Below are 225,699 nucleotides of genomic sequence, written 5' to 3'. Positions count from 1 at the left end.
CAGAGAGAAGAGGGTCTCTCACCATGTGGCGGCGCCAGGGTTCGAACCTGGGTAGGCTGAGCTGGCAGATTTACAGCGGGCCGCTCCTCACAGGCCCTCACCTGGCGTTATGCCCGACTGGAGTACCGCCGGGGGACGCATGGGGGAATCGCGCTCTCTGCGCAGCCACGCTTCGCCTGTTCCCCTGACCGAGCCGACGATCAAAGGCCCGTTGAGCAGTTCTTCACGCTATTGGCGGTGAGGACTATACAGACCCGAGATTGTGCGCTGCCGCCATTCCAGTGCCATGCGGTTTCCCGCCATTGGGGGTCCGAGATGAAATACCAGTCTGAGACCCTCTTCCAGTTATACTCGTCGGTCTTGCGCTCCAGCCAGCCTTGGCACCCAAACCCCGAGTACGCCGAGAAGTGCCCTTTGACGTCTGAGTGCGGATTGCTTTCGACAGAATTCTTTATCGATGTGTAACATGCCAGTGTGGAGCCGGCATAGACCTCGGCGAAAAGCTTGCCGTTAGCCGCGTTGGCCGGGGATGCGGTTGCTGCGAGGAGCAGTGCAGCAGCACCGAGCGAGACGGCAATTTTCTTTCTCATGAGGTACCTCCTGTGAGTTTTAGCGGCGCCGCGCTGCGTGACCCGGCCCTGGACCTGAGTCTCAGTTCGGATTGTCCTGCACTGCGCAACGAGATGTTTTGATGTGCTGCGTAGCATCTACGGCGGCGGTTAGCCGTTGCGTCGGCCAGCCGCAGCGCGCCGATGGCGAGGTTCGCCCCGGCGGTAATTGACGCGGCTATAGATCCCCGAGTTCCACGTTGCAACCCCGTTGGTCCCTCTTCGTTTACCAGCCTCAGGGGGGAGATCCTGGCATTCCGTGTGCTCGCTGCCATCCCATGCTGGTATGAGGTGCGGGTAAACCTGTGGCGTACGTATGGGTAAACCTGCGAGGTACGCGTGGCCAGCCTTTGCGGCAGCGCCGCAAAGGCGCGAGGGCGATTTGATCAGGCGGACGGTGACAGACTGGCGACACAGAGAAGCTCCGGACAGTGCAGGCGCCCTGAGAGGTCACCCGCCCCAACCGGAGCTTCGTTGCGTACAGGACGGGCCCAGCCTGCAGGCGTCACACCACCGTCACGTGCGACTCCGCCCCATCATCAGGACCTTGAAACAGCCCTGGCCTGTTCCCCGGCACTCCTGTCAGGGCGCCTCACGCAAGACAGGGCTGTCAGTGGTGGGCTCAGTCGATGGACGGCCAGCGCACGGTGACGACTACGGAGTCTTCTTCTGCCTGCCATGAGTGGTCGATGCCGGGCCCCCACACCACGTAGTCGCCTTGCTTCTCCAATGTGGTGCTACCCACGCTGAGGTCTAGCCGGAACTTGCCGCTGACGAGGAGAAGCACGGTGGTTCGCTGATCATCGGCCACCCACTCCGGCCGCTGCTCGCCGGCCGGGTGGGTACCCCACTTCACTTCCAGTGCCCCGGTCTGACGCACCGCACTATGGGTGGGGTCGATGAAATGCCCGAGAAGCCAGCCACGATGCTGGTCGGCATCGGCGTTCGCATTGCCCGTATACCAGTTGTCAGCCATTCCCTACGACTCCAATTCGATGGACGGAATCCGAACGCGTTGCCCGCCGATCTCGGCAAGCCGTCGGCATCCCTGGGTAAATGCGAAGAAACCTTCGTTACTCCAGCGCGAATCGAGCGCCAGCGACTCCAGCCGCGCAGTGTCTAGGCTGGAGTATCGATGCAGTCCACTCGATTCCCAGTTCGCTCGGACGTGTCCCCCATATTTGACCCACCACTCTTCGTCATCGATAACGATCAGATTCGCGAACTCATAGTTGCCGCTCACAAGGTTGATCCCTACAGTCGTGGACTCCATCCGCCACGCATCGCTCCCCTGCCGGTCCATGAGCCACCGCATCGGGTCAGGCAGGAGACTGGGGTGCATCGGATCGGCGTGGAGCTGCTCGCCTGCGGTGGAGTCCACATCGGTCCGCCCGAAGAGTTCTTCTTCCATCTCTCGCTCGACTGTTGCTGAGAAGCGAGCATCCTCACCGTAGTCAGCCATCGGCCCGTGGAACGCCTTTGGGATGACTGCCAAACGTCGATTCGCGTTGAGCACACTACCGGACCGCTCCTGAATTAGGAGTAGGTAATCAGGGTCATGGCCGCGCCCACGTGGCCGTGCGATTGCGGTTAGGGCCAGCGCTCCGCCTGCGCAAACGCGTCCGGCGAAGTCCAAGACTGTTTCCACATCCGGTAGGAGTTCGTCTCGTATTGGCATGACTGGTGGTCGGTCTGATTCTCCAGTGGCGATCGATCGCATAATCTCACTCTCCAAGAGATTGAGCGTAAGTGCGAACTCCACAAAATCGATGACTCCCACGCTGCCAGAAATAACCCCAGGCTGAATATCCAAAGAATTCAGGGTATAGATCTCGGAGTTGACAATCTGACTACCCCTTTCTCTACGACTGGATGGGAAGGAGGCATCGCCGCGTACCGCGAAGCGCAAGCGGGCCTGCCTGAGTGACGTTCTCGGGTTCGCTGTGGAAGAGCAGTACTTCTCCATGCCGGTCAACCCGATCTCAGCCGTGAAGTGGACCGCACCGAAGTCGGTGGAGGAGGTGGATCCCGAGAGCGTCGCCAACCCTCGCCAGGTCCGCGCGCTACTGGCAGGGGTGCGCGAGCAGGGCCCGCGTGGGCGGCATCTGGAAGCATTCTTCGGCTGCCTGTACTACGCGGCCATGCGCCCCGCAGAGGCTGCCGGACTGCGCGTGAACGACTGCCACCTCCCCGACACGGGATGGGGAATGCTCACCTTGCGGCAAGGAATCGTGCGGGCCGGACGTAACTGGACCGACGACGGGACGGCTCACGAGACACGCCATCTCAAGGCCCGCGCCAAAAAGGACTCCCGTCCGGTGCCCATTCCGCCGCACTTCGTCCGCGCACTTCGGCAGCACATCGCTTCCCATGGCACAGCGCCCGATGGCCGGCTCTTCCGAACCAACCGCGACGGTCTGCTACAGGAGACCGGCTATGGGGAGGTATGGGCCAAGGCTCGGAAGGACGTGCTCAGCGAGAGCGAAACGCCTTCGCTGCTGGCCCGCCGTCCCTACGACCTTCGACACGCCGGCGTGTCGTTCTGGCTCAGTTCCGGAGTGGACGTCATGGAGGGCGCCCGACGTGCCGGGCACAGCATTGCGGTATTGCACAAGGTGTACGCCAAGGTGCTTGACCAGACCCGAGAGCGTGCGAACAGCCGGATCGACGCAGCCTTTCGGGAGTGGAACGAGCCAGAGTGACCATGCTCACCCCCGGGGGACACCTGAGGGACACGCACTGATCAACGGTGGGATATGGGCGGTACGAGGTGAGACACGTCCACGCCCCGTCCACAACGAATCGAACAGCGAGAGGTAAAGAGAAACCCCCTCCAACCAGGCATTTAAGCTGGTCGGAGGGGGTTTCTCTTCCTGTGGCGGCGCCAGGGTTCGAACCTGGGTAGGCTGAGCCGGCAGATTTACAGTCCACCCAGGATCGTGACTCGCGAACCACACTGACCTGCTGAAACTCAGGAGTCCAGACCGAGACGGACTCTGGCCGTCCGCACGTCGTCCGCAGAGGAGAGACGGTCGGCGTCATACGCCTCGGGCAGCAGTGTTCCCCCATGCACTCTCGGCTGAACGGCCAGGCCTGCCGGGCGGCGCTGCCTCTCATGGCTCACTGAGTGTGCGTGGGCAGGGGTGGGCTCACAGTGTGCCGCGATCTCTCGGATGAAACTCGGCGATGACTACCCAGTCCGGTAGGCGTGCTCCGTGCCGTGAATGGTCATCGGTAGAGTAAATCACCCACAGTTCGTGCGTGTCTTGCCGCCGGTTGCACTTCCGATGCTGCCGCTCCAGGTGACGCATTGGCCAGCGGCGGAGATGGTGACGGGGCCTCCCCACGTCGTTCTGTTCTGCTCGCACATGCTCTGACTGGCGCCGTTTTCGTTGGTGATCGACTCGCAAATCTCGATGCCACTGCCTGAAGAGTTCCGAACCGTGACGACGCAGTTCTTGCCGGACGACGAGTTATAGGTGAGGAAGACCGTGCCTACCGTGCCAACGGACGCTGAGTTGACCACGACGTAACCGGAGCCGCAGCCGTTGTTGTACGTTGCGGCAGCGGCGCTGGGCGCGGTGGCCACCGTGGTGGCAATCGCGGCTCCAGCCACTCCAAGCGTCGCGGCCGTACGGGCAACCAGACGGTTCACTTTTCCCCCAAGGGTTGTCATAGCTCGGCTTGATCGCTTCCGGATGCAATCAAGGCGGAATAAGTGAGTCAAGGGAGCCTCTGGCGCGCGGGCGCGTTGAGTAAGCTGAATTAGCCACCCACACCGGGGGGGGAACGGGAGGTTATCGTGTCCTTTATGGCAAATGATCAAAATTGTCTGAATTCTGGAGAGGGTCACTTTCGCGAATTGGCCCACTTCACAGCAATGACAGCACCTGTGCCTGAAACCCCTCCCCTCGATGACATCATTCGTGCTGGCCGTAAGGAGAAGCGACACCTGTGGATCCTCGCAGCGGTTGCCGCGACCTTGGTAGGTGTTACGTTTCGACTCGTTCGCAAGTGCACCAAATGACATCAGGTCACAGTCGCCGTGAGACGGACGCCATCGCCTACAAGGGCGGGGAAGTCTGGGCTGGACAGATGCCAGACGACTTCTCAGAGCGTCTGTTGAAGCGTGAAACAAGGCTGATTTTCGCTGTTGCTGTCTGCGAGGACAGTTGTGACGTCGGCAGGCGCCCTCGGCGCCTGGGCGGAGCCATGTCACCAGGGGCCTTGGTCAACGTAGCGGCTGAGCAACACAGCGGTCGCCCCTCTGGCCATTCGGCCAGAGGGGCGACCGCTGTCTCGGAGCGGCGCACGGCGCCCTCAACGGCGTGGCCGGAATCCGTGTGAAAGCTGGCGGGACCACTGAGGTTCCGTCGAGACAAGACCGGAGGCTGCATGACCCCTGCCCGCTACGCTGGTTTGCACCACCTGCGAACGGAGAGTGCTCAGCGAATGGGACCGAAGACGGCCAAGGTCTACGAGACGCTTCGCGCACGACTCGCCGGCGGCGAGTACGCCCCCGGCGACAAACTCCCGTCAGAGCGAACGCTTGTGGAACAACTTGGCATCGGCCGGACCGCGCTTCGCCAAGTGCTGGCACGACTGGTAGCAGAGGGCGCGTTGGAAGTGCGGGGGCGGAGTTCGTACCGCGTGCCGGGCGCGGTGAGCGTCAGGCCCCCTGAAGGGCTGGAGCCGTGGCGCATCCACGGAGAGCGGGACCTCTACGACAACCAGTGGGTCAAACTCCAACTCTGGGACGTCGAACCGCCCGGAGTGGAGCGCTTCGAACATCACGTCGTGAAGCTCCAACACGTCGCCATCACCGCCGTTCTGGACGACCAGGACCGCGTGCTCATGATGTGGCGGTACCGGTTCGTCCCGCAGCAGTGGGGTTGGGAGTTGCCCGGCGGGATCGTGGACGAAGGGGAGGACCCCGCGACCACGGCACTCCGGGAGGTTGTTGAAGAGACCGGCTGGCGGCCCAAGTCAGTGGACCACGTGGTCACCTATCAGCCCATGGTCGGCATGGTCGACTCGCCGCACGAGATCTTCGTAGCCCACGGGGCCGACCAGGTCGGTTCGCCCACGGATCTCGAAGAGGCTGGGCACATCGAGTGGGTGCCGCTGGCCGACGTACCGGGGCTGATGGCACGCGGTGAACTGATGGGTTCCGGCACCCTCGTTGCCCTACTCCACATCCTGGCAAGCCGCGGTAAGCAAGGGCTCACAGCCGCGCACTGAGTAGGTCGACGCGGCGGCGCTGCCGCACCGAACCGGTGCGGCTCGCCAACAGCCGTGCCTGTCGCAGGTGGGTGTGTGCGTCGTCGTACTCGGCTCGCGCGAGGTGCGCTTGCGCGAGATCGCTATGGAGGCCGGCCTGCGCTCGCACGAAGGTGGGGTCCACCACGTCCAAGGCGTCGTACAGGCTCGTCACCGCATCGCCGTCGCCAAGCAGAGCGAGAACGTTGCCGTGCCACCGAGCGAGGTGGGCACCGTTGAGGAAAATGCTCAACATGTCTGGGTCGCGGTCCTCGGAGCCGGGCGGGATGCTCGCCAGGGCCGCATCGAGCGCGCGTCGGCAGTCGTCGGGCATTCCCGCGTGAGCACACATCTCAGCCTCAGCCGCGTACAGCCATGCCCGGAGACGTGGCGACCCTGCTTGTCCAACCGTGCGTTGCGCATCGCGTACCAACTCGACACCGAGGGACGGCCGGCCAGCCTCGCACAACACGTATGCCTGTTCCGCCATCGCGTGCGCGAGGTACATCGGAGCCTCAGCGTCGCGGGCGGCACGCTTCGCGAGTTCGTAGTGCCGCCAAGCCCGTTCGACCGCCCCCGAGTCGATCGCCTGCCATGCGGCCAGGGTCGACGCCCCCGCGAGCGCGAGCGCCACGGGTCGGCGTGTGGTGGGAAGAACCGCGAAGTTCAGTGCGTCTTCCAGGCGGGCGAGATGGCCCGTCATCTGGTCGACCAGACCGGCCGCGCCCATCTGGCGGTCCATGGTGCGCAGTATCTCGGTCTGGTCGTTGAACGTCTTCACCATGGACTCACTGACGCTGCTTGCTGAATCGATCCTGCTCAGCAGTTCGTCGTACCCGTCCGCCATCGTCGGAACGGGAGCGAGCGAAGCACCCCTCAGCTCCCTGTCGGTGACCCCGAGAAGCTGCCTCAGAATCGCCGCGTAGCGGTCCGACAACGTGCGCTTGCCGTTCTCCCACTCGGACACATACACCCGCAAACTCGCGGTCGTCGCAACGTCGGTGACGTGCTGTCGGGCGTACTGCTCGATCTCGCGAACCAGTCGTTCCTGAGACCAGCCACGCGCCGTCCGCGCGCTCTTAAGTCCTGAACTCACAGGCCACCGCCCGACGTTGGGTCCGCTCACTGACCTTTCCAGCATGCCTCATATCGCCGCAGGTCAACAGGCCTTAACTAGCTCCTTAACAGGCCTGCTGTGAAGCGCTGTTGGCTACCGGCACCCCTACCCGGCGGGGTCTTCTGGAGATGCACCGGGGCGGACAACCACCGCTCGAATCGGCAGAGTCCTTGACTCTGGTGCGCACCAGATGCTTTCCTTCTGGTGCGCACCAGATGACGGACTCGCTCCCGATTCGCCGTGTGCAAAGCACGACCAGGAGCCCCGCATAGGACGGGGGGAGGGCACCGGACAGTCGTCTTTTCAGGCGATCCCTTGGCAGTCCGGATGGCAGAAGGTCTCTGCCTACAACGGGGCCCTAGCGAGCTGTTCCTTGATCCGGCAGCCGTGTCCCCGAAAGAGAGACCACCACCCGCCGCAGCTCGCTGCGGCCGGTTGCCTCCCCCGCCCGTCCGGCCGTCTCGGTCGTACGGGCGGGGTTGCAGGGAGCCGCAATCTGCTGGTTCCACAACGGCGCGCGGCCCCGGTGTTCGAGCACCGGGGCCGCTTTTCGGGCCGTTCCACCCACTAAGGAGACACGACCCATGAAGTTCATCGTTGCTGGTCATGAAGCTGTTACCGCGTCGGAGTTCGCGGAACTGGCGTTCGGTATCGACGTGGAGCTGTTCACCGATCCGGCTGTTGAGTCCATGGATGAGCGGGCAGTGCGGCTGGACGTGGCCCGCGAGGTGCTCGCGGAGCTGCGGGAGTCGGACGTGGAGGCTGCTGCATACGCGGAGACGCTGCTGCGTACGAGCCCGTTGAAGGACGCGCGGTCCGCTGCCCGCCGGCCGCGCCGGACGTCGGTGCGCCGGTCGGTGCGGAGCCACTCCAGCCGTACGGCGGTGGCCGCATGAGCGAGAACCTGACACTGGACGGCATGGCCGTGGCGCTGCGCGCGCTGCGCCTGCTGGCGGTGGACTTCGGGCACCTGCCCGCGCCGCACGTGGACCTCTCGACCATCTTCCCGGACCACGTACAGCTCCACTTCCACTCCGACCTGTCCGCGTTCGAGGCCTGGCGCGACGCGCTGGGGATCGACCCGGACACCGTGGGCTACGGCGAGCAGAGCGCCGGCCAAACACGCGTACTGACGACGAGCGCCGACTTCGCGGGCGCCGTGCTGGAACTGACCGGCTACGGCGACGTACACGTTCCGGCGGTGGCGGAAGCGGGTGCGGCATGAGTGCCGCCACGGTTCGCGTCGAGGCGCCGTTGACGGGCGTCGAAGGCATGGTGACGCCGGTCGGTGTGGAGCGTGCGATCACTGCTCTGGCGAGTGTGCTGACGGTGCTGCTGACGGCGGTGGCGTTCTGGCTGTCGTACGAGCACTTGCAGGAAGTGGCCGCCGCACACGGGATGGCGGAAGCGGTGGCCCGCTCGTGGGCGTGGCCGGCCACGGTGGATCTGTTCATCGTGATCGGGGAGCTGCTGATTCTGCGTGCCTCGCTCGCCCACCGGGTCGACTGGTGGGCGATCGGCCTGGTCACCGCAGGCGACGGCGCGTCCATCGCGCTGAACGTGGCAGGGGTCGGGCAGGATGCCAACGCCCTCAACTACGTCGTCGCGGCAGTCCCGCCGGTGGCTGCGCTGCTGGCGTTCGGCGCGTTGATGCGGCAGGTTCACGCCTACCTCGCAAGCCGCGCGTCGACGGGCGTCAACCCGCCGCCGCCGGGCGTCGAAGCACCGTCGACGCCCGTCACCGTGAGCGTCGACCGCCCGCCGTCCGCACTCCCCGCTGACGCGGTCGGCGAGACCGGTGCGGCGCCCGAACTCCCGGCGCCCGCACCGGCGACCGTGGGGGCGTCGACGCCCGTCACGGTGGAGGCGGCGCCCGTCGACGCGGTGTCGACGGCCGTCGACCTGTGCACGCCGGTCGTCTACGCGAACCGGGTCGATCAGTTGGTCCGCGCGCTGTACGGGACCGACTTCACGCAGCCGAGCACCGCCCGGATGACGCAGGCGATGACGGCGGCGGGGCTGGGCGCGTCGGAGTCGACCGCCCGCACCGCCCGCGGCCGGGTCAAGGCCCGCGAGACCTACCTGACCGACTTCCCCACCGCGATCGCCGGCTGAGCGGGGGACGGTCATGTCCCTCGGCTACGCGAAGTGCTTCGACCCGACGGGCGCCCGCTACGGCATCCCCACCTTCCCGTGGCGGTGCGTCCCGGACGGCTACGCCACCCGCCGACAGTTACGGGCACGCGGTCTGCGCCCGGGTGGTCAGCAGGTGGCCGCTCAGGCACTGCGCCCGCGCTTCCGGCGCGGCCCGCTCATCGCCTACTTCTACCGCCTCGACTGCGCGAAGCCCGTCCGGCCCATGACGCCGGCGAAGTGGCGGGCGCTGGAGTGCGCCAACCGGGCCCGCCGGACGTGCCCGCAGTGCCGCACGGACGCCGGATACGTCATCCCAAGCTCCCTCGGAGTGTGCGTGACCTGCGCCTATCCCGAAGAACAGTGCGCCGCCTGAACCTTCCATCCGAGGAGAAACCCATGGTGCCTCTGAAGGCTCCGACCGCATGGCCGGCGGGCGTGACCGCCCGTTTCCTCACCCTCGCCGGTGAGCTGCTGGCGGATGCGGACGTCACGGTCGACGTGAGCGTCGACGACATCCAGGCCAACGCCCGCTGCACCGCGTGCGGCGCCAAGTCGGCCAGCTACGGCTACTCGGACACGGCGCGGCAGTGGGCGCAGACGCACGCCGCCCACTGCCGCGCGCTGCCCCGCCCGGCCGCGTGAACCACCCCAACATCCGTCTTTCACCTGGGAGTTCTGCTGTGTCCAGCCGTACCCGTACCCGCCGCGTGAAGACAGCCGCGGGCGTCACCACCGTCCGCTTGCCGCGTCAGCGCGGGCGCCGTTCCGCTCAGCCGTTCGTGGTCGTCGTGCCCGAACGCCCCTCCATCGCCCGCGAGTTGGCCGGTTGGGCGGGCGGTCTGCTGTGGCGCTTCCGCCACGCGCTCGCTCCGACCGGTATCGCGGTGGCCGTGTTCGTGGTGACCGCGCTGCTTCACGTTCTGGCCTGGTGGTCGGCTCTCGTGCTCGCCCCCGCGGTGGCTGCGCCGGCCGCGTGGCTGCTGTTCGTCCAGCGCCGCCACCCCGCCCACCGCGCCACGCTCGCGTGGCGTATCGCCACCGCCGTACTCGCCACCCTCGCGTTCGCATGGGCCGCTCTGGCCGCGGGGTTCGGGCCGTTGGCCGGTCCGTTGGAGCTGCTGTGGCTGTTGCTGCTGCTGCCCGCTCAGACCGGTTGGCTCATCGTCCGCCGCACCCACTGACCTGAGGAGATCGCCACATGGCTGACAACGGATCCGCCAACCGGGCGGCCAACCGGCAGTACCGGCAGGCACAGAGCGCGGGCAGGCCGCGTGTCAACGTCAACGACGGCACCACCAACAAGTCCAACAAGTTCGCCGCCGCCGGCGCCGCGGCCGGTGGGTTCGTCGGCGCGATGGGTTCCTCGTTCGTCCCGCCGATCAACGTCACCGTCAACAACAACAAGGGCATGGCCCGTGCCGGCGGTGGCCGGGGGCATGCCGAATCGCTGCTGCCCGCACCGGAGTTCACGTCGCCGGCGCAGGTCCGCAACTACTGCAACACCCTGCGCGCCGCCGCCGTGGCCCTCTCGATAGAGGTGGCCATGGGTTCGGAGATCCTCAAGGGCGTGCTGGCTGCGGTGCCGGACCCGGAGGGCCGCGCGTTCGGCTCCCGCATCCGCGCCCGGAAGGTCGCCCGCAAGATGCAGAAGTCCGCCGACGCCCTGCGCGACGCGGCCAAGAGCGCCGCCGCCACGTACGCGACCTTCCAGCAGGAGTACGAGGAAGAGATCAACCGCGTCCGTCACCGCGCCCGCAAGCCGCAACAGCCCGTCATCAACTGGGCTCAGCAGTAAGGAGGCACGGACCATGGCCCGTGACCAGAACAGAATGACCACCTACGACCACGACAGCATGGGCGGCTACACCCTCGACTCACGCGGCGGCGGCGGGGGCGGTGTCGGTGCCTACCTGCTCAACCGGGCCAAGCCCCACCTTCCCCCGTGGCTCGCAGTCGCCGGCGTCGGCATCACCGGCGCGCTCGGCAACTGGCGGTGGGGCGAGAGCGCCGCCGCCGGCGTCGGCCTCACCCTCGGCTCCGTCATACTGACCGGCGCCACCTGGTGGATGGGCAAGTCCACCAGCCAACAGCGCCGTCTGCACTCCGCTGTCACCGTGGCCGCCGGGTCCGCGTGGCTGACGGCCGCGTGCCTCGCGGGACCGACCGCCGGGCCGATCGACGACATGTATCTGATCGGCGGACCGGTGCTGGCCCTGTCGTGGAACGTGCGCATGGTCCTGCGCCGCAACGACGACCCCGCCGGCGAAGGCTCCGACAAGGGCCTGTTGGCCAAGGTCGGCCTGGCGCGGGCGCAGATCGGTGCGGCGAAGGTGGAACCCAACCGGGTCACCGCGTCGCTCGGTCTGGAGGCGGGGGAGCAGACCAACGAGGACGTCACCAAGAGCCTGTCTAGGCTCGCGTCCGCGCTGGATCTGCCGACGTCGGCCGTGCGCTACCTGCCCGACCCCGGCTCGGCACGGCGCGGCGAACTGGTCATCGTCCCCGAAGACATGCTCTCCGAGGTTGTGGAGTGGGAGGGTCCCTCGAACCTGGGGGGTTCGATCGCGGAACCGCTGGTCATCGGACGCTACGACGACGGCGCCCCGCTGCTCGTCTGGCTTCCGGGCGACCCGGAAGCCAAGCGGAACAGCACGCACATCCTGATCGCGGGCGGGACCGGGTCCGGCAAGGGCGACACCGCCCTGAACGTCCAGACCGAGATCCTGTCCCGCCGCGATGTGGTGCTGTGGCTGTCCGACCCGAAGTCCTTCCAGGACTTCCGTCCCCTGCTGCCCGGCATCGACTGGGCTGTTGAGGGCGGGACCGGCACGGAGATCATGGTGGAAGCCCTCAAGGCTGCCATCCCCGCCCGCACCGGGTGGCTCGGTGCCCACCGCTACCGGCAGTGGACCCCGGAATGCGTCCAGCAGCAGAACGACCCCGCGCACTCCTGCCGCAAGGACGGCACGGCGTGCGGCTGCGCGGGCATGCCCTTCCTGGTCGCGTGGATGGAAGAGGCCGCCAACACCCTGCGCGCGCTCGGGGACGACGTGTTCACCGGCATCGCGCAGGAAGCGCGTAGCGCCGGTATCTCGCTGGTCGTCTCGCTCCAACGCCCGTCGTACGACCAGATGTCGACCAGCACCCGCGCGTCTCTCCCGTCCGTGATCGCGCTGGGCTGCGACCCGCGCGACGAGGGGTTCTCGCTGCCGGACACGGTCATCGACGCCGGCGCGCACCCGGGGGCGTGGGGCAACCGGCGACCTGGCTACTGCTACGTGGTGTCGCCCGGTATCGACGAGTCGCGCTACCCCTCCCCGGGGCGTACCCGGGCGTTCGGGCACCGGGCGGTGCCGGTCATGGAGCTGCTCGCCACCTGGGCTCAGCGCAACGGAGCCACCCCCGACCCGATCACCGACCGCGCCGCCGCCGCGGTGGCCGGACGCGCCTACACCACCCGCCACGACACCGACGACCAGACGGCCGGCGCCGCCGCCGAGGGGGACGACGACATGGAGGAGTACGGGCTACTGGTCGACCCGGAGGACGTCGACATCGACCCGGACGCCGAACTCCCCAACCCCGAAGAGGGCGACGACACCCCGCTGTTCGGGCAGGAGCCCGGACACAAGCCGTCCCCGGACGAGGCACGCCGGCTGTTCGCGGACGCGCTGGAAGAGTTCGAGAACGAGGGCCGGATGGTCGTGGGTCCGAAGGACTTCACCGACTGGTGCGACCGGCACAGCCTGTCGCGTTCGTGGGTGTCCAAGCGGCTCAAGGATGCCGCCCTGGAAGGCCGGTTGGAGCAGACGAACGCCACCGGCCGGTGGCGGATCGTCCCCGCCCTCACACCTGCCTGACACCCGTCACGGTGTGACGCCGCATCACACCCAAACCCCTAGGCACCCGCGCTGTGACGCGCCCTGACACCCGCCGTCACAGGCCCCGTCACACCCACGTCACACCCGCCCACGGGCCCGCGTCACACCTGACGCGCGCCCGCCCGTCTCCCGAGGGAGGACCCGTGCACCGTGACCCGCCGGGCATCATCGCCCCGCACATCCCCGCCGACGACTGGCGCCGCGCCGAAGCCACCGGCGCGGCGATCGTCATCGTCGTCCAGACCACCGACCGCACCGGCATCCCGTGGCAGCGGGTCCTGATCCCGTTCGCCGTCGCGGGCGCCGCCGCCCTCGGAACCTGGGGCCTGGTCGTCGCCCTCTGCGCACTGTTCGACGCCGCCGCCCACGCCGTCACCATCATCGCCGGCGCCACCGGACCGATCGGTGTTGGCGGCATCACCCTCAAGCTCGCCCGCGGCAAGACCCACTAGCTACGCCCGGGGCGACCGCCCGCTCTCGCCAAAGATGCGCGGTCGCCCCGGCCAACCAGTCCACAACAGACCTGTTGGAGGTCTCCAGCATGACCCAACCCACCGACATCCGGCGAGCCCTCGGCTCGCCACCGACGATCGTCGCCCTGTGCGCCGGATACGGCGGCCTCGAAACCGCGATCCGTGCCGGCATCGGCGGCCAGGTCGCCGCGTTCGCCGAGAACGACCCGTACGCCGCGGCCGTGTTCGCCGCGCACCACCCCCAGGTGCCCAACCTCGGGGACATCACCGCCGTCGACTGGCACCGGGTCCGGGACCTGTACGCGCCGGACGTGGTCGGCGCCGGTTTCCCGTGCCGCAACATCTCCAACGCTGGACGAAGGGACGGAATCAGTGGGCAGTGGTCTCGGGTCTGGAAAAACGTCGCTCAGGCTGTGGGCGTCCTTCGACCGCGTCTCGTCTTCCTGGAAAACGTGGCGGCGCTCCGCTCGCGGGGGCTGGACGTCGTCGCCGCGGACCTGGCCGCGCTCGGGTATGACGTCCGGTGGACATGTGTACGCGCTGGTGACCCCGAAATCGGCGCCCCGCACGAGCGCGACCGCTGGTTCGCAGTTGCCCATCCCGCTGATGCCGACCCCCACCAGCTCGGACGGTACTGGCGGCCCCGGAACCTCCCCGAAACGCAAGGGCGGCCTGAACCTGCGCACCGCGGTGACCAGGCTGCCGGCGCCGCCGGAGTCCTGAGCCTGGTTCCCACACCGGCCGCGCGGGACTGGAAGTCGGGTGCCTCCAACCTGTTGGAGCGCAACGCGCGCCCGCTCAACGAGTTCGTCGTCAACCGCCTGCCCTACAGCGGTAGTTGGATCTCCACGGAAGGCACCGACTACGGGCCCGCCATCCGCCGTTGGGAGCAGATCACCGGACGGCCGGCACCGTGCCCGACCGAGCCGGGCACCCGCGGCAACCGCCGGCTGTCCCCGGTGTTCACGGAATGGCTCATGGGCCTGCCCGAAGGGTGGGTCACCGCCGTACCCGACATTCCCCGCAAGGAACAACTGAAGATCCTCGGCAATGGCGTGGTCCCCCAACAGGCCCACCACGCCTACGGCCTGCTCCTGGGCGCCACCGCGACGACGCGGCTCGAATGGAGGACCGCCGCATGACCGAGCACCTCCTCAACGCCGCATTGGCCGCCGCCGCACGCGGCTGGTACGTCTTCCCGCTCCGCACCAACAGCAAGCACCCCGCCCTGCACGGCGCCGACCGCTGCCAGCAGGTGGGCGACTGCGCCAACGGACACCTGAAGTGGGAGCAGCGGGCCAGTACCGACCCTGAGCGCATCCGCATTTGCTGGGAGACCGGCGCGGCGAACCTCGCGATCGCGACCGGCCCGTCCAGGCTGGTCGTCGTCGACCTGGACATGCCCAAGCCCAACGGCAAGAACGGGAAGGGCAGTTCGGACGCGCCTGACGGCGCGGCGACCTTTGCGGCGCTCTGCGAGCGCGCCGGACAGCCCGTGCCCACCACCTACCGGGTGCGGACCGCGAGCGGTGGGCAGCACCTGTACTTCACCGCCCCGGTCGGTGTCCGGCTGGCCAACACTGCGGGCAGTCTTGCCCCGTTGGTCGACACCCGCGCGTGGGGCGGCTACGTCGTCGCCGCCGGCAGCACCACCCCCACCGGCTCCTACGAAGTCGTCGACGAATCCGCGGTGGCTGCGCTGCCCGCGTGGCTGCTGCGGCTGCTCCAACCGGCTCCCGTCCGCCCCGCCGGACCGCTCAGGCTCCCCGCGATCAGCGGCAGCGCCGCCGCCCTGGCCGCGCTGGAAGCGGAGTGCGCGGTCGTGTCCGCGGCGCCGGAATCGCAGCGCAACATCACGCTCAACCGGTGCGCCTTCAAGGTGGGGCGGTTCGTCGCGTGGGGCGACATCCCCCGGCACGTGGTGGAAGACGCCTTCCAAGGGGCTGGAGAGGCTCACGGACTCACCGCTGCCGAGTGCCGCGCCACAATCCGCAGCGCTCTCGACAGCTCCATCCGCAAAGCCCGCCCCCGGGACGCGGCATGAACACCCCACCCCGTAACCCCTTGGAAGGCCAACCCGCCATCACAGCGGGCCCGCACGCCGCCGAACCTGCTGTTCCCCCGGCAGGCGCAGGCGCCCGAAGGGACGTCGCCGTAGGCGCCCCTTCAGCCCTTCTCCCCAACCCGCCACGCGGTGACGGCCGTTACCCCGTGGCATGGCTCCACATCACCGCGCCCCGCGGCGCGACCCCGACCGCCACCTCGACATGCGCGTGCGGCCGTGACCGCAGCGCCGTAGGCCACGAACGGGTGCACGCCCTGATCGCCGACCACGAAACCCACCGCGACACCTGCCCCCTCCGCACCAACCAGGAAGGGAGGAACGCCGCATGACCACCACCGACACCCCCGCGTCGCCCATCGACGGCGCGGCCCTGCTCAACGAGGTGGAAGCCTTCCACCGCCGCTTCAACGTCTTCCCCCGGGAAGCCGCCTACGTCGCCGTCACCCTCTGGGACGCGCACGCCCACCTGCTGGACGCGTTCGACTCCACCCCCCGCCTCGCGTTCCTCTCCCCCGAGCCGGGCTCGGGGAAGTCGCGGGCCCTGGAAGTGGTCGAAACCCTCGTACCGCGCTCCATGGCCGCCGTGGACGCGTCCGCCGCCGCGCTGTTCCGGTCCGTGTCCGGTGTCGACGGCGGTAGGCCGACGATCCTGTTCGACGAAATCGACACGATCTTCGGACCGAAGGCAGGGGAGAACGAGCAACTCCGGGGGTTCATCAACGCAGGTCACACCCGTGGCCGCGTCATGTACCGGTGCGTCGGGGACGGCTCCAACCAGCAGGTACAGGGCTTCCCCTCGTACTGCGCGGTCGCCGTCGCCGGTCTCGGTGGACTACCCGACACGATCATGACCCGCTCGGTCATCATCCGCATGCGCCGCCGGGCCAGGAACGAGACGGTGGAACAGTTCCGTACCCGCATCCACGTGCGGGAAGGCAACCAAATCCGTGACCGGCTCGCCAAGTGGGCGGAAGCCATTCAGGAGCGGATCACGGACGCGTTCCCGGACATGCCCGAAGGGGTCGCCGACCGGCCGGCGGACGTGTGGGAACCCCTGATCGCCATCGCCGACGCCGCCGGCGGCGACTGGCCCAAACGGGCCCGCGAAGCATGCGTGGCCCTGGTCAAAGCCTCACAGGTGAACGACAAGGGCAGCATCGGCATCCGCCTCCTCACCGACCTGCGCGACCACGTGATGATCGGCATCGACCGCCTGCCCACCGTCGCCATCCTCGACCGGCTCAACGCCCTCGACGACGCCCCGTGGGCCGACCTCAACGGCAAGCCCCTCGACAACCGGCGGCTCTCCCGGATGCTCGGGGAGTACGTCACCGCAGACGGCGACCCCGTGGCCTCACGCAACATCAAAACCGCCGGGAGTGTCCTCAAGGGCTACTACGCCACCGATCTCCACGACGCGTGGCAGCGCTACTGCCCCCCAACCCCGGAAAGTCCGCTACTCCCGCTACCGGACACCGAAAACACACTCTGACCAGCACAAATCCGGTAGCGGGTCGCACCATCGCGACCCGCTACCTCCCGCTACGTCATCCGCTACCGCTACCCCCATCCGCTACCTCCGACAGGGCTCTGACCTGCACGGAAGCGGAGGTAGCGCAGGTAGCGGACTTCTGAGGGAGGGGCCCCAACGGGCCCCTCCCTTTGGCAGTCCCTCCTTCCACTCCGAGGGGATCCCCGCATGAGCACCCCCACCCGCCGGCGCCGCGCGCCGAAAGACGAACTGCTGCCCCTGAGTGACGTCCTGGTGGAACTCGGCATCAGCCGCCCGACCTGGTACCGGTGGCGTGATCGCGGTTTCGGGCCGGAAGCGCGCCGTACGCAGTCAGGCCGCATCTGTGTGCGCCGAAGTGCCCTGGACGCGTTCAAAGACGAAATGGAAATTGCGTGACCGAGTGGAGCTACACCGTCAAGTTCTGGGCCATCCGGAAGCGTGACTATCGGAAGCCCTACCAACTCCGCTGGTTCGTGGGCACGAGTTCCCACTCGGAATCGTTCCTCACGTCTGGCCTTGCGAAAAGCCGAGAAGCTCAGCTCATCACCGCAGCCAACGCAGGTGAGCCGTTCGACGTGGAAAGCGGGCTCCCCAAGTCGCTGGTCGTCAAGGAACGGGACATCTCTTGGTACGAGCACGCCCGCAACTACATCGAGATGAAGTGGGACGACGCCCCGGGCTCCACACGGCGGACCCTGGCCGAAGCCATGGCAACCGTGACGCCCGCGCTGGTGAAGGACACCAAGGGCATGCCCGACGTACGAGCCGTCCGTACCGCCCTCTATAGCTGGGCGTTCAACAAGAACCGCTGGGAGGAGGAGACACCGGCTGACGTGGCCAAGGTGCTGGACTGGTTCGAGCGCAAGTCGTTGCCCACGTCCGCACTCGCCGAACGCCTGCTCGTACGAGCCACCCTGAAAGCCCTGTCCAAGAAGCTGGACGGCAAGACGGCAGCACCCGGAACGATTCAGCGGAAGCGCGCCATCTTCCACAACTCCCTTGAATACGCGGTAGATGCCGAACTCCTTACCGAGAACCCCCTCACCCGTATCAAGTGGAAAGCCCCGGAGCAGGTGGGAGAGGAGGTGGACCCCGCCTGTGTACCGAATCCGGGGCAAGCCTCGAAACTCTTGGCCGCCGTACGGGAACAGAGTCCCCGTGGGCGGCGCCTGGTGGGGTTCTTCGGCTGCATGTACTACGCGGCTGCGCGCCCGGCGGAAGTCATCGGGCTACGCCTCTCAGACTGCGATCTGCCGCGCCGTGGGTGGGGCATGCTCCGCCTCAGGGAGACGCGTCCCCGGTCGGGCTCAGCATGGACGGACAGTGGCGAGCCACACGAGCGGCGGGGACTGAAGCACCGGCCGCGAAAGGCGGTGCGGCCGGTGCCCATCCCGCCCGAACTGGTGGCCCTGCTGCGATGGCACGTCACCGCGTACGGCACTGCTCCCGATGGCCGACTGTTCCAGACGCAGCGCGGTGGACTGATCCAGGACACCGGTTACGGCGAAGTCTGGGCTGAGGCTCGGTCGCGGGCCCTGACTCCTGCCGAGCACGACTCGACATTGGCCAAGCGTCCTTATGATCTTCGCCACACGGCGGTGTCCACGTGGCTCAGCTCCGGGGTGGAACCACAGCTCGTGGCCAAGCGCGCCGGCCATAGCGTCGCCGTGCTGCTCCGCGTCTACGCCAAGTTCCTCAGTGACGGAGATGACGCCGCGAACGCCAAGATCTCTGAACGCTTGGGGCGGCATGGCTGAGGGACCCACGGCCGCCGTCCGCGCCCCGTCCGCGAAATCCGAGAGAGAACGTTCGAACACGAGACAGAGTGAGACAGTGCACTGATCTCACGGGCGCATGACAAAGGGCCCGTGACCTGCGATGAACGCAGGTCACGGGCCCTTTGTTTTTCCTGTGGCGGCGCCAGGGTTCGAACCTGGGTAGGCTGAGCCGGCAGATTTACAGTCTGCTCCCTTTGGCCGCTCGGGCACACCGCCAAGGTTTGCTGCCCTTCGAGCCGCTTTTCGGCGGCGCTCCGTGGCAACGACGTAAACGATACCCGATGGACAGGGGTGCTTCGCCACCCGATTGAGCGGCGCTCGGAGGGGAGGGGGTGGCTAGGCTTATGCGGATGCGGCCCGGGACGTACGCCGGGCTCGGCTGCTGCCCCCACGCATGCCGAGACGCATCCCACAGATCCCGATCAGCACCCCATACAAGGAGCCACAGGACATGGCCGACTCCAGTTTCGACATCGTCTCGAAGGTCGAGCGGCAGGAGGTCGACAACGCCCTCAACCAGACCGCCAAGGAGATTTCCCAGCGCTACGACTTCAAGGGCGTGGGTGCCTCGATCGCATGGTCCGGCGAGAAGATCCTCATGGAGGCGAACTCCGAGGAACGGGTCAAGGCGGTCCTCGATGTGTTCGAGACCAAGTTGATCAAGCGCGGCATCTCGCTGAAGTCCCTGGACGCGGGTGAGCCTCAGCTCTCCGGCAAGGAGTACAAGCTCTTCGCCTCGATCGAGGAGGGCATCTCCCAGGAGAACGCGAAGAAGGTCGCGAAGATCATCCGCGACGAGGGCCCTAAGGGCGTGAAGGCCCAGGTCCAGGGCGAGGAGCTGCGCGTCAGCTCCAAGAACCGCGACGACCTGCAGGCCATCATCGCCCTCCTCAAGGGCAAGGACTTCGACTTCGCACTGCAGTTCGTGAACTACCGGTAGTCCACAAGTGGTTGAAGACGGGTGGGCGCCCTACGGTGTCCACCCTTCCCTTCTGCTCCCTTCTGCCGACTGCGCACCGGCTACGCGCTCAGTCGCGTGAGTTGCCGAACAGAATGCGGTACGCGACCAGCAGCACCAGCGAGCCGCCGATCGCCGCCGCCCACGTGGTGCCGTCGTAGAACTGATTGCTGATGGGGTGGTCGAGGAAGCGCGCCGAGATCCAGCCGCCGATGAACGCGCCCGCGACGCCGATGATCGTCGTGCCGATGAAACCGCCCGGGTCGCGCCCCGGCAGCAGGAACTTGGCGATGGCCCCGGCCAACAGCCCCAGGATGATCCAACCGATGATGCTCATGCCCTGAACCTGCCCCTCTGTGCTGTGCTCGAACTGTCCCGGCACTGTGACTTGCGACTTCGTCGACCTCGTCATGCCGGTGCGTTCGGATTGGTGCGTTGTTGGTGCTGTGTTGCTGTACACGACGTCAGCGCGGTGCCTGGCGGTTGCAACGGTCAGTAGGGTGCGGCGCATGACACAGCCCGGTGCGGAATCGTCCGCTGAACTGCGACGCACTCTTGGCGTCGGGGACGCCATGATCATCGGGCTGGGTTCCATGATCGGAGCAGGCGTCTTCGCGGCCCTGGGGCCCGCAGCACGCGCGGCCGGGTCCGGGCTGCTGCTCGGGCTCGCCACGGCGGCCGTGGTCGCCTACTGCAACGCCATGTCGTCCGCCCGGCTGGCCGCCCTCTATCCCGCTTCCGGCGGCACTTACGTGTACGGGCGTGAGCGACTCGGCGGCTTCTGGGGCTATCTCGCGGGCTGGTCGTTCGTCGTCGGGAAAACTGCGTCCTGTGCGGCGATGGCGCTCACCGTGGGCACGTACGTCTGGCCGGATCAGGCGCATGCGGTGGCGGTCGCGGCCGTGGTGGCACTGACTGCGGTGAACTACGGCGGCGTCCAGAAGTCCGCCTGGCTGACGCGGGCGATCGTGGCAGTGGTCCTCGCTGTCCTCGCTTCCGTGGTGGTGGTGTGCCTGGGCTCCGATGCCGCCGACGCCGGCCGGCTGGAGGTCGGGGCCTCCGGGGGTGTGAGCGGTGTGCTTCAGGCGGCCGGGCTGTTGTTCTTCGCGTTCGCCGGGTACGCGCGGATCGCGACCCTTGGTGAAGAGGTACGGGACCCCGCGCGCACCATCCCGCGCGCGATCCCGTCGGCCCTGGGCATCACGCTGGTGGTGTACGCGGCGGTGGCTGTGGCTGTCCTTTCCGTGCTGGGGTCGGGCGGGCTCGGGCAGGCGACGGCCCCGCTGGTCGACGCGGTCCGGGCGGCCGGCGTGCCGGGGCTGGTGCCGGTCGTCCGCGCTGGTGCCGCTGTGGCCGCGCTCGGTTCGCTGCTCGCCCTGATCCTGGGCGTCTCACGGACGGCGCTGGCCATGGCCCGTGACCGTCATCTGCCGGGTGCCCTGGCCGCCGTGCATCCACGCTTCCAGGTGCCGCACCGGGCCGAGCTGGCCGTGGGCTCGGTGGTCGTGGTGCTGGCCGCGACGGTGGATGTACGGGGCGCTATCGGCTTCTCCTCCTTCGGGGTCCTGGCGTACTACGCGGTGGCCAACGCCTCCGCCTGGACACTGAGTTCGGCTCCGGTGTCCCGGGTGGTGCCGGCGGTGGGTCTCCTCGGCTGTGTGACGCTGGCGTTCGCGCTTCCGGGGATGTCGGTGGTCGTGGGCGCGGGCGTGCTGGGCTTGGGGGCGGTCGCGTACGGCGTACGACGGTGGTGGTCGGCTTCGCGGGCGTCGGCCGGACCTCACCGCTGACGGAACTCGCGCGGGCTACGAAGCCTGGGCCGGCGCAGGCGGTGTCGCCGTCGCCCTCGCCGTACGTATGCGGAATTCCGGCCAGGGCTCCAAATCCGTATCGCCGTTGGACTCCTCGTACCAGCCGGTGCCGTCGAGCCAGGTGTGCAGCCACTCCGCGAGGCCCGGGGCGTCGGTGTACCACGCGTCGTCGGCGGCGTCGGTGTTCGGCTCGAAGAGCAGAACGGTGCCTTCCGGTGAGCGGCAGTCCACGCACGCGTACATCCCGCAGCCCCAGTGGGATATCGGCAGGACGCCCTCCGGCCAGGGCCACTCCGGGTCCTTGCGGGCCTCTTCGAGGTTGGCGAGGTACTGGGCGACGACGGGCGGCTCACCGGCGGGCGCGCCGTCGAGTAGCGGCAACAGGCCGTAGGACGGGCCGAATCCGCCGTCTCCTATCCGGAGGTAGAGCTCGGCGAGGAGCGGCGGCAGAGAGAAGCCGAGGGCGGTCTCGGCACGGTCGAGCGTCGCCGCGTCCACGGGGGCTGGGAGTGAAGGCCAGCCCCACGGACGAGTGTTGCGCGCCGCGAAGGCCACCCGTGTCAGCAACTGCTCGATCTCGGTCATGGATTCATCATGCAGGCCGCCACTGACAATCGAGGCGGCCTGTGGACAACCGGCGGGCGGCGCGCTACCAGCGTGAGCTGAACGGCTGGTCCGTCGGCACGATTTCGCGGCCCAGCGGCATCAGCGAGACGGGGATGAGCTTGAAGTTGGCGATGCCGAACGGGATGCCGATGATCGTGACGCACAGGAGAACACCGGTGACGACGTGGGCCAGTGCGAGCCACCAGCCCGCGAGGACCAGCCACAGGACGTTGCCGATGCAGGAGGCGGCACCCGCGTCGCGACGATCGACCGTCGTACGACCGAAGGGCCACAGGGCGTACGCACCGATACGGAACGACGCAATGCCGAACGGAATGCCGATAATCGTGATGCACAACAGCACGCCGGCGCCCAGATAGGCGAGGAACAGCCAGAAGCCGCTCAGGACGAGCCAAATAACGTTGAGAATTGTCTTCACTGCTGACGACCTGCCATCTTTTCGAGCCGGGCGATGCGCTCCGCCATCGGCGGGTGCGTAGAGAACATCTTGGAGAGTCCCTGGCCTGGGCGGAAGGGGTTCGCGATCATCATGTGGCTCGCGGTCTCGATACGCGGCTCGGGGGGCAGGGGAAGTTGCTTCGTGCCCTCTTCCAGTTTGCGCAGGGCGCTCGCGAGGGCCAGTGGGTCGCCGGTGAGCTGGGCGCCCGACGCGTCGGCCTCGTACTCCCTGGAGCGGCTGATGGCGAGCTGGATGAGGGTCGCCGCGAGCGGGCCAAGGATCATGATCATCAGCATGCCGAGGATGCCGGGGCCGTCGTCGTCGTTGGAGCGGCCGATCGGGATCAGCCAGGCGAAGTTGACCAGGAACATGATCACGGAGGCCAGGGCGCCGGCGACGGACGAGATGAGGATGTCGCGGTTGTAGACATGGCTCAGCTCATGGCCGATGACGCCGCGCAGTTCGCGCTCGTCCAGGATGCGCAGGATGCCGTCGGTGCAGCAGACGGCCGCGTTGCGCGGATTGCGGCCCGTCGCGAACGCGTTCGGTGCTTCGGTCGGCGAGATGTACAGGCGCGGCATGGGCTGGCGGGCCTGGGTGGAGAGGTCGCGGACCATGCGGTACAGGGCCGGGGCCTCGAATTCGCTCACCGGGCGGGCGCGCATCGCGCGTAGAGCCAGCTTGTCACTGTTCCAGTAGGCGTACGCGTTCGTGCCGATCGCGATGAAGAGCGCGATCACCAGGCCTGTACGGCCGAAGAAGCTGCCGATGCCGATGATGAGTGCGGACAGTCCCCCGAGGAGCAGGGCTGTCCTGAGCCCGTTGTGCCGGCGGTGCACGGTACGCCCTCCTGGTGGTGCGGCAGGGGAACCCTGGTGTCAGGTCCAGTGGACTCTTCTGTACTGGTCAACGCCAGGCGGGGGTTCGCAGTTCCCTTGCGTGCGCTCAGCGCGCGTGGGCCGACCGGGTGAGGTCCACGCGCGCGTGCGGGCTCCGAGAGTCAGAAGAGGCCGGTGTCGGCGAAGCGCAGTACCAGCTGGGGCGCGCCGGACAGGGCGATGCCGAGGACGGCGGTGAGGGCGATCGCGGCCGTGAGGGGGGCCGGGGCGCGGTGGCGTTCCTCGGCTCCCTCGGGGGTGCGGAAGAGCAGGGCCGTCCACTGAAGGTAGTAGAAGAGCGCGATCACCACGTTGACGGCCATGATCACGGCCAGCCAGCCGAGTCCGGCGTCGACAGCCGCGGAGAAGACGGTGACCTTCGCGAAGAGACCGATGATGCCCGGCGGCAGTCCGGCGAGGCACAGCAGGAAGAAGCCCAGGACGAGCGCCGCCAGGGGGCGGGTGGCGTAGAGGCCGCGGTAGTCGCTGACGCGGTTCAGGGGCTTCGTACGGGCCACCAGGGCCGCCACCGCGAAGGCGCCGAGGTTCACGGCGGCGTACATGAGGGCGTACGCGACGGTGGAGCCGATCGACTTCTGGGCGTCGTCGGAGTACGCGGCGGCGGCGATCGGTACGAGGAGGTAGCCGGCCTGGCCGACGGAGGACCAGGCGAGCAGGCGTACCGCGCTGTACGCGCGCGTGGCCTGCTGGCGCAGGGCGCCGACGTTGCCGACGGTCATGGTGAGCGCGGCCAGAGCGGCGAGTGCGGGGCCCCAGACGTCTGCGTACGACGGGAAGGCGACGACGGTGACGAGGATCAGGCCGGAGAAGCCGACGGCCTTGCCGACGACCGAGAGATAGGCGGCGATCGGCAGGGGCGCCCCCACGTAGGTGTCGGGGACCCAGAAGTGGAAGGGCACGGCGGCCGTCTTGAAGGCGAAGCCGATGAGGGTGAGGACCACGCCTGCCTGGGCGAGGGTGTGGAGTTGTGGGTCGACGTGCTGGATCCGGTCGGCGATCTCGGTGAGGTAGAGGGTGCCCGTGGACGCGTACACGAAGCTGATGCCCATGAGGCTGACCGCGGTCGCCGTCACGGACGACAGGAAGAACTTCAGGGCCGCTTCGGAGGACTTGCGGTCGCCGTGCCTGATGCCGACAAGGGCGAAGGCGGGCAGGGAGGCGACCTCCAGGGCGACGATCAAGGTCGCGAGGTCGCGGGAGGCCGGCAGAAGGGCTGCTCCGGCGGCGGAGGAGAGCAGCAGGAACCAGTACTCCCCTTCGGGGAGTCCTCGGTCGGCGTCCTTGAGGGCGGTGACCGAGAGGAGGGCGGCGAGCAGCGCGCCGCCGAGCACGAGGAACTGGATGACGAGGGTGAAGCGGTCGGCCGTATAGCTGCAGACGTCAGTGCCGCCGGTGAGGCAGAAGGTGGAGCGGTCGCCGTCCAGAAGAGGCAGCAGGAGGAGTGCGGAAACGGTCAGGCCGGCGACCGAGGTCCAGCCGAGGAGTGCTTTTTTGCTGTCGCCCACGAACAGGTCGGCGACCAGCACGGCGAGACCCACGAGGGCCGCCACGGTGGGCGGTGCGATGGCGAGCCAGTCGACGGACTGGACGACGGATTCGGCTGCGGACTGGGCCGGGGAGCTCATCGGGGGCCTCCTGAGAGCAGCTGCTGCACGGCCGGGTCGGTCAGGCCGAGGAGGGCCTTCGGCCACAGTCCGGCGACGACGGTGAGGGCGACTAGCGGGGTCCAGGCGGCGAATTCGTATGTCTGTACGTCGGCAAGCTGGGGGGCGTCCGGCTGTGGGGCGGCGCCCATGCAGACGCGGCGTACGACGATGAGCATGTACGCGGCGGTGAGCAGGGTGCCGAACGCGGCGATCGCCGTGTAGGTGAGGAACGCGGGGCGGCTGAGGTCGTCGGCGGGGTCGAACGCGCCGAACAGGGCCAGCATCTCGCCCCAGAACCCGGCGAGGCCGGGCAGTCCGAGGGAGGCGACGGCGGCGAAGGCCACGAGGCCGCCGAGGCGTGGGGCCCGGCCGTAGAGGGCGGCGCCGGTGCGGTCGGCGAGGGTGTCGAGGTCGGTGGTGCCCGTGCGGTCCTTCAGCGCGCCGACCAGGAAGAAGAGGAGGCCGGTGATGAGGCCGTGGGCGATGTTGGCGAAGAGCGCGCCGTTCACGCCGGTCGGGGTCATGGTCGAGATGCCGAGCAGGACGAAGCCCATGTGGCCCACGGACGAGTAGGCGATGAGCCGCTTGAGGTCGCCCTTCGCGCCCTGCCGAGCGAGGGCCAGGCAGGCCAGGGAGCCGTAGATGATCCCGACGACGGCGAACGCGGCGAGGTAGGGCGCGAAGGTCCGGAATCCGTCCGGGGTGATCGGCAGCAGGATGCGCACGAACCCGTATGTGCCCATCTTGAGCAGGACGCCCGCCAGCAGGACCGAGCCGACGGTCGGGGCGGCGGTGTGGGCGTCCGGCAGCCAGCTGTGCAGCGGCCACATCGGCGTCTTGACCGCGAGCCCGATTCCGATCGCCAAAGCGGCGGTGACCTGCACGGATGTGCTCAGTCCAGGGCCGTTGTCAGTGGCGAGTGCCATGATGTCGAACGTGCCCGCTTTGATCCCGATCAGGAGCAGGCCCAGCAGCATGACCACGGATCCGAGCAGGGTGTAGAGGATGAACTTCCAGGCCGCCCGGGTCCGTTGCTCACCGCCCCAGCGGGCGATGAGGAAGTACATCGGGATGAGCACCATCTCGAAGGCGAGGAAGAACAGCAGCAGGTCGAGGACGGCGAAGGTCGCGAGGGTGCCGGACTCCAGGACGAGGATGAGTGCGACGAAGGCCTTCGGGGAAGGGCCCGCGGGCATCTTGAAGTAGGAGTAGAGCGCGCAGAGGAAGGTCAGGAGCGCGGTCAGGACCAGAAGGGGGAGGGAAATGCCGTCGACGCCGAGGTGGATCCGCACGTCGAGTGCGGGGATCCAGCTGATGTCGGTCGTGGCCTGCATCTTTGACGGGTGGTCGTGGTCGAAGCCGAGCGCGAGGACGATCGCGGCGATGAGCACCACGCCGGTGACGGTCACGCCGTGCCGCAGCACCGCCTGCTCGGGCGACTTCCCCTTCAGTCCGGGCGGTGCCGGCAGGAGAGCGGCGACGGCGCCGATCAGCGGGCCTACGACGAGGAATGCCAGAAGGAACTGCATCACTGACTCGTTGATATCGATCACGCCTGCTCACGCTCCCGTGGCGACGAGGAGAACGGCGACCACCAGGACGACGGTGCCGGCGAGCAGCGCGCTCACATAGGTCTGGACATTGCCGGTCTGGGCGCGCCGTACGGCGGCGCCCAACAGTCGGGGCACGGCGCTCGCACCGCGTACATAGGTGTCGACGACCTCGCGGTCGAGGAACCGGACGAGGGTGGCGGCGGCCTGGACCGGGCGGACGAACAGTGCCGTGTACAGGGCGTCCAGGTGGAAGCCGACGGCCGCGTGGCGGTGCAGCGGGCCGAGCAGGAGGCGTCCGGGGTCCGCCGGGTCGGGTGCGGTGGCCATGTCTCCGTAGGCGGGGGTGTGAGTGGCGATGGCCGCGGCCTCGACCAGGCCGCCGTCCGCGTCCGGGTGGGCCGCGACCGCGCCCAGCGGGACACGGGCCGCCAGGGCGGTGGTGTGGCGCCAGGCTCCGTAGGTGACGAGGCCGCCGACGAGGGCCACTCCCGTGCCGAGGACGGAGGTGGTGAGGGTCGGGTTCAGGTCGTGGCCGTCGAACCAGTCGGGCAGCCTGCCGTAGGCGAATCCGCCGAGGGCGAGGGAGGGTACCGCGAGTACCCAGAGCACCGTGGTCATCGCGATGGGCTGCCTGCCGTGGTCGGGGGCTTCGGCGCCCCGGCCCCGGAAGGTGAGCAGCCAGAGGCGGGTCGCGTAGGCGGCGGTGAGCAGGGCCGAGACCAGGCCGGCGACGAGGACGATCCAGCCCGCGGCGTCCGGGATGCCCTCGGTGTGGCCGGTGGTGACGTGTTCGGCGGCGCCGAGGACGGACTCCTTGGAGAAGAAACCGCTGAAGGGCGGGATCGCGGCGAGGGCGAGGAGCGCCACGGTCATCGTCCAGTAGGCGTCGGGGATGCGGGCGCGCAGGTTGCCCATGCGGGACATGGCGGCCAGCGAGTTGGTGCCGGCGGCGTGGATGATCACGCCGGCCGCGAGGAAGAGCAGCGCCTTGAAGGCGCCGTGGGTGAGGAGGTGGAAGACGGCGGCACCGCGGTCGCCGACGGCGAGGGCGCCGGTCATGTAGCCGAGCTGGCCGATCGTCGAGTAGGCGAGGACGCGCTTGATGTCGTCCTGGGCGAGCGCGGCGAGGGCGGAGCCGGCCATCGTCACGGCGGCCATGACGGCGAGGACGACCAGTGCGGCCGAGGAGGCCGCGAAGACCGGGAGGAGCCGGGCGATGAAGTAGACACCGGCGGCGACCATCGTCGCGGCGTGGATCAGCGCGGAGACGGGAGTGGGGCCCGCCATCGCGTCGGGGAGCCAGGTGTGCAGCGGGAACTGTGCCGACTTGCCCGCCGCGCCGGCCAGGAGCAGCAGGGCGACCAGCGTCGGGTGGTCGAGTCCGCCGCTCGCGACGGTGCCGAGGATCTTCGTGATCCGGAAGGACCCGGCGTCGGTGGCGAGCGCGAACAGGCCGATCAGGAAGGGGACATCACCGAGTTTGGTGACGAGGAAGGCCTTGAGGGAGGCGGCGCGGGCTTCCGGCGTCTCCCAGTAGTGGCCGACCAGGAAGTACGAGCAGATGCCCATGATCTCCCAGCCGACCAGCAGCACCATCAGGTCGCCGGAGTAGACGACGAGAAGCATCGCGGAGGTGAAGAGGGAGACGAGAGCGGCGTACGAGGGGTAGCGCGGGTCGTCGCGCAGATAGGCCGTCGAGTAGATCTGCACGCAGGTCGCGACCAGGCCGACCAGGACGGCGACGAGGGCGGCGAAGCCGTCGATGTGCAGGGCGAGTTCGACGGGGACCGAGCCCGTGGGCGTGAGTTCGGTGGCGGCGTCGATGGCTCGGTCGCCGCCCTGGCGTACGGCGACGACTACGGCGAGGGCGAGCGCCGTGAGAGGCGGCAGTACGGCGAGGGGGCGTACGAAGCCGGGGGCCGTGCGGCCCAGGAGCAGACCGGCCGCGGCGGCCAGGAACGGCAGGAGGGGGACGAGGACGGCGAGGGTGGTCGTGGTCACGCGGTGGCCTCAGCCTTCTCGTCTTCCGTGAGGGTGGCACCGGTGGAATCGGTGGCTTCGTCGGGGCCGTACGGCTCGGCGGTGTCGCGGAGCTTGTCGATGTCCGCGGTGCCGCGGTTGCGGTGGACGGCGAGGACGATCGCCAGCCCGATGCCGATCTCGGCGGCGGCGATGGCGATGGTGAACAGGGTGAGGGCCTGGCCGGAGTGCAGGGTCTCCCGGGCGGTCCGGCTGAGCCAGACGTCGAAGGCGACGAGGTTGAGGTTGACGGCGTTGAGCATCAGCTCGACGGACATCAGGACCAGGATCGCGTTGCGGCGGGCCAGGACGCCGTAGAGGCCGGTGCAGAAGAGAAGGGCGGAGAGTACGGCGGGATAGACGAGGTGCATCAGAGGGCACCTTCCTTGCCGGCTCGGGCGTCCTTGGCAGCGGCTTCGGCGGCAGTGGCGGCGGCGCCTGTCGTGGCTGTCGCAGCGTTCGCCTTGGCCTTGCGGGACAGGACGATCGCGCCGACCAGGGCGGCGAGGAGGAGGACGGAAAGGGCCTCGAAGGGGAGGACCCAGTTCTGGAAGAGGCTCGCGCCGGTGACGGCGGTGGAGCCTGCGGCGGCGCCGTCCAGGTCGATCCACGTCGTGCGGAAGGCGTCGGCGACGACCCAGACCAGGGCGACGGCCGAGGCGCCAGCCACGGCGAGGGCGGCCCACCGGTTGCCGGAGTCGGCGTCCGGGGAGCGGCCGATGGGGGCCCTGGTGAGCATCAGACCGAAGAGGAGGAGCACGACGACCGAACCGACGTAGATGAGGACCTGTACCCAGGCGATGAACTCGGCCGTGAGGAGGAGGTATTCGACGGCGAGGCCCCCGAGAGTCACCACCAGCCACAGGGCGGCGTGCACCAGTTGCCGGGTGGTGACGGTGACGAGCGCCGCGCCGAAGGTGACGAGGCCGACGAGGAGGAAGGCGATCTCGACGCCGGTCGGGGAGAGGAAGCCGTGGCTTGCGGCGGCGAGGGTCACGACTCTCCCTCCCGCGGCTCGGTGGACACCGTGGGCTCGTCCGGTTCGGCCTGTGTGGCCTGTGTGGCCTGTGTGGCCGCCAGCTTCTCCGCCGTCTTGCGGGCGGCGGCGATTTCCTTCGGTTCCTCGGCGGCCGGGTCGAGGGCGGGCGGGGCCGGGACCGTCCACATCCACTCGCGGAGCTTGTCGCGTTCGTGGGTGAGTTCGTGGATGTCGGTCTCGGCGTACTCGAACTCCGGGGACCAGAAGAGTGCGTCGAAGGGGCACACCTCGATGCAGATACCGCAGTACATGCAGAGGGAGAAGTCGATGGCGAAGCGGTCGAGGACGTTGCGGCTGCGCTCGCGGCCGCCGGGGGCGGCGGCCGGGATCGTCTCCTTGTGGGAGTCGATGTAGATGCACCAGTCCGGGCACTCGCGGGCGCACAGCATGCAGACCGTGCAGTTCTCCTCGAAGAGGCCGATGACTCCGCGGGAGCGGGGCGGGAGGTCGGGCTGGGTGTCCGGGTACTGCGCGGTGACGGTCTTCTTCGTCATCGTGCGGAGGGTGACGGCCAGGCCCTTGGCCAGGCCGATGCCGGGGATACGGGACCCGGTGGGCGGGAGAGGCTCAGCCATGGTTACGAGATCACCACCTTCACGATGCCGGTGAGGGCGATCTGGGCGAGGGAGAGGGGGACGAGGAGGGTCCAGGAGAGCTTCTGGAGCTGGTCCTCGCGCAGCCGGGGGTAGGTGACGCGCAGCCAGATCACGACGAAGGCCAGCACTGCCGTCTTCAGGAGGGTCCAGACCCAGCCCAGGCCGTCGGCGGACCAGGGGCCGTGCCAGCCGCCCAGGAAGAGGACGGTGGTCAGGCCGCACAGGACGACGATTCCGGCGTACTCGGCGAGGAGGAAGAGGGCGAAGCGGAGGCCGGTGTACTCGGTGTAGGCGCCGAAGATGATCTCCGAGTCGGCCACCGGCATGTCGAAGGGGGGACGCTGGAGTTCGGCGAGGCCGGCCACGAAGAAGACGATCGCGCCGACGATCTGCCAGGGCAGCCACCACCACTCGAACGCGTCGACGATGCCTGGGAGCGAGACCGTTCCCGCCGCCATCGCGACCGAGGCTGCGGTGAGGAGCATCGGGAGTTCGTAGGCGAGCAGTTGGGCGGCGGTGCGCAGACCGCCCAGGAGGGAGAACTTGTTGGCCGACGCCCAGCCGGCCATGAGCGAGCCGAGGACGCCGACGCCCATGACGGCGAGGACGAAGAAGATGCCCGCGTCGACGACTTCACCGACGGCGCCCTCGCCCGGGCCGATCGGGATGGCGAGGAGGACGAGGAGGTACGGGAGGAGGGCCACAGCGGGGGCGAGCTGGAAGATACGGCGATCGGCTCCGGCCGGGACGATGTCTTCCTTCTGGGCGAACTTGACGCCGTCCGCGACGAGTTGGGCCCAGCCGTGGAAGCCGCCGGCGTACATCGGGCCGAGGCGGCCCTGCATGTGGGCCATCACCTTGTGCTCGGTCTGACCGACGATCAGGGGGAAGGTGAGGAAGACGACGAAGACGATCAGGAGTCGCAGGGCGACGTCGAGCGCGTCGTTCACTGCGAGCCTCCTGGGGAATTTTCGGGGGTCGGGTCATCGGGGGTGGGGCTATCGGGGGTGGGGTCTTCGGCCGGCTCGGGGGCCTTCGCGGGTTCTTCGGCCTTCGTGAGTTCGTCGGCCTTCGTGGGTTCTTCGGCCTTCGTGGGTTCGTCGAAGGCCGGGCGGGCGTGGTGCCAGGGGGCGTCCGCCGCGGGTGGTGGCTCGGGGGACTCGGTCGTCGGTGTTTGCGGGTGCTGGGATGCCGAGCCCTGGCTTGCGCTGCGCGCCCGGCGGGGTGCGGCCGGCGGGGTCGGCGCGGCCTCCGTGGGTGTGCCCTCCGGTGTCGGGGGCACGCCTGCCGGGGGCTGGCCTGTCGGGGGCTGGCTTGCCGTGCCCTCCGATGCCGTGCGGGTGCGGCGTACCGGGCGGTCGCCTGTCGCGCGGGCGGCGGCGCGGGCCGGGCGGGCCGGGGCCGGCGGGAGCTGGCCCTTCAGGGGGCCCCATTCGTTGGGGTCGGGGACGCCGGGCGGGAGCATCTGGCGACGCTTGGGCCCGCCGTGTTCCGATTCCCCCGGTTCCTTCGCGCCCGGCCACGCCTTGGCGACGCGGGCGGCGAGAACGAAGTCCTTGCGGAGGGGATGGCCCTCGAAGGTCTCCGGGAGGAGGAGGTGGTCCAGGCCCGGGTGACCCTCGAACCGTACGCCGAACATCTCGTGCGTCTCGCGCTCGTGCCAGGCGGCGCCCGCGTAGACGTTCACCAGGGAGGGCAGTACGGCGGACTCATGCGGGACTGTCGTCCGTACGAGGAGGCGGCGGACCGGGGAGAGGGCGACCACGTGGGCGGCGACGCGGAAGCCCGTGCCCGGTTCGTCCACCGCGCTGAGCCAGTCGAAGTAGGTGCAGGAGAGGCGGTCGCGTGCTGTCTCCAGTGCCGTGATCCAGGACGTGGGGGGTACGTCGACGGTCAGGACGTCGTACGACTCCTCGGCCGTGGCCTCCGTACCGAAGAGTTCCTCGGTGGGGGCGGGCAGCCAGCCGGTTGTCGTCATCTTCCGGTTCCCTCCCCTGTGGTCGGCGGCTGCACCAGCGGGCTCTGGAGTGCGGCCGGGGTCGGGCGGGTCGCCGCACCGGACGCGTACCGCTCGCCCAGGGACTCCCGGGCGATCTTCTCCTGGAGTTTGAGGATGCCCTGGAGCAGCGCCTCGGGGCGGGGCGGGCAGCCGGGGACGTACACGTCGACCGGAATGATCTGGTCGACGCCCTTCGTCACCGAGTAGGAGTCCCAGTACGGGCCGCCGCAGTTGCTGCACGCGCCGAAGGAGATGACGTACTTCGGCTCGGGCATCTGTTCGTACAGGCGCCGTACCGCCGGGGCCATCTTGTCCGTGACCGTGCCCGAGACCACCATCAGGTCGGCCTGGCGCGGCCCGGGGGCGAAGGGGATCACGCCGAGGCGGATGAAGTCGTGGCGGGCCATGGACGCGGCGATGAACTCGATCGCGCAACAGGCGAGGCCGAAGTTGAAGACCCAGAGCGAGTAGCGGCGGCCCCAGTTCAGGACCACCTTCATCGGCTCGGGGGCCAGCCGGGCGAGGGCGCCCAGGCGTTTCGGCTCCGGCAGCAGAACGGGCATCGACACAGGCACTGGCACAGGCGCCGGCGAATTCGTTTCTGGCGTCACGTCCATGTCAGGACGCCCTTCTTGTATGCGTAGAGCAGGCCCACGGCCAGGAAGCCGAGGAAGATGAACATCTCGACGAGGGTGGCCGCGCCGTAGCCGGGGGCTGCGAACACGGTCGCCCACGGGAACAGGAAGATCGAGTCGACGGCGAAGATGACATAGAGGAAGGCGTAGACGTAGTAGCGGACCTGGGTGTGAGCCCAGCCCTCGCCCACGGGGTCGACACCGCACTCGTACGTCAGGAGTTTCTCGGGGGTCGGGACGACGGGGCGCAGCAGGCGGCCGGCTCCGAAGGCGACCGCGACGAAGAGCACGCCGACCGCGGCGAGCAGTCCGACGACGGAGTAGGACTGGAAATACTCCGACGCCGCGATGTGCTTCGACGCTTCGATGTACTTCGACTCTGCGATGCGTTCCGACGCTGCGATGTACTCCGTCGTGGCTACGGCGGTCGGTACCGGCACGTCCGTCCCTCGCTCCCTGGCCTCGTAGATCTCGCCTCTGGTGTTCGGCGATCTGTACGGACGGGAGTCTAGGGCCTGCTAAAGAGACCGTAAGCAGCCCGTCACGCATGGCCATGTCCGAGATCCTGCGCAAGGTGGGGTTTTCCCCCGGGTCGCCGGGCGGTCCGCCTCATGGCGCCATGGCGCGGGGGCGGGCAGGCTGGCGGGCATGACCGCACGTATCACCGCCACCAGCGCGGAAACCGAGGGCGACCGACTGCCCCCTGTCCGTTTCGCTCTCGACTCGCACACCTGGAAGGAGATCGCTCATCTCCTGACCAACCTGCCGATGGCGTTGTTCGGTTTCGTGTACGTGGTGACCGTGGTGAGCGTGGGTTCCTTCCTCACGCTCACGGTGGTCGGTCTTCCGATGCTCGCCGGCGGGCTCATGGGCGCCCGTCTGCTGGGCCGGTTCGAGCGGGCGCGGGCCAGGGCCCTGCTCGGGGTGCGGGTGGACGAGCCGAGTCCGCTGCCGCTGAGTGGCGGGCGGGGTGCCCGTGGCCGGGAACTCGGGTTCTTCGCGCGGTTGATGCTGGCGTTGAAGGACCCGGTCGGCTGGCGCACCATGCTGTACGACTTCGTCCGGCTGCCCTGGGGCGTGTTCACCTTCTCCATGGTGCTCGTGTCGCTCTTCGTGCTGTGGCCGGTGCTGCCGTTCCTGGCGCGGGGGCTCACGAACGTGGACCGGGTGATGGTGCGCGGGCTGCTGTCGCCCTCCGACGAGCTGGAACGCCGTATCGCCGAACTGGAGTCCGACCGGGGGGTCGTCGTCGACACGGCCGCCGCCGATCTGCGGCGGATCGAGCGCGATCTGCACGACGGGGCGCAGGCCCGGCTGGTGAACCTCGCGATGGGCCTCGGGCTGGCCAAGGAGAAGCTCCTGGAGGGGCAGGCCGACGAACATGTGGCGGCGATGGTCGAGGAGGCGCACGGCGAGGTGAAGCTCGCGCTTCAGGAGCTGCGGGATCTGGCGCGCGGAATCCATCCGGCCGTTCTGACCGACCGCGGACTCGACGCGGCGCTGTCCTCCGTGGCCTCGCGGTGCACCGTGCCGGTGCAGGTGACCGCCGATTTGCCGGCCAGGCCGGCCGCCGCCATCGAGGGCATCGCCTACTTCACGGTCTCCGAGCTGCTCCAGAACGTCAGCAAGCACAGCGGCGCCCGGAACGCCTCCGTCGACGTCTGGCGTACCGATGACCGGCTGCTGATCCAGGTCTGGGACGACGGTCGCGGCGGTGCGCGGCTCGACGGCGGTACGGGGATGGCGGGACTCGCGGACCGGCTGGGCGCGGTGGACGGGCTGTTCGTCATCGAGTCGCCCGAGGGCGGGCCCACGACGGTCACGGCCGAACTGCCGTGGCGGGAACGGGTCGACGCGTAGGTAACGGGTCGAGGCGTAGGTAGGGAAAACCCCCGGGGGAAGACGCCTACGTGCTCCATGGTCCGTGGGGTTCGGGGCCAGCAAGCTGATGAGAGATGAAGGGCGAGCAGGACACCGGCCGGCGAGCACACAGACAGACGAGCCGGCTGGTGACGAGCTGACTAGCAGAACGGACTGGATCGATGGCCATGGAGTACGGACAGGGGTACGGGCAGCAGGGCGGCCCCGGGGCCGGATTCCACGGGACGGCCGACGGGGGCACCGGGCGCGGGCAGGGCCGGCGTCCTCGGTTGCCGGCCGCGTTGCGGGCGCCCGTCGAGGCGCGCAGTTGGCGCGAGTTCGGGTATGTGCTGCTGAGCCTGCCGGTCAGCGTGCTGGTGTTCTCCTACGCCGTCACCCTGGCCTTCACCGGCTCGCTTCTCCTCGTCACCTTCCTCGGGATTCCGGTGCTGGCCGTGGGCCTGGCAGGGTGCCGGGGGTTCGGTGTGCTGGAGCGGAAGATGGCGCGCGGGCTGCTCGGGCTCGACATGCCCGAACCGGAGCCGGTGCGGGCACGGAAGTCCGGGGCGGCGGGCTGGATGGGGGCCGTGCTCAAGAGCGGTACCTCCTGGCGGCACCTGCTCTACTCGGTGCTGCATCTGCCGTGGGCGATGTTTTCGTTCGTGGTCGCGGTGACTTTCTGGGTGTACGGGTGGGCGCTGCTCACGTACCCGCTGTGGTTCTGGCTCTTCCCGATGTACGGCGGACAGGACGGTCTCCAGCTGTACGGCGACGAGACCCACAGCATCTATCTCGACAACCCGTTCGAGATCACAGTGACCGCTCTGGTCGGGCTGTCGTTCACCATGGCCACGCCCTGGATCGTGCGGGCGCTGACCCTCGTGGACCGGGTGATGGTGCAGGGGCTGCTCGGGCCGTCACGGCTGGCGACGCGGGTCGTCGAGCTGGAGTCCGACCGGGGGGTCGTCGTCGACACCGCCGCGGCTGATCTGCGGCGTATCGAGCGGGATCTGCATGACGGGGCACAGGCGCGGCTGGTGGCGCTGGCCATGGATCTCGGGCTGGCGAAGGAGAAGCTCACGGAGGATCCGCGGGCTGCGGCGCGGATGGTGGACGAGGCGCACGGTGAGGTGAAGACGGCCCTGCAGGAGCTGCGGGATCTGGCGCGCGGGATCCATCCGGCGGTGCTGACGGACCGGGGGCTGGATGCGGCGCTGTCCGCGGTGGCTTCCCGGTGTGTGGTGCCGGTACGGGTGGAGGTGGATCTGACGGAGCGGCCGGCCGCGGCGATCGAGGGGATCGCGTACTTCACGGTGTCGGAGCTGCTGCAGAACGTGAGCAAGCATGCGCGGGCGACGGGGGCGTCGGTGGATGTGTGGCGGGTGGAGAACCGGCTGATGCTTCAGGTGGTGGACGACGGGGTGGGGGGTGCGGATGCCTCCGGCGGGTCCGGGTTGGCGGGGCTGGCGGGGCGGCTCGATGCGGTGGACGGGATTCTGGTGGTGGATTCGCCGGTGGGTGGGCCCACTCGGGTTACTGCGGAGTTGCCTTGGCGGGGGTGAGGCTGGTGGGGGGCGGGTTTTTCGCCCCCGCCGCCCTTACCCGTCCCATCCCGTTCCTGGGGGCTCCGCCCCCAGACCCCCGGTCGCGCTGAAGGCGCTTGTCCTCAAACGCCGGACGGGCTGAAAATGCCGGCCCGCGCTTGAGTGGTGCCGTCGGTGTGGGAAAAGCCGGCGACAACAACCCCCTCCTCGTCCGAATACTGGGATGCTGGAACCTCGTGTTCGGACGGGGTGTGGGGGGGCCAGTAATCGTGGAGGACAGGGTGCGGGTGGTTATCGCCGAGGATTCAGTGCTGCTGAGAGAGGGCCTGACCCGGTTGTTGACCGACCGTGGGCATGATGTCGTCGCCGGTGTGGGTGACGGGGTCGCGCTGATCAAGACCATTACCGAGCTCGCCGCGCAGGACGAGCTCCCGGATGTCGTCGTCGCGGATGTGCGGATGCCGCCCACCCATACCGACGAAGGAGTCCGGGCCGCCGTACAGCTGCGGAAATCGCATCCGGAACTCGGTGTGCTCGTGTTGTCGCAGTACGTCGAGGAGCGGTACGCGACCGAGCTGCTCGCGGGGTCCAGCCGGGGCGTCGGGTATCTGCTGAAGGACCGGGTCGCCGAGGTGCGGGAGTTCGTGGACGCGGTGGTGCGGGTGGCCCAGGGGGGTACCGCGCTCGATCCGGAGGTCGTGGCCCAGTTGCTGGGCCGCAGCCGTAAGCAGGACGTGCTCGCCGGGCTCACTCCCCGGGAGCGCGAGGTGCTGGGGCTCATGGCCGAGGGCCGTACCAATTCGGCCATCGCACGGCAGCTCGTGGTGAGTGACGGTGCCGTCGAGAAGCACGTCAGCAACATATTCCTGAAGCTGGGGCTCTCCCCCAGCGACGGCGATCACCGGCGCGTTCTGGCCGTTCTGACCTATCTCAACTCCTGACCATCTGACTTTGACCGCCTGACACCCTGTCAGTGCCACGGGGTGGAAACCCATGACAAATCAGGGCGCCGTACCGTCTCAAAATGGCGTCCATCATGCGATCGGTCCCGGGAAGGCCACCCTTACCGACGTACTGTTGATCCTGGGAGGGTCCGCGGGAGGACCGCTCCCAGGCCGCCGCCTCGAAGGAGGTCCAGTTCAGTGACCAGCCAGGTCAGCAGTCCAGCGGACAGTTCAGCGGGCAGTTCAGCGGAGAAGGCCGGCTCAGACGTCGGAGCCGTCGGATCCGTGGTGGGAGAGCAGCGCAATCCGGCGGGCGTGAAGGACGTACGCCGCCTCGATCGGGTGATTATTCGGTTCGCGGGGGACTCCGGGGACGGTATGCAGCTCACGGGCGACCGCTTCACCTCCGAGACGGCGTCCTTCGGGAACGATCTGTCCACTCTGCCGAACTTCCCCGCCGAGATCCGAGCGCCCGCAGGCACCCTGCCGGGCGTTTCCTCGTTCCAGCTGCATTTCGCCGACCACGACATCCTCACGCCCGGCGACGCGCCCAATGTGCTCGTCGCGATGAATCCGGCCGCACTGAAGGCGAACATCGCCGATGTGCCGCGCGGCGCGGAGATCATCGTCAACACGGACGAGTTCACCAAGCGGGCCATGCAGAAGGTGGGGTATGCGGCCTCCCCGTTGGAGGACGGCTCGCTCGACGGGTACAGCCTGCATCCGGTGCCGCTGACCACCCTCACCGTCGAGGCGCTCAAGGAGTTCGCGCTCTCCCGCAAGGAGGCCGAGCGCAGCAAGAACATGTTCGCGCTGGGCCTGTTGAGCTGGATGTACCACCGGCCGACCGCGGGTACCGAGAAGTTCCTCGCCACCAAGTTCGCCAAGAAGCCCGAGATCGCGGCCGCCAACCTGGCCGCGTTCAGGGCCGGTTGGAACTTCGGGGAGACGACCGAGGACTTCGCGGTCAGTTACGAGGTCGCGCCGGCCTCGACCGCGTTCCCCACCGGCACCTATCGCAACATCTCGGGGAACCTGGCCCTGTCGTACGGGCTCATCGCGGCCGGTCAACAGGCTGATCTGCCGCTGTACTTGGGGTCCTACCCGATCACGCCGGCCTCGGACATCCTGCACGAGCTCAGCAGACACAAGAACTTCGGTGTCCGGACTTTCCAGGCCGAGGACGAAATCGCCGGTATCGGGGCCGCGTTGGGCGCCGCATTCGGCGGTTCGCTGGGCGTCACCACCACCTCGGGGCCGGGCGTGGCCCTGAAGTCGGAGACCATCGGGCTGGCGGTTTCGATGGAACTGCCGTTGCTGGTCATCGACATCCAGCGGGGCGGGCCCTCCACCGGGCTGCCGACCAAGACCGAGCAGGCCGATCTGCTTCAGGCCATGTTCGGCCGCAACGGTGAGGCCCCGGTCCCGATCGTGGCCCCGCGCACCCCCGCCGACTGCTTCGACGCCGTCATCGAAGCCGCCCGTATCGCGCTCACCTACCGCACCCCGGTCTTCCTGCTCTCCGACGGATACCTCGCCAACGGCTCCGAGCCCTGGCGCATCCCCGACGTCGACCAACTCCCCGATCTGCGGGTCCAGTTCGCCCAGGGACCCAACCACACCCTCGACGACGGCACCGACGTCTTCTGGCCCTACAAGCGGGACCCGCAGACCCTCGCCCGCCCCTGGGCCATCCCTGGCACCCCCGGGCTCGAACACCGCATCGGTGGCATCGAGAAGCAGGACGGCACGGGCAACATCTCCTACGACCCCGCCAACCACGACCTGATGGTCCGTACCCGTCAGGCCAAGATCGACGGCATCGACGTACCGGATCTGGCGGTCGACGACCCGTCCGGCACGGCCAACACCCTTGTCCTGGGCTGGGGTTCCACGTACGGGCCGATCACCGCAGCGGTACGCCGGCTGCGGGCGGCCGGGGAGTCGATCGCGCAGGCTCATCTGCGCCACCTCAATCCGTTCCCGCGGAATCTCGGCGAGGTGGTGCGGCGGTACGACCGGGTCGTGATCCCCGAGATGAACCTCGGCCAGCTCGCCACGCTGATCCGGGCGAAGTACCTGGTGGACGCCCACTCGTACAACCAGGTCAACGGCATGCCGTTCAAGGCCGAACAGCTCGCCACGGCTCTCAAGGAGGCCATCGATGGCTGAGACGTCCACGGAAGGCGCCGGTACCGGCTCGATCGAGGCACTCACTCTGGTGCCCAAGGCCGAGGCCAGGCAGTCCATGAAGGACTTCAAGTCCGACCAGGAAGTGCGCTGGTGCCCCGGCTGCGGGGACTACGCGGTTCTCGCCGCCGTACAGAGCTTCATGCCCGAACTGGGGCTGGCGAAGGAGAACATCGTCTTCGTGTCGGGGATCGGGTGCTCCTCCCGCTTCCCGTACTACATGAACACCTACGGGATGCACTCCATCCACGGTCGCGCCCCCGCCATCGCGACCGGGCTCGCCTCCAGCCGACGGGACCTGTCCGTCTGGGTGGTCACCGGTGACGGCGACGCGCTCTCCATCGGCGGCAACCATCTGATCCACGCCCTGCGGCGCAATGTGAACCTCAAGATCCTGCTCTTCAACAACCGGATCTACGGGCTGACCAAGGGGCAGTACTCGCCGACGAGCGAGGTCGGCAAGATCACCAAGTCGACGCCCATGGGGTCGCTGGACGCGCCCTTCAACCCGGTGTCGCTGGCGATCGGCGCCGAGGCGTCCTTCGTCGCCCGGACCGTCGACTCCGACCGCAAGCACCTCACGAGCGTGCTGCGCGAGGCCGCCGCCCACCCCGGTACGGCGCTCGTCGAGATCTACCAGAACTGCAACATCTTCAATGACGGCGCCTTCGAGGTGCTGAAGGACAGACAGCAGGCCGAGGAGGCGGTGATCCGGCTGGAGCACGGGCAGCCGATCCGGTTCGGGGCCGACGGCGGCAAGGGTGTCGTACGGGACCGGGCGACCGGTGATCTGAAGGTGGTGGCCGTCACCGCCGACAACGAGGGCGAGGTGCTCGTGCACGACGCGCACTCCGCGTCCCCGACCACCGCCTTCGCACTCTCCCGGCTCGCCGACCCGGACACCCTGCACCACACGCCCATCGGTGTCTTCCGCTCCGTCGACCGGGCCGTCTACGACACGCAGATGGCCGAGCAGCTCGACACTGCGATCGTCCAGAACGGCAAGGGCGACCTCGGCGCGCTGCTCGCCGGCGGGGACACCTGGACCGTCGTCGGATAGACGATCGGGACAGACGGTTGGCATAGACGATACGAGTGGCTACTGGGCCCGGGTCCTTTCGACCCGGGCCTCGTCGTACGTCCGGCGGGCCTGGTCCACGTCCGGCATGCGTTCCGCCGTCCACACGGCCAGGGCCCGCACCTGGGTGGCGGCCTCGCGGCCGAGGTCGGTGAGCGAGTAGTCGACGCGCGGCGGGATGACCGGCTTCGCGTCCCGGTGGACCAGACCGTCGCGCTCCAGCGTCTGGAGGGTCTGCGTCAGCATCTTCTCGCTGACCCTGCCGATGGCCCGGCGCAGCTCGCTGAAGCGGTACGAGCGCTCCAACAGCTCCATGAGGACGAGCACACCCCAGCGACTGGTGACGTGCTCCAGGACCAGCCGGTACGGACACATCCCCTCGGCGCCCACCGGCTCGTACTTGCCCACGACTTCGACCTCACCGCTTACTGCCGCACTTACTGCCATGTAAGTACCTTACTTGAAAGTGGGTACTTTCCTAGAGTTAGCGCTTCTCCTATGGTTAGTGCCAGCCCGCACCCCACAAGGAGATACGCAATGAGCATCGTCGTCACCGGAGCCACCGGCCAACTCGGTCGTCATGTAGTCGAGCAGCTGCTGGAGAAGGTTCCGGCCGACCAGATCACCGCCGTCGTGCGCGACGCGGAGAAGGCGTCCGGCTTCGCGGCCCGCGGTGTGAAGATCGCGGTCGCCGACTACAACAGCCCGGAGACCTTCGACGGTGTCATAGCCGCCGGCGACAAGGTGCTGCTCATCTCCGGCAACGAGTTCGACAAGGGCCGCGTCGGCCAGCACAAGGTCGTCCTCGCCGCCGCCAAGGCCGCGGGCGCCGCGCTGCTCGCGTACACCAGCGCCCCGGGCACCCTGACGGCCGCGCTCGCCGACGACCACAAGGGCACCGAGGCGGCGATCCTCGAGTCCGGCGTCCCGTACTCGCTGCTGCGCAACGGCTGGTACAACGAGAACTACACCGAGCAGCTCGCCGTCGCCCTTGAGCACGGTGTCACCCAGGCCGCCGGCGAGGGCCGGGTCGCCTCCGCCGCGCGCGCCGACTACGCCGCCGCCGCTGTCGCGGTGCTGACCGGCGAGGGCCACGAGAACTCGACGTACGAGCTGAGCGGCGACACCAACTGGGGCTTCGCCGAGTATGCCGCCGAGGTGGCCAAGCAGTCCGGCAAGGACGTCGCCTACAACGCCGTCCCCGTCGAGGTCTACACCGGCATCCTGACCGGCGTCGGCCTGCCCGAGGGCCTCGCCACCATCCTCGCGGGCGTGGACGCGGCCATCGAGCAGGGCGAGCTGGCCGGCACCCCGGGCGACCTGTCCCGTCTGACCGGCCGCCCGACCACGCCGATCGCGGAGTCGATCGCCGCCGCGCTCAAGGCCTGACCCCCGCGCCCCTCGGGGGCGCGCACTCCCCCGTCACGCCCCCGAGGACGCCCACCCCCGCCTGTCATGACCGTATGCCGATACGAACATGACAGCCGGGGGCGCTCGGCGTTACCGTCGTGGCCGCACGTCCATATGGTCATGTGCTGGTACGAGGGGAGACGCCGGTGGCCGGCAAGCCGACGAGCGAGCAGCGCACAGGTCTGCTGAACGGCTTCGCGGCATACGGGATGTGGGGGCTCGTCCCGCTCTTCTGGCCGCTGCTGAAGCCGTCCGGGGCGGTCGAGATCCTGGCCCACCGGATGGTGTGGTCCCTCGCCGCCGTCGGCATCGCCCTGCTGGTGATGCGCCGCTGGGCCTGGGCGGGTGAGTTGCTGCGGCAACCGCGCCGACTGGCACTGATCACGGTCGCCGCGGCGTTCATCACGGTCAACTGGGGTGTCTACATCTGGGCCGTGAACACCGGGCACGTGGTCGAGGCCTCGCTCGGCTACTTCATCAACCCGCTCGTCACCATCGCCATGGGCGTGCTCCTGCTGAAGGAACGGCTGCGGCCGGTGCAGTGGGCCGCGGTCGGCGTCTGTCTGGCCGCCGTACTCGTCCTGACGATCGGCTACGGCCGGCCGCCCTGGATCTCCCTCTGTCTGGCCTTCTCCTTCGCCACGTACGGCCTGGTGAAGAAGAAGGTCAACCTGGGCGGGTTGGAGTCGCTGGCCGCCGAGACCGCGGTCCAGTTCCTGCCCGCGCTGGCCTATCTGCTGTGGCTGGGCGGCCAGGGCGAGGCGACCTTCGGCGCGCACGGCGCCGGACACGCGGCCCTGCTCGCGGCGACCGGCATCGTGACCGCCCTCCCGCTGGTCTGCTTCGGCGCGGCGGCGATACGGGTGCCGTTGTCGACGTTGGGCCTGCTCCAGTACCTGGCCCCCGTCTTCCAGTTCCTCCTCGGCATCTTCTACTTCCACGAGGCCATGCCGCCGGAGCGCTGGGCCGGGTTCGCACTGGTGTGGCTCGCCCTGGTCCTGCTGACGTGGGACGCGCTGCGGGCGGCCCGACGGGGGGCGCGGGCGCTCAGGACGCAGGCCGACCCGGTCCTCGTTCCGCCGACAGTGGCGACCACGCAGGACGTACCCCGCTGACAGGGGGCGCACAGAGAGCCGTTGTCAGTGCGACGCGTTATAAGTGGTCCCCATGACACAGACCCCCGCACAGGCTCCCTCCCTCTCCCCCTCCTCCGACCCCGCCCCTGTCCCCGTGCACTGGAAACTGGTCATCGACTGCGCGGATCCGCACGCACAGGCCGACTTCTGGGCCGGCGCGCTCGCGTACACGGTCGAGGACCACAGCGCGCTGGTCGAACGCCTGCTGGGCCTCGGTGCCGTACCGGCCGAGCTGACCGTCGAGTCGCACGGCCGCCTCGCCTGGCGGGACCTGGCCGCCGTACGGCATCCCGGGGACCCGTACCAGGAGGAGAGCGGGACCGGGCTCGGGCGTCGGCTGCTCTTCCAGCGCGTTCCGGAGCCGAAGACGGGCAAGAACCGGCTCCATCTCGATCTGCACCCGGGCCCGGACCGGCGCGCGGCCGAGGTCGAGCGGCTGACGGGGCTGGGGGCGAGCGTGCTGCGGGAGGTGCGGGAGGCGGGCGGTGAGTGGGTGGTGATGACCGATCCGGAGGGGAACGAATATTGCGTGCACTAGTCATGTCCATGTCTAAATTCATCCGATATGCGAACTCCCTGTCCAGATAGCGCCCTTGACGAACCGTTAGCCAGAGCTTCACCATCCAGGCACCTATCCACTGTGGAATCCCTGTGATTCCCAAGGAATTCGGAGCCCCCCACATGAAGCTCTCGGTTCCCGCACGCGCCGCAGCCACCGCTGTGGCCGTCACCGTGCTCGCCAGCACCGCGCTCCTCACCACGGGCACGGCAGCCGGCGCGGCCCCCGCCCCCGATTCCGCGACCTCCGCGTCGTCCGCGTCGCTCCTCAAGCTCGCCGCCGCCCCCGACCTGCCCGTGGCCAACGTCAAGGCGCATCTGACCCAGCTGCAGTCCATAGCCACCGCCAACGGCGGCAACCGGGCGCACGGCAGAACCGGCTACCGTGCCTCGCTCGACTATGTGAAGGCCAAGCTGGACGCGGCCGGATTCACCACGACCATCCAGCAGTTCACGGCGTCCGGCCGTACCGGCTACAACCTGATCGCCGACTGGCCCGGCGGCGACACCAACCAGGTGATCATGGCGGGCTCGCACCTCGACAGCGTGACCGCCGGCGCCGGCATCAACGACAACGGCAGTGGCTCGGCCGCCGTCCTGGAGATCGCGCTCGCCGTCTCCCGCGCCCAGTACCAGCCCACCAAGCATCTGAGATTCGGCTGGTGGGGGGCGGAGGAACTGGGCATGGTCGGGTCCCGGTACTACGTCAACAACCTCTCCTCCGCGAACCGTTCGCGCGTCAAGGGCTATCTGAACTTCGACATGATCGGCTCGCCGAACCCCGGCTACTTCGTCTACGACGACGACCCGACCATCGAGCAGACCTTCAAGGACTACTACGCCGGTATCGGCATCGCGACCGAGATCGAGACCGAGGGCGACGGCCGCTCCGACCACGCGCCCTTCAAGAACGTGGGCATCCCCGTCGGCGGCCTGTTCAGCGGCGCCGACTACACCAAGACGACGGCCCAGGCGGCCAAGTGGGGCGGTACGTCGGGCCAGGCGTTCGACCGCTGCTACCACTCGTCCTGCGACACGACGGCCAACATCAACGACACCGCCCTCGACCGCAACAGCGACGCGGCCGCGTACGCCGTGTGGGAGTTGTCGGAGTAACGCGCGCACTCTGTGGTCCAACTCCCCCGTACCGCGCTGACGATGGCACTGTTCGGATGCCAAGATCAGTAATTCGGTACGTCAGTACGTCGGTACGGGGGAAGGAACGTTCATGCGCAGGGCGGGTACGAGAGTGATGGCGGCCGTCGTGGTGGGGCTGGTGCTCGCCGGATGCGGCGGATCGGCGGAGCCCGACAAGGCCACGCGATCCGCTGACGCCGGTGATCCCAAGGGGGACGGTCAACCGGTCGGCCCGCTCGCCGAGTTGACCGTCCCCGCCGCCTACGACGCCGACCGCGGCTGGGACCAGGCGCTGCCCTGGGTACGGGAGGGCGCAGAGACCGCGCCCGTCGCCGTCGCCCCCGACTCGGGGACCGTCGCGTACGTGGTCGCCGACCAGGCCGAGATGTACCTGCAGGTGCGCAGGGCCACCACCGGCAAGGTGCTGTGGACCAGCGCCCCCTGGACCCCGCCGGGGTCACTGGACGACTCCGCAGGCTACGACCCCGCTGCCACCGCGCCCGCGTCGGTGACCGCCGTCGACGCGGGCGGGCGCGAGTACTTCGTCGCGTGGGCGCACGGGCTGGACGGCAAGGACGAGTTGCACGACGGCAAGGAGATCGTCCAGGCCGTGGTGTACGCGGCCGACGGCAACTCCGGGAACGCGGTCGCGCCGCTGCGCACCGTCGACGTCCCCGTGGAGGCCGACAACGGCACCGCCCAGGGCGAGACCGTCGTCCGTGACGGCGGCGCGGGCCAGGCCCTCGTCAGCTGGACCGAGGGGTACAAAAGCCGCGCTGCTGCGATCGACGTCACGAGCGGCAAGGTCACGACGTACGGCGAAGACGCGGGCACAGTCGTCGGACTGAGCGGGCGGGGGCCCGTGACGAACCCCTCCGGCGGCGGATTCGGCGTGTCCGGCAGTTGGGTCGGCACGGATGTGGCCCCCAAGGGCGCCGCCGCCGAACAGTCCGCCGGCTTCGGCTCCGAACTGGCCAACGGCACCGCCCAGACGGTCACCGACGGCAAGGTCGTCGCCTACTGGGCCCCCTCGAAGGACGCCAACGAGGACGGTTCCGAGGAGACCGTGCGGACCGTGCACGACGCCGCGACCGGCAAGGTCCTGCTGAGCGCCGAGTGCCGCGACCGTACGCTCACACAGACGTTCGACAGCGACGACACCGTCCTCGGTGACAGCATCCTGACGTCCGTCTCCCCCAACGGCCGCTATCTCTCGTACGGTTGGATGCTCTTCGACCTCCAGAAGGGCTCCGTGGCCTGTCTCGCCAAGGGCGTGGGCGGGGACGAGGGCCGCAAGGACATGCTGATCGACTCCGTACGCGACGACGGCACGGCGTACGGAACCGTCCCGGGCTCGCACCCGCGCGTCGCCGTCGAGATCCCGGCCTCGACGGGCACGCCGAAGGCCCTGCCGACCGGCACGGAGGTGCCCGCATATACGCCGGCCGGCGTCGGCATCTTCCTCACCTGGATCGAGGGCGGCGGGATCCTGGTCTCCGGGCGCGCGGAGAGTTGAGCCCGGACAGGGGGCGCTTCGCGGATCTCGCGGATCTCGCGGATCTCACGGTCCCCGAGATCGCCGCCGCCGTACGGGCGCGGGAAGTGACCGCCGTCGACGTCGTCACGGCCGCGCTCGCGCGGATCGCCGTCGTGGAGCCGGAGTTGTGCGCGTTCAGGGAGGTGTGGGGCGAGGCTGCGGTGCGGCGGGCGCGCGAGGTCGACGTACGTGTCGCCGCGGGTGAGCGGTTGCCGCTCGCGGGCGTCCCGATCGCCGTCAAGGGCCGGTACGGGGAGCGGGCGGCGGACGCGGTACGGCTGACCGCCGCCGGGTGTGTGCCGTTGGGCGCGACGTCCGTACCCGCGCCCGGGTCCGGAACCCCCTGGCAGACATGGGGACTCGGGGCCGGAGGGCGGACGGTCAACCCGTGGCGGGCGGACCGGGTGCCGGGCGGTTCGTCGGCCGGGGCCGCGGCGGCGGTGGCGGCGGGCCTGGTCCCCCTCGCGACCGGCGCGGACGGGGCGGGGTCCATCCGTATCCCGGCCGCCTGGTGCGGGGTGTTCGGCCTCAAGTCGACGAACGGACGCCTGCCGCATCCCGACCGGACGGGGCTGAGCGCGGCCGGGGCGGTCGCTCGGCGGGCCGTGGACCTGTGGGCGTACTGGCGATGCGTGGCCGGAGCCGGCGGGGGTGGCGGGGGCGCGGTGGATGTGGCGGGCGGGATGACAGACGGCGCCGGCCAGGAGTACGCGCGGCGCCCTCTCATCGCCGTCTGGTCCGACTCCCTCGGTTTCACCCGCACCGATCCGGGGCCCGCCCTCGTCGCGCACGGCGCCGCGCTGCGGCTCGACGGTGCCGGGGTCGTACGGCTGCTTCCGCCGGACGATGCCCCCGTGTGCCTCGACGACCCGGGGCCGACCTGGCTGGCGCTGCGTGCGCCGGGCGCGGATACGGGGGACGGCACAGGCAGCGATGCTGCGGCGTACCCGCTGCGAGCGGTCAACGACCAGCGGCTGGCGGAGCTGTTCACCCGGGCCGACCTGCTCCTGACCCCCACCACGCCGAACCCGCCGCACGGTCACGAGGGCCCGGGCGACCGGTACTCGACCTCGCTCACCTGGGCGTTCAACCTCAGCGGGCACCCGGCGGCAAGCATCCCCGCGGGATTCGGCCCGGACGGCTGCCCGGTCGGGCTCCAGGTGGTGGCCCGGCACGGCGAGGAGGAGGTGCTGCTCCGGGTCATGGCGGAGGCGGAGGAGCGGGCGGGGCTGCGGGCGCCCCGGGCGCGGTAGCGGGGGCTGGCCACATTTGAATGCGTGTGCATATACTGCGTACGCGCATAGTCACCATGCGCGTAAATCCACGGTACGCGCGCACTCGCCCGTACGCCGACCACGCCCGGGGGCCCGACCATGAACCGCAGCTTTCTCTTCCTGCTCGGCAGCAGCCGTAGCGACGGCAACACCGAGGCTCTCGCCCGCAGGGCCGCCGAACAACTGCCCGCCGACGTCGAGCAGCGCTGGCTGAGTCTGGCCGAGCATCCGCTGCCCGAATTCGAGGACCTGCGCCACGACGCGGACCACGTCCGGCCCACCGGAGGCAACGCGGCCCTCCTGCTCGACGCCACGCTCGCGGCCACGGACATCGTGATCGCCTCGCCGCTGTACTGGTATTCGGTGTCCGCTCCCGTCAAGCGCTACCTCGACCACTGGTCGGGCTGGCTACGCACCCCGGGCGTGGATTTCAAGGCCACCCTCGCCGGGCGCACCCTGTGGGGCGTCACCGTCCTCGCGGCCCCGGAGCAGACGGTCGCCGACCCGCTGGTCGGTACCCTCAGCAACTCGGCCGCCTATATGGAGATGCGGTTCGGCGGGGTGCTGCTCGGCAACGGGAGCAAGCCCGGTGACGTACTGAACGACACCGACGCCCTCACCCGCGCGAAGACGTTCTTCGACTCGGGCTTCAGGCCGTGATGTCCTTCGTCGTGAACCGTGCCCAGGCCGCCGAGCCGAACACCGCCGCGTACAGGGCCTGGATGCCGAGGTTCTTCACCAGGTCGTCCCAGTAGACCGGTTCGCGCATCAGGTCGGCGAAGGACAGCCAGTAGTGGGAGAAGAAGTACGGCTGGAGCGCGTGCAGTTGGGGTATCTGGTCGAGGATCTGGATGGTGATGAGCAGCCCCACGGTCGTCGCCATCGCCGCGATGCCGCTGCTCGTCAGGGTGGAGATGAACAGGCCGAGCGCCGCCACGCCGATCAGTGACGCGGCGACGACCAGCGCGATCAACAGCGCCCGCCCGAGGCCCTCCGTGAAGCTGATGCTCGTACCGGAGATCGTCATCAGGTCGCCGAGCGGGAAGAGGAACGCGCCGACCGTGAGCGCCGATATCGCCACCACCAGCGTCGCGACCAGGCAGAACGTCAGCGTGGTCGCGTACTTGGTGAGGAGCAGACGGGTGCGGCCGGCCGGGGCGACCAGCAGATAGCGGAGCGTGCCCGCGTTCGACTCGCCGGCGATCGCGTCACCCGCGATGACGCCGATGGCCATCGGGAGGAAGAAGGGGAGGGTCGCGGCCAGTGCCGTGAACACCAGGAACAGGCCGTTGTTGCTGATCTGCGAGATGAACGCCGGTCCCGCGCCGCCGCCCCCGGGGCCCCCGCCGACGGCTGACGAACCGTCGCTCGTCTCGATCTTCACGGCGATACCGACGACGATCGGTACTGCGGCGAGCACGGCGAGCAGCGCGAGGGTCCGCCAGCGCCGGAAGGTGATGACGAGCTCGCTGCGGAAAAGGCCCAGGGTCCAGAGGGGGTTGGGGGTACGAGGGGCTTGCGTGCGGACCGTTTCCGTATCGCCGGTTTCCGTGCCGATGGTTTCCGTACCGCCCGTGTCCGTACCGCCAGTGTCCGTACGAGTGGTCTCAGCCTGCGACATCGAAGCCCTCCCCCGTCAGCGCCACGAACGCGTCCTCCAGGGAGGCCCGTTCGACGCCGAAACCCCGGACGCGGACACCCGCGCCGACCAACGCGGCGTTCAGATCGGCGAGTTCACGGTCACCTTCCGGCACCTCGCCGGTCAAGCGGTCCTCGGTCACGACCACGTCGCCGACGCCCTGTTCCTTGAGCACCCGGGCCGCGTCCGCCACATCGGGCGTCGTCACGACCAGCCGGCCGCGGGCCCCGGCGGCCAACTCGGCCACCGCGCCCTGGGTGATCAGCCGGCCCTGCGCCATCACGGCCGCGTGCGTACAGACCTGCTCGATCTCGTCGAGGAGGTGGGAGGAGAGGAAGACGGTGGTGCCGTCGGAGGCCAACTCCCTTACCAGGGAACGGATTTCACGCATCCCCTGCGGATCGAGCCCGTTCGTCGGCTCGTCGAGGACGAGCAGCCGACGCGGCTGGAGCAGCGCCGCCGCGAGACCGAGCCGCTGCTTCATACCCAGCGAGTAGGCCTTCGCCTTCTTTCCGGCGGCGGCCGTCAGACCCACTCGGTCCAGCGCCGCCGCGACGCGCGTACGCCGGGTGCGAGGATCGGCGGTCGGGTCGGCGGCGTCGTACCGTACGAGGTTGTCGCGGCCCGAGAGAAAGCCGTACAACGCGGGCCCCTCGATGAGCGCGCCGACATGGGGCAGGACGGCGCGGGTGGAGCGGGGCATCGGCCGCCCCAGCACCCGCGCCGTGCCCGACGTCGGCTCGATCAGGCCCATCAGCATGCGGATGGTCGTCGTCTTTCCGGAGCCGTTGGGCCCGAGGAAACCGAAGACGCTGCCCGCCGGGACGGTGAGGTCGAGAGCGTCGACGGCGAGCTGTCCGCCGCGGTAGCGCTTGGCGAGGGCGCGAGTGACGATGACCGCGTCGTCGTCATCCCGGTTCACCTTCTGCGGCTCCGTGGCGGACGTTTCCTCCATGGGCTCCCTCAATCATCCTTGATCGTCGTGCGTCTACGGCGGTTCTCGTAGGGGCGTTACTGGGCCGCGTTCGCTGCCTTGACCAGGGCGTCCTTCGTGACGGCGCCGACGTAGAGCTTGCCGTCGTCCGTCATCAGGGCGTTGATCAGGCGGGTCTTGAAGACCGTGCCGGAGCCGAAGTCGCCGGAGACCTTGTCGCCGAAGGAGTCGAGGAAGCCGCCGAACGCACCGGCGTCGGGCGAGTCACCGGCCGACGGCATACCGCCCTCGGTCCCCGAGTCGAACGCGGCGATGGAGTTCCAGCCCTCACCGATGACCTTGAAGTCATCGCCGGCACCCTCACCTTCGGCCCCGTTCACCCACCCGTGCCCCTCAGGTCCCTTGAGGTCGCCGTCGAACTCCTTGCCGAATTCCTTGCTGAAGTTCTTGTCGAAGTCCTTCCCGGGCTCCTCCTCGGCCTTGCCCGTGCCCTCCTCGGTGACCTTCGTCCCCTTGGGCGGGGTGAAGTCGAAGGTCGAGGCGGCGGGCTTGGCGAAGTCGACGTCGACAAAACCGGCGTCCACGACGGCGGCGCCGCCGCTCGCCGGGGTGAGCGTGAACTTCAGCGGCGTCCCGGTCTTCGAATCGACGGCGACACTGATCGCCCCGACCGTGGATCCGGACGCCTTCGGCTTGATGACCAGCTTGTACGCGTCCCGGCCGGCGACCTGGGCGGTGCCGTCGACGGTCACGGAGGTCGTGTCGTCGACCGCCTTCAGGGCCTCCTTGGCGAACTCCCCGGGCGTGGCGGGCACGTCGTCGCCGGGCAGGATCTGGTCCTTGCCCTCGCCCTGGTCCTTGCCCTTGTCGCTCTTGCCCTCGGATTCGGGGGCCGTCGCGTGGTACGCCTCGTTCGACGCGCTGTCGTACGCCCACACCTCGTCGCCGTTGTGGATCACGCTGTACTCGGCGGCCTTCTCCAGCAGCGACAGCTTCTGCTTGTCGGGGCCGTCGGCGGCGATACGTACCGTGTGCGTGCCGGAGGCCAGTGCGAGAAGCTTGGCGCTCGGATCGGCGGCCGACCCCGAGTCGCTGGACCCGCCTCCGAGTCCACCCGACAGAAGTCCGCTCTCCAGACCGCCGAGGTCGGGCAGCCCCAGATCCGTGCTGATCTTCACCGTGCCGGACAGTTGCTGTACGTCCGACGCGGCGATCTTCTCGATGAGTTCCTGTGCGCTGATCTTCGGCAGATCGGGGTCACCGGAGCCAGCGAACGCCGGTACCAGCCCGATCGTCGCGACCGTCAGACCGATCACCACTGCCGGGGCGGCGTACCGCGCGGCCTTGCGGCGCCGGGACGGCACGTCCTCGGCCTCGATCTCGGCGTCGATCCGGTTCCCGGCCTTGGCCTCTTCGTACGGTGCCATGTGTGCCTTACCTCCGTCGTCGGCGGCGGCTTTCCGTCCCACACTTGTCCACCCTGAGCCGCCATTCTCACCCGAACCGGTGAGGAGTGGTTGGTTTCCATCTCACCAAATCGGCGATGCGGAATCGTCAGACCTTGGGCTCAACTCATGTACTGCCACGGGATGACATGAGGGGGCGGCACATCCCCTAACCCGTAGGGGTCGTCTCAATTCAGCCCGTCCGGCGTTTGAGGACAGGGCCCGTTCAGGGCCGTAGCGGGAGTCTGGGGGCGCAGCCCCCAGGACCGGGATGGGACGGGTAAGGGCGGCGGGGGCGAAACCCTCACCCAGCCCGATGCACCACCGCATCGCACATCTCCCGCAACGCGGCCTTCGCATCGCACTCCACCAACGGCGCCAACGCAGCCCGCGCCTCCTCCGCATACCGCACCGTGTCCCGCCGCGCCTGCTCCAACGCCGGATGCACCCGCAGCCGAGCCAACGCCTCCGCATGCCGCGCATCGTCACTCAAGTCGGAATCCAGCAACTCGCACAACGCGGCATCCTCGGCCAGCCCCAGCCGAGCCACCCGCTCTCGCAACCGCAGCACGGGCATCGTGGGAATGCCCTCGCGCAGATCCGTCCCCGGCGTCTTCCCCGACTCGTGGGAATCGGACGCGATGTCCAGCACATCGTCCGCGAGCTGGAAGGCGACCCCGAGCCGCTCCCCGTACTGGGTGAGTACATCCACGACACTGTCGTCGGCCCCGGACATCATCGCCCCGAACCGGCAGGCCACGGCCACCAGCGACCCGGTCTTCCCGCCCAGTACATCCAGATAGTGCTCGACCGGATCCCGCCCGTCCGACGGCCCCGCCGTCTCCAGGATCTGCCCGGTCACCAGCCGCTCGAACGCCTCCGCCTGCACCCGGACCGCCTCGGGCCCGAGGTCGGCGAGGATGTGCGAGGCGCGCGCGAACAGAAAGTCCCCGGTGAGGACCGCGACGGAGTTCCCCCAGCGCGTGTTGGCGCTGGGCACCCCGCGCCGCACCTCGGCCTCGTCCATGACGTCGTCGTGATACAGCGTCGCGAGGTGGGTCAGCTCCACCACCACCGCGGACGGCACGATCCCCGGCGCATGCCGGTCCCCGAACTGCGCCGCGAGCATCACGAGCAACGGCCTGAACCGCTTCCCGCCGGCCCGCACGAGATGCTGCGCGGCTTCCGTGATGAAGGGGACCTCGCTCTTGGTGGCTTCGAGCAATCCTTCCTCGACAGCCGCCAATCCGGCCTGGACATCGGCTTCGAGAGCCTGGTCCCGCACGCTCAGCCCGAACGGCCCGACGACGGTCACGAGGGATCTCCTGTCTGCTGTGTCTACTGGCGGTCACACGGTGTGTCGATAGGTCGCTGCCATCACTCAAGTCAGCGTATCCGGTCACGTTTCGATCACCGCGAGCGCCCGCCCGTCCAGGCCAGGCGGTATCGGATCACGACCGGAATGTTTTTGATCAGTCCAAAGCATGGACATTTATAAACATCCCGCGCCCCACCAGCAAGCACCCATACACATACGTCACCTCAGTCCCATCCTCCGCCGCGACCCTCACAACGACAACGACGCGCATCGAGCGAGAGGTTCCGCCCTCACAGCGGACACTCACCCCCAAAAGCCCCATTCACCCCAAACACCTCGCTCGCCGCACCCGCACCACCCCTACCCCCCACCCCGTGATCCGAGTCACTCCACCAATCAACCCGCACCACCCCTCCCCCCGAACTCCCCATTCACGAAAGGCAAGTTACCCTCAACCCACCCTTCACCATTTGCCCGTTTTATCCCTAATGGGTGCACCAAATGGGCAAGTCCTGCATTTCTGCCCCTTGTTCCACCCGTGTGCTCTCGCATACGTTTCGCGCCACACCGGGCGGATCGCCGAATCCTGCCACCGCCCGTAGAGCAGCCACCACCCACCCACACATGACTCACGCAGGCAGGAGCGGGGGACCCAGGTAAGCCGCCGGTCCGGACATTGAAACCGGAGCGGCTAGGGGTGAAGCCGCGCGCCGCAAAACGCGCCCGGCCGGGCATCTCCCGCCCGAACCCGACAGCTCACCTCGCAGGCGCCGGAGAGGACTCACCATGCCCGCACGAGGTCAGCACCCCAGCGCGAGAACCCCCCGTCGCCCGCTCACACTCACGCGCACCCTCGTCATCACCACAACGGCCGCCGCAGCCCTGGCCCTCCCCTTCCTGACCGCGACGACGGCCTCGGCCGCACCGTCGGCCTCGTCGTCGACGACGACGTACTACGCGAACAACCTGGACGGCTGGATCCGCGAATCGCTCGACATCATGGCGCAGAGGGGAATCCCGGGAACGTACGACGGCATCTACCGCAACGTCATCCGCGAGTCGTCCGGCAACCCGTACGCCATCAACAACTGGGACTCGAACGCGGCAGCCGGCACCCCTTCCAAGGGCCTCCTCCAGGTCATCGACCCGACCTTCGCCGCGTACCACGTCGCCGGCACCTCGTTCGACCCCTACGACCCGATCGCGAACATCACCGCGGCCTGCAACTACGCGGCGGCGCGATACGGATCGATAGACAACGTCTTCGGGGCCTACTAGGCCGACCCGGGTCAGCAGGCCGGCCGTGCCCTGCCAGGCCGGCCGGCCGTGGCCTGACACAGGCCGGCCGGCCAGAGGCTACTGCCGGCCGACCCACGCAGACGCAGACGCAGACGCCGACCAGTCCGCCCCCCGCCCGAACAACCGCTCCAGCACCACCGCGATCCCGTCGTCCTCGTTCGAGAGGGTGACCTCGTCCGCCACCGCTTTGAGTTCGGGATGGGCGTTGGCCATGGCGACGCCGTGGGCCGCCCAGTCGAACATCGGGATGTCATTGGGCATGTCACCGAAGGCGATCGTGGCGGACGAGGCCAGCCCGAGATACTCGGCGGCCAGCGCAAGCCCTGTCGCCTTGGTGATGCCGCATGGCTGGAGTTCGACGGTGCCCGGCCCCGACATGGTGACCGTCGCGAGGGAACCGACCGCTCCGCGCGCCGCCGACGCCAACTCGTCGTCGGACAGCGACGGGTGGCGCAGCAGCACCTTGCTGATGGGCGCGGCCCACAGGTCGTCCCGGTGCGGCACCTGTACGGCGGGCAGCGTCGGGTGCGGCATCAGGTACCCGGGTTCGATGAGCGTGAGCCCGTCGACCCCGTCCTGATCGACGGCGGCGTACACCTGCCCGACCTCGGCCTCGATCTTGCCGAGCGCGGTCTCCGCCAGGTCCCGGTCCAGGGTCACCGACCAGAGCAGACGGTCCGCGCCGGCGTCGTACAACTGCGCCCCCTGCCCGCACACCGCGAGCCCCCCGCCACCGAGGTCGTCGAGCAGCGGCCGGACTCTCGGCGCCGGGCGCCCCGTCACGACCAGATGCCGGGCGCCGGCAGCCGTGGCGCGCGCCAGCGCGATCCGCGAACGGTCGGAGAGCGTGTCGTCTGCGCGCAGGAGCGTTCCGTCCAGGTCAGTGGCGATAAGTGCGTATGAGGTGGGAGCGGCCATGATCCAGAGAATACGGATCGTTCGGCACATCGGTCTCCGCCCGAACCGGACGACGTTCGGCATCCCGGCAGCAACAGCCCCCGCGCCTGGGCCAGTTCCTCCGCAGGCACCGGCCCAGGAAGGCATGATCAGCACAACAACTCGGCACAACGAGCCCCTGGTTCACAAGATCGAGCAACGCACGCATCGACCAACCGGATCCGAACCGGAACCCGAACCCGATTCCTGACCCTGCCCTGCCCTGCCCCGTGCCCTACGCGTGCGCCGCCGCCAGATGCCCCGCCAGCCGCGGTGACGCGAACTCCGTGCCGCACACGAACCGCATCACCGGCCCGTACGAAGCGGCCGCCGACAACCCCGTGAAGTACAACCCGGGTACGGAGGACACATACCCGGCCCCGAGCCTCGGCGTCCCCCGGCTCACCGCCAGCTCCGTACGCAGCTCATGCCCGAGGAAGTCCATCGCGGCGATGTCGACGCGGTAGCCGGTCGCGGCTATGACATGGTCGGCCGACAACTCCCGTGTACGGCCGTCGAGTTCCCGCACGGTCAACACCGGCTGCCCAGCGGCGAAAGCCGTCCCGCTCCCCGAACCCTTCGCCTCCAACGCACCGCCTGCGCCCTTCGCACCCTCCGCCTCAGCCGCTCCTATGGCCTCCCTACCCCCCGTGACTCCCGCCCGGACGATCCGCTCGACCTCACTCACCTGCACCTTCCCCTCGAACCGGTCGCGCAGCCACCACGCCCCGAGCGGTCCGAGGACCCGGCGGACAAGGTAGTGGCGGGCCTGAGCCGGGAGGTAGCGGTAGGGATGCGGGTAGTAGGTGAGGGCCCACAGCGACCATGCGTTGCCGAACGGCGACTCGGGCCGCAGCCTGGGCTGGTGCCACGGCGGCGCACCGAATGCGACGCGGCCGGTCCCCCGCGACACCACTCGTACCCGCGCCCCCGCCTCCGCTGCCAGCGCCGCAGTCTCCAGCGCGGACTGGCCCGCACCGACGACTATCAGTTCCCTGCCCGCGAACCGGCTCAGGTCGTGGTGCTGCGAACTGTGCGACACCGGTCCCGTGGGCGAGGGGCCGTCCGGCGCGGCGCCGGACAGCTCCGGGGGCAGTTGCGCGAGCCCCGACAGCCCGGTCGCCACGACTACCGCCCGCGCGGTGAACAACTCGCCCGAGTCCAGCTTGAGTTCGAATCCGCCACCCCCGCTGCCGCGACTGCTCCTGCCCTCGCTGCCGTGACCGTTCCTGCCATCGTGGCCTGTGCCCTTGTGCCGCCGGTCCACGGACACCACCCGCACCCGCTCCAACTCGGGCACCAGCCGCTGCTGGAACCACTCGCCGTACGCGATGAAGGTCTCCACCGGGATGATGTCCTCGTCCGTGACCAGCCGGGACACCCCCGCCGCGTCGCAGTAGTCGACGAGGGTGTGGCCACGCTGCGGGGCATCGATGCTGGAGGCCGCCGGCGTCGACTTCAGGAGCATCCCGGCGGGCATGTGGTCCCGCCAGCTCACCATGGGCTCGCCGAACACTCTCACCGGTATGCCCCGCGCCCGCAGATGCGCGGCGGTGGACAGACCGAACGGTCCCGCGCCGATAACCGCTACTGGATGATTCACGAAGTCCCTCCCCAGGACGCTGCTTCGCCACTTCGTGCTGCTCTGCTGTTCACTGCCCGCCCCGCACCGCACCCGCCGCCGCTGTCAGCCCCCCGGCCTCAGCGACCGCCACCGCCACGACGGCTGGTCCGCCACAGCTGGTACAGGTGCTTCGCGCCCGGCCGCACGAAGCGGGCGAGCATCGTGAGGAACGGCAGCGGGTCGTCACCCGCGAGCCAGGCCAGTTCCGTCCCGCTCGCCCGAGTCGGCGCGTGCGGTGTCGTATAGCCGCTGCGTCGGTAGGCGAGGAGAGCGGGCAGGTCGATGTTCTCCACGATGTACCGGTGCCCGGCGCGCTGTTCCCCCTCCGGAACGGTGCGCCCGGTCAGATCGAGATGCATGGCCCGGACGACGTCCACTCCCGACTCGCTCTCGAAGAGCCGGAACTGGGCGCCCATCCGTGGGTTGAAGTCGAGGAGTTTGTACTGTCCGTCGCGCCGGTCGAAGCGCAGGTCGAGGTCGATGATTCCGGTGAAGCCGATCTGTTTGATGAAACGTGCGGCGAGGTCCGCAAGTTCCGGATTGTCGACGACATATGCATTTGCCGTCATTCCGGCGTGCGGCGGCCAGGAACGGACCTTCACACCCGTGAACAACGCGCGCGGATTCGAGTCCGCGTCGAAGTAGGCGTGCACGATCCAGTCCTCGGCCTCTTCCCGGGGCAGGTACTCCTGAAGGATCACGCCGGGACACTCACCCCAGTCGCTTGCCAGGGACAGCAGCGCCTCCCGACTCGCAATGCGCGTAGTGCCGTTGACGACGGGCCGCGCTCGCCGCACGAACGCCTCCCGGTTCTTGGCCACCACCGGGAACCGGGCCGTCTGCGCGAACCGCTCGATGTCGTCGTACGACTGCGGAAAGGCGGCGGCGGGAGTCGGTATGCCGTACTCCACGCACAACTCGTGCAGCCCCTGCTTGCTGGCGAGCCGACGGGGCAGCCCCGCCTCAACGCGCGGAAAGAGAAACGCGCCCCCGAGCTCCTCCTGCCGCTCGGCGATGAGTACAGCCGCCTCCTCGTCAGTGGGAACGAGGACAGCGGGGCACCCGATCCGCTTCCCGATCCGCAGTAACCCCTCGACAAGCCGGTCCGGTTCCTCGGTCCCGGTGGTCGGCCAGACGAACGCGCGCCGCAGATAGCGCGACGAGGCCGCCGGCGTGTAAGGGTCTTCGGTGATCGCATACATCGGAACGCCCAGCCGCCCCAGGCTGCGGATGGCCCCGACGCCTCCATGGTGCAGCGGATAGTCACCGAACTTCACGATCAGCGCCGGCACGGCATGGTCGGCCGAAAACGGCACACTGCTGTTCCTGGCCACGGGTCCCCCCACGTGTCCCCCCTACGGACCGGACCCACCCCGTCCGTGTCCCCCAAAGGACGCTAAGCCGGAATCACCGACTCCGGACAAGGCTTATCCGGACATTACGAACTCTTTAGACACTGGGGACACTGCCCTGAGCCCGCAACTCACCCGTAACCTGTGGCGCGACCACATGAGCACACGGCACACGAGAGCGAGGCAGCACCCCATGCCCCCCTTCGATGTCCCCGAGGGCGACCCCTTCGGGCCGCACAACCTCCCGTACGGCGTGTTCACCCCGGCCGGCTCCACGGACCGCAGGGTCGGTGTCCGTCTCGGTGACCATGTCCTGGACGCGGGCGCCGCAGCCGCCGCACTCCACTCCCCCTACGTCTCCGTGCTGGCCCGTCCGACGCTCAACCCCCTTCTCGCCGCGGGCCGCACGACCTGGTCCGACATCAGGCGCGCCCTCACCGCCTGGGTCACCGTCCCGTCCCACCAGGAGACCATCGCCCCGCTCCTGCACCCCCTGTCCTCGGTGACACTGCACCTCCCCTTCGAGGTCGCGGACTACGTCGACTTCTACGCCTCCGAGAATCACGCCCGGAACGTGGGCCAGATCTTCCGCCCCGACGCCGCGGACTCCCTGACCCCCAACTGGAAGCATCTGCCGATCGGTTACCACGGCCGCTCGGGCACGGTCGTGGTCTCCGGCACGGAGGTCGTACGTCCGTCAGGTCAGCGCAAGGCCCCCACCGACCCGGCCCCGCTCTTCGGCCCGTCGGTCCGCCTGGACATCGAGGCGGAGGTCGGCTTCGTGGTGGGCGCACCGTCGCCCATGGGCAGCACCGTCGCCCTGTCGGCCTTCCGGGACCATGTCTTCGGCCTCTGCCTCCTGAACGACTGGTCCGCCCGCGACATCCAGGCCTGGGAGTACGTCCCTCTGGGCCCGTTCCTCGGGAAGTCCTTCGCCACGTCCGTCTCGGCGTGGATCACCCCGCTGGACGCCCTGGAGGATGCCCGGGTTCCGCCGCCTGCCCGCACCCACCCCCTGCTTCCCTACCTCGACGACGCCGAGGAGGAACCCGGTGGCTACGACCTCCGTATCTCCGTCGCCGTGAACGGCCACACCATCTCCGAGCCCCCCTTCTCCACCATGTACTGGACGGCCGCCCAGCAACTCGCCCATATGACGGTCAACGGCGCCTCCCTGCGCACCGGCGACCTGTACGGCTCGGGCACGGTCAGCGGCCCCACCGAACGAGAACGCGGCTCCCTCCTCGAACTCACCTGGAACGGCACCGCCCCCATCGACCTCCCCGCCGGCAAGCGAACCTTCCTGGAGGACGACGACGAGGTCACCCTCACCGCCTGGGCCCCGGGTCCGGGCGGCACCCGCGTAGGCCTGGGCGAGGTGACGGGCAGAATCACTCCGCCGAGCTGAGCGAAGCGCCCGGGAACCAGCGGGGGCGTCGCGCGATCCGGCGCCGCCGAGAGAACTCGGCACGCCCCAGCCCCGCCCCGCCGTCCGCGCTCTCCCCTGTATCCAGCCCTCTCCCCCTCTGCATCCAGCCCTCCGGTCTACATCCAGTCCTCCGGCTCGGGCTCCATCTCGGGCCAGTCGTCCGGCCCCATCTGGCCGGACCCCGGCCCGGGCTCCGTACCGCCGCTGTCGCCGCCCGTGGGGCCGGGCCCGGCCGCGGTCCCGGACACCGGCGCCTCGCCCAGCGCAGCAAGCGCCTTCAGCACGCCCTCCCCGTATGTGGCGAGCTTCTTCTCGCCCACTCCGCTGATTCCGCCCAGCTCCGCCACCGACCCGGGCCAGACGCTGACGATCTCCCTGAGGGTGGCGTCATGGAAGATGACGTACGCCGGAACTCCCTGCTCACGGGCCTGTTCACCACGCCAGGTCCGCAGTGCCTCGAACGCCGGCTGCAGTTCCGTGGGCAACTCGGCCACGGCTGCCTTCGCCTTCCGCTCGCCCCGGCCGCCGCCACCGGCCGACCGCGAGGTCGCGGCCTTCTTCGGTTCCTTCCGCATCGGCACGTCCCGCTCGCGCCGTAGCACCGACCCGCTCTCCTCGGTCAGCACCAGAGTCCCGTACTCCCCCTCGACCGCGAGGAGCCCCTGCGCCAGCATCTGCCGTACGACACCGCGCCATTCGCCCTCCGCCAGCTCCTCCCCGATGCCGAACACGGAGAGCTGGTCGTGGTCGAACTGGATCACCTTCGCGGTCCGTCGGCCCAGCAGAATGTCCACGATCTGAACCGCGCCGAACTTCTGCCGCCGCTCGCGCTCCAGCCGCCACACCGTCGACAGCACCTTCTGTGCGGCGACGGTGCCGTCCCAGGTGTCCGGCGGGACCAGGCACGTGTCGCAGTTGCCGCAACCGCCCGGCTCCGGGTCCTGTCCGAAGTAGGCGAGCAGCTGGCTGCGTCGGCACTGGACCGTCTCGCACAGTGCCAGCATCGCGTCGAGGTGTGCGGCGGAGCGGCGCTGGTGCGCCTCGTCGCCGTCCCCGCCCTGAATCAGTTTCCGTTGCTGTATGACGTCGTTCAGTCCGTACGCCATCCAGGCCGTGGACGGCAGTCCGTCGCGCCCCGCGCGGCCTGTCTCCTGGTAGTAGCCCTCGACGGACTTGGGCAGATCGAAGTGGGCGACGAACCGGACGTCGGGCTTGTCGATTCCCATCCCGAAGGCGATGGTCGCCACGACGACGAGACCGTCCTCCCGCAGGAAGCGCGACTGGTGCGCCGCACGCGTGCCAGCGTCCAGCCCCGCGTGGTACGGCACCGCCTCCACGCCGTTGGCGGACAGGAACTCCGCCGTGCGCTCCACGGAGTTGCGCGAGAGGCAGTAGACGATGCCGGCGTCGCCCGCGTGCTCCTCCTTCAGGAAGGACAGCAGCTGCTTCTTGGGGTCCGCCTTGGGCACGATCCGGTACTGGATGTTGGGCCGGTCGAAGCTCGCGACGAAGTGACGGGCATCCGGCATGCCCAGCCGCTGGGTGATCTCCTGGTGCGTCGCGTGCGTGGCCGTCGCCGTGAGCGCGATCCGTGGGACGTCGGGCCAGCGCTCGCCCAGCAGCGACAGCGCCAGGTAGTCGGGCCGGAAGTCGTGCCCCCACTGCGAGACGCAGTGCGCCTCGTCGATGGCGAAAACAGCGATCTTCCCGCGCGAGAGCAGATCCAGGGTCGACTCCAGACGCAGCCGCTCCGGAGCCAGATACAGGAGGTCCAGCTCACCGGCGAGGAACTCGGCCTCCACCGTCCGCCGCTCGCCGAAATCCTGCGTGGAGTTCATGAACCCGGCCCGCACACCGAGCGCCCGCAGTGCGTCCACCTGGTCCTGCATCAACGCGATGAGCGGCGAGACCACGATCCCCGTACCGGGTCTGACCAGGGACGGAATCTGGTAGCAGAGCGATTTTCCGCCACCGGTCGGCATAAGGACGACGGCGTCGCCACCCGTCACCACATGGTCGATGACCGCCGCCTGCTCGCCGCGGAAGGAGTCGTACCCGAAGACCCGGTTCAGCGTGGCCAGCGCCTCGCTGTCCTGCGCCCCGGTCAATCCGGTCACCGCGCTCGCGCCCGGCCCCGCGCCCGCTACCGTCATCACTCCCGACCCGCCCATCACGCTCATCGCGCTCATCGTCGTGTCCCCCGTACGTCGCGCCTCGACCACTGCGTCCACCATAGGGGCCCGCACCGACAGCCCCGGAGTTATCCACAGGCCACCCCGCCACACCTTCCTCTTGCGTCGCTGGCCCCCCCACCGAACCGGGGTGTTCGGCCCAATGGGCTCCTTCGCGTGGCGCCCCCCGAATGCCCCGGGACATGCTGCTCGGGCGAGACAAGGGCAGGCCCTTCGACGGACCGGCGCCCCGCGCGTCACTCGGACCGGCGCCTCCCACGTGCCTCTCCCGCTCAAGGAGTCCCCACATGCCCCGCCGCCAGCTCAAGGCCACCGCCGCCCTCGCCGCGGCCGCCGTCGCATCCCTCTCCCTGGCCATCGGCCCCGCACACTCCGCGACGAGCGATCCCGTCGACCCCACGACGGTCTGGCCCGAGCTGGCCAAGACGCTCCAAGCCACCGCGAAGTACCAGTACGCCCCGTTCGCCGTCGCGGACGGCTACCAGCCCGCCTTCTGCGCAGTCCACCCGACGGACGGCGGGATGGGCTTCCACTACATCAACAAGAAGCTCTACGGTTCACTCGATCCAGCGAAGCCGGCCGCTCTGCTGTACGAGGACCGGACCACCGAGGACTGGATGGACGAGGTGTCCGACGCGAGCTGGGTCGACGACCTCGACGCGCTGGACGGGGACGCCCCCGCTGTCACCGCCCCGAGCGCCACCGCCGAGTCGCGCAGGCTTGTCGCCGCGGAGTGGATCGTGGTCGACAAGGACCAGAATCTGGAGACCGAGGACGACCGCCCCAGTCTGTTCGGCATGCCCTTCGACGGTCCGATGCTCGGCCACGAGGAAGGCATGCCGATCCACTACGACCTGCACGTCTGGCTCTGGAAGAAGAACCCCAGTGGCATGTTCGCCCGCTGGAACCCCACGGTGACGTGCCCCACGCCTTGAACACACGCCGGGCCCCGGCCCCAGAAGGGGACCAGGGCCCGGCGCAATCCGCGAAACTCGCTGCTCAGCGTACGAAGACGCCCGCCTGGTTCGCCAGATCGAGGAAGTACTGCGGCGCCACACCCAGCACCACGGTGACCGCCACCCCCACCCCGATCGTCGTCATGGTCAGGGGCGACGGCACTGCGACGGTGGGTCCGTCGGGCCGGGGTTCGCTGAAGAACATCAGCACGATCACCCGGATGTAGAAGAACGCGGCAATCGCCGACGAGATCACACCGACCACGACCAGCGAGCCGGCACCACCCTCGGCCGCCGCCTTGAACACGGCGAACTTCCCGGCGAACCCAGAGGTCAGCGGAATGCCGGCGAAGGCCAGCAGGAACACCGCGAACACGGCGGCCACCAGCGGCGAACGGCGCCCCAGTCCCGCCCACTTTGAAAGGTGGGTCGCCTCACCCCCGGCATCCCGCACCAGGGTGACGACGGCGAACGCCCCGATCGTCACGAACGAGTACGCGCCCAGATAGAACAGGACCGACGAGACCCCGTCCGGTGTCATGGCGATGACACCGGCGAGGATGAACCCGGCATGCGCGATGGACGAGTACGCCAGCAGCCGTTTGATGTCGGTCTGGGTGATCGCCACGATCGCGCCGCCCAGCATGGTGACGACCGCGACGCCCATCATGACCGGCCGCCAGTCCCAGCGCAGGCCTGGCAGCACGACGTACAGCAGCCGCAGCAGTGCGCCGAACGCGGCCACCTTCGTCGCCGCCGCCATGAAGCCCGTCACCGGAGTCGGTGCACCCTGGTAGACATCCGGCGTCCACATGTGGAACGGCACGGCGCCCACCTTGAAGAGCAGACCCATGACGATCATCGCGGCCCCGATGAGCAGCAACACGTCGTTGCCCATGGTGTCGGCGAGTGCCGGGTTGACGTTCTTGATGGTTCCGTCGACGACCTGGGCGATCGTCCCGTACGACACCGAACCCGCGTAGCCGTACAGCAGTGCGATGCCGAACAGGGTGAACGCGGAGGCGAAGGCGCCGAGCAGGAAGTACTTGACCGCGGCCTCCTGTGACATGAGCCGCTTGCGGCGGGCCAAGGCGCACAGCAGGTACAGCGGGAGCGAGAAGACTTCCAGGGCCACGAACAGGGTCAGCAGGTCGTTGGCCGAGGGGAAGATCAGCATGCCGCCGATCGCGAACAGCAGCAGCGGGAAGACCTCGGTGGTGGTGAACCCGGCCTTGACCGCGGCCTTTTCACTGTCGCTGCCTGGCACGGACGCGGCCTGCGCCGCGAACGAGTCGACGCGGTTGCCGTGCGCCTCGGGGTCGAGGCGCCGTTCGGCGAAGGTGAACAGTCCGACCAGGCCCGCCAGCAGGATCGTGCCCTGCAGGAACAGTGCGGGTCCGTCGACGGCGATCGCGCCCATCGCCGCGATTCCGGCCTTGGTGGTGCCGTACCCGCTCGCCGCGAGCCCCACGACCGCGGCGAACGCGGCGGCGAGGGCGACGACGGACACGAACAGCTGTACGTAGTAGCGGGATTTGCGGGGCACGAACGCCTCGACCAGGATCCCGACGATCGCCGCACCGATGACGATGAGGGTGGGCGACAATTGCCCGTATTCGATCTTCGGCGCGTCGATCTTGGAAATCGGATCGGCCGCCGTTGTCCACAGGCTGTGGACGGCTGATGCGCTCACTTGGCCGCCTCCACCTCGGGCTGGGGGTCCTTCTTCTGGACGTCGGACATGGTCTGCTTGACTGCCGGGTTGACGATGTCCGTCAGGGGCTTCGGATAGACGCCCAGGAAGATCAGCAGCACGATCAGTGGCGTCACGACCACGAGTTCACGCAGTCTGAGATCCGGCATCTCGGCGACCTCCGCCTTCACCGGGCCCGTCATCGTCCGCTGATAGAGAACGAGGGTGTAGAGCGCGGCGAGGACGATGCCGAAGGTGGCGATGATGCCGACCACCGGGTAGCGCGCGAACGTGCCCACAAGGACCAGGAACTCACTCACGAAGGGCGCGAGGCCCGGGAGCGACAAGGTCGCGAGCCCACCGATCAAAAACGTGCCGGCGAGCACCGGAGCAACCTTCTGGACGCCTCCGTAGTCGGCGATGAGCCGCGAGCCGCGCCGCGAGATCAGGAAGCCGGCCACCAGCATCAGCGCGGCCGTCGAGATCCCGTGGTTGACCATGTAGAGCGTCGCGCCCGACTGGCCCTGGCTGGTCATCGCGAAGATGCCCAGGATGATGAACCCGAAGTGCGAGATCGACGCGTACGCGATCAGCCGCTTGATGTCCCGCTGCCCGACCGCGAGCAGCGCCCCGTAGATGATGCTGATCAGCGCCAGTACGAGGATGACGGGCGTCGCCCACTTGGACGCCTCCGGGAACAGCTGGAGGCAGAAGCGGAGCATCGCGAAGGTGCCCACCTTGTCGACGACCGCCGTGATCAGCACGGCGACCGGCGTGGTGGCCTCCCCCATGGCATTGGGCAGCCAGGTGTGCAGCGGCCACAGGGGTGCCTTCACCGCGAAGGCGAAGAAGAAGCCCAGGAACAGCCAGCGTTCGGTGTTCGTGGCCATGTCCAGCGAACCGTTGGCCCGTGCGGCGGCGATCTCCGTGAGCGAGAAGTTCCCGGCCACCACATAGAGGCCGATCACGGCCGCCAGCATGATCAGGCCGCCGACGAGGTTGTAGAGGAGGAACTTCACCGCCGCGTACGAGCGTTGGGTGGACGCCGTCTCCTCGCCGTGCTCGTGGGCCCGGTCCCCGAAGCCGCCGATGAGGAAGTACATCGGGATGAGCATGGCTTCGAAGAAGATGTAGAAGAGGAAGACGTCGGTGGCCTCGAAGGAGATGATCACCATCGCCTCGACGGCCAGGATCAGCGCGAAGAAGCCCTGAGTGGGCCGCCACCGTGTGTTCCCGGTCTCCTGGGGGTCGGCGTCGTGCCAGCCGGCCAGGATCACGAACGGGATCAGCAGCGCGGTCAGCGCGATGAGCGCGACGGCGATGCCGTCCACACCCAGCTCGTACCGCACCCCGAAGTCCTTGATCCAGGCGCGTGATTCGGTGAGCTGGTAGCGGTCGCCGTCCGGGTCGAAGCGCACCAGGACGATCGCGGCGAGCGCCAGCGTGGCGAGCGAGACGAGCAGCGCCAGCCATTTGGCGGCGGTGCGCTGCGCGGCCGGTACGGCCGCCGTGGCGATCGCCCCGAGGGCCGGGAGCGCCGCCGTCGCTGTCAGGAGGGGAAAGGACATCGGTATCAGACCGCCCTCATCAGCAGGGTCGCGGCGATGAGGAGCGCCGCACCGCCGAACATCGAGACCGCGTACGAGCGCGCATAGCCGTTCTGTAGCTTGCGGAGCCGTCCGGAGAGGCCGCCCATGGAGGCCGCCGTACCGTTGACGACCCCGTCGACCAGGGTGTGGTCGACGTAGACCAGGGAGCGTGTGAGGTGCTCTCCGCCGCGTACGAGGACGACGTGGTTGAAGTCGTCCTGGAGGAGGTCGCGCCGGGCGGCCCGGGTGAGCAGCGACCCGCGCGGGGCGAGGACCGGGACCGGACGGCGCCCGTACTGGGCGTACGCGGTGCCTGCGCCGATGACGAGCACGACCATCGTCGACAGGGTGACCGTGAGGGCGCTGACCGGCGGGTTTCCGTGCGCGTGCTTGGTGACGGGCTCCAGCCAGTGCAGGAAGCGGTCACCGATGCTGAAGAACCCGCCCGCGAACACCGACCCGAAGGCGAGCACGATCATGGGGATCGTCATGGACTTCGGGGACTCGTGCGGGTGCGGCTCGTTGCCGTTCTCGTCGGGCTGCCAGCGCTTCTCGCCGAAGAACGTCATCAGCATCACGCGCGTCATGTAGTACGCGGTGATGGCAGCGCCGAGCAGAGCCACACTGCCGAGGATCCAGCCCTCGGTGCCGCCCTTGGCGAACGCCGCCTCGATGATCTTGTCCTTGGAGAAGAAGCCGGACAGTCCCGGGAAGCCGATGATGGCGAGGTAACCGAGCCCGAAGGTCACGAAGGTGACGGGCATGTACTTGCGGAGGCCGCCGTACTTGCGCATGTCGACCTCGTCGTTCATGCCGTGCATGACCGAGCCGGCGCCGAGGAACAGTCCGGCCTTGAAGAAGCCGTGGGTCACCAGGTGCATGATCGCGAAGACGTACCCGATGGGGCCGAGGCCGGCCGCGAGGATCATGTAGCCGATCTGCGACATGGTCGAACCGGCCAGCGCCTTCTTGATGTCGTCCTTCGCGCAACCGACGATCGCACCGAACAGGAGCGTGACGGCGCCGACCACGGTGACCACCAACTGGGCGTCGGGCGCCGCGTTGAAGATCGCCCCGGAGCGGACGATCAGATAGACACCCGCGGTCACCATCGTCGCCGCGTGGATGAGGGCCGAGACCGGGGTCGGGCCCTCCATCGCGTCCCCGAGCCAGGACTGCAGCGGCACCTGGGCTGACTTGCCGCAGGCCGCGAGCAGCAGCATCAGGGCGATCGCGGTGAGCTTGCCCTCACTCGTCTCACCGGTGGCTTCGAAGACCGGCCCGAAGGCGAAGGTCCCGAAGGTGGTGAACATCAGCATGATCGCGATCGACAGGCCCATGTCGCCGACGCGGTTGACCAGGAACGCCTTCTTCGCGGCGGTCGCGGCGCTGGGCTTGTGCTGCCAGAAGCCGATCAGGAGGTACGAGGCGAGGCCGACGCCCTCCCAGCCGACGTACAGCAGGAGGTAGTTGTCGGCGAGGACGAGCAGCAGCATCGCCGCGAGGAACAGGTTCAGATAGCCGAAGAAGCGGCGGCGGCGCTCGTCGTGCTCCATGTACCCGATCGAGTACACGTGGATCAGCGAGCCGACGCCGGTGATCAGCAGGACGAACGTCATCGACAGCTGGTCGAGCTGGAAGGCGACGTCGGCCTGGAAGCCCTCGACGGGAATCCAGCTGAACAGGTACTGCATCAAGGCGCGGTGCTCGGCATCCTTGCCCAGCATGTCGACGAAGAGGACCACGCCGATCACGAAGGAGCAGGCGGCGAGGGCCGTGCCGATCCAGTGGCCGACGGCGTCCAGCCGCCGGCCGCCGCACAGCAGTACGGCCGCTCCGAGCAGAGGCGCCGCCACCAGCAGCGCAATCAGATTCTCCACGATTCAGCGACCCCTTACAGCTTCATCAGGCTGGCGTCGTCGACCGAGGCCGAGTGGCGGGAACGGAACAGCGACACGATGATCGCGAGCCCGACGACGACCTCCGCGGCGGCGACGACCATCGTGAAGAAGGCGATGACCTGGCCGTCGAGATTGCCGTGCATCCGGGAGAAGGTGACGAACGCGAGGTTGCAGGCGTTGAGCATCAGCTCCACGCACATGAAGACGACGATCGCGTTGCGCCTGATCAGGACGCCGGTGGCGCCGATCGTGAACAACAAGGCGGCGAGATAGAGGTAGTTGACCGGGTTCACTTCGACGCCTCCCCACTGTTCGAGCCACTGGCCGACCCGCTGGCCGGGCCGCTGCTGGTGCGCTCCAGGCGGTCCTCGGCGCGCTGCTCCAGGGCCTTGAGGTCGCTGATTGCCTCGGCGGACACATCACGGATCTGGCCGCGCTGGCGCAGCGTCTGCATGACCGAGAGCTCGGCCGTGGTCCCGTCGGGCAGCAGGCCCGCGACGTCCACCGCGTTGTGCCGGGCGTACACACCGGGGGCGGGCAGCGGCGGCAGGTGCTTGCCGTCCCGTACGCGCTCTTCCGCCAGCTCGCGCTGAGTCTTGGCGCGCTCGGTGCGCTCGCGGTGTGTGAGCACCATGGCACCGACGGCGGCGGTGATCAGCAGGGCGCCGGTGATCTCGAAGGCGAACACGTACTTCGTGAAGATGAGGGCGGCCAGGCCCTCCACGTTGCCGTTCGCGTTGGCCTGGCCGAGGCCGGTGAACTCCTTCAGCGAGGCGTTTCCGACGCCCGCGACCAGGAGGATGCCGAAGCCGAGCCCGCACACCAGGGCCAGCCAGCGCTGGCCCTTGATGGTCTCCTTGAGCGAGTCCGCGGCGGTGACACCGACGAGCATGACCACGAAGAGGAACAGCATCATGATCGCGCCGGTGTAGACGACGATCTGGACGACGCCCAGGAAGTAGGCACCGTTGGCCAGGTAGAACACCGCCAGGATGATCATGGTTCCGGCGAGACAGAGCGCGCTGTGCACGGCCCTCTTCATGAAGACGGTGCACAGGGCTCCGGCCACGGCGACGGTACCGAGCACCCAGAACTGGAACGCCTCACCCGTGGAGGTGCCGGCAGAAAGAGTGGCTGCGGCGGCGAGCTGCGCGCTCATGCCCCCACCCCCTTTTCCTCAGGCTTCTCGCCCTTGGAGACGGCGACTTGACGCACCGTGCCGGGCGCGGCCTCGGTGACCAGTCCCCGGTAGTAGTCCTGTTCGTCGGTGCCCGGGAAGATCGAGTGGGGCGAATCGACCATGCCCTCTTCGAGTCCGGCGAGCAGCTGCTCTTTGGTGTAGATGAGGTTGGCGCGGCTGCTGTCGGCCAGCTCGAACTCGTTCGTCATCGTCAACGCGCGCGTGGGGCACGCCTCGATGCACAGCCCGCACAGGATGCAGCGGGCGTAGTTGATCTGGTAGACCGCGCCGTACCGCTCGCCCGGCGAGTAACGCTCCTCGTCGGTGTTTTCGGCGCCCTCCACATAGATGGCGTCCGCGGGGCAGGCCCAGGCGCACAGCTCGCAGCCGATGCACTTCTCAAGGCCGTCCGGATGACGGTTGAGCTGGTGCCGCCCGTGGAACCGGGGAGCGGTGGTCTTCTGCTGCTCGGGGTACTGCTCGGTCAGCCGCTTCTTGAACATGGCCTTGAAGGTCACACCGAAGCCGGCCACGGGGTTCTGAAAGCCAGGCGTCGTCTGCCCGGCCTCCTTGGGCTCCTCAGCCATCGGACGCCTCCTTTCCATCCTGAGATCCGTCACTGCCAGTATCCGACCCACCACTGACAATCAACTCGCGCTCGCGGCGCGGGTGCCTGCGCGGCACCGCCGGCGCCTCCTGTCCCGGCAGTGGCGGTACGGGGAATCCGCCCGCCATCGGGTCGAAGGCGACGGGCTCGGCGTCGGCCGTCTGTGGTGCCTTGCCCCGGTCGCGGAACATGTCGGCCACGAAGGAGAGCAGAAGCAGGGTGATGACACCGCCGCCTACGTAGAGGGCAATGTCGGCGAAGTCGTAGTTCTCGTTGCGCAGGGTCCGTACGGTCGCGACGAGCATCAGCCAGACCAGCGAGACCGGGATGAGGACCTTCCAGCCGAGCTTCATCAGCTGGTCGTAGCGGACGCGCGGGAGGGTGCCGCGCAGCCAGATGAAGAAGAACAGCAGCAGCTGCACCTTGATGACGAACCAGGCCATCGGCCACCAGCCATGGTTGGCGCCCTCCCAGAAGGTGCTGATGGGCCAGGGAGCCCGCCAGCCGCCCAGGAAGAGCGTCACCGACACGGCCGAGACGGTCACCATGTTGACGTACTCGGCGAGCATGAACATCGCGAACTTGATGGACGAGTACTCGGTGTTGAAGCCGCCGACCAGGTCGCCCTCGGACTCCGGCATGTCGAAGGGGGCGCGGTTGGTCTCGCCGACCATCGTCACGATGTAGATGATGAAGGAGACCGGCAGCAGGACGATGTACCAGCGGTCGTGCTGCTGTTCGACGATGGTCGAGGTCGACATCGAACCGGAGTACAGGAACACCGAGGCGAAGGCGGCGCCCATGGCGATCTCGTACGAGATCATCTGCGCGCAGGACCGCAGACCGCCCAGCAGGGGGTAGGTGGATCCTGAACTCCAGCCCGCGAGCACGATCCCGTAGATCCCGACCGAGGCGACCGCGAGGATGTAGAGCATCGCGATCGGCAGGTCGGTGAGCTGCATCGTCGTACGGGTGCCGAAGATCGACACCTCGTTGCCGGCCGGTCCGAACGGGATGACCGCGATCGCCATGAAGGCCGGGATGGCCGCGATGACCGGCGCGAGGATGTAGACGACCTTGTCCGCGCGCTTGACGATCAGGTCTTCCTTGAGCATCAGTTTGATGCCGTCGGCGAGCGACTGGAGCATGCCCCAGGGGCCGTGCCGGTTGGGGCCGATGCGCAGCTGCATCCAGGCGACGACCTTGCGTTCCCACACGATGGAGAACAGCACGGTGATCATCAGGAAGGCGAAGCAGAAGACGGCCTTGACGACGACCAGCCACCAGGGGTCGGTGCCGAACATGGAGAGATCTTCAGCGGCGAGGTACGGACTCATGCCTCCACCTCCTTGGGTGCGTCGGAGGCCAGGGTCGCCGGGCCGATGCGGACGAGTGCGCCGGGCAGCGCCCCGGTGTCGGAGGCGACGCCGCCTCCGGTGGAGTTCAGCGGCAGCCAGACCACGCGGTCGGGCATCTCGGTGACCCTGAGGGGGAGTTCGACCGTCCCGGTGGCACCGGTCACGGCGAGCAGGTCGCCGTCCTTGACACCGGCTTCGGCTGCCGTGGCGGCCGACACGCGCGCGTGTGCGGCGTGCCGCGTCCCGGCGAGTGCGTCGTCGCCCTCCTGGAGCCGCCCCTGGTCGAGGAGCAGCCGGTGTCCGGCGAGCACCGCTTCGCCGGCGGCCGGACGCGGCAACTGGGCGCCGATCTCCAGCGGGTTGGTGGCCCGCGCCCCGTCCCAGGACCCGAGTCGGTCCAGTTCCTGCCGCGCGGTCTGCAGATCGGGCAGCCCCAGGTGTACGTCCATGGCGTCGGCCAGCATCTGGAGCACGCGGGCGTCGGACGGCGCGACACGCCGAGTCATCTGGTCGGGCTTGAGCGCTGCCTCGAAGAGGCGGGCCCGGCCCTCCCAGTTGAGGAAGGTGCCCGCCTTCTCGGCGACCGCGGCGACCGGGAGTACGACATCGGCGTGCTCGGTGACCTCACTGGGCCGCAGTTCCAGCGACACCAGGAAGCCCACTTCGTGAAGGGCTTCACGCGCGCGTGCCGGATCCGGCAGGTCGGCGACCTCGACGCCGGCGACCACCAGGGCCCGCAGCTCGCCTCCGGCGGCGGCCTCGACGATCTGGCCGGTGTCGCGGCCGAAGCGATGCGGAAGCTCGGCCACGCCCCAGGCGACGGCGACCTCGCCCCGCGCGCGCGGGTCGGTCGCCGGACGTCCGCCCGGCAGCAGCGACGGCAGCGCGCCGGCCTCGACGGCACCGCGCTCCCCGGCCCGGCGCGGGATCCACACCAGCTGGGCGCCGGTCGTGGAAGCGGCCCGTACCGCGGCGGTGAGCCCGCCCGCCACAGCGGCCAGCCGCTCGCCGACGACGATTACCGCACCCTCGGTGCGCAGCGCCTCGGCGGCCTTCGCTCCGCTCTCCTCCAGACCGAACCCGCTCCCGAGCGCGTCCAGCCACTCGGTCTCGGTGCCGGGAGCGGCGGGCAGCAGCGTGCCGCCGGCCTTCTCCAGGCCGCGCGTCGCGTGCGTGGCGAGCGAGAAGACCTTCTGCCCGTGTCCCCGCCAGGCCTTGCGCAGCCGCAGGAAGACGCCGGGCGCCTCCTCCTCTGACTCGAACCCGACCAGCAGGACCGCGGGCGCCTTCTCCAGGGAGGTGTACGTGACACCCGTACCATCGAGGTCCCGTCCGCGTCCGCCGACCCGGGCGGCCAGGAAGTCGGCCTCCTCGGCGCTGTGCACGCGCGCGCGGAAGTCGATGTCGTTGGTGTCGAGGGCCACGCGCGCGAACTTGCTGTACGCGTAGGCGTCCTCGACGGTGAGCCGACCGCCGGTGAGAACGCCCGTACGACTACGGGCCGCGAGGAGACCCTGAGCCGCAGCCTCCAGCGCCTCGGGCCAGGAGGCGGGCTCCAGGACGCCGTCGGCGTTGCGCACCAGGGGCGTCTGGAGCCGGTCCGGCTTCTGCGCGTACCGGAAGCCGAAGCGTCCCTTGTCGCAGATCCACTCCTCGTTGACCTCGGCGTCAGGGGCGGCCAGGCGCCGCATGACCTTGCCGCGCCGGTGGTCGGTGCGGGTGGCGCAACCGCCGGAGCAGTGCTCGCACACCGAGGGCGAGGAGACGAGGTCGAAGGGGCGGGAGCGGAAGCGATACGCCGCCGAGGTCAGCGCGCCGACCGGGCAGATCTGGATCGTGTTCCCGGAGAAGTACGACTCGAAGGGATCGCCCTCACCGGTGCCGACCTGCTGGAGCGCGCCGCGCTCGATCAGCTCGATCATCGGGTCGCCCGCGATCTGGTTGGAGAAGCGGGTGCAGCGGGCGCACAGCACGCACCGCTCACGGTCGAGCAGCACCTGCGTGGAGATCGGTACGGGCTTCTCGTACGTCCGCTTCTTGCCTTCGAAGCGGGACTCCGACTGGCCATGCGACATGGCCTGGTTCTGCAGGGGGCACTCGCCGCCCTTGTCGCAGACCGGGCAGTCGAGCGGATGGTTGATGAGCAGCAGCTCCATCACACCGTGCTGGGCCTTTTCGGCCACGGGCGAGGTGAGGTGAGTCTTGACGACCATCCCGTCCGTACAGGTGATCGTGCAGGACGCCATGGGCTTGCGCTGGCCCTCGACCTCGACGATGCACTGGCGGCAGGCGCCGGCCGGATCGAGGAGGGGGTGGTCGCAGAAGCGCGGGATCTCGATGCCGAGCTGTTCGGCGGCGCGGATCACCAGGGTGCCCTTGGGCACGCTGATGTCGATGCCGTCGATCTTCAGCGAGACGAGATCTTCCGGCGGGACCGCCGCGTCGCCCCCTCCGGAGGGAGCGCTCGTGGTCACCGTCATGCGTTCACCTCCGTGCGGTCGGCCCAGACCGTCGACTTGGCCGGGTCGAAGGGGCAGCCTCGGCCCGTGATGTGGTCCTCGTACTCCTCGCGGAAGTACTTGAGGGAAGAGAAGATCGGCGAGGCGGCACCGTCGCCGAGGGCGCAGAAGGACTTGCCGTTGATGTTGTCGGCGATGTCGTTCAGCTTGTCGAGGTCGGACATGACGCCCTTGCCGGCCTCGATGTCGCGCAGCAACTGCACGAGCCAGTACGTCCCTTCACGGCAGGGCGTGCACTTGCCGCAGGACTCGTGGGCGTAGAACTCGGTCCAGCGGGTGACCGCCCGGACGACGCAGGTGGTCTCGTCGAAGCACTGGAGTGCTTTTGTGCCGAGCATGGAACCCGCTGCGCCCACTCCTTCGTAGTCAAGAGGGACGTCGAGATGCTCGTCGGTGAACATCGGTGTCGAGGAGCCGCCCGGTGTCCAGAACTTCAGCCGGTGGCCGGAGCGCATCCCGCCGCTCATGCCGAGGAGTTGGCGGAGCGTGATGCCGAGCGGGGCCTCGTACTGGCCCGGATTGGTGACATGGCCGCTGAGCGAGTAGAGCGTGAAGCCCGGGGACTTCTCGCTGCCCATCGACCGGAACCATTCTTTGCCCTTTTGCAGAATCGCGGGAACTGACGCGATCGACTCGACGTTATTTACAACAGTTGGGCACGCATAGAGCCCTGCGACGGCAGGAAAGGGGGGACGAAGCCGCGGTTGACCCCGGCGGCCTTCGAGCGAGTCGAGCAGTGCGGTCTCTTCACCACAGATGTACGCGCCCGCGCCCGCGTGCACGGTGAGTTCGAGGTCGAGTCCGCTGCCGAGCACGTCCTTGCCGAGGTAGCCCGCCGCGTAGGCCTCACGTACGGCCTCGTGCAACCGCCGCAGCACTGGCACGACTTCACCGCGCAGATAGATGAAGGCATGCGAAGACCTGATGGCATAACACGCGATCACAATGCCCTCGATGAGGCTATGCGGGTTCGCGAAGAGGAGCGGGATGTCCTTACAGGTTCCCGGTTCCGACTCGTCGGCGTTGACAACTAGATAGTGTGGTTTTCCATCACCCTGAGGAATGAACTGCCATTTCATTCCCGTAGGGAATCCCGCACCGCCGCGGCCACGCAGACCGGACTCCTTGACGTACGCGATGAGGTCGTCCGGGGTCATCGCGAGGGCCTTGCGGAGTCCCTCGTACCCTTCGTGCCTCCGGTAGACGTCGAGGCTCCAGGACCTGTCCTCGTCCCAGAAGGCCGACAACACGGGTGCGAGCAGCTTCTCGGGGCTGGTCTCGTTGATCTCGGGTGCCAATGTCATCACTCCCCCTCCTCGGTGACGGGCCCCGCCGGGTGGGAGGGGTCGGAAGCCGCCGTGTCCTGCGGCGCGTCGTGCGAACTGAGGTGCTCGGCGGGCGACGGGTCGTGCGGCGGCGTGCCCTTGGAGGCGCCACTACCCCTGGGGTGCACCACGCGCGCGGGGCTCTCGCCCTTGGCCAGCCGGAGCCCGGTCAGCGAGGCGGCGCCCGCGCTTCCGCTCGCCTCGACGGCCCCGTCCCGGGTGTCGGGGAAGCCCGCCAGGATGCGGGCGGTGTCCTTGAACGTGCACAAGGGGGCACCGCGTGTGGGTTCGACCTGCGCGCCCGAGCGCAGGTCGTCGACGAGGCGCTTGGCGCTGGCCGGGGTCTGGTTGTCGAAGAACTCCCAGTTGACCATCACGACGGGTGCGAAGTCGCAGGCCGCGTTGCACTCGATGTGCTCCAGGGTGACCTTGCCGTCCTCGGTGGTCCCGCCGTTGGCGACGCCGAGGTGCTCCTGGAGGGTCTCGAAGATGGCGTCGCCGCCCAGCACCGCGCACAGGGTGTTCGTGCAGACGCCCACCTGGTAGTCGCCGGAGGGGCCCCGGCGGTACATGGAATAGAAGGTGGCGACCGCGGTGACCTCGGCCGTGGTCAGGCCCAGCACGTCCGCGCAGAACCGCATCCCGGTGCGCGTGACATGGCCCTCCTCCGACTGCACGAGATGCAGCAACGGCAGGAGAGCGGACCGGGAGTCCGGGTAGCGGGCGATGACCTCGCGGGAGTCCGCTTCGAGCCGGGCTCGAACGTCATCCGGGTAAGCGGGCGCGGGCAGTTGGGGCATGCCCAGGCTGACGCCCTCGGGAGTGGTGGTCACCGGTCGACGCCTCCCATCACGGGGTCGATGGACGCGACGGCGACGATGACGTCGGCGACCTGGCCGCCCTCGCACATCGCCGCCATGGCCTGCAGGTTGGTGAAGGACGGGTCGCGGAAGTGGACCCGGAAGGGGCGGGTGCCTCCGTCGGAAACGGCGTGCACCCCGAGTTCGCCCTTGGGTGATTCGACGGCCGCGTACGCCTGTCCCGGCGGGACGCGGAAACCCTCGGTCACCAGCTTGAAGTGGTGGATCAGGGCCTCCATGGAGGTGCCCATGATCTTCTTGATGTGGTCCAGGGAGTTACCCAGGCCGTCCGGTCCCAGGGCGAGCTGGGCGGGCCAGGCGATCTTCTTGTCGGTGACCATGACCGGGCCGGGCTGGAGCCGGTCCAGGCACTGCTCGACGATCCTGAGCGACTGGCGCATCTCCTCCAGACGGATCAAGAAGCGGCCGTAGGAGTCGCAGGAGTCGGCGGTGGGGATGTCGAAGTCGAACGTCTCGTAGCCGCAGTACGGCTGGCTCTTGCGCAGGTCGTGCGGAAGGCCGGTGGAGCGCAGGATCGGGCCGGTGGCGCCGAGGGCCATGCAGCCGGCCAGATCGAGGTAACCGACGTCCTGCATACGGGCCTTGAAGATGGGGTTCCCGGTGGCGAGCTTGTCGTACTCGGGAAGGTTCTTCTTCATCTTCTTCACGAACTCGCGGATGTGGTCCACCGCGCCGGGCGGCAGGTCCTGGGCGAGTCCGCCGGGGCGGATGTACGCGTGGTTCATCCGCAGGCCCGTGATGAGCTCGTAGATGTCGAGAATCATTTCACGATCACGGAATCCGTAGATCATGATCGTGGTGGCGCCGAGTTCCATACCGCCGGTGGCGATGCACACCAGGTGCGAGGACAGCCGGTTGAGCTCCATCAGGAGCACGCGGATGAGCGTGGCGCGGTCGGGAATCTGCTCCTCGATGCCGAGGAGCTTCTCGACGGCGAGACAGTAGGCGGTCTCGTTGAAGAAGGACGTCAGATAGTCCATGCGCGTGACGAATGTCGTGCCCTGCGTCCACGTGCGGAACTCGAGGTTCTTCTCGATACCGGTGTGCAGATAGCCGATGCCGCAGCGGGCCTCGGTGACCGTCTCCCCGTCGATCTCCAGGATGAGGCGGAGCACACCGTGGGTGGAGGGGTGCTGCGGGCCCATGTTGACGACGATGCGCTCGTCGTCGGCACGGGCCGCGGACTGGACGACCTCGTCCCAGTCGCCGCCGGTGACCGTATAGACGGTGCCCTCGGTGGTCTCGCGCGGAGTTGCGTGCTGCGTGCTCATGAGTACGACCTCCGCTGGTCCGGAGCCGGGATCTGGGCGCCCTTGTACTCGACGGGGATGCCGCCGAGGGGATAGTCCTTGCGCTGCGGGTGGCCCGGCCAGTCGTCCGGCATCATGATCCGCATCAGGGCCGGGTGGCCGTCGAAGACGATCCCGAAGAAGTCGTACGTCTCGCGTTCGTGCCAGTCGTTCGTCGGATAGACGGAGACCAGGGACGGGACGTGCGGGTCGCTGTCCGGGGCGCTGACCTCGACGCGGATCAGCCTGTTGTGGGTGATCGAGCGCAGGTGGTAGACGGCGTGCAGCTCGCGGCCCTTGTCGTGCAGGTAGTGGACTCCGCTCACGCCTGTGCAGAGTTCGAAGCGCAGGGCGGGGTCGTCGCGCAGGGTCTGGGCGACGCTGAGCAGGTACGTGCGTTCGACGTGGAACGTCAGCTCGTCGCGGTCGACGACCGTCTTCTCGATCACGTTCTCGGGGACCAGCCCCTGCTCCTCCAGAGCGCCCTCCAGTTCGTCGGCGACCTCGTCGAACCAGCCCCCGTACGGCCTCGCGGAGGCGCCCGGGAGCCGGACGGAGCGGACCAGGCCGCCGTAACCGGAGGTGTCGCCACCGTTGGCGGCACCGAACATGCCGCGCTGGACGCGGATCTCCTCGCCGCCGTCGCCGCGCTGGCCGGGGAGGTTGGAGGCGGCGAGGTCCTTCTCGGGGTTGACCCCGTTGCTGGCCCCGCCTGCTCCGGTGCCGTTCGCGTCGCTCATCGCAGCAGCCCCTTCATCTCGATCGTGGGGAGCGCCTTGAGCGCGGCCTCCTCGGCCTCGCGGGCCGCCTCCTCGGCGTTCACGCCGAGCTTGGAGGTCTGGATCTTCTGATGGAGCTTGAGAATCGCGTCGATCAGCATCTCGGGCCGTGGCGGGCAGCCGGGCAGATAGATGTCGACCGGGACGATGTGGTCGACGCCCTGCACGATGGCGTAGTTGTTGAACATCCCGCCCGAGGAGGCACAGACCCCCATGGAGATCACCCACTTGGGGTTGGGCATCTGGTCGTAGACCTGCCGCAGCACCGGCGCCATCTTCTGGCTGACCCGGCCGGCCACGATCATCAAGTCCGCCTGGCGGGGTGAACCGCGGAAGACCTCCATGCCGAAGCGCGCGAGGTCATAGCGGCCCGCGCCGGTGGTCATCATCTCGATGGCACAGCAGGCGAGTCCGAACGTGGCGGGGAAGACGGACGCCTTGCGCACCCAGCCTGCGGCCTGCTCGACGGTGGTCAGCAGGAATCCGCTCGGCAGTTTTTCTTCGAGTCCCATGCTTAGAGGCCCCTCAGTCCCATTCCAGGCCGCCGCGCCGCCACACGTACGCGTACGCCACGAAGACGGTGAGCACGAAGAGCAGCATCTCCACGAGCCCGAAAACACCCAGGGCGTCGAAGGTGACGGCCCAGGGGTAGAGGAAGACGATCTCGATGTCGAAGACGATGAAGAGCATCGCCGTCAGGTAGTACTTGATGGGGAATCGCCCACCGCCGGCCGGCGTGGGTGTCGGCTCGATCCCGCATTCATAAGCTTCGATTTTGGCCCGGTTGTACCGCTTCGGGCCGATCAGCGAAGCCACGATCACGGAGAAGATCGCAAAGCCTGCCCCGAGGGCTCCCAGTACGAGGATGGGCGCATACGCGTTCACCGCTCCTCGCTCCTCTCAGTCGGCACTGACTGCTGGCGATTGCATCGGGCCCACGCCACCTCGTCCGCCCCCGAACCACGCCCGTCCCGGCGAAGATCGAGAACATGTGAAGCAGGTCACAAGCCCAACTGCCTCGCATCCTATGCCCGGCGGTCTGTGATCTGCGACACGGGGTATTACCCAACCTTTGTGATCTCCACCACCTGACGAAGGATCATGAAGTCGGATGAGCGGTGATCTTCACACCCGAAGCGTCCACGCGATCACCAGAGGTGACATTTTCTCCCGTCGTCGCTGGTCACGAGCGGCGTCTCCATATCAAGAGGCTTCCCTTGCATGCAAATTGGAGATGGACGGGACCACTTGATAGTGGAGCGCATTCACACACCGGACGAAGGTGAGTGGCGAATGTGGACGCCCGCATGTGCGTGCATGCGTTCACGAGCGGGGGCGACCGCCGATTCCCGCGCGTGACGCACCCCGACCGGTGACCGTTCCGTGACCTGTGCCACATGTGTGAAGGACTGTGAAGATCGGGGGTTGGCCACGGACCGCAACCGATGGTAAGCAGCGGGCAATTCGGGCGTACCAATGAAAGTGCATGATCACAGGCATGATCACAGGTGTCCGCAATGCCCGTTACGGCGTCAATAAAGAGTGACGCACAGGGAATTTGGGGGCTCCATTGAACAACTGTGGCGCAGCACACGTTTCTTGAAGGTATGGAGGAGCCCCTGGTACCGCTAGTACCCATGTCCCACACCGCTACCGCTCACATACGAAGCCACCGGAAGCCCCGGCGTGCAGCCAGCTCGTCGCTGGCCATGCGCGCAGGAGTCGCCGGTGGCGTTCTCAGCACCCTGGCAGTGGCGGGTGCGTCCAGTGCGGCGAACGCCGCCGAGCCTGTGACGCAGACACTCGAACTGCCCACCCTCACGGCCGACCTGGCCGCTCAGATCGCCGAGTCCGCGGACGCCACGCAGCAGGCCGCCGCGAACTACGAGCTCCAGGCCGAGCGTGACGCCGCAGCCGCCAAGGCGGCCCAGGAGGCCAGGAAGGACCTCGCGGAGGCCAAGCAGAAGGCGGAGGCCAAGGAGAAGGCCGAGGCCGCCCGCAAGGCCGCTGCGGAGGCCGCTGTCTCCCGCTCTGCCGAGCGCGCGACGCTTAGCGCCTCCAGCTCGTCCTCCGACTCCTCCTCCAGCTCGGAGACGTCGCAGGTGGCCGCCCCCGCGAGCGGCAGCGTCGGGGCCGTCATCGCCTTCCTCAACGAGCAGGTGGGCGACGCCTACGTCATGGGCGCCACGGGCCCCAACGCGTGGGACTGCTCTTCCTTGGTGCAGGCCGCGTTCAAGCAGGTCGGCGTGGACCTCCCCCGGGTCTCGCAGGACCAGTCGACGGTCGGCACGGAGGTCTCGCTCTCCAACCTGGAGGTCGGGGACATCCTGTACTGGGGTGCGAAGGGTTCGGCGTACCACGTGGCGGTGTACGTGGGTAACGGCCAGTACCTGGATGCCGCCAACCCGTCCAAGGGCGTCCTCGTCCAGGACCTGTCCGGGTACCCGGCGTCGGGTGCGGTGCGCGTTCTCTGAGCGGACCGTCGAGGCCGTCAAGGATTCACGGGTGAGGGTCGCTGCCGTTGTCGGGCAGCGACCCTTCGCTCTTCTCCGCTCTCCGTCCCCGCAGGGGATGGCTGTGTGAGGCTGAGGCCTCGGTACTTCCTCAGTACTCCGCACAGCAGAAGGAGAGACAGCGATGCCTCGTGTCTTCGTACAGGGCAGGCCCGTCGACTCGTATCCGCGGCTCACGCCCGAGGCACGGCTTGGGGCCGTGCGGCGGATCACCGAAGTCGGTGAAGAAGTGCTGCACAAGCCGTGCCGGGACGTTACCGAGTTCGGGCCCGAACTCGCCGCGCTCATCGCCGACATGTTCCGCACGATGTATGTGGCCGACGGAGCCGGGCTCGCGGCCAACCAGGTCGGCGTCGGTCTGCGGCTGTTCGTGTACGACTGCCCGGACGACGACGGTGTCCGGCATGTCGGACACATCGTCAATCCGGTACTGGAGCCGCTCGTCGCCGGCGACCGGCGCCTCCTCGACGAGGGCGAGGGGTGCCTGTCCGTGCCGGGGGCCGTGATGGAAGTACCCCGCCCGGATCGTGCCGTCGTGCGCGGGCTCGATCAGGACGGGAACGCTCTTGTCGTCGAGGGGACGGGGTACTTCGCCCGGTGTCTGGAGCACGAGACCGACCACGTCAACGGGCGCGTGTATCTGGACCGGCTCTCCACGCGGGAGCGCAAGGACGCGCTGCGGCAGGTGGCGGACCGTCGCGAGGAAGTGTTCGCGCGACGGGCCGCCAAGCAGGAGGCCCTCACCTCCTGAGAGGGCCTGCGCCGGTCACGCCTTCGGGGCCACCTTGCTCAGGCCGTTGATGATCCGGTCCATCGCGTCGCCACCCGTCGGGTCGGTCAGGTTGGCCAGCATCTTCAGGGTGAACTTCATCAGCAAGGGGTGCGTCAGGCCACGTTCGGCCGCGATCTTCATGACCTTCGGGTTGCCGATGAGCTTCACGAAGGCGCGGCCCAGTGTGTAGTAGCCGCCGTAGGTGTCCTTGAGCACGCGCGGGTAGCGCTGGAGCGCGATCTCCCGCTGGGCCGGGGTGGCCCGCGCGGAGGCCTGGACGATGACGTCGGCGGCGATCTGGCCGGACTCCATGGCGTAGGCGATGCCCTCACCGTTGAAGGGGTTCACCAGGCCGCCGGCGTCGCCGACGAGCAGCAGGCCCTTCGTGTAGTGGGGCTGCCGGTTGAAGGCCATGGGGAGGGCGGCGCCGCGGATCGGGCCGGTCATGTTGTCGGGGGTGTAGCCCCAGTCCTCCGGCATCGACGCGCACCAGGCCTTCAGCACCTCGCGCCAGTCCAGCTCCTTGAAGGAGTCCGAGGTGTTGAGCACACCGAGACCGACGTTCGAGGTGCCGTCGCCCATGCCGAAGATCCAGCCGTAGCCCGGGAGCAGACGGTCCTCGGCCCCTCGCCGGTCCCAGAGTTCCAGCCAGGACTCCAGATAGTCGTCCTCGTGGCGCGGAGAGGTGAAGTACGTACGGACCGCGACGCCCATCGGGCGGTCCTCGCGGCGGTGCAGGCCCATCGCCAACGACAGGCGGGTGGAGTTGCCGTCGGCCGCGACCACCAGCGGGGCGTGGAAGGTGACCTCGCGCTTGTCCTCACCGAGTTTCGCGTGCACGCCGGTGATGCGGCCGGTGCGGTCGTCGGTGATCGGGGCGCCGACGTTGCAGCGCTCGTACAGCCGCGCGCCTGCCTTCTGGGCCTGGCGGGCGAGCTGTTCGTCGAAGTCGTCGCGCTTGCGGACGAGGCCGTAGTCGGGGAAGGAGGCGAGTTCCGGCCAGTCGAGCTGGAGGCGGACGCCGCCGCCGATGATGCGGAGGCCCTTGTTCCGCAGCCAGCCGGCCTCCTCGGAGATGTCGATGCCCATCGCGACGAGCTGCTTGGTCGCCCGGGGCGTCAGACCGTCGCCGCACACTTTCTCGCGCGGGAAACTGGTCTTCTCCAGCAGCAGTACGTCGAGTCCGGCCTTCGCCAGGTAGTAGGCGGTGGTGGAACCGGCTGGCCCGGCCCCGACGACGATCACATCGGCGGTGTTTTCGGAGAGGGGCTCGGTCACGACGGGTTCTCCCCAAGACTCTCAAATCTGCGTGCCGACCGGCACTGGACATGGGCAGTCTATTCAGCAGTACCGATCACCCGGCTGAAGGGCTGCCCCGTGGACCGAGCACTCCCCCCAGTACGCCTCCGTGTTCCCACCGACGAGGACGCCTTCGCCTGGCACCGCGTCTTCGACGACCCCGACGTCATGGAGTTCCACGGGGGCAGATCGGCGGAACTGTCCGTCTACGAGGAGCTCACCGCCCGCCAGCGCCGGCACGACGCCGAGTACGGGTTCTGCTTCTGGACCATGCTCGACGAGTCGGACCAGGTCATCGGCTTCACCGGCGCGCAACCGTGGCCGCAGGACTGGGGCCCCAAGGGGGAGATCGAGATCGGCTGGCGGCTCGGCCGGGCCCACTGGGGCCAGGGTTACGCCACCGCGGCAGCCGAGTTGACCCTGGAGCGGGTGCGCGCGGCGGGCGTGTCCGGCGTGGTCGCGATGGTCAACGCCCGCAACGAGCGGTCCATCGCGGTCACCCGACGGCTGGGCATGCGCCTCACCGACGTCTTCACGACGCCGACGCTGAAGCAGGAGGGGCACTGCTATCGGCTCGATCTATGACCGGGACTCATCACAGACAGTGACCGCCTGACGCGGAAAACCACTCAGCGCTTCCGGGCGGTGCGCGGCCGGGGTTACCCTGCCCGTACCGCTGGGGGTGAAGTCTGTGCGCATAACACCCAACACACCCGAAGTGCGCGTACCGAAGCTCGTCGGCCTGATGGCCGTGGACGCGCGTGAAAGGGCCAGGTCACACGGGGTGCTGCTGGCCGCGCCCGACCGGCCCGAATTCCATCTCACCGTCGTCGACTACGTCGTACGGCAGTATCCGCCGCCGGGCGTCGCGATACCGCACGGTGCCGTCGTCACCGTGTGGTTCGACTTCGGGGAGGGCGAAGGCGGCGGGGGCGCGGGGGTGCGCGAGCCGCGGTTCCCGCAGCCGCCCAGGGGTGGGCTGGAACGTGAACTCGAGCGGCCCGGAGACGCGTTCGAGGCGGTCAGGTGACCGGCAGGAACAGGGGAAGCGGGGAACGGGGAACGGGGGTAAGTGGCGGAACTGGGAGAACTGGGGAACAAGGGGAGGACAGGGACAGCTACTGCTGCTTGAAGCCGCGGTGCAGGGCCACCACGCCGCCCGTGAGGTTGCGCCAGGCCGTCTTCGACCAGCCCGCGTCGCGCAGCAGTTCGGCCAGGGCCGGCTGGTCGGGCCAGGCGCGGATGGACTCGGCGAGGTAGACGTACGCGTCGGGGTTCGAGGAGACCGCGCGGGCGACCGGGGGCAGGGCGCGCATCAGGTACTCCGTGTACACCGTGCGGAAGGGCGCCCACGTCGGGTGTGAGAACTCGCAGATCACGACCCGTCCGCCGGGGCGCGTGACCCGGTACAGCTCGCGCAGGGCCGCGCCGGTGTCCTGGACGTTGCGCAGTCCGAAGGAGATCGTCACCGCGTCGAAGGTGTCGTCCTTGAAGGGCAGCCTGGTGGCGTCGCCCGCCGTGAAGGGCAGCCAGGGGTGGTTGCGCTTGCCGACCCTGAGCATGCCGAGGGAGAAGTCGCAGGGGACGACGTACGCGCCTGTGCGGGCGAAGGGGAGGGAGGAGGTGGCCGTACCGGCGGCCAGGTCGAGGATCTTCTGCGCCGGGCGGGCGTCGACCGCCTTCGCGACCTCCTTGCGCCACACACGATCCTGGCCGAGAGACAGCACGTCGTTGGTGAGGTCGTACCGTTCCGCCACGTCGTCGAACATCGAGGCGACTTCGTGCGGCTGCTTGTTCAGGGATGCGCGGGTCACGTGCCCATTGTGGCAGTACGTACCTCAGGGCCCCCCAGCGGCACGGGCGCGGGCGGGTGTACTTGAGGCGCCCGCCCCGTCGGCACACCAGTCGGTCGGCCGGCTACGGCAGCAGTTTCGGTCTCTTCTTGCCGGCCACGTCCTCCACCCAGCCGCACAGCAGAACGAACACGGCGATCAGGATCCAGCCGATGCCGAACATGAACCACTGGCTCTCCAGCGGCAGGTACTTCTCGAAGGCCGGGACGTTCCAGAACTGGTCGATCAGCGGGACGGCCAGGATCAGGGCGATCTCGTGCCAGAGATAGAGCGTGACGGCGCGCGCGTTGAAGATCGTCACGATCCGGTCGAGCCGCTTGTAGCGGGTCAGCCCCGCGAAGTCGATCTCGAAGTGCGCCTTCGCGTACATCAGCAGCGTCACGAAGCCCGCCGACCAGAACGCCTGAGCGAGCGGGATGTCGTCGAGATCGTAGGAGCCCGTCTCGGCCTGGTGAGTGAAGGCGTACCAGCCGCCGAAGCCGATGGCGGCCAGGGAGAAGAGGACCACCAACGCCGGTTTGAGCCGTTGCAGTACGCCCTCCCGGTGCGCGAAGCCGAGGACCCAGCAGAAGAGGAAGGTGGCCAGGTCGGTGAGGCCGTTGCCGAAGCGGTTGTCCGGGGGCTCCCAGAGGTAGTGGAACACCACGATCGGGGCCAGGGAGAGGAGCAGTACGGCCACCGGGGCCAGGCGGAACGTCCGCAGCAGGAGCGGAGAGAGCAGGACGAACCAGAGATACGTGCGCAGGTACCAGAGGATCTCCCAGGCCTGCTGGCCCCAGGCGTTGCCCGGCGGGTCGCCGAGGGGCACGACCCAGAAGACGATCTGCCAGCCCGGCATCCAGTCGTGGATCATCATCGCGACGATCACGAAGAAGCCCCAGAACCAGAAGGGGGGCAGGAGGCGGCGGACCCGGCTCCTGATCACCTTGAGCGCGGGGCGTTCCAGGGACTTCGCCATCAGCGTGCCGGCGAGGGCGAACATGATCCCCATGGACGGGAACACCATGCCCGCCCAGGCCCAGCCGAACGTGTGGTAGGCGACGACACGCACGAGGGCGATGGCGCGCAGCGTGTCGAAGTAACGGTCGCGGCCTGCCGGTTTCTTCGCCTTCGGCGGGTTCGGGAGGTCTGTCTCCCTGGTGTCGTTGAGGTTCTCCTCGCCATCGACATCGCTATCGACATCGCTATCGCTATCGACATCGCCATCGACATCGACGTCGCCGAGGTTGGTGTCGTGGGTGGCGGCTTCCGGCTCCTCCACGTACCCCGGCACGTATTCCGGCGCGTACTCCGCCGCGTACTCCCGTTGCTCATAGGCGACTTGGCCGTAGTCGACGTACTGCTGGGGGTACGGCTCCTGCGGGTACGGCTGTTGCCCGTACTCGTAGCCGTAGTTGTCGCCGTTGGCATGGTTGTGGCCGTAGCCCTGCTGATCCGTCCCCCAGCTCATCAGCTCGCCCCCGCCGGGGTGCCGACCTCGCCTGTGCGCTTCAGTTTCTGCCAGCGCAGGCGGCCGCCGGTGAGAGCGGTGATGCAGGAGTGGATGAGGACGAGGTACATCATCTGGCGGTATGCCAGTTGCTGCAGCGGCATCATCAGCAGGTACCGGTACTGCTCGCGGTCCAGGCGGAACGCGTAGGCCGCGCAGACGAGTTGGATGCTCAGGACCGCCAACCAGGCCAGGATCGCCTCCTGGAAGTCGATGAAGATCATCGCGTAGACCGTGAAGACGTCGATCAGCGGGGCGAAGACCGGGGTGATGATCTGGAAGATGACCACCAACGGCATGCCCACGCGGCCGAAGCGGCCCGAAGGCCCCTTGTCCGTAAGGGACTTGCGGTGCTTCCAGAGTGCCTGCATCGTGCCGTACGACCAGCGGTAGCGCTGGCTCCACAGCTGCTTCAGCGAACCGGGCGCCTCCGTCCAGGCCTTGGCGTGCTCCTGATAGACGACCCGCCAGCCCGCGCGGTGCATCGCGATGGTGATGTCGGTGTCCTCGGCGAGCGTGTCCTCGCTCATGCCGCCGACGTCGAGGACCGCGTCGCGGCGGAACGCGCCGATCGCGCCGGGGATGGTCGGCATGCAGCGCAGCAGGTCGTACATGCGGCGGTCGAGGTTGAAGCCCATCACGTACTCGATGTGCTGCCAGGCGCCGATGATCGTGTTGCGGTTGCCGACCTTGGCGTTGCCCGCGACCGCGCCGACCTCGGGGTCGGCGAAGGGCTGCACGAGCTGGTGGACGGCGTCCGGTTCGAAAACGGTGTCGCCGTCCATCATCACGACGATGTCGTAACTGGCGCTGCGTACACCGTTGTTGAGGGCGGCCGGCTTGCCCGCGTTCTCCTGGCGGATGACCCGGACGTTCGTCATGCCGAAGGAGAGGGCCGCGTCGCGCGCGATCTGGGACGTGTTGTCGTCCGAGCCGTCGTCGACGACGATGATCTCGATCGGGTGGGTGCTCTTCGCCAGTGATTCAAGGGTGTTGGCGATGCACTCCTTCTCGTTGTACGCGGGCACGATCACGGTCACCGGCCGGGTGACCGTCGGTCCCCAGCTGAACTTCCCGCCCTTGCCGCCCTTGCCGCGTTTCCGGTTGCGTTGCCGGTAGTGGCGGCGCGCGAGGATCAGCATCATCCCGAACCGGCCCATGACGGCGAAGCCGACGACCGCCAGTCCGGTGGCCAGCCCCGGTACAGCCCATTCGGCGACGGCGACGGCCGCGATGAGGGCCTTGCCCTCGTAGAGGGTCGCGCCGGTGGCGGTGCGGTGGGCGGCCTGGAGGTTCGACGTTCCGCCGCCGCGTCCCGGGCCGTTGCCCTGCTGGCCGTTCCCCAACTGGCCGTTGCCCTGCTGCCCGTTGCCCTGCTGGCCGGTCGGCGCGCCGCCGGGCAGCTGGCCCTCGGCGGTGCCCGGAGCACCCGTGGCCGCGCTTGTGCCCGAGCCCGTGCCCGAGCCCGCAGTGGCACCCGTACCCGTACCCGTACTTGTTCCCGTGCCCGTACCGGTGGCCGTCTGCTGCGCGCTCGACTCCTGCTGCTGGATCGCGCCGCTGATGGTGGTGAAGGTGTAGCCCGCCGCCTTCATCTTCTTGATGTACGTCGGCAGCGCCTTGATCGTCTGCGAGCGCTCGCCGCCGGCGTCGTGGAAGAGCACCGAGGCGCCCTTGCCGTCCTCCGGCGTGGCCCACTTGATGATCTTCGAGACGCCGGGGCGCTTCCAGTCGTCGCTGTCGGTGTCGACGAAGACGCTGGTGTAGCCCTCCTCGCCGAGCTTCTTGTAGACGGGCCAGCTGTAGTTGTCGATGGCGTCCGCCTCCGACGAGTACGGCGCCCGGAACAGCGTCGTCGTGATGCCGGCCGCGCCCGCCAGCGCGAGCTGCGTCTGCTGCATCTCGCGGTTGACGCGGGCGTCGCTCTGGTAGGAGAGGTCGACGTGCGTGAAGGTGTGGATGCCGATCTCGTCGCCCTGTTCGACCATCGTCTGCACGATGCTCGGGTAGCGCGACACCATCGAGCCGACCACGAAGAACGTGCCGGGGACGTCGTATTCCTGAAGGATCTTGAGGACCTGGGGCGTCCAGGTGGGGTTCGGGCCGTCGTCGAAGGTGAGCGCGATGGTCTTCTCCGGCACGGACTGGGTCACGGCCTGCCCGTTGCGGAAGCTGAGGATCGGCCCGCCGTCGATGATCTTGTCGGGGACGTCGTTCGAGCTGGCCCCGGTACGTACGCGCTGGTCGCCGCCGACCTCCGCGCGCAGATAGCCGTCGAGCAGCATCACGCTGGTCAGCGCGAGCAGGAGCAGCAGGGCGAGGATGACTCGCGGTTTCTGCAGCGCGGCGGCCTTGCCGGCGGCCCGCTGCACCTTCGAGGGGGCGCGCCTGCGGCCGCGCGAGGTGGTCGTCGTAGTCATGTGGTGGCTGCGTTCCGGTCAGTTGGCGTCCGCGGAGGCGGACGCGGTGGCGGGCGCGGAGGCGGACGCGGAGGCGGACGCGGTCGGTGCCGAAGCGGGCGGCTCGCCCGTGGCGATGCCCGCCGACGGGGTGCCGGAGGGCCTGGCGGGCGGGGTGGCGGCTCCGGTGGGAAGGCCCGTCGGGGCTGCTCCGAAGCCGCCCTGCGGCTGCTGGTTGCTGCCCGGGCCCTGGTTGCCACGAGGCCCGTTGCCTCCGAAGGGCAGCAGTGAGGACGGAGTGAGCGACGTGCCCCAGCCCATGAAGGCCATGCCGAGCACGACGGCATACCCAAGACAGACGACACCGAGGAAGGTGCCGAACCGGCGGAGCAGCTTCGCCCGGCGGCCGGAGTTGTCGACGAACACGGGACCGTCCGCGGACCCGTCGGACCCCTTGCCGCTCTTACGGCGACGGCCGCGGCCGGCGGCTCGGTTTTCGATGGCAGGCTCGGAATGCATTCCCCGGACACTAGGAGGGCTTTATGTGACCGAAACTCTGATTCTCATGTGAGGCTCCCATGAGAAACTCCTTAACCTGTGCATCTTCTGAGAGATTCCCCGGAATCCTGCGCAACCCGCCCCCAATGGAAAGGAGTGGATTGTCCCGCTTACTTGCCCCTATTCACGCCCTTCACGGTGCGCTGTCCATGAACTCGCTGTGTGTTCACTGTCCTCATGAAGGACAGTCTCGTGTGAGACCTTTCCGCTCCGGATCCATTCATGAGAGCGGGTGCATGCGCGATGAGGCGTTTCCTGAGGTCGGCCGCCGGATTCACATGTCTGGTGACACTGGCCTGCGCCGGATGCTCAACGGGCGCGGACAGCGCCACGGACAGCGGCTCCGACGCCGCGTCCGAGGCCCCTTCCAAACAGGCCCGGGCGAGCGCCTCGCCCTCGGCGAGCACGGCCTCGACGACCGAGTTCGCCCCGTACGTCAGCGCCACCGACGCGTCGGACAACGACAGCGCCGGCTCACCGGCGACGTACAACCTGGCGTTCGTGATCTCGGACGGTACGACGTGTACGCCGAAGTGGAACGGTACGACGGCCATCGGCGACTCAGCCGTCAAGTCCCGCACAGCGAAGCTCACGGCGACCGGCGGCTCGGTCCGCGTCTCCTTCGGCGGCGCGTCCGGCAAGGAGCTGGCCGAGGTCTGCGACAGCGCGTCCACGCTGGCCAAGGCCTACGGCGCGGCCCTGGACGCCGCCGGTTCGACCCAGGCCGACTTCGACGTCGAGGGCGACACGCTCACCGACGCCGACTCCGTCGAGCTCCGTTCGAAGGCGATCGCACTGCTGCAGCAGGAGCGCACCGACCTGAGCGTCTCCTTCACCCTGCCCGTGATGCCGACCGGCCTCGACGACGACAGCGTGGCCCTGCTCGACTCGGCCAACAACAACTCCGTACAGGTGTCCACCGTCAACATCATGACGATGAACTACAGCAGCGAGCACACCGGCGACATGGGCGAGTACGCGCTCATCTCGGCCGCGGCGACGCATGATCAGCTCGCCGACATCTTCGGGCTGTCCGAGGAGGGGGCGTGGCAGGGGATGGCGTTGACGTCGATGATCGGTGTGAATGACGTCGACAATGAGACGTTCTCTTTGGCGGACGCGGCGGAGGTGCGGGCGTTCGCGGAGGAGAAGGGGGTTGCGTGGGTTTCTATGTGGTCGACATTTCGGGATCAGGAGTGTGAGGAGGGGGACGCGGAATCTGATGATGCGGCGACCAATTGCAGTGGGGTTTCTCAGGATGCGGGGGCTTTTGGGGTGGCGTTTTCGGGGTGAGAGGGGTTGTTTGTCGGGTGCAGGGCGGTGGGGGCTTGTCGCGCAGTTCCCCGCGCCCCTACGCCCCTAAAAGCAGGTCCGTTTCGCCCTGGCCCGGCACAGAAGCCAGACCCCTATCTGCGTCTATGGACCAGGCGTCCTGCGCAGACCGTCGCCACGCACTGCCCACCCTCGTCGAATACCGCCAGGTCGGCGCGCTCGCCTTCGACGAGGGTCGGAATCCGCGTCCGAGTGAGCACGGCGACATCGTTGCGGGCTGCCGCGGAGCGGAGGTCGGCTGAGGTGACGTACTCCTCCAGCACCGCCACCGCGCCCCCCTTCAGCACGGCATGCACGCGTTCGCGGGGCGTAGGGGCGTCCGGGAGTGGGCCCTCGTGGACGAGGCCGGGGCCGAGCACGCCCGGCCAGCGCCGGACCCGTGCCCCCGGGAATCGCTCCACCACCTCGGTGAGGAGGCCCACAGCGGCGACCCGGTTTCCGTCGACCGCGACGGCGCCGTCCTTCAGGGGCTTCTCCGAGTCCCAGGTGGTACGTACCTCGTCGGCGGCGTGAATCGTCAGCACGGGCGAGCTAGTTGGAAGCCAGGAGCTTCAACTCGGGGTGGGCCGTGCCGCCCTCGATCGCGGTGGACGAGATGTGGGACATGACGCGCTCGTCGACCGGGTCGTTCGCCGGGTCCTCGTGGACGACGATGTGCTCGTACGTCGTGGTCCGCTGGGCGGGGACGCGGCCCGCCTTGCGGATCAGGTCGATGATCTCCATACGGTTGGAGCGGTGCTTGGCACCCGCCGAGGAGACGACGTTCTCCTCCAGCATGATCGAGCCGAGGTCGTCCGCGCCGTAGTGCAGGGACAACTGGCCGGCCTCCTTGCCCGTGGTGAGCCACGAGCCCTGGATGTGGGCGATGTTGTCCATGAAGAGCCGGGCGATGGCGATCATGCGCAGGTACTCGAAGATCGTGGCCTGCGTACGGCCCTTGAGGTGGTTGTTCTCGGGCTGGTAGGTGTACGGGATGAAGGCGCGGAAGCCGCCCGTCCGGTCCTGTACGTCACGGATCATCCGCAGGTGCTCGATGCGCTCGGCGTTGGTCTCGCCGGTGCCCATGAGCATGGTGGACGTCGATTCGACGCCCAGCCCGTGCGCGGTCTCCATGATCTCCAGCCAGCGCTCGCCGGACTCCTTGAGGGGCGCGATGGCCTTGCGGGGGCGCGCGGGGAGGAGTTCCGCGCCGGCGCCGGCGAAGGAGTCGAGACCGGCCGCGTGGATACGGGTGATCGCCTCCTCGACCGAGACCTTCGAGATCCGGGCCATGTGCTCGACCTCGCTCGCCCCCAGGCTGTGGATGACGAGCTGCGGGAACTCGGCCCTGATCGCGGCGAAGTGCTTCTCGTAGTACTCGACGCCGTAGTCCGGGTGATGGCCGCCCTGGAACATGATCTGCGTGCCGCCGAGTTCGACGGTCTCCGCGCAGCGCCGCAGGATGTCTTCCAAGTCCCGGGTCCAGCCCTTGGCCGTGTCCTTGGGGGCGGCGTAGAAGGCGCAGAACTTGCACGCCGTGACGCACACGTTCGTGTAGTTGATGTTGCGCTCGATGATGTACGTCGCGATGTGCTCCGTACCCGCGTACCGGCGGCGGCGAACGGCGTCGGCGGCCGAGCCGAGCGCGTGCAGCGGGGCGTCGCGGTAGAGGACGAGCGCCTCTTCCGGGGTGATCCGCCCGCCTGCGGCGGCACGGTCGAGGACGGCTGTGACATCAAACGACAGATGGTCGGCGTTCTCGGTCACCGGGCGTCCCTTCGGAAGGCGTGTGGCGGACCGTTCCAGCCTACGTCAGTACCCTGCCAGGCCTCACGTCAGGCCGCGTACGCCCCGATCAGAAGCCCGACGAACGCGCCCGCGATCAGGAACGGCCCGAACGGGATGGACGTCCTGCGCCCGGCGCGCCGCGCGACGACCAGGGCCAGGCCGTACAGCCCTCCGAACAGGAATCCGGCGAACGTGCCGAGCACGACACTCCCCCAGCCGTACCAGCCCAGGACGGCCCCGAGCCCGAGGGCGAGCTTCACGTCGCCGAAGCCCATGCCGTTGGGGCTGATGAGGAAGAGCACGAAGTACGCGCCGCCCAGGAGCAGCGCTCCCAGCAGCGCGGTGAGCCAGTCGCCCGCGTGTTCGGGCAGCAGCGCGGCCACGCCCAGCAGGACGAGGGCGGCGGCGGCCAGCGGGAGGGTCAGCAGGTCGGGCAGCCGCTGCACCCGGAAGTCCACGACCGCGAGCAGTACCCCGACGGGCGCCAGCAGCAGCCAGGCCCCGAGCTCGGGCCGGGTACCGGTCGCGGCGGCGAGGGCGGCACAGACGAGCGCGGTGGCGAGGACGAGGAGGGGGGTGCTGGGCCCGTACGACGCGTTTCCGTCGGACGGCTGGCTTTCGTCGTACGAGGTACCGGTCGCGCCCGCCGCGAGGTGCCCGGCATCCGTCCGGTCCTTGGTGGCCGTACCGGCGCAGGTCGCGCACCGTGCCCGGCCCAGCCAGCCGCCGAGCGCGTGCCCTTGCGGGCAGCGGTCCCGCCAGGTCTCCTCGGGCGGGACGGAGAACCGGTAGGCGGCGCGCGGGACGAGCGTCCCGGCCGCCGCGCCCCAGAGGGCGGAGACGGCCACGATCAGCTGGTCGATGTTCATCCCGCAGCGCTCATCCCACGGCCGCGGTGCCGTCGCGCCACGTCGGCAGCAGTTCGTCGAGCAGGGCCTCGGTGCGCGGCGGCAGGCCGCGGGCGCCGCTGCGGTGGATCAGGTCGACGGCGACCTGGTGGAGCTTGTCCGTATCGCCGGTGGTGTGCGTGGCGCGCAGGAGTTCGTGCCACAGTCGCTCGTCGCCGGGGGCGGAGTTGAGTGCGGCGGTGAGCGCCTCGATGGCCCGCTCGGCGCGGTTCTTCACGAGGTGGAACTCGGAGAGCGCGAGCCCGATGTCCGCGACCAGGAGCGGGAGTTGGGCGTCGATGATCTCGTGCGTGAGCCAGCTGTAGCGGCCCTCGGGGCGGTCGGCGAGCAGTGGGCCGCGCACCAGCGCGAGCGCGTCGGTGAGCACCCGTCCGCGTACGACCCGGCTGTCGATGCCCCTGCCCTGCGTGGCCTCGTGGTAGAGGGAGCGCAGCACGTCCAGGTCGGACACGACCGACTTGGCGAGCGTGAGCCGCCCGTTGGCGTCGGTGGCCAGGCGGGGGGTGCCGTCGGGGTCGGTGCCGAGCCAGACGCGCAGCCGCTCGAGAAGCGCCTCGCGTACGTCGTCGGTGACACCGCGCGGCCAGAGCGCCGAGGCGAGTACACGCGGGTGCACACCTTCGCGGTGCAGCAACAGCAGTGCGAGCGCCTCGTGTTGGAGCGGGCTGCGCTCCCCGTCCGGGGTGTCGAGGCCGATGATCTCGTACGGGCCCACGAGCCGGGCGTACACCGCCGGCCGTCCCTGCTCGCTGATGTCGACGAGGAAGGGAGGTGTCGTCGCCGGCCCGTCCGGAGCGTGCTCGGGGTCGGCGGCGACGAACAGCTCGACGATCGCCCGCTGTTGGGCAACGGGCAGTACCTGGGCGTCGAGTTCGAGCCCGAGGAGGGGCGCGAGGAGCTTGCCCTCGCTGGTGATCTCCATCTCCCAGGCGGCACCGGGCAGATCACCGCTCTCGGTGCCGACGAGATATCCGATGCCCAACCGGCTTGCGTCGGCGGCGAGTTCGGCGAGCTTGACGGCATAGTCGGCGGAGGGCTCGGCGGCGAGGAGGACAAGGTGCGGGGCCCAACGGGTGTGCTGGGCGGGCCCGGTACGGCCGGTGAGGACCGAGTCCTGACCGGCGGCGCCGAGCGCACCGCGCCGCTGCCTGGTCTCGGCCTCCATCGTCTCGACGAGAGCCTCGATGTCATCGAGGTGGCGCAGCCGGTTGGGGGCGAGGGGGGTGAGGTCCTGGCCGAACCCGACGAGCGTGATGGTCATCCGGTCCGACCACCCGTTGGTCGCCAACTCGGCGGCGACGGAGGCGAATACGGCGGCCCGGTCGGACTCGCTGCCGCTCAGCGAGACGATGCCGGGCACGGACTCCAGGTTGAGCAGCAGGCGCGAGTCGTCCATGGTCCCGAGGCTGACGAGGCCCGGGTAGGGAGCGGCGGTGTCGACATCCTCGTACCGCTCGGCGTCGGTCCGGGACAGCAGCCAGAAGGTCTGGTCCTGCCCGAGCTGCCACGGGGCCGGAGGCTTCCCGGCGGGCTGCGCGAGCTGGAGGTGCAGGTCGCCGTTGCTGAGCCAGGCGGCGTAGACGGTGGGGAGCGGACGGGACTCTCCGGCGAGGGAGGCGGCGAGCCCGCGCAGCGACCGGTCGAGCAGGCGTACGCCTTCGGGGTCGGCGCCGATGAGGAGCGCGTCCTGGGCGTCGGCGGCGGCACCGGTCGGCGTGGGCGGCTCCATACCGCGCCGCCCGCCGACCGCACCGAGCGCCGACTGCCACAGGGCCTGACGGCGTCGGCGGCCGAGGGCGCCGAGGAGACCGGCGGCGAGAAGGGGGGCGCCGACGAGGGCTTCGGGGAGGCCGAAGGAGAAACCGGCGTCGGCTTCGGCGGAGGTCGCGGTCTCAGTGACCGCGTGCTGCTCGTGGAGTACGGCGGGGGTGGCCTGGGAGCCGGTCGCCGGGCGCTGCTGGGGCAGGCTGATGCGGGTGGTGTTGGTGTCGAGCGAGGCGGTGCCGCCCTGCTGTCCGCCGCCGGCTCCTTGGGCGTGGTCGCCGGTCTGGGCGTACTGGTTGATCTGCTGGGCGACCTGCGGGGTGACGGTGGAACCGGCGTCGGGAGCGGTGATGCCGGTGCCTGTGCCGGCGCTGGGCATCTCGACGAGGTCGCCGCCGCGGGCGTCGCCGGGCATCTGCATGATCCAGCCGGGCCGGATCAGACTGGCCTCGGACAGCCGCGAACCGTCCGGCTGCACACGGTCCTTGTTGAGCTGGTAGATCTCGCTGTACCGGCGCCCGTCGCCGAGGTGCCTCTGCGCTATCTCCCAGAGGGAGTCGTGGTGGCGGCCCTCGGGAGGCTGGATCCGGTAGTACTTCGTGTCACCGGCCTTGACCGACGGCCCTCCGACCTCCGCGTGACTGGCGGCATCCGCGGCCTGCTGGCCGAGCGCGGCGGCGGTGCTGGCCGCCTGCTCCTGCTGCTGCGCGAACATCCCGCTCAGCGAACCGCCGGGCGTGGCCTGCGCGGAGGCGACGGTGCCCCTCTGGTTGTCGTCATAGCTGTTCCCGAGCTGCGAGAGTCCGGGGGTGAGGGAGGCGGCCGTGGCTCCGACCAGCAGCAGCGCGGCGACGAGCTGCCGCGCGAGCAGCTGACTCGGCCCCGCCCCGGGCACCCGCCCCGGCATCCCGACACCGGACAGCGCGGCCTTCACCTCGACGAGCACGCAGGCCGTGAACTGGGCCCAGGCGATCCACACGATGACGCCCAGGACGCCGAGGAACGTGTTGACCGTGATTTCTTCCTGCAGCCAGTCCAGGGACGGCGACCCGTCCGGGAACGGCCAGCCGACAAACACGGCGAGCGCGTAGGGCACCGCGACGAGCAGACCGACGAGGGCGACGAACGCGAGAAACGCCTTGACGAAGTCACCGAAGGTGCGCCGCCGCCTGGGCAGAGGCTGCGGAGTCCGGTTCCTCGGCGCCGGCGAGCTTCCCGGCCCCGACGAACCTCCGGTCCGACTGCCCGTCCGGCTGCCCGACGGGTCTCCCGACGAGCTTCCCGTCCGGTTTGAAGTGCTGCGTCGCGGCATGGCGGGTGTCCTGGGTTCGTGTCGTGTGGGGTGGGAGGCAGATATGGGGGTGTGCTGAGCCTATCGGGATCTTATTTCGGGCGTGGAGGGCTGTGGAGGGCCGGGCGGAGGAGGGGGCGGCCGGGGGTACGGAACTCGTCCTTTATCGCCCACTTAGTTCGAGTTGGCGGCGAGCGGAACGGGCCGGCACCGCTCGACCTCCGGACCGTTCGCAAGCGCCACGACACACTCCTCACAGTCCCCACACAACCCCCTGACGGCACGCAAATGCCCTCTACGCACCCCTGATAGCTTCGTTCTCTGCCGTACACACCAACCCGGGGGAGATCAACCGTGGCCCGCCGCGCCCTGCCCGTCACCGTCGTCACGCTCACCGCGACAGCGGCCCTCCTGCTCACCGGCTGCGGCGGAGGTGGCGATGATTCGTCGCCGGACGACATCAAGGGGGCGGATTCGGGGGCGAGTAGTCCTTCGGCTCATGTCTCGGCTTCGGCTTCGGCGGCGTCTGGCGTCCAGCGCCCGGAGATCAGCATCCCCAGCAGTTTTCAGCTGACCTTCGCGAACTGGACAAGCAGCGACGCCGTCGAACAGGCCGTTCTCAACGACGGCAAGGAACAGCTTCGGGCGGGGTACTCGGCGATCATCGCCAACAACCCTGACAGCGAGGCCCTCGCCTTCTACGACACCAGGGCGGGTCTCTCCCAGGACCGCGAATGGATCAAGTCGTACACGGACAAGAACCTCGATGTCATAGGTGCACTCCCGGTGTTCGACCCCAAGGTCGCGCTCTTCGCCGAGAACACGAAGGCACAGCTCAGCTACTGCACGGACGAGAGCAAGGCAGCTACGAAGAACCGCGAGACGGGCAAGACCGAGAGCAACCCCGCGGGCACCGACCCCGAGGTGTTCTATACCGTCACGATGCAGAAGAGCCCGCAAGGCGTGTGGCAGTCCGTTTCCACCACGTCAAAGAGGGGCGGTTGCTCCTGATGACGTGGCGCAAGAGGGTCCTCACCGCGGCTCTTGTCTCGACGGTGACAGCGGCCCTCACCGCGACGTCAGCTCACGCTTTCGGCGGAGGAAACACCAAGGACGACACCCAGAGCAACACCCACGGTGGCGCCGACACCACCGGCAACTTGTCGGCCTCCGTCTCCAACATCCAGATCACCTACCCGAGTGGCGGGGGCGGCAACGGCAAGAAGGGCAGCCTCGGTACGGTCGACCCCAACTGGAAGCCTCCGGCGTGCTGGTACGAGCCCCAGTTCAACCCCGCGCAGCTCAAGAGGTTCGTGGACACGGACAGTGGCGGCGATGTCGGCATCCACGAGTCGTGGTGGGGCAAGGGGTTGTGGACCGACCACTACAAGGACGGCAAGCCGGCCGACAACTTCGATCTGCACTCCCCCACCAACAGCAGCGCCAAGGGCTACGAGAACTACAACCTCGGCAAGGACGGCTACTTCTGGCGTGGGGTCGCTCCTGACCCCAGCGACCCGGACTCGTGGAACTGCGGTCGCATCATGTTCTGGGTCGACGCGGGCGAGAAACCGAACGACCCGAACATGCCCACCCCGAAGACGCTTGCCGAGTACGCCTACGACAAGATCAAGGTCCCCGAGACCGAGGTCGAGCTGAAGCCGACGGCCAAGTCCACCGTCAACCTGCCCACCTGGGTCTGGCTGGACAAGGGCACCTTCCAGGAGGTCAAGGTCCGCGCCGAGCTCCCCAACACGGGCCTGTGGGCGGAGACGACAGCCAAGCCGGTCGCCCTCCACCTGGCCCCGGGGACGCCCGACGCCACCACCTACCCAGCCTCGGGCGACTGCACGATCAACAAGGACGGTTCGATCGGCACGCCGTACGCAGCGGGCAAGGCATCCGAGCCACCGCCGTGCGGGATCACGTACCTCCGCGCCACCGATGGCAGCCCGTACCAGCTGAAAGCCTCCGTCACCTGGGAGATCACCTGGCAGGGCAGCGACGGTACCGGGGGCAACCTCCCGAACGGCACGTTCGAGACGACGCAGGACATCAACGTCCAGGAGATCCAGTCGGTCAACCGCTGACGCGGATCACGTCCCGGCGGCCGGATCGGATCAGTCAGTCCGTTCCGCCGGCGAACAGGTCCTCCGCGTTCGTCGCGTTGACCGCTCGCTGGGCCCAGATGTCGAGCTGCCCCAGGTCGGAACAGGCCTCCACTCGGTCACGCACGGAGTCCGGAACCGTGATGCCGCGCCAGTCGAGGATCCGGAGGACCATCGATGCGCGTTCCTTCTCGATGCCCTCTTCTCGGCCCTCCTCTCGGCCCTCTTCCCGGACCTTCTCGGCGACCTCGTGCCGGAAGAAGTAGTTGACCGGCATCATCAGTTCCTTCCAGATCTGCTTGGCCTGGGCATCTCCCAGGCATGACTCGACGAACTGCGCGAGCATCCCCGCGCCTTCGGTGTCGGTGGTCTCCAGGGCCGCCGCCAGCGGTTTCAGTATGGCAGCGGCACCCGGGCCCTTACCATGCGTCATCGCGGAGAACGCGGCGAGGAACACATCCCGTTTGGCCTCGGCCTCGTCGGCGATGAGCGGCACGTTCTCCGGGCTCAGCACGAGCGGCCGTACGGTGAGCGAGTGCCAGCCGGGCAGGCCCAGACGGATCGGCCTCGCCGCCCACCGAGCCGTGGACCTGCTCTGGGTCAGGACGATCAGCACCGGCTCCCAGCGGTACTTCGCGTACAAGTAGCTGAGGTAATAGGCCCAGCTGCCCCGTTTCTCCTCGTCCCGCTTGCCCTGCGACTCGACGACCAAGAGGTACGTGCCCTCGTCCGTCTCCGCTCTCAGCAACGTGTCCACGCGGCGCTCGATCGGCTCGATCTCCGTCAGATCCGCGTTCAGCACCGCGAATTCACGCGGCTCAGGGATGGGAATGTGCAGCACACGCTGAAGGGTGCGCGTGAAACCCGCCGGGTCCTTCTGGCAGATCCGATGCAGGCCCTCATGCGACGAGCCGACCATCCGCTCTCCTTTCCATCGTCTGTTCGGTGCGATCAACGAGCTAGGCCGCGACGAGGTCACCCCACACGTACTTGCCCCTGACGCCGCTCCCGCTCAGCGGCTGCCAGCCCCACAGATCGGCGCACGAACTGACCAGCGCCAGGCCGCGCCCCTCCTCCAGGTGCGTGAGCTGCGTCAACACATCTGGCGAGGGCGGCGGTTGGGGCGGTTCGGGGTCGGCGTCCCACGCCCCGACCCGCAGGAAGCCGTCCCGCATCCGCAGGCGCAGGGCGACGGGGCCCTTGGTGTGGCGTACGGCGTTGCTGACCAGCTCCGTCGCGAGGAGTTCGGCGACGTCGGTGAGGCGGATCAGTCCGTGCATCGTGAGGATGAGGCGGACGGTACGGCGGCAGACGGTGACGGCGCGGAGGTCGTGGGGGATGTGGAGGACGTACTCCCAGGGTTCGTTCGCGGCGGGGGCGTTTCCTTCGGTTTCGGGCATGGGTTTGACTCCGTTGGTGGGGAGGGGAGTTGATCGGCCGCTGGGGGGGGCGGGCGGTGGCTGTGCCGCAGCCGTCATGGCAGGACGGGGCGGTGCGCTTCCGGGGTTCCGGTGATTCCGCAGCGTATGCGTCGCGTCACCGACGGTATGGCATGAATTTGTTCCACAGCAACCCGCTGGCGTACCCTGCCACTCGAACGGGGCGCGATTTGACGAGTGTTGAGAACAGGAGAACGTGTGCCGCCGAGGAGCCATCCCACCGCGCGACAAGTGCGCCTGGGGACAGAACTGCGCAAGCTGCGCGAGGCCGCGGGACTGAAAGCCCGCGAGGTGGCAGCGTTCCTCAACTCGACCTCGACCCAGATGAGTCAGGTTGAGGCAGGCATCGCGGGCGTCAGCAAGGACCGCATCCGCCGCCTGGCCGCCCACTACGGCTGCGCGGACGAGCCATTGATCGAGGCGTTGTCGACCATGGCCGTCGACCGCACACAAGGCTGGTGGGACGAGTACCGGGCAGTCCTGCCCCCGGTGAATCTGGACTTGGCCGAGGCGGAGCACCACGCGACGCACCTGCGTGAAGTCCTCATCACTTACGTACCCGGACTCCTCCAGACCCCGGACTACGCCCGAGCCCTCTTCGGATACATGCGCCCGGAGCTGCCCGAGAGCGAGCTGACGCCCCGAGTGGAATTCCGCATGGGGCGCCACACAGTCATCGAGGGCGACGGCCCCACCCCGTACGAGGCGATCATCCACGAGTTCGCCCTGCGCACCCGTGTGGCGGACCGTCAGGTCTCCCGGGCTCAACTCCGGCAGATCCTGGACCGGATCGAGCAGGGACACGTGACCGTGCGCGTCATCCCCACCGACCAGGACGGCTTCGGCGGCGCCGGCGCCTCGATGATGTACATGGGCGGTCCGGTACCCCAACTCGACACCGGGCTACGCGAAGGTGCCACTGACACGGTGTTCATTGACGCGGAACCCCAGCTGCGGACGCTTCGAACACTTTTCCGTAAGGTGGAGGAGGCGACGCTGGACCCCACAGCGTCCAGGGACTTCATCCACCACCTGTCGAAGGAACTGTGAGGCCCATCCGATGACTCAGGCCCTGAACTGGCAGAAGTCCACCTTCTCCGGCGGCGCGGAGGGCAACGCCTGCGTGGAGATAGCGGACCTGCGCATCCGAGTCGCGGTACGCGACTCCAAAGACCCGGCCCACGGCTCACTCACCTTCCCGCCCCGAGCCTTCGCCGCGTTCGTCAAGACACTCAAGGCCGACACTTCACACACGGCCACCTGACCTCAGGTTCGTTCAGGAGCGGCGTCCGTCTCCGAACTCCGCGATGAACGCCGTACGGCCTCGTGAATCCCGTACTCGCCGGCGAGCAGAGGAACGCTCCCTCACTCTCCCGCTGGACCAACCGGCAGGGGCCCAGTCAGGCGCGCAGCACACAGTTCCGTCTTCTGGTATTCCAGCCGTAGACCGTGGCTGAGGCGGTGTTGCCTCATACCCTCCGCGGCTTGCGGGGCTTGCTCCAGTCGCCCTGCGGTCGGTTTCGCGCCTGGGACAGGATCGCTGCGTCGAACTCTGCTTTGCCTGTCACCGCGCGCGGTTCGGGTTCGAGCACGGCCTCGGTCGATCGCCACGGGACAGCAGAGGCCCAGCCGACCAGGGGCATGGTCTCGTTGTAACGGGGGGCGAACTGCGCCGCGATGAGGGCCGGCATCTGATGGTTCAGGCCTCGCACGTGCTCGACGAACTCCTCGGGGAGAAGGACGTGGTGCGTCTCCACGTAGTGCGGGAAGTCCAGACGCCAGAGCCAGGTGCCATCCGTGACTGGTGATGAGCAGCCCAGGGAGTGGCGGTGTGCATTCCCGGTGACGACGTCGTGGCCCGCTTCCATGACGTCGATGAGGACGTGGCCGGCATCCAGGTAGGCCACCAAGTCCGCCTCGTCCGGCTCGCCGACAGGCTGGACGGCGTCGCGGATCGATCCGTTCGGCCGCCCAGGACGGTTGTCAAGTTCGTCATAGAAGCCCAGTAGTCCCAGCACCGAGTCTCCTTCGACGACGGGCCCCACTCCGCATGCCACAGCGTAGCCCCTGCCCGCCGGCGGCCTGACAGGCCGATCAGCGGACCGGTCCGCACGGTGGACGTCGGTGCTGGGTACGGAAGTTGGAGCCGTTGTCGGAGCCTGCTGGAGCACTCCGAAAGCCGTAGTCGAAGGGCGCCCCCAATGAAGGAATCAGGCGGCAGCGAACAGTTCCTCCAGTGCCTGGTCGTACTTCCGAAAGGCTGTTTTCCCGCTCTCCGGCGCGTTCGACTCGGGGCGGAGGATGCCCGGCAGATGGGCGACTCGCCACATCCTGAAGATGTCCACCGGGGCGCTGCCGCCCGTCGCGTCCGCCAAGTCCGCTGCGATTCCGAGGAGTTCAGCGACCTCCGACGCTCCGTGCCGGGGTTCCGTTCCGGTCGCGACGGCGGCCGTGATCAAGGCCTGCAGGAAGTGCGTCAGCTGCAGGTCCGCAGCCATCCGGCACATACGTCGCACCACAGGCGGTTCTTCAAGCTTTTCATGAGGCTGCACAACCCCTGTGACACCCGCCGACCACAGGAGCAGGAACGCCGCAGGCACCTCGTGGTCACGGAACCGGCCCAGCTCCTCGACTATCGCCATGGCCTCGTCGCTGAATCCGCAGACCGATCGGATGCCGGTGAGCAGTCGCTCCACGTCACCTTGTCTGCGCGCCAGAAAGTCACCCACCGAGACATCGGCAAGCTCCCAAGTACCCGTGGAGTTCACCGCACCGACTTCCACCACACCCCCGAGCGGACCGAACACCGCGCGGGCAAGCCTTGCTTCCGAAATGGGGGTGACCTGCTCGGACATTCCGTTCAGCCTCATATCCTCTCAGGTTCTACTCCGGGAGACCGTCCGAGAACGGCTCGGCACAATCTCCCCAACGGAACCCATAGCTTCCCTTCTCCTCGTCAAAGACGGCCCGCAACCCGCGATCGGGCAGGGCGAATTCTTGCCGTAGCCAGCCGTCCATGGCCAGGGCCGCCACTTCCGACCGGAAATGAGCGAGCGGGAACTCAAACGAAAGGACTCGGACGAACATTCCGCGAGGATTCCGGGAGATCAGATCGGGCGCATGGACCGCCAGACCGAAGGACAGCCAGGCCGCGTCCCGCCAGTTGACAACTTGGGGCAGCGAGAGGCGCACGTTTCGATCAACCAGCAGGAAGAATTCGTCACCAGCGCCAGGAGGGGTGCACTCAGCCGTCAGGTCGGCGGCGAGACCGCCGAGAGGGCTGCGGAGACGGTACTTGAAGGTGCTGTTCATGTTGTCTCGATCCTGGATCTTCAAGGGGTCGACGCAGACGGATGCCAAACACCCCTATAGCCGGCCGCATGCCCACATCTCCCTCAGGAGCGACGTCTACGCAGGCCCTTCCATGCGTCCTCGGCCGCGTACACGGACTCCAGCCGCCAGGTCTCCAGCTTGTCCAGCACCTTTGACACGACCTTCCACCACTTGAGCCACAGCGGCAGTTGCCGGAACGGCACGTAGTCGAGGGTGTCGTCGATGGCGAACCCCGCGATGCTCTTGCGGCCGGGGCCCTCCGCCCGCAGCGCGGCGTACAGCTCTGGTGTCAACTCGCCGTTGAGTCGGGCGGCGGTGCCCGCCGCGGTGAACGCGAACCCCCGCTGGTGACGGTCCGGCAACTGCATCGCTCTTACGATGCGTGGCGAGGCCTCGGCCAGAGAGCAGTTGAAGGCAAGCCCGATTGCGGCGGAGCCCAGTGAGTCCTCGCCGCGTTCGTATGCCGCGTCCCACTCGGCGGGGTCGTCAAAACGCAGCAGGCTTTCGTCGCCGTCCCAGTCCCACCCGGCCACCATGTCCGCCTCTCCCGTCAATTATCGGTACCAGTCTTCCCCGCCGCCGCTCCCCAGCGCGCTGCGCAAGTAGCTCCCCAGGCCGGCAGAAACAAAGTTGCGGCCGTCCGTTTCGTGATCCCAGACAAACACGTCGTCGCGTTCCGGTTTCCGCACGAAGGCGAACTGGTCTCCCCCGCCGTTGTCGCCGAAGAAGATGAGCGAGCCGAAGGGCATGTAAAGCTGCTCGAACTGTGTGTCGTTCCGAAAGTAGAGATTGTCGCTCAGGATGCGCTCGGCAGGCCAGACGACGTCGGTGCCGTACGCTCCGACCAATCCGTCCGTCTCCAGCAGGAAGCTGCGGAGGTCTTCAGGGAGTGACTGCCCGAGGGCCTCTTCGATGCGGTCGACGGCACTTGGTTCTGCGGGATCGCGCGGCTCCGCCGAGGTGAACTCTTCGACAATCTCACGCCACATTTCTTGGACCCATCTCCCTGCTTACGTTAACGCCATTATCGGACGCGCGGGTTGTCGGCGTAGATGGCCGTCATGCCGTCTTCGGAGAGGTAGCGGCGGGGGAAGGCGATCCATTCGTCGTGCATTTCGCTGAGCACGGCGGTGACCAGCCGTTCGAGGGCGGCCGGGTTGGGGAAGACCTGGACGACGTCGGTGCGGCGTTGGACGGCTCGGCGGTGGACTGGGGTACCCCCAGCCGCCCGGTCCTCCAAGCGTCACGGGCCGCCTACATCCCGCCGAGCATCTCGTCCTCGTCGAACCCGAGTTCGTCCTCGATGCCCAGTTCCTCCGCCGCATGCCACCTCAGCGGGGCAGGCCATGCGCTCGGCTCGCTCGTGGCGACGTCCCTCAAAAACCGGTTCGCCTCAGGGGTGCCGATCTCCCCGAGCGACTGGATCCCTTTGACGCACAGCGCGTACAGGGGCCCGTCGGAGCCCGTCCGCCCCTGTACGAGAGAGCTGATCGCCTCCACCGCTTCGGGGGCCCGCAGCTCGCCGAGCATGTCGACCAGGTCCTCCGCGTTCACACCCGGTACGCCTGACTCGAGCACCGACGCCAGGATCGGGGCAAGCTCGTCCGGATGCAGGTGCACCGCCACTCCCGCGAGCCGTTCGAACCTCCGCCAGTCTCCGCCGTCGGACAGGTTCCGTAGCCAGTCGAGAATGCGGGTGCGCGCCTCGGGCACCGCCACCGCCACCTCAGCGGCTCTCTCCCGGCCCACGTAACCACGGCCGACGACGATGTCGTCCGCACCCTCCAACAGTCTGTCGTCGGCCACACCGCAGAACCCTTCTCCTTGATCAACATCCGTTCAGGAACGGCGGCCTCGCAGTGCCCGCAAGGCGACCTCGACCAAGTACGTGGACTCCAGCCACCAGGTCTCCAGCTTGTCCCGCACCGTTGACGCGACCGTCTGCCACTTGAACCACGGCGGCAGATACCCGGAACAGCACGAAACGTCAGCGTGTCGTCGATGGCGGTCTCGGCGAGGCCGCGACGCCCCTCCGTACGCAGCGCGGCGTACAGCTCCGGGGTCAGCTCACCGTTGAGCCGCGCCGCGGTGCCCGCCGCGGTGAACGCGAACCCGCGCTGGCCGCCGTCCGGCAACTGCATCGCCCTGACAATCCGAGGCGACGCCTCCTCCAGCGAACACTGGAACGCCAACCCCACCGCCGTACCTAGGTGATCATCACCGCGCTCGAACGCGGCATCCCACTCGTCGGGATCATCGAGGCCCAGCAGCCTCTCGCCACTCTCTCAACCCCATTCGGACGCCATACCCGGCCTTCGTCCTTATCTGTCGTACAGCCTCGCGGTGGCGAACTCGACGAGTTCGTCCAGCCCTGTCTGCCGCGGTGTGCCGTTCTGGTTGTTCCACTCAGCGACGAACCACGCACCGTGCCATTCGGCACGCCACACATCGCCGTGCCGGTTCTCGAACTCGACGAAACTCCCGGTTCCGCCGTCCATCAGCCGAAGCTCCTCGACGAGGCGCGCCGGCTCGGTGAAGCCGCGGCCGGGGTTCGTGCTCTTGCCCCGGGTGCGCGTGTTGGCGTACCGCATCTTCAGGAAGGGGAGGGGGTCGCGGCCGAGATGGTTCAGGCGCAGCATGCGGTACCTGGTGATGGCCTCGTCGAGCGTTTCGTCGCCGGAGAACTCGCAGGCGTACGCCGGAAAGGTCAGCCGGACGTGCGGGGTCAGGTCCGGATTCTCCACGCGGTAGAAGCGGTGGACCTCGGGCGCGATACCCACCACCGCGTCGAAGCGGTGTCCGGCGGGCGGTTCGAAGCCGTCGAGCGCGCCCAGGAAAGAGTTGCGGGCGAAGATCGCGTCCTCGTGCTCACGGGCGAACCGAAGGGTGCCGACGGCCAGGTCCTGGTCGTAGGAGTCGCGGCCGCTCAGCTGGAGCAGCCGCTTCCCGTCGGCGGACAGCGCCCCCGCGAAGTCGATCCCGGGAGCCGGCGACCAGTGCCAGCTGTCGGGCAGACCGGGAAGCGGCTCCGCGCCATGGAAGCCCGTCACTACGGCGCGAATGTCCATGAATCCTCCGTCATCACCGTTGTCGCCGTGATCAGCTGCATGAGTATCCGTCTCCGACTTCCTGGATGAACGTGTCCGTCATACGGCCGCCGCCCCTGGAGTTCTCCCTCAACTCCATCGCTTCCAGGTGCTCCGTGTTGTTGTAGAAGTCGTTGCGTGTGGGGCGGTCGGAGAATCGGCCTTCCCGGTTCCAATGCTGTACCACCGGGTCCAGGTGTTCGTAGGTCACCGTACGGTGGAACGGCCTGGGATTGTCGGCCCGGGGGTCCCAGATCAGCTCGTCGTTGCCGTTGCGCCAGGTCAGCTGGTCCCGGGGGATCCGCGCGCCGTCGTCGTCGCGCGGCACCCCGCTGATCGCACGGCCTTCGTCGGTGTAGTTCTCGACCATGTAGTCGTGGGTGGGCACGCGGTAATCGGACGGGTACTGGTTGTTCCGCGTGTACTCGCGATCCCCCTCCGGAAGATCCGGGTCCCGCCCGAACCGCATTCCGTTGGCCGGGTCCTGCCAGGCCAGTCCGAGCGGGTCGCTCCACCGGTGCGGGTTGGGGACGTACGCGCTGTCGTTCGTGGCGGGTGCGAGGCCGAGGGGGTCGGGGCTGACGTACTGCCCGGTGAGCGGGTCGTAGTGGCGCAGGAAGTTGTAGTGCCAGCCGGTCTCGTCGTCGGCGTACTGTCCGGGGAACCGCAGCGGACAGTCGACCTTGTCGGTGGCGCCGGTCTGCGGGGGTTCGGGCAGGCGGCTGCCCCAGAGGGTTGTCCGCCGCAGCCGGACCACCTCGCCGTCGGCCGAGACGAGTTCGGCCGGCGCGCCGGAGAGGTCGGTGACGATCGCGTGGAAGCGTGTTTCCAGGCCCGGCGCCGCCCGGTCGAGCTGGGTGATCGGCTGATGGGTTCCGGGGACGTAGTCCCAGGTCGTGGCAGAGCCGTCCTGTGTGATCTGTTCGACGAGACGGGTGCCGTCCCACACGAAGAGGATCTCGTCGGCGACTGCTCCGTTCGCGGTCAGCCGCTGCTTCGCCACCCGGCGGCCCGCGGAGTCGTACCAGTACCGCCAGTCAACTCCGTCCGGTGTCGTCGTACCGACGAGCCGGCTCCGGCTGTTCCACGTGTACGAACGGATCCGTCGCTGCCCGTTGAGCAGCCGCCGCACCGTGCGGACGATCCGCCCTTCCCCGTCCCGTTCGTAGCGGGTGCGCCCGGTGTGCTGAATCCGGGTTCCCGCGAAGGCACGGTTCCTGTCACCGTCCTCGACAACGGGGCTCGACGCCCGCGTGATGTTCCCCAACTCGTCGTACTGGTAGGTCTCCTGCCACCCTCGCGCGTCCACAGCGGTGACCCTGCCCCTGGTGTCGAGGGCGAAGTGGCGCGTTCCGGTGGTGAGTTCGTCGACGGAGGTGGGGACGCCGTCCGGGCGGTACGCATAGGTGCGCCGCTGGAGCAGGGCCTCTTCCCCGTCGAGGGCCGCCCTGTCGAAGGCCGCCCTGTCGAAGGCCGCCCTGTCGGGGGCCGAAGTGCGTTCCAGCGTCTGGGCGGCGAGCCTGCCCGTGTCGTCCCAGGAGTGGCTGAGCCGGACTTCGCCGGGGAGGGTCCTGCTCGTCTCACGATCGAGGTCGTCGAAACCGAACACGATGCGGCGGCCGTCCGCTTCGAGCACTGCGGAGCGGTCCGTGTCGTCATACGTCCAGGTGGACTCGATGCCGGTGGGGGTGCACCGCCTGATGCGCCGGCCGAGGACGTCGTACTCGAATGTCGTCGTCCTGCCGTCGATGCTCTCCGAGAGCAACAGACCGTCCACGCTGTAGGCGCGCTCGACGATGGCATCGGGACCGGCTTCCCGGATCGGGCGGCCTGCGGCGTCGTACGTGCAGCTGGTCGAGACACCGTCGTACCGTGTCTCGACCGTGCGGCCGAGGACGTCGCGGAGGAACGAGACAGTCTCTCCGGCGCCGTTGACCCGGGACGCGAGCAGGCCCACGGCGTCCAGTGCGTAGGTGAGCGAGCGCCCGCCGAAGTCGGTCTCGGACACCAAGCGGTTCGCCGCGTCATACCCGTACTGCCAGGTGTTTTCGTGGGGGTCCCTCACCTCGACCAGGTTCAGCTCGGTGTCGTAGGCGAACGAGTGGGCGGTGCCGTCGGCCAGCCTGCGGGCGGCGACCTGGCCGAACGGGCCGACCTCGAACGTGGTCGTACGCCCCAGCTGGTCGGTCTGGGACACCAGGTTGCCCTCGGCGTCCCACACCCAGTGCTCCTGGGACCCGTCCGGCGTCCGGCGCCACACCATCCGGCCCTCGGGCGTGGTCCGCCGGTGCGTGACGCGTCCCCGCGCGTCGGTGAAGCTCCTGATCTGGCCCAGGGCGTCCCGCTGGATCCGGCTGACGGCACCCCGTGCATCGGTGAACTCGACGGGCAGCCCGGTCGCGTCGCACCGTGCCCTGCTGGTGCGCCCGGCGGCGTCGGTGACGGCGACGAGGCCGCCGTGACGGTCGTACTCGTAGCGCGTCCTCGCCCCGGTCGGACCGGTGGTGGCGATGTGGTTGCCCTTGCTGTCATACGCGTGGCGCCACTCCGCTCCGCCGGGGGTCACCGCCCGCACCAGGAGGCGCAGTTCGTCGTACTCGGCTTCGGTCACGGCACCGTCGGGGCGAACGACCATGGTGAGATTCCCGGCCGGGTCGTAGCCGTAGCCGGTGGTGCGGCCCAGTGCGTCGGTCCGGGAGAGCAGACGGTCGTAGCGGTCCCACTCGTTGGCGATGCTCTGCCCCAGCGCGTTGCTCACCGAGACGAGCTGCAGCCTCTCGTTGTGCCGATACGTGGTGGTGCGGCCGAGAGAGTCGGTGTACCGAGTGGTGCGGGTCTCCGTGTCGTATGTGATGGCGCAGTCGAGGACGCCGTCGACACCCTCGCCGCGGATGACACGGTGGGCCTCGTCATAGGTGTAGCGGTACCAGGAACCCGTGCGGTCGGTCCAGGACGTTATTCGGTCGTCCGCGTCGTAGGTGAGCCGGTACGGCAGGTCGCTGGAGTTGACGATCTCGGTCAGGCGGCCGTTCTCGTAGGCGTAACGCACCAGCGGCACAGGGCCGTTGCCGGGATCGAGCAGTCGTAGCCCCGTGACTCGGGCGTCGGCCGAATCGACGGCCACGTGATAGCCGCCGGAGTGCCTCAGGGCGAGCGGCGTGCCGTCTGTGGCGTAGTCGATGTCGATACGGTTGCCGTTGCGGTCCCAGACCGCCTGTATGGGCAGCGTGAGCCCGGTGTCGTGCTCGGCGCACTCCACGGGAGCGAAGAGCCGGGTGATGCCCGACACGGGGTCGGTGACCCTCAAGGCGCCCGGCTGTCCCTCGTCCCAGGACAGCGGCCAGCGGGGCCCCTCCTGAGGCAGGACACCGCTGTCGCCCTGCGGCGGCGGATAGACCAGCACCATGCCGTCCGCTGTGGCGAACAGCACGCCCTCGTCATCGAGTTCGAGCCGTTGGTCGAGCGTGGAGGTCCATGAGGGGCCGAACCAGCGGCCCGAGCGATAGGTGGAGACATGCGTGCGCGCGACGGCCAGCCGCAACACTCCGGGAAGCAGTACGTCCGTCGCGGTCATCAGCATCTCGCCAGAGACCATGTCGATCGGATCGCCGTTCTTGCACCGCCCGCCTGCCGGCTTCCCCTTGGCGACGGCGTTGTCCGCCTCCCTGCGGAGGCCTCGCTTCCCCAGCCCCTCGGCCATGGCCTTGAGGCCACCCTTGCCCAGCGACTTCATGCCCTTGGCGAGACCTCCGAGGGTGGTCAGGCCCTTGCCGCCGGGTATGCAGTCCAGCGCGGCAAAACCCACATCCCACAGAGACGCCTGTCCCTTGGAATACTTGTAAAGCGTGTCCGCGAGCACCACCAGCGCCGCGATCAGCACAATCGCCCCGAGAATCGGCCCGCCAATAATCATCGCGACGACCCCGACCACCGCGACAACGATCTTGCACACCGCGACGATGCTGTCCCAGTTGTCGGTGAACCAGTCCCCGACCTCCTCCCACCAACTCCGGTTCTGAATACCGGCATCGGAGGCCTCGTCGATCTTCCGCTTCGCTTCCCCCGCAGCCTCCTCGCGCATCTTCCGCGCGTCCTCGGCCATCTTCTTCGCCGCGTCGAGGGCCGACTGCGCACCGTTCACGTCCGACTGGGCGCTGTCCTGGGCGGTCTTGGCGTGCTGGGCGTCGCGGGTGGCGGCCCGTACCTTCGCCTCGTCCGGCGGCTCGGCGGCCTTGCTGCCGGTGGGATCGTCCTTGTACTTGTCGGACTCCTTCGTCGCCCGCGTCACCCACGAATCGGCCGAGGAGAGACGGGACTTGGCCGAGGACAGGTCCGCCTGCGCCTCCCGGCCCTTGGCCAGCGCCTTGTCGGCCAGTGCCTGCGCGCGCTCCAACTTCGGCCAGTAGTCCACCAGCGCGTCACCGCACAGGTCGTACGACTTCTTCAGCTTCTTCAAGTTCTTCGGCACATCCGAGAACTCGTCCTGGAACACCTCAGCGGTCTTACCCGCCCACTCCAGCGTCTCGTTCTCCGACGCCATCCCCTTGATGAGCCGCAGCGCGTCCGCGACATCGTCCGCGAAGTCATGCAAGGTACGGGCCAGTTGACGGACACGCTGCGGATCGCCTGGCGTCGGGTCCTTGTCCAGGTCCAGCACATGCCAGTCCGCCGGCCGATACCCCGCCATCCCGCAACCCCCGTCACGTCACATACGCGCCACCGACAACCGTGTGCACACGTGAACCTACTAGGAACGACCGTTCGACGTGAAGGCGGTCAGCCGCTGAACCGGAACGTCGAGGTGATCGCGTCGAAGATGTCGAAGAACGACTCCGCCAGGTCCAGCACCTGGCTGCTGCCCGCCACCAGCGCCACCTTGCCCTCCTGGCCCGGAACCGGGATGAACGTCTGCATCAGCACAGCGCGGATGGTGCGGCCGAGTTCGTCGCCCGGTACGGCGATGTCCTCGACGCCGTACGTACGCGCCGCCGGACCGACGCCCGGGATGTCGACGGTGGTGACCTTGCGCCAGGAGTCGCCCACCCTCTTCGCCTCCTTGACCGCCAACTGGGCCGCGATGGCCGCCGGGTCGTTCGAGAGCGGCGCCCCGTCCTGCGTACGGCCGCCGACCATCGAGACCGTCACGGAGCCGGTGATGGGGGTGTCACCGCCGAAGCTCTCCGCCATGCAACCGCAGTACAGCGCGCCCGACTTCCACGCGTCCGCCGCCGCCTTCTGCAGGAACGCGGTGTACGTGTCTCGGTACTGGGCCAACTCCGTTCGCTGCCGCACCCGTTCGTCGACCATCCGGCGGATGGAGTCGTCCCGGGACTCGGGGCGCACGTCGAACTCCCACCACGACTCGGGCACCTTGATCCGGAACCCACCTCGCTCGACCGTCTGCGCTTCGCTGTAGCGGGCCATGTCCTCACTCCACCCCGTTCACTCGTTCACTCGGCTTCACTCGACATCAATCGACCGCTCGACCGCTCGACCGCTCGTCCGCTCGATCTCCCGTGCCAGCATCGTTCCGTTGTACGGTGCCGATCAGACGTCGGTCAGACTACGAGGCGCTCCTGGGGGACTCGCACATGGGCAAGGGCAAATCCGACCTCACGCTCCCGCTGAGCGAGCTGGAGGAGTACGGCAGCCGGCTGCGCTCCATCAAGACGCGGCTGAATCACACCAAGAAGCTCTTCGAGTCCTACAAGGACGACATCGGCGACGGCAGCGTCAACGACGCGCTGGAGGACTTCGAGTCCAACTGGGAGGACGGCCGCGAGGACATCACCCAGCAGCTCGACGCCCTCGCCGACATGTCCGACGCCGTCGTACGCGAGTTCAAGAAGCTGGACGACGAACTCGCCAAGCAGGTCAACGAGAAGATGACGACCAAGGACACCCGGGGTGGCGGCGGCAAGGGCAACAGCGGCGGCGCCAAGTGAGCTGAGCTACCTCAGCCCACCTCGTTCTCCGCCACCGCCTCGCCCCGTACCGTCACGTCCCCGCCGTAGAACAGCCCCGTAAACACCGGCGAGTACGTCAACTGCACCTCGACCTGCACCTCGTTGGCGTTCGCCGCCACGCAGTGGGACGCGCCCGTGTCCGCGCCGGACATGCCCATTTCCTGGGCGAAAGCCTTCACGCGGGCGTCGCAGTTCTGGAAGTTGATCGGGGCGCCGCCCGCCGCGTTGCCGTAGAGGGCGTCGAGGTCTATGTCCTGGGCGGCGTAACGCGCCGCCTGTTCCGCGATGTCCGCCGCGCGTTCCCGCTTCGAGATGGACATGCCGCCGTCGATCACGAAGGCGGAGAGGGAGAGGAAGAGGAGGGCGAAGATGATCACCGCGCCTGCGCCTGAGCCTCGGTCGTCGAGGCGGGCCCGCCGGCGCTCGGACCAGTCGCGTACGGCAGAGGGCACCCTCGGTGTCAGCGTCACGCCGTCCTCCGGAACGGGTCCAGCGGTGAGCTGAAGCTCCCCGTCAGCGTCGTCGGGATGTCCAGGCCGAGCATCGCCAGGCCTCGTACCTCGCAGCTCACCTCGACCGAGAAGATGGTGTCGGGCTCGAAGCCGGCGCTGGTCTGGGTCACGGTGACCGGGCCCGAGCAGATGTCCGTGAGGTCGGCCTCCGCGGCTCTCCTGGCCTCCGCCATCGCCGTCCCGTGATCCTTCTGGATCGACCCGGCCCGGGCCGCGTCCCGCGCCGCCCCGTCCACCGCCCCGCGCCCGTCGACCAGTTGCCCGAAGGCCACCAGCACCAGGATGAACATGATCATCACCGGGGCGAGGATCACCACCTCGATGGTGGACAGGCCCCGGTCACCGTAATTCCGCACACAGGAAGGCGGGTTCATCAGTTCACCTCATCCCGCACAAACCGCTCCACCGGCCCCACCGACTGCGCGTGCACCGTCAGATCGAACCCGGGGAACACCGTGGGCACCCGTGCCGTGATCTCCACGCCCACCGTGTTCTGCTCCGGCTGGAGCATCGTCACGTTCGGCGACAGGACCAGCGTCGGGCCCAGCTGCTGGATGTAGCTGTCCACCACGTCCTGCGCCTCGCCGCGCCACGCGCCCGGCTGATCGTGCGCCATGGCGCGGGCCTTGCGGGCGCCGGCCTGGGCCGCTGCCTGGGCGACGTGGTCCGCGAAGAAGTACAGCGCGAACTGCACCGTCGCGAAGATCATGAAGAAGAGTACGGGCGTCAGCAGCACGAACTCGATCGCGGTCATGCCGGAGTCGGACGTACGGGAGCCAGACGTACGGGAGCCTGACGTGCGGGAGCCTGACGTACCGGAACCGGACATGCCGGAGTCCGACGTCCCGGCGTCACCGCGGGCGGACGCCGACATCCGTGCGGCCTCCACCCTGCGGCGTACCCATCTGCCTGCGCCACCCACGAGCAACCCCGTCAACTCGACCCCGTACACCCCGTTTTCGTACGTGCGATCAGCAGGTGCCGCTCGCCTTGGCGCCCTTGATGCAGTCGCCGACCTTGTTGGCGCCGTCGCTCAGCGCGGTGTTGATGATCGCGGCGACCACGCCGACGATCGCCACGACGACCGCGGAGATGATGACCCACTCGACCGCGGACGCACCGCGGTCCAGCTCGCCGGAGCGGGCGCGCTGCACGCGGCCCTGCAGGAAGGCGACCAGGAAGTCCATCGCCGGTACGCCGGTGTTGAAGTTCCGACCGTTCATGGTGAGTTGTCCTCTCAAAACGAATCTTGGGGAGTGGCAGTACTGGGGGAAACGACTCAGACCTGGAACACACGCATCGCCGCCGGATAGATCAGGAACACCAGGAACCCGGCACACAGCAGCAGCTGCGCCACGAGCATCGACTGCGACTTCTCGCCCGCGCTGCCCTCGATCTCCGCCAGTTCGCGGTGCCGCATGGTCTCCGCGCGGGAGGCGAGGGACTCGCGTACCTTCGCGCCGTCGTCCGCGACCAGGGCGAGGGAGGCGGAGAGGTCCTTGAGTTCCTCGACGCCCAGTTCCTCGCCCAGTGCACCGAGCGCCTGCCACTGGCTGGTGCCGGTGATACGGGCGTCCGCGAGGGCGTTGCGGATGCGCTGGGTGGCCCAGCCGTCCGACACCTCCGCCGCCGCCATCAGCGCCTCGGGCAGACCCCGGCCGCCGGCCAGGCTCATCGACACGAGGTCGAGATACGCCCCGATCACCCGCCGCAGGTCGCGCCGTTTGTCGGCCGCGTCCCGCCGTACCTCCAGGTCGGGCAGGAAGAAGAAGATCAGCGCGAAGAGCAGCGCCATCCAGACCGGGATGGCCGGGCTCTTGCCGAGGCCCAGCGTCAGGACGATGACGAAGAGGAACGGGCCGAAGAACAGACCGGCCGCACCCAGCAGCACCTTCGTCGCGAGGAAGTTCTCCCAACTCCGGTCCAGGACCGCCAGGTCGGCCCGCAACGAGCGCTGCTCCCAACCCTGCTGGAAGTAGAAGTCCGAGACACGGACGCCCACTTGGGCACGGAACGAGCCGATCCGGCCCGCGTCCTGGGTGCGATGGGCCGACTCGTACGCCGCTCCCCGCGCCCGCATCGCGTCGATGCGCGCGACCTGCGAGACCGCGCTCCGCTTCGACGGCATCAACGCCCGTACGAGCACGTAGATGCCGAGGCCCAGGGTGGCGCCGACCACTACCGGCATGGTCAGGTCGTTCATCGACGGACCCCCTCTTCAGCACCGTAGGGCGGCTGTCCCTGCGCGCCTTGAACTCCCTGGTTCGGCGTCCGTGACGGCCGTACGAACTGCACCGACGGGTCGTCCCGTACCAGGAACCGTTCGGGTGTCTCGATGGTCGACAGCTTGCGCAGCCACCAGAAGCCGAGCGCGAACAGGCCGCAGACTGCGGCGAGGACGACCTGCCCGATCGGCGTACCGTACGGCTCCACGAACTCGCGGTTGAAGATGGCGAGTCCGAGGACGAAGCCCACCGACACCACGACAACGATCTGTACGGACCGACGAGTTGACGACCGCTGCGCCATGACCCGCTGCCGCATGTCGACCTCCTCGCGCGCCGACTTCGCGAGCGCGCCCAGGACTTGACGCAGACCCGGGCCGCGCAGCCGCGCGTTGAGGATGAGCGCGGCGACGATGATGTCGGCGGACGCGTCGTTGATCTCGTCGGCGAGCTGCTGAAGCGCGTCGGGGAGAGGAGTACGGGAGCGGAGTCGGTCGACCATCGCGTCCAGGTGCGGACGCAGTACCGGGGCCGCCGCGCGCGCCGATGCCGGGATCGCCTGCTCCAGACCGACCGCACCGGCGATCGTGTCGCGCAGCGACTCCGTCCAGGAGGCGAGGGCCTCCACGCGCCGCATGCCGGCCCGTTCCTCCGCCGCGCCGCCGAAGAGGCGGTCCCAGAAGAAGACGAGGACGCCGGCCGCGATACCGGCCACCGCCCATCGGGTGAGCACCAGCACGGCGAGTCCGACGAGGGCGGCGAGCGAACCGCGCTGCCCCGCGAACCGGATGAGTTCGTTCGCGCGCTCGCTGGCCTTCTGCTTCTCGTGTTCCGGCTTGGCCGGCAGCCCGCGGATCGCGATCGCGAGCAGCGCGAGCCCGCCGCCGACGGCGACGCCGGCCCCGAGCGAGTACAGGACCTCGATGGAGAACAGTCCGCCCATGGAGCCGAGCGAGCCGGCTGCCGCCGAGTACGTGTGCCCGTACGAGTCCCCGTAGGCATGCATATTGCTGTACGTCGTCATGGTCACCCCCAGTTCCCGCCGGGCAACCGGTACCCGTGCGCGACCAGATCGTCGAGGCAGGAGAGGGGCGCGTGCGGCACGATGCGGCCGTCCGGGGTCTCGGCGAAGACCTCGCTGGACAGCACGCGGCCGTCCACGCCGTTGACCTCGCGGACCGACGTCACCATGCGCTGGAGCCGGCCGCCCGTATGGAAGTTGTTGCGCCGCGTGATGAAGACGACGAAGTTCACGGCGCCCGCGACGAGCATCTGGCTGGCCTCGATGGGCAGCCGCTCCGTCGCCTGGAGCGCATACGTGGAAATACGGTTGAAGACCTCGTGCGAGCTGTTGGCGTGGATCGTGGAGAGCGAGCCGTCGTTGCCCTGCGACATCGCGTTGAGCATCGTCACGATCTCGTCGCCGAGCACCTCACCGACGATGACGCGCGAGGGGTTCATACGCAGTGACCGTCGCACCAGCTCGGCCATCGAAATCATGCCCTGGCCCTCGGAGTTGGGCAGCCGCTCCTCGAACGCCACGACGTTGGGGTGGAGTTCGGGAAACTGGTCGAGACCCAGCTCCAGCGCACGCTCGACGGTGATGAGGCGCTCGTGCGGCGGAATCTCGTTGGCGAGGGCCCGAAGCAGCGTCGTCTTACCGGCGTTGGTGGCGCCCGCGATCATGATGTTCTTCCGGGCGCGCACGGCACAGGCCATGAAGTGCGCGACTTCCGGAGTCACGGTCCCGTTCCCGACGAGGTCGGAGATGAAGACCTTGCCCATGCGCGCACGACGGATGGAGAGCGCGGGACGCCGGGTCACATCCATGACGGCGGACAGTCGGGACCCGTCCGGCAGCCGCAGGTCGAGCTGCGGATTGGCGGAGTCGAAGGGCCGGGAGGAAAGCCCTGAGTACGCGCCGAGCACCTGAATGAGCTCGATGAGCTCCTCGTCGGACTCGGCAACGGGATCCCCCGCCACCTCGCGCCCATCCGAATACCCGACGAAGACCTGGTCGTACCCGTTGATGTCGATGTTCTCGACGTCGACGTTGTCGAGCAGCGGCTGCAGCCGCCCGACGCCGAACAGCGCGGCGTGCACGGCAGCCGCGTACTGCTCCTCGGTCTCGGCATCCAGCGGCGTACGCCCGGCGTTGATCTCCGTGCGGGCGTAGTCCTCGAGGATCTGGGCTATGACGGCCCGCGCGTACTGCCGCTCGTCCTCGCCGGACATCGGCGTGACGTTGGAGGACTGGTCGAGCCGCCGCTGCTCCGCGATACGGTCACCGGCGTCCTGCCGGAACCGCTTGACCAGCGAGTGGTCGACAACGGTCATCGGCCGGCTCCGGCATGGCCGGAGTACCCGGTCTGCTGGCCCGGCTGCTGACCGGGCACGTGACCGGCGGCCTGCTGCTGAACCTGGCTGGGTACGGTCCATGCGGCGCCGTACTGCTGATACAGGTCCGAAGTCACCTTGCGGGCCGACCGGATGAGCATCGACTTGTCGAGCCGCCCGCGCTTACGCCCCGCCAACTGCTCGGCGCCGGCCGGGTCTTCGGCCAGAGTGCCGACAACCCGGGCACCCGTCTGCGCGTGTACGAGCATGTCGTTGACCTGGTTGACCAGCTTGCCCGAGTTGTTCGGGTCGGCGATGAGGATGACCCCGATGAGGGGGGTGGCGAGACTGGCGGCGCCGCGCGGGCCGCCGTGCAGCTTGGTGGAGAGGGCGGCTGCGCGGTCCCGTACCCGGGCGATGGCCTCGGGCTCGGTACGCGAGATGAGCAGTACGAGCGCGGCGTGCGGGAACAGGTCGACGACAGGGGTGTCCCCGCTGATGCGTCCGCAGTCGGCGATGACGTCGGCGGGCGCGTTCGGGGAGTCGGCGAGCTGCGCGAAGGCGCTGCCGAGGGTGGGCCAGAGGCCCGCGAGCCCGGCGGCCTGTTCGGCGATGCCGAGCCCGACGAGCACTTCGAGCCCGCCGCTCAACGGCTGTACGTGGTCCCAGAGTTGATCGGGAACAAGGCCGCGCCGCGCGGTCGCGGCAATCGACAGCATGCCGGTGTTGGGGTTGAGCATCCCGCCGTGCGCGGCGGCACTGCGGTAGACGAGGTCACCGCCGGCCGGGTCGGTCTCGGCGAGCAGGGCCCGCCGAGGCCAGACCGCCGCGAGCGCGACGGCCGCGGTGGTCACGCCGGGTGAGCCCTTGTCGGCGGCAAGAACGATGAGCGCCATGGTTCTGGGGCCGCCTTCAGCTGCTGGGGATGAGCACGAGAGCCACTTGGCCGGCGGCAGCTGCCTGAGCAAGATCGGCGGCCTTGGTGCTGTCGACGGTGAGCGTGACGGGCAGGTTGGTGCTGCTTATCACGTCGCTGTCATCGGCCTTCACCACCTTGGTGACCTTTGCCTTGTCCACAATCAGACTGGTGCCGGCGCCGGACGAGGAGGCGTCACCGGAACCCGTGCTGGAGCCGGTACCGGTGCCGGTGGAGGTGACACGGTAGGCGGCGACAAGGTCACCATCCTTGATGGTGCTCGGGTACTGCCCCTCCTTGAGGGAGAGCCCGACGATGGCCTGCCCGGCGACGAGGCCGGTCTCGCCGGTGAACATCTGCCCGACGGGGACGACTCCCGCAGGGATCGCACTGACGGCCTTCAACTTCATCAGGCCGGTCAACTGCTCCCACGGGATGTAGTCGATGCCGTCGTCGGCCGCAACCAGGACGGACGCCGTGTTGGCCTTGCTGACGGACCCCCCGGCTGGGATCGGCTTGGTCACCTTGACGACCTCGATCCGGTCCCCCGCCCGCAGCACGAGCATCGTCGCGCCCAGCGCACCGACCAGAATCAGAAGCACCGCAAGAGCGGCAAGAGCCGGTTTCCGCTCGCGAGGCGGCGCCGGGAGTCGCTCACCGGACATCGGCTGAGCGGGCACCGAGGAACGGCCGCCGCCCGCACCCGTACGCTCCTGGATCTTCACGCAACAGCTCCCCGTACACCCAAGAAAAATTCTGCCAATTTAACTGCCAAATAGGACACTTCACCCGCGATACGCGTGATGCACACGATCCGCCCTTGCTGGACGCACCGTCCGACCCAGCCAATTAGCCAGCGCTGGAGTGAGTGTCAAGCGATGGCACCGTATCAGCCGTACATAAGCCCCTCAAGGCGCGTTCTGAATCGTGAACAGCGCGGGGCACAACGTTATTCACGTGCAACTACGGCCGTACGGTTCCCCGTTGAGCGCCGCGATCCGGTTACGGCCCCCGCTGTGCACGCGCGAATCTGTTGTCGACCCGACATCCGCAGGTCAGACAACCCGGACCACCGCCCCCACCTTCGTCACGGGTCTCCCATGAGGCCTGCACGATTCGCTCACGCGAGGGGGGCGGATCGATTCCGTCGTACGAGGGACAGCCGCTACTGGCGCGCGCCCTCCCACAGGGTTCCCTCGAAGAGTTCCAGGACCTCGTCCAGGCTCATCTCGCGCTGCCCCTGCTCTCCCTGCTGCTCCCCTGACACGATCCAGCTGCCGTCCCACTCCACCCGCCAGACCTTGCCCAAGCGGTTCTCGAACTCCACGAATCCGCCCGAGGAGTTGGCCAGCTCGGGAATCTCCTGGCGGACGATCCGCGGATAGGTCAGTGCGCGCCCGGGGTTGTTGCTTCCGCCGCCGGTACGAGGATTGTCGAAGCTCATCTTCACGAACGGCACCGACTCGCGCCCGATTTCTGCGGGATGGAGCATTTTCGTGTACCGGGCCTCCGCTTCGGCGAGGGTCTCGCCCCCGGAGAACTCGCAGGCATACGCGGGAAAGACGATGTACGTCACCGCCGTGAGGTCGGGGTTCTGCGCCCTGTGATGGCCGTGGACCTCAGGGACGGCTGCCGCGACGGCGTCGAACTCGTAGCCGGGTACCCGCAGGCCCTCCAGGAAACCGAGGAAACGTCCCGTCCCCATCAGCTCCTGCTCGTGCGCGCGGGCGAAGGACAGCACTTCACGGGCGAGGCTCTCGTCGTGCTTGCCGCGCTGATTGGTCTGGAGGAGCCGCTTTCCATCGTCGGTCAGAGCTCCCGCGAAGTGCAGTACCGGGTTGAGACTCCACCGCCATGCCCCGTCCAGGCCATCGAGGGGGGCGACATTGCGGAAACCGGCGATGGTGGCCTGAAGATCCATGGTTCCTTCCAGGGCCTGTATTGATCGTGGGCTTCGGAGTGTCACGGGTGCGAACCGCAGTGAAGCAGGCAGGTCCGGGCCCATGTACGGGCCCATGTAGGTTCCCTCCCTCCAGCCCGAACCCGAGCCCGAATCGGAGCCCACCGCCCATGGACTGGTACCCCGACCGCGACGAGGATCTCCTGCTGCGCACTGCGGCCACGTTCGCGATGGGCATGGCGTCCCCGGTCTCAGGGCTGCGCTGGTTCCGGGACCCGGAACGGAACGACATCCAGGGTGAGTTGGCGGGCTGGCCGCCAACCCCGGTCCACGCCCCACACCCGACAGGCGACCGCGTGACCCAGGGCATCGGCCACGCCTTCCTGGCCGGAATCCCCCTGATCGGGAACATCATCGCGAACCTCGGAGGCGCCTCCGGCTCACCCTTCGGCGACGTTCCCGTCCGGAGCGGACCGAAGAACCCAGAGGAACCGGAGAACGAGGTCCAGGACTTCCCCGTCATGTGGGCCGCCCCGGACACCCTCGCCCGCACTGTCCCCTGGCAACTGGACCGGGCCAGCCGCCCGAAGGGCTACGTCACCGACCTCGTCCTCACCGACCGCCGGCTGCTCTTCCTGGGCACCCGCCACGGCACCGGCACACTGGAAAAGGCGGACGTACTGACCGAGTTCGCACGGGACGCCATCGCCGGGGCCCGCCGTATGCCGTACTGCGCGACCGGCGCGGACGTACGACTGACCTTCACCGACGAGTCCTGGGTACGCCTGTCCACCGGCCACCAGAACAACGCCGAGCACTTCTGCGCCCTCCTGTCCCTCCCCTCGGAGAACATCAACTCCTAGCAGTGCAGGGCCAGTTGACATCCGATCCGCCCCGCGCGACGGTGAGAACTTCGTCGTGCGCGGAGTATCCGAAGTACCCGAGAGGTACCCGAAGTACCAGGAGCACCCGGAGGTTCGCCCATGGCTTCGCCCGCAACCTCGCACCCTGCCGACGCTTCCGACGCTTCCGACGCTTCCGACGCGGCCGACGGCCTCGTAGACCGCATACGGGCGCTGCGACCGCTCATCCGCGAGCACGCGCCCCGCACGGAGCAGGAACGGCGCGTGACACCCGAGGTGGTCGCGGCCCTGACGGACGCCGGGCTCTACCGCATGAACGTCCCCCGGCGGTACGGCGGTTACCAATCCCCCCTGCACACCCAGGTCGACGCCCTGTCCGAGATAGCCGCCGCCTGCGGCTCGGCCGGCTTCATGGCCCTGATCCAGGCCGGCTGCGCCTACATCGCGGCGCTCTTCCCGGACGAGGCCCAGGACGAGATCTTCACGAGCCCTGACGTACGGGTCGGCGGCACCCTCATCCCCGACGCGACGGCGGTCGCGCGTCCGGACGGCAGCTACGTCGTCAACGGCACCTCCGCCTTCGCCACCGGCTGCCGCGACGCCGACTGGCACCTCCTGACGGTCCGCGTCGAACGCGGTGCCGGTACGGCCGACAACCCGCCCGGACCACCCGGACCTCCCGGCCCACCCGAACTCCTCTGGACCGCCGTACCGATGACCGACCTGGAGGTCCTCGACGACTGGTACGTGTCGGGGCTGGCCGGCAGCGGCAGCAACAGCGTGGTCGCCCGGGACGTCGTGGTCCCCGCGCACCGTGTCCTACCGGTGGGCCCTCTCCTGAACGGCACGATCGCGTCGAAGACCAACGCCGAAGACCCCTTCTACCGCATGCCGGTCCTGCTCCTCTTCTGCGCCTGGACGCCCCCGAACGCCCTCGGCCTGGCCCGCTCGGCGCTGACGGAGTTCACGGAGCGCATCCACCACCGGGGCATCACGTACACCTTCCACGAACGCCAGAACGAGGCAACGGTCACCCACCTCCAGGCGGCCGAGGCGGCGATGAAGCTCACGTGCGCCGAACTCCTGACCACGGACTTCGTCACGACGATCGAGTCAAAGGCGGCGACGGGCACCCCGTACACCCCGGAGGAACGAGCCAGGATCAGGGCCCAGAGCGGCTACACGACCCGCCTCTGCAAGGAGGCCATAGACCTGCTCGCCTCAGCCTCCGGCGCATCCTCCCTGCACCGCGAGGTCCCCATCCAGCGAACAGTCCGGGACATCCACGCCCTCAGCCTCCACTCGTTCGTCAACCCGGCGACCAACCTGGAGCTGTACGGCCGGGTGCTGTCGGGACTGGACGCGGGGACGCCGTTCCTTTAGCCGTTCCTCTGGCGGCAAGCTGGTCGATGGCACCGTCCGACCAGACGATCTCGTAGCTCACCGCTTACGCGTCCCGTCAGCGTTGAGGCCGAAGCGCGCGGCCACATTCGCATGGGACACCCAGAGCGTGGCGCCAGCTTTGCCGTCCTCCGCAGCGGCAAGATCACGCTGGTCTTCGAGCTGCTGGAAATATTCGAGCAGCTCTATCGGGATCACAGCCGCGACGGGAGTGCCGTGATCCGTGATCTCCACAGTCCTACCGCCATGCCGAACTTCTTTGACGACCTTGACCAGGTTGTTCCGGGCATACGTGAGCGTGTAAGAGGCGTCCATGGAACTAATCTTGCAGTTTGTAGGGTACCCAGGAGTGAACGTGTGAAGGTCGGGTTGGGGCGCAGCCCAGTCTCGGTGCGCCGTCCGGATCACCGATAGATCGAAGCGACTCAGATCCGGCCAGCCATGATGCTCGCAGGACAGGAGGTGAGCTGCCGTGACTGTCATGGGTGATCTGGTCGAGCGAGGCGGTATCCCCGAGGGGTACAAGGTCGAGATCTTCGGCGGACGGGTGATCATGACCCCACGGAGCGCGGAGCAGGACTGGACCGCGTCTGACATCAGGGACGCGGCCAAAGCCGCAGGCATCGCGCGGGAGCGCGTCTTCGGCAACGTCCTGGTCACCTTCCCGGGCGAGAACGACGCGGCCCCGGACCTGACGATCGTCGACTTCAACGCCGAGCGCCGGAAGAACAGCTACTCCTGCCTCGACGTACTCGCGGTCGTCGAAGTCCCGTCCGAGCCGGAGGATGAGAAGGACTACGTCCGGAACGTGCAGAAGTACGGGCGGTTCGGCATCGACTTCTACATGATCGCCGACCCCTTCAAGAAGACGGTCACCCTGCTTTCGGAGCCGCACGCCTCCGGCTACGGGCGGACTGTCGAGACTCCGTACGGGGAACCGGTCAGTTTCACGCTGGCCACCGGAGAGCGTGTGAAGGTCGACACCAGCACCTTCCCGACGCGGGAAACGTGAGGGGACAGGCAGTCAGATCTGTATCCGGTTCGGCGTTCTCGGCCTGTGCGCGCCCGAGGTGCGGGGTAGCCCGTCAGCCTTGATAGCCGCCGCGAAGGCGGACGAATGGGGGTGGCCCGGACGCTGCCCCACCACCCCGGGTCGAGGGCGTCCCCGGTGGACACGATCAGGACACAGGACGCATCGATTTTGCCCCCATAGATTCACAAACACCCCCGCTGTGAAGCCAGTCCAGCCTGGCAAGACCACAAGCTCCCCAGATACCGTCAGGGATCTCAGCTATATCGACATCTCACGGGGAGCCCACCTTGAAGCGCCGCTCTTTGCCCGTTGCTGCCGCGCTCACCGCGACCGCAGCCCTACTGCTGACGGCCTGCGGCAGCGGAGACGACAAGTCCACCGACAACGACAAGATCGCCGGCGCCGAACAGAGCACGGCGACACCGACGAAGTCGGCAGAACCCTCGGCAGCAGCGGCGGAGGACAAGCCGGACGGCGTGGACGTCTCCCTGCCCAAGGACATGAACCTGGTCTTCGACTGGACCAAGCCGACGAACAAGAACGAAGCGGCCGCGATGGACGACGCCGCCAACTTCCTCCGCGCCATCTACCGGGGCGTCGACAAGCGCACGACCAAGGACGCGGCCTTGGTGGCCTACGCCACCGGCGACGGACTGCACTACGGGACCGTACAGATCGATAGCCGGATCGACGGCGGCTGGACTTCCACCGGCACGCTGCGCCATTACGACGCCACAACGCAGTCCACCACGAACGGCAATTCGGTGGAGGTCGCGTTCTGCTCGAACTCAAGCAAGTTCTACTCCAAAGAGATCAAGACTGGGAAAATCCTGAAGACCGAAGCCAGCATCGCTGACTTCGATTACTTCAAGATCATCATGGTCAAGTACCCTACGAGTACGGACTTGTGGCAAGCGTCCAAGGTGTTCGTCGAGACGAAGGCGGCGAAATGCCAGTGAGCGCGTCACGGCGTACGCCTCTCGGCGTCAGCACCGCAGCTCTGACCCTCGCCCTCAGCGTTCTTGCCGTCGCAAACACCGCATACGCGGCAGAACAAACGGCTAAAGACCAAGGCGCCAGCACAGACCAGCAGGGCGGAAGAGACGGCACCGGCATCTACGCCGCCGCCCAGGTCCAGTACTCCGGTACTGTCGCCAAGGACGGCAGTACCGGCAACGTGACTTCCTCCGACGTCAATTGGACGCCGCCACCCTGCTGGTATGCCCCCTATCTCGGTGCCAAGGACTTCAAGAAGAAGATGTCCAAAAGCATCGAGGACCAAATGAACACGCCCGGAATGGGCGGCACCGCCGGCACGGCGCTCGGCCAGACGCAGAGCCACTATGAGGACGAGTTCGGCTGGGCCGAAAATCCCGGCTACAAGGACTACAACGTCGACAAAGACGGCGAGGGCATGTTCTGGGCCGGTGTCGAGAACCCCAACGAGCCAAACGTTCTCAAGCGGACCGCCTGCAGCGACCTCCCCTTCTGGGTCGACAACGGCGAGGCCCCGCCGCCCCGGTACGAAGAGGCCATCAGCCCGGAGATCCTCGCCGGCCTCGCCTACCAGCACATGCAGCTCCCCGACACCAAGGTCACCCTCGCCCCTGCGGCCAACACCAAGGTGAACCTGCCGACCTGGGCCTGGCTCAACAAGGCCGTCTTCGACGAGGTCCAGGCGACGGCGGCCCTCAACGCCCCGGGTTTCAACATCCAGGCCACGACCACCGCCAAGCCGGTTTCCCTCAGGCTGGAGCCGGGCACCGAGGATGCCGAGACCTACCCGGCCTCCGGCGAGTGCGTCATCAACGCCGACGGTTCCATCGGCGAGCCTTACGCCCAGGGCAAGTCCAGCCAGACACCGCCGTGCGGGCTCAAGTACCTCCGCTCCTCGGGCGACGGGACGTACAAGCTGAGGGCGACCATCACCTGGGACATCGCCTGGACCGGCACCGGCGGCGCGGGCGGCGACCTGCCCAACGGCACGTTCGGCAGCGAACAGGCGATCACCGTCCAGGAGATCCAGGCCGTCAACCGCTGACTTCAGTACGACAGATCGAACATCAACGGGGGACCTTTATGGCCGACAGAACCAGAGCTGACCTTGACCTCATCAGGGACTGCTCGGACTCCTTGTACAGGATCCATCGCGAGTTCAAGGACAACGGCAACCCTGCCGACGACTACGACAAAGCCCTCGGGAGCGACAAACTTCGTGATGTCTTCGACGAGTTCTCCGATACCTGGAAGAAGACTCGCAAGAAACTGATGGAAGACATCGAGAATCTCGCCAAGTACACGAAGACCGCGGCTGATACGTACGACCAGGTCGACGGCGAACTCGCGAAGGCCCTTCGGGACTCCCGCAAGCAGGCCAAGGGGAAGAAATGAGTTCGCGTCCGAGAGACTGGGAACCGCTGCACGACGGGGACCCCATACCCGGCGATCCCTACGAAGTCGCGCGGCTCGGCAAGCAGTTGCGCAAGATGGCCGACGAGATCGACAAGCAGGCCGAAAACATCAAGGCACTCGCGTCGGTCGAGAGCTGGGACAGCGACGCCGGTCGGGCGTTCCACGAGATAGCCGACGGCGCGTCAGGTCGGTTGAAGCGTTCCTTCGAGCGATACGACGAAGCGGCCAAGGCTCTCGGCACCAAGGTCGTCGACGGAGGTGGCGAATCCTCCGAGTACGCGAGTGAACTCCACCGAGCACAGCAGGTCGCGGACAAGGCTCTGCAGAAATACCGAGACGCGGAGACCGACCTCAAGGGTGCCACCGGGGATCTCAAACAGTACGAAGGCACGGTTCCGAGCCGTGACGACGTCACGGACCGCACTCGGCTTGCGAAGAAGCGCGACGCCGCGATGGATGTCATTCGCGACTGTCACAGCGAAATAGGGCGAGCGAAAATCATTCGCGATGATGCCGCGAGCGCTGCCGCGAAGCACATCAAGAACATCGTCCACCACGACGGTGTTCATGACCCCGGCGGAATCATGAACTTCCTGGCGGACTGGGCGGACACACTTTCCAACCTGTCGGCTATTTTCTCCATTCTGGCCGTGATCTGCGTGTTCGTTCCTCCTCTCCAGGCGCTGGCACCGATCTTCGCGGTCCTGGCCGTGGCCACCAGTGCCCTCGCCCTTGCCGGGCACGTCTACGACATGACGGCGCGCGGCGGAAAATTCAGCGCGTCCAAGCTCTTCTTCGATGCGCTGGGGGTCATGCCGGGACTGGGCGCCCTGAAGGGCTTCCGGGCCATCAAGGGGCTCAAGGGGTTGTCCAAGCTGCGGGGAATCGGCTTCAGTGGCGGTGCGGCGCTCGAAGGCGTGGGCTTCAAGTTCTTCAACGGGATCGCCGTAACCACGGTGAACAAGATCCTGGTCAAGGCTGGAAAATCACCCATTGCTGGAGAGAAGATCACAGCGGGCATCAAGACTGGCAGCTTCGTCAGCGCCATGGTGAAGATCTTCTCCGGGCACAACGGCAAGGCAACCGGCGACCCTGGCGACCTGCCGAAGGCGACCCCGAGCCCGTCTCCTCAGCCGGCTCCCACGCCTCGGTCGGCGCCGTTCCACACCGCCCTGGCCCAGTAGTAACCCCGATCCTCCACAAAGGAGAGCGTCAGAGATGTCGGACGAAGACCGCGAGCCTGGCCCCGGCGAATACCGGGCTCGGGGCAGCATCATCAGGAAAATGGTTCCGGGCGAGGTTCTGGCCTCAGTACCTGCCGCACGGGAGGTGGCCGAGGCGGAGGGTCGTCGACTTCACTTCGATTTCCTCGATGACGAAGCCGTACTGAAGCTGCTTCGCCTCCGTCATCTCGACGAGGCCAGGCTGCACAGCGCCGGAATGAAGTTGGGTGTTCCGTCCGCACTGGCCCTTGTCGCACTTTTCCTCTACTGGGGCGGCTATGTCCAATACTGGGAGTCGTCGAAGTCTCAGACGCTCTACTACGCGGCGGCCGGGGGCGTGGTCGCCCTTATCGTTCTTCTCTACGTCATCACCCTGACCCGGCACTGGGGAAGCCGCCCCCGCCAGAAGGTCCGGGCCCGGGCGGCTGCCTACCGGAAGCTCGCCCATGCCGCGGCAGGTGGCGGCGCCGACCTTCCGGGTTTCTACCCGCACTACGGCCCGTATCCTTTCGCCGCCAATTTCCACGCCGACGCCAAGGACCTCGAGTTGCCCAGTGAGGCAGAGACTCGATGAGCACTGTCACACCGGAGACCGAAGTCGCCTCTGTCGTGGACGGTGAGGCCGTCCACGTCCGCTGGATCATGCCCGAGGGCTTCTTCGAGCTGCCCATGGACGTGGAGTCGATCGATGAACTCGCCGACGAGCTCATCGAGTTGGCGAAGCAGGTGATGCCCAAGGGCACCTCTGACATGCAGTATCAGTGGGCAGCCCTGTGCGCTGGCAATTACGACGCCTTCGTCGAAGGGGGCGTGCAGTACTCCGGCTTCGTCGTCACGGAGGTCGAGGAAACCCGCTGCACAGCCACGGTGCATGTATCCATCACCGACATCGCGGAGGAGGCCCGGTTCAACCCGGTCCGCGCCACTGCCGACGCTTTGAGCGCGCTCGGACAGGGCGAGGTGGCCGAGATCAGCCTGCCCTGTGGCCCGGCCGTGTCGTGCATCGGCGCCCGGCAAGCGACCATCGACGCGTCCCTCGCACCATCAGGTCAGGAGGAGCCCTTCTGGACGTCGTTCATCCAGGTTCACGTGCCGCTGCCCAACGGCACGGTCGTCGTGCTGGAGATGGTGACGCCGTCCCAGGAAGGCTGGGACGTCTTCTCGTCCATGTTCGCGGGCGTCCTCAAGAGTCTGAGCGTTTTCGACGACCAGGGCAATCTCCTGGGACCTTCACGTGACTGAGCCGATGCTCCCGGAAGCACCCGAGGACTACCAACTCCTCGTGCCTCGCGACTGGTTCCGAATCGACCTCTCGCTCGACCGCTGGCGTCCCCAACTGAAAATGTTCGTCGATCAGCAGGCCACTCGTCGGCCCATGCCCGCCGAAGCCAAGCAGGAACTCTGGACAACCCTGCGCAACACTGCGGAGAGCGGTGTCGCGCAGGGAGCCCTGGAACTCTTCCTGCGTACTGAATCCGCCGTTGGCGTGGCCACCCCTGCCACGCTGTTGATCTCGGTGTTGCCGATGCGGGGAGCCCTGAACGCACCACCGAAGGAGCTCGCCGAGACGCTTTCGGCTCGCCGGGAAACCACCGCAGACGTGTCCGTGGTACCTCTCCCCGCCGGAGAAACGGTTCGTGTCGTCACGACAACGACACTGGATCTCTACGTCCAGATGCCAGGGGAGATGGGCTATCTACTTCTTGCCTTCACTGTTCCGCTGAGCGGGATCGAGAGCCCTCTGGGTGAGTTGTGCGAGGCAATCTCGGGCTCCTTGCGATGGGTGTGAAGGATGGCTTGGGATAGGTCGGAGAGACTCATATCGGCAGGTGGCGGCCAGCTGGCCGTGCGTGAAGCGTCGACCTTGAATACCTCGACGAACGCCTTGAAGGCTCCGAAGCGGAAGGCGAGTGTGGCGTCAGCCGGGGCTTTTGAGTCGCGTATGGCTATCTGCGTGGGACGGGGGGCTATCTCCACGCAGTTGTTGCCGTCGGCGCCGCCGGAGTAGGACGACTTCTGCCAGTTGTCGGGGGTGGTCACTGCGCGCCTCACAGTTCCTTCGCCAGCCGGTGGATGAAGTCACGCGAACGCGCGGGTTCGAGTGACACAGCCTCCACCTTACGGAAGAGCGTTCGAAAGGCGCCGAGTTGGGCTTCGGAGTCGATGAAGGCCGTGCCATGGGCGGTGTCGCGAAGCGCCGTGTCCAATTTGGGTACGACGCCACCCGCGTAGGTCATGGTGCTCCAGGCTCCGCCGAAGTCGTCCAGGTCGAAGGGGACGACGCGCACGGTGATGTGGGCCGCTTCCGAGAGTTCCAGGATGCTGGTGAGCTGGGCTCGCGAGGCGGCGCGGTCGCTGACCCTGATGCGTAGAGCGGCCTCATGGATCACTGCTTCATACGGGATGGGGGTGGGACCCGTGATGATCGCCCTACGTTCCATGCGGTGGTCGACGCGCAACGCGAGGTCGTTGTCGGGGAGTTCGGGAACGCGGTACGAGAAGACGCCGCGAGCGTAGGCGTCCGTCTGAAAGAGGCCGGGGACGTGCAGGAACTCGATGTCGAACCGGTAGGTGGCGTGGTGCTCCAGCTCGGCGATGTCCAGGAATGAAACCGGCAGCAGGCCCTGGTACTTCTCCCACCAACCGCGCGTCCGGTCGGTCGCCATTCCCACCAGCGCCTCCGTCAACTCCCCGTCCGTGCAAACGTAGTTGGCGGCAAGGCGACGAACGGTGTCCTCGCTCATGCCGACGACTCCGGACTCGATCTGGCTCAAGCGCGCCGAGTCTGTCCCCAAGGCCGCGGCAGCCTCGCGTCCCTTGAGTCCTGCGGCCTCGCGCAGTTTCTGAAGCTCTGCACCGAGGCGCATCTGACGCGCGGTGGGTTGCCGCCTCCTCGCCATGGGTCTCTCCTCTTCGCAACGGCCCTGGAAGGTGGCCTCGTTCGAGGGCAGATTACGACAACAAGTTGCATGAGACCAATTTTGGTCTCTACTGTCGGTGACGCAACGCACGCACTGCGGAACCCGGAACCCCGGAAGCGCACCACTCCGTCCTGCCATGACGGCTGCGGCACAGCCACCGCCCGAAAACCGCCCCCCTCGCCTCAACTCCCCACACCAGCAACGGAGTTCACGCATGCCCGAAATCGAAACCGGCGGATCCGGCGAAGCCGACGCCCCCTGGGAGTACGTCCTTCACATCCCCCACGACCTCCGAGCCGTCACCGTCTGCCGCCGCACCGTCCGCCTCATCCTCACGATGCACGGCCTGATCCGCCTCACCGACATCGCCGAACTCCTCGCGGCCGAGCTGGTCTCGAACGCCGTACGCCACACCAAAGGACCCGTCGCCCTACGCCTGCGAATGCGGGCCGGCGTACTACGCGTCGGCGCATGGGACGCCGACCCCGAACCGCCCCAACCGCCGCCCTCGCCAGATGTGTTGACGCAGCTCACGCACCTGGAGGAGGGGCGCGGCCTGGCCCTGGTCAGTTCGTGCGCCGATCTGTGGGGCTGGCAGCCGCTGAGCAGAAGCGGCATCAAGGGCAAGTACGTGTGGGGTGACCTCGTCGCGGCCTAGGTGTATTGCCCTGTGACGTCGTGATCAATGGAGGGGCGGGCGGCGAGCTCAGGCAGCGGATCCGTCCACGGCGCAGCCGCAGTCTGCTTGGTGCGGGCCCACCCTTGGGGAGCCCGGCAGGTGCCGCGTCGCCCTCTGGTGCCGCTGCGAGAGAGTAAGCATCATCATGAGCATCCGTCCTCTTGGGGGGTGGCGGCGCCGAGTGGCTGTCGAGGTGCCCGCACTACTGGGCCTGACGGAGGGCAATTCATGGTCAGTGACGGCAGGGACATCAACTGGGCGAGCGTGCTGCGGGCGGACTTCACGATGAAGGTCGAGTCTCTGCAGCAGTACGCATACGCCGCCGGCGCCCGCCGAGACGTTTCACTGCAGCGTCAATACCTGCATCGGGTAGCCCAGTTGGAGGCGTTGCCCAAACCGTGGGAAGGCGGTGCCCGCCTCACCGAGGAGGAGTACGCCGCCGCAGTGCGGGTGCGGGCGTGGGTGTTGCACGAGCAGGAGATCGCCGACGATCTGCTATGGGCGAAGAATCGACGGATGAGCGCCCAGCAGTTGGCGCTGCGGGAGGCCAAATTCCGTGCCAAAAAGCGGTACCACCGCACATCGGATGGTCAGATGCTGTGTGCGGCACTGCGTGACGACGGCAGGATCGCCCTCAACAGCGAGATACTGGGACCTGAGGTGGCCGACCGACTTCGGCAACAGATGCCGCAGCTCGCGCACCTCATCACCTTCTACCTTGACAACCAGGAGGCGGGCCGAGGGTTGCAAGGCGCACCCATCGACCGCACGCCCTTGCCGGGTCCTGCGAGCCCGTCCCCCGAACCACCCGTGGCGGACGGTGCACTGGCTACGGCACAGTCCGGTGGTCGCGACGGCACACCTCAGCGCCCGGCAGCCCCCGCCAAGCGTTGGCGATGGTGGCGTAGACGCCGCCCCTAGGTCGTTGATCGCAGACTTGGCCAGCTCTGCAGCGGTGGTGCACAACGTCCACCTTCTGAGCGAACCCAAACGGTGCGGCCCATCTCGGCGCCTCCGCCGCACCGTCCGGCGTCTCGTGCATGCCGCCGTCCCCCGCCCGAAACCGCGTCAGCCCCGCGCGTCGCCCATGGCCTCGTACTCCCGGTCCCATCGGCTCTGCCGTACGCCGCCCCACGTACCCATCGCCACGGCCGCCACCATGAGATACGCGAGCAACTCCCCGTACGAGGTCGTGTCCAAGTCGTCAACGGGTCGGGCGACGCCTTCGGGGTCGTACCGGACGCGCAAGGTGTCCCCCTCCGACACCCACTCCCTGCAGCCGTCCCCCTCCGAGAGCGAAGGCCAGATCTCTTGCCCGCCGGATGTCCGCACCAGGCACTTGTCGGTCTTGCCCTCATCCTTGTGCACCACCACGGCCTCGGTCCACCGGCCGCGATCCGCGAGACCGACCTGATCGCCCGCCTGTTTGCCGAGGACGCCCAGTGCCACCCCCGCGACCACAGGCACAAGGAACTGCCACGCGACCTTTCGCTGCCTGCGCGGAACCCGGCGCAGCCACAGCAGGGGTACCAGCACCGCCGCGAACGGCAGCACCAACCCAGCCAACAGCAGAGCCGCGCCGCCGAAAGGGTTCCGCAGAGGTGCCGCGGGGACAAGCCAGCCCAGTCCTGCTGAGCCGCCGGCGCACGCAAGGGCACAGAGCGACCAGCGGATCACCGCGCTCCGCCGCCAGGAAACCTCCTCCGCAGGCTCTGGTTGTACCTCGGTCTGGGACACCTTCGCCGCCATGTTCTCCCCCGCACTCGGACGCACCTCGGACGTACTCGGACCAGACCAGTCGACGGTCACGCCCGGTTCAGAACCCCACAGACAGCGTCTTCACGATGTCGGCCGCGGCCTGTTCCATCTCGTCGGCGATTCCCGGCACGGTCCACGACATGAGGAACACCACCGCGCTCTCGGCACCGGTCGGCAGCACGCCGTACATGAGCGTCTCCAGCAGTACGCCCGGGCCGCCGCGCCAGGCAGCGGCTGTAGCGAAGTTCTGGCGGATGCGTACGGCAGGCCCGATGGGTACTTCGGTACGTGTGATCAGTGGCGGGCCGAAGTCGTGGGCGCTGAAGGTTTCCGCCAGCCAGTCCAGGGTGATCCGGGGCACCACCGCATCGGGATGGATGAGGTCGATTTCCAGGGTTGCCAACGCGTTGTCGAAGCCGTCTGGGTAGAGGGCGAAGGCGTAGAAGGGGTCGCGTCGTCGGCTGTCCTCGGCTCGCGCGCGGAGATCCTTCTTCAGCACCTTCGCGTCGAGCTCGTAGCCCGCCGCCCGGCTCCGCTCCCGGAGGTCGGCAGCCGTGCTCCTGGCCCAGCGCTTGACGTTGTCGGTCGGCTCGATCGCGAGCTCCACCCAGTCTGTTGGGCAGACGATTCCACATTCCCGAAGGTCACTCATGCCGCGTCCGTCCAACTGAGAGATCCGGCGACCGCGTCGAAGAGGTCGACCATGGCATCGGCGATCTGGACGAGTGGAGTGGAGAACGTGAGGAGCAGGATCGCCTCGGCCCTCGGTATCTGCACCTGGTAGTCCAGCGTTACGGAAGGGAGCGCGTAGTCCGCGTCCTTCTCCGCGTCCTTCTCCATCTCTGTGGGCGGGCGGTCGCGAGCCGGATCGTATTCCTCGCGGACCCGAAGCGCCGGTCCTGCCGCGAGCTCGACGACCGAGACCTCCCGGCTGTCCTTCCCGTCGGCAGCCAGCCGGCCGGCAAGGTCGTCCAGGGAGGGAAGACGCCCTCCCTGGGGAGGGAGGCCCAGAGCGACGAGCAGCGATGCCGGGACTGTGAGTGGGCCTGCCTGCTGGAGGCTGAGGTAGAGCTCGAGGCCGCCTTCGTCGAAGGCTCTGGCCGCCTGTCGCAGCATGTCCTGTCTGAGTTGCGCCTTGATCTGGGGCGCGTTGTCGATCCCCTTGAACTGCCTCTCCACGAGGGCATCCACCGACTGCTCGCGTCGCTCCGGGGCGATGTGAACCCGGAACCAGCCTTCTGGTAGCAGCAGTTGATAGTCCGCGGGCGGCATGGGATCACTCTGAGGCGTCAAGGTCATGACGTCTCCGAGACAGGAGGTCGGTCCTTGGTGAGGCGGCTGGCGAGCTGATGGGCGATGGCCGGGGCCCACACGGCGATCACCGTCAGGGCAGACAGGGCTCCCGCAACTTGAGCAGGCGCCCTGTCGGAGAAAAGACCGGCCAGGAGGAGCGCGCTGAAGAGGGGGAGCAGGAACACCTCGCTGGTTCCGACCACCGACTCGCCCCAACTGGTCGCCCTGCGCGCAGCCTTGCCTTCCATCGACGACATCTTCCTGGCATCGCCGGCGAGTTCATGGGCTCGATACCAGAGGTCCGGATCGTCCGTGCCTCTCGTGTTTGAGGCAGGCTTGTACTTCTCGTCGGACACGGGGAGTTCGAGGGCCGCCACGAGCTCGGACCAGCGTCGGTCACCGTCCGGACCCGCGAACCACCACCGCCACGGCAACAGCACGCGGGCCTGACCGTCACCGTCCCGCAGTTCAACACCCAAGAGGGCAGCCGTTTTCGGGTTCGTCAGCCGCACCAGCCGCGCGATGCCATGAGCCTCACGCCGCGCATACCACCGCTCTTCTCCCACGGTGTTGGTCAGGACGACATCGCCGGGCAGCACCCGCACGGCCGCCGTTTCGAGGAACCGGCGAGTGGCACCGGCGCCCGATTCAGGAGAGGGCTTGATGACAACGGCACCGGCGAGCGGCGCGTCACCGCGCTTGCGCCACCAGGCGAGAGCACGCACGAGGACATCGCTGCCGGGCACCAGGAAGAGTGAGCCCGCTGCGAAGATGGGGCCCCAACTGCTGGTGCTTCCCAGCGAGATGAAGAGGGCCAGTGAGATGAACCAGCCAGCCATTCCGATACCTCGCGCCCAGCCGTTCCAGACGGGCACATCGACTTCGATCGCCGAGTCGTAGTCACCGCCTCCAGGACTTCCGATCACTTCTCGGCCCCAGGGCTGCGGGCTCTCCGACAGGGGAATGCCGAGACGGTCGGAGAGTTGTTTCAGACCGGTACGGCTGAGGCAGTCCTTCGGACTCAGATCCGCCGTCCCCATGTCCGTCGCCTCGGGAAGCCACTGAGCAAGGGGCACCCGGAGCACGTAGTGCCCCTCGGAATTCTGGAATACGACCACGCCCCACCGCGTCGGGGGACGCTTCATGGCGACCCCCAAGGGGTTGGCCGGCGGGAAGAAGACGGCTTGCCGGATTCCCCCGTCCCCAACGGGATACCGGCGTTCACGCCCGCGCCGATTCCGTACGACCAGACTTTTCCCGTCGGCGTAGACGCGCGCGTTGCGCACGACGTCGAGGCCAGGGCTCCGCATGCTCTTCGGCCGCAACGTCGGCTCTCGTGGTGCCGTAGCACTCTGCAGCTGCTCAGCCATCACTTGTCGTCCACGCATCCTTGATCCCGGTCGCCGACCAAAGACCGTCATCCAGTCCGTCGACGCCGAAGATGTCAGCGATCCCGCCCGTGATCGGGCCCTTGTCCAAAGCGTCCGTCGACGAGGCTATGCCCGTCGCGCCCTGCCAGATTCTCGTCTGTGCTTTGAAGGTGTCGGACAGATCCGAAACCGCATCGCCGGATCGCACAGAATCGCCGATATCGCCGATCTCTCTACTCAGGGAGTCAAGCCCTGCGTCGCCGGGTTTGGGGCGCATGCCGCGCTCCCACGCCTCGGACCAGGTATTTCCCTTGAATAGATCTCCAGAATCCTTGAACGCCTTGAGATCCTTGAAGCTGTCGACCATTTCCTTGCCGATGGCCTTGGGGCTGAACGCCTCGGCCAAGCGCCCAGCACCGGGGAACCACCCCTTGGGAGCACCGGCGATCGCTTCCGCACCTGCCTTGCCGCGCAACGCACCGGCACTCAGCCGGTTTGCTTCTTTCCACGCTGCTTGAACTGCCTTGTTGAACGCGGCAGTCCCCTTCTTCGCGGTCACCCGCGCCATGGCGTTTCGGAACGCGGCCGAGCGGGCGACACCCTTCGCTCCGGCTGCGGCTCCTCGCGCCCCGGCGATGGCGCCCCGGCCGATACCGAATGTGGCCAGACCCACGACGTCCAGCGCGACGTCGAACCAACTCCCCTCCCCCGCGAGGGCCAGCACAATGTGGCCGACCAGGGAGATAACCGTGGCAATCAGCGCGATAGTGCCGAGTACCGCCGCAAGTGCCTGGCCGACGATGGGAATCCATCCGACCAACAAGGACAGAGTTCCGCAGATGGTGGCAACCCAGCCGAGAATGTCGACCAGTTTCTTGATCCAGCCGGCATTGTCGTGGACCCAGTCCTTGAACTTGTCCCAGGTGCCGTCCTTCAGGCCGTCGTTGTCGATCGCGGTCCGAATGGCATCACGCGCACGCTTGACCGCGGCATCGCGGACATCCTTGGCGGCTTCGAGATCCTTCTTCGCCCGCTCCATCGCCGAAGTCGCCGCCTCCTGGCGCTTCTCCAGCTTCTTGCGGCCGGGGTCGTCGTCCGCCGTGTCCTTGGGCAGCCCGTCGATCGCGCCGGTGCTCGTCTTCTGGTCCGCGTCCGCGTCCTGGGCGTCACGGAGCGCCTTGTCAGCCATGGTCTGGGCGTGATGCAGCTCCGAGGCGTACTCCTTCGAGGAGCCGCCTTCGATCACCTTTTCGCCGAGGGCGTCCGCCGCCGCGTCGTACCGCTTGAAAGCCTTCCGCAGCTTCCCTTCGGCTCCCTCCGCCTGCGTACGGAACTCGTCGGCCGTCTTGCTCTTCCAGGCCTCGACGGACGAGAGCGCCTTGATCTCGTCCGCCTGCTTCTTGATGGATTCCGCGGTCTTACGGAAATCGCGGCCGAGCCCGGCAACCTGCTCCGGATCGCCTGGTATCGGGTCCGACGCTTCCCCGATCACAGCCCACTCGTCAGCCCGGGGGCGCGTCACTTCGCTCCCCCTGTACCGCTCGTACCCTGTTTGTCCGTGCCACGGAGGGCCTCGGCGAGTTGGTGATCGATGTCCTCATAGGCCTGGGCCGCGGTGGAAAGGATCTTCGAGAGCTTCTCGATCTCGTCCGTGAGTCGCTCTCGATGGATCTTCCAGTTGTCGCCGAAGTCGTCGAAGGTGTCGACCAGACTCCGGTCGCCGAGCACATCGACACCGAGACCGTCGGCCGGATTGGCGTTCCCGGTGAACTCCCGGTGGATCTTGGAGAGGGATCGTGCGCTCTCTTTGATACGCGTGACATCGGCGGTCTGGTCCGACATGGTCCCCCCTGTTGAGAAGCCTCGCGGAGCGCGACCGGAGCCGGCTTCCCGCGTCTTCCATGGCTGCGTCGTGTGCGTCTCTCAGCCATCCATATGAGCAAGGATCCTACGGGTGGGGTCGTTGGTTCCCAGGCCTGCGCAGCAACAGGATCCCGGCAGTGCGCATTCCGTCCGCATCGGCAAGGAGAGTCCCGACGTGACATCCAGAGGCAAGCAGCGCCTGATAACGGATCGCCTCGGCATCCACGCCGAAGCCGGCGAATGGTGCTGGATCGACAAGATCCCGCAGCCGCCGGCGGACGTGCTCCAGGCTGCGGGCAACCCTCGGCTCCGCCCTGCCAGGCTGCCCCCGTTGGGCATGGTCGGGGCGGTGCTCGGGGCGCCGTTCATGCCGCTCATCATGCTGTTGAGCCTTCTGTCCGATGCGGAGCAAGCCGTCGAGCGCTCCCTCGGTTCGAAGGAGGAGAAGGAGCGGTGGCAGGCCAAGAAGGCGGACGACAAGCGCCGGGACGCCACCATCGCCCAACAAGGCCTCGACAAGGTCTTCGACGGGAACTGGGGCGCCAACGCCGGGCAGTTCCTGCTGCGTTGGTACGGCCACTCCACCCACCACCAGCGAATGCTGCTCGCCACCGAGGACGGGATCGTCCTGGCGGCTCCGCCGAAGCGGGTCAGCATGGGGCGGGAGAAGCGCATGGAGATCGTCGCCCGTCTGCCCGCCACCGAAGCGACCCTCGTCGACCCGTTCTCCGGTGAGTTCGAGACGAGGCTGCTGCTGATCCGTTTCCGGGACGGATCCTGGCTGCGAGTCGAGACGGAAGAGCTCCGCAGCGAGCTTCACATGCACGTGCTCCGCCAGCCTCTCCCCGACAGCTGACGGGGACAGTACGGCTACTGGGCGGCGCCCGCCCGGTGCGTACAGCATCCGCTGCCGCACCAAGCGGGCGCCTCGCAGGCCCTGCCTCTGAACAGCGCCTCTGAACAGCGCCCTTGAAGAGCGCCGCCGAGCTGCGCTTCGGCTACTTCTTCGCCGACTTCGCCAGTTCCTCGTCGATCTGCTCGAACTTGTCCGCGGCCATGGTCAGGTAGTCACCCATGCCGTCCAGACCGTCCAGCGTGTCCTTCGCGCCGCGGGTGAACTCCTCGAAGTTCTCGTCGAAGGCCTTCGACGAGCTCTTCGTGACGTAGCCGGACTCGACCAGGTTCGCGATGTACTTGCGCAGGCCGTCCAGCTTCTCCTGAAGCTTTTCCTTCTCCTTCACGACATGCTTGGCAGCATCCCGCATGTCCTGATATGTGACATCAAGGTCCTTGGCCATGAAGCCGCTCCCTCGTGAAAGTGCCGCAGGGCCAACCCCCGTGGCTTCCCTGTTCCAACTGGCTGAGGCAGCAGCTTACGGGTGTGGCGCGAGTGGTGACATCCCGGTTCTGGAACAGAAATGTTCAACACCGTTCCGTCACCAATTCACCATAGGGAAGGGCCAGAAGGGTCCCGCCCCCCACCCGTTGCCCTTCTGTCATATGGAGCGGATATCGTCACTGCCTACGGTGGCCGGCGTTGCGGAAGCGGCCACGGGGGCCGTTGGGGAGGACAACCGTGCGCCTGACTCTGACCGTCGTCGATCCGTTCGGCGGGGGCACCGCCGACGTCGTGCTCGATGCGGATCCCGAGTCCACCGTCGGGGACATCGCACAGGAACTGGCGAAACAGGTCGGCCACAGCGGTGCCCAGATCATTCCGCTCGGGCATCACGGACAGGTGCCCGCCAACAACTCCCCCCTTGTTTACGTGGATGGGTACGCCGTCGACCCGTCCACCAACGTCGTCGGGTCGCCCCTGCGTGAAGGGGCCGTCGTCAGCCTTCAGGATCCCGCCGGGTGTCTGCCCGGGGAGCCGACCGGGCTCGTCGAGCTGCGGGTCGTGGGCGGGCCTGTCGCCGGGTTCGTGCACCGGCTCGGCGTCGGGCGGTACGACATCGGCAGCGGGCCCGCCTCGTACGTCAGGATCGACGATCCCGAGGTCGACGCCCGCGCCCTCACGTTGTCAGTTGCAACCGATGGCACCTGCCAAGTCGCCGTACATGGGGAGAAGGCCGGGGAGAAGGACGGCGACAAGGACGGGGGCAAGGGGAGCGTCACCCTCGACGGCAAGGACATGGCGGACATCGAGGGGAACGAGTGGCCCCTCGGCGGGCAGATCGCCATCGGCAACTCCCTTGTCGAGCTTGCCCGTTACACCCCGCCCAACGCCGCCCTCAAGTGGTCCGAGGACGGTGTCGGTCTCGACTACAACCGGCCGCCCCGGCTGCGCTCCCCCGACCGGCAGACCAAGTTCCGGCTGCCGTCGCCGCCCCGGGACTTCGAGGCCCGGCCGCTGCCCTGGCTGATGGCACTGACGCCGCTGGTGGGCGCGATCGTGGCCGTGACGATCTTCGGGCGCTGGTACTACCTGATCATGGCGGGCCTCAGCCCGATCATGCTCTTCGCCAACTACTTCATGGACAAGAAGCACGGGCGCAAGTCCCATGCGAAGCAGGTCAAGGAGTACAAGGAGCAGAAGGAGCGGATCGAGAAGGACGCGCAGGACGCCCTCGTCGCGGAGCGGCAGGACCGGCGGCACGCCATCCCCGACCCCGCCACCGTCCTCTCCCTCGGCACCGGGCCCCGTACGCGGCTGTGGGAGCGGCGGCGTACCGACCGTGACCATCTGCTGCTGCGGGTCGGCACCGGGCAGTTGCCGTCCGAGGTCGTGCTCGACGACCCGGAGCAGGACGAGCACCGGCGTCAGGTGACGTGGAAGATCGAGGACGCCCCTGTCGCGCTGTCGCTGCGCTCGCTCGGTGTCATCGGTATGGCGGGGCCCGGGGATTCGGCCCGTGCGCTCGGGCGGTGGGCCATCGCCCAGACGGCCGCGCTGCAGAGCCCGATGGACGTCCAGTTCTACGTACTGAGCGAGAGCACCGCGCAGGAGAGCTGGGACTGGGTCCGCTGGCTGCCGCACACCAGGCCGTCCGGCGGGCAGGACGTCAACGTCCTCATCGGCACCGACGCGGAGACCGTCGGCGCGCGTATCGGCGAGCTGACGCAGATCCTCGACGCGCGCAAGAAGGCCGCCGAGCAGAACAAGGGGCAGCGGGCGTCGTTCAGCGACCCGGACATTGTTGTCGTGTGGGACGGGTCCCGACGGCTGCGGTCGCTGCCCGGTGTCGTCAAGCTGCTGCGCGAGGGGCCTGCCGTGGCGATGTACGCCCTCTGCCTCGACGCCGAGGAACGGTTCCTGCCCGGTGAGTGCCAGGCCTTCGTCGTCGCCGAACCCAAGGCCGAGGAGCACGCCGACCCCTACCAGGTCAGCGGCTCACAGCCTCAGCCGCAGGTCGCGGGCGGGTTCCCGTCCTTCCACGCCTGGCATGCCGCCGACAACGAAACCGACCGGCGCGCCCAGGCCGACAAGCTGCGGCTGCGCGTGGAGGAGGAGAGCGCGGAGGGCGTACGTGACGTACGGCCCGACTTCGTCTCCGCAGCCTGGTGTCTGCGCCTGGCCCGGTCCCTCTCCGCCCTCCGCGACATCAGCGGCGAGACCGAGGACTCGGCGCTGCCGGGGTCGAGTCGGCTGCTCGACGTACTCCAGCTGGAGCCGCCGACGCCCGACGCGATCACCGCGCGCTGGCGCATGGGCGGGCAGTCGACGATGGCGGTCATCGGGGAGTCGTACGACGGCGCGTTCGGCATCGACATCCGCAAGGACGGGCCGCACGGGCTCATCGCCGGTACGACCGGTTCCGGTAAGTCGGAGCTGCTGCAGACCATCGTGGCCGCGCTCGCCGTCGCCAACACCCCCGAGAACATGACGTTCGTGCTCGTCGACTACAAGGGTGGCGCCGCGTTCAAGGACTGTGTGCATCTCCCGCACACGGTCGGCATGGTGACCGACCTCGACGCCCACCTCGTCGAGCGCGCCCTCGAATCGCTCGGCGCCGAGCTGCACCGCCGCGAGCACATCCTTGCCGACGCCGACGCCAAGGACATCGAGGACTACCAGGATCTGGTGCGCCGGAATCCGTCGTCCCACGCTCCTGTTCCCCGACTCCTCATCGTCATCGACGAGTTCGCCTCGATGGTGCGCGACCTCCCGGACTTCGTCACCGGGCTGGTCAACATCGCCCAGCGAGGCCGTTCCCTCGGTATCCATCTGCTGCTGGCCACGCAGCGCCCGTCGGGTGTCGTGTCTCCCGAGATCCGCGCCAACACCAACCTCCGTATCGCGCTGCGCGTGACGGACGGCGGTGAGTCGTCCGACGTCATCGACTCGCCGGAGGCCGGGCACATCTCCAAGAACACCCCCGGTCGGGCGTATGTACGACTCGGGCACGCCTCCCTCGTCCCCTTCCAGTCCGGACGCGTCGGTGGACGTCGGCCCGGAGCGGCGGACCCCGCGGTCCTCATGCCCTGGTCGGGGCCGCTGGCCTGGGAGGACCTGGGCCGGGCCGCGCTGAAGAAGCCCAAGGTCGAGGCGCGGGAGGAAGAGGAGATCACCGACCTCAAGGTGCTCGTCGACGCCGTGCGCGACGCCAACCGGTCGCTCGGAATCCCGCCCCAGCACAGCCCCTGGCTGCCCGCCCTCTCCGAGACGCTGCTGCTCGACGAGATCGAGGTCCCCGCCTTCGCCGACCACGGCACGGGCAAGCTGGCGCCCGTCCCGTACGGCGTCGAGGATCTGCCGGCCGCCCAGGCGCGCCGCCCGGTCGTCGTCGACTTCTCCACCTTCGGGCATCTGATGATCGGCGGCGCCCCGCGCAGCGGCCGCTCGCAGATCCTGCGTACGATCGCGGCCTCCCTGGCCCGCACCCACTCCACCGCCGACGTCCATCTGTACGGGATCGACTGCGGCAACGGCGCGCTCAACGCGCTGAGCAGGCTGCCGCACTGCGGTGCTGTCGTCAGCCGTAACCAGACCGAGCGGGTGATCCGGCTGGTCAATCGGCTCAAGGGCGAGATGTCGCGCCGCCAGGACCTGTTGGCGGAGAAGGGGTTCGCGGACATCGGCGAGCAGCGGGCCGCGTCCGCGGCGGACGAGCGGCTGCCGCACATCGTCGTACTCCTGGACCGCTGGGAGGGCTGGGTGCCCACCCTCGGCGAGGTCGATCACGGTGCGCTCACCGACGAGTTGACCACGATGATGCGTGAGGGTGCGAGCGTCGGCATCCACCTCGTCCTGACCGGTGACCGCACGCTGCTGGTCGGCCGGATCGCGACGCTCACCGAGGAGAAGTACGGGCTGCGGCTCGCCGACCGCAGCGACTTCTCGACGCTCGGTATCCCGCACCGCAAGGTCCCGGAGGAGATTCCGCCGGGGCGTGGCTACAAGAACGAGTCCGGTATCGAGACCCAGTTCGCGCTGCTGTCGGAGGACACGACCGGTCAGGGCCAGGCTGCCGCGATCACGGCGATCGGTGAGGCTGCGGCGGCCCGGGACGCCCAAGTCCCGCGTTCCCGGCGCCCGTTCCGCGTCGACAGCCTGCCGTCGCGGATCTCGTTCGCGGACGCGTGGGGGATGCGCGACCCGGAGACCTCCGGTTCGCGTCTGTGGGGCCTCGTGGGCATCGGCGGCGACGACATCACGGGCTTCGGCCCTGATCTCGCGACCGGTGTGCCGACGTTCGTCATCGCGGGGCCTGCCAAGTCGGGGCGCTCGACGGTGCTGATGAACTTCGCGCAGTCGTATCTGTCCCAGGGTGTACGTCTGGTCATCGCGGCGCCGCGTCAGTCGCCGTTGCGGCAACTGGACGGTGCGGACGGGGTGTTGAAGATGTACACCGGCGACGACATCGACGAGGACGACTTCGAGGAGCTCATCGACCAGGCGTCGCTGGAGGAGCCGATCGTGGTTCTCATCGACGACGGGGAGATCCTGGAGGACTGTGACGCCGCGAGCCAGATGAAGAAGATCGTGTCGCGGGGTGCGGAGCGGGGGCTCGGGCTCGTCATCGCGGGTGATGAGGAGGATGTCTGCAGTGGGTTCAGTGGGTGGCAGGTCGATGCGAAGAAGGGGCGGCGGGGGATTCTGCTGTCGCCGCAGGAGTCTTCGAGCGGGGATCTGATCGGGGTGCGCATCAACCGGAGCATGGTGGGTGGGCAGGTCGCGCCGGGCAAGGGGATGTTGCATCTGGGGGATGGGGAGCTTCGTACGGTGGTCATTCCGGGGTGAGTTGGGGGGTGGTGCGGCGGTTTGTTTCGCCCCCGCCGCCCCTACCCGTCCCATCCTGAACCTGGGGGCTGCGCCCCCAGACCCCCTACGGCCCTGAACGGGCCTTGTCCTCAAACGCCGGACGGGCTGAATGGTGCCGGACGGGCTGGATGGTGCTGGCTGGGCTGGGAGGGGGTGTCGGCCGACACCGGGGGCGGCGGGCGCCTGAGGGTGTCGGCCGGGATTGGGGGCGTCGGCGGGCGCCGGGGGGTGTCGGCGGGGCTGGAGGGGCTGCCGCCCGGGATTGGAGGGGTTGCCGCCCGGGCTGGAGATGCGGGCCTGCACCGAGAAGTTCGAGGACGCCCGGCAATCGTGCCGAGACGGGTGGGTGGGTGGGAAACACGACCTGGGCTGCACCGGCGTTGCCTCTCAGGCACCGGACGAGATGATGTGCCCAGGCCTGTGCTGCAGAAGCGGTGGGGGCGGGTGGGTGGGCAAACCCGCCCGATTCCCTACCCCACCCGCGACATCCGAGCCACCGGATCCCCTGCCTCCGGATTGTCCGTCTCGTACTTCAAATCGTCGCCCACCGGAGTGAGCAGCACCCTGTGCGACCCCGTCGTACACACGTCCCGGTTCGACTTGTCGGCGACCGACGTGACGACCAGCCGGCTCTTCGTGACTTCCTTCAGGAACAGGTCGTCGTCGCAGATGCCGCCGATCTGGTCGGTCTGCCGGAACGTGCCCAACTTGTCGCCCACGGCGGCCTGTTGGACCGTCACCCGGAACGTCCCCATCGGTAGCGTGCCCTCGAGGGCGACGGCCGGCCCCTCCCAGGTGCCGACGTAGGACGCGGGGACGGTCATCGTGCCGCTCACCGGGCCCGGCACCGTACTCGGAGCCGTACTCGATGCGGGGCTGTCGGCAGCCTGGCCGGAGTCCTCGCTCGCCGACGAGCCGATGCCCCCGTCACCGCCCGGCAGCAGGTCGAACACGTACCCCGAGCCCACCGTGACCGCCGCCAGCGCGCCCGCCACCGCGAGGGCCACCGTGCAGCTCAGTTTCCGTCCGCGCCCGCCGGCGACGGGTGCCGAGGTCGCCGCCACGCTCACGGAGACCTTGCCGGGCGTACGGTCGGTCGGCTCGGGCTCGGGCTCGGGCTCCGGTTCCGCGTCCCGAGGCCCCGGAAGCACCTGCCCCGGCATCACCGGTGGCGGCCCGAACTCGCCCAGCCCTGCCCCCGCCCCGGACAGCGCACCCTCCTGAACCTCCAGGTTCAGCAGCGCCACCGCACCCCGGCTGACCCGCTCCACCACCGCCCCCGGCAGCCACCCGCCCGCCACCAGCCGCGCCGCCCCCTCCGGAGCGAGCCGTCGGGCCACCTCGCCGGGCGCCGGTCGTGCGGAGGGGTCCTTCGCCAGGCAGCCCTCCACCACCTCCCGCAACTCACCACCCAGCCCATCGAGTTGGGGCGCTTCGTGAACAACCTTGTACAAGAGCGCTGCCGAGGAGTCACCGGGGAACGGGGACCGGCCCGTCGCCGCGTACGCCAGTACCGCACCCAGGGAGAAGACGTCCGCCGCTCCCGTGACCGGGTTGCCGAGGATCTGTTCCGGTGACATGTAGCCGGGCGAGCCGACCGAGACGCCGGTCGATGTCAGGGACGCCGTGCCGTCCGTGGCCCGGGCGATGCCGAAGTCGATGAGGAGGGGGCCGTCGAGGGTGAGGAGGACGTTGGACGGTTTCACGTCCCGGTGGACGAGGTTCAGGGCGTGTACGGCGGTCAGCGCCTCGGCGAGGCCGGCGCCCAGTGCCCGTACGGAGTCCAGGGGCAGGGGACCGTCGTCCGTGATCGCGGCCGTCAGGGAGGGGCCGGCCGCGTACGCCGTGGCCACCCATGGCACCGGGGCCTCCGGGTCCGCGTCCAGGACGGGGGCCGTCCAGGCGCCGCCGACCCGCCGGGCCGCCTCGACCTCGCGCCGGAACCGGGCCCGGAACTCCTCGTCGAGCGCGAAGTGCGGGTGCACGATCTTGACCGCGACGGTACGGCCACCGGCGCTGCGTCCCAGGTAGACCCGGCCCATCCCGCCCGAGCCGAGCCGCCCGAGCAGCCGGTAGGGCCCCACTACGGCCGGCTCACCGACGTCCAGCGGCTGCATGACGCCCACCTCTCCCCCGTACACCTCGTACCGCGTACCTCGTACGGCCGCATGCGCCCGTAATACGTGCGCCGGTCCCGTCCGCGACCAGCAGCCTACGGCTCCAGCAGGTCGACCTCCACGTCCGCGGGGAAGCCCGTCGTCGGGCCCACCCGGCGGGCGAACTCCCGTACGGCTGCCAGTTGCGGCCCGCCGAAGCGGAAGTCGAGGGTCGTGAAGTAGCGCTCCAAAACCCCTGCGTCGAACTCCTCCCAGCGGGCCGCCTGTTCGGCCACCTTGGCGACCTCCTCCAGGGAGACGTCGCGGGAGGCGAGGAACGCCTCGTGGACCTTCCGGGTCAGGACCGGTTCGCGGGCCAGGTAGTCCTTCCGGGCCGCCCACACCGCGAAGACGAACGGCAGACCCGTCCACTCCTTCCACAGGGCACCCAGGTCGTGCACCTCCAGGCCGTAGCGCGGGCCGTCCAGGAGGTTGGCGCGCAGGGCCGCGTCCCCGATCAGCACCGCCGCGTCCGCCTCCTGCATCATCAGGCTGAGATCGGGCGGACACGTGTAGTAGTCAGGATGTACGCCATAACGCTCGGCCAGGAGCAGCTGCGCGAGGCGTACTGAGGTACGGGAGGTCGAGCCGAGCGCCACCCGTGCGCCGTCCAGGCGGTCCAGGGGGACCTGGGAGACGAGCACGCACGACATCACCGGGCCGTCGCAGCCGACGGCGATGTCAGGGAAGGCGACCAGGTCATCGGCGTTGCGGAGGAACTCGACGAGGGTGATGGGCCCGATGTCGAGATCGCCGCGCACCAGCTTCTCGCTGAGCTTCTCAGGGGTGTCCTTGGTCAGCTCGAAGTCGAGGAGCGTGCCTGTTCTCGCGAGCCCCCAGTACAGGGGCAGGCAGTTCAGGAACTGGATGTGGCCGACGCGCGGCCGGGTGCGAGAATTGTCCACATCGCGAGGCTAACGGGCCTGGAGTCCGGCGAGTCCTCCTGGGGTTGTCAAGGCCGCACGCCGCCCCTCAAACGTCTGAGTGACGTGATCTTGACCTCTATTGCATTCGGGTGCCTGCATGCTAGGCTCGCCGCAAGTTGCAGTTTGGTTTCCCTTGCAGTACAGAGCCTGCGGAGCATCTGACCGCGGGCTCTCGTCGTATTCAGATGAATGCAGTTGTTTACAAGCTTTTGTTTACACCTTGCAGGTTCTGGAGCAGGGCAACCCTTTGGGCCCAAGGAGGGCTTATGGCTACCGGAACCGTGAAGTGGTTCAACGCCGAAAAGGGCTTTGGTTTCATTGCCCAGGAAGGCGGCGGCCCGGACGTCTTCGTCCACTACTCCGCGATCAACGCGAGCGGATTCCGCTCTCTCGAAGAGAACCAGGCGGTTTCCTTCGACGTCACGCAGGGTCCGAAGGGCCCGCAGGCGGAGAACGTCACCCCGGTCTAAGGCGTCGGCTCACCTGAGCCAAATGCTCTGATCCGGAACGTGTGCAGTACCCCAAGGAGCTCCGAGCCGTCACGGCATCGGAGCTCCTGCCTTTCCGGACGCGTTGTCAGTGGGCCCGGCTAGCGTCCCCTCCATGGACACCAGCACTGGCACTGGCACCGGCACCGACTTCGTTGCCGCGACCCGCGTCTTCTACGACGCCATCGCCGAGGACTACTTCGCCCGCTTCCGTTCCACTCTCGCCGCCCAGCCGCTGGAGCGGGCCGTGCTCGCCGCGTATGCCGAGTTCGTACGGGGTTCAGGGGGCGGCAGTGGCCAGGTCGCCGATCTCGGGTGCGGGCCGGGGTGGGTCACCGCGTTACTCGACTCGCTCGGGCTGTCGGTGTTCGGGCTGGACCTGTCGGAGTCGATGCTCGCGGTGGCACGGCGGGAGAATCCGGGGCTGCGGTTCGAGCAGGGCTCGATGCTGGAGCTGGACCTCGCCGACGGGACGCTCGCCGGAGTCGTGTCCTGGTACTCGACCATCCACACCCCGGTCGACCAACTGCCCGCCCTCTTCGGCGAGTTCCTTCGCGTGCTCGCTCCGGGCGGGCACCTGCTGCTCGGCTTCCAGGCCGGGGACGTGCACAAGCATCATGACCAGCCCTTCGGACGCCCCGTGTCCATGACCTTCCAGCGGCGCCGGCCCGACCGGATCGCCGACCTGCTGACGGAGGCAGGGTTCACCCTCGCGTCGCAGACCGTACGGGCGGCGGACGAGGCGGCCGGGGAGTCGTCCCCGCAGGCGTTCCTGATGGCCCGCAAACCGTGACGGTCCGAGGTCCGAGTCTGAGGTCTGAGGCGCGCGGCTTAGTATCCGTAGTCCTCGGGGTCCGGAAGTGGCTGGTAGTCCTTGTACGCCTGCCACTCTCCGGGGCGGTCCTTGATCGTCTGCAACAGATCCGCGAAGACCTTCGAGTTGTACAGCACCCCGCGGATCTCCTGGGGGACACGGACGTCGTTGATCACGGCGGTCGGGGTCCCCGGGCCCTTTCCCGGCTCCTCGCCGACAGCCTCGTACGCGCGCTCGGCGGCGGTCACGAAGGCGCGGTACTTCATCGTCTTCACAGCCGATTCGAACGCGGCGGTGCGCAACCCGTCGACCTCGTCGGCCAGTTCGAGGAGGCGGGCGTCGGTGAAGCCGTCCACCGACTCCTCGGGCTGGTTGGCGTACAGCACCTCGTGGTACTCGGCGAACCTGCCGGCGTCCAGGGCGGCCCGGAGCGCGTTGGCCGCCTTCTTCGAGCCGCTGCCGCCGAGTCTGTCGTCGAGGAAGGAGGCCAGGGTGTACTCGGCCTTCACCTTCCGCCACAGCACGGCCTTCTGGAGTTCCGGGCCGCCGCCCTTCGTCTCGAACTCCTCGCAGTACGGGCAGCGCATGTCCTCGTAGAGGTGCACGGTCACCTCGGCGGTTGGATCGCCGACGAGGATGGTCGTGCCGTTCCGGGCGAGCTTCTCGGGCACCTGCGCCAGCGTGTCGTACGGCTCCGCGTACCGCTGTCCGCATCCCGTGACGAGCGACATGCCCAGTACGGACATGGCGATCACCACCGTCGTTCTTGATACGGCGAAACGCCGCCCCCCGTGCCTCACACGCACCTGTTGCCTCCCCAGCAATCAGCGTGAGACTAGGGCATGTTCATGCCGAACGCACAGGCATATCCCGGCTGCGAGCCCCAGTGGTCCCCCCCTCCGTCAGAGCACCCCCGCCGCCGCCAGTGCCGCCACGTACCCGAACGTCATCGCCGGGCCGATCGTCGAGCCCGCGCCCGCGTAGCTGTGGCCCATGACGGCGGCGCTGGCGTTGCCGGCGGCGTACAGGCCGGGGATCGCCGTGCCGTCGGCCCGCAGTACCCGCGCCCGGGCGTCCGTGCGCAGGCCGCCCTTGGTGCCGAGGTCGCCGGGGACGATCCGGAAGGCGTAGTACGGGGGCAGCCACAGGGGGGCCAGGCAGGAGTTCGGGAGGATGGACGGGTCGGTGTAGTAGTGGTCGTACGCGCTGTCGCCGCGCCCGAAGTCGGTGTCGTCGCCGTTCAGGGCAAGGGAGTTGAAGCGGCTGACCGTGGTGCGCAGGGCGGCGGGCGGGACGCCGATGGAGGTCGCCAGGGCGTCGAGGGTCCACGCCTTGTACGCGGCACCGGAGTTGTACCAGTCGGCCGGGAGTACGAAGGTCGGGGAGATGTCCTTGAAGAGGTAGCGGTTGCGGTAGTTCTGGTCGACGATCAGCCAGGCCGGGATGTCGGGGTCGGTGGCGTCGCCCTCGTACATGGTGTGGACGACATCGCTGTAGGGACCCGCCTCGTTGACGAAGCGGGAGCTCGCCGCGTTGACCAACAGGCCGCCGGGGAGGGTGCGTTCGGCCAGGCAGAAGTACGGCTCGCCGGGCAGCGGGATCGCCGGGCCCCACCAGGCGTCGTCCATCAGGGCCAGGGAGCCCCCGGCCCGTTCGCCCGCCCGGATTCCGTCCCCCGTGTTCTCCTTCGCGCCGACCGTCCACTCCGTACCGATGGGCTGCTGCTGGTACTGGGCGCGCATCGCCGCGTTGTGCTCGAAGCCGCCCGAGCCGACGATCACGCCGCGCCGGGCGCGGAGGAGACCGGGGGCGCCGCCCTGGGTGACGACGGCGCCGGTGACCGCTCCGGACTCCAAGTGGAGGTCTGTGAGAGGGGTGTTGAGCCAGACGGGCACCCCCGCCGACGCCAGCCCCGCGCGCAGTCCGGCGGCGAGGGCCTGGCCCATGGTGAGCGGCGTCTGCCCCTTGAGGGCAGCCTTCGTGCCGCGCGCCAGACACTCGACGGCGACGGCCGCGCCCTTCACGCTCACGGCGGCGAGGGCCAGCCACTTGTAGTCGGTGCTGAAGACGACCATTCCGGCCGGGACGGCGAGGTAGGGCGGGTTGAGGTGGGCGAGTTCGGCGCCCAGGACCTTCCCGTCGAGCTGATCGGGCTCTATGGAACGGCCGTTGGGGAGACCGCCGGGCAACTCCGGGTAGTAGTCGCTGTATCCCTCCATCCAGCGGAATCGGAGGGGGCTGTTCGCCATGACGAAGGAGAGCATGGCGGGTCCGTGGGCCAGGAAGGCCTGTTGACGGGCGGCGGGGACCTCCGGCCCGACGACCGCTGCGAGGTAGGCGGCGGCCTTGGCCGGGGTGTCCGGCACTCCGGCCGCCAGGATCACCGGGTTGTTGGGGATCCAGATCCCGGCACCGGAACGGGCGGCGGACCCGCCGAAGGTGGGTGCCTTCTCGACGACTATGCAGGTCAGCCCCTGTTTGGCGGCCGTGAGCGCGGCGGTCATCCCGGCGGCGCCCGCTCCGACGACCACGACGTCGTACGTCCCGAGGAGGGGCAGGACGGCGGCCGCCCGTGCCTTTGGGGCGGCACCCATGTCCGCCCCGACCGCAACACCGGCCACTGCGGCGGCGCCTGCCAACACGCCTCGTCTGGAGGGGAGTTCGATACGTCTCGCAGAGTCCGATTCTGGGTTCATGGGGCGGGAATGTCGTACTTGGGTCTTGTGAAGTCAAGCATCATGCGCAAGGAGAACCTGGTAAGCCTTCGAGCATGGAGTTCCTCTGCTCACGGAGCACGAGCCGCTCGGTCCTGATCGGGGCAGGTGGCCAGGCGACCGGTCCAAGTTCAATCACGGCGGGGAAACTACCGCACGCCCGCCGGGCGGGAGCCTTAAACGACCGACAGCGGCAGCAGCTTCTGACCCGTCAGCCCGATCTGGATGTCGGTGTCCATGGCTGGGCAGATGGGGGACCCGAAACCGCGCGTGGTCCGATCAGCGAAGGTAGGGGCCCTTCATCGCCGCGTGCTGGGCCTGTCATCGCCGAGCGGCGGGCCCTGACATCACGTATTCAAGTTCAATAGCACTCCAGCAGTTCTTGCGGGGCAAGTCCGACAGGAGTCCGAGCACCAACCGCCGGACCCGGCGACGGGGTTCGACCCGCGCGACACAGCCTGTGATCCGCGCCATCAGCCCCCACCAGCACGATCGCGGCCAGAGCACTGACGGCTTACGAGTCGAACCAGCGCAGACAGATGGGCACGTCCGTCCCTGCGTGCCAGCGGTCGCTTGCCGCACGACGCAGTTCCGGGGTTGTCAGCGGCTCCTCGCGGGTGAGCCAGTCCAGATACCACTCGCCGAAGGTGGCGGGCTGTCCGTCGTCGTTCAAGAGCGGGTTGAGGCGATCGCAGGTCGCGCGTCCGTCGAACCACATGGCGCCACGCATGGGCCCGCTGACCACGAGGAGGGTATAGAAGCCGCAGCCGTCATCGCAGAGAGAGACGGCCCCGGAAGTCCGCGCGTACTCGGCGGCATCGGCCGTCTCCCGCCACGCGTCGTGATCGGCTTGGTAGGCCGCAGCAGAGGCGTAGTCACCCTCCTGGGGTTCCATCAGCCAAATATCTTCGCTCGCTGCGAGAGCGGTCTCGTGGTCCGGGAACGGAACATGCAGGTTCGCACGGTCCTCAGACCGATCGCCGTCCCAGCGCCAGCCACTCTGATCGACCCGGAGCGTGCGAACCCGCCCGCCGGCACTGACACGCAGCAGGTACTGGCGATAGTCGTCGGGAAACACCACACCGAACTGCTCCTCGGCCTGACACACCTGGGTCTCACTCAGGACCGGCGGCAGAACGACACCGGCACCGGCCCTCGAGCCCTGCCGTGCATAGAGAGCGACCGTCCGCTCCCGGACATCGCTCCAGTTCACAGTCTGCATGCCGGGCAAGATAGCCCGTAGGTCAAGGACCATTCAGGCGGCCCTCGGCGGATGCGCCGAGGTGCGGCCGGGGTATCCCCCGCAGTTGACCTTCCATCTCCCGGCGCCAAGAAGATGACCGGGAAGGACCAAGAACACGATCTACCGCTGGAGTACGCCACGGCTGCCGGGCAGCACCCAGCAGGACGCATCATCCTTCTTCGTGCACAGCGGCGGCCCACTGAGGAATTCAGTGGGCCGCCGTTGTACTGGGCCTTGAAGGTGCGGTGTGAGTCAGCAGCGTCGTCGTACGAGGCCGCGAGCATAGGACGCCAGGGAGATCACGTAGAGGATCGATACAGTGATCGCCCATGCGGTGTGGAGTTTCCCGCCGAGGATCAGGGAGCCTTCCAGGAGTGCGACAAACAGCAGGATAATACCGTCACGCACTTCGCTTCTGCTCATTTCTTTCTTCCCATCAGGACATTTATATGTCAAGAGTGGCGAGTAGGAGATTCGGATTGCGGGACAGCCTTTAGAGGGTATCTTCGCGCGGCAGGCTCCCGACGCGGGCGACGAAGTGCCCTCCATCCGCACGACAATGCCACCAGGCTGATGAATCTGCTTCGACCGGATGAGTCCCCAGTTTGTGCGCCGGGCACTCCGGCCAGACAAGCCGAAATCGATCAGCTATCTCACCCTGCACTTCATCCGCAATAGCAACGAGAGCATCCACTGGATCATCCCCAGCAGCTGCGGGAACTCCAGTTCCAGTACTGAGAAGCGACTCCCGCAAGGCGACCCTTGCCCTTGCTCCGTATTCTTCTTCTTCGAACCTCAGGTGCATTCCGTCAAAGAGTCGCCCCCCGGGGAGGTCTGCTTGGACTCCTTGAAGTGCTAGCCGAAGATTGTCGATCCGATGGGGTGCAAGGGTAAATCCGGGATCGAAGCCAATATCCTGGAGAAGTTCCTTCGCCAATCTCACCGAATGAGGTTCCGAAATGTCGGCGAGCCTCGTTTCGATCAACTGACGGACCGCTGGAGTTGTACGACCCCAGTCAAATATGAAGCATGCGAGTTCTTCAGCAAGACTTGCTACCGGTCGCCCCTCTCGAAGGGCGCCATATACTTTGCCGCCGAGGTCGCCCATCGTGCGCTGAAATTTCTCTGCGTCCACGCAGTATCGCCCCCTATAGCGACTTGAGTTGCCGTCAGAGAGGTTAGGGTCTGCCACTTCCCACTTGGCATGGATGGTCGGCCCTCAACGCCCCGGAGCCTCACCGTTCACCCAGCTTCTTGGTCAAAGCACCGACCGTTCGCCTTCCGGCACCGGCGGGAAAGAAGAAAGGATGCCGTGGTCCCGCCTCCACTACGGCCAGCCGCTCGCCGGTCACAGTGACGTGGACTCTTGCGAACCACCGAGCGGGACCTTTCAAAACTATGCCCCAACTCTGGTCGCCCAGAACTATGACGTTGCCGACGCCTGGTACCGACTGCAGTGTCTCCTGGATACCGCGGGAAGCGGATCCGGTCATCGCGAGAGGGATATCGAAGCGCTCGATGCCAAGCATTGAGCGCGCGGAGATACCTGACCCGCTTTTCGCTTCCTTGAGCTGCGAGAGGGTGACTACCACGGCGAGCACCACGCCCGCTGCCGCAGCTCGCTCGAGCGCATGCAGCAATGCCACACGCGCCCCAAAATAGAACATTCCTTCAGCGAAGAGCAGTATCAGGAGCACCAGGTAGCAAAGAACGGCCTGGGCGAGCAGCATCCGCGCAGCGAGCGCGAGCGGATGCGCGTCACGTATACTCACTTCTTTTGGCAATTCTTTCCCCCTACTTCCTCAGGATAAAGCGGCATGTACCCGATAAATACATGACCGAGAAAACGCCATACCGCTGTTCTCCGCGATGAGGGCCGCGCCGATTGGTCGGTGACGCATGGCTGGCCCCCGTAAGGCAGGTACGGAGAAAAGGTGAGCGAATCTTCGCAGTCACCTGCAGAGCCCTTCATGTGGAACCTGATGTTCCGGTAAAAGTGAGATCAAGAAGCACGCATACCGGGAGGTCCGAGACCCTTGAGCGACATCACTCGATGGGCATTTAGTCCCCTTTGGGATAATTTCAGGAGCACGTAAAAAAGTTCACAGCGCGGGCATTCTTTAATGATTCCTGACAGAAATTCATGCCATTCACGCCTAAATAGCCATCTGGAGTCACTCTCGCCGGTGGTGTCACTCTGAGGCATGGCGGGGCGGCCTTGAGGCCATGGCTGGACTCAACTACCGCTTTGGAAACTGGAGATGACCGCTCCGCTGCCTACTTCGTGAGCCCGCAGGGGCGATGGCGTCGAGCGTCCACCAACTTCGACGAGAACGTCAGCGCACCGATCCACCTTTGAGAGGGAGCTCCACCCACACCGTCTTGCCGACGTCCCGCTCCGCCACGCCCCAGGTACGGGCAAGGACCGACACGATGACCAGGCCCCGGCCGGCTTCGTCGATCTCCCACCGGGGCACGATCCGCAGTTGCCGGTCGCCCCGCGTATCGCTCACCTCGATACGCAGGGTGTCCTCCGGGAGCAGCAGGAGGCGGAGTTCGAAGTCCCGTCCCGGTACGCGGCCGTGCGTGACGGCGTTCGCGGCGAGTTCGGCAACGACGTGTTGCGCGACGTCGTTCACGTCGCTGTCGTGCGGGTATCCCCACTCGGCGAGTTGCTGGGCGGTGAGGCGTCTGGCCAGGCGGGCGCCGCGTGGGGTGCAGCTGAGGCGCTGGGCCAGTTCGTCGGTGGGGGTGGAGAGGGGGGTGGAGATTTGTGAGTTCACGTGACTGAGCGTGGTCGCTTCGTCCTACCCTGACCAGGGGCGACGGGTGGACTCCAGGTATCCGTACGGGTGCGGTGGGTTAGGGGTACGGGCTGTCGGCCGTGACCACTATGAGGTGAGGGCGGTGGCGTACGTGACTGAGGATGCGGATCAGAGGCCGGAGACCCCTGCGGAGGAGGACGGCACCTGGGGACTGTTCACCGCGCTGGGCAAGATGCTCAAGGTCTTGCGAGAGCGGGAGGGGCTGACACAGAAGCAGTTCGGGGAGATGGTGGGGTACGGGCCGGATGCCATCTCCGCCATGGAGCGAGGGGTGCGGATTACGAGGCCCGAGCTCCTGAAGAAGGCGGATGAACTCCTCAACGCCGGTGGGTTGTTGACGCAGGCAATCCCTGAGGTCGAGGCCGCGATGAAGAAGGCACGAACTCGTCATCCCGAGTGGTACCGAGGGTACGCAGACATGGAGGCGGAGGCCATTGAGCTCCACCACTACTGCAACCACGCGGTGCACGGGCTGCTTCAGACTGAGGATCACGCCCAAGCGGTGTTCAGCAAACGGCGCCCTTTCCTCAGCGAACAGCTCATCGAGAAGCGCATGGCCGACAGGCTCGACCGCCAGAAGGTCTTCGATCGTTGGCCGGCGCCGATCGTGAGTTACGTACTCGAAGAGGTCGTACTGGACCGGCCGATCGGTGGACGCCCCGTCCACCAGGAGCAGTTGCGGCGCATCGTGCACCTCAACAATATGCGGAACGTTGAGATCCAGGTAATGCCGACCCGGTGCGAGGAACACCCCTGCCTGGGCGGCGCTTTCAACCTGCTCGTGCCCAAGAGCCAAGGGCAGGTGGCCTACACGGAGGCCCAGGGCTACCCGCGTCTGATCACCGATCCCGAAGAGGTCAGGAAGATCGCCGACCGCTATGGGATCATGCGAGCGATGGCGCTTTCGCCTCGCGAGTCCCGTTCGTTGATCGAAAAGAAGCTGGAGGAGCTATGAGCGGCGAGGTACTCAACTGGTTCAAATCCAGCTACAGCGACGGTGAGGGCGGCGACTGCCTCGAAGCCGCCTACACCTGGCGCAGGTCCAGCCGCAGCAGCGGCGGGGGCGGCGAATGCGTAGAGGTCGCCGCCTGCCCCCACGCCATCCACCTCCGCGACTCCAAGAATCCCACCGGCCCCCACCTCACCCTCTCCCCCACCACCTGGTCCGCCTTCCTCCGCCAGGCCGCTGTGTAACAGCTGTGCTGCGTACGCGGCCGAGGCGGACTTACCGGGACCCGCCGCGGTGATGATCAGGACATGACCACGATCACCCGCGCCGCCACAGCGGCAGCGATCTGCGCGGCGGTACTGCTGACCGGCACCGCCTGCACCAGCGGCGACGACGGCCCGAAGACCTCGGCCAAGAAGTCGACCCCGGCGACACCCAAGGCCCCCGCCGCCTCCGCCAAGCCCGTCGCCGACGCTGACGCTGACGCCGTTCAGGAGGTCGACGGCGAGTCCGTCACCAAGGCTCCGGAGATCGAGCGAAAGACCATCGCCTCGTTCGCCAACGGGCAGTTCGGTCGTGTCATCCCCTTCAAGGGCGGCCTCCGTAAGGGAAACCTCGGGATCGCCCTGAACTGCGAGGGCAAGGGCACCGTGAAGGTCGAGGTCCCCGACCTCGGCATGACCTTCATCGAGGACTGTGTGGACGGCAAGGTCGCCAGCATCTACAACGAGTCCGAGGTCAGCGCCGCCCACCCGGACGCGTACGTCCACGTCACCGGCACCTCCGAGGTCCGCTGGTCGATCTCCGCCGGGCAGTGACGCACCCCAAGCGTCATACGGGAGACGCGCCGACCCACCCGCGATAGGCGTCCGCGTCGACATTGCTGCCGCACACGATGGTGACCACGTGTCGGCCGGCGAAGCGGTCGCGGTCTTCGAGGATCGCCGCGACGCCGAGCGCGGCCGAGGGTTCGACGACGAGGCCGGCGTCGTCGAGGAGCATCCGCATACCGGCGATGATCGACGCCTCCTGGACCAGGACGGCGTCGTCGGCGACCAGGAGGAGGTCGTCCAGGACGGCCGGGATGGGACGTCGGCCGGCGACGCCGTCAGCGATGGTGTCGGTCGAGTCGGTGGTGACGACGCGCCGTTCGCGCCACGAGAGTGTCAACGCCGGTGCGCCCAGCGGCTGGACGCAGATCACCTCGACTTCGGGTGCCAGGGCCTTCACCACATGACCCACGCCGGTGGCCATTGCCCCGCCGCCGAGCGCGATCAGGACGGTGTCGAACTCCGGCGCGGTGTCCACCAGTTCCAGGCCGATGGTCGCCGCGCCCTCGCAGGTCTCGATGTCCAGGCTGTCCTCGACCAGCCGGATACCGTCGTACCGCGCGATGGCCGCCGCCCGCTCGCGAGCCATCTCGTGGTCGCCGTCCACCAGTTCCAGCCGGGCGCCCAACGCGCGGATGCGATCAAGCTTGGCCCGAGTCGCGAAGCGGGATGCCACAACGGTCACGTCGAGCCCCCGGCCGCGCCCCGACCAGGCGAGGGCCTGGCCGAGGTTGCCCGCGCTGGCGCACACCACGGCTCGCGAACCATGCTGCTCGGCGAGCAGACTCGCGACCACCTCGGTGCCACGACCCTTGAAGCTGCGGACCGGGTTCGCCGTCTCGAGCTTGATGCTCACCGCGCACCCGAGGCCGGGCTCCAGCGCCTCGCAGCGATACAGCGGGGTGTCGAGAAAGACCGGGTCGATCGCCCGGCGGGCCGCCCGGATCCGATCAATGTCGAGGCGTGTCTCCTGCACGACACAGCAGCGTAGCGCCACCGGCGCCGGTTCCATCAGCAACCGTCAGGAGCTGACCGTGCCCCGGCGGGAAGTTCCGCCGGGGCAGCCACGTGCCACTGAACGTCGGCCTGGCGGACTGCCGGGCCGCCCGGGCTCACGAAGCGACCGGGACCTCCGGCGCGTGCGGGTAGGTGGCCGACCGGTGCTGGAAGGAGAGGATTTTCGGGTTCTGGACGACACCGTCGCGGATCTCGATGGCCTTGCTGACCGTGACGTCGGCGTCCCATGCCGCCGGGCCGCTCATGACCTTGCGCAGGTAGGGCAGGAGCGCCTCGCTGATCTCCCAGGTGGCGGAGTTCCACAGGTGGGACGGGCTGTGGTCGACCCCGTAGTAGTGGCAGCCCGGCCCCACCTTGTACATGGGCTCGCCGAACGTGGTCGGGCGGGCAAAGGAGAAGCCCATGCCCTCGTCGCAGGCCACGTCGATGAAGCAGGTCCCCGGCCGGAAGAGGGCGAGTTCCTCGTCGTTGACGAACATGAGCGGCGCGTCGGTGTCCTGCAGGATGCAGTTGACGATGACGTCGAACCCGGCCAGGTACTCGGCCAGCGGCATGGAACCGGCAGCGGTGACTGCCCGCAGGCGCGAGGGATCGTCGTCCTGCTCCTCGAAGTGGGCCATCACCACCGAGGGCATCGGCGAGGCCACGGCCGCGGCGGCGCGCTGGGTGAGCACCGTGACGTCGGTGACCCCCATGGCGCCCAGGCCCGTGACCGCTCCGCGCGCCGTGGCACCGAAGCTGATGACCACCGCGCGCAGGCGGCGGCCGTAGTGGCCGGTCAGCCCGCCTAGCTGGAGGGCGTGCAGCACCGAGCAGTAGCCGGCCAGCTCGTTGTTCTTGTGGAACACATGGACGCTGAAGGCGCCCGCGGAGGTCCAGTGGTTCATGGCTTCCCAGGCGATCAGGGTCAGCCGTCGGTCGATGCCGATCTGGGTCATTTTCTCGTCCTGCACGCAGTGCGGCCAGCCCCACAGCACCTGGCCCTCGCGCAGCTCGGCGATGTCGTCGTGCATCGGCTTGGGCAGCAGCATGACGTCGCACTCGGCGATGAGCTGCTCGCGGGTGCGCAGCCCGGCCACGAGGGGGCGCAGCGCGTCGTCGGCGACGCCGAAGCGCTCGCCGTAGCCCTGTTCGAGGAAGATCTTCTCGCGCAGGTCCGGTGCGATTCGGTCGAGGTGGCGGGGGTGCAGGGGCAGGCGGAACTCGTTCTCCTTGTGCGAGGAGGCGAGTACTCCGAGACTCATCAGGCTCATGTGGGGCGGCTCATTTCCGACCGGACGCGAGGCGATCCGGCATTGCCGTTCCCCGAGGGCGACGCCGAAACGGCTGACGGCGTGCGAAGTGCGCTCGGTACTGCCACGGTACTCCGGTCCAGGCCTGCGGAGCGCGCGCCGCTCTTTTGAGCCGGCAGGACCGGGACCAGCGACTTCAGCGGCCCAGCGTCGCCGCCACGTCCTCCCATGCCCGTCCGCTCAGGAGGGGCTGGAAGCCGGTGAACCGGGCGAGCAGGTCCGGGCCCCGCTGTTCGCGGAAGAGGGGGTTCTCGCGGGCCAGGTCGAGTTCGTTGGCGGCGGTCAGTTCGGCGATGTCCTGGCGCCGGGCACGGTCCACCGTCCGCGTTCCACCGATGAAACGGTCGTGGAACGGCGAGTCCGGGGCTGCCAGGTGCGGGTAGGTCGCCTTGCGGTCCATGGCGGCGTAGACGTGGACGATCTCCTCCGCCTCCGGGCCGATCACCCTCGCCAGCTCGACGCGGCGATCGAGGGACAGCAGGGCGGTGGGGAAGCCGTCGGTGCCGTAGGCGGCGTGGCAGAGGCCCGCGAGGCGGAGCGCGGGCCGGGCCTCCCAGGCGGCGAGCAGACGGTAGACCCGGCAGAGGTGGGCGAGCAGGGTGCCGCCGGGATGCGCTATCTGTTCGGCGGCCCAGCTGCCTCAGAAATCCCACGGCTTGGGCGGCGGCGGACGGAACGACAGCAGAGGGAGGTGAAGGGGAAGAGGGAAGGGACGAGGGAGGGGAAGCGGACATGGGGTGGCGTCCTCTCGGTGCGCGAAAGGTCGGCACCCGTCCGCTCCCCACCCTTTGGTCCGGACCCCGGCGGGGGCGCGGGACGGGTTGCCGCCTGGGCCCTGCACCGATCGTGACGTACTCGCCCGTACCCAGTCAATCCTAAGGTTCTGTCACCAACTCCAAGTGTTAGCTTGGGTGTTGTGACTCTGGATGACCTGCGCGTCTTTGTGGCTGTGTGCCGGGCGGGGAGCCTGAGCGCGGTCGCCCGTGACCTCGCGTGTACGCAGTCGGCAGTGAGCCAGCATGTGAAGCGGCTGGAGCGGGAGACGGGCGTCGCCCTGTTGGAACGGCACGCGCGAGGTGTCGTACCGACCGAGGCCGGGCGGGTGTTGCAGGCCGCCGCCTCGCAGGGGATCGCCGGGCTGGATCTCGCGCTGCGGCAGCTCAAGGATCTCGTCGACGGTGAGAGCGGGTCGGTGCGGGTCGCCACCGGCGCCACCACTGTGCGGCACTTCATGGCGGAGGCGGTCGTCACCTTCCGGCGTCAACACCCCAGGGTGAGCCTGGAGTTCCGTACGGAGAACTCCAGCCGGGGGTGTTTCGCCGCGCTGGCCGACAGTGAGCTGGATCTGGCGTGGATCACCATCGGGGCGCCGGTGCGGGGGATCGAGCAGCGGGTGGTGATGGAGTTGCCGTGGGTGCTCGCTGTGGGTGCGGGTGAGGGTCTCGCGCGGCGGGCGTATGCCGAGGTCGAGGATCTGCGCGACCTGCGGTTGATCCAACTGCCGCCGAACTCCACGTCTGCCGCGCATCTGGACGCGGCGTTCGCGGAGGTGGGGGTGCGGCCGGTGTTCGATACGAGTGTCGCCGACTGGGATACGGCTTTGTTGCTGGCCGAGTTGGGGCTGGGGTGCGCGGTTGTTCCGGCTGTGCCTGATTTGGTGGTGCCGGGGAGCGAGGGGCCGGTTCGGCTGATCCCGCTGCCTGCGTTGCGGCCGTTGGCGGTGGGGTGGGCTGTGCGGCGGTGGGATGCGCTGAGTCCGATCGCGCGGGTGTTCGCGGATACCGTCGCTGAGAGCTGCCGAAGGTAGGTGGGTCGTACGTCGGCTGCGGGTCGTGGGGGCTGGCCGGTGGGGGCTGGCCGCTCCCCCTCGGCGGAGCCGCACAACGACACAGCCCCGCGCCCCACGATCACAACGCCCCGCCCCTGCCTACTTCTCGTACAACCCCTCCACCTCATCCGCGAAGTCCCGCATGATCTCGAACCGTCGCAGCTTCATCGACGGCGTCAGATGTCCCTCCTCCTCCGTGAAGTCGACGGGGAGGATGGTGAAGCGGCGGATCGACTCCGGGCGGGAGACGAGTTTGTTGGCCTCCTCCACCGCCCGATGGATGACTGCCCTCAAGTCGGGGTCGTCCATGAGGAGTTCGGCCGGTACCGGGTGCTTGCCCTGCATCTGGCGCCAGTGGGTGAGGCCGGGGGCGTCGAGGGTGATCAGCGCCGAGATGTAGGGGCGGCCGTCGCCCAGGACCATCGCCTGGGAGATCAGGGGGTGGGCCCGCAGCCAGTTCTCCATGGGTGCCGGGGCCACGCTCTTGCCGCCGGCCGTGATCAGGATCTCCTTCTTGCGGCCGGTGATCGTCAGATAGCCCTCTTCGTCGAGGGAGCCGATGTCGCCCGTCGCCAGCCAGCCCTCCGGCGCCGCCGGGACGACACCGCCGGCGCCCGGGTCCCAGTAGCCGCGCAGGATCTGCTCGCCCGCCAGCAGTACCTCGCCGTCGGCGGCGATCCGGACACGGGTGCCGGGGAGAGGCCAACCCACCGTCCCCACGCGGGGTTTGAGCGGGGGCGTGACCGTGGCCGCGCCCGTGGACTCGGTCAGGCCGTAGCCCTCGTAGATCTCGATGCCGGCGCCGGCGAAGAACCCGGCCAGGGGGCGGCCGAGGGGTGAGCCGCCGCAGATCATGTAACGGACCCTGCCGCCCATGGCGTTGCGGATACGGCGGTACACGAGCGGGTCGTAGAAGCTGCGCGCGGTGCGCAGCGCACGGCTGGGGCCGTTGCCGATGCCGTGCCGTTGCTCCTCCACCGCCTCGCTGTAGCGGCGGGCCACGCCCACCGCGCGGTCGAAGGACGAGAGCCGCTTGCCCGTCTCGGCCCTCGCGCGGGCCGTGTTGAAGACCTTCTCCAGCATGTACGGGATGGCGAGCAGACAGGTGGGCTTGAATGCGGCCAGGTCCCCCAGCAGGTCTTCCGACTTGAGGCTCGGGGCATGGCCCAGCCGTATCCCCGCCCGGATGCAGGCGATGGCCACCATCCGGCCGAAGACGTGCGACATCGGCAGGAACAGCAGTACCGACGCGTCCTCCTTCGTCCGTTCCCGGAAGACGGGGTAGAGGAGTTCGATGGCGTTGTCGACCTCGGCGAAGAAGTTGCCGTGCGAGAGCGCGCAGCCCTTCGGGCGGCCCGTCGTGCCCGAGGTGTAGATGAGCGTGGCGAGGGTGTCGGGTCCCAGCACCCCGCGCCGTACGGCGACTTCCTGGTCCGGCACGTCCTTGCCGAGCTCCGCGAGCCGGTCCAGGTGCCCCTTCTCGAAGACCCACATGTGCTTGAGGTCGGGGATGCGGTCGCGTTCCGGGCCGAGGGCGGCGGCCTGGGCGACGGTCTCTGCGGCGAGGGCAACGGCGCCGGAGTCCTGGAGGATCCAGCGGGTCTGGAAGGCGGAGGACGTCGGGTAGATGGGTACGGTCACCAGGCCCGCCGCCCACGCGGCGAAGTCCATGAGCGTCCACTCGTACGTCGTGCGCGCCATGATGGCCAGCCGGTCGCCCGGCATCAGTCCCTCGGCTATCAGCCCCTTGGCCACCGCGAGGACCTGCTCGGCGAACTCGGCCGCCGTGACATGTTCCCAGGTCCCGTCCGGCGTACGGCGGCTGAGGACCGTCGCCTCGGGCGCCTCGTTCGCGTTGTCGAAGGGGAGCTCCGCGAGCGAGCCGTACGTCACTGGCGCGACGAACGCCGGTACGGACACCTCCCGCACAGCCCCGTCCAGTCGCCGTATCTCGGGCTCGACCAGAAGCGGCTCGCCGTCGTACCCGACGGCGGTCACTATCCGCTGCGAGGCCGGGGAAGACGGAGAGGACGGGAACGACGAGGACACGAGCGGCTCCTGTGGCGTGCAGCGGCCTTCCGGTGGACGTGCACCTCCGGTGGGTTCACCACAGATGTACGGATTCGGCGGCGCCGCTGTTCAGACACCGGATCGTACGGCTCGCACGTGTGGACGTCGTGCGGGTTCGGGGGTGGTGGAGCGGCGGGGATGTGGAAGCTCAGGCGTCACACAGATTACCGATGGGTCATCTTGCCCTGTCCTGAGCGTTTTTCACGTTAGCACCGGCCGCATACGCCTTCCCAGTCATTCTTCACACTTTCATCAAGGGTGATCTGGGACTTACCTCCGGTAACCTGACTCTGGAGTAAGTAAGGTATCGAGGTGGGAGTTGACCATGGCCGACCGCTCGCTTCGCCCCCTCGACCGGTCCCCGGCCCTGGCACCCCTGCTCGCCCGGGGCGCCCTGCTGTCCCCCTTCAAGAAGGCCGCCCTCAACAGGCCCCACCCGGACACCGACCTCCCGAGCACCCGCCTCGTCCTGCCCGGCGTACGCATCGACCTCGCCCGACTCGCCGCCTACGAACGGGTCTGCGGCTTCCCCGTCGGCGACGACTCCCTCCCCATCACCTACCCACATGTCCTCGGCTTCCCCCTGGCCATGCTCCTGATGAGCGACCGCAGCTTCCCGCTCCCGCTCCTCGGCCTGGTCCACACCTCCGTCGAGATCATCCGCTGGCGCCCGCTCACCGCCACCGGCACCTACGAACTCTCCGTGTACGTCGAGGAGTTGACCCCCCACCGACGCGGCACCGAAGCCTCGGTGCAGACGGAAGTGCGGGAGGGCGAGGAACTGGTGTGGGAGTCGCGGAGCACGTATCTCGCACGGCACCGGCGCGACCTTCCCTCCAGCACGCCCACGGGTGCGACGAGCGCCGCCGACGCCGCCGACGAACGCGAGGCGCTGCCCCTCGTCGCCGAGTGGCGGCTCGGCGAGGACGTCGGACGGCGGTACGCCACCGCCTCCGGCGACCGCAACCCCATCCACCTGCACCCGCTCACCGCCCGCCTCTTCGGCTTCCGGCGCGCGATAGCCCACGGCATGTGGACCGCCGCCCGCTGCCTCGCCGCCCACGGCACGCCCCAATCGGCCCTGGTCCGCGCCGAGTTCAAGGCACCGGTGCTGCTGCCGGGCACGGTGGAGTACGGGGCGGACGGCTTCGGGAGCTTCGAACTGCGGGGCGGACCAGGGCCGGCTGGGGGGCGCGTACATCTGCGGGGTGAGGTGCGAAGCGCTCCGCTGGGGGTGGCGTGAGGGGCTGATGGCTGTCGGTTCGGTGCGGCGCCGTTGTGGCTGGTCGCGCCCACGCGGCGGGGCCGCATATCGATGCAGCCCCGCGCCCCTATCGGGGGCCTGCGGCCCCTTAGGGACACTGCGAACCGTAGGGGACTCGCCGGGCTCGCTCAGCCTTCGATGCCGGCCGCGTCGGACGCGTCCGGCGGAGGTGACCAGGGGCTGCCCGTCATCATGCTGTCCAGGCCCGCCCAGGCGAAGTTCATCAGGGTTGTCGCCGCCTGTTTCGCGGTGACGCCCGGGGTCGTGTTGGCCCAGGCGGCGAGGGACTCGGCGGCGCCGACCAGGGCCACGGCGAGGCCGGCGACCTCCCGTTCGGGCAGCGAGGGGTCGCTGTGGGCCTCGCGGGCCGCGATCACGATCAACTGCGTGACGAACGCGACGAGTTCCTCACGCATCGCGGTGGCCTCGGCCGCGAACGGCTCGCCGTGCGTACGGGCCTGGATGTGCAGTACCGACCAGCCGTCCGGGTGCTGGGCGGTGTGGGTGAAGAAGGCGCGCAGACCGTCCCAGAGCTGGCGATCGGCGGGCAGGGCCGGTTCGACGCCGGCGCGGACGGCTTCGGTGAGCGTCCTGGCCTCGCGCCGGATGCAGGCGGTGAAGAGGTCTTCCTTCGAGTTCAGATACAGGTACACCAACGGCTTGGAGACACCGGCGAGTTCGGCGATCTCGTCCATCGACGCGGCCATGTAGCCGCGCTGGCCGAAGGTCCGTACGGCGGCGTCCAGCATCTGCTGCTCACGGACGGCACGCGGCATCCGCTTGTTCTTCACAGCACCCATGGGGGCAAGGGTAGTTGTGCGGCCCGGTGTGCCGTCAGGTCAGGAGGCCTGGCCCTGAGTCTGGGTCTGGGTCTGGGTCTGCGCCTGAGCGCGTGCCGCCTCGTCCACCGCCTCGTCCTCCTGGCTGCGGTTCGCCTCCAGGTTGGCCTTGACGCGGTCCACCTTCTCGACGATCTGCACCGACGCCCGGTCCCGCTCCTTGCGGAGCGCCACGAAGCTGATCGGAGCGGAGATCACGAGGGAGAGCAGGATGATCCACATGCCGTTGGAGCTGCCCAGGCCGCGCGGTGCGATACCGGAGTGGACGAGGCCCCAGACGACCAGCAGGCAGGCCACCAAGATGCCGAAGCGCATCAGCGTGTAGCGGAGCATCTCAATCCACTCTTCTTCCGGTCCGACGGTCCGAACGTTGCCAAAAACGGGCGTCATCCAGTGAAACATGCCCAGGTCACGATCTTGCAGCGGGGTACGGGGAGCGGCATCGGCATCGGGCACTCAGTGCAGCGGCAGCAGCATCATGATGTCGTCGCGGTCGTCCCCGGGGCCGACCCGTATCGCGCCGGGTACGCGGCCGACCTCCTTGTAGCCGCAGGAGCCGTAGAAGTCCTCCAGGCCCAGTCCGCCCCGGCAGCCGAGTCGTATCGCCTCGATGCCGTCGAGTCCGCGGGCGGCGTCGGCGACGGCCGCCATCAGGTCCCGCCCGTATCCCTTGCCCTGGTGCCCGGGATGCACCATCACCGTGTAGACCCACAGCCAGTGTGTCCGCAGGCGGTGGGTGTTGAAGGTGAGGAACGCGGTCGCGGCGACCCGCCCCTCGGCGTCGTGCCCGACGAGCAGCCGGGAGTCGCCCGCCGCGAGTGTCACGAGCTGTTTCGCCAGCTCGGGCCGTATCTCGTCCCGCGTGACGGGCGCCACGAAGCCGACCGCGCCGCCGGCGTTGGTGACGTCGGTCCAGAGGTCGAGGATGCCGTCGCGGAGGGCGGGGTCGACGACGGGATCAAGGGCGAAGGCAAGCGTCACAGCCGCATCGGCTGCGGCGAGTCCCTGCGCGCCGGGTCCGGGCCGTCGTACTCCCGGATGATCTCGTACCGCGTGTTGCGCTCCACCGGCCGGAACCCGGCGTCCCGGATCAGGTCGAGCAGGTCCTCGCGGGTGAGCTTGTTGGGGGTGCCGTAGTTGTCGGCGTCGTGGGTGATCTTGTACTCGACGACCGAGCCGTCCATGTCGTCGGCGCCGTGCTGGAGGGCGAGCTGGGCGGTCTGGACGCCGTGCATGACCCAGAAGACCTTGACGTGCGGGACGTTGTCGAACAGCAGCCTCGACACCGCGAAGGTCTTGAGGGCCTCCGCACCGGTGGCCATCTGGGTACGGGCCTGGAGCCTGTTCCGTACCTTGCCGTCCTTCATGTCGACGAAGTCGTGCTGGTAGCGGAGCGGGATGAAGACCTGGAAGCCGTTCGTCTCGTCCTGCAGCTCACGCAGCCGCAGAACGTGGTCCACCCGGTGCCGCGGCTCCTCGATGTGGCCGTACAGCATCGTGCACGGGGTCTTGAGACCCTTCTCGTGCGCGAGGCGGTGGATGCGCGACCAGTCCTCCCAGTGCGTCCGGTGGTCCACGATGTGCTCGCGGACCTCCCAGTCGAAGATCTCGGCGCCGCCGCCGGTCAGCGACTCGAGACCCGCGTCGATCAGCTCGTCGAGGATCTCGGACGCGGAGAGCCCGCTGATCGTCTCGAAGTGGTGGATCTCCGTCGCCGTGAACGCCTTGAGCGAGACGTCCGGAAGGGCGGCCTTCAACTCCCGGAGCGAGCGCGGGTAGTACCGCCACGGGAGGCTGGGGTGCAGGCCGTTGACGATGTGCAGCTCGGTGAGGTTCTCGCCCTCCATCGACTTGGCGAGCTTGACCGCCTCCTCGATGCGCATCGTGTACGCGTCCTTCTCGCCCGGCTTGCGCTGGAACGAGCAGTAGGCGCAGGAGGCGGTGCACACGTTGGTCATGTTGAGGTGCCGGTTGACGTTGAAGTGGACGACGTCACCGTTCTTACGGGTCCGCACCTCGTGCGCCAGCCCGCCGAGCCAGGCCAGGTCGTCCGACTCGTACAGCGCGATGCCGTCCTCACGGGTCAGCCGCTCACCGGCCCTGACCTTCTCCTCCAGCTCGCGCTTGAGCCCGACGTCCATGCTCATCCCTCGCTCATCCCTCTCCCAGACAGACTTCGTAAACCGTACTCCCCGGCCCCTACTGCTCTTCCGGCAGCTCACCGACCCTGTTCTCCCACTTCGTGGAGAGCACGATGGTCGTACGGGTCCTGGAGACGCCCGCCGTCCCGCTGAGCCGCCGGATGATCTTCTCCAGCCCGTCGACGTCGCTCGCCCGCACCTTGAGCATGAACGAGTCGTCGCCCGCGATGAACCAGCAGTCCTCGATCTCACCGAGGTCCCGGAGCCGGCGCGCCACGTCCTCGTGGTCGGCGGCGTCGGAGAGCGAGATGCCGATGAGCGCGGTGACGCCGAGGCCGAGCGAGGCGGCGTCGACGGTGGCGCGGTACCCGGTGATGACACCGGCTGTCTCCAGCCGGTTGATGCGGTCGGTGACACTGGGTCCCGACAGACCGACGAGGCGCCCCAGCTCGGCGTAGGAGGCCCGGCCGTTCTCCCTCAGGGCCTGGATGAGCTGCCTGTCCACGGCGTCCATGCGATCGAGCCTTCCGATGAAGAGTCCTGAAGTTTGCTGAACATTTTTGAAGATTGCTGACGATGGCTGAAGGTACTGGGGTTCCTGAAAGTGCTGAGCGGTGCCGCCAGTTGTTGATACGTACGCCGGCTCAGTCGTTATCAGTACGGGACGTACGGAACGGCCCGGCCCCGCCGCCGAGTTCGCCCTCCCAGCGGCGGTACAGCCCGTGCGGGACGCCCGCCGCGTCGAGCACGCGCCCGGCGACGAAGTCCACGAGGTCCTGGATGTGGGTGGCGCCGGCGTAGAAGGCGGGCGAGGCCGGTACGACGCTCGCGCCGGCGTCGTCCAGAGTCACCAGGTGCCGCAGTGTCTGCCCGTTCAACGGTGACTCCCGTACGGCGACGACAAGTGCGCGCCGTTCCTTGAGGGTCACACTGGCCGCCCGCTGCAACAGGTCCTTCGACAGCCCGAGCGCGACCCCGGCCACGCAGGCCGTGGAGGCGGGCACGATCAGCATCCCCTTGGTGGCGTACGACCCGGAGGAGGGCCCGGCGGCCAGGTCCCCGGCGCTCCAGTGCCGTACGCCGTTGATGTCCACGGCGAAGGTGTCGGGCTTGCCGTCGGCACCCCGGGCCAGCCATTCCCGCAGGTCGTCCTGCCAGTGGGCGTCCCGGAAGGAGATCCCGGTCTCGTCGAGCAACGTGAGCCGCGAGGCCCGGCTGACGACCAGATCGACGGCTTCCCCCGCTCCGAGCAGCGCACGCAGCACAGCAGCCGCATACGGCGTCCCTGACGCTCCGGACACCCCCACGATCCAAGGCGTGCGCTGCGTTTCTCCTGCGTTCACACCCTGAGCCTACCGGCGGACGGGACCGTGTTCAGGACAGGGCGCTGTCCTTGGGGACCACGGGGAGACGAGCGGTGGCCTCGGTGAACTTGCCGAGCGGTGACCGATCACTCGATCGAGTCAGATCGTGAGCCCGCGGACGAGCAGATCCAGCAGCGCGCAGACGAAAAGGCTGATCCCGATAAAGCCGTTCGTCGAGAAGAACGCCCTGTTGAGTCGCGACAGATCATGCGGCCGCACGATCCTGTGCTCGTACACGAACGCCCCCGCCACGATCAGCAGCCCCAGCCAGAAGAACGCGCCCGCGTCCGTGACCAGCGCGTACCAGACGAACAGGCCCGTCGTCAGGGCGTGACAGACCCGCGCGCTCCACACCGCCGCCGGGATGCCGAAGCGTGCGGGCACCGACAGGACGCCGGTCTCACGGTCCGTCTCGATGTCCTGGCAGGCGTAGATCAGGTCGAAGCCGCCGATCCAGATGCCGACCGCGAGACCGAGGATCACCGCGTCCCAGGACCACTCCCCCGTGATCGCCAGCCAGCCGCCGACCGGGCCCATGGTTTGGGCGAGGCCCAGGATGGCCTGGGGGAAGTTCGTGAACCGTTTGCCGTACGGGTACACCACCATCGGGATCACCGCGACGGGGGCGAGGGCCAGGCACAGGGGGTTCAGGAGGGCGGCCGAACCGAGGAAGACGACGACGGCGATCAGGGCGCCGGTCCAGGCGTGCTTCACCGACATCGCGCCCGTGACCAGTTCACGGTGGGCCGTGCGCGGGTTACGGGCGTCGATCTCACGGTCGATGATCCGGTTGACCGCCATCGCGAAGGTGCGCAGACCGACCATGCAGACGGTCACCAGAAGCAGTCGGCCCCAGTGGATGTTCTTGTCCATCTGGAACATCGCCGTCAGCGCCGCGATGTAGGCGAAGGGCAGCGCGAAGACCGAGTGCTCGATCATCACCAGGCGCAGGAAGGCCTTGGTGCGGCCCGGCTGGGGCAGTGCGGCGGATGCGGATGCGGAACTCACAGGCCGTATTCCTTCCAGCGTCTGTCGACCTTCGCCGCCGTGTCCGGGTCCGGCAGCACCATCTCGGGCCACCCGCCGTCCCGCGTGTACCCCTCCTCGGGCCACTTACGGGTCGCGTCGATGCCCGCCTTGCCGCCCCAGAACTGCTGGTAGGAGGCGTGGTCGAGGTGGTCGACAGGGCCTTCGACGACGGTCAGGTCGCGGGCGTAGTCCGTGTTGCCGAGGGCGCGCCAGGCGACCTCGTGCAGATCGTGGACGTCGCAGTCCGAGTCGACGACGATGATCAGTTTGGTCAGGGACATCATGTGGGCGCCCCAGACCGCGTGCATCACCTTCTGCGCGTGTTTCGGGTACTTCTTGTCGATCGCGACGATCGCGCAGTTGTGGAATCCGCCGGCCTCGGGGAGGTGGTAGTCCACGATGTCCGGGACGATGATCTTCAGCAGGGGCAGGAAGAAGCGTTCCGTGGCGCGACCCAGCGGGCCGTCCTCCGTGGGCGGCCGGCCGACGACGATCGACTGGAGCAGCGGGCGCCGCCGCATCGTCACACAGTCGATCGTGAGCGCCGGGAAGGGTTCCTGCGGGGTGTAGAAACCCGTGTGGTCGCCGAAGGGGCCCTCGGGGAGCATCTCGCCGGGCTCCAGCCAGCCCTCCAGCACCACTTCCGCCTGCGCCGGCACCTGCAACGGCACCGTCTTGCAGTCGACCATCTCGATCCGCTTGCCCGCGATGAACCCGGCGAACAGGTATTCGTCGATGTCACCGGGAAGGGGGGCCGTCGACGCGTAGGTGACGGCGGGCGGGCAGCCGAAGGCGATGGCGACCGGCAGGCGCTCGCCCTTGCGTGCCGCCACCTGGTAGTGGTTGCGGCTGTCCTTGTGGATCTGCCAGTGCATGCCGATCGTGCGCTTGTCGTGCCGCTGGAGGCGGTAGAGGCCGAGGTTGCGTACGCCGGACTCCGGGTCCTTGGTGTGCGTCAGCCCCAGGTTGAAGAAGGAACCGCCGTCCTCGGGCCAGGTGAAGAGGGCCGGGAGGCTGTCGAGGTCCACCTCGTCGCCCTTGAGGACGACCTCCTGCACGGGCGCGTTGTCCGACTTCACCTTCTTCGGCGGTACGTGGACCATCGTGCCGAGCTTGCCGAAGGCCTCCCGCACACCCACGAAGCCGTGCGGCAGCTCGGGCTTCAGCAGCCCGCCGATCCGGTCACTGATGTCCGCGTACGACTTCAGCCCCAGCGACTTGAGCAGCCGCCGGTCGGTGCCGAACACGTTCATCGCCAGCGGCATCGCCGACCCGCGCACGTTCTCGAAGAGCAGCGCGGGCCCGCCTGCCTTCTGCACCCGGTCGACGATCTCCCCGACCTCCAGGTACGGGTCCACCTCGGCCTTGATGCGCTTGAGGTCGCCCTCGCGCTCCAGCGCCCTGAGCAGGGAGCGAAGATCGTCGTAAGCCATGCGTTCCAGTATCCGTTACGCACTACCCTGGACCTGCCAGCGGGGGCCGGACGCGACCGTCAGTGCGCCCGGACAGCGACTCAAGGGGACCGAATACATGCTGCGGGTGCTGTTGATCCTGGTGCCTCTCGCACTGAGCATCTACGCGTTCATCGGCTGCGTCACCACGCAGGAGAAGGATGTCCGCTTCATGCCCAAACCCGTGTGGGCCATCCTCATCCTCCTGTTCCCGCTGGTCGGCTCCGTCTCGTGGCTGATCATCGGCCGCGACCGTGCCACCTCGCAGCGCCTGGGCAGTTCCTCGGGCGGCCAGTGGGTCGCCCCTGACGACAACCCGGAGTTCCTGAAGTCCCTCAAGGACGAGAACGTCGAGGACTCAGGGCCCGTGGTGGACGACGACGCCCATCTGCGGGACTGGGAGGCCGACCTGCGCCGCCGCGAGGAGGAGCTGAAGCGCCGGGAGAGCGGCGAGGACCCCGAGAAGTAACCGCGTAACCCGTACAAGCTGTACGCCGACGAGCCCCCCGAAGCGGACAATGCGCCCCTGGGCCGGACCTGGTGCGGGCCGGACACTTATTCCGCATGACGACTGCTCCGGCCAGTACTCCTCCCGCGACCCCGGCCCCTGAGTACGGCGACAAGGTCATCGCCGTCGAGACGGCGGGCGCGGATCCCATCCCGGACGCCGAACGGCACGGTGCCCCGCTCCAGTTGCTGTGGACCTGGGCCTCTCCGAACATCGAGTTCGCGACCGTCTACATCGGCGTGATCTCGGTCCTCTTCTTCGGCCTGAACTTCTGGCAGGCGTCCGCGGCCCTGCTGCTGGGCACCGCGCTCGGTTCGCTGACGCACGGGATCCTCTCCCTCGACGGGCCCCGGTTCGGCGTACCGCAGATGGCGATAGGCCGGTTCGCCTTCGGGTACAGGGGGAATCTGCTGCCCGCCGGTGTGAACGCGCTTGTCGCGGGCGTCGGCTGGTTCGCGGTCAACAGTGTGAGCGCCGCTTTCGCGCTCAACACGCTGACCGACCTGCGTCCGCTCCCCTCCCTGCTGCTCGTGGTGGCGGCGGAGATCGTGATCGGCTTCATCGGCCACAACTTCGTGCACGCCTTCGAGAAGTACGCGTTCCCGGCGCTGGCCGTCGTCTTTCTGCTGGCCGGTGTCTGGACGTTCAAGGAGGCCGACCTGAGTGCGCCGGGCGCCGGCGGCGGCATCGGCGGTTTCCTGCTCGCCTTCAGCGCGGCCTGGGGTTACACGGCCGGCTGGAACCCGGGCGCCTCGGACTACTCCCGCTATCTCCCGCGTACGGCGAACCGCTTGCGCACCGCGCTCCACCCGGCCGTGGGCCTGTTCGTGTCCGTCTCCGTCGTGGCGCTGATCGGCGCCGCCTCCGCGACGATCGTCGCTCCCGAGGGCGCGACCCCGACGGCGGCCTTCACGGGTCATCTCCCGGGCTGGCTCAGCGACTTGGTACTGCTGGCGATCATCCTGGGCGCGGTCTCGGCGAACGCCCTGAACGTCTACTCCTCCGCGATGTCGATCACTTCCCTGGGTCTGCGGCTGCCCGTGTGGCTGGGGCGCGGCGCGATCGTGGTGCTGTGCGGGCTGGCGGGTACGGCGGCGGCCTGGTCGTCGCTGTCGGACGCGGGGCACGCGTACGAGGCGTTTCTGCTGGTGATCGCCTACTGGGTGGGGCCGTGGCTGGGGGTGGTTCTGGTGGAGCGGTGGTTGCAGGCGCGGACGCCGGTGGAGGCGCTGAGCGCGCGGCTGTCCGACAGGTCCTTCGCCAACTGGCCTGGAGTGGCTGCCCTGTTGGCGGGCATCGCGGTGTCGGTGCCGCTCTTCTCGAACCAGGAGAAGTACGTGGGCTGGGTGCCGGAGCAGTGGCCGTCCTTCGGCGACATCACGTGTCTGGTGGGGTTCGTGGTGAGTGCGGGGCTGTACCGGGTGTTGCGGAGGGCGGCCTGAGGCCGATCGATCGGCCGGGCGTACATCCCCCACACGCCCGGCACACATCAGTTGCGCATCCCTCCTACGCGTCATGAGCACGTCATTATTAGGCCAAGAGTCGTCCCGTCGCAGCTCAAGATCAGACGGTTCAAACGGGTCAAACAGGCCAGGCGGGTCAGACGCCGCTCAGCATCGGCAGCGCCGAGAGGTGTTCCTCCGGGACGTCGAAGGCCTGCGTCAGGGTGCTGAGGTGCGGGGCGAGCCGGGTCGTGAGGGCGTGCAGGGTCTCCGGCAGAGCGCGTACCTGGTCGGCGGTGAGGGCCTGTTCGGCGAGCAGCAGGCCGCTGCGGGCGCTGACCTGGCGGAGGAGGAAGAGCGCGCTCAGGTCCTCCAGGACGGCGCGCGTGATCGGGTCGGACGCGCGGGCGCAGGCGGCCAGTAAAGCGTCGGCGGCCTGGCCGACCGTGTACGCCTCGACGAGGTTGAGGGCGGCGTCGGACGCGTTGTTCCAGCGGCCGAGGGCGTCGCCGCCGCCACCGCGCCGCAGATCGCGACGGGCGGCGAGGTGCCAGTAGCGCTCGGCGGTGGTGAGGGCGCGGCGCAGCAGTCCCGAGTCGGTCAACGGCTCGTCACCGGTGGGCCGGACGGGCTCCGCCGCCAGGTCGTGCCCGAAGATCATCTCGGCGCCGGCCTTGCACCAGATCGCCACGTTGTCGCCCTCGGCGGTGATCGCGCCGTCCATGTCACCGGCCATGGCGGCGATTCCGTTCACGGGGAACAGCCCCCGGGCGCCGCACCGCTCCCGGCTCTCGGTGGCGATCTCGCGGGCCCGCCAGGTGACCCACCCCTTGGTGACGGCGACCAGGCGCTCGGCGTCCGCGCGGTCCTCGGGCGTGTGGGTGACCCAGCGTTCGGTGGCCGCCCGGTGCAGGAAGGTCATGGCGTAGGCGGTGGCGGTGTGGTCGAGGAGGCGGCTGTGGTGGCTGCGGTGGGCGGCGAGCGGGACGCGCTGCCCGGCGACCGGCCCGGATATGTGCCGGGTGTACGAGTACCGGACGGCGATCGCGAGTGCCGTACGGGCCACCCCGAGCCCGCTGGCGCTCATGCACAGCTTGCCCGCGGTGACGCGGCTGATGGCGTGGATGAACCGCTTGCGGGGACTGCCGACGGAGCTGACGAGGCTTCCGTCGGGCAGGAGTTGTCCGTGGGCGCCCTGGATGAGGGCGGTGCGGGGCAGCCGTACGTTGTCGAAGTTCGTGGCGCAGTGGTCAACCGTGGCGCCGACGCGCTCCGGCAGCAGGGTGACGGTGATGCCGGGCAGGGTGCCGTACTCGTCGCTCAGCGGGGTGAGGAAGAGGAAGGCGCCCAGGTACTTGTCGTCGACGATCAGCCGGGCAGCGACCACCGCGGTCTTGGGGCCGCCCGCCGAGCTGGTGTTGGGCATGTACTTCTGCGCCCCGGGGTGCGGGGTGTGCAGAACGAACTCGTCGCGCTCCCTGTCGTACCGGGCGACGGTCTCCAGCGCCGGTACGTCGTTGCCGTGCGCGCGCTCGGTGCACAGGAACGTCCCCATCCGGGACATGGTGGCGAAGTCCGTCAACTCGCGTGGCGGGGAGACCTTGTCGTCGACGACGCTGCCGAGAAAGAGGTTGTAGTGAATACCGGCGACGGTGACCGTCGCACCGTCCACGGGGCAGGTCCACTCGTGCAACGCCGCGAGTCCGCGCGGGTCGTTGGCGAAGTGTTCGGGCGAGGGAACCTGTTTGTTCAGGGCTCGCAGCCGCTCGTAGGCGAGCTGCCATCGCTGCTGGGTCCCCAGTCCGGGCCGATACCGGAACAGTTCGTCCGAGACCGCTTTGCGCCAGCGGCCGTGGACCTCGTTTCCGTCCGCGCCATCACTGAAGAGGAGGCTGGTGATGGCGGCTTGGTCAAGGACTGGATGGGGCGTGCGTGTCTCCGTGGTCATGATGATCAAGATGCCCATCGCCATTCGGGGATCAACCAATAGTGACCAGGAGCACTTAAGAAATTGACGAATATGCGGCATTAATAGACAGGAATCGGTCGAAGCGCGGCGGTGGCGGTTTGGGTGAATTCGAACGCTCGAACGACCCCCCGCAGGCCCCACCGTGCCTCCTCGGCCCATTAATCGGAATCCAGTTCGAGTCAATTGGAACGCAGGGATTCCAGGGCGCATCTGGTATCCGTATCGCTCATGGGAGCCCCGTAACGCTTTTCGCGTCTCCGCCCAAGAACAGGTGTAAGAGCCACTACGAGCAGACGCGAAGGAGATGCCGGTGGATGGCGCGAAGCCGGAAAGGTTACGGAGTGGGCCCGCCGAGGCCGTGCGGGACCCGGAGCTGTTCGAAGCGTTCTACCGGCGCCATGTGGACGCGGTGTTGCGGTTCGTGGCCCGGCGCGTCGACGACCCCCACACCGCGGCCGACCTGACGGCCGAGATCTTCCTCGCCGTTCTCGACTCGGCCCACACCTACCAGCCGCGCCTGGGCAGCGAGACGGCCTGGCTGTACGGCATCGCGCGCAACGTCGTCTCGTCGGAGCGGCGCCGGGTCGCCCGCGAGGCCGAGCGGGACCGGCGCTTCTTCGGGCGGCGACTGCTGGAGCCCGACGACATAGTCCGCATCGAGGACAAGCTCGACGCGGAGAGCCCCGGGCGGCGCGCCCTGGCCGCTCTCGAACGACTGCCCGAGGGCGAGCGGGCCGTGCTGGAACTGATCGTGGTCGACCAGCTCACGCTCCCGGAGGCGGCCGCCGCGCTGGGCATCCGCCAGGTCACGGCCCGGGTCCGACTGCACCGGGCACGCAAGGCGCTGCGCGGGGAAGCGGGCTCCGGGGCGGCTTCCAAGGCGGATTCCACGGTGGCTTCCACGGCTGTGGAGACGGCGCCGGACACATCACTGCTGTACGTCAGGAGGGGCGAGGCATGAGCCCGAGGACAGCGTTCGAGGACCGGCTCCTGCAGGAGCTGAAGCGGGAGATCGAGCTGCGCGAGGCCGTATCGACAGAGGTCGACACAGGTGAGCGTGGGACGAGCACCTCCGTAGGGCGCCTGGTCACCCCGCGCCGGATCGCCCTCGCCGCGGCGACCTGCGCTGTGGCCGGACTCGCCGTGGTGGTCGTACCGGGTACGCCTGCCGAATCGATGGCGTACGCGGTGCAACACCACGGCGACGACAGGGTCACGCTCACTCTCAAGGAGGCCATCGACATCGACGCCCAGTACGACCTCGCGGAGGAACTGCGCCCGGACGGCATCGAGGTGGACGTGGCGGTGCTCCCACCCGGGTACACCTGCAAGCCGTGGGGCAGGGGGGTGACCCTCCAGCTCCTGCTGACCGGGAAGGACGGAGACGTCACCATCGCTGAACGCGCCAGCGCCTGGACGGCGCCCGCGCAGGTCACCCTGAGCAAGGGCAACGTGCTGGTTTTCGAGAACACCAAGGGCAGCGCCGAGCCGCGGGCGATCCACGCCTACGAAGTCGAGCGCTACGCACTCGACTCCTCCACGACCAAGACCGAAGACCAGTCCGAGCCCTGCGTCCCCGTGAAGCCCACCCCATGACCAGCCCACCGAACGACTCAACGGAACGCCTGGCCAGGCTGGGCTGGCTGGACGCCCTGCGCGGCATCGCGGCGCTCGTCGTCGTGTTCGACCACTCCTCGTACTCCTTCCTGCCGGAGTTCCGGCGGGAGCTGGTGCCCGAGTTCAACACCAGCCGGTACGGCATCATGGTGTTCTTCCTGGTGAGCGGCTACATCATCCCGGCGTCGCTCGAACGCCGGGGCTGTGTACGGACGTTCTGGATCGGGCGGGTGTTCCGCATCTACCCCCTGTGCGCGGCAGCCGTCGCCGCCGTCCTCGCCCTCGGCCTGCTGGGCATCGCGGAGCCACGCACCGAAATCGGCGCCGCCACCACCGCCGTCGCCCATCTCACCCTGTTCCAGGAGTTGTTGGGCACCCCCAACCTCCTCCTCGTCCTGTGGACCCTCTCCTACGAGATGGCTTTCTACCTCCTCGTCGTCGCCCTCTTCACCATCCGCCGGCACGAGAGATCGGCGCCCGTCGCCCTCACCCTGGCCGGGCTCGCCGCCGTGAGCGTGGCGGCGGGGGTCACGCTCCCGCCCTCCGCCCTCTCCGACGCGGTCGGCACCGGCCGACTGGTCGCCCTCACCGCGATCGCCCTGACGGTCGCCATCTGCTGTACGAGCGCCAGATCGCCCCAACTCCGCGTGTTCGGGGGTGGGTTGGGAGGGGCTTTGGCGCTCGTACTGGTCCTCTTCAACGGCACCATCCCGGTGTGGGAGGGCCTGGTGATCCTCGCCGTGATGTTCCTCGGCACGGTCGTCCATCGGGCCGAGCACGGCCGGAGCAGTTGGTGGTACGCGGCCTGCACAGCGGTCGTGGTCGTCGCCTGCGCCGTGGGAAGCGCGTACGGGTACGGCGACGGGGACCACTTCACGCGGCGCGCCTGGATCTCGGCGTTCCTGCTGGCCGTACTCACCTTCGGCGTCGGACTGGCACTGCGGGACCGCCGCGTACCGCGCCTGCTGATCGGGCTGGGCACGATCAGCTACTCGGTCTACCTGCTGCATCCGGTGCTGCTGACGGTGAGCGACGGCACGATCGGCCGCCTGCGGCACAACAGTCCCCTACCGGAGATCGCCTTCTTCGCGGTGCTGCTGCCGCTGTGCGTGCTGAGCCAGCGTTACGTCGAGGCGCCGGGGCAGGCGCTGGGCCGGAGGCTGGCGCGGCGTCACCCGCGCACACCCGGTCCGAGCGGGCCAGGTGTCGATGCCGATGCCGACCGAATACGTTGGCGCGCGACTGTCGGCGAACTCCGCCTCACCGTCGGCGAGTTGCATCTGCTGCACCGCGCACTGCCCGGCGCCGGCCGTCCCGTTCCTGGAAGCCTCGTGAACTACCCTCGCCGGAACGGATGTTGACCGACAGGAGGAGTGCAGGGTGACGCAGGACCAGGTCCACATCGAGGGCATCGACACCAGTAGGCCGCACCCTGCCCGGATCTACGACTACCTGCTGGGCGGCAAGGACAACTACGAGGTCGACCAGCAGGCCGGCGAAACGCTCGCCGCCGCGGCGCCCGAGGTGCGGATCGGTCTGCGGGCCAACCGTGCCTTCATGCGGCGCGCCGTGCGTCATGTGGTCGGCCGCGGCGTACGTCAGATCCTCGACATCGGCACCGGGCTGCCCACCTCGCCCAATGTGCACGAGGTCGCCCAAGAGCTGGTGCCGGAGGTGCGGGTCGCGTACGTCGACAACGACCCGATCGTGAAGGCGCACGCCGACGCGCTGCTGAGCCGCTCCGGCGGCGGGACCAGCACTGTGCTCGCCGATCTGCGCGACCCACGGGCCGTCCTGGACCACCCTGACGTCCGCCGGGTCATCGACTTCGACGAGCCGGTCGCCCTGCTCCTGGTCGCCGTCGTCCACTTCCTGGCCGACGCGGAGAAGCCCGGGGAGATCGTCGCCACCCTGCGCGACGCGCTCCCGGCGGGCAGCTTCCTGGTCCTCTCGCACGCCACGGGCGACTTCGCGGACCGCATCGACGCCCAGGCCGAGTACAGCAGGAAGGCGACCGCCAGTCTGAACCTGCGCCCTCGCGCCGAGGTGGAGCGGTTCTTCGACGGCTTCGCACTGCTCGAACCGGGCCTGCCCCAGGTCCCGTTCTGGCGCCCGGACACCCCGCCGGCGGAGCGGTCCGAGGAGATCGGTATCTATGGGGGCGTGGGCCGCAAGGCCGGGTGACCCTCGCGCCGCGTAGGGCCGCCATCCTGCTGCCCGGCCGGTGCGTCACCCCGGAGGCCGTGTCGAGGGTCTTCTTGCCGGTGCGCCTTTTCTTGGGCTTCTGGGCGCCCTCCTGACCGTGGTGGGCGCTGCCCGGAGGGCGGGTTGTCCGGATCAGCCCGCGGCGGGGACGTCGATGATGTTGCCGTCCTTGTCGAGCGTGTGGGTGCCCCAGTACACGTCCCACTTGTCGTCGACCTCCTTCGGCACCTTGCCCTCCGGATAGCGCGCGGATCCCGCCGGCGGCTCTTCTTTGTCCGACACGCAAGAGCTGCCGGCGCTGCCCACGGACAGAACGGGGTACTCGTCGCTGCCGCAGACTTTCTCTGTGTACTCGAAGCCGGAGCATCCGGTGAGTGCCACGACTGCGGCCGCACTCACGAGAGCACCAGCGGCGATACGAACCCTTGCGGGTCGAAAGGCAGCAGTGGCTCGGCTCGTTCTGCGGGGCAGATACATGATCGTCTCCAGTCGCTCTTGATCCGTCTGCCGCTACTCTCGCCGCCAGGAGCCGCCGCTCCATGAGTACGCGTACTCACCACGGCCCTCGTGGATACTCAACCGCTGTAGTTTCAGGGGGATTTGAAGGGGCAGGCCACCCTGGGCGGGCGGCGGATGTCCGGGCCCGGGGAGACTTCATCGTCGGCGTCGCACGTCCGATGCCCCGGACCTGATCCTCAACTCCCGCATGGCGGACGGTACTTCCACTGCGGGAAATACTGGCGCCATTCGGTGCGAGTGATCGTCGGGAAAACCGTGGCGCAGATCCGGGAGGCGGCGCGTTCGGTGTCGGGGTCCCAGAGCAGGACGGTCCAGTCCTGGCTGCCGGTGGCCAGGGTGCGGCCGTCGGGGCTGAAGGCGACCGACTTCACCGCGCCAGTGTGGCCCGTGAGGACCGACAGCCGGGCCGGGTTCCGTCGGCGGGTGACGTTCCAGATGCTGGCCGTGCTGTTCCGGCCGCCCACGGCCAGGGTGCGACCGTCGGGGGCGAAGGTCACGGAGTCCACCCCACCGGTCAGCCGCAGGGCGGACGGTGGGCGGGGGCGGCGTACGTCCACCGTGTTCCAGAGGCGTACGGTGCCCTGCTCGCCACCCGTCGCGAGGGTGCGCCCGTCGGGGCTGAACGCGAGCGTGTTGACGTAGCCGATCCGGGCGGGGACCGCCTCCAGCGGGCGGGCGTGGCCTGCTCCTCCCAGGGCCCACAGTGACATCACGGTGTGCCCGGCGGGTCTTCCCGCCGGGCACACCGCGTCGCGGCCACTACGTACTGACGTCCCGCGAGGTCAGCGGGACGTGAACGCCACGAACTCGGCCCAGGCGACACGGGTTACGACGATGACAGGGCCGCTGTGCGAGTTCTTGCTGTCACGGACCGGGACGACGCCGGGGAATCCTGGGGCCACTTCGATGCAGTTGCCGCCGTCGTTGCCGCTGTAGCTGCTCTTGATCCAGGTCGCCGTGGTGAGCTCGTGCCTGTGCATGATGCTCGTAACCCTCCATCACGTCGCTGATCAGAGCGGCGGATTCGCGGGCTGACGGAATGTCCGCCCTGAGCACATCATAGGTCTGGCTGTGGCGTGCGTAGTCTGCTGGATCATTGTTGAAGTGCCCCTGGCTCAGCGACTCCGAGTACACCCACCGCTCGTCGGGGAGATCGATCAGGGACATGGAACTCTTGGGTGGCACAAGCCCAAAAAGCCCCGTCGGGACCACCTGGATACGGATGTTGGGGCGCCGCCCAACGCCCAGCAGATGCGCGCACTGGTCACGCATGACCTCCGGGCTCCCCACCGCGTTACGCAGACAACTCTCGTCCAGGACGGCGACGTACAGCGGGCCGTCGTCAGCCAGGAAGCGCGGCTGGCGGCTCAACCGGGCCCGGACCCGTTCCTCCACCTCATTGCCGGTCGAAATCTGCGAGAACAGTGCGTGTGCGTAGCCCGGTGCCTGCAACAAGCCGGGAACAACCTGCTCCTGGTACTCCCGCAGGGCCACCGCCTCCGCGTCCATCTGCGCCCTGCGCGCGAACCAGTCCGGATGCTGCACCTCCGGATACCAGTCCACCTTCTTCCACAGCCGCAGCAACACCCCACCCGTACTCAGCAGTTCATCGCACGCCTTCGCGAACGTGTCCTGCGGGACGCTCGTTCCCGCCTCCACCTTCGCCACGTGGGACCGGTCGCACGGGATCCGTTGCGCCAGCGCCGCCTGGGTGAGCAGCGCGGCCTCGCGGAAGTGGCGCAACACCTCGCCGAACAGGGCGGCGTTGCTGACTCCGGTTCCGGAACCGTCCTCGGCGTTCCGTCGAACCACGCGTCCCCCCTCTGGTGCCAATGCCCCATTCACACGCCGCAGGCGTTGATACGGGCCGTTCCTCTCAGCCACTCTCGATACACCCAGAGTAATCGCGAGCAGTGACGTACGTACGGAGTTGGCACATGACCAAGGAACACCGTTCGGGTTTCGACCTGGTGCCCATCACGACCTACCCGGCGGCCCCCGAGCCCGTGCACGGCTGCGCCACCTGCGACGAGTTGGCCACGTTCCGGGCCATCGCCCGCGCCGAGTGCGACCGCACCCGCGAGACCGACGCCAACGTGCTGCTCCGGCGCCACCAGCGGCAGGCGCATCTCGGGGACGGGGCGAGCACCTCGGCCCGGCGCCGCATCTTCCGGTATGTGCCGTACTCGATCGTCCAGGACGGCTCCGCCGAGCCCGAGTACGAGGCGTGCTGCGTCTCGGGCGACGAGGACAACTGCGGGGCCTTGTCAGGATGGCACCCGGACCCGGCCAAGGTCGAGGAGTGGCAGCGGCGGCACACGCAGGAGACCGGGCACACGCGGTACCGCCGCTGCTTCGCCGACTACTCCGGACTGGAACCGACGGCGTGAGCCGAACGACGACGTCGGTCGACGATGGCGCCTACGGGCGTACGTACGGCCGGGTCAGGATCTCCAGGTTGTGTCCGTCCGGGTCGGCGAAGTAGGCGCCGGAGCCGCCGAAGAGGTGGTTGATGCGGCCGGGCTCGGTGTGGTTGGGGTCTGCGTAGTAGGTGACTCCGACCGCCTCCAGACGGACGATCACCGTGCCGAACTGGTCGTCGGGCACGAGGAACGCATAGTGCTGCGACTGGATCGGCTCGTCACGCTTCTCGTAGTAGTCGAGGGTCACGCCGTTGCCGAGGTCGATGGGCAGGAACGGCCCGAACGGGGCGCCGACCTCCAGGCCCAGGATCGTCGCGAGGAACTCGGCCGAGAGCTGCCGGTCGCTCGCGAAGACGGCATGGTGGTTCAACTGGACGGTGGTGGTGGGCAGTTCGGGGGTACGCGAAATCTGCGACATATGTGGTGTGTGCTCCGTGTCCTGGGTTCGCTGCGATGAGGTGCGCTTGCGATGAGGAAAGACACGAAGGAAAGGGCGGGCTGCGGGCCCGCCTCGGGCTCACGCCGAGGCCGGGCGCCCTGCTCGTATGTGGCCCATGGCCGACCCGGCAGTCATGCGCTCGATCTTATTCGTGGCTACAGGCAGGGTTCAAGAGGACTGTTGCGCTTGTTGTGCATCGGGAACCACTGACCCGGCTCCCGCCAGTGCTCGGTGCGGTACTGATCGTCCAGGGGCTGGCCAACGGAGGCACAGGTCATGTCGAGCGCATCAGCCAGTTTCTTCGGTTGCACCGACTATGGCAGGGCGGTCGGCCCGTCCGGACGGCTCTGCCGCCCCGCGACCATCTCCTGGCTGAGGTCCTCCGCCTCCTGGTCAGGGAAGCGTTCGAAGCCGTCCTCCGTGATCACCGAGACGATCGGGAAGATACGGCGGCCGATGTCCGGCCCGCCCGTCGCCGAGTCGTCGTCGGCCGCGTCGTACAGCGCCTGGAGTGCGGCGAGGGCGGCCTCACGGCGGGACATGTCCTCGCGGTACAGCTTCTTCAACGCGCCCCGGGCGTACGGCGATCCGGAGCCCTCCGCATGGAAGCCGAACTTCTCGTACGTCCCGCCGGTCACGTCGTACCCGAAGATCCGCCCTCGACCGACCCCGGCCCCGCTCCCGCCGGGTTCGTACCCGACGAGCAGCGGCACCACGGCCAGCCCCTGCATCGCCTGATCCAGGTTCTGGCGGATCAGGGTCGCGAGACGGGTCGCCTTCGCCCGCAGCGACATCGGGGTGCCTTCGACCTTCTCGAAGTGCGTCAGCTCGACCTGGAAGAGCTTCACCATGTCCAGCGCCATCCCGACGCTGCCCGCGAAGGCGACGGCCGTGTGGTCGTCGGCGGGATGCACCTTCTCCAGGTCCCGCTGGGCGATCAGGTTGCCCATGGTGGCCCTGCGGTCACCGGCGAGCAGCACGCCGTCGCGGTAGGTCAGCGCCAACACCGTTGTCCCGTGCGGGAATCGGTCCGGGTCCGGACGTACGCCCGCCGGTAGGAAACGGTCGTTGCGGTGCAGCAGCTCCGGTCGGTGAGCTGCCACGAACTCCGTGAACGACGAACTCCCGGGTACGAAGAACTCCGCGCCCAACCGGCCGCCGAGGCCGCCGTGTTCACTCCCCGTCATACCTGCCTCCCCGTCCGCTGCACTCGTACGCGCGGCGCATGACCGACTCCTACCAAGCACCGGCAACAGAGAAACCACCCGAGAAGCCACCGTCATGCCTTCACCCGTACGCCCTCCCGCAGAAACCCACCCGTGCGGGAGCCGCCCCCGTCCGCCGCCGCCTCCGCGACCTGCTCCGGCGTTCCCGCCGCGACCACGAGCCCGCCCCCGGCGCCGCCCTCCGGGCCGAGGTCGACGAGCCAGTCGGAGGCGCGCATGACGTCGAGGTTGTGCTCGATCGTGACGACCGAGTGGCCCGCGTCGACGAGTCGTTGGAGTACGTCGAGCAGGCGCGCGGTGTCGGCGGCGTGCAGGCCGGTGGTCGGTTCGTCGAGGAGGTAGAGGGTGCGTCCGGTCGCTCGGCGCCCCAACTCCTTGGCCAACTTGAGGCGTTGGGCCTCGCCGCCGGAGAGGGTGGTGGCGGGCTGACCCAAGGGGAGGTAGCCGAGGCCCACGTCCGAGAGCCGTTGCAGCCGGGCGGCGATCTGTCGTACGCCCCGGAAGACGGTGAGCGCCTCGTCCACCGTGGCGGCCAGTACCTCGGCGATGTCGTGCCCCTCGTAGCGCACCGCGAGCACCTCGCTCCGGAACCGGCGCCCCCGGCAGCCCGGGCACCGCACGTCCACCGCGGGCAGGAAGTGCATGTGCACGGCGAGCACACCGGCGCCCTCGCACCGCTCGCAGCGCCCGCCGGGCACGTTGAAGGAGAAGGCGGCCGGAGTCAGGCCTCTGGACCTCGCCGACTCCTGCGCGGCGAAGAGTTCCCTGACCGGGGTGAAGACGTCTGCGTAGGTCGCCGCGTTCGAGCGCGGGAGGCGGCTGATCGGCTCCTGGTCGATCGTCACGACCTTGTCGAGGTGCTCCCAGCCGTCGATACCGTCGTACTCCCCCGGTGCCACCGGCAACGCCCTTGCCGCGTCGAGGTGTTGATATGCCGCCCTGCCCAACACATCCAGTATCAGCGTCGACTTGCCCGAGCCGGACGGCCCGGTGACCGTCACAAGCCGCCCGAGCGGAATCCGCACGGTGACATCCCTGAGGTTGTGGGCGCGGGCCCCGCGAATCACCAACTCCGCACCGCCCTCGGGGCGTTCCTTCCGTACGGGGTGCTGGAGCCGGCCCGACAGATACGCGCCGGTCACGGACCCCTCCGTCGCAGCCACCTCCTCCGGCGTTCCCTCGGCGACGACCCTGCCGCCGTCCCTGCCCGCGCCGGGACCGATGTCGACGACGTGGTCTGCGGCCCACAGCACGTCCAGGTCGTGCTCGATGACGAGGACGGTGTTGCCCAGGTCCCGCAGGCGGCGCAGTACGTCGATGAGGCGGGCCGTGTCGGCGGGGTGCAGTCCGATGGTCGGCTCGTCGAGGACGTACAGCATGCCCGTGAGGCCCGAGCCGAGCAGCGCGGCCAGGCGCAGCCGCTGGGACTCGCCCGCGGAGAGGCTGGTGCTCGACTGGTCGAGGGTGAGATAGCCGACCCCGGTGTCGATGAGCCGGCGTATCCGTTCCTCCAGGTCGGCGACGACCGGTTCGGCGAACCGCCACTCGTCCCCGGTGGAGAATGCCTTCAACTCCACTACCCAGTCGGCGAGTTCATCGAGGGGAAGACGGGACGCGTCCGTGATGCCGAGCCCGTGCACGGTGACGGCCCGGCTCTCGGCGCGCAGCCTCGTCCCCTCGCACGCCCCGCAGGGCGCCTTCACCATCGAGCGCTCGGCCTTCTGCCGGTAGTCGGTGTCGTCGATGCGATCGGCGTAGCGGCGCATGAACGCGGTGACGACGCCCTCGAAACGGCCTGCGGAGACGGTGGCTGGGGGCTCGATCCCGATGGCCCCGAGGGCGGGGAGGTGGCTGCGGAACTCGGGCGACTCGACCCCGTACAGGAGCAAGTCCCTTGAAGGTGCTGGTAGTTCGGCTACCGGGACATCGGTGTCGAAGGTGAGGCCGTAGTGGTGGGCGGCGGCTCGCAGCAGGGGCAGGTTGCGCTCGACGAGCTGCTTGGGCCAGCCGCGCACGGCACCGGCGGCGACGCTCAACTCCTCCTCCACCAGGCTCCGTACGTCCACCCGGATGACCTCGCCGAGTCCGGTGCAGGACGGGCAGGCGCCTGCGGGCTTGTTGAAGGAGAAGGAGCCCATGACGAGTTGGGGTACGGGGGCGGAACAGTGCGGGCAGGCCACGGCCTCGCCGTCCGCCACTTCCGTCTCCGTCTCCGCCTCCTGGTCCTCCTCGTCGCCGGCCGGGTCGTGGGCGTACGACGGTGGGATCTCCTCCCCGCAGGCGGGGCACGGGCGTACGCCGATCCGGGACCACAGCAGCCGCAGATAGGTGAAGACCTCGGTCGCGGTGCCGACCGTCGAGCGGGGGCCGCGTCCTGCCGGACGCTGGTCGACGCTGACGGACGGGGAGAGACCGGTGATCGAGTCGACGGAGGGCCGGCTGACACCGGCGGTCGCCACACCCCACGACTCCATGTACTGCCGGTGGCTCTCACGGTGGAGGGTGTCGAGGGCGAGCGTGGACTTGCCGGAGCCGGACAGACCGGTCACGACGACCAGTTTCTGCTTGGGGATCGTGAGCGAGACGTTCTTGAGGTTGTGAAGACGGGCGCCTTTGATGTGCATCACGGGAGTTCGGTCGACCATGCCTGCATCTGTGCCTTCTTCCATGCCTTCATCCATACCTTCAAGTTTTTCATTGAAGTTCCCATTGGGACTTTGAGGCGGGATCACCGCCCGACACCCGCCCGACACGGCTCTCCATTGCCCCTAAGCTTCAAATCCGTGACGAACCATGAGGTACGGCTGCGGCCCGTCGATCTCGCCCGGTTGTCGGGGCTGTCGACGCAGCAGATCCGCAACTACGAGGACGCGGGCGTCCTGCCCCCGGCGGCGCGGACGGAGTCGGGCTACCGCGTCTTCGGGGACGTCCACCGCCGCGCGCTGCTGACGTACCGGGCCCTGCAGCCCGGGTACGGGCCACTGGCGGCGACCGCCGTCATGCGGACCCTGCACGATGGGGACCTGCCGGGCGCCCTCGCGCTCGTCGACGCGGCGCACGCCGGGCTGCACGAGCAGCGGACGGCGCTACGGGCGACGCGCGCGGCTCTGGAGGCGCTGACCGGCAGGCCGGCCTCGAAGGCGACGACCCCTGCGACCGGCCTGCGCATCGGCGAGGTGGCCGCCCTGCTCGGCGTACGGACGTCCGCGCTGCGGGTATGGGAGGCGGCGGGGCTGCTCACCCCAGGCCGCGAACGCGGCACGCGCTACCGGCAGTTCGGCCCCGACGACGTCCGCGACGCCCGTCTGATCCAGACCCTCCGCCGCAGCCACTACCCGCTGGACCAGATCCGTCCGGTGCTGGAGGAGCTGCGGCAGGAGGGCGGCACGGAGGCGCTGAGAACGGTGGTCGCGGCACGCGGGGAGGCCCTGGCGGGGCGTACGCGGGCGATGCTGGCGGGGGCGGGGCGGCTGGCGGAGTACATGGAGTACGTCGAGAACAACTGATGGCGGCCGATCACGGCTGATGACAGCTGATGACAGCTGATGAGAGTCAGGGCATCAGAGACAGCATCACCGCACGCGGCAGCGACGGATTGCCGGCGGCTAGGTATCGAGCGTCTGAGTCCGCCAGACACGCGAGCAGTGCCTGCTGGACCTGCCTCCCAAAGCTTGTTGGTAGTCGCTGTTCGTCGCTGGTCGTTTCCCTGGACATTTGGCGGCGAATTTTGACACGGTGGTGCGAGCCGGCCGGCATTCGAACACACGACCTAACGCATGATCTGACACCTGACCCCCAAGGGAGCCCCGCCGTGCCCTCCGCCCACCCCGGTCTCACCCCGGAAGCCGCCGCCTTCTATCGCACCCAGAGCACCTTCTCGGACCCCGGCGACCTCGCCCGACTGTACGCCGACCTCCCCTCCGGCCCCGCCCAACTCGCCCGCACAGCACGTGACTTGATGATCCACCGGGGCGAGAGCGACCAGTTCCGGCACACGCACCCCACCGACCGGCTGCACCACGACGCCGACGCCCGCTACGTCGACGACATCCTGCGCATCGTCATCGCACGCGACGGCTCCCCGCTGACCCGGCGGCGCGTGGCCGGGGACCGGTTCGTCGGCGTCTGCCGTGACTTCGCGCTGCTGCACTGCTCGTTGCTGCGGCACAGCGGCACTCCCGCCCGCGTGCGGTCCGGATTCGCGGACTACTTCCGGACGGACGGCTTCCACTGCGATCACGTCGTCACCGAGTACTGGGACGACGCGCGCGGCTGGCTCCTCGCCGACGCGCAGCTCGCCGATCCGGACATCACCGCCGCCGGGCGCGTCGACTTCGACCCGATGGACGTACCCCGTGACCGTTTTCAGGTCGCGGGCCGGGCATGGCGGGACATCCGGGCCGGGGACGCCGACCCCGACAACTACGGGCTGTACCCGCCGGAGGACGGGCCGTTGAACGGCGAGTGGTTCGTGGCCGGCAACATACGGCTCGACCTGGCCGCGCTGAACAAGGTGGAGACCCTGCTGTGGGACATCTGGGGGACGGAGTCGGAGGAGGACGGGCGGACCATGACCGAGCCCGTCCGCGAGCTGTACGACCGGGTGTCACTGGTCGTCGCCCCCGATGCTCCCGCCGACGTTCCTTTCGAGGCCGCCCGGCGGATCTTCGCCGAGGAGGACGGGCTGCGGACACCGCAGACCGTGCTGGAGTTGTCCGAGTACGACCCGCCACGCCACGTCACCCTCCGGCCCTTCTGACTCCTCCCCCGCCGACCGCCTACGCCACCGTCCGCAGACCACCCGCCCCCAACCCCAAGCCCGCCCCCGCGCCCGTCCCCCGCACCACCCGCCACGCGCAGGCCGCCGTCAGCAGTTCGCCGAGCAGGTCCGGGTCGTCGATCTCCAGGCCGAGAAGGGACTCGATGCGTTCCAGGCGCTGGTAGAGGGACTGGCGGCCGATGTGCAGGAGGGTCGCCGTGCGCGTCGGTGAGCAGCCGTTGCGCAGGTGGACCTCCAGGGTGCGGACCAGGTCGCTGGGGTGGGCCGCCTCCCAGGCCAGCAGGGGGCCCAGGGTGTGCTGGACCAGGCGGGTCAGGCGGTCGTGGTTGGCGTCGACGCCTCCTCGGGTCAGTTCCCGTTCGAGGGCGAGGGCCCTGGACGACGTCACCAGGGGACCCTGCGGGGCGTTCGGCTCCGGTGGCGGCACCGTCAGTGCCAGTTCCAGCGTCGTACGGGCCGCGCGCAGCGTCTCGCTCCAGCGCAGCCAGCCGCTGCCGGCGTCGACTGCATGGCCCACGGCGACGGTGAGTCCGGGGGCGGCGGCTGTACGGAAGGCGTCCTGTACCGCCCGTACGGGATCCCGTCCCGTCTTCGCCCCCGGCCCCGGCAGCACCGCGACCAGGGCGAGCATGTCCCCCGGGAAGGCGGCCCGCAGCACCGCCCCGCCCAGGGTGCGCGCCGCCCGGTCCACGGTGCCGACGTCGCGCGTGCCGTGCACGGAGACGCCGATCAGACGGGCGCCGGGGCCGGGGTGGAAGCCGGCGAGGGCGGCGCGGGCCTCGACCTCGGGCTGGTTGAGGGCCTGGCCGTCGGCGAGGTCGGCGAGCAGGGCGGCGGTGTGGTCGTCGCCCCAGGGGCGGGCGACCGTACGGCCGGACAGGCCCCGGGCGACGATCGCGCGGTTGGCGGCCTCCGTGATGCGTACGAAGGGGACGACGCGGCGCAGAGCGAGGAGTGGCAGGCCGAGGCGGCGGGCCTCGTCCGTCACCTCGGGCGGCATCGCGGGGAGCGCGCGGCCGATCTCCACCGCGAGGCCTGTCGCGCCCCGGGCGGCCAGTTCGCGGACGTACCGGCGCCGTACCTCCTCGTCCGCGTCGGTGAGGCCGAAGCCGTTGGTCAGCAGCAGTTCGCCGCCGTCGAGGAAGTTCGCGCCCTCGTACACCTCGCTGGAGTGGACCCAGCGCACGGGCCGGTCCAACGCGGCCTCGCCGGTGAGCAGTTCGGGCTCGGCGGCGCGGACCGGGTCGAGGGCCAGGAGTTCACGGAGGGTGAGTGCGGGCACGGGTGCCTCCCAAGGCGCTGACACTTCGTCCTGCTGGGGGATGCCCGGAGAGTACTTTCCGCACGTTGCCCCGGTGTTTCCGCCCAAGGAGAGTGGTCGTATGAATCCGCTGAAACCGCTGGATCCGCTGGATCGGGCGCAGGCGCGTACGTGGCTCGCCGTGGCCGTGGCCGAGGCCCGCGCCGGGCTCGCCGAGGGCGGTATCCCGATCGGCGCCGCGCTCTACGGTGCCGACGGCACGCTGCTCGGGCGGGGGCACAACCGGCGCGTCCAGGACGGCGACCCCTCGACGCACGGCGAGACGGCCGCGTTCCGGAATGCGGGACGGCAGCGCTCGTACCGTGGGACGACCATGGTCACCACGCTCTCCCCCTGCTGGTACTGCTCCGGTCTGGTGAGGCAGTTCGGTATCTCCCGGGTGGTCGTGGGAGAGGCCGTCACCTTTCACGGCGGTCACGACTGGCTCGCCGAGCACGGCGTCGAGATCGTGCTGCTCGACGATCCCGAGTGCGTCGACATGATGCGCGACTTCATCACGAACAACCCCGCACTGTGGAATGAGGACATCGGTGAGTAGTCCCACGTCGGCGAAGTCCGCCGCCCCCCGTATCCCGACCGTCGACCTGCGGCCCTGGCTGTCCGGCGACGCGGAGGTACGGAAGGAGATCGCCCGTACCGTCGACTCCGCCCTCCGGACCGCCGGTTTCCTGCTGGTCACCGGGCACGGGGTCGACCCCGCCCTGCGGGCCGGCATCCGGGAGGCGGCCCGCGCCTTCTTCGCTCTGCCCGCCGAGGTGAAGGAGCGGTACACGGCGAAGGTCGGCGGGAGAGGGTGGCTGGGGCCGGGGGCCGAGGCCAACGGGTACTCGGAGGGTACGGAGACTCCGCCGGACCTGAAGGAGTCGCTGACCTTCGCGACGCATGAGCCGTTCGACGACCCCGCCGTCAACGCCGAGTGGTACGCGCCCAACGTGTGGCCCGCCGAGGCTCCCGAGCTGCGGAGGCTGTGCGAGGAGTATCTGAGGCGGATGGGCGAGCTGGAGAAGGAGCTGCTCACCCTCCTCGGGGACGCCCTCGGGCTCGAACCCGACTTCTTCTCCCGGCACATGGACCATCCGACGTACGGCTTCAACATCAACTGGTACCCGGGGGTCGAGGTCGTCGGCGAGCCGGAGCCGGGGCAGTTCCGGATCGGGCCGCACACCGACTTCGGGACCGTCACCATCCTCGACCGGCAGGCCGGGAAGGGCGGGCTGCAGGTCTACACGGACGAGGGCGGCTGGGAGGACGCGCCCTTCGATCCCGAGGCGTTCACCATCAACATCGGTGACCTGATGGCCCGTTGGACCGGCGACCGGTGGCGTTCGGGCCGCCACCGGGTGCTGCCGCCGCCGGCCGACTCACCCGCCGAGGAGCTGATGTCCCTCGTCTACTTCGGCGAGTGCACCCCGGGCACGATCGTCGAGTCGGTACCGGCGCCGGTGGGCCGGGTCGCGTACGAGGCCTTCGACTCGCACGTCTATCTGCGGGGGCAGCTGGACTCGATCACCGTCGAGTAGGGCTCCGCAGAAAGTTGAGCATCGGACCGATAATTTCGTAACACAACGGACATCCGGCGATCTGGCCGATGCAACTCCCTCTTCTTACACTGGTGTTGCTGTGCTGCACAGCAACATGAAAGGCGCTAAGTCCTAGGGGGAGGGATGCGGTGCTCAGACGGCTGCACGGACGCGGGGCGCTCTTCGACACCGAACCGCCGGGGCTCGCGCCCCGGCTCGTCGGGCTGAGACCGCACCATCACATCGCCGCCCCTCTCGAACATCCCCGCGAACTGCCGTTCGTCGTGCTCACCGCGGGGCGCGGGCTCGGCAAGAGCGCCGTCCTCGGTGAGCTGCGCGGCGCCTACCAGGGGCACACCCCGGTCGCGCTGATCGACTGCGAGGACCGCCAGTTCACCCCGTCACCCGAGCGGCACCCGGCGCAGGCCTGGTCGCCGCTCGCGCAGGCGCTCCTCGTGATCGCCGAGCAGCTCGCCGAACCGGTCACCGGCGCCCGGCGGATCGCCTTCCCGCGGCTGATGTCGGGCCTGATCGCGGTGGCCGCCGGCGGCTGGGGCAACGCCGACACCGAGCGCATCCGGTGGGAGGTCCAGCGGATGCTGCTGCTCAACGAGAGCGGCTCGTGGTTCAACGGCTTCGCCGCGCGCTGGGCCGGCCGGGTGGCCGCCAAGGCGGTCGCGGCGGCCATCAGCGACGACCCGCTGGTCTCCGCGGTCATCGAGGCCACGATGGAGGCGATGACGGAACGTTCCGCGGGTGCGCGCCAGCGCAGGGCGTCCACCTGGTACCGGACGTATCCGAACGCCGGCGACCGCGCCGAACTCGGACTCCGCCTGCTCTCCGACCACTTCAGGGCCGGCGGCACCTCCCGCGAACACGCCGAGCGCTATCTCGTACGGGCCCTGCTCGCCGACCTCACCGACGCCTACGCCGGGGTGCGGGCGCATCTGCAGCGGCTGGGCCGCCCGCTCGTCCTGGTCGACAACGCGCAGGGATCGCCGGGGCGCGAACTGATCGAGCAGGTGCTGCGCGACCGCGCCGAGGGCATCGCCGACCAGGTCGCGTTCATCGCCGCCGTGCGCGGCAGCAGCGACCGGTCCCCGCTGCGCAACGCGGTACGCCGGGACCTGCGCGAGACCGCCCAGCGCTCCCGCTGGACACCGGGCGACACGGTCTCCTCCCGGGCCCTGCTGGTGTCGCTGCCGCCGCTGTCCTCCGACGACACGCTGCACATCGTCGACGCGGTCTGTACGGCCGTCGCCGTACCGGCCGAACTCCCGGCCGCCACCCACCGGTTGACGTGCGGGAACCCGCTGGGCATCGCCCTGCTCGCCGAGTCGGCCCGGCAGAACCTGACCCAACTGCCGCCCACCGCGCCCTTCGGCGCGCTGCTCACCGCCGAACTCGTCCTGCACGAGGACCGGGAGGGCCGGCCCGCCTACCGTGAACTCCTCGACCGGCTCGTCCCCGCCGACCGGCTCGGCGAACTGACCGTGCTGGCCGCCGCCCACGACCACGACTCGGCCTGCGCACTCGCCGCCGCCCAACTCCCGGACCATTTCGGCCCGTCGAGCGTCCGCGCCCTGGAGACCAGCCTCGTCACGGAGGGACTGCCCGCCGTCCCCGGGCAGTTCGTCGGCGACGCCTTCGTCCGCACCCTGCTCCTGCTGCGCCTGCACCACCGGCACGCCGACCACGGCAAGTGGCGGGACGTCCACGAGACCCTCATCCAGCACTACGAGGGCCCCGAGCCGTCGAGGGCCCGTTACCGCCTCCACCACGAACTCGCCCTCGGCGACACCGGACCGGCGGTCGCCTACCTGCGCGACACCTTCCACACCGTCGACACCCGCACCTGGCTCGACACGCTCCTGTTCATCGCGTCCGCGCCCTACTTCCACGCCCACGACGCCGAGGGCCACGACTTCGTCGGCGGCGACCACCAGCGCGCCCGCATCGCCTTCGGCCACACCGACGCCGAACAACGGCCGCCGAACGGCGTGGACGCCGTACTGCATCTTCGGGTACGCCGACTCGTGCACGCCGTCTGGCAGTTGACCGATCCGCTGGTGCTGCCCGACCGGAAACTGTGCGACCGGCTGCGCTACGAACTGGAGCAGCTCTCCAACGACCCGCGCGCGAGCAACGCGCTGCTGTGGCAGGCCTCGCAGGAGTGGCCCGAGGCGGCGCTGGCCGGCCGCCCGCTGCGCACCCCGGGCGACGAGAACGCCGCCGACGACGACCGGAACGACGGAGGCGCGTGATGGCTCGCTCGGGGTTCAGCGGTGTCGGGGCGTGGCTGCGCGAAGGCGTCTGGGCGATCCCGCTGCGCCGCTATCTGGCGTTGCTCGTCACGGCGGCGCTGGTGACCGGGATCGGCTTCGCGGTCAGGTCGCTCGCGCACGACGACCGTTCCTGTGCGGCGGGGGTCGTGCGTCCGGCGGACAGTGACGAGTGCGTGGGCGTCTCGGCGACCGACTACTCCTTCGGCCGGCCTCAACTCGCCGACACGATCCGGGCGATCGACCGCGAGAACGACTCCCTCACGAGCGGCAAGGACGGCTATGTCACCGTCGCCCTCTTCGAGCCGTTCACCGCGACCGACGCGGACAACCTCGGGGATGTGCTGCACGAGCTCCAGGGCGCGTATCTCGCCCAGTGGAAGGTGAACCACGACGCGAACGGCGAGGGTCCGCCGATCCGGCTGGTGCTGGCCAACCCGGGCCGTACGGGCGCCTACTGGGAGCACACGGTCGACCAGCTGGAGCGGATGACGACGACCTCGGACCGGCTGCGCGCGGTCACCGGGATAGGGCTGAGCACCGAGGAGAACACCCTGGCCGTGAAGGAGCTGACGAAGCGCGGTATCCCCGTCGTCGGCACGTCCATCACCGCCGACAGCCTCGCCAACGGCCAGCAGGGCAACCCGCAGGGCCTCAAGCCCTTCCCGGGGCTGGCCCGCACCGCCCCCACCAACACCGACGAGGCCCGGGCGCTCGCCTCCTTCGCCAAGGTGGCGGCCGACAAGGCGGTGCTGGTGTACGACGATCCGGGCGACCCGTACACGCTCACACTCCAGGCCTCGTTCGAGAAGCTGCTGACGGGCTCGCGCTACCAGCCGTGGCCCTTCACCCCGCTCGCCGACCGCACCAAGGAGGGGACCACCGCCAACGACTTCCGGCAGATCAGGGAGCTGGTGTGCGACACCGCGCCCGGCGTGAACACCATCCTGTTCGCCGGACGCCACACCCAACTGCGCCAGTTCATCAACGCGCTGGGCGAACGAGGCTGCCAGCAACGGGAGTTCACCATCCTGACCGGGGACGACGCCTCGTACCTCACCGGCGACAGGAAACTCGACCCCGAAGCCCTCAAGCACGGCATCTCGGTGCGTTACAGCGCCCTCGCCCACCCGGACGCCTGGCTCAAGAACCCCCCGAAGACCGGGGGTTCGGCGGCCGACGCCCAGGATCTGAACGAACTGCTGAGCGCCGCCCAGGCCAACAAGACCGCCAAGAGCGACAGGCCCGCCCCGATCGGCACCATCGACCTGGAGGACGGCCAGCTCATCGTGGCGTACGACGCGATGCGGCTCACCGTCGAGGGCATCCGCGAGGCCACACCCCACGGCCAGAGCGCCCCGACACTCGCCGACGTGGGCGACGAGTGGACGCTCATCAAGGGCTCGTCGGGGCGGGTGAACGGCGCGAGCGGCTGGATCTGCCTGGACAACTACGGCAACCCGTACGACAAAGCCGTACCGATCGTGGAACTGACCCCCGACCGGCACGCCCGCTTCGTCGAGATCGCCTGGCCGACGGGCAGGCCCCCGGAGAAGGACTGCCTGCCCCCGTCGTAACCTCTGTTTTTACGGCTCAGACGCCCGCGTACGAGTGCTTGCCGCTGACGAAGATGTTGACGCCGTAGTAGTTGAAGAGGAAGCACGCGAAGGCGATCAGCGCGATGTACGCGGCCTTGCGGCCCTTCCAGCCGGCCGTGGCGCGGGCGTGCAGGTAGGTGGCGTAGGCGACCCAGGTGATGAACGCCCAGGTCTCCTTGGGGTCCCAGCCCCAGTAGCGGCCCCATGCGTCGCCCGCCCAGATCGCGCCCGCGATGATCGTGAACGTCCACAGCGGGAAGACGGCCGCGTTGACGCGGTACGAGAACTTGTCGAGGGACGCCGAGGCGGGCAGCCGCTCCATGACGGAGGTCGCGAAGGTGCCGGGCCTGCCGCCGGACGCGAGCTTGTTCTCGTACGAGTCCTTGAAGAGGTACAGGATCGTGGCGACCGCGCCCACATAGAAGACGGCACCGCAGAGGATCGCCGTGGAGACGTGGATGTACAGCCAGTACGAGTGCAGCGCGGGCACCAGCTGGTCACTGGCGGTGTACAGGACGGTGACGGCGAGACCGAGGTCGAGGAGCACCGTCGTGACCAGGGGCAGGCCGAGCCAGCGGATGTCCTTCTTCAGCGCGAGGAAGACGAGGTACACACCCACGGCCGTGGTGGAGAAGGTGAGGTTGAACTCGTACATGTTGCCCCACGGCGCCCGCTGCACGGACAGCGCGCGGGCCAGCACCCCGGCGAACTCCACGAGGAAGGCGACCACGGTGAGGGACACGGCGATACGCCCGTACAGGTCGCCCTGCTCGTCCCCGCCGTGGGCGCCGGGCCCGTCCGGCACGTCCCGGGCCCCGGCCGCGGCCCGCACGACCACCTTCGGCCGCTCCAGTACGGCGGTCCCGCCGGCGTTCTTGACGGTCACCTCCGGCGCCTTCGCCCCGGCCGGCTTGGCGGTGAGCGCGGCTGCCGTACGGCTGATCTTGCTGCGGCTGCCGAAGGTCCACTCGGCGATGTAGGTGAAGAAGGCCAGGGTGTAGACGGCCATCGCGGAGTAGATCAGCGTGTTGCTGATGTTCGCGAGGTGCTCGTTGGTCGCGGTGGCGAGAGTCGTCACGTGGGCGAGGTCGGGCGCGGTGGCGAGAGCAGACATTTACTTCTCAGCCCCTTCAGCAGGTACGGCAGAAGTATCGGGGTCGGGGTCAGGGGTTTCGGGATCGGGGGCGCCGGGCGCCTGGTCGTACAGGGTTCCGGCGATGTCGCCGAGTTCCTCGGGCACCTTGGCGGACTCGCTGCGGCCGAGGCCGCCCATCTCGACGACGGTGACGCCGTCGGGGCCCTTCACCGCCCGTACCCACACGCGTCGGCGCTGGATGAACAGTGAGCCGGCGAGGCCGAAGATGGCGACGATCGCGCCGCCGAGCGCCCAGTCGGCGGCGGGCTGCCGGGTGACCTGGAAGTTGGCCCACTCATGGGTGCCGTCGTAGGTGATCGAGCCGGCACCGTTCGGGAGCTTCATGCTCTCGCCGGGCTTCAGGTTCACCCGTACCTGCTGGCCCTTGGCGTCCTTGAACGCCTTCATGTGGGTCTTGTCGAGCTGGTACACGCTCTGCGGGAGACCCGCGTCGACCCCGAGGTCGCCATGGAAGGGCGCCAGGTTCAGCACCGGGTTCTCCAGCGCGGGGAACTGCGAGGCGATCTCGTTGCCCGGCACGTACGTGGGCAGGAAGAAGGCCTGGATGCCGAGCTGTTCCTCGACGCCCTTGGGACTGCGGTAGCCGTCCATGACCTTGATCGCACCGGAGGAGGTGACGTTGGAGTCGAGGGGAAGGAGTGCGACGGCCTGGTCGAAGACGATGTCGCCCTTGCCGTCGCGGACGGTGATGACGGGCGCGTAGCCGTGGGCGGTGAGGTAGACCTTCGAGTCGCCGATCACCAGCGGCTCGTTGACCTTGATGGTGCGCTTCTTGGCCTTGCCGTACGCGCCCACGCTGTAGTCGACGGCGGCCTCGTAGGTGCGCGGGGTGCCGCGGTTGGGGCCGGTCGTCTCGTACGTGCCCTTGAAGTCCTTCAGGTGGAAGCTGAAGGGGTCGAGGTCGTCGGTGTCGAAGAGGGTGCCGGACTTGAAGTCGTCGTACTGGGTGAGCGTGTTGGAGAAGCCGCCGCCTTCGAGGATCAGACTGTTGCCCTCGGACTTGTACAGCTGGCCCCAGGCGAAGGAGGACAGCATCACGATCAGCGCGATGTGGAAGGCGAGGTTGCCGACCTCCCGCAGATAGCCCTTCTCGGCGGCGACCGCGTCCCCGGCGAGATGCGCCCGGAAGCGGCGCTTCTTGAGCAGTACGAGGGCTGCCTCGCGGACCTGCTCGGGCTCGGCCTCCGTACGCCACGTCGTGTAGGCGGGCAGCCGGGTCAGGCGCCGGGGCGCGCCCGGCGGGCGGCTGCGCAGCTGGCCCACGAACTGCCAGGTGCGGGGCACGATGCAGCCGATGAGGGAGATGAACAGCAGAATGTAGATCGCCGAGAACCACACCGAGCTGTAGACGTGGAACAGCCCGAGGTTGTCGTAGAGCCGCCCCAGGAAGCTGTGGCGCTGCATGAAGTCGGCGACCTTGGTCTCATCCGTCCCGGACTGCGGGATCAGCGAGCCGGGGATCGCCCCGAGCGACAGCAGGAACAGCAGCAGCAGCGCGACCCGCATCGAGGTGAGCTGCCGCCAGAACCAGCGGGCCCAGCCGATGACACCCAGGGCGGGCAGGCCCGGCGCTTCCTCCTGGGGGGCGGTGGACAGCTGGGAGCCGGCGGCGAGTTCTTCCTGGTCGTCACCGCTCTCGGGAGCGGGAGCAGAGGCAGGCGTGCTGCCGGTGGTGCTGTTGCTCATCGTTCAGATCCCCACAGTGAAGCCGTCGGACCAGGTTTGCATCTCCTGCACCAGACGGTCCCACGCGCCGGTAAGGAGCAGCACACCGGTAAGGATCATCATCGTGCCGCCGATGCGCATGACCCACACATAGTGGCGCTTGACCCAGCCGAAGGCACCGAGCGCCTTGCGGAAGGCGACCGCCGCGAGCACGAACGGCACACCGAGGCCGGCGCAGTAGGCGACCGTCAGTACGGCCCCGCGCCCCGCGCTGGCCTGGTCGAAGGCAAGGGTGTTGACGGAGGCGAGGGTCGGGCCGAGGCAGGGGGTCCAGCCGATGCCGAACAGGGCGCCGAGCAGGGGGGCGCCGACCAGTCCGGTGGCGGGCTTCTTGTGGAAGCGGAACTCGCGCTGGGTGAGCCAGGGCATCATGCCCATGTAGAAGACGCCCATGAGGATCATGAGGACGCCGAGCACCTTGGACAGCGTTTCCTGGTGCTCCTGCAGCGTCTGCCCGAAGTAGCCGAACAGGGCTCCGGTGGACACGAACACCGCGGTGAACCCGAGCACGAAGAGCGAGGCCCCGGCGACCATCCGCCCCCGGCGGGCCTCGCCGAGGTCGGTGCCGGTGACACCGGTGACGTACGACAGATAGCCGGGTACGAGGGGCAGCACGCAGGGCGAGAAGAAGGAGACGAGGCCCCCGAGCAGGGCGATCGGCAGGGCCAGTATCAGGGCCCCGCTCATCACGGTCTCGTTGGTCTCGGTGATCGAGGCGGCGAGCGTGACGAGGCCGGGCACCTGGGACATCCCGCTCACGTCACTTCTCCGCGAGGACGGGATCGATCATCTTGCGGAGGTTGTCCTCGCTGAGCGCCACGAGCGCGCGGGCGGCGATCTTCCCCTCCCGGTCGAGGACGAGCGTGGAGGGGATCGACTTCGGGTTGAGCGTGCCCTTCTTGAAGCGGAGCATCAGCTTGCCCGTGGGGTCGTACAGACTCGGGTACGTGACGCCGTACTGCTTCTCGAAGGCGACCGCCGGACGGGGTTCGCCGTCGCGGGTGTTGATGCCGACGAACTGCACACCCTTGTCCTTGAGGTCGGCGGAGACCTTGACGAAGTTCTTCGCCTCCAGGCGGCAGGGCCCGCACCACGAACCCCAGATGTTGATGACGACGATCTTGCCCTTGTAGTCGGCCACGTCGAGTTGCTTGCCGTCGATGGTCGCCCCGGAGAGGTCGGGGGCGGCGACCCGCTTGCCCTGCGCCACCGTGGCGATGCCGCCGTTGCCGGTGACGAAGTTGGTGTCGCCGGAACCCCCGGACGTACCGCCGGAGGTGCACGCGGTCAGGGCCAGCGCGGAGGCGGCGGCGACGGCGGTGAGCAGGGCGGCCCGACGGCTACGGGCGTGACCACGGGGACTGTTCGTGCACAGGGGAACGCGGCTGGCGGCACTCATGTGAAAAGTTTCGCATGCCTGTTCCGAGGATCTTGCGCACCCCCCTTGCGGGCGGAAACCCGCATTTCAGGCGGCCTTTCCGGTACCTTCCGTGCCGGCTCCCGTGCCCGCCGTCGCGGTCTTCTGCGTATCGGCCAGGAATCCCTTCCAGCCACCCACCGGCTGCTGCCCGACATCGAGGGTCCGCAACTTCTCCAGCACCTCGGGCTTCTGTACGTCCAGCCAGTCGACGAACTGCCGGAAGGAGACGACCCGGATGTCCTCGCCCTTTTCCTTCTCCTGCGCGATGTGCTTGAGGGCGGCCTCGACGGCGTCCATGTAGATGCCGCCGTTCCAGTGCTCGAAGTGGTTGCCGATGAAGAAGGGGGCGCGGTTCGTCTCGTACGCCCGCTGGAAACCGGCGATGTAGGAACCGGTGGCCTGCTCGCGCCAGGCGGGGTAGTTGTAGGCGGGCGCGTTGGTCGAGTTGATCGACTGGTTGGCGAGGATGTTGTAGTCCATCGACAGGACCTCGAACTTGTGGCCGGGGAAAGGTATCGCCTGGAGGGGCAGGTCCCAGACGCCGCCGTTCTTCGTGGGCCACACCTGCCGGCCGCCGGGCGAGGAGGCGTCGTAGCGCCAGCCGAGGTCGCGGGCGGTGGGCAGCAGGTTGTTCTGGCCGAGGAGACAGGGCGTACGGCCGCCGATGAGCTCCTTGTCGTAGTCGAAGGGGAGCGCGGGCAGGTCGGTCCACCCGGTGTTGGTCCGCCACTCCTTCACGAAGCCCTTGGCCTGCTGTATCTCGCTGTGCCACTGCTGGGGCGTCCAGTTGGCGACCGTGCCGTGGCCGGAGCAGAAGTGGCCGTTGAAGTGGGTGCCTATCTCGTGCCCGTCGAGCCAGGCCTGCCGGACGTTGTTGAGGGTCGCCTTGACGTGGTCGTCGGTGAGGTAGCCGATGTCGGAGGCGCCGGGGGCGTTGTTCGGCGGGAGGTACTTGCGCTTCTGCGACTCGGGGAGGAGGTAGAGCCCGGAGAGGAAGAAGGTCATGTGAGCGCCGTGCGTCTTCGCGAGGTCGAGGAAGCGCGGGAAGAGCCCGTTGCCGACCTCCCCCGCCCCGTCCCAGGAGAAGATCACGAACTGCGGCGGGGTCTGGCCGGCCTCCAACGGCACGGGCTTGCCGGGCTGGTGGGGCTGCTTGCCGGTGAACGAGGTGGAGCCGTCACCGATGGGCTTGGCGGTGGGGGCGGTGCGGCCGGTGGGCGACGGCTTGCCGGAAGGTCGGTCGCCGGTGGAACCTCCGGACCCCTTCGACCCCTCTCCCAGTACGGTCCCGCAGCCGGCGGTACCGAGAGCGGCAGCGGCCCCGAGGCCGAGCCCGAGCGCACCCCGCCGGCTGAAGCCACCGAAGCCGTCACCGTTCTTGCCGTGCATTGGATCCCCATTCGTCGTACCCGCTGGTGCTCACCCACTCAGAGGGCTCGACGAACAGGGAGGTTCCACATCTTGTTACGCACTTCGGAACAAATGCAACAACTGTGTCACTAGTCACTCAAAGGGCGAAAGCTTCCGAAACGTTGGCTGATCCGCTGATCAGGCCCCGAAAGCCTTGTCCTTCCCCTTCACCGGCTTGGCGCCGGCGAGGAGATGGGCCGGGACGAGGTCACGGGCCGGCTCGGTGTAACCGACCGACACGATCTTGTCGCCGCGGTAGGTGAAGGTGGTGAGGGAGGCGAGCGTGCACTGCCGCTTGCGGGGGTCGTGCCAGAGCCGCCGCCGCTCGACGTACGAGCGCACGATCCAGATCGGCAGCTGATGACTGACGAGCACGGCCTCGTGCCCACGGGCGGCGTCCTTGGCGGCGTCCAGCGCCCCCATCATCCGTACGACCTGATCGACGTACGGCTCCCCCCAGGACGGCTTGAACGGGTTGACGAGGTGCTTCCAGTTCTCGGGCCGCTTGAGGGCCCCGTCCCCGACCCCGAAGGTCTTCCCCTGGAAGACGTTCTCGGCCTCCAGGAGCCGCGCGTCGGAGGCGAGATCGAGCCCGTGCGCCTTGGCGATCGGCGTCGCGGTCTCCTGCGCCCGCTCCAGCGGGGAGGCACAGACGTACGTCACGTCCCGGGGGGCGAGGTGCTCGGCGACCCGGTCGGCCATCCGCAGGCCCAGCTCGGAGAGGTGGTAGCCCTCCAGCCGCCCGTACAACACCCCGTCGGGGTTGGCGACTTCGCCGTGCCGCATGAGATGTACGACGGTGATGTCGCTGTCGGAGTTGCTGGAGTTGCCGGAGCCGTTGGAGCTGTCGGAGCTGTCGGAGTTGTTGGAGTTGTTCGTGAGGTCGCTCATGCTGCCGTGGCCTCCGCCGCCGCACGGGCCGCCGCCGGAAGGGCGTCGGCGATTTTCTGGATGGCCCGCTCGTCGTGCGCCGTGGAGACGAACCAGGACTCGAATGACGAGGGCGGGAGATAGACGCCGTTCGCCAGCATGGAGTGGAAGAACGCGGTGAAGCGGAACGACTCCTGCGCCTTGGCGCCCTCGTAGTCGCGCACGGGCTGGTCGGTGAAGAACACGGAGAACATGTTGGAGGCGTTCTGCACGGTGTGTGCGACGCCCTCCTTGCTCAGCGCCTCACCGACGAGCCCCTGGACCTGCGCGGACACGGCGTCGACGGTGACGTACGCCGCCTCGTCGAGCAGCCGCAGCTGGGCGAGCCCGGCGGCGGTGGCGACGGGGTTACCGGAGAGGGTGCCGGCCTGGTAGACGGGCCCGGCGGGAGCGAGGTGGGCCATGACGTCGGCGCGCCCCCCGAACGCGGCGGCGGGGAACCCACCGCCCATGACCTTCCCGAAGGTCATGAGATCGGGCCGGACGCCGTCGATCCCGTACCAGCCACTCCGACTGGTACGGAACCCGGTCATTACCTCGTCGGACACATACAGCGCACCATTGGCGGCGCAAGCGTCCTTGAGCCCCTGATTGAATCCGGGCAGCGGCGGTACGACGCCCATGTTGCCCGGGGACGCCTCGGTGATCAGGCAGGCGATCTCGCCGGGGTGCGCGGCGAAGGCGGCGTGCACGGCGTCGAGGTCGTTGTAGGGGAGCACGATGGTGTCGGCGGCCTGGGCCCCGGTGACGCCGGGGGTGTCGGGCAGCGCGAAGGTCGCGACCCCCGACCCGGCGGCGGCGAGGAGCGAGTCGACGTGACCGTGGTAACACCCGGCGAACTTGATCACCTTGGAGCGCCGCGTGAAACCGCGGGCGAGACGGATCGCCGACATGGTGGCCTCGGTCCCGCTGGACACGAGCCGCACCTGCTCAAGGGGGTCGATACGAGCGACCATCTCCTCGGCGAGAGCGACCTCGCCCTCCCCCGGCGTACCGAAGGAGGTACCGCGCGAGACGGCGTCCTGAACGGCGGCGATGACCTCCGGGCGGGAGTGCCCGAGGATCATCGGGCCCCAGGAACAGACCAGGTCCACGTACTCGCGCCCGTCGGCGTCGGTGAGATACGGGCCACGCCCCGACACCATGAACCGGGGCGTACCGCCCACGGCACGGAAGGCGCGCACCGGCGAATTGACGCCGCCGGGTGTGACACCCGTCGCACGGTCGAAGAGGCCCTGCGAGACGGGTGCTTCGTATGGATAGGGCAACCCACTCGCCATTCCGCTGGCTGCCCCGCTAGACATTTCGCTCATGACCTGCGACTTCTCCGAGTTCTCGGACTCCGGTTGCCAGTGACCCCCTCAGGGTAGGCGGCCGGACAGCGGGGCGTCGGCCCCACCCGTCTGCGAAACTGGGACCGGACACACACTGAGACTCACAGAGACACACAGCTCATTGAGCCGTACATACGGACGATGGACTGACGATGGTGTTCAGAGGCTGCGAAGATCCTGCGGACAGGTGTTTCAACGCACGTTTCGGCGGGCGGACGTGGGGGAGGTCACTGACACGATGATCGGGTTGCGCGACGGGGCTCGCGCGTCCTAGAAAAGCAGTCGGGTGGAGATATGCATCGCGGTGGCGGACTGGGCGAGGGGACTGACGACCTGGGTCCTCGACGTGCCCGGCGGGGAAGGCACCGACGCGACGTGGAGGAAGCGGCGGCAGCGGCAGAAGCGGCACGACAGGCGCAGGCCCAGGCTCAGGGACTGGGTCCGGGGCAAGGATCCACGGGGCCGGGACAGGGCATGGGGCCGGGGCAGGGAATCATGGGTCCTGGACAGAGCACGGTTCCTGGGATGGGTACGGTTCCTGGGATGGGCCCTGGTTCGAACGGTGTGCCCGAGAACGTCGACCGGAGGGTCGAGCGACTCCGGGCAGCGAGCGGGAACGGCGGTCGGAATGGTGGTCGGGTGGGGGTGACGTACAAATACTTCGGCGCGCCTGACGGCGCCACGGCAGCCCGCGTCCCGATCTCGATGCGTCCCGAGGAACTCGGCGGCGACGAACTCGGCATGAACGGCATGTTCACCAAGATCAAGCCCGAGACGATGGCCGCGATGGTCCTCACCGGCATCGAGGGCGTCCCCCTCAACAAGGTGCCCCCGCTGGAACTCGTCGTCCTGCACCCCGACTACGCGGTCGTGAAACTCCCGATGACCGTCGTCGACCCGCTGCGAGGTATCGGCGAGGAGGCGGTGGGCGCGGCGGCGTTCATCTGGTCCACGGTGCCGGATCGCGGGGGGCCTCGGGACGCGTTCAACGTGTACCAACTGCTGCACGAGTGGCAGGACTTCAGCCACAGGTTGCATGAGGCAGGGCATCAGCCTTACTGCCTCGTGTGGCCGTGAGCTGGGGTTTCCTGCGGATTGGGCGGGGTCTTCGGGCCTCGCCCTTTTTGGTGCCGGGGAGGGGCCGTCAGGCGGCCAGGGCACATTGAGGGCACACGGGTTCAGGCGAGGACACTGCTGATGCGCCCTCGGCCTCCGGTGTACCGCAGTCTTCTTCCGTCTCGGCTTCGGCTTCGGCTTCGGCTTCGGTTTCGCTTTCCGCTTCGGTTTCGGTGAAGGCGTTGTCGATCGCCTTGCGGGTGCGTGTCTCGCTGGACGGCAACAGGTGCGTGTACGTACGCAGCGTGAAGCCGGGGTCCGAGTGGCCCAGGAACTCGGAGAGCGCATGTCGTACAGACGCTGCGCCAGGACGTCGGGGCTGCTGTGCTCGGCGTCGGACCGGATGGCGCCGGGGATGATCAGCTGGGCGGCGTGGACGTTCTCGACGGCGAGTGTGTCGTGGAGCATGCGGGCGTAGGCGGTCTCGGCAGCGAAGGCGATGGAGGTGCCGGCGACAACAATCAGCTGCTCGATATCGAGCCTCACACCCGGGGGCAGGCGCGAAAAGCGGAGAAATTCATCCGGGGAGGGGAACATCCTGGGAGTAAATTCTCCCCCCTTTCCTGGGTGGACTCGGTGTCATGCTGGGAAGCATGACCGCCAACGTTCCCCTCAATGAGCTGGGAGAATTCCTCAAGAAACGCCGCTCCGAGCTGAGCCCGCGCACGGTCGGACTGCCCGAGACCGGCAAGCCTCGCCGGGTGGCCGGGCTGCGCCGCGAGGAGGTCGCCCAGCTCGCCAGCATCAGCACCGACTACTACACCCGTCTCGAACAGGGCCGTATGCAGGCATCGGCGCCCGTGCTGGACGTTCTCGCCCAGGTACTCCAGCTGGATGACGACGAGCGGGGCTACCTCTTCCAGCTCGCGGGCAAGACCACCACCCGCACCCGGCGGCCCAGCAGGCAGAAGGTCCAGCCGCAACTGCAGCGCGTCCTGGACGACCTCACCGCCACCCCGGCCATCGTGCAGGGCCGACGCGGAGACATCCTCGCCTGGAACGCGCTGGCCGCCGCACTGGTCACCGACTTCTCCCAGATCACGGAAAAGCACCGCAACTACCCGCGGATCATCTTCACGGAACCGGCAATGCGCACCCTGTACGCGGACTGGAACACCTCCGCCCGCATCGCCGTGGCACAGTTGCGGATGGAAGCCGCGAAGTATCCCGAGGATCCTCGCCTGATCGAGCTGGTCGGTGAACTGTCCCTGCGGGACCAGCAGTTCGCCCAATGGTGGGGCGATCACCGCGTCGCCGCGCGCACGGTGGGCACGAAGACCCTCAACCATCCGGTCGTCGGCGAACTCGTCCTGGACTGGGACACCCTCACCGCCAACACCGATCCCGACCAGAACCTGACCGTCTGGACCGCCGCACCCGGCTCCCCCACCCACGAACGGCTACGGATCCTCGCCTCCTGGGCCGCCGACCAGAACCTGCCGGCCTCCTCTCCCCTCCGCTGACCGCGACGGGCCGCCGCTGCGGGAGCGACCGGTGGATCGTGCCGGTGACGGTGGCCTGTCACAACCGTCCAACGGCAGGCGGAGGAGGTCGGGGAGCGGCCGTCGGGCACGCCCCCGGCGCCGAGAGGCCGGCCGCCGCAAGTGGGGGGATCTCCGGGAGCGGTTCGTTCGGCCGCTTCGGGGAGTAGCGTGAAGTCATCGGGAGCACCTCGCGCACCGGCCCCGCTACCGGTGTCGTTCCTGGTGAGCAACGACACCGGACACCTGCCTGCGCGCAGAGGTCCGGGGACGGGCCCGCACGATGTCCGCGACCACCGACCATCCCCCGCCGCGCGTCTCGCCCCCGGACCCGTGACCCCTTCGGAGCGGTGTCGAACCGGACGGTGCCTGGTGGCCCCGCTCAGGTGACCTGACAAATCGACCGGGTCTCCGGAAGCCTGAACCAGGCTGCCGAGAGGACCAAGGATCCCTTCAGACGGAACGGAAGCGACCCCGATGATGTACGACCAGACACGCGCCCAGCAGCCCGCGGGCCAACCCCGGGGCTCTGCCGAGCGCCGCAGGCCGGGCCCGGAGCCGCTGCTCCCGTCGGACGAACAGGACAAGATCGTTCGACGCCTCCAGCACGCCATCAACACCTTCGCCGACACCCCGCTCAAGGCACTGGAAGAGGCCGAGAGCGCCTACGACGAAGCCATCACCCAGCTCGTGAACGCCCTCGCGGAACGCCGGAGTCTCCTTCGCGCCGGCTGGCAGGAACAGGACCAGGACCCCGAAGCACAGCCCACCGAATCACAGTCCGACGAACTCCGGCTCGCGCTGCGGCAGTACCGGGAGATCACCCAGCGACTGCTCCGTCTCTAGGCGGCCGGCAGCTCGGCGGGAGAAGGTGACGTTCCGGCCCGTGTTGGCAGCCTTCGGCTCGACGAGGATCGCGTCGTCCGGGACCCCGAGGCTGAGGGCGTGCTCGCAACAGTGGATGGCATGGCATCACCACGAGGGACGCGGGCTGGGGTGGTGGGGCTGTTGCCGCCGCTGAACACGACAACCGGGAAGACTCCGGCGCGGTGGAGAGCGGCGGCCGTGGTGGCCACACCGAGGCCGTGACTTCCCAGGCCGATCGTCACCGAGCAGGGCCGCTGCTCGTGGTCCGGTGGTGGTTCCAGATCAGCGTCGCGTCATGACCAGCGGATCTGTACGGAGCCAGTGACCGATTCCCGCGTCATCGGTGATCGTTTTGCGTCGTGCGGTCGCGTTGATCTGGCGGGTGGTCAGTGGGCACGCCCGGCGGGCGCTGACGGAGGTATCCGATGGCGGCTATGCGCGCGTGGCGGATTCCACGAGTCCTTGGATGCCATCGAGTACGCAGGTGAGGCCGAAGGCGAGAGGGTCGTCATCGGTGGGGGAGAAGGCACCCTCGGCAACGGCCCGGGTGAGCGCGGGGAACCGGTCGGCGTACACGGTGAGCTGATGAGTGGTGAGACGTGTCCACTCCTCGTCGCCCTGCTCGTCGCTGTCGAGCGCCTCCTGGGTGAGGTTGCGTACCAGGCTCAGGACGAGAATCGCGGCGTCGTGACGCTGCCTAGCGGTGAGCCCGGTCGGTTCGAGTGCGGCCAGAGCCGTGTCCAGCCAGGCCACCTGGTGAGGGCCCATGGCGTGTCGTCGTAGGCCCGTCGCGGTCAGGATCCAGGGGTGGGCGCGGTAGACGTCCCAGCAGGCGCGGGCCCAGGCCTCGAGCCGAGTGCGCCAGTTGCCTGGGACGCGGCCGAGAACGGGCGGATCGCTGAGCACCGTGTCGACCATCAGGTCGACGAGGTCGGGCTTGCCGGGGACGTAGCGATAGAGGGCCATCGTGGTGACGCCGAGCATCTCGGCCACCCGCTGCATGGAGAGCGCCTCAAGCCCTTCGGCGTCGGCGATCTCGATACCGCGGCGGGCTAGTTGGGCGGGTGTGAACTTCGGCTTCGGTCCTCGGCGCGGACGGCTGTCAGCGTCGCCCCAGAGCAGCGCGAGGCTGGCGCCCGGATCCCGGTTGCTCTCCTTGTTCGCCGGCACGGTACCGGCCTCCTTTCCGCGGACAGGCCACCCAAGGGCGTGAGAGAGGTGTTGCCACCCGCCCAGTAACTGTGTATAAGATACACAGTAATTAACCGTGTAGCACGTACACAGTTTATGGGCTTGCAGCTTCTGGAGGATTCCCATGCTCGCTGCCGTCATCACCGCCGCCGCCTGCACCGCCGTCGCCGCCCCCTCGGCCGGCCTCCTCACGCGCCGCGCGATCGTCCGCTCCCGCAACGCCCGCCGTCTGCGCATCACTGCCGGCCACGGCATCGACGAGCAGTACTTCACGCGGATCGGCGGCCTCGACCAGTGGCTCTCCCTGCGAGGCGAGGAGCGCGCCAACCCGGTCGTGGTGGAACTGCACGGCGGACCCGGATCGTCCAACTCGATCCTGGCCAACGTCTCCCGCGACTGGGAGCGGCACGTCACCCTGGTGCGCTGGGACATGCGCGGCACCGGAAAGACCCTGCGGCGCTCCGGCGCCGACGGTCAGGGGGAAATGACGTTCGAGCGGCTGGTGCGGGACGCCGTGGAAGTGGTGGAGCACATACGGGAGCGTCTCGGGGTGCAGCGGGTCGTCCTGATGGGGTGCTCCTTCGGCAGTGCCATAGCGATGCGCGTCGCGCGCAGCCACCCCGAACTGGTCAGCGCGTACATCGGAACCGACCAGAAGGTCTTCGACGGCGGCCGGGACACTGCCGACTACTACGCCGCGCTTGACCGGCTGGAGGAGGCGGGCAAGAAGAAGGAACTGGCCGCCGTACGCGAGATGGGTCCGGACCAGCGGGCCTGGAGTACCGAGCAGTTCAGCCACTTCAGCCGCTTCGCCTCCGCCACCGATCCCCACACCTTCGCCGCCATGAAGTCCGTGGTGATGAAGTCGCTGTGGTACTCGCCGCTGCACTCCCTGCGCGAGATCATCACCTTCTTCAAGAGCTTCATGGTCTCCGCGCCCGTGCTGCCGGGCACCGCCTCCCTCGACGACTGGGCGGACGGCACCCGGTTCGACATCCCGTTCTTCGTCGTCCAGGGCGCCTGCGACCTGGTGAACACGCCCACTCGTGCCCGCGCCTTCTTCGATGACGTCCGGGCACCGGTCAAGGAGTTCACCCTCATCGAGGACGCCGGCCACTTCGCCGTATACCGGCGGCCCGAGCTTTTCCTCGACATCCTCCTGACCCGCATCCTGCCTGCCCTCCCCAGCGCCGGGCAGGGGGCGTGACACGGAGCCGGCCATCCGGGGCATGGTCCGACAGCTCTCGCGGCAGGTACTCGAAGATCCCGCAGCTCGGACTGCTTGGGGTGCACTGACCACGGTCGCTGCGCTCTGGCAAGGTGCCCCGCGCCAGCGACTTCCGTCAGGGCGAAGCACCTTTCGTCCGTGCTTCGCCCAGACGGAGAGGTGAATCCGACCTTCACGCCAACGCCCGATCTCCTCGGCGTTGATCTGCCGGCCTACCTCGAACAGCTCGGCAGGATGCGCTGTCCGGCGCATCGACGCCTCGCTCGCATCAAAGCAAGGCCGCTCTCCTCTGCGACCTCCTCTGCGACTGATCCCATTTGCGCGATACGGCCGCTCAACCGGCTAGGTACTCGATGTCGAGGCTGTCGGAATGCCCGGGCCAGGAGAGGGAGAACGTCCAGCATCCCGGTTCCGGCATGTCGATGAGCGAGGGGCCGGGTCCTCCGGCAACCGAACGAGTCACCACTTCGTTCGTGCCGGCAAGGCTCGCCTTGATGGTCAACCGGTCATCAGGTCCCATATCGGCGGCACCCTCGGCGTCCTTCGCCACCCAGAGAATCTTGTTCGCCCTGCCCTTGGCCGCCGGCGCGTGGTACGGGTAGCCGAAGAGCACGGCGGCGATCTCGCCCCTGTCCCCGATCATGTGGCGCTGGGAACCGCGCAGAAATCCCTTCCGCGCCCACACGGGAAGCGAGCCCTGCTCCACCGCGGGCCGGCAACTGCCGCTCGCACTCGAAACGGTGGCGGGGCGAGTGGAGGTCGTCGCCTTCGCATCACTCGGACTGCTCTCGGGCCCACTGCAACCGCTTGCCGTGAGTACGGCGGCAGCCAGAAGGGCCAGCAGTGCGCCCGGGACGGCGGACCCATCCGAGTGACGCACAATCAGGCGACTCAGGTGTACAGACATCCCGGCTCCGGTGCATGGCGGCCGCTCGCCGGGGGAAGCCCAGCGAGTCGAGCTTGAACGGCGAATGGCAGATGGTCACTGTTCCACGCGCTTGGGACACGGGGAATGCGCTATCCGGCCAGGCCCACCCACCCTTTTGCTGTCGTGCGGCTCGCCGAAGCGGTCGGGCGGAGGGTCTCGCGGCGCCCCACGACCTCGCGGCACAGTGGGACGGCACCGAAGCAATCCCATCCCATCCGGAAGTCGGCTGATCCGTCCCTCCCGAAGGAGTTCCCCGTGGAATACCCCGACCTGTCGGCCCTGCCTGCGGAACTACGGGAAGCCGTGACCGAGCGCGATTCGCTCAACGTCTTCCGCATGATCATGCACTCGCCCGCACTCGCCCCCGGCCTCCTGCAGCTGGCCGACGCGATCCTGCGGGGCAACTCGCTCCCGGACCAGCTGCGCGAACTCGCCATCGTGCGGGTCGGCCATGCCTACGAAGCACCGTACGAGGTCCATCACCACGAGAACATCGGCCGCCTGGTCGGCCTGAGCCAGGCCGCGATCAGCGCTGCCGCCACCGGTTCCACCGAGGGACTGTCGAAGGAGGAGGCGGCGGTCCTCCGGTGCACTGACCGCCTCCTCGCCCGGCACACCCTGAGCGACGCCGAGCGTACGGAAGCACTGGAGTTCCTGACTGTGGGTCAGCTCGCCGACCTGGTCATCACGGTCGGCTTCTATCAACTCGTCAGCAACTTCCTGAACACCTTCGGCGTGACGACCGAGGGCGAGATCAGCCCGTACTGAGCCACGGCACGGACACGACGTCCGCCACGTCACCGACATGATGTCCGCCCCGACGGGGCCTACCGCGCTGTGGGGAGACCCACTCCGCCCCGGACCGTGAGGTCCGTGCGGCTCGGCGGGGATGACAGCAGCGCCAGGACATCCGCGGGGGCCGGGCCGTCGGCGGTCGGTGGAGCGGCGAGGGCGGCCTGGGCGCTGGCGTCGTCGCGCCAGACCTCGGTGACGTGCACGGTGTCCGGATCAGCCGCGTCCTGGCTGATGAGGTAGATCTCGCAGCCGGGGAATCCGCGCAGGTTCTGCGCCACCCTCAGCAGGACGGCGGCGAGCTCGCCGCCTCGGCCCGGGTGCGCCGTCATGGTCATCAGTCTGCCGATCATGCTCAGACCAGGGTGGTGATGCAGAAGGGATGGCCGGCGGGATCCAACAGGACCCGCCACCGGTCGGGTTGCGGCTGCACGGCGGGCTGGACAGCCCCCAGGGCGAGCAGCCTGGCCTGGGCGTCGTCCAGGTCGTCGACACCCAGTTCCATGTGGGCCTGCTTCTCCTGGGCCGGGTCCGGCCAGGTGGGACGCCGGTAGTCGGCCAGGCGGTTGAACCCCAGTCCGGCCGAGCCCTCCTGACCGAGCATGACGAAGTCCTCGGAGGAGTAGGTGACGGGCAGCCCGAGGGCATCGCCGTAGAAGCGGGCGAGTTCGGCGGGGTCGGGGCAGTCGAAGGTGACTGCCGAGTAGCGGATCGCGGGTGCCGTCGCGTTTTTCACGTTTCCGGTGCTCATGACGAGGACCCTATGCCGGGACCAGGACAGATTCAGTCCTGGTTGCGCGAGATGCCGCACGGCATCGTGCGGGACACTTCTGAGCGTGATCAGCACCTCCGCCCGTCTGCTGCGACTGGTCTCGCTGCTGTGCGCGCGGCCGTCGTGGACCTGCGGTGAGCTGGCCGGCCAGTTGGCGGTCACCGAGCGCACGGTACGGCGGGACGTCGCGAGGCTCCGGGAGCTCGGCTACGGCGTCGAGTCCGACCCCGGACCATGGGGCGGCTACCGCCTCCGGGCCGGAACCCAGGTGCCGCCGCTGATCCTGGACGATGAGGAGGCACTCGCGGTGGCCGTCGGGCTGCGCGAGGCCGCGCTCAGCGGCGTTCTCGGCGGTGACCAGGCCGCCCTGTCCGCCCTGCTGAAGCTCCGTCAGGTTCTGCCACGCCGGATCGCGGAGCGGCTGGGCGAGATGGACGCCGCCTTTGTCCACACCCCGAGGCCCGACGAGCCGCAGATCGCGCCCGGCATGCTGCTGGAACTGGCCGCCGCGTGCCGTCGGGGCGAGCGCAGCCGCCTGTCGTACCGCGACCGGGAGGGAAGGGTCACGGTCCGGGACGTAGACCCGTACCGCCTGGTGCACACGGGCCGCCGTTGGTACTTCGTCGCCCGCGACGTGACGCGCGACGAGTGGCGTACCTTCCGGGCCGACAGGGTGGGCCGGATACAGCCGACCGGACGCCCGGTGGAACTTGTGGACCCCCCCGACCCGGCACTGCTCGTCTCCCGCTCCATCGCGGCCGGCGCCTACCCGCTCCACGTGAGGATCCGCCTCCCTGTGCCCATGGAGCAGGCGCTTCGGATGATCCCCCCGACGGTCGGTACCCACCGCCCGGAAGGCCCCGACGCAACGATCGTCGACATCGGCGGCCCCGACGCGGACGGCCTCGCCCGATACCTCCTCAGCCTGGCCACCCCACTGCGGGTCCTGTCCCCCGACGAGGTACGGGAAGCGCTGCTGCGCCGTACCCGAGAACTGCTGAAGGACCTGGAGGACCCGGAGGTCTTGGAGGACCCGGAGGACCCGGAGGACCCGGAGGACCCGGAGGACCCGGAGGACCCGGAGGACCCGGAGGACAACGCGAACGGTCGGCCCGGGTAGCCGCGTTGGCGCCTCGGCCGCCGCGCTCGGGGTTCATGACAAGCGTCCGTTCCTTCGCCATGCCATGAACCGGCTGTGCCCTGTACACGAATCGGCAGGTTCTGGTCAAAGGACGTCCAAGTGCGGGCCGCCTCTTCCTCCGCCCGTGATCGGGTCCCAGCGACGGCTGTTACGGCCGTCTCAACGCCCGTTCTGGGAGGACCCGGTGTCAGCACCAACCCGTAGAAGACGATGGCTCACGATCTGCGCCATCACCGCCTCCGCCGCCCTCGTCGCGATACCCGCGGGCGCCGCGCCCGGCGCGGGCGGCAGCCCCTTCGGTCCCCGCGTCCTCGGCCAACTCGCCGCGGAACGCGAGCAGTCGGTCGGCGCCCTCACCCCCAGCCTGAAGGGCGACGACGGCGACGGTGACGACGGCAACGAGGCCGACGAGATCGCCGAGGGCGCGGACCAGTACGCCGAGGCCCGCACCTCGCCCGGCGTCGTCGCACCGGGTGCGTACGGCGCCGCCTGGGAGAGTCTGAGCAAGCTGCCCAGCAGTGGGGGCAGTTGGCGGAATGTCACCGATCTCCCCTACAACTCCGACGATCCGCGGTACCGGGACATCGACTCCAACTCCAGTGGCGGCTCGGGCAACGTCACCGGCCGCATGGCGGCGATGGCCGCAGACGACGACGGGTACGTGTACGCCGGCAGCGCGGGCGGCGGCGTGTGGCGGTCCAGGTCCGGCGGCGGGCACTGGCAGGCCATCAGTGACCGGCTGCCCGCCCAGTCCACCGGCGCGCTCGCCCTCGACGGGACCGGGCGGCTGTGGCTGGGCACCGGCGAGGCGACGACCAACGCGGACGCCTACCTCGGCAGCGGCGTCTACGTCCTGACGGACCCGCACCACGGCACGTTCTCCGCCCGCGCCCGGGTCGGCGGCGACGAGCTGGAGAGCACCACCGTCCACCAGCTGCGCTTCGGCGGCGGCAAGGTGTGGGCGGCGACCAGCAAGGGCGTGTGGAGCCACTCCACGAAGACGCTGAAGGGCGCCTGGAAACTGGAGTTCGCCCCCAACCCCGAGTTCCTGCCGGGTGGTTCGGAGGCAACCGACCCCGACGCCCCGTACAAGAACATCGCCAACGACATCGCGATCGACCCGAAGAACCCGAACAAGGTGGTCCTCGCGGTCGGCTGGCGCAGCGGTGACGACTACAACGGCTTCTACACCAAGGGCGCGGGCGGCACCTGGACCCGGATCACCAGCGGTCTGGGCGACCTGCCGGCCGACCCGGACGGCGTCGGCAACGTCACCTTCGCCCGCTCCGCCGACGGCTCCCGCTACTACGCCATCGACCAGTCGCCGGAGCAGCTGAACACCAACCCGGACAGTGGCCTGGAGGGCTTCTACGTCTCCAAGTCCGGTTCCCCGACCGGGCCTTGGACGAAGATCGCCGACTACCAGGGCCTGGCGGCCTCCGGTTCGGCGCTGACGTCCAGCGGCTATATGCCCGGCGTCCAGGCCTGGTACAACCAGTTCCTGACCGTGGACCCGAGCGACCCGCAGCATGTGTACGCGGGACTTGAGGAGGTCTACGAGTCCAAGGACGGCGGCGGCACCTGGTCGACCGTCGGCCCGTACTGGAACTTCGGCTTCTCCTGCTGGAGCATCGACCCGGCCAAGCAGACCGGCGACTGCGACCAGACCACCCACTCCGACCAGCACGGCGTCGCGATCGGCCGCTACCACGGCAAGAGCTTCGTGTACGTCGGCAACGACGGCGGCGTCTACAAGCGACCGCTGGTCGGCCGGCAGGACGCCTCCGGACACGCCACCGACTGGACCTCGCTGAACGACGGGACCATCGACACCCTGCAGTACTACTCGGTCGGTATCGGCAAGGACCTCGACCACGGGGGCGTCTCCGTCACCGGCGGCCTCCAGGACAACGGCCAGTCCGTCCTGCGCAGCAACGACCGGGTGATGGGCTCCAACTTCGGCGGCGACGGCGGCGACACCCTCACCGACCCGGCCAACGGCTGCGACATCGCTGAGGAGTACGTCTACCTCGCCATCCAGGTGACCCAGAACTGCGCGGTCAACGACGGCAGTTGGATCGACGACGCCACCAAGGTCACGTCCTACAGTGTCGCCCCGGCCGACAACGCCACCGGCGAGGCCCGCTTCATCGCCCCGCTCGCGGCGGACGCGAAGAGCCCCTCGACGTGGATCGCGGGCGGCCGTCACGTGTGGGTGCAGACCCACGGGTACGCCATCCGCAGCGGCGACGAGTGGACCAGCGTGTACGACCTCGGCGCCGGCCGCACCGCGACGGCCGTCGCGGCCTCCGGCGGCAAGGTCTACGCGGCCTGGTGCGGCCCGTGCAACAACCAGGGCTTCGCGCGCGGCATCTCCGTCGGCAACGCGGACGGCACCGGCTGGCACGACATCACGCTTCCCGTCGACGGGGCCGTGCCCAACCGCTACCTCAGTGGCTTCGCCGTCGACCCGAAGAACGCCGACCACGTGTTCCTCACGGTCAACGGCTTCTCCCGGCAGTGGACCGAGGGGCCGGGTGCGGGCGTCGGTCATGTCTTCGAGTCCAAGGACGGCGGCACCACCTGGAAGGACATTTCGAAGAACTTCCCCGACGTGCCGGCCGACTCCGCCGTCGTCACGCCGAACGGCGGCCTCGCCGTCGGCACCGACCTCGGCGTCGTCTACCGCGCGCCGGGCCGCACGACCTGGCAGCGCGTCGGGAACCTCCCGGCCGTCGCCGTGCTCCAGCTGAAGCTCGGCCCCGACGGCAGCACCCTGTACGCGGCCACGCACGGCCGCGGCATCTACTCGATCAAGGTGCGGAACTTCGGCTGACGGTGCTGAGGGTGTTGACGGGGAGGGGTGACCCGGCTGATCGCCGGGTCACCCCTCCTTCGCGTACGGCACCACACTCACGTACGGCGTGAAGGGGCCGTCAGCAGCAGCCGCCCGCGATGGCCGGTTCCTTCGCGTCGGTGTCGGACTCCGCGGCGCCGGCGCAGCAGGTGCTGCCCTGCTGCTTGGCCAGGGAGTCGGCGTCGGCCTTGACGACGTACACCTCCCAGGGTTCCTGGCCGGGGCCGTGGACCCAGACCTTGTCCTGGACGGCGTAGCAACAGGTGGTGTCGTTCTCGACGTCGGTGGTCAGGCCCGCTTCGCTCAGGCGGGTGGTGGCGGTGTGGACCGCTTCGGTGGTTTCGACCTCGACACCGAGGTGGTCCATGCGGGTCGCCTCGCCCGCCGAGCCCTCGATGAGGACGAGCTTGAGCGGGGGGTCGGTGATGGTGAAGTTGGCGTAGCCGTCGCGGAGTTTGGCGGGTTCGGTGTTGAAGAGCTGGGTGTAGAAGGCGACGGACGCGTCGAGATCGGGGACGCGGAGGGCGAGCTGTACGCGGGATGACATGACGAACCTCCTTGAGTGGATGGGGGGTTCAGCAGCCGCCGGACGTCGGGGCCGGGGCCAAGGCGCTCGTGCCGATCCGGAGGGTGGTGGGGGCGGCGCAGCATCCGCCGCCGGACTGCTCGGTGTTCTCCGGCTCGTCGAACAGGCCCGCGCCGCCGCACACACCCGTCTCCGGGAGGGTGAGTTCGACGCGCTCGGCGGCCTCCCGGTCGCCCGCGATCGCGGCGGTGATCGAGCGGACCTGTTCGTAGCCGGTCATGGCGAGGAAGGTCGGGGCGCGGCCGTAGGACTTCATGCCGACCAGGTAGACGCCGTCTTCCGGGTGGGAGAGCTCGTTCACGCCGTGCGGGTAGACCGTGCCGCAGGAGTGCACGTTCGGGTCGATGAGGGGGGCCAGGGCGGTCGGGGCCTGGAGGCGTTCGTCGAGGCCGAGACGGAGTTCGGAGAGGAAGGACAGGTCGGGGCGGAAGCCGGTCAGGACGATGACCTCGTCGACCGGGTCGAGGCGGCGGCCGTCCTCGGCAACGAGGACGAGCCGGCCGCTCTCCCGCTCCACAGCCTGTGTACGGAAGCCGGTGACCGCGCTCGCATGGCCGGCCTCGACGGCTTCCTTGGCCCGCAGGCCCAGCGCGCCGCGCGCGGGCAGTTGGTCGGCTTCTCCCCCGCCGTAGGTGTTCGCGCCGATGCCGCGCCGCAGGATCCACACCGCGTGCGTGCCGTCCGCCGTCTTCGCCAGGTCGGCGAGGAGGGCGAGGGCGGTGAAGGCGGAGGCGCCGGAGCCGATGACGGCGGTGCGCCTGCCCGCGTAACGGGCGCGTACGGCAGGGTCGTTGAGGTCGGGGACGCGGTAGGCGAGGTGCTCGGCTGCCGTCTTCTCGCCGAGGGCGGGCAGACCGTCGGCGCCCATCGGGGCGGGGGTGTCCCAGGTGCCGGAGGCGTCGATGACGGCGCGAGCGGTGAGCCGCTCCTCGTGGCCGTCGGCGAGCTGGACGTGCACGGTGAAGGGCTGCTCGTCGCGGCCGGAGTCGACGATGCGGTCGCGTCCGGCGCGGGCGACGCCGGTCACCGTGACGCCGTAGCGGACCTTGTCACCGAGGACGTCGGCGAGGGGCTGGAGGTAGTGCTCGGCCCAGTCGCCGCCGGTCGGAAAGGTGGCGGCGTCGGGGCGGACCCAGCCGGTCGGGGCGAGGAGCTTCTCGCCGGCCGGGTCGACGATCTCGCCCCAGGTGGAGAACAGACGGACGTGCGACCAGTCCCGTACGGCGCTGCCCGCGACCCGGCCGGCTTCCAGGACCAGGGGGTCGATACCTCGCTCGACGAGACGGGCGGCGGCGGCCAGGCCGACCGGACCGGCGCCGATGACTACTACAGTCACGAGATTCCCCATTTCCCTTTGCTTCGACATCCGTCGATCTCTTGCCTTCACCAGACAGCGTGGCACCTATATCGACAACCGTCAACATAGACATTCATCGAATTAACCACGGGACCCCTCCCCCGCTGGTTCGACACATGTCAACATAGATGCATGTCGAATACGAAGCTCCTGCCGCTGCTGGACCCCGCCCCCGGCGAGACAGCGGCGCCCTGCTGTCCGCCTCTCACCGAGCGCCCGTTCACGGCGGAGGAGGCCGAGACGGCCGCGCGGATGTTCAAGGCGCTCGGCGACCCGGTGCGGCTACGCCTCTTCTCGCTGGTCGCCTCGCACGAGGGCGGCGAGGCGTGCGTGTGCGACATCTCCGACGTCGGCGTCTCGCAGCCGACCGTCTCCCACCACCTGAAGAAGCTCAAGGAGGCCGGCCTGCTCACCTCCGAGCGGCGCGGCACCTGGGTCTACTACCGCGTCGAGCCGTCCGTGCTGACCGCGATGGGCAGTCTGCTGACCATCACGCCGACCACCGCCTGACCGACCGGTTCGGCCTCGGCGTCAGCTTCGGCTTCGGCTTCGGCTTCGGCTTCGGCTTCGGCGTCATTCAGTGGATCGGGCGGGTACGAAGACGAACGCGACCAGCGCCAACCCGACCACCGCTCCGACCAGTTGGGCGCCGACGAACCCCGGCACCGACCCCGGCGCGATCCCCGCGAACGTGTCACTGAAGGTCCGGCCGATCGTCACCGCCGGGTTCGCGAACGACGTGGACGACGTGAACCAGTAGGCGGCGCCGATGTACGAGGCCACGGCCACGGGCGCGTACCGCAGCTGGTCGGTACGGGCCAGGCCGAAGATCAGCAGGATCAGGCCGGCGGTGGCCACCACCTCACCCAGCAGCAGATGACCGGCCGAGCGGTCGTGCGTGGACCACTCCACCAGGGGCTCGCCGAACATCGCGTCGGCCAGGATCGCGCCCGCGATCGCACCGGCGATCTGTGCGGGGACGTACACCGCGACCTCGCGCGCCGTGACGCCGTCGCCCCCGCGCCGGGCGGTCCACCACTCGGCCAGCGTGACGACGGGATTGAAGTGCGCCCCGGACACCGGGCCGAACAGCAGGATCAGGATGCCGAGGCCGAAGACGGTGGCGATCGAGTTGGCCAGCAGCTGCACCCCGACGTCCTTCGTCAGTTCGGTGGCCTGGACGCCGGAACCGATCACGACGGCGACGAGAAGGGCGGTGCCGAGGAGTTCGGCCGCGGCCCGGGCTTTCAGCGGGGTACGGGGCGGCGTGGCACCCGGCGCGAGCTGCGGCCCGGCGACGGTCGCGGCCTCCCCGGCCCTGTCGTGCCCGGTGGCCTCGATGGCGTCGGCGGCCTCGGTGGCGGTCAACAGGACTCCTTCGTTGCAGTCGCCATAGCGGCGGAGATCAGGGACAGGACCGCTTGACGTTGTTCTCGGCGGTGGCGCGCGCGGTCTCCGCCAGGTCGGCGAACCGGCTGGCGAGGGAGGCGATGACGTCGGGCCTGAGCCGGTAGTAGGTGAACCGGCCGCAGGGCTCCGTCTCCACGACCCCGGCCTCGCGCAGCACCTTCAGATGGTTGGAGAGGTTGGTCTGTCTGGCCCCCGTCTCCTCGATCAGGTGGGTGCTGCAGAGCGTCTCCTTGGCGAGCAGGGTGACGATCTGGAGGCGGAGCGGGTCCGCGAGAACCCGCATCAGATCAGTGTCGACTGACTTCAGCATGGGCTGATACTGTCACATCACTCCAGACTGATACCAGTCTGGGCTGAGCCTGGGCCCGCACACCCGCACGCGTATCCGCACCCAATACGCGTACGGACTCACGCCTCGATAGGAAGAATCCATGTCCTCCAGCCCGCTCGCCTCCGTGTTGTTCGTCTGTGTCCACAACGCCGGGCGCTCGCAGATGGCCGCCGGTTTCCTCGACCACCTCGCGGGCGACCGGATCGAGGTGCGGTCTGCTGGTTCCATCCCCGGAGACCGGGTCAACCCCTCCGCGGTCGAGGCCATGAAGGAAGTCGGCGTCGACATCGCCGACGCCAGACCGAAGATCCTCACCACCGAGGCCGTCCAGGCGTCCGACTACGTCATCACGATGGGCTGCGGCGACGCCTGCCCGGTCTTCCCCGGCAAGAAGTACCTCGACTGGGCCCTGGAGGACCCGGCCGGCAAGGGCGTCGAGGCCGTGCGCCCCATCCGGGACCAGATCAGGACCCGTATCGAGGCCCTGATCGCCGAGATCGACGCACATAGGGGGGAGTGAACAACGGACAGGCCCTGGCGTATTCGGGCGCCACTTGGCGCGGGGAGGTCGGCCGGAGTGCTCCCGTCGCCGACCGTCAGTGCAGCCGTCGCGGCCTCGGACCGTGGGGCCGGAGCGTTCCCGCCGCCGGTGGGGCGTCTTCCGCTAGAGAACCGGGCCGATCAGTTCGCAGGCCCGGGCTGCGGCCACCAGCGCGCCGGTGCTGCCGGTGGTGGCGGCTACGTCCAGCGCGGTGTCGGCGAACTTCACTACGTGCTCGTCGCCGTGCTCGGCCGCGCGTGCGAAGACTTCCTGTGCGGCGTCCGCTACCGATCCGGCAGGGGCCTTCGGTAGTTCGGACGCCGGAGCGGGGGTGGCTGGTGAGTACAGGGCGGTCACCGCGGCGCTCGCCGTCCAGGCGGCGTTCAGACTCGGTGCCCACAGCGCGGGGGGCAGCGCGGGCAGGGTGCGCAGCACGGCGTTGGGCGCGGTGGCGGCGTGCACCAGCATGATCGGGCTGAGGTGGCCGTGCGTGGCGTAGCGGTACGTGGCTGCCCGGACGAGCTCGGCCAGCACGTCGCGGGACTCCTCAGGCGTCACTGCCGGGCTGAGTGCGGCGGTCGCCGCCGTCCAGCCGGGCGTTGCGGTCAGCTGCGCGAGGCCGTCACGGAAGCCCCCGGTTTGGTCCGCGATCGGCGGGATGCCGTCCAGTGCCTTGCCCGGGCCGGCGGTGCCGCCCGGCGCAGCGACGCCGGGCGTCGGCAGGCTGCGGGCCGCCCAGTAGGCGAGGCCATGGGCCAGTTCTGCGGTACGCGGGTCGGCGCTCGACCCGGCACTCGCGTCGTTGCCGTGCTCGTCGTCGAGGAGGGTGCGGACGGCATGGCCGACACGGATCACCGGGTGGGTGGCACCGGCGGCGATGCCCGGCAGCAGGCGGGGCCACCACTGCACCAGCACCTCGCGCCATGGTCGGTCGGCGGTCTGGCGAACGAAGTGCGCCGTCCAGTCACCGATCCTGCGGGGATCACCCAACGCTTCCCGCCATCCGTCCTCGGTGATCGGATCGGTGGCGCGGGGCAGGTCCTCCAGCTTGTCGCGGTAGTAATCAAGCCAGCGGTGCACGGTGGTCGCGTGACCGTTGCGGACCAGCGCCTCCACCGCCATCGGACCGTGGTTGGACAACCAACCGTCGCGTTCAGGGCCGTAGTCGTGCAGTCGCTGGAGAGCTTCGTCGAGGGCCCCGGTGGTGTCCATGACTCCGACGCTAACGACCGCGACGACCTGACGTAACGGGCTTGAGACCTACACCTGCAGACCTAGGTTCAATGCCGGTGCCGGTGACTTGACCGAGTGATACCGAGTGATGGTGAAGGTGTGAGTGCCGTCGCGGCCTCGGACCGTGGGGCCGGAGCGTTCCCAGGTGTGGTCCTGAAGCGTCGGCTCGGGGAGGTCTCGGACGCCGTACAGGCCGAGTCGCAAAACGGGTTGCCTTTGAAGATCGTGACGCGGAGGCTTCCACCATGAAGATGCACGCCAACCAGCTGACGGTGTCACCTGAGACGGTGCGCACGTTGGTGGAGCAGCAGTTTCCCGAGTGGCGAAGCCTGCAGGTCAGGAGCATCGCCGCACAGGGTACGGTCAACGCCATCTTCCGTATCGGCGATCGGTTCACCGCTCGATTCCCTCTTGAGTCCGCAGATGTCGAGTCGACGCGGCGCGGGCTGGAGACCGAAGCGGAAGCGGCTCGCGAGTTGGCAGGTCGCACGCGTTTCCCCACGCCGGAGCCGGTCGCGCTCGGTGAACCCGGGGCAGGCTACCCGCTTCCGTGGTCGGTGCAGACATGGCTGCCCGGCGTCGTGGCCGCCAACGAGGGCCCAGGCGAATCGTCTGCGTTTGCCCGTGACTTGGCCGATCTCATCGGCGAACTACGCGCGATCGACACGCATGGCCGCACGTTCGCCGGCACAGGTCGAGGAGGCGACCTGCAGTCCCATGACGCGTGGATGGAGACCTGTTTCAGACACAGTGAGCAACTCCTGGATGTCCCTCGGCTGCGCCGTATCTGGGCAACTCTGCGTGATCTGCCGCGAGGTGCAGCCGAGGACGCCATGGCCCATTGCGATCTGATTCCCGGCAACGTGCTGGTGTCCGCCGGCCGGCTTGCGGGGATTCTCGACGTCGGCGGCTTCGGGCCGGCCGATCCTTCGCTGGATCTCGTGAGTGCGTGGCATCTGCTGGAGGCCGGACCGCGGCAGGTGCTCCGCGATCACCTGGGTAGCGGCGATCTTGAATGGGAGCGTGGTAAGGCGTGGGCTTTCGCTCAAGCGATGGGGTTGGTCTGGTACTACGTCGAAAGCAACCCGCCCATGAGCCGGATGGGTCACCGTTCCTTGGAACGCATCCTGGCGGATCAATCGCCCGTATGACTTGCTCGCCTTGGGCAAGTCCATGCCCTGCCGTCACGCACCCGCTGACAACCATGACCGAACCAGCGCATTCCCTGTGGGGAGGCGTGGGCGCCGTTTCAGAGCAACTCCATCGGGTTATCGGGTTCCCTGGACATGGGCCAGGGCCTGTCCGATCGGCGGGGAGGAACACCGGACAGGCCCTGGCGTATTCGGGCGCGACTGGACGCGCGGAGGAGATCGGCCGGAGAGACTCCGTGACCGCCCGTCGGTCAGTCCAGCAGCAGGACCGTGGTGTCCGGCGGCAGCATGCCGTCCTTGTTCAGCGGTCCTGAGGCAAGGAGGGGGCTCCAGGCGTCGGGGAGTGGCATCGGCCGGTCGGCGAGGTTGACCGCGCACAGCAGGGCGTTGCCTCGCTGGAAGAGGAGTGTGTCGGGCGGGCTGTCCAGCCAGCGGAAGTCCTCGCCTCGCAGGTCGGGGTTGGTGCGGCGCAGGCGCAGGGCGGAGCGGTACAGCTGGAGCATGGAGGTCGGGTCGGCCTGGTTGGCTTCGGCGGTGTACGACTTCCAGTCGTCGGGCTGGGGAAGCCAGGGCGTGGCGGACCCGTATGTGCTGAAGCCGAACGGCCGGGTGTCGCCGGTCCAGGGGAGGGGGACGCGGCAGCCGTCGCGGCCTCGGACAGTGTGGCCGGAGCGTTCCCAGGTGGGGTCCTGGAGGGCCTGCTCGGGGAGGTCTTCGACCTCGTACAGGCCGAGTTCCTCGCCCTGGTAGATGTACGCGCCGCCGGGCAGGGCCAGCATCAGCAGGGCCGCCGCCCGTGCTCGGCGGGTGCCGAGGGCGAGGTCGGTGGGGTGGCCCTGGTCGCGCGCCGGGGTTGTGACGCCGGTGTGGGCGCGACCGTATCGGGTGGTGTGGCGGGTCTCGTCGTGGTTGGAGAGGACCCAGGTGGCGGGGGCGCCGACCTTCGCCAGATCGGTGATCGTGCGGTCGATGACCTCCCTCAACTTGTCTGTCTCCCAGGCGCACTTGAGGAAGTCGAAGTTGAAGGCGGTGTGGAGTTCGTCCGCGCGGAGGTAGTCGGGCAGGCGGCTGGGGCGTACGTGGGCCTCGGCGACGAAGACGCGGGGGTTCGGGTAGCTGTCGGCGATGGCGCGCCAGCTGCGGTAGATGGCGTGGACGCCGTCGCGGTCCCAGTGCGGGTGGTTCGGCTGGTCCTCGTCGGCGAGGACGGAGAACTCCGTCAGGCCGAGGTCCGGGAGGGCCGGGTCCTTGGCCATGCCGTGGGCGACGTCGATGCGGAAACCGTCGACGCCCAGGTCGAACCAGAAGCGCAGGATCGACTCGAACTCGGCCCGGACCTCGGGGTTTTCCCAGTTCAGGTCCGGTTGCTCGGGGGCGAAGAGGTGGAGGTACCACTGGCCGTCCGGCGTGCGGGTCCAGGTGGGGCCGCCGAAGGCCGCGTACCAGTCGTTGGGGGGTTCGCTGCCGTTCTCCCCTCTCCCCTCGCGGAAGATGAACCGGTCTCGTTCCGGGGATCCGGGCGCCGCCGCCAACGCCTCCTGGAACCAGGCGTGTTGGTCGGAGGTGTGGTTCGGGACGATGTCCAGGATCACCCGCAGGCCCAGCTCGTGGGCCTCGGTGATCAGCTTCCGTGCCTCGTCGAGGGTGCCGTACGTGGGGTGGATGCCGCGGAAGTCGGAGACGTCGTAGCCGCCGTCGGCCAGTGGGGACGGGTACCAGGGGTTGATCCAGATCGCGTCGACGCCGAGGTCGGCCAGGTACCGCAGACGGGAGCGGAGGCCGGCGATGTCGCCGGTTCCGTCGCCGTCGCCGTCGGCGAAGCTGCGTATGTACACCTGGTAGATGACCGCGGAGCGCCACCAGGAGTCGTTCGGGGGCGAGTTGTTCATGTGGCCCGGTCCTGTCGAAGGGGGTGCAGGGTCCACACCACCCGCTTATTGATCACAACGAAATTCAGGTGCCTCGCCCGGGCTACCCCTTGGTCGCGCCCGCCGTGCCGCCTCGGACGAAGTGCCGCTGGAAGGCGAAGAACACCAGTGCCACGGGGATGGTCATGAGCAGGGCCGCCGCGAGCTTGATCGGGTACTGGTTGCCGTCACCGAGCTGGCCGGAGACGAGTGAGGCGACCCCGGAGGTGAGCGTGTTCAGTTCCGGGCTCTGCCGGGAAACGATGAAGTGCGGAAGCTCGTTCCACGATCCCTGGAACGACAGGATGGTCAGGGTGATGAGGGCCGGCTTGGCCATCGGCAGTACGACGGACCAGTAGATACGGAAGGTGCTCGCGCCGTCGATGCGGGCTGCTTCCTCGACGCTGACGGGGATCGACTCGAAGAACTGTTTCATGATGAACACCCCCGCCGCGTCGGCGAGAAGCGGGACGATCATGCCCGAGTAGGAGTCGTACATCCCGAGTTGGTTGAGGACGAGGAACTTCGGGATGAGCAGGACGACCCCGGGCACGGCCATCACCGCGATGACGGCTCCGAACAGTGCGCCCCGGCCGCGAAAGCGCAGCCTGGCCAGTGCGTATCCGGCCAGGGAGTCGAAGAACACGCGGCCCGCGGTGACGAAGAGTGCGACGACGACGGAGTTCGCGAACCAGCGCGGATAGTCCGCATCGGCGAGCCGGCTGAAGGCCGCCGTCGTGAAGTGGGTCGGCCACAGTGACAGGGGGTGGCTGGTGGCGTCCGCGTCGGTTTTGAAGCTCGTCGCGAGCTGGATGAGGAAGGGATAGATGTAGAGCAGCGCGATGGCGACGAGGGCGGTGTAGCCGAGAGCGCGGGTGAGGCCCCCGCCGGGGCGTGTGCGTTTGTCCGCGCGGCGGGTCGGGTGCTTGTCGCCGGTGTTCGCTGCGGTGCCCGCGTCGGCGGGCTGGTGCTGTGGACTCATCGCGTGCCTCTGTTGTGGACGTCGGCTGTGGCCGCCGGTGCGGCTGCGGTGGTGGGTGCGGTCGCGCCGGTTCCGGGATGTGGGGCGTAGGCACCCGATGCGGCGGTGCGGGGCATCAGATCGCCCCCGTCGTCGGACCGGACCCGGAGCGGGCCGCCTTCGCCGCGCGCCGTGTGTCGGCCTTGGTGCGGGCCTCGTCCTTGTCGCGCAGGACGAACCGCTGCAGGAGCGTCATCGCGACGATGATCACGAAGAGGATGAAGGCGATGGCGCTGCCTTGTCCCCACTCGTTGTTGATGAACGAGGACTGGTAGGACAGGAAAGCGGGAGTCAGCGTCGTCTTTCCGGGTCCGCCCTTGGTCATGACGTAGATCTGGTCGAAGACCTGCCAGGTGCCGATGAGGCCGAGGGTCAGGACGAGGAAGAGCGTCGGCTTGAGCATGGGCAGCGTGACGTGGCGGAACCGCTGCCAGCGTCCGGTGCCGTCGATCTCGGCGGCCTCCTCGACTTCGAGGGGGATGTCCTGCAGGGCGGCGAGGAACATGAGCATGAACGTGCCCGCCGTCGTCCACACGACCAGCGCGATGACCGCGGTCATGGCCACGCTGGGGCCTGAGATCCAGTCCCACAGGGACAGGCCGCCGACGGCGTGGTCGGCGAGCGCGGCAGGCGGTGCGTCGGTGTTCATCCCGAGGGCGCCGAGAGCGAGGTGGATGATGCCGCGTGGATCGGCGAACCAGGCCGGTCCGTCGACTCCGATCTTCGCCAGCAGGGAGTTGACGACCCCGCTGGAGGAGAAGAGGAACAGGAAGACGACCGAGATCGCGACCGAACTCGTCACCGCCGGGAAGTAGTACGCGGTGCGGAAGAACCCCTTGCCCTTCAGCCGTCTGCCGTTGACCAGGAGCGCCAGGCCCAGCGCGAGCACGGTCTGCAGCGGCACGACGAAGAGCACGTAGTACGCGTTGTTGCGCAGGCTCGTCATGAAGTCGCTCTGCGCCAGGCCGGACTTGGTGAGCAGCGGCTCGTAGTTCTGGCCGCCGACGAAGTCCACGCCCGACGAGAAGGGGCTGCCCTGGCCGTTCCAGTCGGACAGGCTCACCCAGAGCGCCATGACGATCGGCACGACCAGGAAGAGTCCGAGCACGACGAGGACGGGTGAGACGAACAGCCAGCCGGCGAGACCCTCCCGGCCCCGGATACCGCCTCGGGAGGCGCGGGTGCGGCGGCCTCCACCGGTTCCTCCACCGGTTCCTCCACCAGTTCCTCCACCGGCTTTGGCGGCGTCGTCCGGACCGGTGTCCTTGACCGGTCCACGCGGCACGGATGACGGGACGCGGTCTTTGGCGGTGCCTGCCGGGCGGGCTGCTGCCGGGCCGCTACCCGGGCCCTGTGCGGGCCCGGGGTTCGGTTCACTCATCGCAGATTCACTCTCACTCCGTCGGTCTCAGGGGTGTCCGGGTCACTGGCCCACGACCGCCTGCGCGTTCTTCTGAAGTCGCGCGAGGATCTGCTTCGGGTCGGCGTCGGGCAGTGACTGGAGGCCCGTGTCGAAGTCGGTGAGCACCTGGTCGATCTTCGGGACGTTCACCGGGGCCTGCGCGTACGTGGCTCCGTCGATGAACGCCTTGTCCTGCGGGGACTGGGCGAGGTAGTCGGCCGACGCGGACTGCCGTGACGGCATCACGCCGAGCGCCTGGGCGAAGCTCAGCTCGGCGTCCTTCGCGGTCATCGCCTTGACGAAGTCGAGGGCTGCGGCCTTGTGCTTGCTCTTCGCCGCGATGCCCCAGCACTGGGTGAAGGCGAGCGTGCCCTTGCCTGCGGGGCCGGTCGGCAGCGGGACCGTCTTGTACTTGACGTCCGGGTAGTCGTTCTTCATCGCGCCGGCGATCCAGTTGCCCTCGATCGTCATCGCGGCCTTCTGCTTGCCGAAGGCTTCGCCCGACCAGCCGGAGTCGAGCTGCTTGGGATACTTGGTCGAGCCGTCGGCGAGCAGCGACCGGACGTACTCC

The 225,699-nt window shown here is 68.5% G+C and carries 219 protein-coding genes, 1 tRNA gene, 6 pseudogenes and 1 riboswitch (1 of these 227 cut by a window edge); of the genes and pseudogenes, 89 read left to right on the top strand and 137 right to left on the bottom strand.

The window, feature by feature from the left end; genetic code table 11:
- Positions 1-200 precede the first annotated feature (200 nt).
- The 3 genes from OG734_RS29760 to OG734_RS29750 form a co-directional block, all read right to left on the bottom strand.
- Entirely contained in the window at positions 201-590 is a 390-nt protein-coding gene (locus OG734_RS29760; RefSeq protein WP_330290545.1) for a hypothetical protein, read from the bottom strand.
- Between the two features lie 640 nt (positions 591-1,230).
- Positions 1,231-1,584 (bottom strand): signal peptidase I, encoded by a 354-nt coding sequence (locus OG734_RS29755; RefSeq protein WP_330290544.1) that lies wholly within the window; start codon positions 1,582-1,584, stop codon positions 1,231-1,233.
- Positions 1,585-1,587: 3 nt separating this feature from the next.
- Positions 1,588-2,124, bottom strand: a complete 537-nt coding sequence (locus OG734_RS29750; protein WP_330290543.1) for a hypothetical protein — start codon at positions 2,122-2,124, stop codon at positions 1,588-1,590.
- A 427-nt stretch (positions 2,125-2,551) separates the two neighbouring features.
- On the opposite strand from OG734_RS29750, the gene OG734_RS29745 reads away from it, so the two are divergent.
- Positions 2,552-3,310 carry a tyrosine-type recombinase/integrase gene (locus OG734_RS29745; protein WP_443064940.1) on the top strand — a complete coding sequence of 253 codons (759 nt, stop codon included), beginning with the start codon at positions 2,552-2,554 and terminating at the stop codon, positions 3,308-3,310.
- Positions 3,311-3,852: 542 nt separating this feature from the next.
- On the opposite strand, the gene OG734_RS29740 is transcribed toward OG734_RS29745, so the two are convergent.
- Entirely contained in the window at positions 3,853-4,263 is a 411-nt protein-coding gene (locus OG734_RS29740; RefSeq protein WP_330290542.1) for a spore-associated protein A, read from the bottom strand.
- A 797-nt stretch (positions 4,264-5,060) separates the two neighbouring features.
- Between OG734_RS29740 and OG734_RS29735 the strand changes: the two genes are divergently transcribed.
- Entirely contained in the window at positions 5,061-5,849 is a 789-nt protein-coding gene (locus OG734_RS29735; RefSeq protein ID WP_330290541.1) for an NUDIX domain-containing protein, read from the top strand.
- Here OG734_RS29735 and OG734_RS29730 read toward each other — a convergent pair.
- Entirely contained in the window at positions 5,833-6,840 is a 1,008-nt protein-coding gene (locus OG734_RS29730; protein WP_330293838.1) for an XRE family transcriptional regulator, read from the bottom strand. The genes OG734_RS29735 and OG734_RS29730 overlap by 17 nt on opposite strands.
- 728 nt (positions 6,841-7,568) lie before the next feature.
- Between OG734_RS29730 and OG734_RS29725 the strand changes: the two genes are divergently transcribed.
- From OG734_RS29725 to OG734_RS29655, 15 genes are all read left to right on the top strand, one after another.
- A complete protein-coding gene (locus tag OG734_RS29725; protein WP_330290540.1) occupies positions 7,569-7,880 on the top strand; it encodes a hypothetical protein in 312 nt (103 codons plus the stop codon).
- Positions 7,877-8,209, top strand: coding sequence for a hypothetical protein (locus OG734_RS29720; protein ID WP_330290539.1), 333 nt, complete (start codon positions 7,877-7,879; stop codon positions 8,207-8,209). Before OG734_RS29725 ends, OG734_RS29720 begins: the two co-directional genes overlap by 4 nt.
- Positions 8,206-9,099: a DUF2637 domain-containing protein gene (locus tag OG734_RS29715; RefSeq protein WP_443064939.1), complete on the top strand. Its 894-nt coding sequence runs from the start codon at positions 8,206-8,208 to the stop codon at positions 9,097-9,099. Before OG734_RS29720 ends, OG734_RS29715 begins: the two co-directional genes overlap by 4 nt.
- Positions 9,100-9,112: 13 nt before the next feature.
- A complete protein-coding gene (locus tag OG734_RS29710; RefSeq protein ID WP_330290538.1) occupies positions 9,113-9,493 on the top strand; it encodes an RRQRL motif-containing zinc-binding protein in 381 nt (126 codons plus the stop codon).
- A 23-nt stretch (positions 9,494-9,516) separates the two neighbouring features.
- The gene (locus tag OG734_RS29705) at positions 9,517-9,762 is read left to right on the top strand and encodes a hypothetical protein (RefSeq protein WP_330290537.1); all 246 of its coding nucleotides are present in this window, start codon (positions 9,517-9,519) and stop codon (positions 9,760-9,762) included.
- A gap of 38 nt (positions 9,763-9,800) precedes the next feature.
- Positions 9,801-10,301: a hypothetical protein gene (locus tag OG734_RS29700; RefSeq protein ID WP_330290536.1), complete on the top strand. Its 501-nt coding sequence runs from the start codon at positions 9,801-9,803 to the stop codon at positions 10,299-10,301.
- Positions 10,302-10,318: 17 nt separating this feature from the next.
- A complete protein-coding gene (gene traA, locus OG734_RS29695; protein WP_330290535.1) occupies positions 10,319-10,915 on the top strand; it encodes a plasmid transfer protein TraA in 597 nt (198 codons plus the stop codon).
- A 58-nt stretch (positions 10,916-10,973) separates the two neighbouring features.
- A complete protein-coding gene (gene traB, locus OG734_RS29690) occupies positions 10,974-12,980 on the top strand; it encodes a plasmid transfer protein TraB (protein ID WP_330293836.1) in 2,007 nt (668 codons plus the stop codon).
- Positions 12,981-13,144: 164 nt separating this feature from the next.
- Positions 13,145-13,453 carry a hypothetical protein gene (locus OG734_RS29685; RefSeq protein ID WP_330290534.1) on the top strand — a complete coding sequence of 103 codons (309 nt, stop codon included), beginning with the start codon at positions 13,145-13,147 and terminating at the stop codon, positions 13,451-13,453.
- An 89-nt stretch (positions 13,454-13,542) separates the two neighbouring features.
- On the top strand, positions 13,543-14,616 hold the full coding sequence (locus OG734_RS29680) for a DNA cytosine methyltransferase (RefSeq protein WP_330290533.1): 1,074 nt from the start codon (positions 13,543-13,545) through the stop codon (positions 14,614-14,616).
- On the top strand, positions 14,613-15,518 hold the full coding sequence (locus tag OG734_RS29675; protein WP_330290532.1) for a bifunctional DNA primase/polymerase: 906 nt from the start codon (positions 14,613-14,615) through the stop codon (positions 15,516-15,518). The genes OG734_RS29680 and OG734_RS29675 overlap by 4 nt, the downstream gene beginning before the upstream one ends.
- A 167-nt stretch (positions 15,519-15,685) precedes the next feature.
- Positions 15,686-15,868, top strand: coding sequence for a hypothetical protein (locus OG734_RS29670; protein ID WP_330290531.1), 183 nt, complete (start codon positions 15,686-15,688; stop codon positions 15,866-15,868).
- Positions 15,865-17,031, top strand: coding sequence for a DUF3631 domain-containing protein (locus OG734_RS29665; RefSeq protein WP_330290530.1), 1,167 nt, complete (start codon positions 15,865-15,867; stop codon positions 17,029-17,031). The genes OG734_RS29670 and OG734_RS29665 overlap by 4 nt, the downstream gene beginning before the upstream one ends.
- Before the next feature lie 207 nt (positions 17,032-17,238).
- Positions 17,239-17,448: a helix-turn-helix transcriptional regulator gene (locus tag OG734_RS29660; RefSeq protein ID WP_239149046.1), complete on the top strand. Its 210-nt coding sequence runs from the start codon at positions 17,239-17,241 to the stop codon at positions 17,446-17,448.
- The gene (locus OG734_RS29655) at positions 17,445-18,809 is read left to right on the top strand and encodes a tyrosine-type recombinase/integrase (RefSeq protein WP_330290529.1); all 1,365 of its coding nucleotides are present in this window, start codon (positions 17,445-17,447) and stop codon (positions 18,807-18,809) included. The genes OG734_RS29660 and OG734_RS29655 overlap by 4 nt, the downstream gene beginning before the upstream one ends.
- A 155-nt stretch (positions 18,810-18,964) precedes the next feature.
- On the opposite strand, the gene OG734_RS29650 is transcribed toward OG734_RS29655, so the two are convergent.
- Positions 18,965-19,046 (bottom strand) — tRNA-Tyr (locus tag OG734_RS29650).
- 235 nt (positions 19,047-19,281) lie between these two features.
- Here OG734_RS29650 and OG734_RS29645 point away from each other — a divergent pair.
- On the top strand, positions 19,282-19,770 hold the full coding sequence (locus OG734_RS29645; protein ID WP_330290528.1) for a YajQ family cyclic di-GMP-binding protein: 489 nt from the start codon (positions 19,282-19,284) through the stop codon (positions 19,768-19,770).
- Positions 19,771-19,858: 88 nt separating this feature from the next.
- On the opposite strand, the gene OG734_RS29640 is transcribed toward OG734_RS29645, so the two are convergent.
- Positions 19,859-20,125, bottom strand: coding sequence for a GlsB/YeaQ/YmgE family stress response membrane protein (locus OG734_RS29640; protein ID WP_330290527.1), 267 nt, complete (start codon positions 20,123-20,125; stop codon positions 19,859-19,861).
- A gap of 172 nt (positions 20,126-20,297) precedes the next feature.
- Here OG734_RS29640 and OG734_RS29635 point away from each other — a divergent pair, with 172 nt between their 5' ends.
- Complete coding sequence (locus tag OG734_RS29635) at positions 20,298-21,578, top strand: APC family permease (RefSeq protein ID WP_330290526.1); 1,281 nt, start codon at positions 20,298-20,300, stop codon at positions 21,576-21,578.
- Between the two features lie 15 nt (positions 21,579-21,593).
- Here the strand turns inward: OG734_RS29635 and OG734_RS29630 are convergent, their stop codons facing one another.
- From OG734_RS29630 to OG734_RS29570, 13 genes are all read right to left on the bottom strand, one after another.
- Positions 21,594-22,184: an SMI1/KNR4 family protein gene (locus tag OG734_RS29630; protein ID WP_330290525.1), complete on the bottom strand. Its 591-nt coding sequence runs from the start codon at positions 22,182-22,184 to the stop codon at positions 21,594-21,596.
- A gap of 64 nt (positions 22,185-22,248) precedes the next feature.
- A complete protein-coding gene (locus OG734_RS29625) occupies positions 22,249-22,644 on the bottom strand; it encodes a YccF domain-containing protein (protein WP_330290524.1) in 396 nt (131 codons plus the stop codon).
- Positions 22,641-23,504 carry a zinc metalloprotease HtpX gene (gene htpX, locus OG734_RS29620; RefSeq protein WP_330290523.1) on the bottom strand — a complete coding sequence of 288 codons (864 nt, stop codon included), beginning with the start codon at positions 23,502-23,504 and terminating at the stop codon, positions 22,641-22,643. Before htpX ends, OG734_RS29625 begins: the two co-directional genes overlap by 4 nt.
- A 161-nt stretch (positions 23,505-23,665) precedes the next feature.
- The gene (locus OG734_RS29615) at positions 23,666-25,189 is read right to left on the bottom strand and encodes an NADH-quinone oxidoreductase subunit N (RefSeq protein ID WP_330290522.1); all 1,524 of its coding nucleotides are present in this window, start codon (positions 25,187-25,189) and stop codon (positions 23,666-23,668) included.
- Positions 25,186-26,763 (bottom strand): NADH-quinone oxidoreductase subunit M, encoded by a 1,578-nt coding sequence (locus OG734_RS29610; protein WP_330290521.1) that lies wholly within the window; start codon positions 26,761-26,763, stop codon positions 25,186-25,188. Before OG734_RS29610 ends, OG734_RS29615 begins: the two co-directional genes overlap by 4 nt.
- 6 nt (positions 26,764-26,769) lie before the next feature.
- Complete coding sequence (locus tag OG734_RS29605; protein ID WP_330290520.1) at positions 26,770-28,764, bottom strand: NADH-quinone oxidoreductase subunit 5 family protein; 1,995 nt, start codon at positions 28,762-28,764, stop codon at positions 26,770-26,772.
- Positions 28,761-29,153, bottom strand: coding sequence for an NADH-quinone oxidoreductase subunit NuoK (gene nuoK, locus OG734_RS29600; RefSeq protein WP_330290519.1), 393 nt, complete (start codon positions 29,151-29,153; stop codon positions 28,761-28,763). The genes OG734_RS29605 and nuoK (OG734_RS29600) overlap by 4 nt, the downstream gene beginning before the upstream one ends.
- Positions 29,153-29,779: an NADH-quinone oxidoreductase subunit J family protein gene (locus OG734_RS29595; RefSeq protein WP_330290518.1), complete on the bottom strand. Its 627-nt coding sequence runs from the start codon at positions 29,777-29,779 to the stop codon at positions 29,153-29,155. The genes nuoK (OG734_RS29600) and OG734_RS29595 overlap by 1 nt, the downstream gene beginning before the upstream one ends.
- Positions 29,776-30,396, bottom strand: a complete 621-nt coding sequence (locus OG734_RS29590) for a NuoI/complex I 23 kDa subunit family protein (protein ID WP_330290517.1) — start codon at positions 30,394-30,396, stop codon at positions 29,776-29,778. Before OG734_RS29590 ends, OG734_RS29595 begins: the two co-directional genes overlap by 4 nt.
- 2 nt (positions 30,397-30,398) lie before the next feature.
- Positions 30,399-31,367: a complex I subunit 1/NuoH family protein gene (locus OG734_RS29585; RefSeq protein ID WP_330290516.1), complete on the bottom strand. Its 969-nt coding sequence runs from the start codon at positions 31,365-31,367 to the stop codon at positions 30,399-30,401.
- Positions 31,364-32,395 carry an NADH-quinone oxidoreductase subunit C gene (locus tag OG734_RS29580; protein WP_330290515.1) on the bottom strand — a complete coding sequence of 344 codons (1,032 nt, stop codon included), beginning with the start codon at positions 32,393-32,395 and terminating at the stop codon, positions 31,364-31,366. Before OG734_RS29580 ends, OG734_RS29585 begins: the two co-directional genes overlap by 4 nt.
- Entirely contained in the window at positions 32,392-33,033 is a 642-nt protein-coding gene (locus OG734_RS29575) for an NADH-quinone oxidoreductase subunit B (RefSeq protein ID WP_330290514.1), read from the bottom strand. Before OG734_RS29575 ends, OG734_RS29580 begins: the two co-directional genes overlap by 4 nt.
- On the bottom strand, positions 33,024-33,437 hold the full coding sequence (locus tag OG734_RS29570) for an NADH-quinone oxidoreductase subunit A (protein ID WP_330293835.1): 414 nt from the start codon (positions 33,435-33,437) through the stop codon (positions 33,024-33,026). Before OG734_RS29570 ends, OG734_RS29575 begins: the two co-directional genes overlap by 10 nt.
- Positions 33,438-33,699: 262 nt before the next feature.
- Between OG734_RS29570 and OG734_RS29565 the strand changes: the two genes are divergently transcribed.
- From OG734_RS29565 to OG734_RS29545, 5 genes are all read left to right on the top strand, one after another.
- Positions 33,700-34,911: a sensor histidine kinase gene (locus OG734_RS29565; protein WP_330290513.1), complete on the top strand. Its 1,212-nt coding sequence runs from the start codon at positions 33,700-33,702 to the stop codon at positions 34,909-34,911.
- 182 nt (positions 34,912-35,093) lie between these two features.
- Positions 35,094-36,473 carry a sensor histidine kinase gene (locus tag OG734_RS29560; RefSeq protein WP_330290512.1) on the top strand — a complete coding sequence of 460 codons (1,380 nt, stop codon included), beginning with the start codon at positions 35,094-35,096 and terminating at the stop codon, positions 36,471-36,473.
- 263 nt (positions 36,474-36,736) lie between these two features.
- Positions 36,737-37,396: a response regulator transcription factor gene (locus OG734_RS29555; RefSeq protein WP_330290511.1), complete on the top strand. Its 660-nt coding sequence runs from the start codon at positions 36,737-36,739 to the stop codon at positions 37,394-37,396.
- A 201-nt stretch (positions 37,397-37,597) separates the two neighbouring features.
- Positions 37,598-39,571 carry a 2-oxoacid:acceptor oxidoreductase subunit alpha gene (locus tag OG734_RS29550; protein ID WP_443064938.1) on the top strand — a complete coding sequence of 658 codons (1,974 nt, stop codon included), beginning with the start codon at positions 37,598-37,600 and terminating at the stop codon, positions 39,569-39,571.
- Positions 39,564-40,649, top strand: coding sequence for a 2-oxoacid:ferredoxin oxidoreductase subunit beta (locus tag OG734_RS29545; RefSeq protein ID WP_330290510.1), 1,086 nt, complete (start codon positions 39,564-39,566; stop codon positions 40,647-40,649). Before OG734_RS29550 ends, OG734_RS29545 begins: the two co-directional genes overlap by 8 nt.
- A gap of 39 nt (positions 40,650-40,688) precedes the next feature.
- On the opposite strand, the gene OG734_RS29540 is transcribed toward OG734_RS29545, so the two are convergent.
- Positions 40,689-41,114: a winged helix-turn-helix transcriptional regulator gene (locus OG734_RS29540; RefSeq protein WP_443064937.1), complete on the bottom strand. Its 426-nt coding sequence runs from the start codon at positions 41,112-41,114 to the stop codon at positions 40,689-40,691.
- A 90-nt stretch (positions 41,115-41,204) separates the two neighbouring features.
- On the opposite strand from OG734_RS29540, the gene OG734_RS29535 reads away from it, so the two are divergent.
- From OG734_RS29535 to OG734_RS29505, 7 genes are all read left to right on the top strand, one after another.
- On the top strand, positions 41,205-42,056 hold the full coding sequence (locus tag OG734_RS29535; protein ID WP_330290509.1) for an NAD(P)H-binding protein: 852 nt from the start codon (positions 41,205-41,207) through the stop codon (positions 42,054-42,056).
- A gap of 167 nt (positions 42,057-42,223) precedes the next feature.
- Positions 42,224-43,192 (top strand): EamA family transporter RarD, encoded by a 969-nt coding sequence (gene rarD / locus OG734_RS29530; RefSeq protein WP_330290508.1) that lies wholly within the window; start codon positions 42,224-42,226, stop codon positions 43,190-43,192.
- Between the two features lie 52 nt (positions 43,193-43,244).
- Positions 43,245-43,751, top strand: a complete 507-nt coding sequence (locus tag OG734_RS29525; RefSeq protein ID WP_330290507.1) for a VOC family protein — start codon at positions 43,245-43,247, stop codon at positions 43,749-43,751.
- 143 nt (positions 43,752-43,894) lie between these two features.
- Complete coding sequence (locus OG734_RS29520) at positions 43,895-44,887, top strand: M28 family metallopeptidase (RefSeq protein ID WP_330290506.1); 993 nt, start codon at positions 43,895-43,897, stop codon at positions 44,885-44,887.
- 112 nt (positions 44,888-44,999) lie between these two features.
- Entirely contained in the window at positions 45,000-46,424 is a 1,425-nt protein-coding gene (locus OG734_RS29515; RefSeq protein ID WP_330290505.1) for a hypothetical protein, read from the top strand.
- Positions 46,421-47,698, top strand: a complete 1,278-nt coding sequence (locus OG734_RS29510; protein ID WP_330290504.1) for an amidase — start codon at positions 46,421-46,423, stop codon at positions 47,696-47,698. The genes OG734_RS29515 and OG734_RS29510 overlap by 4 nt, the downstream gene beginning before the upstream one ends.
- Positions 47,699-47,818: 120 nt before the next feature.
- On the top strand, positions 47,819-48,379 hold the full coding sequence (locus tag OG734_RS29505) for a flavodoxin family protein (RefSeq protein ID WP_330290503.1): 561 nt from the start codon (positions 47,819-47,821) through the stop codon (positions 48,377-48,379).
- Here the strand turns inward: OG734_RS29505 and OG734_RS29500 are convergent.
- The 4 genes from OG734_RS29500 to OG734_RS29485 all read right to left on the bottom strand — a co-directional run bounded on the left by OG734_RS29500 (position 48,369) and on the right by OG734_RS29485 (position 53,052).
- Positions 48,369-49,340 carry an ABC transporter permease gene (locus OG734_RS29500; RefSeq protein ID WP_330290502.1) on the bottom strand — a complete coding sequence of 324 codons (972 nt, stop codon included), beginning with the start codon at positions 49,338-49,340 and terminating at the stop codon, positions 48,369-48,371. The genes OG734_RS29505 and OG734_RS29500 overlap by 11 nt on opposite strands.
- Positions 49,327-50,313 (bottom strand): ABC transporter ATP-binding protein, encoded by a 987-nt coding sequence (locus OG734_RS29495; protein WP_330290501.1) that lies wholly within the window; start codon positions 50,311-50,313, stop codon positions 49,327-49,329. The genes OG734_RS29500 and OG734_RS29495 overlap by 14 nt, the downstream gene beginning before the upstream one ends.
- Before the next feature lie 56 nt (positions 50,314-50,369).
- Positions 50,370-51,719: a LolA family protein gene (locus OG734_RS29490; RefSeq protein ID WP_330290500.1), complete on the bottom strand. Its 1,350-nt coding sequence runs from the start codon at positions 51,717-51,719 to the stop codon at positions 50,370-50,372.
- A gap of 322 nt (positions 51,720-52,041) precedes the next feature.
- Complete coding sequence (locus OG734_RS29485; protein ID WP_330290499.1) at positions 52,042-53,052, bottom strand: polyprenyl synthetase family protein; 1,011 nt, start codon at positions 53,050-53,052, stop codon at positions 52,042-52,044.
- A 625-nt stretch (positions 53,053-53,677) separates the two neighbouring features.
- Positions 53,678-53,840, top strand: a riboswitch (cyclic di-AMP (ydaO/yuaA leader).
- 1 nt (position 53,841) lies between these two features.
- Between OG734_RS29485 and OG734_RS29480 the strand changes: the two genes are divergently transcribed.
- The gene (locus tag OG734_RS29480; RefSeq protein ID WP_330290498.1) at positions 53,842-54,333 is read left to right on the top strand and encodes a transglycosylase SLT domain-containing protein; all 492 of its coding nucleotides are present in this window, start codon (positions 53,842-53,844) and stop codon (positions 54,331-54,333) included.
- 78 nt (positions 54,334-54,411) lie between these two features.
- Here OG734_RS29480 and OG734_RS29475 read toward each other — a convergent pair whose 3' ends face one another.
- From OG734_RS29475 to OG734_RS29465, 3 genes are all read right to left on the bottom strand, one after another.
- A complete protein-coding gene (locus OG734_RS29475; RefSeq protein ID WP_330290497.1) occupies positions 54,412-55,272 on the bottom strand; it encodes an HAD family hydrolase in 861 nt (286 codons plus the stop codon).
- 253 nt (positions 55,273-55,525) lie between these two features.
- Positions 55,526-56,893 (bottom strand): FAD-dependent oxidoreductase, encoded by a 1,368-nt coding sequence (locus tag OG734_RS29470; protein ID WP_330290496.1) that lies wholly within the window; start codon positions 56,891-56,893, stop codon positions 55,526-55,528.
- 98 nt (positions 56,894-56,991) lie between these two features.
- On the bottom strand, positions 56,992-58,230 hold the full coding sequence (locus OG734_RS29465) for a carboxylate--amine ligase (RefSeq protein WP_330293832.1): 1,239 nt from the start codon (positions 58,228-58,230) through the stop codon (positions 56,992-56,994).
- Positions 58,231-58,459: 229 nt separating this feature from the next.
- Between OG734_RS29465 and fahA the strand changes: the two genes are divergently transcribed.
- Entirely contained in the window at positions 58,460-59,674 is a 1,215-nt protein-coding gene (fahA, locus tag OG734_RS29460; RefSeq protein ID WP_330290495.1) for a fumarylacetoacetase, read from the top strand.
- Positions 59,675-59,811: 137 nt separating this feature from the next.
- Here the strand turns inward: fahA and recQ are convergent, their stop codons facing one another.
- Positions 59,812-61,866 carry a DNA helicase RecQ gene (gene recQ / locus OG734_RS29455; RefSeq protein WP_443065110.1) on the bottom strand — a complete coding sequence of 685 codons (2,055 nt, stop codon included), beginning with the start codon at positions 61,864-61,866 and terminating at the stop codon, positions 59,812-59,814.
- A 308-nt stretch (positions 61,867-62,174) separates the two neighbouring features.
- Here recQ and OG734_RS29450 point away from each other — a divergent pair, with 308 nt between their 5' ends.
- Positions 62,175-62,822: a hypothetical protein gene (locus tag OG734_RS29450; protein ID WP_330290494.1), complete on the top strand. Its 648-nt coding sequence runs from the start codon at positions 62,175-62,177 to the stop codon at positions 62,820-62,822.
- A 64-nt stretch (positions 62,823-62,886) separates the two neighbouring features.
- Here OG734_RS29450 and nuoN read toward each other — a convergent pair whose 3' ends face one another.
- Genes nuoN through OG734_RS29380 form a run of 14 tightly spaced genes read right to left on the bottom strand, consistent with a single transcriptional unit; the run spans position 62,887 to position 78,849 of the window.
- Positions 62,887-64,536, bottom strand: coding sequence for an NADH-quinone oxidoreductase subunit NuoN (gene nuoN, locus OG734_RS29445; RefSeq protein WP_330290493.1), 1,650 nt, complete (start codon positions 64,534-64,536; stop codon positions 62,887-62,889).
- Positions 64,533-66,104 carry an NADH-quinone oxidoreductase subunit M gene (locus OG734_RS29440; RefSeq protein ID WP_330290492.1) on the bottom strand — a complete coding sequence of 524 codons (1,572 nt, stop codon included), beginning with the start codon at positions 66,102-66,104 and terminating at the stop codon, positions 64,533-64,535. Before OG734_RS29440 ends, nuoN begins: the two co-directional genes overlap by 4 nt.
- A 5-nt stretch (positions 66,105-66,109) precedes the next feature.
- A complete protein-coding gene (nuoL, locus tag OG734_RS29435) occupies positions 66,110-68,005 on the bottom strand; it encodes an NADH-quinone oxidoreductase subunit L (protein ID WP_330290491.1) in 1,896 nt (631 codons plus the stop codon).
- A gap of 14 nt (positions 68,006-68,019) precedes the next feature.
- Entirely contained in the window at positions 68,020-68,319 is a 300-nt protein-coding gene (gene nuoK / locus OG734_RS29430) for an NADH-quinone oxidoreductase subunit NuoK (RefSeq protein ID WP_006382214.1), read from the bottom strand.
- The gene (locus OG734_RS29425) at positions 68,316-69,185 is read right to left on the bottom strand and encodes an NADH-quinone oxidoreductase subunit J (RefSeq protein ID WP_330290490.1); all 870 of its coding nucleotides are present in this window, start codon (positions 69,183-69,185) and stop codon (positions 68,316-68,318) included. The genes nuoK (OG734_RS29430) and OG734_RS29425 overlap by 4 nt, the downstream gene beginning before the upstream one ends.
- Positions 69,182-69,793: an NADH-quinone oxidoreductase subunit NuoI gene (gene nuoI / locus OG734_RS29420; RefSeq protein ID WP_330290489.1), complete on the bottom strand. Its 612-nt coding sequence runs from the start codon at positions 69,791-69,793 to the stop codon at positions 69,182-69,184. Before nuoI ends, OG734_RS29425 begins: the two co-directional genes overlap by 4 nt.
- On the bottom strand, positions 69,786-71,150 hold the full coding sequence (nuoH, locus tag OG734_RS29415; protein ID WP_330290488.1) for an NADH-quinone oxidoreductase subunit NuoH: 1,365 nt from the start codon (positions 71,148-71,150) through the stop codon (positions 69,786-69,788). Before nuoH ends, nuoI begins: the two co-directional genes overlap by 8 nt.
- Entirely contained in the window at positions 71,147-73,651 is a 2,505-nt protein-coding gene (locus OG734_RS29410; protein ID WP_330290487.1) for an NADH-quinone oxidoreductase subunit G, read from the bottom strand. Before OG734_RS29410 ends, nuoH begins: the two co-directional genes overlap by 4 nt.
- Positions 73,648-74,997: an NADH-quinone oxidoreductase subunit NuoF gene (nuoF, locus tag OG734_RS29405; protein WP_330290486.1), complete on the bottom strand. Its 1,350-nt coding sequence runs from the start codon at positions 74,995-74,997 to the stop codon at positions 73,648-73,650. Before nuoF ends, OG734_RS29410 begins: the two co-directional genes overlap by 4 nt.
- The gene (gene nuoE, locus OG734_RS29400; RefSeq protein WP_330293830.1) at positions 74,994-75,815 is read right to left on the bottom strand and encodes an NADH-quinone oxidoreductase subunit NuoE; all 822 of its coding nucleotides are present in this window, start codon (positions 75,813-75,815) and stop codon (positions 74,994-74,996) included. Before nuoE ends, nuoF begins: the two co-directional genes overlap by 4 nt.
- A 29-nt stretch (positions 75,816-75,844) precedes the next feature.
- Positions 75,845-77,167, bottom strand: a complete 1,323-nt coding sequence (locus OG734_RS29395) for an NADH-quinone oxidoreductase subunit D (RefSeq protein ID WP_330290485.1) — start codon at positions 77,165-77,167, stop codon at positions 75,845-75,847.
- Complete coding sequence (locus OG734_RS29390; protein ID WP_330290484.1) at positions 77,164-77,925, bottom strand: NADH-quinone oxidoreductase subunit C; 762 nt, start codon at positions 77,923-77,925, stop codon at positions 77,164-77,166. Before OG734_RS29390 ends, OG734_RS29395 begins: the two co-directional genes overlap by 4 nt.
- Positions 77,922-78,476 carry a NuoB/complex I 20 kDa subunit family protein gene (locus tag OG734_RS29385; RefSeq protein WP_053743379.1) on the bottom strand — a complete coding sequence of 185 codons (555 nt, stop codon included), beginning with the start codon at positions 78,474-78,476 and terminating at the stop codon, positions 77,922-77,924. The genes OG734_RS29390 and OG734_RS29385 overlap by 4 nt, the downstream gene beginning before the upstream one ends.
- A 13-nt stretch (positions 78,477-78,489) precedes the next feature.
- Positions 78,490-78,849, bottom strand: a complete 360-nt coding sequence (locus OG734_RS29380) for an NADH-quinone oxidoreductase subunit A (protein WP_330290483.1) — start codon at positions 78,847-78,849, stop codon at positions 78,490-78,492.
- A gap of 722 nt (positions 78,850-79,571) precedes the next feature.
- On the opposite strand from OG734_RS29380, the gene OG734_RS29375 reads away from it, so the two are divergent.
- A complete protein-coding gene (locus OG734_RS29375; protein ID WP_330290482.1) occupies positions 79,572-80,438 on the top strand; it encodes a C40 family peptidase in 867 nt (288 codons plus the stop codon).
- A gap of 163 nt (positions 80,439-80,601) precedes the next feature.
- On the top strand, positions 80,602-81,228 hold the full coding sequence (gene def / locus OG734_RS29370; RefSeq protein ID WP_330290481.1) for a peptide deformylase: 627 nt from the start codon (positions 80,602-80,604) through the stop codon (positions 81,226-81,228).
- A 15-nt stretch (positions 81,229-81,243) separates the two neighbouring features.
- On the opposite strand, the gene OG734_RS29365 is transcribed toward def, so the two are convergent.
- The gene (locus tag OG734_RS29365; RefSeq protein WP_330290480.1) at positions 81,244-82,527 is read right to left on the bottom strand and encodes a geranylgeranyl reductase family protein; all 1,284 of its coding nucleotides are present in this window, start codon (positions 82,525-82,527) and stop codon (positions 81,244-81,246) included.
- 99 nt (positions 82,528-82,626) lie between these two features.
- On the opposite strand from OG734_RS29365, the gene OG734_RS29360 reads away from it, so the two are divergent.
- Positions 82,627-83,133 carry a GNAT family N-acetyltransferase gene (locus tag OG734_RS29360; RefSeq protein WP_330290479.1) on the top strand — a complete coding sequence of 169 codons (507 nt, stop codon included), beginning with the start codon at positions 82,627-82,629 and terminating at the stop codon, positions 83,131-83,133.
- A 133-nt stretch (positions 83,134-83,266) separates the two neighbouring features.
- Positions 83,267-83,578: a PASTA domain-containing protein gene (locus OG734_RS29355; RefSeq protein ID WP_330290478.1), complete on the top strand. Its 312-nt coding sequence runs from the start codon at positions 83,267-83,269 to the stop codon at positions 83,576-83,578.
- Between the two features lie 88 nt (positions 83,579-83,666).
- Here OG734_RS29355 and OG734_RS29350 read toward each other — a convergent pair whose 3' ends face one another.
- The 4 genes from OG734_RS29350 to OG734_RS29335 form a co-directional block, all read right to left on the bottom strand.
- Positions 83,667-84,362 (bottom strand): demethylmenaquinone methyltransferase, encoded by a 696-nt coding sequence (locus OG734_RS29350; RefSeq protein ID WP_330290477.1) that lies wholly within the window; start codon positions 84,360-84,362, stop codon positions 83,667-83,669.
- A gap of 103 nt (positions 84,363-84,465) precedes the next feature.
- A complete protein-coding gene (locus tag OG734_RS29345; RefSeq protein WP_330290476.1) occupies positions 84,466-85,851 on the bottom strand; it encodes an acyltransferase family protein in 1,386 nt (461 codons plus the stop codon).
- Positions 85,851-88,310 carry a bifunctional polysaccharide deacetylase/glycosyltransferase family 2 protein gene (locus OG734_RS29340; RefSeq protein ID WP_330290475.1) on the bottom strand — a complete coding sequence of 820 codons (2,460 nt, stop codon included), beginning with the start codon at positions 88,308-88,310 and terminating at the stop codon, positions 85,851-85,853. The genes OG734_RS29345 and OG734_RS29340 overlap by 1 nt, the downstream gene beginning before the upstream one ends.
- Before the next feature lie 18 nt (positions 88,311-88,328).
- Positions 88,329-88,808, bottom strand: coding sequence for a hypothetical protein (locus OG734_RS29335; RefSeq protein ID WP_330290474.1), 480 nt, complete (start codon positions 88,806-88,808; stop codon positions 88,329-88,331).
- 282 nt (positions 88,809-89,090) lie between these two features.
- On the opposite strand from OG734_RS29335, the gene OG734_RS29330 reads away from it, so the two are divergent.
- Positions 89,091-90,140: a chitinase gene (locus tag OG734_RS29330; RefSeq protein WP_330290473.1), complete on the top strand. Its 1,050-nt coding sequence runs from the start codon at positions 89,091-89,093 to the stop codon at positions 90,138-90,140.
- 113 nt (positions 90,141-90,253) lie between these two features.
- On the opposite strand, the gene OG734_RS29325 is transcribed toward OG734_RS29330, so the two are convergent.
- The 4 genes from OG734_RS29325 to OG734_RS29310 form a co-directional block, all read right to left on the bottom strand.
- Positions 90,254-90,703 carry an imidazolonepropionase-like domain-containing protein gene (locus tag OG734_RS29325; RefSeq protein WP_330290472.1) on the bottom strand — a complete coding sequence of 150 codons (450 nt, stop codon included), beginning with the start codon at positions 90,701-90,703 and terminating at the stop codon, positions 90,254-90,256.
- A 7-nt stretch (positions 90,704-90,710) separates the two neighbouring features.
- Positions 90,711-91,925 (bottom strand): cyclic dehypoxanthinyl futalosine synthase, encoded by a 1,215-nt coding sequence (gene mqnC / locus OG734_RS29320; RefSeq protein WP_330290471.1) that lies wholly within the window; start codon positions 91,923-91,925, stop codon positions 90,711-90,713.
- Positions 91,926-91,993: 68 nt separating this feature from the next.
- A complete protein-coding gene (locus OG734_RS29315) occupies positions 91,994-92,815 on the bottom strand; it encodes a prepilin peptidase (protein ID WP_330290470.1) in 822 nt (273 codons plus the stop codon).
- Between the two features lie 10 nt (positions 92,816-92,825).
- Positions 92,826-95,930, bottom strand: a complete 3,105-nt coding sequence (locus tag OG734_RS29310) for a BTAD domain-containing putative transcriptional regulator (RefSeq protein ID WP_330290469.1) — start codon at positions 95,928-95,930, stop codon at positions 92,826-92,828.
- A 333-nt stretch (positions 95,931-96,263) separates the two neighbouring features.
- On the opposite strand from OG734_RS29310, the gene OG734_RS29305 reads away from it, so the two are divergent.
- Both OG734_RS29305 and OG734_RS29300 read left to right on the top strand, forming a co-directional pair.
- On the top strand, positions 96,264-96,920 hold the full coding sequence (locus OG734_RS29305) for a hypothetical protein (RefSeq protein ID WP_330290468.1): 657 nt from the start codon (positions 96,264-96,266) through the stop codon (positions 96,918-96,920).
- Positions 96,920-97,999: a hypothetical protein gene (locus OG734_RS29300; protein ID WP_330290467.1), complete on the top strand. Its 1,080-nt coding sequence runs from the start codon at positions 96,920-96,922 to the stop codon at positions 97,997-97,999. The genes OG734_RS29305 and OG734_RS29300 overlap by 1 nt, the downstream gene beginning before the upstream one ends.
- 34 nt (positions 98,000-98,033) lie before the next feature.
- Here the strand turns inward: OG734_RS29300 and OG734_RS29295 are convergent, their stop codons facing one another.
- Entirely contained in the window at positions 98,034-98,936 is a 903-nt protein-coding gene (locus OG734_RS29295; RefSeq protein WP_330290466.1) for a hypothetical protein, read from the bottom strand.
- Between the two features lie 40 nt (positions 98,937-98,976).
- Entirely contained in the window at positions 98,977-99,417 is a 441-nt protein-coding gene (locus OG734_RS29290) for an ATP-binding protein (RefSeq protein ID WP_330290465.1), read from the bottom strand.
- 237 nt (positions 99,418-99,654) lie between these two features.
- Between OG734_RS29290 and OG734_RS29285 the strand changes: the two genes are divergently transcribed.
- Complete coding sequence (locus OG734_RS29285; RefSeq protein WP_330290464.1) at positions 99,655-100,506, top strand: helix-turn-helix domain-containing protein; 852 nt, start codon at positions 99,655-99,657, stop codon at positions 100,504-100,506.
- 10 nt (positions 100,507-100,516) lie between these two features.
- Entirely contained in the window at positions 100,517-100,720 is a 204-nt protein-coding gene (locus OG734_RS29280; RefSeq protein ID WP_330290463.1) for a DUF397 domain-containing protein, read from the top strand.
- 205 nt (positions 100,721-100,925) lie between these two features.
- Here OG734_RS29280 and OG734_RS29275 read toward each other — a convergent pair whose 3' ends face one another.
- From OG734_RS29275 to OG734_RS29245, 7 genes and pseudogenes are all read right to left on the bottom strand, one after another.
- Positions 100,926-101,474, bottom strand: coding sequence for a hypothetical protein (locus OG734_RS29275; protein ID WP_330290462.1), 549 nt, complete (start codon positions 101,472-101,474; stop codon positions 100,926-100,928).
- A 192-nt stretch (positions 101,475-101,666) separates the two neighbouring features.
- Positions 101,667-102,311 carry a hypothetical protein gene (locus OG734_RS29270; protein WP_330290461.1) on the bottom strand — a complete coding sequence of 215 codons (645 nt, stop codon included), beginning with the start codon at positions 102,309-102,311 and terminating at the stop codon, positions 101,667-101,669.
- A 28-nt stretch (positions 102,312-102,339) separates the two neighbouring features.
- Positions 102,340-102,768, bottom strand: coding sequence for a hypothetical protein (locus tag OG734_RS29265; protein ID WP_330290460.1), 429 nt, complete (start codon positions 102,766-102,768; stop codon positions 102,340-102,342).
- Positions 102,769-102,851: 83 nt separating this feature from the next.
- Positions 102,852-103,325: a hypothetical protein gene (locus tag OG734_RS29260; RefSeq protein WP_330290459.1), complete on the bottom strand. Its 474-nt coding sequence runs from the start codon at positions 103,323-103,325 to the stop codon at positions 102,852-102,854.
- 18 nt (positions 103,326-103,343) lie between these two features.
- Complete coding sequence (locus tag OG734_RS29255) at positions 103,344-103,778, bottom strand: SMI1/KNR4 family protein (RefSeq protein WP_330290458.1); 435 nt, start codon at positions 103,776-103,778, stop codon at positions 103,344-103,346.
- Positions 103,779-103,813: 35 nt separating this feature from the next.
- Positions 103,814-103,990, bottom strand: a pseudogene (locus OG734_RS29250) (transposase); the annotation flags it as partial.
- A 53-nt stretch (positions 103,991-104,043) separates the two neighbouring features.
- Positions 104,044-104,595, bottom strand: coding sequence for a hypothetical protein (locus OG734_RS29245; protein ID WP_330290457.1), 552 nt, complete (start codon positions 104,593-104,595; stop codon positions 104,044-104,046).
- Positions 104,596-104,790: 195 nt separating this feature from the next.
- Here OG734_RS29245 and OG734_RS29240 point away from each other — a divergent pair, with 195 nt between their 5' ends.
- Positions 104,791-105,003 (top strand): hypothetical protein, encoded by a 213-nt coding sequence (locus OG734_RS29240; protein ID WP_330290456.1) that lies wholly within the window; start codon positions 104,791-104,793, stop codon positions 105,001-105,003.
- Positions 105,004-105,110: 107 nt separating this feature from the next.
- Here the strand turns inward: OG734_RS29240 and OG734_RS29235 are convergent, their stop codons facing one another.
- The 3 genes from OG734_RS29235 to OG734_RS29225 form a co-directional block, all read right to left on the bottom strand.
- Positions 105,111-105,857: a hypothetical protein gene (locus tag OG734_RS29235; protein WP_330290455.1), complete on the bottom strand. Its 747-nt coding sequence runs from the start codon at positions 105,855-105,857 to the stop codon at positions 105,111-105,113.
- A 31-nt stretch (positions 105,858-105,888) separates the two neighbouring features.
- Positions 105,889-110,562, bottom strand: a complete 4,674-nt coding sequence (locus OG734_RS29230) for a DUF6531 domain-containing protein (RefSeq protein WP_330290454.1) — start codon at positions 110,560-110,562, stop codon at positions 105,889-105,891.
- An 89-nt stretch (positions 110,563-110,651) separates the two neighbouring features.
- On the bottom strand, positions 110,652-111,299 hold the full coding sequence (locus tag OG734_RS29225) for a hypothetical protein (protein ID WP_330290453.1): 648 nt from the start codon (positions 111,297-111,299) through the stop codon (positions 110,652-110,654).
- Between the two features lie 167 nt (positions 111,300-111,466).
- Here OG734_RS29225 and OG734_RS29220 point away from each other — a divergent pair, with 167 nt between their 5' ends.
- The gene (locus OG734_RS29220; RefSeq protein WP_330290452.1) at positions 111,467-111,820 is read left to right on the top strand and encodes a hypothetical protein; all 354 of its coding nucleotides are present in this window, start codon (positions 111,467-111,469) and stop codon (positions 111,818-111,820) included.
- 11 nt (positions 111,821-111,831) lie between these two features.
- Here OG734_RS29220 and OG734_RS29215 read toward each other — a convergent pair whose 3' ends face one another.
- The 10 genes from OG734_RS29215 to OG734_RS29170 form a co-directional block, all read right to left on the bottom strand.
- Positions 111,832-112,311, bottom strand: a complete 480-nt coding sequence (locus OG734_RS29215) for a TadE/TadG family type IV pilus assembly protein (protein ID WP_330290451.1) — start codon at positions 112,309-112,311, stop codon at positions 111,832-111,834.
- Positions 112,308-112,727, bottom strand: coding sequence for a TadE/TadG family type IV pilus assembly protein (locus OG734_RS29210; protein ID WP_330290450.1), 420 nt, complete (start codon positions 112,725-112,727; stop codon positions 112,308-112,310). The genes OG734_RS29215 and OG734_RS29210 overlap by 4 nt, the downstream gene beginning before the upstream one ends.
- Positions 112,727-113,227, bottom strand: a complete 501-nt coding sequence (locus OG734_RS29205) for a TadE family protein (protein ID WP_443064936.1) — start codon at positions 113,225-113,227, stop codon at positions 112,727-112,729. Before OG734_RS29205 ends, OG734_RS29210 begins: the two co-directional genes overlap by 1 nt.
- 97 nt (positions 113,228-113,324) lie before the next feature.
- The gene (locus OG734_RS29200; protein ID WP_330290449.1) at positions 113,325-113,576 is read right to left on the bottom strand and encodes a hypothetical protein; all 252 of its coding nucleotides are present in this window, start codon (positions 113,574-113,576) and stop codon (positions 113,325-113,327) included.
- A 56-nt stretch (positions 113,577-113,632) separates the two neighbouring features.
- The gene (locus tag OG734_RS29195) at positions 113,633-114,556 is read right to left on the bottom strand and encodes a type II secretion system F family protein (protein WP_330290448.1); all 924 of its coding nucleotides are present in this window, start codon (positions 114,554-114,556) and stop codon (positions 113,633-113,635) included.
- A complete protein-coding gene (locus tag OG734_RS29190) occupies positions 114,553-115,521 on the bottom strand; it encodes a type II secretion system F family protein (RefSeq protein WP_330293828.1) in 969 nt (322 codons plus the stop codon). Before OG734_RS29190 ends, OG734_RS29195 begins: the two co-directional genes overlap by 4 nt.
- An 83-nt stretch (positions 115,522-115,604) precedes the next feature.
- The gene (locus OG734_RS29185) at positions 115,605-116,915 is read right to left on the bottom strand and encodes a CpaF family protein (protein WP_330290447.1); all 1,311 of its coding nucleotides are present in this window, start codon (positions 116,913-116,915) and stop codon (positions 115,605-115,607) included.
- On the bottom strand, positions 116,912-117,811 hold the full coding sequence (locus OG734_RS29180; protein WP_330290446.1) for a hypothetical protein: 900 nt from the start codon (positions 117,809-117,811) through the stop codon (positions 116,912-116,914). Before OG734_RS29180 ends, OG734_RS29185 begins: the two co-directional genes overlap by 4 nt.
- Before the next feature lie 16 nt (positions 117,812-117,827).
- Entirely contained in the window at positions 117,828-118,556 is a 729-nt protein-coding gene (locus OG734_RS29175) for a hypothetical protein (protein ID WP_330290445.1), read from the bottom strand.
- A gap of 440 nt (positions 118,557-118,996) precedes the next feature.
- On the bottom strand, positions 118,997-119,752 hold the full coding sequence (locus OG734_RS29170; protein ID WP_330290444.1) for a hypothetical protein: 756 nt from the start codon (positions 119,750-119,752) through the stop codon (positions 118,997-118,999).
- A gap of 149 nt (positions 119,753-119,901) precedes the next feature.
- Between OG734_RS29170 and OG734_RS29165 the strand changes: the two genes are divergently transcribed.
- Positions 119,902-120,594: a hypothetical protein gene (locus tag OG734_RS29165; protein WP_330290443.1), complete on the top strand. Its 693-nt coding sequence runs from the start codon at positions 119,902-119,904 to the stop codon at positions 120,592-120,594.
- 120 nt (positions 120,595-120,714) lie between these two features.
- Entirely contained in the window at positions 120,715-121,977 is a 1,263-nt protein-coding gene (locus OG734_RS29160; RefSeq protein WP_330290442.1) for an acyl-CoA dehydrogenase family protein, read from the top strand.
- A 57-nt stretch (positions 121,978-122,034) separates the two neighbouring features.
- On the opposite strand, the gene OG734_RS29155 is transcribed toward OG734_RS29160, so the two are convergent.
- Complete coding sequence (locus tag OG734_RS29155; protein WP_330290441.1) at positions 122,035-122,310, bottom strand: type II toxin-antitoxin system Phd/YefM family antitoxin; 276 nt, start codon at positions 122,308-122,310, stop codon at positions 122,035-122,037.
- A gap of 166 nt (positions 122,311-122,476) precedes the next feature.
- Between OG734_RS29155 and OG734_RS29150 the strand changes: the two genes are divergently transcribed.
- From OG734_RS29150 to OG734_RS29115, 8 genes are all read left to right on the top strand, one after another.
- Complete coding sequence (locus OG734_RS29150; RefSeq protein ID WP_330293827.1) at positions 122,477-123,007, top strand: Uma2 family endonuclease; 531 nt, start codon at positions 122,477-122,479, stop codon at positions 123,005-123,007.
- Positions 123,008-123,315: 308 nt separating this feature from the next.
- The gene (locus tag OG734_RS29145) at positions 123,316-123,987 is read left to right on the top strand and encodes a hypothetical protein (protein WP_330290440.1); all 672 of its coding nucleotides are present in this window, start codon (positions 123,316-123,318) and stop codon (positions 123,985-123,987) included.
- Positions 123,978-125,069, top strand: a complete 1,092-nt coding sequence (locus tag OG734_RS29140; protein WP_330290439.1) for a hypothetical protein — start codon at positions 123,978-123,980, stop codon at positions 125,067-125,069. The genes OG734_RS29145 and OG734_RS29140 overlap by 10 nt, the downstream gene beginning before the upstream one ends.
- Before the next feature lie 38 nt (positions 125,070-125,107).
- Positions 125,108-125,419 (top strand): hypothetical protein, encoded by a 312-nt coding sequence (locus OG734_RS29135; protein ID WP_329275829.1) that lies wholly within the window; start codon positions 125,108-125,110, stop codon positions 125,417-125,419.
- On the top strand, positions 125,416-126,624 hold the full coding sequence (locus tag OG734_RS29130; protein WP_330290438.1) for a putative T7SS-secreted protein: 1,209 nt from the start codon (positions 125,416-125,418) through the stop codon (positions 126,622-126,624). Before OG734_RS29135 ends, OG734_RS29130 begins: the two co-directional genes overlap by 4 nt.
- 34 nt (positions 126,625-126,658) lie before the next feature.
- Positions 126,659-127,237 carry a hypothetical protein gene (locus tag OG734_RS29125; protein ID WP_330290437.1) on the top strand — a complete coding sequence of 193 codons (579 nt, stop codon included), beginning with the start codon at positions 126,659-126,661 and terminating at the stop codon, positions 127,235-127,237.
- The gene (locus tag OG734_RS29120) at positions 127,234-127,905 is read left to right on the top strand and encodes a hypothetical protein (RefSeq protein ID WP_330290436.1); all 672 of its coding nucleotides are present in this window, start codon (positions 127,234-127,236) and stop codon (positions 127,903-127,905) included. Before OG734_RS29125 ends, OG734_RS29120 begins: the two co-directional genes overlap by 4 nt.
- On the top strand, positions 127,898-128,452 hold the full coding sequence (locus OG734_RS29115) for a hypothetical protein (protein WP_330290435.1): 555 nt from the start codon (positions 127,898-127,900) through the stop codon (positions 128,450-128,452). The genes OG734_RS29120 and OG734_RS29115 overlap by 8 nt, the downstream gene beginning before the upstream one ends.
- Here OG734_RS29115 and OG734_RS48095 read toward each other — a convergent pair.
- Together OG734_RS48095 and OG734_RS29105 are read right to left on the bottom strand one after the other, a co-directional pair.
- On the bottom strand, positions 128,356-128,703 hold the full coding sequence (locus OG734_RS48095; protein ID WP_443064935.1) for a DUF397 domain-containing protein: 348 nt from the start codon (positions 128,701-128,703) through the stop codon (positions 128,356-128,358). The genes OG734_RS29115 and OG734_RS48095 overlap by 97 nt on opposite strands.
- Positions 128,704-128,711: 8 nt before the next feature.
- A complete protein-coding gene (locus OG734_RS29105; RefSeq protein ID WP_330290434.1) occupies positions 128,712-129,563 on the bottom strand; it encodes a helix-turn-helix domain-containing protein in 852 nt (283 codons plus the stop codon).
- A gap of 235 nt (positions 129,564-129,798) precedes the next feature.
- Between OG734_RS29105 and OG734_RS29100 the strand changes: the two genes are divergently transcribed.
- Positions 129,799-130,242 (top strand): ATP-binding protein, encoded by a 444-nt coding sequence (locus OG734_RS29100; protein ID WP_330290433.1) that lies wholly within the window; start codon positions 129,799-129,801, stop codon positions 130,240-130,242.
- A gap of 249 nt (positions 130,243-130,491) precedes the next feature.
- Positions 130,492-131,184, top strand: coding sequence for a hypothetical protein (locus tag OG734_RS29095; protein ID WP_330290432.1), 693 nt, complete (start codon positions 130,492-130,494; stop codon positions 131,182-131,184).
- A gap of 147 nt (positions 131,185-131,331) precedes the next feature.
- Here the strand turns inward: OG734_RS29095 and OG734_RS29090 are convergent, their stop codons facing one another.
- From OG734_RS29090 to OG734_RS29065, 6 genes are all read right to left on the bottom strand, one after another.
- Complete coding sequence (locus OG734_RS29090; RefSeq protein WP_330290431.1) at positions 131,332-131,817, bottom strand: hypothetical protein; 486 nt, start codon at positions 131,815-131,817, stop codon at positions 131,332-131,334.
- Positions 131,818-132,079: 262 nt separating this feature from the next.
- Positions 132,080-132,673 carry a hypothetical protein gene (locus OG734_RS29085; RefSeq protein WP_330290430.1) on the bottom strand — a complete coding sequence of 198 codons (594 nt, stop codon included), beginning with the start codon at positions 132,671-132,673 and terminating at the stop codon, positions 132,080-132,082.
- Complete coding sequence (locus OG734_RS29080; protein ID WP_330290429.1) at positions 132,670-133,293, bottom strand: hypothetical protein; 624 nt, start codon at positions 133,291-133,293, stop codon at positions 132,670-132,672. The genes OG734_RS29085 and OG734_RS29080 overlap by 4 nt, the downstream gene beginning before the upstream one ends.
- 23 nt (positions 133,294-133,316) lie before the next feature.
- Positions 133,317-134,684, bottom strand: a complete 1,368-nt coding sequence (locus OG734_RS29075; protein ID WP_330290428.1) for a hypothetical protein — start codon at positions 134,682-134,684, stop codon at positions 133,317-133,319.
- Positions 134,677-136,176, bottom strand: coding sequence for a putative T7SS-secreted protein (locus OG734_RS29070; RefSeq protein WP_330290427.1), 1,500 nt, complete (start codon positions 136,174-136,176; stop codon positions 134,677-134,679). The genes OG734_RS29075 and OG734_RS29070 overlap by 8 nt, the downstream gene beginning before the upstream one ends.
- A 26-nt stretch (positions 136,177-136,202) precedes the next feature.
- Positions 136,203-136,526 (bottom strand): hypothetical protein, encoded by a 324-nt coding sequence (locus OG734_RS29065; RefSeq protein WP_330290426.1) that lies wholly within the window; start codon positions 136,524-136,526, stop codon positions 136,203-136,205.
- A 196-nt stretch (positions 136,527-136,722) separates the two neighbouring features.
- Between OG734_RS29065 and OG734_RS29060 the strand changes: the two genes are divergently transcribed.
- A complete protein-coding gene (locus tag OG734_RS29060) occupies positions 136,723-137,403 on the top strand; it encodes a hypothetical protein (RefSeq protein ID WP_330290425.1) in 681 nt (226 codons plus the stop codon).
- A gap of 142 nt (positions 137,404-137,545) precedes the next feature.
- Here OG734_RS29060 and OG734_RS29055 read toward each other — a convergent pair whose 3' ends face one another.
- Complete coding sequence (locus tag OG734_RS29055) at positions 137,546-137,845, bottom strand: WXG100 family type VII secretion target (protein ID WP_006380729.1); 300 nt, start codon at positions 137,843-137,845, stop codon at positions 137,546-137,548.
- A 278-nt stretch (positions 137,846-138,123) separates the two neighbouring features.
- Here OG734_RS29055 and OG734_RS29050 point away from each other — a divergent pair, with 278 nt between their 5' ends.
- Entirely contained in the window at positions 138,124-142,731 is a 4,608-nt protein-coding gene (locus OG734_RS29050) for an FtsK/SpoIIIE domain-containing protein (RefSeq protein WP_330290424.1), read from the top strand.
- Positions 142,732-143,222: 491 nt separating this feature from the next.
- Here the strand turns inward: OG734_RS29050 and OG734_RS29045 are convergent, their stop codons facing one another.
- Positions 143,223-144,869, bottom strand: coding sequence for a serine/threonine-protein kinase (locus tag OG734_RS29045; protein WP_330290423.1), 1,647 nt, complete (start codon positions 144,867-144,869; stop codon positions 143,223-143,225).
- Between the two features lie 95 nt (positions 144,870-144,964).
- Positions 144,965-145,813, bottom strand: a complete 849-nt coding sequence (locus OG734_RS29040) for a menaquinone biosynthetic enzyme MqnA/MqnD family protein (RefSeq protein WP_330290422.1) — start codon at positions 145,811-145,813, stop codon at positions 144,965-144,967.
- A gap of 287 nt (positions 145,814-146,100) precedes the next feature.
- On the opposite strand from OG734_RS29040, the gene OG734_RS29035 reads away from it, so the two are divergent.
- Both OG734_RS29035 and OG734_RS29030 read left to right on the top strand, forming a co-directional pair.
- A complete protein-coding gene (locus OG734_RS29035; RefSeq protein ID WP_003998944.1) occupies positions 146,101-146,304 on the top strand; it encodes a cold-shock protein in 204 nt (67 codons plus the stop codon).
- Positions 146,305-146,437: 133 nt separating this feature from the next.
- Complete coding sequence (locus OG734_RS29030; RefSeq protein WP_330290421.1) at positions 146,438-147,115, top strand: class I SAM-dependent methyltransferase; 678 nt, start codon at positions 146,438-146,440, stop codon at positions 147,113-147,115.
- A gap of 38 nt (positions 147,116-147,153) precedes the next feature.
- Here the strand turns inward: OG734_RS29030 and OG734_RS29025 are convergent, their stop codons facing one another.
- From OG734_RS29025 to OG734_RS28995, 7 genes and pseudogenes are all read right to left on the bottom strand, one after another.
- The gene (locus tag OG734_RS29025) at positions 147,154-147,882 is read right to left on the bottom strand and encodes a DsbA family protein (RefSeq protein WP_330290420.1); all 729 of its coding nucleotides are present in this window, start codon (positions 147,880-147,882) and stop codon (positions 147,154-147,156) included.
- 156 nt (positions 147,883-148,038) lie between these two features.
- A complete protein-coding gene (kstD, locus tag OG734_RS29020) occupies positions 148,039-149,832 on the bottom strand; it encodes a 3-oxosteroid 1-dehydrogenase (protein WP_330290419.1) in 1,794 nt (597 codons plus the stop codon).
- An 88-nt stretch (positions 149,833-149,920) separates the two neighbouring features.
- Positions 149,921-149,989 (bottom strand): annotated as a pseudogene (locus OG734_RS29015) (GNAT family N-acetyltransferase); the annotation flags it as partial.
- A 375-nt stretch (positions 149,990-150,364) separates the two neighbouring features.
- Positions 150,365-151,072, bottom strand: a complete 708-nt coding sequence (locus OG734_RS29010; protein ID WP_330290418.1) for an SMI1/KNR4 family protein — start codon at positions 151,070-151,072, stop codon at positions 150,365-150,367.
- 273 nt (positions 151,073-151,345) lie between these two features.
- On the bottom strand, positions 151,346-151,501 hold the full coding sequence (locus tag OG734_RS29005) for a hypothetical protein (RefSeq protein ID WP_330290417.1): 156 nt from the start codon (positions 151,499-151,501) through the stop codon (positions 151,346-151,348).
- An 827-nt stretch (positions 151,502-152,328) separates the two neighbouring features.
- The gene (locus OG734_RS29000; RefSeq protein ID WP_330290416.1) at positions 152,329-152,865 is read right to left on the bottom strand and encodes a hypothetical protein; all 537 of its coding nucleotides are present in this window, start codon (positions 152,863-152,865) and stop codon (positions 152,329-152,331) included.
- Between the two features lie 564 nt (positions 152,866-153,429).
- The gene (locus OG734_RS28995; protein ID WP_330290415.1) at positions 153,430-153,876 is read right to left on the bottom strand and encodes an ATP-binding protein; all 447 of its coding nucleotides are present in this window, start codon (positions 153,874-153,876) and stop codon (positions 153,430-153,432) included.
- 124 nt (positions 153,877-154,000) lie between these two features.
- Here OG734_RS28995 and OG734_RS28990 point away from each other — a divergent pair, with 124 nt between their 5' ends.
- The 3 genes from OG734_RS28990 (at position 154,001) to OG734_RS28980 (ending at position 155,685) form a co-directional block, all read left to right on the top strand.
- The gene (locus OG734_RS28990) at positions 154,001-154,873 is read left to right on the top strand and encodes a helix-turn-helix domain-containing protein (protein WP_443064933.1); all 873 of its coding nucleotides are present in this window, start codon (positions 154,001-154,003) and stop codon (positions 154,871-154,873) included.
- Positions 154,870-155,112: a DUF397 domain-containing protein gene (locus OG734_RS28985; RefSeq protein WP_330290414.1), complete on the top strand. Its 243-nt coding sequence runs from the start codon at positions 154,870-154,872 to the stop codon at positions 155,110-155,112. The genes OG734_RS28990 and OG734_RS28985 overlap by 4 nt, the downstream gene beginning before the upstream one ends.
- A gap of 63 nt (positions 155,113-155,175) precedes the next feature.
- Complete coding sequence (locus OG734_RS28980; RefSeq protein ID WP_330290413.1) at positions 155,176-155,685, top strand: hypothetical protein; 510 nt, start codon at positions 155,176-155,178, stop codon at positions 155,683-155,685.
- A gap of 13 nt (positions 155,686-155,698) precedes the next feature.
- Here OG734_RS28980 and OG734_RS28975 read toward each other — a convergent pair whose 3' ends face one another.
- The 3 genes and pseudogenes from OG734_RS28975 to OG734_RS48090 all read right to left on the bottom strand — a co-directional run bounded on the left by OG734_RS28975 (position 155,699) and on the right by OG734_RS48090 (position 158,740).
- The gene (locus OG734_RS28975; RefSeq protein WP_330290412.1) at positions 155,699-156,673 is read right to left on the bottom strand and encodes a threonine ammonia-lyase; all 975 of its coding nucleotides are present in this window, start codon (positions 156,671-156,673) and stop codon (positions 155,699-155,701) included.
- Positions 156,674-156,809: 136 nt separating this feature from the next.
- On the bottom strand, positions 156,810-157,967 hold the full coding sequence (locus OG734_RS28970) for a N(5)-(carboxyethyl)ornithine synthase (RefSeq protein ID WP_330290411.1): 1,158 nt from the start codon (positions 157,965-157,967) through the stop codon (positions 156,810-156,812).
- Between the two features lie 175 nt (positions 157,968-158,142).
- A pseudogene (locus OG734_RS48090) lies at positions 158,143-158,740 on the bottom strand (DUF6817 domain-containing protein).
- Positions 158,741-158,922: 182 nt separating this feature from the next.
- On the opposite strand from OG734_RS48090, the gene OG734_RS28955 reads away from it, so the two are divergent.
- A complete protein-coding gene (locus OG734_RS28955) occupies positions 158,923-159,813 on the top strand; it encodes a LysR family transcriptional regulator (protein ID WP_330290409.1) in 891 nt (296 codons plus the stop codon).
- 120 nt (positions 159,814-159,933) lie between these two features.
- Here the strand turns inward: OG734_RS28955 and OG734_RS28950 are convergent, their stop codons facing one another.
- Entirely contained in the window at positions 159,934-161,832 is a 1,899-nt protein-coding gene (locus OG734_RS28950) for an AMP-dependent synthetase/ligase (protein ID WP_330293825.1), read from the bottom strand.
- A 397-nt stretch (positions 161,833-162,229) separates the two neighbouring features.
- Here OG734_RS28950 and OG734_RS28945 point away from each other — a divergent pair, with 397 nt between their 5' ends.
- Positions 162,230-163,147, top strand: a complete 918-nt coding sequence (locus tag OG734_RS28945; RefSeq protein WP_330290408.1) for a MaoC family dehydratase — start codon at positions 162,230-162,232, stop codon at positions 163,145-163,147.
- Between the two features lie 149 nt (positions 163,148-163,296).
- Here OG734_RS28945 and OG734_RS28940 read toward each other — a convergent pair whose 3' ends face one another.
- From OG734_RS28940 to OG734_RS28905, 8 genes are all read right to left on the bottom strand, one after another.
- The gene (locus OG734_RS28940; protein WP_330290407.1) at positions 163,297-163,968 is read right to left on the bottom strand and encodes a TetR/AcrR family transcriptional regulator; all 672 of its coding nucleotides are present in this window, start codon (positions 163,966-163,968) and stop codon (positions 163,297-163,299) included.
- 39 nt (positions 163,969-164,007) lie between these two features.
- Positions 164,008-164,340: a DUF4229 domain-containing protein gene (locus tag OG734_RS28935; protein ID WP_330290406.1), complete on the bottom strand. Its 333-nt coding sequence runs from the start codon at positions 164,338-164,340 to the stop codon at positions 164,008-164,010.
- Between the two features lie 123 nt (positions 164,341-164,463).
- Complete coding sequence (locus OG734_RS28930) at positions 164,464-164,988, bottom strand: GNAT family N-acetyltransferase (protein WP_330290405.1); 525 nt, start codon at positions 164,986-164,988, stop codon at positions 164,464-164,466.
- Complete coding sequence (gene mqnE, locus OG734_RS28925; protein ID WP_330293824.1) at positions 164,985-166,148, bottom strand: aminofutalosine synthase MqnE; 1,164 nt, start codon at positions 166,146-166,148, stop codon at positions 164,985-164,987. Before mqnE ends, OG734_RS28930 begins: the two co-directional genes overlap by 4 nt.
- Positions 166,149-166,206: 58 nt before the next feature.
- A complete protein-coding gene (locus tag OG734_RS28920; protein WP_330290404.1) occupies positions 166,207-166,662 on the bottom strand; it encodes an Lrp/AsnC family transcriptional regulator in 456 nt (151 codons plus the stop codon).
- Positions 166,663-166,792: 130 nt separating this feature from the next.
- A complete protein-coding gene (locus OG734_RS28915; protein ID WP_330290403.1) occupies positions 166,793-167,491 on the bottom strand; it encodes a UbiX family flavin prenyltransferase in 699 nt (232 codons plus the stop codon).
- 120 nt (positions 167,492-167,611) lie between these two features.
- The gene (gene mqnP, locus OG734_RS28910; RefSeq protein ID WP_330290402.1) at positions 167,612-168,520 is read right to left on the bottom strand and encodes a menaquinone biosynthesis prenyltransferase MqnP; all 909 of its coding nucleotides are present in this window, start codon (positions 168,518-168,520) and stop codon (positions 167,612-167,614) included.
- Positions 168,517-169,974 carry a menaquinone biosynthesis decarboxylase gene (locus tag OG734_RS28905; protein ID WP_330290401.1) on the bottom strand — a complete coding sequence of 486 codons (1,458 nt, stop codon included), beginning with the start codon at positions 169,972-169,974 and terminating at the stop codon, positions 168,517-168,519. The genes mqnP and OG734_RS28905 overlap by 4 nt, the downstream gene beginning before the upstream one ends.
- A gap of 97 nt (positions 169,975-170,071) precedes the next feature.
- On the opposite strand from OG734_RS28905, the gene OG734_RS28900 reads away from it, so the two are divergent.
- Entirely contained in the window at positions 170,072-170,461 is a 390-nt protein-coding gene (locus tag OG734_RS28900) for a PLD nuclease N-terminal domain-containing protein (protein ID WP_330293823.1), read from the top strand.
- A gap of 95 nt (positions 170,462-170,556) precedes the next feature.
- Entirely contained in the window at positions 170,557-171,942 is a 1,386-nt protein-coding gene (locus OG734_RS28895; protein WP_330290400.1) for a purine-cytosine permease family protein, read from the top strand.
- A 157-nt stretch (positions 171,943-172,099) separates the two neighbouring features.
- Here the strand turns inward: OG734_RS28895 and OG734_RS28890 are convergent, their stop codons facing one another.
- Positions 172,100-173,890, bottom strand: a complete 1,791-nt coding sequence (locus tag OG734_RS28890; protein WP_330290399.1) for an acyl-CoA dehydrogenase family protein — start codon at positions 173,888-173,890, stop codon at positions 172,100-172,102.
- Positions 173,891-174,221: 331 nt separating this feature from the next.
- On the opposite strand from OG734_RS28890, the gene OG734_RS28885 reads away from it, so the two are divergent.
- From OG734_RS28885 to OG734_RS28870, 4 genes are read left to right on the top strand one after another with little or no spacing between them, the layout of a single operon-like run.
- Complete coding sequence (locus OG734_RS28885) at positions 174,222-174,872, top strand: RNA polymerase sigma factor (protein ID WP_330290398.1); 651 nt, start codon at positions 174,222-174,224, stop codon at positions 174,870-174,872.
- Positions 174,869-175,507, top strand: a complete 639-nt coding sequence (locus OG734_RS28880; RefSeq protein ID WP_330290397.1) for a hypothetical protein — start codon at positions 174,869-174,871, stop codon at positions 175,505-175,507. Before OG734_RS28885 ends, OG734_RS28880 begins: the two co-directional genes overlap by 4 nt.
- Complete coding sequence (locus OG734_RS28875; RefSeq protein WP_330290396.1) at positions 175,504-176,889, top strand: acyltransferase family protein; 1,386 nt, start codon at positions 175,504-175,506, stop codon at positions 176,887-176,889. Before OG734_RS28880 ends, OG734_RS28875 begins: the two co-directional genes overlap by 4 nt.
- A gap of 19 nt (positions 176,890-176,908) precedes the next feature.
- On the top strand, positions 176,909-177,712 hold the full coding sequence (locus OG734_RS28870) for an SAM-dependent methyltransferase (RefSeq protein WP_330290395.1): 804 nt from the start codon (positions 176,909-176,911) through the stop codon (positions 177,710-177,712).
- A 153-nt stretch (positions 177,713-177,865) separates the two neighbouring features.
- On the opposite strand, the gene OG734_RS28865 is transcribed toward OG734_RS28870, so the two are convergent.
- From OG734_RS28865 to OG734_RS28850, 4 genes are all read right to left on the bottom strand, one after another.
- The gene (locus OG734_RS28865; protein WP_443064932.1) at positions 177,866-178,210 is read right to left on the bottom strand and encodes an SCO0607 family lipoprotein; all 345 of its coding nucleotides are present in this window, start codon (positions 178,208-178,210) and stop codon (positions 177,866-177,868) included.
- Between the two features lie 218 nt (positions 178,211-178,428).
- Positions 178,429-178,962 carry a WD40 repeat domain-containing protein gene (locus OG734_RS28860; protein ID WP_330293821.1) on the bottom strand — a complete coding sequence of 178 codons (534 nt, stop codon included), beginning with the start codon at positions 178,960-178,962 and terminating at the stop codon, positions 178,429-178,431.
- 72 nt (positions 178,963-179,034) lie between these two features.
- Positions 179,035-179,154, bottom strand: a complete 120-nt coding sequence (locus tag OG734_RS28855) for a DUF397 domain-containing protein (RefSeq protein WP_330290394.1) — start codon at positions 179,152-179,154, stop codon at positions 179,035-179,037.
- Complete coding sequence (locus OG734_RS28850; protein ID WP_330293820.1) at positions 179,117-180,064, bottom strand: DUF5753 domain-containing protein; 948 nt, start codon at positions 180,062-180,064, stop codon at positions 179,117-179,119. Before OG734_RS28850 ends, OG734_RS28855 begins: the two co-directional genes overlap by 38 nt.
- 125 nt (positions 180,065-180,189) lie before the next feature.
- Between OG734_RS28850 and OG734_RS28845 the strand changes: the two genes are divergently transcribed.
- Positions 180,190-180,642 carry a DUF7848 domain-containing protein gene (locus OG734_RS28845; RefSeq protein WP_330290393.1) on the top strand — a complete coding sequence of 151 codons (453 nt, stop codon included), beginning with the start codon at positions 180,190-180,192 and terminating at the stop codon, positions 180,640-180,642.
- A 31-nt stretch (positions 180,643-180,673) separates the two neighbouring features.
- Here the strand turns inward: OG734_RS28845 and OG734_RS28840 are convergent, their stop codons facing one another.
- The 3 genes from OG734_RS28840 to uvrA form a co-directional block, all read right to left on the bottom strand.
- Positions 180,674-181,093, bottom strand: coding sequence for a VOC family protein (locus OG734_RS28840; RefSeq protein WP_330290392.1), 420 nt, complete (start codon positions 181,091-181,093; stop codon positions 180,674-180,676).
- Positions 181,094-181,428: 335 nt separating this feature from the next.
- On the bottom strand, positions 181,429-182,301 hold the full coding sequence (gene prcB / locus OG734_RS28835) for a proteasome subunit beta (protein WP_330290391.1): 873 nt from the start codon (positions 182,299-182,301) through the stop codon (positions 181,429-181,431).
- 92 nt (positions 182,302-182,393) lie between these two features.
- The gene (gene uvrA / locus OG734_RS28830) at positions 182,394-184,985 is read right to left on the bottom strand and encodes an excinuclease ABC subunit UvrA (protein ID WP_330290390.1); all 2,592 of its coding nucleotides are present in this window, start codon (positions 184,983-184,985) and stop codon (positions 182,394-182,396) included.
- A 138-nt stretch (positions 184,986-185,123) separates the two neighbouring features.
- On the opposite strand from uvrA, the gene OG734_RS28825 reads away from it, so the two are divergent.
- Entirely contained in the window at positions 185,124-185,846 is a 723-nt protein-coding gene (locus OG734_RS28825) for a MerR family transcriptional regulator (protein WP_330290389.1), read from the top strand.
- Positions 185,847-186,151: 305 nt separating this feature from the next.
- The gene (locus OG734_RS28820) at positions 186,152-187,099 is read left to right on the top strand and encodes a transglutaminase-like domain-containing protein (RefSeq protein WP_330290388.1); all 948 of its coding nucleotides are present in this window, start codon (positions 186,152-186,154) and stop codon (positions 187,097-187,099) included.
- Between the two features lie 19 nt (positions 187,100-187,118).
- Here the strand turns inward: OG734_RS28820 and OG734_RS28815 are convergent, their stop codons facing one another.
- The gene (locus OG734_RS28815) at positions 187,119-188,402 is read right to left on the bottom strand and encodes a PucR family transcriptional regulator (RefSeq protein ID WP_330290387.1); all 1,284 of its coding nucleotides are present in this window, start codon (positions 188,400-188,402) and stop codon (positions 187,119-187,121) included.
- Positions 188,403-188,502: 100 nt separating this feature from the next.
- On the opposite strand from OG734_RS28815, the gene OG734_RS28810 reads away from it, so the two are divergent.
- From OG734_RS28810 to OG734_RS28795, 4 genes are all read left to right on the top strand, one after another.
- Positions 188,503-188,979, top strand: a complete 477-nt coding sequence (locus tag OG734_RS28810) for a nucleoside deaminase (protein ID WP_330290386.1) — start codon at positions 188,503-188,505, stop codon at positions 188,977-188,979.
- Positions 188,960-189,961, top strand: coding sequence for an isopenicillin N synthase family dioxygenase (locus tag OG734_RS28805; protein WP_330290385.1), 1,002 nt, complete (start codon positions 188,960-188,962; stop codon positions 189,959-189,961). The genes OG734_RS28810 and OG734_RS28805 overlap by 20 nt, the downstream gene beginning before the upstream one ends.
- Positions 189,962-190,110: 149 nt before the next feature.
- The gene (locus OG734_RS28800; RefSeq protein ID WP_330290384.1) at positions 190,111-192,225 is read left to right on the top strand and encodes a hypothetical protein; all 2,115 of its coding nucleotides are present in this window, start codon (positions 190,111-190,113) and stop codon (positions 192,223-192,225) included.
- Positions 192,225-193,820 carry a hypothetical protein gene (locus OG734_RS28795; protein ID WP_330290383.1) on the top strand — a complete coding sequence of 532 codons (1,596 nt, stop codon included), beginning with the start codon at positions 192,225-192,227 and terminating at the stop codon, positions 193,818-193,820. Before OG734_RS28800 ends, OG734_RS28795 begins: the two co-directional genes overlap by 1 nt.
- A gap of 16 nt (positions 193,821-193,836) precedes the next feature.
- On the opposite strand, the gene ccsB is transcribed toward OG734_RS28795, so the two are convergent.
- From ccsB to hemL, 7 genes are all read right to left on the bottom strand, one after another.
- The gene (gene ccsB, locus OG734_RS28790) at positions 193,837-194,955 is read right to left on the bottom strand and encodes a c-type cytochrome biogenesis protein CcsB (RefSeq protein ID WP_330290382.1); all 1,119 of its coding nucleotides are present in this window, start codon (positions 194,953-194,955) and stop codon (positions 193,837-193,839) included.
- Positions 194,956-196,683, bottom strand: a complete 1,728-nt coding sequence (gene resB / locus OG734_RS28785) for a cytochrome c biogenesis protein ResB (RefSeq protein WP_330290381.1) — start codon at positions 196,681-196,683, stop codon at positions 194,956-194,958. It lies immediately after the preceding gene.
- Positions 196,684-196,686: 3 nt separating this feature from the next.
- Positions 196,687-197,472, bottom strand: a complete 786-nt coding sequence (locus OG734_RS28780) for a cytochrome c biogenesis CcdA family protein (protein WP_330293819.1) — start codon at positions 197,470-197,472, stop codon at positions 196,687-196,689.
- 10 nt (positions 197,473-197,482) lie between these two features.
- Positions 197,483-198,121, bottom strand: coding sequence for a TlpA family protein disulfide reductase (locus tag OG734_RS28775; protein WP_330290380.1), 639 nt, complete (start codon positions 198,119-198,121; stop codon positions 197,483-197,485).
- A gap of 66 nt (positions 198,122-198,187) precedes the next feature.
- Positions 198,188-199,531, bottom strand: coding sequence for a hypothetical protein (locus tag OG734_RS28770; protein ID WP_330290379.1), 1,344 nt, complete (start codon positions 199,529-199,531; stop codon positions 198,188-198,190).
- A gap of 159 nt (positions 199,532-199,690) precedes the next feature.
- Positions 199,691-200,338 carry a histidine phosphatase family protein gene (locus OG734_RS28765; RefSeq protein WP_330293818.1) on the bottom strand — a complete coding sequence of 216 codons (648 nt, stop codon included), beginning with the start codon at positions 200,336-200,338 and terminating at the stop codon, positions 199,691-199,693.
- A 101-nt stretch (positions 200,339-200,439) separates the two neighbouring features.
- Complete coding sequence (gene hemL / locus OG734_RS28760) at positions 200,440-201,786, bottom strand: glutamate-1-semialdehyde 2,1-aminomutase (RefSeq protein ID WP_330293817.1); 1,347 nt, start codon at positions 201,784-201,786, stop codon at positions 200,440-200,442.
- Between the two features lie 669 nt (positions 201,787-202,455).
- Here hemL and OG734_RS28755 point away from each other — a divergent pair.
- On the top strand, positions 202,456-202,893 hold the full coding sequence (locus OG734_RS28755) for a hypothetical protein (RefSeq protein WP_019061278.1): 438 nt from the start codon (positions 202,456-202,458) through the stop codon (positions 202,891-202,893).
- A 67-nt stretch (positions 202,894-202,960) separates the two neighbouring features.
- On the opposite strand, the pseudogene OG734_RS28750 reads toward OG734_RS28755, so the two are convergent.
- Positions 202,961-203,218 (bottom strand): annotated as a pseudogene (locus OG734_RS28750) (hypothetical protein); the annotation flags it as partial.
- A pseudogene (locus OG734_RS28745) lies at positions 203,212-203,388 on the bottom strand (SDR family NAD(P)-dependent oxidoreductase); the annotation flags it as partial. The pseudogenes OG734_RS28745 and OG734_RS28750, both read right to left, overlap by 7 nt.
- 125 nt (positions 203,389-203,513) lie before the next feature.
- On the opposite strand from OG734_RS28745, the gene OG734_RS28740 reads away from it, so the two are divergent.
- Together OG734_RS28740 and OG734_RS28735 are read left to right on the top strand one after the other, a co-directional pair.
- Positions 203,514-204,395, top strand: a complete 882-nt coding sequence (locus OG734_RS28740) for a helix-turn-helix domain-containing protein (protein ID WP_330290378.1) — start codon at positions 203,514-203,516, stop codon at positions 204,393-204,395.
- A 495-nt stretch (positions 204,396-204,890) separates the two neighbouring features.
- Positions 204,891-205,259 carry a hypothetical protein gene (locus OG734_RS28735; protein WP_330290377.1) on the top strand — a complete coding sequence of 123 codons (369 nt, stop codon included), beginning with the start codon at positions 204,891-204,893 and terminating at the stop codon, positions 205,257-205,259.
- Positions 205,260-205,274: 15 nt separating this feature from the next.
- Here the strand turns inward: OG734_RS28735 and OG734_RS28730 are convergent.
- Positions 205,275-205,602, bottom strand: a pseudogene (locus OG734_RS28730) (ElyC/SanA/YdcF family protein); the annotation flags it as partial.
- A 110-nt stretch (positions 205,603-205,712) separates the two neighbouring features.
- Positions 205,713-206,450, bottom strand: coding sequence for a TetR/AcrR family transcriptional regulator (locus OG734_RS28725; RefSeq protein WP_330290376.1), 738 nt, complete (start codon positions 206,448-206,450; stop codon positions 205,713-205,715).
- 145 nt (positions 206,451-206,595) lie between these two features.
- Between OG734_RS28725 and OG734_RS28720 the strand changes: the two genes are divergently transcribed.
- Positions 206,596-207,678, top strand: coding sequence for an alpha/beta fold hydrolase (locus OG734_RS28720; RefSeq protein ID WP_330290375.1), 1,083 nt, complete (start codon positions 206,596-206,598; stop codon positions 207,676-207,678).
- Positions 207,679-208,033: 355 nt separating this feature from the next.
- On the opposite strand, the gene OG734_RS28715 is transcribed toward OG734_RS28720, so the two are convergent.
- Positions 208,034-208,342, bottom strand: a complete 309-nt coding sequence (locus tag OG734_RS28715; protein WP_330290374.1) for a hypothetical protein — start codon at positions 208,340-208,342, stop codon at positions 208,034-208,036.
- 540 nt (positions 208,343-208,882) lie between these two features.
- On the opposite strand from OG734_RS28715, the gene OG734_RS28710 reads away from it, so the two are divergent.
- Positions 208,883-209,395 (top strand): carboxymuconolactone decarboxylase family protein, encoded by a 513-nt coding sequence (locus OG734_RS28710; protein ID WP_330290373.1) that lies wholly within the window; start codon positions 208,883-208,885, stop codon positions 209,393-209,395.
- A 59-nt stretch (positions 209,396-209,454) separates the two neighbouring features.
- On the opposite strand, the gene OG734_RS28705 is transcribed toward OG734_RS28710, so the two are convergent.
- Together OG734_RS28705 and OG734_RS28700 are read right to left on the bottom strand one after the other, a co-directional pair.
- Positions 209,455-209,772 (bottom strand): putative quinol monooxygenase, encoded by a 318-nt coding sequence (locus tag OG734_RS28705; protein ID WP_330290372.1) that lies wholly within the window; start codon positions 209,770-209,772, stop codon positions 209,455-209,457.
- A gap of 2 nt (positions 209,773-209,774) precedes the next feature.
- On the bottom strand, positions 209,775-210,170 hold the full coding sequence (locus OG734_RS28700) for a VOC family protein (RefSeq protein WP_330290371.1): 396 nt from the start codon (positions 210,168-210,170) through the stop codon (positions 209,775-209,777).
- An 85-nt stretch (positions 210,171-210,255) separates the two neighbouring features.
- On the opposite strand from OG734_RS28700, the gene OG734_RS28695 reads away from it, so the two are divergent.
- On the top strand, positions 210,256-211,311 hold the full coding sequence (locus OG734_RS28695; RefSeq protein WP_330290370.1) for a helix-turn-helix transcriptional regulator: 1,056 nt from the start codon (positions 210,256-210,258) through the stop codon (positions 211,309-211,311).
- A 205-nt stretch (positions 211,312-211,516) separates the two neighbouring features.
- Positions 211,517-214,168, top strand: coding sequence for a WD40/YVTN/BNR-like repeat-containing protein (locus OG734_RS28690; protein WP_330290369.1), 2,652 nt, complete (start codon positions 211,517-211,519; stop codon positions 214,166-214,168).
- Positions 214,169-214,268: 100 nt separating this feature from the next.
- On the opposite strand, the gene OG734_RS28685 is transcribed toward OG734_RS28690, so the two are convergent.
- Both OG734_RS28685 and OG734_RS28680 read right to left on the bottom strand, forming a co-directional pair.
- Positions 214,269-214,736 carry an ArsI/CadI family heavy metal resistance metalloenzyme gene (locus OG734_RS28685; RefSeq protein ID WP_330290368.1) on the bottom strand — a complete coding sequence of 156 codons (468 nt, stop codon included), beginning with the start codon at positions 214,734-214,736 and terminating at the stop codon, positions 214,269-214,271.
- Between the two features lie 28 nt (positions 214,737-214,764).
- The gene (locus OG734_RS28680) at positions 214,765-216,111 is read right to left on the bottom strand and encodes an NAD(P)-binding domain-containing protein (RefSeq protein ID WP_443064930.1); all 1,347 of its coding nucleotides are present in this window, start codon (positions 216,109-216,111) and stop codon (positions 214,765-214,767) included.
- 153 nt (positions 216,112-216,264) lie between these two features.
- Here OG734_RS28680 and OG734_RS28675 point away from each other — a divergent pair, with 153 nt between their 5' ends.
- Entirely contained in the window at positions 216,265-216,642 is a 378-nt protein-coding gene (locus OG734_RS28675; RefSeq protein ID WP_330290366.1) for an ArsR/SmtB family transcription factor, read from the top strand.
- 63 nt (positions 216,643-216,705) lie between these two features.
- Here OG734_RS28675 and OG734_RS28670 read toward each other — a convergent pair whose 3' ends face one another.
- Positions 216,706-217,500, bottom strand: coding sequence for an aquaporin (locus OG734_RS28670; RefSeq protein WP_443064929.1), 795 nt, complete (start codon positions 217,498-217,500; stop codon positions 216,706-216,708).
- A 37-nt stretch (positions 217,501-217,537) separates the two neighbouring features.
- Positions 217,538-217,852, bottom strand: a complete 315-nt coding sequence (locus OG734_RS28665) for an ArsR/SmtB family transcription factor (RefSeq protein WP_330290365.1) — start codon at positions 217,850-217,852, stop codon at positions 217,538-217,540.
- Between the two features lie 121 nt (positions 217,853-217,973).
- Here OG734_RS28665 and OG734_RS28660 point away from each other — a divergent pair, with 121 nt between their 5' ends.
- Positions 217,974-218,393, top strand: coding sequence for an arsenate reductase ArsC (locus tag OG734_RS28660; RefSeq protein ID WP_330290364.1), 420 nt, complete (start codon positions 217,974-217,976; stop codon positions 218,391-218,393).
- 144 nt (positions 218,394-218,537) lie between these two features.
- On the opposite strand, the gene OG734_RS28655 is transcribed toward OG734_RS28660, so the two are convergent.
- A complete protein-coding gene (locus OG734_RS28655) occupies positions 218,538-219,626 on the bottom strand; it encodes a questin oxidase family protein (RefSeq protein WP_330290363.1) in 1,089 nt (362 codons plus the stop codon).
- A 266-nt stretch (positions 219,627-219,892) separates the two neighbouring features.
- Here OG734_RS28655 and OG734_RS28650 point away from each other — a divergent pair, with 266 nt between their 5' ends.
- Positions 219,893-220,798, top strand: a complete 906-nt coding sequence (locus OG734_RS28650) for an aminoglycoside phosphotransferase family protein (protein ID WP_330290362.1) — start codon at positions 219,893-219,895, stop codon at positions 220,796-220,798.
- Positions 220,799-221,049: 251 nt separating this feature from the next.
- Here the strand turns inward: OG734_RS28650 and OG734_RS28645 are convergent, their stop codons facing one another.
- The 4 genes from OG734_RS28645 to OG734_RS28630 form a co-directional block, all read right to left on the bottom strand.
- The gene (locus tag OG734_RS28645) at positions 221,050-222,687 is read right to left on the bottom strand and encodes a glycoside hydrolase family 13 protein (RefSeq protein ID WP_330290361.1); all 1,638 of its coding nucleotides are present in this window, start codon (positions 222,685-222,687) and stop codon (positions 221,050-221,052) included.
- Between the two features lie 82 nt (positions 222,688-222,769).
- The gene (locus tag OG734_RS28640) at positions 222,770-223,687 is read right to left on the bottom strand and encodes a carbohydrate ABC transporter permease (RefSeq protein ID WP_330290360.1); all 918 of its coding nucleotides are present in this window, start codon (positions 223,685-223,687) and stop codon (positions 222,770-222,772) included.
- 115 nt (positions 223,688-223,802) lie between these two features.
- Positions 223,803-225,107, bottom strand: a complete 1,305-nt coding sequence (locus OG734_RS28635) for a carbohydrate ABC transporter permease (protein WP_330290359.1) — start codon at positions 225,105-225,107, stop codon at positions 223,803-223,805.
- A 42-nt stretch (positions 225,108-225,149) separates the two neighbouring features.
- Positions 225,150-225,699, bottom strand: the 3' end of a protein-coding gene (locus OG734_RS28630; protein WP_330290358.1) for a sugar ABC transporter substrate-binding protein. Its footprint extends 698 nt past the window's final position; the window shows 550 of its 1,248 coding nt (coding positions 699-1,248); its start codon lies off the right edge, out of view; the stop codon is at positions 225,150-225,152.

Origin of the sequence: Streptomyces sp. NBC_00576, assembly GCF_036345175.1 — a bacterium.
GTDB lineage: Bacteria > Actinomycetota > Actinomycetes > Streptomycetales > Streptomycetaceae > Streptomyces.
The sequence above is the reverse complement of the archived record's forward strand: the minus strand, read 5'-3'. Positions and strand labels throughout refer to the sequence as shown.

Bases quoted from the DNA above. Each gene is read 5' to 3' on its own strand.
- OG734_RS29375 (WP_330290482.1), top strand. From the start codon at position 79,572: ATGGAGGAGCCCCTGGTACCGCTAGTACCCATGTCCCACACCGCTACC.
- OG734_RS29010 (WP_330290418.1), bottom strand. From the start codon at position 151,072: ATGCAGACTGTGAACTGGAGCGATGTCCGGGAGCGGACGGTCGCTCTC.
- OG734_RS29645 (WP_330290528.1), top strand. From the start codon at position 19,282: ATGGCCGACTCCAGTTTCGACATCGTCTCGAAGGTCGAGCGGCAGGAG.
- OG734_RS29525 (WP_330290507.1), top strand. From the start codon at position 43,245: ATGACACAGACCCCCGCACAGGCTCCCTCCCTCTCCCCCTCCTCCGAC.
- OG734_RS29260 (WP_330290459.1), bottom strand. From the start codon at position 103,325: ATGGTGGCCGGGTGGGACTGGGACGGCGACGAAAGCCTGCTGCGTTTT.
- OG734_RS28865 (WP_443064932.1), bottom strand. From the start codon at position 178,210: ATGTATCTGCCCCGCAGAACGAGCCGAGCCACTGCTGCCTTTCGACCC.
- OG734_RS28720 (WP_330290375.1), top strand. From the start codon at position 206,596: ATGCTCGCTGCCGTCATCACCGCCGCCGCCTGCACCGCCGTCGCCGCC.
- OG734_RS28940 (WP_330290407.1), bottom strand. From the start codon at position 163,968: ATGGGTGCTGTGAAGAACAAGCGGATGCCGCGTGCCGTCCGTGAGCAG.
- OG734_RS29710 (WP_330290538.1), top strand. From the start codon at position 9,113: ATGTCCCTCGGCTACGCGAAGTGCTTCGACCCGACGGGCGCCCGCTAC.
- OG734_RS28765 (WP_330293818.1), bottom strand. From the start codon at position 200,338: ATGCGGCACGGCGAAGTCGCCAACCCCGACGGGGTGTTGTACGGGCGG.
- OG734_RS29025 (WP_330290420.1), bottom strand. From the start codon at position 147,882: ATGTCCGTACTGGGCATGTCGCTCGTCACGGGATGCGGACAGCGGTAC.
- OG734_RS29330 (WP_330290473.1), top strand. From the start codon at position 89,091: ATGAGGCGTTTCCTGAGGTCGGCCGCCGGATTCACATGTCTGGTGACA.
- OG734_RS28980 (WP_330290413.1), top strand. From the start codon at position 155,176: ATGACCACGATCACCCGCGCCGCCACAGCGGCAGCGATCTGCGCGGCG.
- OG734_RS29055 (WP_006380729.1), bottom strand. From the start codon at position 137,845: ATGGCCAAGGACCTTGATGTCACATATCAGGACATGCGGGATGCTGCC.
- OG734_RS29755 (WP_330290544.1), bottom strand. From the start codon at position 1,584: ATGGCTGACAACTGGTATACGGGCAATGCGAACGCCGATGCCGACCAG.
- OG734_RS29265 (WP_330290460.1), bottom strand. From the start codon at position 102,768: ATGAACAGCACCTTCAAGTACCGTCTCCGCAGCCCTCTCGGCGGTCTC.
- OG734_RS28645 (WP_330290361.1), bottom strand. From the start codon at position 222,687: ATGAACAACTCGCCCCCGAACGACTCCTGGTGGCGCTCCGCGGTCATC.
- OG734_RS29120 (WP_330290436.1), top strand. From the start codon at position 127,234: ATGAGCACTGTCACACCGGAGACCGAAGTCGCCTCTGTCGTGGACGGT.
- OG734_RS28715 (WP_330290374.1), bottom strand. From the start codon at position 208,342: ATGATCGGGGACAGGGGCGAGATCGCCGCCGTGCTCTTCGGCTACCCG.
- OG734_RS28780 (WP_330293819.1), bottom strand. From the start codon at position 197,472: ATGTCCCAGGTGCCCGGCCTCGTCACGCTCGCCGCCTCGATCACCGAG.
- OG734_RS29075 (WP_330290428.1), bottom strand. From the start codon at position 134,684: ATGGCTGAGCAGCTGCAGAGTGCTACGGCACCACGAGAGCCGACGTTG.
- OG734_RS29295 (WP_330290466.1), bottom strand. From the start codon at position 98,936: ATGGTCGGCTCGTCGCATGAGGGCCTGCATCGGATCTGCCAGAAGGAC.
- OG734_RS29140 (WP_330290439.1), top strand. From the start codon at position 123,978: ATGCCAGTGAGCGCGTCACGGCGTACGCCTCTCGGCGTCAGCACCGCA.
- OG734_RS29180 (WP_330290446.1), bottom strand. From the start codon at position 117,811: ATGGCGCTCATCGTTCTTGCCGCCGACAAGGGCTCACCCGGCGTGACC.
- OG734_RS29675 (WP_330290532.1), top strand. From the start codon at position 14,613: ATGACCGAGCACCTCCTCAACGCCGCATTGGCCGCCGCCGCACGCGGC.
- OG734_RS28970 (WP_330290411.1), bottom strand. From the start codon at position 157,967: ATGAGCCTGATGAGTCTCGGAGTACTCGCCTCCTCGCACAAGGAGAAC.
- OG734_RS29635 (WP_330290526.1), top strand. From the start codon at position 20,298: ATGACACAGCCCGGTGCGGAATCGTCCGCTGAACTGCGACGCACTCTT.
- OG734_RS29155 (WP_330290441.1), bottom strand. From the start codon at position 122,310: ATGGACGCCTCTTACACGCTCACGTATGCCCGGAACAACCTGGTCAAG.
- OG734_RS28985 (WP_330290414.1), top strand. From the start codon at position 154,870: ATGAGCGGCGAGGTACTCAACTGGTTCAAATCCAGCTACAGCGACGGT.
- OG734_RS29065 (WP_330290426.1), bottom strand. From the start codon at position 136,526: ATGTCGGACCAGACCGCCGATGTCACGCGTATCAAAGAGAGCGCACGA.
- OG734_RS29085 (WP_330290430.1), bottom strand. From the start codon at position 132,673: ATGAGTGACCTTCGGGAATGTGGAATCGTCTGCCCAACAGACTGGGTG.
- OG734_RS29725 (WP_330290540.1), top strand. From the start codon at position 7,569: ATGAAGTTCATCGTTGCTGGTCATGAAGCTGTTACCGCGTCGGAGTTC.
- OG734_RS29230 (WP_330290454.1), bottom strand. From the start codon at position 110,562: ATGGCGGGGTATCGGCCGGCGGACTGGCATGTGCTGGACCTGGACAAG.
- fahA (WP_330290495.1), top strand. From the start codon at position 58,460: ATGCCCCCCTTCGATGTCCCCGAGGGCGACCCCTTCGGGCCGCACAAC.
- OG734_RS28775 (WP_330290380.1), bottom strand. From the start codon at position 198,121: ATGAGTGCCGCCAGCCGCGTTCCCCTGTGCACGAACAGTCCCCGTGGT.
- OG734_RS29640 (WP_330290527.1), bottom strand. From the start codon at position 20,125: ATGAGCATCATCGGTTGGATCATCCTGGGGCTGTTGGCCGGGGCCATC.
- OG734_RS28740 (WP_330290378.1), top strand. From the start codon at position 203,514: ATGCTGGGAAGCATGACCGCCAACGTTCCCCTCAATGAGCTGGGAGAA.
- OG734_RS28655 (WP_330290363.1), bottom strand. From the start codon at position 219,626: ATGGACACCACCGGGGCCCTCGACGAAGCTCTCCAGCGACTGCACGAC.
- prcB (WP_330290391.1), bottom strand. From the start codon at position 182,301: ATGACGGGGAGTGAACACGGCGGCCTCGGCGGCCGGTTGGGCGCGGAG.
- OG734_RS28900 (WP_330293823.1), top strand. From the start codon at position 170,072: ATGCTGCGGGTGCTGTTGATCCTGGTGCCTCTCGCACTGAGCATCTAC.
- OG734_RS29270 (WP_330290461.1), bottom strand. From the start codon at position 102,311: ATGTCCGAGCAGGTCACCCCCATTTCGGAAGCAAGGCTTGCCCGCGCG.
- OG734_RS28660 (WP_330290364.1), top strand. From the start codon at position 217,974: ATGTCCTCCAGCCCGCTCGCCTCCGTGTTGTTCGTCTGTGTCCACAAC.
- resB (WP_330290381.1), bottom strand. From the start codon at position 196,683: ATGAGCAACAGCACCACCGGCAGCACGCCTGCCTCTGCTCCCGCTCCC.
- OG734_RS29560 (WP_330290512.1), top strand. From the start codon at position 35,094: ATGGCCATGGAGTACGGACAGGGGTACGGGCAGCAGGGCGGCCCCGGG.
- OG734_RS28705 (WP_330290372.1), bottom strand. From the start codon at position 209,772: ATGATCGGCAGACTGATGACCATGACGGCGCACCCGGGCCGAGGCGGC.
- OG734_RS29210 (WP_330290450.1), bottom strand. From the start codon at position 112,727: ATGAACCCGCCTTCCTGTGTGCGGAATTACGGTGACCGGGGCCTGTCC.
- OG734_RS29135 (WP_329275829.1), top strand. From the start codon at position 125,108: ATGGCCGACAGAACCAGAGCTGACCTTGACCTCATCAGGGACTGCTCG.
- OG734_RS29165 (WP_330290443.1), top strand. From the start codon at position 119,902: ATGGACTGGTACCCCGACCGCGACGAGGATCTCCTGCTGCGCACTGCG.
- kstD (WP_330290419.1), bottom strand. From the start codon at position 149,832: ATGAACCCAGAATCGGACTCTGCGAGACGTATCGAACTCCCCTCCAGA.
- OG734_RS28700 (WP_330290371.1), bottom strand. From the start codon at position 210,170: ATGAGCACCGGAAACGTGAAAAACGCGACGGCACCCGCGATCCGCTAC.
- nuoK (WP_330290519.1), bottom strand. From the start codon at position 29,153: ATGCACCTCGTCTATCCCGCCGTACTCTCCGCCCTTCTCTTCTGCACC.
- OG734_RS29235 (WP_330290455.1), bottom strand. From the start codon at position 105,857: ATGGACATTCGCGCCGTAGTGACGGGCTTCCATGGCGCGGAGCCGCTT.
- OG734_RS29385 (WP_053743379.1), bottom strand. From the start codon at position 78,476: ATGGGACTCGAAGAAAAACTGCCGAGCGGATTCCTGCTGACCACCGTC.
- OG734_RS29565 (WP_330290513.1), top strand. From the start codon at position 33,700: ATGACCGCACGTATCACCGCCACCAGCGCGGAAACCGAGGGCGACCGA.
- OG734_RS28905 (WP_330290401.1), bottom strand. From the start codon at position 169,974: ATGGCTTACGACGATCTTCGCTCCCTGCTCAGGGCGCTGGAGCGCGAG.
- OG734_RS29715 (WP_443064939.1), top strand. From the start codon at position 8,206: ATGAGTGCCGCCACGGTTCGCGTCGAGGCGCCGTTGACGGGCGTCGAA.
- OG734_RS29520 (WP_330290506.1), top strand. From the start codon at position 43,895: ATGAAGCTCTCGGTTCCCGCACGCGCCGCAGCCACCGCTGTGGCCGTC.
- OG734_RS28880 (WP_330290397.1), top strand. From the start codon at position 174,869: ATGAGCCCGAGGACAGCGTTCGAGGACCGGCTCCTGCAGGAGCTGAAG.
- OG734_RS29480 (WP_330290498.1), top strand. From the start codon at position 53,842: ATGCCCGCACGAGGTCAGCACCCCAGCGCGAGAACCCCCCGTCGCCCG.
- OG734_RS29335 (WP_330290474.1), bottom strand. From the start codon at position 88,808: ATGCATTCCGAGCCTGCCATCGAAAACCGAGCCGCCGGCCGCGGCCGT.
- OG734_RS29225 (WP_330290453.1), bottom strand. From the start codon at position 111,299: ATGGCCCGCTACAGCGAAGCGCAGACGGTCGAGCGAGGTGGGTTCCGG.
- OG734_RS29580 (WP_330290515.1), bottom strand. From the start codon at position 32,395: ATGACGACAACCGGCTGGCTGCCCGCCCCCACCGAGGAACTCTTCGGT.
- def (WP_330290481.1), top strand. From the start codon at position 80,602: ATGCCTCGTGTCTTCGTACAGGGCAGGCCCGTCGACTCGTATCCGCGG.
- OG734_RS29190 (WP_330293828.1), bottom strand. From the start codon at position 115,521: ATGGGCGGACTGTTCTCCATCGAGGTCCTGTACTCGCTCGGGGCCGGC.
- OG734_RS28875 (WP_330290396.1), top strand. From the start codon at position 175,504: ATGACCAGCCCACCGAACGACTCAACGGAACGCCTGGCCAGGCTGGGC.
- OG734_RS29345 (WP_330290476.1), bottom strand. From the start codon at position 85,851: ATGAGCTGGGGGACGGATCAGCAGGGCTACGGCCACAACCATGCCAAC.
- OG734_RS29035 (WP_003998944.1), top strand. From the start codon at position 146,101: ATGGCTACCGGAACCGTGAAGTGGTTCAACGCCGAAAAGGGCTTTGGT.
- OG734_RS29280 (WP_330290463.1), top strand. From the start codon at position 100,517: ATGACTCAGGCCCTGAACTGGCAGAAGTCCACCTTCTCCGGCGGCGCG.
- traB (WP_330293836.1), top strand. From the start codon at position 10,974: ATGGGCGGCTACACCCTCGACTCACGCGGCGGCGGCGGGGGCGGTGTC.
- OG734_RS29575 (WP_330290514.1), bottom strand. From the start codon at position 33,033: ATGGACGTGACGCCAGAAACGAATTCGCCGGCGCCTGTGCCAGTGCCT.
- OG734_RS29660 (WP_239149046.1), top strand. From the start codon at position 17,239: ATGAGCACCCCCACCCGCCGGCGCCGCGCGCCGAAAGACGAACTGCTG.
- OG734_RS28650 (WP_330290362.1), top strand. From the start codon at position 219,893: ATGAAGATGCACGCCAACCAGCTGACGGTGTCACCTGAGACGGTGCGC.
- OG734_RS28635 (WP_330290359.1), bottom strand. From the start codon at position 225,107: ATGAGTGAACCGAACCCCGGGCCCGCACAGGGCCCGGGTAGCGGCCCG.
- OG734_RS28810 (WP_330290386.1), top strand. From the start codon at position 188,503: ATGAATCCGCTGAAACCGCTGGATCCGCTGGATCGGGCGCAGGCGCGT.
- OG734_RS29505 (WP_330290503.1), top strand. From the start codon at position 47,819: ATGAACCGCAGCTTTCTCTTCCTGCTCGGCAGCAGCCGTAGCGACGGC.
- OG734_RS28935 (WP_330290406.1), bottom strand. From the start codon at position 164,340: ATGCTCCGCTACACGCTGATGCGCTTCGGCATCTTGGTGGCCTGCCTG.
- OG734_RS29760 (WP_330290545.1), bottom strand. From the start codon at position 590: ATGAGAAAGAAAATTGCCGTCTCGCTCGGTGCTGCTGCACTGCTCCTC.
- OG734_RS29200 (WP_330290449.1), bottom strand. From the start codon at position 113,576: ATGAACGGTCGGAACTTCAACACCGGCGTACCGGCGATGGACTTCCTG.
- OG734_RS28920 (WP_330290404.1), bottom strand. From the start codon at position 166,662: ATGGACGCCGTGGACAGGCAGCTCATCCAGGCCCTGAGGGAGAACGGC.
- OG734_RS28805 (WP_330290385.1), top strand. From the start codon at position 188,960: ATGAGGACATCGGTGAGTAGTCCCACGTCGGCGAAGTCCGCCGCCCCC.
- OG734_RS28735 (WP_330290377.1), top strand. From the start codon at position 204,891: ATGATGTACGACCAGACACGCGCCCAGCAGCCCGCGGGCCAACCCCGG.
- OG734_RS29590 (WP_330290517.1), bottom strand. From the start codon at position 30,396: ATGGCTGAGCCTCTCCCGCCCACCGGGTCCCGTATCCCCGGCATCGGC.
- OG734_RS29095 (WP_330290432.1), top strand. From the start codon at position 130,492: ATGGTCAGTGACGGCAGGGACATCAACTGGGCGAGCGTGCTGCGGGCG.
- OG734_RS29665 (WP_330290530.1), top strand. From the start codon at position 15,865: ATGACCACCACCGACACCCCCGCGTCGCCCATCGACGGCGCGGCCCTG.
- OG734_RS29705 (WP_330290537.1), top strand. From the start codon at position 9,517: ATGGTGCCTCTGAAGGCTCCGACCGCATGGCCGGCGGGCGTGACCGCC.
- OG734_RS29240 (WP_330290456.1), top strand. From the start codon at position 104,791: ATGGCGGTCTCGGCGAGGCCGCGACGCCCCTCCGTACGCAGCGCGGCG.
- OG734_RS29515 (WP_330290505.1), top strand. From the start codon at position 45,000: ATGCGCAGGGCGGGTACGAGAGTGATGGCGGCCGTCGTGGTGGGGCTG.
- OG734_RS28860 (WP_330293821.1), bottom strand. From the start codon at position 178,962: ATGTCACTGTGGGCCCTGGGAGGAGCAGGCCACGCCCGCCCGCTGGAG.
- OG734_RS29030 (WP_330290421.1), top strand. From the start codon at position 146,438: ATGGACACCAGCACTGGCACTGGCACCGGCACCGACTTCGTTGCCGCG.
- OG734_RS29150 (WP_330293827.1), top strand. From the start codon at position 122,477: ATGGGTGATCTGGTCGAGCGAGGCGGTATCCCCGAGGGGTACAAGGTC.
- OG734_RS29735 (WP_330290541.1), top strand. From the start codon at position 5,061: ATGGGACCGAAGACGGCCAAGGTCTACGAGACGCTTCGCGCACGACTC.
- OG734_RS29170 (WP_330290444.1), bottom strand. From the start codon at position 119,752: ATGGATCTTCAGGCCACCATCGCCGGTTTCCGCAATGTCGCCCCCCTC.
- OG734_RS29475 (WP_330290497.1), bottom strand. From the start codon at position 55,272: ATGGCCGCTCCCACCTCATACGCACTTATCGCCACTGACCTGGACGGA.
- OG734_RS29540 (WP_443064937.1), bottom strand. From the start codon at position 41,114: ATGGCAGTAAGTGCGGCAGTAAGCGGTGAGGTCGAAGTCGTGGGCAAG.
- OG734_RS29080 (WP_330290429.1), bottom strand. From the start codon at position 133,293: ATGCCGCCCGCGGACTATCAACTGCTGCTACCAGAAGGCTGGTTCCGG.
- OG734_RS28685 (WP_330290368.1), bottom strand. From the start codon at position 214,736: ATGTCATCCCGCGTACAGCTCGCCCTCCGCGTCCCCGATCTCGACGCG.
- OG734_RS29045 (WP_330290423.1), bottom strand. From the start codon at position 144,869: ATGCAGCCGCTGGACGTCGGTGAGCCGGCCGTAGTGGGGCCCTACCGG.
- OG734_RS29290 (WP_330290465.1), bottom strand. From the start codon at position 99,417: ATGCCCGAAACCGAAGGAAACGCCCCCGCCGCGAACGAACCCTGGGAG.
- OG734_RS29680 (WP_330290533.1), top strand. From the start codon at position 13,543: ATGACCCAACCCACCGACATCCGGCGAGCCCTCGGCTCGCCACCGACG.
- OG734_RS29340 (WP_330290475.1), bottom strand. From the start codon at position 88,310: ATGACTACGACGACCACCTCGCGCGGCCGCAGGCGCGCCCCCTCGAAG.
- OG734_RS29160 (WP_330290442.1), top strand. From the start codon at position 120,715: ATGGCTTCGCCCGCAACCTCGCACCCTGCCGACGCTTCCGACGCTTCC.
- OG734_RS29535 (WP_330290509.1), top strand. From the start codon at position 41,205: ATGAGCATCGTCGTCACCGGAGCCACCGGCCAACTCGGTCGTCATGTA.
- OG734_RS29390 (WP_330290484.1), bottom strand. From the start codon at position 77,925: ATGAGCGACGCGAACGGCACCGGAGCAGGCGGGGCCAGCAACGGGGTC.
- OG734_RS28795 (WP_330290383.1), top strand. From the start codon at position 192,225: ATGGCTCGCTCGGGGTTCAGCGGTGTCGGGGCGTGGCTGCGCGAAGGC.
- OG734_RS29720 (WP_330290539.1), top strand. From the start codon at position 7,877: ATGAGCGAGAACCTGACACTGGACGGCATGGCCGTGGCGCTGCGCGCG.
- OG734_RS28945 (WP_330290408.1), top strand. From the start codon at position 162,230: ATGGCCGACCGCTCGCTTCGCCCCCTCGACCGGTCCCCGGCCCTGGCA.
- hemL (WP_330293817.1), bottom strand. From the start codon at position 201,786: ATGTCTAGCGGGGCAGCCAGCGGAATGGCGAGTGGGTTGCCCTATCCA.
- OG734_RS29315 (WP_330290470.1), bottom strand. From the start codon at position 92,815: ATGAACATCGACCAGCTGATCGTGGCCGTCTCCGCCCTCTGGGGCGCG.
- OG734_RS29125 (WP_330290437.1), top strand. From the start codon at position 126,659: ATGTCGGACGAAGACCGCGAGCCTGGCCCCGGCGAATACCGGGCTCGG.
- uvrA (WP_330290390.1), bottom strand. From the start codon at position 184,985: ATGGTCGACCGAACTCCCGTGATGCACATCAAAGGCGCCCGTCTTCAC.
- nuoE (WP_330293830.1), bottom strand. From the start codon at position 75,815: ATGCCCCAACTGCCCGCGCCCGCTTACCCGGATGACGTTCGAGCCCGG.
- OG734_RS29220 (WP_330290452.1), top strand. From the start codon at position 111,467: ATGGGCAAGGGCAAATCCGACCTCACGCTCCCGCTGAGCGAGCTGGAG.
- OG734_RS28895 (WP_330290400.1), top strand. From the start codon at position 170,557: ATGACGACTGCTCCGGCCAGTACTCCTCCCGCGACCCCGGCCCCTGAG.
- OG734_RS29255 (WP_330290458.1), bottom strand. From the start codon at position 103,778: ATGTGGCGTGAGATTGTCGAAGAGTTCACCTCGGCGGAGCCGCGCGAT.
- OG734_RS29105 (WP_330290434.1), bottom strand. From the start codon at position 129,563: ATGGCGAGGAGGCGGCAACCCACCGCGCGTCAGATGCGCCTCGGTGCA.
- OG734_RS29410 (WP_330290487.1), bottom strand. From the start codon at position 73,651: ATGACGGTGACCACGAGCGCTCCCTCCGGAGGGGGCGACGCGGCGGTC.
- OG734_RS28840 (WP_330290392.1), bottom strand. From the start codon at position 181,093: ATGTCGCAGATTTCGCGTACCCCCGAACTGCCCACCACCACCGTCCAG.
- OG734_RS29310 (WP_330290469.1), bottom strand. From the start codon at position 95,930: ATGCCGCGACGCAGCACTTCAAACCGGACGGGAAGCTCGTCGGGAGAC.
- OG734_RS29130 (WP_330290438.1), top strand. From the start codon at position 125,416: ATGAGTTCGCGTCCGAGAGACTGGGAACCGCTGCACGACGGGGACCCC.
- OG734_RS29100 (WP_330290433.1), top strand. From the start codon at position 129,799: ATGCCCGAAATCGAAACCGGCGGATCCGGCGAAGCCGACGCCCCCTGG.
- OG734_RS28770 (WP_330290379.1), bottom strand. From the start codon at position 199,531: ATGCACGGCAAGAACGGTGACGGCTTCGGTGGCTTCAGCCGGCGGGGT.
- OG734_RS29630 (WP_330290525.1), bottom strand. From the start codon at position 22,184: ATGACCGAGATCGAGCAGTTGCTGACACGGGTGGCCTTCGCGGCGCGC.
- nuoH (WP_330290488.1), bottom strand. From the start codon at position 71,150: ATGAGTCCGTACCTCGCCGCTGAAGATCTCTCCATGTTCGGCACCGAC.
- OG734_RS29300 (WP_330290467.1), top strand. From the start codon at position 96,920: ATGACGTGGCGCAAGAGGGTCCTCACCGCGGCTCTTGTCTCGACGGTG.
- OG734_RS28665 (WP_330290365.1), bottom strand. From the start codon at position 217,852: ATGCTGAAGTCAGTCGACACTGATCTGATGCGGGTTCTCGCGGACCCG.
- recQ (WP_443065110.1), bottom strand. From the start codon at position 61,866: ATGGGCGGGTCGGGAGTGATGACGGTAGCGGGCGCGGGGCCGGGCGCG.
- OG734_RS29440 (WP_330290492.1), bottom strand. From the start codon at position 66,104: ATGTCCTTTCCCCTCCTGACAGCGACGGCGGCGCTCCCGGCCCTCGGG.
- OG734_RS28675 (WP_330290366.1), top strand. From the start codon at position 216,265: ATGTCGAATACGAAGCTCCTGCCGCTGCTGGACCCCGCCCCCGGCGAG.
- OG734_RS29450 (WP_330290494.1), top strand. From the start codon at position 62,175: ATGCCCCGCCGCCAGCTCAAGGCCACCGCCGCCCTCGCCGCGGCCGCC.
- OG734_RS29205 (WP_443064936.1), bottom strand. From the start codon at position 113,227: ATGTCGGCGTCCGCCCGCGGTGACGCCGGGACGTCGGACTCCGGCATG.
- OG734_RS29195 (WP_330290448.1), bottom strand. From the start codon at position 114,556: ATGAACGACCTGACCATGCCGGTAGTGGTCGGCGCCACCCTGGGCCTC.
- OG734_RS29615 (WP_330290522.1), bottom strand. From the start codon at position 25,189: ATGAGCTCCCCGGCCCAGTCCGCAGCCGAATCCGTCGTCCAGTCCGTC.
- OG734_RS29545 (WP_330290510.1), top strand. From the start codon at position 39,564: ATGGCTGAGACGTCCACGGAAGGCGCCGGTACCGGCTCGATCGAGGCA.
- OG734_RS29425 (WP_330290490.1), bottom strand. From the start codon at position 69,185: ATGAGCGCGCAGCTCGCCGCCGCAGCCACTCTTTCTGCCGGCACCTCC.
- OG734_RS29500 (WP_330290502.1), bottom strand. From the start codon at position 49,340: ATGTCGCAGGCTGAGACCACTCGTACGGACACTGGCGGTACGGACACG.
- traA (WP_330290535.1), top strand. From the start codon at position 10,319: ATGGCTGACAACGGATCCGCCAACCGGGCGGCCAACCGGCAGTACCGG.
- OG734_RS29495 (WP_330290501.1), bottom strand. From the start codon at position 50,313: ATGGAGGAAACGTCCGCCACGGAGCCGCAGAAGGTGAACCGGGATGAC.
- OG734_RS28890 (WP_330290399.1), bottom strand. From the start codon at position 173,890: ATGACCACGGAGACACGCACGCCCCATCCAGTCCTTGACCAAGCCGCC.
- mqnE (WP_330293824.1), bottom strand. From the start codon at position 166,148: ATGGACGTCGGGCTCAAGCGCGAGCTGGAGGAGAAGGTCAGGGCCGGT.
- nuoI (WP_330290489.1), bottom strand. From the start codon at position 69,793: ATGGCTGAGGAGCCCAAGGAGGCCGGGCAGACGACGCCTGGCTTTCAG.
- OG734_RS28845 (WP_330290393.1), top strand. From the start codon at position 180,190: ATGACCAAGGAACACCGTTCGGGTTTCGACCTGGTGCCCATCACGACC.
- OG734_RS29490 (WP_330290500.1), bottom strand. From the start codon at position 51,719: ATGGCACCGTACGAAGAGGCCAAGGCCGGGAACCGGATCGACGCCGAG.
- OG734_RS29185 (WP_330290447.1), bottom strand. From the start codon at position 116,915: ATGACCGTTGTCGACCACTCGCTGGTCAAGCGGTTCCGGCAGGACGCC.
- OG734_RS28640 (WP_330290360.1), bottom strand. From the start codon at position 223,687: ATGAGTCCACAGCACCAGCCCGCCGACGCGGGCACCGCAGCGAACACC.
- ccsB (WP_330290382.1), bottom strand. From the start codon at position 194,955: ATGTCTGCTCTCGCCACCGCGCCCGACCTCGCCCACGTGACGACTCTC.
- OG734_RS29395 (WP_330290485.1), bottom strand. From the start codon at position 77,167: ATGAGCACGCAGCACGCAACTCCGCGCGAGACCACCGAGGGCACCGTC.